This is a genomic window from Paenarthrobacter sp. RAF54_2 (assembly GCF_052113945.1).
Taxonomy (GTDB): domain Bacteria; phylum Actinomycetota; class Actinomycetes; order Actinomycetales; family Micrococcaceae; genus Arthrobacter.
This window is the reverse complement of sequence record NZ_JBFRDV010000007.1, coordinates 1-189,606: the sequence shown is the minus strand read 5'-3', so window position 1 is coordinate 189,606 and position 189,606 is coordinate 1. Positions and strand designations below refer to the sequence as shown.

176 protein-coding genes, 3 tRNA genes and 1 pseudogene are annotated in these 189,606 nt (G+C 61.8%); 47 read left to right on the top strand and 133 right to left on the bottom strand.

The genetic code is table 11. The features are described from left to right. Positions 1–195 precede the first annotated feature (195 nt). The 4 genes from AB4Y87_RS09640 to galU all read right to left on the bottom strand — a co-directional run bounded on the left by AB4Y87_RS09640 (position 196) and on the right by galU (position 3,550). Entirely contained in the window at positions 196–906 is a 711-nt protein-coding gene (locus tag AB4Y87_RS09640) for an SDR family oxidoreductase (protein ID WP_442004121.1), read from the bottom strand. Positions 907–912: 6 nt separating this feature from the next. Next, on the bottom strand, positions 913–1,854 hold the full coding sequence (locus tag AB4Y87_RS09635; RefSeq protein WP_442004128.1) for a hypothetical protein: 942 nt from the start codon (positions 1,852–1,854) through the stop codon (positions 913–915). 131 nt (positions 1,855–1,985) lie between these two features. Next, on the bottom strand, positions 1,986–2,612 hold the full coding sequence (locus AB4Y87_RS09630; protein ID WP_442004120.1) for a GNAT family N-acetyltransferase: 627 nt from the start codon (positions 2,610–2,612) through the stop codon (positions 1,986–1,988). A 5-nt stretch (positions 2,613–2,617) separates the two neighbouring features. Beyond that, positions 2,618–3,550 carry a UTP--glucose-1-phosphate uridylyltransferase GalU gene (gene galU, locus AB4Y87_RS09625; RefSeq protein WP_442004119.1) on the bottom strand — a complete coding sequence of 311 codons (933 nt, stop codon included), beginning with the start codon at positions 3,548–3,550 and terminating at the stop codon, positions 2,618–2,620. A 112-nt stretch (positions 3,551–3,662) separates the two neighbouring features. On the opposite strand from galU, the gene AB4Y87_RS09620 reads away from it, so the two are divergent. From AB4Y87_RS09620 to cpaB (AB4Y87_RS09610), 3 genes are all read left to right on the top strand, one after another. Further along, entirely contained in the window at positions 3,663–4,268 is a 606-nt protein-coding gene (locus AB4Y87_RS09620) for a 5-formyltetrahydrofolate cyclo-ligase (RefSeq protein ID WP_442004118.1), read from the top strand. A gap of 164 nt (positions 4,269–4,432) precedes the next feature. Next, on the top strand, positions 4,433–4,705 hold the full coding sequence (locus AB4Y87_RS09615; protein ID WP_442004117.1) for an FmdB family zinc ribbon protein: 273 nt from the start codon (positions 4,433–4,435) through the stop codon (positions 4,703–4,705). Positions 4,706–4,929: 224 nt separating this feature from the next. Next, entirely contained in the window at positions 4,930–5,580 is a 651-nt protein-coding gene (gene cpaB, locus AB4Y87_RS09610; protein ID WP_442004116.1) for a Flp pilus assembly protein CpaB, read from the top strand. Between the two features lie 60 nt (positions 5,581–5,640). Here the strand turns inward: cpaB (AB4Y87_RS09610) and AB4Y87_RS09605 are convergent, their stop codons facing one another. From AB4Y87_RS09605 to AB4Y87_RS09525, 17 genes are all read right to left on the bottom strand, one after another. Further along, complete coding sequence (locus AB4Y87_RS09605; protein WP_442004115.1) at positions 5,641–9,960, bottom strand: AAA family ATPase; 4,320 nt, start codon at positions 9,958–9,960, stop codon at positions 5,641–5,643. A gap of 128 nt (positions 9,961–10,088) precedes the next feature. Beyond that, entirely contained in the window at positions 10,089–11,678 is a 1,590-nt protein-coding gene (gene guaA / locus AB4Y87_RS09600) for a glutamine-hydrolyzing GMP synthase (protein WP_442004114.1), read from the bottom strand. 121 nt (positions 11,679–11,799) lie between these two features. Further along, on the bottom strand, positions 11,800–12,300 hold the full coding sequence (locus AB4Y87_RS09595) for a DUF3817 domain-containing protein (protein WP_442004113.1): 501 nt from the start codon (positions 12,298–12,300) through the stop codon (positions 11,800–11,802). Next, the gene (locus AB4Y87_RS09590; protein WP_442004112.1) at positions 12,300–13,148 is read right to left on the bottom strand and encodes an SURF1 family protein; all 849 of its coding nucleotides are present in this window, start codon (positions 13,146–13,148) and stop codon (positions 12,300–12,302) included. Before AB4Y87_RS09590 ends, AB4Y87_RS09595 begins: the two co-directional genes overlap by 1 nt. A gap of 98 nt (positions 13,149–13,246) precedes the next feature. Then, a complete protein-coding gene (locus tag AB4Y87_RS09585) occupies positions 13,247–13,735 on the bottom strand; it encodes a PTS sugar transporter subunit IIA (RefSeq protein WP_216925144.1) in 489 nt (162 codons plus the stop codon). A 48-nt stretch (positions 13,736–13,783) separates the two neighbouring features. After that, a complete protein-coding gene (locus AB4Y87_RS09580; protein WP_442004111.1) occupies positions 13,784–15,538 on the bottom strand; it encodes a glycerol-3-phosphate dehydrogenase/oxidase in 1,755 nt (584 codons plus the stop codon). Positions 15,539–15,610: 72 nt separating this feature from the next. After that, positions 15,611–16,747, bottom strand: coding sequence for a GuaB3 family IMP dehydrogenase-related protein (locus tag AB4Y87_RS09575; protein ID WP_431115884.1), 1,137 nt, complete (start codon positions 16,745–16,747; stop codon positions 15,611–15,613). Positions 16,748–16,799: 52 nt separating this feature from the next. After that, positions 16,800–18,689, bottom strand: coding sequence for an ABC transporter ATP-binding protein (locus tag AB4Y87_RS09570; RefSeq protein WP_442004110.1), 1,890 nt, complete (start codon positions 18,687–18,689; stop codon positions 16,800–16,802). 100 nt (positions 18,690–18,789) lie between these two features. Then, positions 18,790–20,301 carry an IMP dehydrogenase gene (gene guaB, locus AB4Y87_RS09565; RefSeq protein WP_442004109.1) on the bottom strand — a complete coding sequence of 504 codons (1,512 nt, stop codon included), beginning with the start codon at positions 20,299–20,301 and terminating at the stop codon, positions 18,790–18,792. A 255-nt stretch (positions 20,302–20,556) separates the two neighbouring features. After that, complete coding sequence (locus AB4Y87_RS09560; RefSeq protein ID WP_442004108.1) at positions 20,557–22,698, bottom strand: acyltransferase family protein; 2,142 nt, start codon at positions 22,696–22,698, stop codon at positions 20,557–20,559. After that, positions 22,695–24,797 (bottom strand): acyltransferase family protein, encoded by a 2,103-nt coding sequence (locus AB4Y87_RS09555; protein WP_442004127.1) that lies wholly within the window; start codon positions 24,795–24,797, stop codon positions 22,695–22,697. Before AB4Y87_RS09555 ends, AB4Y87_RS09560 begins: the two co-directional genes overlap by 4 nt. A 147-nt stretch (positions 24,798–24,944) precedes the next feature. Next, positions 24,945–26,054 (bottom strand): flavin-containing monooxygenase, encoded by a 1,110-nt coding sequence (locus AB4Y87_RS09550; RefSeq protein WP_442004107.1) that lies wholly within the window; start codon positions 26,052–26,054, stop codon positions 24,945–24,947. Between the two features lie 36 nt (positions 26,055–26,090). After that, positions 26,091–26,462 (bottom strand): hypothetical protein, encoded by a 372-nt coding sequence (locus tag AB4Y87_RS09545; RefSeq protein ID WP_442004106.1) that lies wholly within the window; start codon positions 26,460–26,462, stop codon positions 26,091–26,093. A 168-nt stretch (positions 26,463–26,630) separates the two neighbouring features. Then, positions 26,631–28,304, bottom strand: a complete 1,674-nt coding sequence (locus tag AB4Y87_RS09540) for a response regulator transcription factor (protein WP_442004105.1) — start codon at positions 28,302–28,304, stop codon at positions 26,631–26,633. Between the two features lie 323 nt (positions 28,305–28,627). Further along, positions 28,628–30,241 carry a chaperonin GroEL gene (gene groL, locus AB4Y87_RS09535; protein WP_442004104.1) on the bottom strand — a complete coding sequence of 538 codons (1,614 nt, stop codon included), beginning with the start codon at positions 30,239–30,241 and terminating at the stop codon, positions 28,628–28,630. 84 nt (positions 30,242–30,325) lie between these two features. Then, positions 30,326–30,622 carry a co-chaperone GroES gene (gene groES, locus AB4Y87_RS09530; RefSeq protein WP_211711208.1) on the bottom strand — a complete coding sequence of 99 codons (297 nt, stop codon included), beginning with the start codon at positions 30,620–30,622 and terminating at the stop codon, positions 30,326–30,328. 190 nt (positions 30,623–30,812) lie between these two features. Then, a complete protein-coding gene (locus tag AB4Y87_RS09525; RefSeq protein ID WP_442004103.1) occupies positions 30,813–31,241 on the bottom strand; it encodes a hypothetical protein in 429 nt (142 codons plus the stop codon). Positions 31,242–31,309: 68 nt separating this feature from the next. Here AB4Y87_RS09525 and AB4Y87_RS09520 point away from each other — a divergent pair, with 68 nt between their 5' ends. Further along, a complete protein-coding gene (locus tag AB4Y87_RS09520; protein WP_442004102.1) occupies positions 31,310–32,536 on the top strand; it encodes a THUMP-like domain-containing protein in 1,227 nt (408 codons plus the stop codon). A 15-nt stretch (positions 32,537–32,551) separates the two neighbouring features. On the opposite strand, the gene AB4Y87_RS09515 is transcribed toward AB4Y87_RS09520, so the two are convergent. Together AB4Y87_RS09515 and AB4Y87_RS09510 are read right to left on the bottom strand one after the other, a co-directional pair. After that, positions 32,552–33,364, bottom strand: a complete 813-nt coding sequence (locus AB4Y87_RS09515; RefSeq protein ID WP_442004101.1) for a shikimate 5-dehydrogenase — start codon at positions 33,362–33,364, stop codon at positions 32,552–32,554. Positions 33,365–33,416: 52 nt separating this feature from the next. Then, positions 33,417–33,497, bottom strand: a pseudogene (locus AB4Y87_RS09510) (50S ribosomal protein L36); the annotation flags it as partial. A gap of 113 nt (positions 33,498–33,610) precedes the next feature. On the opposite strand from AB4Y87_RS09510, the gene AB4Y87_RS09505 reads away from it, so the two are divergent. Continuing rightward, positions 33,611–34,762: a glutamate--cysteine ligase gene (locus AB4Y87_RS09505; RefSeq protein WP_442004100.1), complete on the top strand. Its 1,152-nt coding sequence runs from the start codon at positions 33,611–33,613 to the stop codon at positions 34,760–34,762. An 11-nt stretch (positions 34,763–34,773) separates the two neighbouring features. Here the strand turns inward: AB4Y87_RS09505 and tsaD are convergent, their stop codons facing one another. The 6 genes from tsaD to AB4Y87_RS09475 are packed head-to-tail and all read right to left on the bottom strand — an operon-like array spanning position 34,774 to position 40,094. Further along, entirely contained in the window at positions 34,774–35,901 is a 1,128-nt protein-coding gene (tsaD, locus tag AB4Y87_RS09500; RefSeq protein WP_442004099.1) for a tRNA (adenosine(37)-N6)-threonylcarbamoyltransferase complex transferase subunit TsaD, read from the bottom strand. Continuing rightward, on the bottom strand, positions 35,898–36,401 hold the full coding sequence (gene rimI / locus AB4Y87_RS09495; RefSeq protein ID WP_442004098.1) for a ribosomal protein S18-alanine N-acetyltransferase: 504 nt from the start codon (positions 36,399–36,401) through the stop codon (positions 35,898–35,900). The genes tsaD and rimI overlap by 4 nt, the downstream gene beginning before the upstream one ends. A 13-nt stretch (positions 36,402–36,414) precedes the next feature. Next, positions 36,415–37,086 carry a tRNA (adenosine(37)-N6)-threonylcarbamoyltransferase complex dimerization subunit type 1 TsaB gene (gene tsaB / locus AB4Y87_RS09490; RefSeq protein ID WP_442004097.1) on the bottom strand — a complete coding sequence of 224 codons (672 nt, stop codon included), beginning with the start codon at positions 37,084–37,086 and terminating at the stop codon, positions 36,415–36,417. Next, the gene (gene tsaE, locus AB4Y87_RS09485) at positions 37,086–37,688 is read right to left on the bottom strand and encodes a tRNA (adenosine(37)-N6)-threonylcarbamoyltransferase complex ATPase subunit type 1 TsaE (protein WP_442004096.1); all 603 of its coding nucleotides are present in this window, start codon (positions 37,686–37,688) and stop codon (positions 37,086–37,088) included. Before tsaE ends, tsaB begins: the two co-directional genes overlap by 1 nt. Beyond that, on the bottom strand, positions 37,685–38,950 hold the full coding sequence (gene alr, locus AB4Y87_RS09480) for an alanine racemase (RefSeq protein ID WP_442004095.1): 1,266 nt from the start codon (positions 38,948–38,950) through the stop codon (positions 37,685–37,687). Before alr ends, tsaE begins: the two co-directional genes overlap by 4 nt. 49 nt (positions 38,951–38,999) lie before the next feature. Beyond that, on the bottom strand, positions 39,000–40,094 hold the full coding sequence (locus AB4Y87_RS09475) for a carbohydrate kinase family protein (protein ID WP_442004094.1): 1,095 nt from the start codon (positions 40,092–40,094) through the stop codon (positions 39,000–39,002). A 46-nt stretch (positions 40,095–40,140) separates the two neighbouring features. Between AB4Y87_RS09475 and AB4Y87_RS09470 the strand changes: the two genes are divergently transcribed. Continuing rightward, positions 40,141–41,517: a 6-phospho-beta-glucosidase gene (locus AB4Y87_RS09470; protein WP_442004093.1), complete on the top strand. Its 1,377-nt coding sequence runs from the start codon at positions 40,141–40,143 to the stop codon at positions 41,515–41,517. Positions 41,518–41,530: 13 nt separating this feature from the next. On the opposite strand, the gene AB4Y87_RS09465 is transcribed toward AB4Y87_RS09470, so the two are convergent. Then, positions 41,531–42,064 carry a GNAT family N-acetyltransferase gene (locus tag AB4Y87_RS09465; RefSeq protein ID WP_442004092.1) on the bottom strand — a complete coding sequence of 178 codons (534 nt, stop codon included), beginning with the start codon at positions 42,062–42,064 and terminating at the stop codon, positions 41,531–41,533. Positions 42,065–42,209: 145 nt separating this feature from the next. Between AB4Y87_RS09465 and mshA the strand changes: the two genes are divergently transcribed. Then, complete coding sequence (mshA, locus tag AB4Y87_RS09460) at positions 42,210–43,454, top strand: D-inositol-3-phosphate glycosyltransferase (RefSeq protein WP_442004091.1); 1,245 nt, start codon at positions 42,210–42,212, stop codon at positions 43,452–43,454. A gap of 104 nt (positions 43,455–43,558) precedes the next feature. Continuing rightward, positions 43,559–45,247, top strand: coding sequence for a formate--tetrahydrofolate ligase (locus tag AB4Y87_RS09455; RefSeq protein ID WP_442004090.1), 1,689 nt, complete (start codon positions 43,559–43,561; stop codon positions 45,245–45,247). 496 nt (positions 45,248–45,743) lie between these two features. Here AB4Y87_RS09455 and AB4Y87_RS09450 read toward each other — a convergent pair whose 3' ends face one another. The 8 genes from AB4Y87_RS09450 to glmS all read right to left on the bottom strand — a co-directional run bounded on the left by AB4Y87_RS09450 (position 45,744) and on the right by glmS (position 58,511). Further along, positions 45,744–46,829 (bottom strand): inositol-3-phosphate synthase, encoded by a 1,086-nt coding sequence (locus AB4Y87_RS09450; RefSeq protein WP_442004089.1) that lies wholly within the window; start codon positions 46,827–46,829, stop codon positions 45,744–45,746. Between the two features lie 170 nt (positions 46,830–46,999). Then, positions 47,000–48,037 (bottom strand): L-glyceraldehyde 3-phosphate reductase, encoded by a 1,038-nt coding sequence (gene mgrA / locus AB4Y87_RS09445; RefSeq protein ID WP_442004088.1) that lies wholly within the window; start codon positions 48,035–48,037, stop codon positions 47,000–47,002. Positions 48,038–48,106: 69 nt separating this feature from the next. After that, entirely contained in the window at positions 48,107–49,891 is a 1,785-nt protein-coding gene (treZ, locus tag AB4Y87_RS09440; protein WP_442004087.1) for a malto-oligosyltrehalose trehalohydrolase, read from the bottom strand. Between the two features lie 70 nt (positions 49,892–49,961). Then, entirely contained in the window at positions 49,962–52,274 is a 2,313-nt protein-coding gene (gene treY / locus AB4Y87_RS09435) for a malto-oligosyltrehalose synthase (protein WP_442004086.1), read from the bottom strand. After that, positions 52,271–54,616: a glycogen debranching protein GlgX gene (glgX, locus tag AB4Y87_RS09430; RefSeq protein ID WP_442004085.1), complete on the bottom strand. Its 2,346-nt coding sequence runs from the start codon at positions 54,614–54,616 to the stop codon at positions 52,271–52,273. The genes treY and glgX overlap by 4 nt, the downstream gene beginning before the upstream one ends. A 69-nt stretch (positions 54,617–54,685) precedes the next feature. After that, positions 54,686–56,257: an NAD(P)H-hydrate dehydratase gene (locus AB4Y87_RS09425; RefSeq protein ID WP_442004084.1), complete on the bottom strand. Its 1,572-nt coding sequence runs from the start codon at positions 56,255–56,257 to the stop codon at positions 54,686–54,688. Between the two features lie 18 nt (positions 56,258–56,275). Beyond that, complete coding sequence (locus tag AB4Y87_RS09420; RefSeq protein ID WP_216925115.1) at positions 56,276–56,623, bottom strand: holo-ACP synthase; 348 nt, start codon at positions 56,621–56,623, stop codon at positions 56,276–56,278. Positions 56,624–56,627: 4 nt separating this feature from the next. After that, positions 56,628–58,511 (bottom strand): glutamine--fructose-6-phosphate transaminase (isomerizing), encoded by a 1,884-nt coding sequence (glmS, locus tag AB4Y87_RS09415; RefSeq protein WP_442004083.1) that lies wholly within the window; start codon positions 58,509–58,511, stop codon positions 56,628–56,630. A gap of 144 nt (positions 58,512–58,655) precedes the next feature. Between glmS and coaA the strand changes: the two genes are divergently transcribed. Continuing rightward, a complete protein-coding gene (coaA, locus tag AB4Y87_RS09410) occupies positions 58,656–59,621 on the top strand; it encodes a type I pantothenate kinase (RefSeq protein ID WP_223946540.1) in 966 nt (321 codons plus the stop codon). Positions 59,622–59,642: 21 nt separating this feature from the next. Beyond that, complete coding sequence (locus AB4Y87_RS09405) at positions 59,643–60,491, top strand: D-alanyl-D-alanine carboxypeptidase family protein (RefSeq protein ID WP_442004126.1); 849 nt, start codon at positions 59,643–59,645, stop codon at positions 60,489–60,491. A gap of 100 nt (positions 60,492–60,591) precedes the next feature. On the opposite strand, the gene glmM is transcribed toward AB4Y87_RS09405, so the two are convergent. From glmM to rplM, 3 genes are all read right to left on the bottom strand, one after another. Next, the gene (glmM, locus tag AB4Y87_RS09400; RefSeq protein WP_223946542.1) at positions 60,592–61,956 is read right to left on the bottom strand and encodes a phosphoglucosamine mutase; all 1,365 of its coding nucleotides are present in this window, start codon (positions 61,954–61,956) and stop codon (positions 60,592–60,594) included. A 177-nt stretch (positions 61,957–62,133) separates the two neighbouring features. After that, on the bottom strand, positions 62,134–62,640 hold the full coding sequence (rpsI, locus tag AB4Y87_RS09395; protein ID WP_216925110.1) for a 30S ribosomal protein S9: 507 nt from the start codon (positions 62,638–62,640) through the stop codon (positions 62,134–62,136). Between the two features lie 38 nt (positions 62,641–62,678). Further along, positions 62,679–63,122 carry a 50S ribosomal protein L13 gene (gene rplM / locus AB4Y87_RS09390; RefSeq protein ID WP_442004082.1) on the bottom strand — a complete coding sequence of 148 codons (444 nt, stop codon included), beginning with the start codon at positions 63,120–63,122 and terminating at the stop codon, positions 62,679–62,681. A gap of 287 nt (positions 63,123–63,409) precedes the next feature. On the opposite strand from rplM, the gene AB4Y87_RS09385 reads away from it, so the two are divergent. The 9 genes from AB4Y87_RS09385 (at position 63,410) to AB4Y87_RS09345 (ending at position 71,434) form a co-directional block, all read left to right on the top strand. Then, the gene (locus AB4Y87_RS09385; RefSeq protein ID WP_442004081.1) at positions 63,410–64,054 is read left to right on the top strand and encodes a prepilin peptidase; all 645 of its coding nucleotides are present in this window, start codon (positions 63,410–63,412) and stop codon (positions 64,052–64,054) included. 330 nt (positions 64,055–64,384) lie between these two features. After that, entirely contained in the window at positions 64,385–64,585 is a 201-nt protein-coding gene (locus tag AB4Y87_RS09380; protein ID WP_442004080.1) for a Flp family type IVb pilin, read from the top strand. A 129-nt stretch (positions 64,586–64,714) separates the two neighbouring features. Then, complete coding sequence (locus AB4Y87_RS09375; protein WP_442004079.1) at positions 64,715–65,122, top strand: TadE/TadG family type IV pilus assembly protein; 408 nt, start codon at positions 64,715–64,717, stop codon at positions 65,120–65,122. Further along, positions 65,110–66,153 carry a pilus assembly protein TadG-related protein gene (locus AB4Y87_RS09370; protein WP_442004078.1) on the top strand — a complete coding sequence of 348 codons (1,044 nt, stop codon included), beginning with the start codon at positions 65,110–65,112 and terminating at the stop codon, positions 66,151–66,153. The genes AB4Y87_RS09375 and AB4Y87_RS09370 overlap by 13 nt, the downstream gene beginning before the upstream one ends. A gap of 55 nt (positions 66,154–66,208) precedes the next feature. Then, positions 66,209–66,976, top strand: coding sequence for a Flp pilus assembly protein CpaB (gene cpaB, locus AB4Y87_RS09365; protein WP_442004077.1), 768 nt, complete (start codon positions 66,209–66,211; stop codon positions 66,974–66,976). Next, the gene (locus AB4Y87_RS09360) at positions 66,973–68,172 is read left to right on the top strand and encodes an AAA family ATPase (RefSeq protein WP_442004076.1); all 1,200 of its coding nucleotides are present in this window, start codon (positions 66,973–66,975) and stop codon (positions 68,170–68,172) included. Before cpaB (AB4Y87_RS09365) ends, AB4Y87_RS09360 begins: the two co-directional genes overlap by 4 nt. Before the next feature lie 107 nt (positions 68,173–68,279). Continuing rightward, on the top strand, positions 68,280–69,599 hold the full coding sequence (locus AB4Y87_RS09355; protein ID WP_442004125.1) for a CpaF family protein: 1,320 nt from the start codon (positions 68,280–68,282) through the stop codon (positions 69,597–69,599). A 2-nt stretch (positions 69,600–69,601) separates the two neighbouring features. Beyond that, positions 69,602–70,543 carry a type II secretion system F family protein gene (locus AB4Y87_RS09350; RefSeq protein ID WP_442004075.1) on the top strand — a complete coding sequence of 314 codons (942 nt, stop codon included), beginning with the start codon at positions 69,602–69,604 and terminating at the stop codon, positions 70,541–70,543. A 12-nt stretch (positions 70,544–70,555) separates the two neighbouring features. Next, positions 70,556–71,434 carry a type II secretion system F family protein gene (locus tag AB4Y87_RS09345; RefSeq protein ID WP_442004074.1) on the top strand — a complete coding sequence of 293 codons (879 nt, stop codon included), beginning with the start codon at positions 70,556–70,558 and terminating at the stop codon, positions 71,432–71,434. Positions 71,435–71,544: 110 nt separating this feature from the next. Here the strand turns inward: AB4Y87_RS09345 and AB4Y87_RS09340 are convergent, their stop codons facing one another. The 36 genes from AB4Y87_RS09340 to rpsJ all read right to left on the bottom strand — a co-directional run bounded on the left by AB4Y87_RS09340 (position 71,545) and on the right by rpsJ (position 95,525). Then, positions 71,545–72,435 carry a tRNA pseudouridine synthase A gene (locus tag AB4Y87_RS09340; RefSeq protein WP_442004073.1) on the bottom strand — a complete coding sequence of 297 codons (891 nt, stop codon included), beginning with the start codon at positions 72,433–72,435 and terminating at the stop codon, positions 71,545–71,547. Between the two features lie 32 nt (positions 72,436–72,467). Further along, the gene (gene rplQ / locus AB4Y87_RS09335) at positions 72,468–73,028 is read right to left on the bottom strand and encodes a 50S ribosomal protein L17 (RefSeq protein WP_216925100.1); all 561 of its coding nucleotides are present in this window, start codon (positions 73,026–73,028) and stop codon (positions 72,468–72,470) included. A gap of 66 nt (positions 73,029–73,094) precedes the next feature. Further along, a complete protein-coding gene (locus AB4Y87_RS09330) occupies positions 73,095–74,105 on the bottom strand; it encodes a DNA-directed RNA polymerase subunit alpha (RefSeq protein ID WP_011775567.1) in 1,011 nt (336 codons plus the stop codon). A gap of 149 nt (positions 74,106–74,254) precedes the next feature. Further along, positions 74,255–74,656: a 30S ribosomal protein S11 gene (gene rpsK, locus AB4Y87_RS09325; protein ID WP_442004072.1), complete on the bottom strand. Its 402-nt coding sequence runs from the start codon at positions 74,654–74,656 to the stop codon at positions 74,255–74,257. Between the two features lie 51 nt (positions 74,657–74,707). Then, positions 74,708–75,085, bottom strand: coding sequence for a 30S ribosomal protein S13 (rpsM, locus tag AB4Y87_RS09320; RefSeq protein WP_011775569.1), 378 nt, complete (start codon positions 75,083–75,085; stop codon positions 74,708–74,710). 196 nt (positions 75,086–75,281) lie between these two features. Further along, positions 75,282–75,395 carry a 50S ribosomal protein L36 gene (gene rpmJ, locus AB4Y87_RS09315; protein ID WP_011775570.1) on the bottom strand — a complete coding sequence of 38 codons (114 nt, stop codon included), beginning with the start codon at positions 75,393–75,395 and terminating at the stop codon, positions 75,282–75,284. Positions 75,396–75,468: 73 nt separating this feature from the next. Beyond that, positions 75,469–75,690 (bottom strand): translation initiation factor IF-1, encoded by a 222-nt coding sequence (gene infA / locus AB4Y87_RS09310; protein ID WP_011775571.1) that lies wholly within the window; start codon positions 75,688–75,690, stop codon positions 75,469–75,471. Positions 75,691–75,884: 194 nt separating this feature from the next. Beyond that, on the bottom strand, positions 75,885–76,880 hold the full coding sequence (locus tag AB4Y87_RS09305; RefSeq protein WP_442004071.1) for a P1 family peptidase: 996 nt from the start codon (positions 76,878–76,880) through the stop codon (positions 75,885–75,887). Between the two features lie 61 nt (positions 76,881–76,941). After that, positions 76,942–77,769, bottom strand: coding sequence for a type I methionyl aminopeptidase (gene map, locus AB4Y87_RS09300; protein ID WP_442004124.1), 828 nt, complete (start codon positions 77,767–77,769; stop codon positions 76,942–76,944). A gap of 32 nt (positions 77,770–77,801) precedes the next feature. Continuing rightward, positions 77,802–78,713 (bottom strand): NAD-dependent epimerase/dehydratase family protein, encoded by a 912-nt coding sequence (locus AB4Y87_RS09295; protein ID WP_442004070.1) that lies wholly within the window; start codon positions 78,711–78,713, stop codon positions 77,802–77,804. Further along, complete coding sequence (locus AB4Y87_RS09290) at positions 78,710–80,476, bottom strand: AMP-binding protein (protein ID WP_442004069.1); 1,767 nt, start codon at positions 80,474–80,476, stop codon at positions 78,710–78,712. The genes AB4Y87_RS09295 and AB4Y87_RS09290 overlap by 4 nt, the downstream gene beginning before the upstream one ends. Then, a complete protein-coding gene (locus AB4Y87_RS09285) occupies positions 80,469–81,656 on the bottom strand; it encodes a cytochrome P450 (protein ID WP_442004068.1) in 1,188 nt (395 codons plus the stop codon). Before AB4Y87_RS09285 ends, AB4Y87_RS09290 begins: the two co-directional genes overlap by 8 nt. Positions 81,657–81,693: 37 nt before the next feature. Further along, entirely contained in the window at positions 81,694–82,482 is a 789-nt protein-coding gene (locus tag AB4Y87_RS09280) for a glycosyltransferase (RefSeq protein WP_442004067.1), read from the bottom strand. Next, entirely contained in the window at positions 82,479–83,534 is a 1,056-nt protein-coding gene (locus AB4Y87_RS09275) for a 3-oxoacyl-ACP synthase III family protein (protein WP_442004066.1), read from the bottom strand. Before AB4Y87_RS09275 ends, AB4Y87_RS09280 begins: the two co-directional genes overlap by 4 nt. Positions 83,535–83,646: 112 nt before the next feature. Continuing rightward, on the bottom strand, positions 83,647–84,216 hold the full coding sequence (locus AB4Y87_RS09270) for an adenylate kinase (RefSeq protein WP_224091119.1): 570 nt from the start codon (positions 84,214–84,216) through the stop codon (positions 83,647–83,649). Between the two features lie 5 nt (positions 84,217–84,221). Continuing rightward, the gene (gene secY / locus AB4Y87_RS09265; protein WP_216925094.1) at positions 84,222–85,532 is read right to left on the bottom strand and encodes a preprotein translocase subunit SecY; all 1,311 of its coding nucleotides are present in this window, start codon (positions 85,530–85,532) and stop codon (positions 84,222–84,224) included. 186 nt (positions 85,533–85,718) lie between these two features. Beyond that, positions 85,719–86,201: a 50S ribosomal protein L15 gene (gene rplO / locus AB4Y87_RS09260; protein WP_224164997.1), complete on the bottom strand. Its 483-nt coding sequence runs from the start codon at positions 86,199–86,201 to the stop codon at positions 85,719–85,721. Beyond that, on the bottom strand, positions 86,201–86,407 hold the full coding sequence (gene rpmD / locus AB4Y87_RS09255; protein ID WP_216925092.1) for a 50S ribosomal protein L30: 207 nt from the start codon (positions 86,405–86,407) through the stop codon (positions 86,201–86,203). Before rpmD ends, rplO begins: the two co-directional genes overlap by 1 nt. 2 nt (positions 86,408–86,409) lie before the next feature. Further along, a complete protein-coding gene (gene rpsE, locus AB4Y87_RS09250; protein ID WP_442004123.1) occupies positions 86,410–87,081 on the bottom strand; it encodes a 30S ribosomal protein S5 in 672 nt (223 codons plus the stop codon). Between the two features lie 29 nt (positions 87,082–87,110). Then, positions 87,111–87,494 (bottom strand): 50S ribosomal protein L18, encoded by a 384-nt coding sequence (gene rplR / locus AB4Y87_RS09245; protein WP_223933973.1) that lies wholly within the window; start codon positions 87,492–87,494, stop codon positions 87,111–87,113. Between the two features lie 3 nt (positions 87,495–87,497). Then, positions 87,498–88,034 (bottom strand): 50S ribosomal protein L6, encoded by a 537-nt coding sequence (gene rplF, locus AB4Y87_RS09240; protein ID WP_442004065.1) that lies wholly within the window; start codon positions 88,032–88,034, stop codon positions 87,498–87,500. A gap of 18 nt (positions 88,035–88,052) precedes the next feature. After that, the gene (rpsH, locus tag AB4Y87_RS09235; RefSeq protein WP_216925090.1) at positions 88,053–88,451 is read right to left on the bottom strand and encodes a 30S ribosomal protein S8; all 399 of its coding nucleotides are present in this window, start codon (positions 88,449–88,451) and stop codon (positions 88,053–88,055) included. Between the two features lie 78 nt (positions 88,452–88,529). Beyond that, positions 88,530–89,117: a 50S ribosomal protein L5 gene (gene rplE, locus AB4Y87_RS09230; RefSeq protein WP_144648593.1), complete on the bottom strand. Its 588-nt coding sequence runs from the start codon at positions 89,115–89,117 to the stop codon at positions 88,530–88,532. Next, a complete protein-coding gene (gene rplX, locus AB4Y87_RS09225; RefSeq protein ID WP_442004064.1) occupies positions 89,117–89,476 on the bottom strand; it encodes a 50S ribosomal protein L24 in 360 nt (119 codons plus the stop codon). The genes rplE and rplX overlap by 1 nt, the downstream gene beginning before the upstream one ends. A gap of 3 nt (positions 89,477–89,479) precedes the next feature. Then, on the bottom strand, positions 89,480–89,848 hold the full coding sequence (rplN, locus tag AB4Y87_RS09220; RefSeq protein ID WP_003803789.1) for a 50S ribosomal protein L14: 369 nt from the start codon (positions 89,846–89,848) through the stop codon (positions 89,480–89,482). Positions 89,849–90,202: 354 nt separating this feature from the next. Continuing rightward, positions 90,203–90,499, bottom strand: coding sequence for a 30S ribosomal protein S17 (rpsQ, locus tag AB4Y87_RS09215; RefSeq protein ID WP_142938371.1), 297 nt, complete (start codon positions 90,497–90,499; stop codon positions 90,203–90,205). Beyond that, complete coding sequence (rpmC, locus tag AB4Y87_RS09210; protein ID WP_275959788.1) at positions 90,496–90,816, bottom strand: 50S ribosomal protein L29; 321 nt, start codon at positions 90,814–90,816, stop codon at positions 90,496–90,498. The genes rpsQ and rpmC overlap by 4 nt, the downstream gene beginning before the upstream one ends. A 2-nt stretch (positions 90,817–90,818) precedes the next feature. Further along, complete coding sequence (gene rplP / locus AB4Y87_RS09205) at positions 90,819–91,235, bottom strand: 50S ribosomal protein L16 (protein WP_003803795.1); 417 nt, start codon at positions 91,233–91,235, stop codon at positions 90,819–90,821. Then, entirely contained in the window at positions 91,236–92,057 is an 822-nt protein-coding gene (gene rpsC, locus AB4Y87_RS09200; RefSeq protein WP_216925088.1) for a 30S ribosomal protein S3, read from the bottom strand. Continuing rightward, positions 92,058–92,423 (bottom strand): 50S ribosomal protein L22, encoded by a 366-nt coding sequence (rplV, locus tag AB4Y87_RS09195; protein ID WP_431115942.1) that lies wholly within the window; start codon positions 92,421–92,423, stop codon positions 92,058–92,060. Between the two features lie 38 nt (positions 92,424–92,461). Beyond that, positions 92,462–92,743, bottom strand: a complete 282-nt coding sequence (rpsS, locus tag AB4Y87_RS09190) for a 30S ribosomal protein S19 (RefSeq protein WP_011775591.1) — start codon at positions 92,741–92,743, stop codon at positions 92,462–92,464. A gap of 12 nt (positions 92,744–92,755) precedes the next feature. Then, positions 92,756–93,595 carry a 50S ribosomal protein L2 gene (gene rplB, locus AB4Y87_RS09185; RefSeq protein ID WP_011775592.1) on the bottom strand — a complete coding sequence of 280 codons (840 nt, stop codon included), beginning with the start codon at positions 93,593–93,595 and terminating at the stop codon, positions 92,756–92,758. 29 nt (positions 93,596–93,624) lie between these two features. Beyond that, entirely contained in the window at positions 93,625–93,930 is a 306-nt protein-coding gene (gene rplW / locus AB4Y87_RS09180) for a 50S ribosomal protein L23 (protein WP_011775593.1), read from the bottom strand. After that, the gene (rplD, locus tag AB4Y87_RS09175; RefSeq protein WP_431115944.1) at positions 93,927–94,544 is read right to left on the bottom strand and encodes a 50S ribosomal protein L4; all 618 of its coding nucleotides are present in this window, start codon (positions 94,542–94,544) and stop codon (positions 93,927–93,929) included. The genes rplW and rplD overlap by 4 nt, the downstream gene beginning before the upstream one ends. 4 nt (positions 94,545–94,548) lie before the next feature. Then, positions 94,549–95,199 carry a 50S ribosomal protein L3 gene (gene rplC, locus AB4Y87_RS09170; RefSeq protein ID WP_026539807.1) on the bottom strand — a complete coding sequence of 217 codons (651 nt, stop codon included), beginning with the start codon at positions 95,197–95,199 and terminating at the stop codon, positions 94,549–94,551. Between the two features lie 17 nt (positions 95,200–95,216). Further along, on the bottom strand, positions 95,217–95,525 hold the full coding sequence (gene rpsJ / locus AB4Y87_RS09165) for a 30S ribosomal protein S10 (protein WP_003803825.1): 309 nt from the start codon (positions 95,523–95,525) through the stop codon (positions 95,217–95,219). Between the two features lie 385 nt (positions 95,526–95,910). Between rpsJ and AB4Y87_RS09160 the strand changes: the two genes are divergently transcribed. Continuing rightward, positions 95,911–97,344 (top strand): GH1 family beta-glucosidase, encoded by a 1,434-nt coding sequence (locus tag AB4Y87_RS09160; protein WP_442004063.1) that lies wholly within the window; start codon positions 95,911–95,913, stop codon positions 97,342–97,344. 26 nt (positions 97,345–97,370) lie between these two features. Here the strand turns inward: AB4Y87_RS09160 and AB4Y87_RS09155 are convergent, their stop codons facing one another. From AB4Y87_RS09155 to rpoB, 8 genes are all read right to left on the bottom strand, one after another. Further along, complete coding sequence (locus AB4Y87_RS09155) at positions 97,371–97,496, bottom strand: hypothetical protein (RefSeq protein ID WP_442004062.1); 126 nt, start codon at positions 97,494–97,496, stop codon at positions 97,371–97,373. Positions 97,497–97,521: 25 nt separating this feature from the next. Beyond that, a complete protein-coding gene (locus AB4Y87_RS09150) occupies positions 97,522–101,883 on the bottom strand; it encodes a hypothetical protein (RefSeq protein WP_442004061.1) in 4,362 nt (1,453 codons plus the stop codon). A 157-nt stretch (positions 101,884–102,040) separates the two neighbouring features. Then, positions 102,041–103,231, bottom strand: coding sequence for an elongation factor Tu (gene tuf, locus AB4Y87_RS09145; RefSeq protein ID WP_223933983.1), 1,191 nt, complete (start codon positions 103,229–103,231; stop codon positions 102,041–102,043). A 232-nt stretch (positions 103,232–103,463) separates the two neighbouring features. Then, complete coding sequence (gene fusA, locus AB4Y87_RS09140; RefSeq protein ID WP_442004060.1) at positions 103,464–105,578, bottom strand: elongation factor G; 2,115 nt, start codon at positions 105,576–105,578, stop codon at positions 103,464–103,466. Between the two features lie 69 nt (positions 105,579–105,647). Beyond that, the gene (gene rpsG, locus AB4Y87_RS09135; protein ID WP_003803829.1) at positions 105,648–106,118 is read right to left on the bottom strand and encodes a 30S ribosomal protein S7; all 471 of its coding nucleotides are present in this window, start codon (positions 106,116–106,118) and stop codon (positions 105,648–105,650) included. Position 106,119: 1 nt separating this feature from the next. Next, positions 106,120–106,494 (bottom strand): 30S ribosomal protein S12, encoded by a 375-nt coding sequence (rpsL, locus tag AB4Y87_RS09130; protein ID WP_009358312.1) that lies wholly within the window; start codon positions 106,492–106,494, stop codon positions 106,120–106,122. A 354-nt stretch (positions 106,495–106,848) separates the two neighbouring features. Beyond that, positions 106,849–110,748, bottom strand: coding sequence for a DNA-directed RNA polymerase subunit beta' (locus tag AB4Y87_RS09125; protein WP_442004059.1), 3,900 nt, complete (start codon positions 110,746–110,748; stop codon positions 106,849–106,851). A 104-nt stretch (positions 110,749–110,852) separates the two neighbouring features. Next, on the bottom strand, positions 110,853–114,359 hold the full coding sequence (gene rpoB / locus AB4Y87_RS09120) for a DNA-directed RNA polymerase subunit beta (protein ID WP_400278053.1): 3,507 nt from the start codon (positions 114,357–114,359) through the stop codon (positions 110,853–110,855). Positions 114,360–114,833: 474 nt separating this feature from the next. On the opposite strand from rpoB, the gene AB4Y87_RS09115 reads away from it, so the two are divergent. Together AB4Y87_RS09115 and AB4Y87_RS09110 are read left to right on the top strand one after the other, a co-directional pair. Next, positions 114,834–116,033 (top strand): acetyl-CoA C-acetyltransferase, encoded by a 1,200-nt coding sequence (locus AB4Y87_RS09115; RefSeq protein WP_442004058.1) that lies wholly within the window; start codon positions 114,834–114,836, stop codon positions 116,031–116,033. Beyond that, a complete protein-coding gene (locus AB4Y87_RS09110; protein ID WP_442004057.1) occupies positions 116,033–116,527 on the top strand; it encodes an aminoacyl-tRNA deacylase in 495 nt (164 codons plus the stop codon). Before AB4Y87_RS09115 ends, AB4Y87_RS09110 begins: the two co-directional genes overlap by 1 nt. Positions 116,528–116,653: 126 nt before the next feature. Here AB4Y87_RS09110 and rplL read toward each other — a convergent pair whose 3' ends face one another. The 9 genes from rplL to AB4Y87_RS09065 form a co-directional block, all read right to left on the bottom strand. Next, positions 116,654–117,031 (bottom strand): 50S ribosomal protein L7/L12, encoded by a 378-nt coding sequence (rplL, locus tag AB4Y87_RS09105; RefSeq protein WP_189013656.1) that lies wholly within the window; start codon positions 117,029–117,031, stop codon positions 116,654–116,656. Between the two features lie 76 nt (positions 117,032–117,107). Continuing rightward, entirely contained in the window at positions 117,108–117,698 is a 591-nt protein-coding gene (rplJ, locus tag AB4Y87_RS09100) for a 50S ribosomal protein L10 (protein ID WP_442004056.1), read from the bottom strand. Positions 117,699–118,024: 326 nt separating this feature from the next. Next, positions 118,025–119,197 (bottom strand): GNAT family N-acetyltransferase, encoded by a 1,173-nt coding sequence (locus AB4Y87_RS09095; RefSeq protein WP_442004055.1) that lies wholly within the window; start codon positions 119,195–119,197, stop codon positions 118,025–118,027. Continuing rightward, positions 119,176–120,288, bottom strand: coding sequence for a GNAT family N-acetyltransferase (locus AB4Y87_RS09090; RefSeq protein WP_442004054.1), 1,113 nt, complete (start codon positions 120,286–120,288; stop codon positions 119,176–119,178). The genes AB4Y87_RS09095 and AB4Y87_RS09090 overlap by 22 nt, the downstream gene beginning before the upstream one ends. 120 nt (positions 120,289–120,408) lie before the next feature. Further along, the gene (rplA, locus tag AB4Y87_RS09085; protein WP_442004053.1) at positions 120,409–121,116 is read right to left on the bottom strand and encodes a 50S ribosomal protein L1; all 708 of its coding nucleotides are present in this window, start codon (positions 121,114–121,116) and stop codon (positions 120,409–120,411) included. Between the two features lie 132 nt (positions 121,117–121,248). Next, the gene (rplK, locus tag AB4Y87_RS09080; RefSeq protein ID WP_166183617.1) at positions 121,249–121,680 is read right to left on the bottom strand and encodes a 50S ribosomal protein L11; all 432 of its coding nucleotides are present in this window, start codon (positions 121,678–121,680) and stop codon (positions 121,249–121,251) included. A 130-nt stretch (positions 121,681–121,810) separates the two neighbouring features. Beyond that, the gene (gene nusG, locus AB4Y87_RS09075) at positions 121,811–122,671 is read right to left on the bottom strand and encodes a transcription termination/antitermination protein NusG (protein WP_442004052.1); all 861 of its coding nucleotides are present in this window, start codon (positions 122,669–122,671) and stop codon (positions 121,811–121,813) included. A 113-nt stretch (positions 122,672–122,784) separates the two neighbouring features. Continuing rightward, the gene (secE, locus tag AB4Y87_RS09070; RefSeq protein WP_442004051.1) at positions 122,785–123,066 is read right to left on the bottom strand and encodes a preprotein translocase subunit SecE; all 282 of its coding nucleotides are present in this window, start codon (positions 123,064–123,066) and stop codon (positions 122,785–122,787) included. An 81-nt stretch (positions 123,067–123,147) separates the two neighbouring features. Then, a tRNA-Trp gene (locus AB4Y87_RS09065) sits at positions 123,148–123,220 on the bottom strand. Positions 123,221–123,476: 256 nt separating this feature from the next. Here AB4Y87_RS09065 and AB4Y87_RS09060 point away from each other — a divergent pair. After that, positions 123,477–124,706 carry a pyridoxal phosphate-dependent aminotransferase gene (locus AB4Y87_RS09060; protein ID WP_442004050.1) on the top strand — a complete coding sequence of 410 codons (1,230 nt, stop codon included), beginning with the start codon at positions 123,477–123,479 and terminating at the stop codon, positions 124,704–124,706. A gap of 208 nt (positions 124,707–124,914) precedes the next feature. Here the strand turns inward: AB4Y87_RS09060 and AB4Y87_RS09055 are convergent, their stop codons facing one another. Beyond that, positions 124,915–125,589 carry a LuxR C-terminal-related transcriptional regulator gene (locus tag AB4Y87_RS09055; protein WP_442004049.1) on the bottom strand — a complete coding sequence of 225 codons (675 nt, stop codon included), beginning with the start codon at positions 125,587–125,589 and terminating at the stop codon, positions 124,915–124,917. Then, the gene (locus AB4Y87_RS09050) at positions 125,586–127,151 is read right to left on the bottom strand and encodes a PspC domain-containing protein (protein WP_442004048.1); all 1,566 of its coding nucleotides are present in this window, start codon (positions 127,149–127,151) and stop codon (positions 125,586–125,588) included. The genes AB4Y87_RS09055 and AB4Y87_RS09050 overlap by 4 nt, the downstream gene beginning before the upstream one ends. Positions 127,152–127,276: 125 nt before the next feature. Here AB4Y87_RS09050 and AB4Y87_RS09045 point away from each other — a divergent pair, with 125 nt between their 5' ends. The 5 genes from AB4Y87_RS09045 (at position 127,277) to AB4Y87_RS09025 (ending at position 131,575) form a co-directional block, all read left to right on the top strand. Continuing rightward, positions 127,277–128,869 carry a PspC domain-containing protein gene (locus AB4Y87_RS09045; protein ID WP_442004047.1) on the top strand — a complete coding sequence of 531 codons (1,593 nt, stop codon included), beginning with the start codon at positions 127,277–127,279 and terminating at the stop codon, positions 128,867–128,869. A 1-nt stretch (position 128,870) separates the two neighbouring features. After that, on the top strand, positions 128,871–129,263 hold the full coding sequence (locus AB4Y87_RS09040) for a hypothetical protein (protein WP_442004046.1): 393 nt from the start codon (positions 128,871–128,873) through the stop codon (positions 129,261–129,263). 63 nt (positions 129,264–129,326) lie between these two features. Further along, positions 129,327–129,575, top strand: a complete 249-nt coding sequence (locus tag AB4Y87_RS09035) for a PspC domain-containing protein (RefSeq protein WP_216925069.1) — start codon at positions 129,327–129,329, stop codon at positions 129,573–129,575. Between the two features lie 207 nt (positions 129,576–129,782). Next, complete coding sequence (locus AB4Y87_RS09030; RefSeq protein ID WP_223934019.1) at positions 129,783–130,808, top strand: ATP-dependent 6-phosphofructokinase; 1,026 nt, start codon at positions 129,783–129,785, stop codon at positions 130,806–130,808. 17 nt (positions 130,809–130,825) lie between these two features. Next, positions 130,826–131,575 carry a GNAT family N-acetyltransferase gene (locus AB4Y87_RS09025; protein WP_442004045.1) on the top strand — a complete coding sequence of 250 codons (750 nt, stop codon included), beginning with the start codon at positions 130,826–130,828 and terminating at the stop codon, positions 131,573–131,575. 103 nt (positions 131,576–131,678) lie between these two features. Here the strand turns inward: AB4Y87_RS09025 and AB4Y87_RS09020 are convergent, their stop codons facing one another. The 7 genes from AB4Y87_RS09020 to AB4Y87_RS08990 all read right to left on the bottom strand — a co-directional run bounded on the left by AB4Y87_RS09020 (position 131,679) and on the right by AB4Y87_RS08990 (position 137,771). Beyond that, the gene (locus AB4Y87_RS09020; RefSeq protein ID WP_442004044.1) at positions 131,679–133,193 is read right to left on the bottom strand and encodes a DHA2 family efflux MFS transporter permease subunit; all 1,515 of its coding nucleotides are present in this window, start codon (positions 133,191–133,193) and stop codon (positions 131,679–131,681) included. Continuing rightward, complete coding sequence (locus tag AB4Y87_RS09015) at positions 133,177–133,806, bottom strand: PadR family transcriptional regulator (RefSeq protein ID WP_442004043.1); 630 nt, start codon at positions 133,804–133,806, stop codon at positions 133,177–133,179. The genes AB4Y87_RS09020 and AB4Y87_RS09015 overlap by 17 nt, the downstream gene beginning before the upstream one ends. 110 nt (positions 133,807–133,916) lie before the next feature. Continuing rightward, positions 133,917–134,351, bottom strand: a complete 435-nt coding sequence (locus tag AB4Y87_RS09010; RefSeq protein ID WP_442004042.1) for an ankyrin repeat domain-containing protein — start codon at positions 134,349–134,351, stop codon at positions 133,917–133,919. Beyond that, positions 134,348–135,433, bottom strand: coding sequence for a CAF17-like 4Fe-4S cluster assembly/insertion protein YgfZ (ygfZ, locus tag AB4Y87_RS09005; RefSeq protein ID WP_442004041.1), 1,086 nt, complete (start codon positions 135,431–135,433; stop codon positions 134,348–134,350). The genes AB4Y87_RS09010 and ygfZ overlap by 4 nt, the downstream gene beginning before the upstream one ends. Positions 135,434–135,490: 57 nt before the next feature. After that, positions 135,491–136,213 carry a flavodoxin family protein gene (locus AB4Y87_RS09000; protein ID WP_442004040.1) on the bottom strand — a complete coding sequence of 241 codons (723 nt, stop codon included), beginning with the start codon at positions 136,211–136,213 and terminating at the stop codon, positions 135,491–135,493. A 56-nt stretch (positions 136,214–136,269) separates the two neighbouring features. Further along, positions 136,270–136,869, bottom strand: a complete 600-nt coding sequence (locus AB4Y87_RS08995) for an FABP family protein (RefSeq protein WP_442004039.1) — start codon at positions 136,867–136,869, stop codon at positions 136,270–136,272. 167 nt (positions 136,870–137,036) lie between these two features. After that, positions 137,037–137,771: a permease gene (locus tag AB4Y87_RS08990; RefSeq protein ID WP_431115973.1), complete on the bottom strand. Its 735-nt coding sequence runs from the start codon at positions 137,769–137,771 to the stop codon at positions 137,037–137,039. 262 nt (positions 137,772–138,033) lie between these two features. Here AB4Y87_RS08990 and AB4Y87_RS08985 point away from each other — a divergent pair, with 262 nt between their 5' ends. The 8 genes from AB4Y87_RS08985 to asd all read left to right on the top strand — a co-directional run bounded on the left by AB4Y87_RS08985 (position 138,034) and on the right by asd (position 146,255). Then, a complete protein-coding gene (locus tag AB4Y87_RS08985) occupies positions 138,034–138,732 on the top strand; it encodes a winged helix-turn-helix transcriptional regulator (RefSeq protein WP_216925061.1) in 699 nt (232 codons plus the stop codon). A 235-nt stretch (positions 138,733–138,967) separates the two neighbouring features. Continuing rightward, entirely contained in the window at positions 138,968–139,948 is a 981-nt protein-coding gene (mshD, locus tag AB4Y87_RS08980) for a mycothiol synthase (RefSeq protein ID WP_442004038.1), read from the top strand. 105 nt (positions 139,949–140,053) lie between these two features. Then, the gene (locus AB4Y87_RS08975) at positions 140,054–142,303 is read left to right on the top strand and encodes an RNA degradosome polyphosphate kinase (RefSeq protein ID WP_442004037.1); all 2,250 of its coding nucleotides are present in this window, start codon (positions 140,054–140,056) and stop codon (positions 142,301–142,303) included. A gap of 9 nt (positions 142,304–142,312) precedes the next feature. Then, positions 142,313–143,281, top strand: a complete 969-nt coding sequence (locus AB4Y87_RS08970; RefSeq protein ID WP_442004036.1) for an NUDIX hydrolase — start codon at positions 142,313–142,315, stop codon at positions 143,279–143,281. 91 nt (positions 143,282–143,372) lie between these two features. Beyond that, complete coding sequence (locus AB4Y87_RS08965; protein WP_442004035.1) at positions 143,373–144,176, top strand: thymidylate synthase; 804 nt, start codon at positions 143,373–143,375, stop codon at positions 144,174–144,176. Then, a complete protein-coding gene (locus tag AB4Y87_RS08960) occupies positions 144,173–144,772 on the top strand; it encodes a dihydrofolate reductase (RefSeq protein ID WP_442004034.1) in 600 nt (199 codons plus the stop codon). Before AB4Y87_RS08965 ends, AB4Y87_RS08960 begins: the two co-directional genes overlap by 4 nt. A 10-nt stretch (positions 144,773–144,782) precedes the next feature. Beyond that, positions 144,783–145,004 carry an NF038396 family protein gene (locus AB4Y87_RS08955; RefSeq protein WP_442004033.1) on the top strand — a complete coding sequence of 74 codons (222 nt, stop codon included), beginning with the start codon at positions 144,783–144,785 and terminating at the stop codon, positions 145,002–145,004. A gap of 108 nt (positions 145,005–145,112) precedes the next feature. Then, entirely contained in the window at positions 145,113–146,255 is a 1,143-nt protein-coding gene (gene asd / locus AB4Y87_RS08950) for an aspartate-semialdehyde dehydrogenase (RefSeq protein WP_416416594.1), read from the top strand. Positions 146,256–146,301: 46 nt separating this feature from the next. Here the strand turns inward: asd and AB4Y87_RS08945 are convergent, their stop codons facing one another. Further along, positions 146,302–147,303 (bottom strand): DUF559 domain-containing protein, encoded by a 1,002-nt coding sequence (locus AB4Y87_RS08945; protein ID WP_442004032.1) that lies wholly within the window; start codon positions 147,301–147,303, stop codon positions 146,302–146,304. Between the two features lie 202 nt (positions 147,304–147,505). After that, positions 147,506–148,648 (bottom strand): winged helix DNA-binding domain-containing protein, encoded by a 1,143-nt coding sequence (locus AB4Y87_RS08940; RefSeq protein WP_442004031.1) that lies wholly within the window; start codon positions 148,646–148,648, stop codon positions 147,506–147,508. A gap of 86 nt (positions 148,649–148,734) precedes the next feature. Here AB4Y87_RS08940 and AB4Y87_RS08935 point away from each other — a divergent pair, with 86 nt between their 5' ends. Continuing rightward, entirely contained in the window at positions 148,735–149,214 is a 480-nt protein-coding gene (locus AB4Y87_RS08935) for a hypothetical protein (RefSeq protein WP_442004030.1), read from the top strand. Between the two features lie 25 nt (positions 149,215–149,239). Here AB4Y87_RS08935 and AB4Y87_RS08930 read toward each other — a convergent pair whose 3' ends face one another. The 6 genes from AB4Y87_RS08930 to AB4Y87_RS08905 all read right to left on the bottom strand — a co-directional run bounded on the left by AB4Y87_RS08930 (position 149,240) and on the right by AB4Y87_RS08905 (position 153,386). Then, a complete protein-coding gene (locus AB4Y87_RS08930) occupies positions 149,240–150,307 on the bottom strand; it encodes a UDP-N-acetylmuramate dehydrogenase (protein ID WP_442004029.1) in 1,068 nt (355 codons plus the stop codon). Positions 150,308–150,344: 37 nt separating this feature from the next. Continuing rightward, positions 150,345–150,782: a MaoC family dehydratase gene (locus tag AB4Y87_RS08925; protein ID WP_442004028.1), complete on the bottom strand. Its 438-nt coding sequence runs from the start codon at positions 150,780–150,782 to the stop codon at positions 150,345–150,347. Positions 150,783–150,784: 2 nt separating this feature from the next. Beyond that, a complete protein-coding gene (locus tag AB4Y87_RS08920) occupies positions 150,785–151,246 on the bottom strand; it encodes an FAS1-like dehydratase domain-containing protein (RefSeq protein WP_442004027.1) in 462 nt (153 codons plus the stop codon). Between the two features lie 43 nt (positions 151,247–151,289). Further along, positions 151,290–151,514, bottom strand: a complete 225-nt coding sequence (locus tag AB4Y87_RS08915) for a DUF3188 domain-containing protein (RefSeq protein WP_442004026.1) — start codon at positions 151,512–151,514, stop codon at positions 151,290–151,292. 85 nt (positions 151,515–151,599) lie between these two features. Further along, positions 151,600–152,520 carry a DUF2797 domain-containing protein gene (locus tag AB4Y87_RS08910; protein WP_442004025.1) on the bottom strand — a complete coding sequence of 307 codons (921 nt, stop codon included), beginning with the start codon at positions 152,518–152,520 and terminating at the stop codon, positions 151,600–151,602. Between the two features lie 2 nt (positions 152,521–152,522). Then, positions 152,523–153,386, bottom strand: a complete 864-nt coding sequence (locus tag AB4Y87_RS08905; protein ID WP_442004024.1) for an HpcH/HpaI aldolase/citrate lyase family protein — start codon at positions 153,384–153,386, stop codon at positions 152,523–152,525. Positions 153,387–153,745: 359 nt separating this feature from the next. On the opposite strand from AB4Y87_RS08905, the gene AB4Y87_RS08900 reads away from it, so the two are divergent. From AB4Y87_RS08900 to AB4Y87_RS08885, 4 genes are read left to right on the top strand one after another with little or no spacing between them, the layout of a single operon-like run. Further along, a complete protein-coding gene (locus AB4Y87_RS08900; protein WP_442004023.1) occupies positions 153,746–154,774 on the top strand; it encodes an ABC transporter substrate-binding protein in 1,029 nt (342 codons plus the stop codon). A 2-nt stretch (positions 154,775–154,776) separates the two neighbouring features. Continuing rightward, positions 154,777–155,685 carry an ABC transporter ATP-binding protein gene (locus AB4Y87_RS08895; RefSeq protein ID WP_442004022.1) on the top strand — a complete coding sequence of 303 codons (909 nt, stop codon included), beginning with the start codon at positions 154,777–154,779 and terminating at the stop codon, positions 155,683–155,685. Next, positions 155,685–156,644 carry an ABC transporter permease gene (locus tag AB4Y87_RS08890; RefSeq protein WP_442004021.1) on the top strand — a complete coding sequence of 320 codons (960 nt, stop codon included), beginning with the start codon at positions 155,685–155,687 and terminating at the stop codon, positions 156,642–156,644. The genes AB4Y87_RS08895 and AB4Y87_RS08890 overlap by 1 nt, the downstream gene beginning before the upstream one ends. A gap of 52 nt (positions 156,645–156,696) precedes the next feature. Beyond that, a complete protein-coding gene (locus AB4Y87_RS08885) occupies positions 156,697–157,635 on the top strand; it encodes a TauD/TfdA dioxygenase family protein (RefSeq protein WP_442004020.1) in 939 nt (312 codons plus the stop codon). A 93-nt stretch (positions 157,636–157,728) separates the two neighbouring features. Here AB4Y87_RS08885 and AB4Y87_RS08880 read toward each other — a convergent pair whose 3' ends face one another. The 5 genes from AB4Y87_RS08880 to AB4Y87_RS08860 form a co-directional block, all read right to left on the bottom strand. Continuing rightward, a complete protein-coding gene (locus AB4Y87_RS08880) occupies positions 157,729–158,688 on the bottom strand; it encodes an aldo/keto reductase (protein WP_442004019.1) in 960 nt (319 codons plus the stop codon). Between the two features lie 33 nt (positions 158,689–158,721). Beyond that, the gene (locus AB4Y87_RS08875) at positions 158,722–160,476 is read right to left on the bottom strand and encodes a glycoside hydrolase family 13 protein (RefSeq protein ID WP_442004018.1); all 1,755 of its coding nucleotides are present in this window, start codon (positions 160,474–160,476) and stop codon (positions 158,722–158,724) included. Between the two features lie 76 nt (positions 160,477–160,552). Further along, positions 160,553–161,464 (bottom strand): carbohydrate ABC transporter permease, encoded by a 912-nt coding sequence (locus AB4Y87_RS08870; protein WP_442004017.1) that lies wholly within the window; start codon positions 161,462–161,464, stop codon positions 160,553–160,555. Beyond that, positions 161,464–162,423: a carbohydrate ABC transporter permease gene (locus AB4Y87_RS08865; protein ID WP_442004016.1), complete on the bottom strand. Its 960-nt coding sequence runs from the start codon at positions 162,421–162,423 to the stop codon at positions 161,464–161,466. Before AB4Y87_RS08865 ends, AB4Y87_RS08870 begins: the two co-directional genes overlap by 1 nt. Before the next feature lie 23 nt (positions 162,424–162,446). Then, positions 162,447–163,721, bottom strand: a complete 1,275-nt coding sequence (locus AB4Y87_RS08860; protein ID WP_442004015.1) for an extracellular solute-binding protein — start codon at positions 163,719–163,721, stop codon at positions 162,447–162,449. Between the two features lie 228 nt (positions 163,722–163,949). On the opposite strand from AB4Y87_RS08860, the gene AB4Y87_RS08855 reads away from it, so the two are divergent. Then, a complete protein-coding gene (locus AB4Y87_RS08855) occupies positions 163,950–165,173 on the top strand; it encodes an ROK family protein (RefSeq protein WP_442004014.1) in 1,224 nt (407 codons plus the stop codon). Between the two features lie 36 nt (positions 165,174–165,209). Here the strand turns inward: AB4Y87_RS08855 and AB4Y87_RS08850 are convergent, their stop codons facing one another. The 9 genes from AB4Y87_RS08850 to AB4Y87_RS08810 all read right to left on the bottom strand — a co-directional run bounded on the left by AB4Y87_RS08850 (position 165,210) and on the right by AB4Y87_RS08810 (position 174,182). Next, positions 165,210–166,781 (bottom strand): Na+/H+ antiporter, encoded by a 1,572-nt coding sequence (locus AB4Y87_RS08850; protein WP_442004122.1) that lies wholly within the window; start codon positions 166,779–166,781, stop codon positions 165,210–165,212. Between the two features lie 97 nt (positions 166,782–166,878). Next, positions 166,879–167,535, bottom strand: a complete 657-nt coding sequence (locus tag AB4Y87_RS08845) for an SDR family oxidoreductase (RefSeq protein WP_442004013.1) — start codon at positions 167,533–167,535, stop codon at positions 166,879–166,881. An 84-nt stretch (positions 167,536–167,619) separates the two neighbouring features. Continuing rightward, positions 167,620–167,693: transfer RNA gene (locus AB4Y87_RS08840), tRNA-Met, on the bottom strand. A 61-nt stretch (positions 167,694–167,754) separates the two neighbouring features. Next, positions 167,755–167,826 (bottom strand) — tRNA-Thr (locus AB4Y87_RS08835). 118 nt (positions 167,827–167,944) lie between these two features. Continuing rightward, positions 167,945–168,436 carry a LysM peptidoglycan-binding domain-containing protein gene (locus tag AB4Y87_RS08830; RefSeq protein ID WP_442004012.1) on the bottom strand — a complete coding sequence of 164 codons (492 nt, stop codon included), beginning with the start codon at positions 168,434–168,436 and terminating at the stop codon, positions 167,945–167,947. A 241-nt stretch (positions 168,437–168,677) separates the two neighbouring features. Further along, the gene (locus tag AB4Y87_RS08825) at positions 168,678–170,849 is read right to left on the bottom strand and encodes a DEAD/DEAH box helicase (RefSeq protein WP_442004011.1); all 2,172 of its coding nucleotides are present in this window, start codon (positions 170,847–170,849) and stop codon (positions 168,678–168,680) included. Between the two features lie 451 nt (positions 170,850–171,300). Further along, positions 171,301–171,957: an MOSC domain-containing protein gene (locus tag AB4Y87_RS08820; RefSeq protein ID WP_442004010.1), complete on the bottom strand. Its 657-nt coding sequence runs from the start codon at positions 171,955–171,957 to the stop codon at positions 171,301–171,303. Between the two features lie 30 nt (positions 171,958–171,987). Continuing rightward, positions 171,988–172,662: a response regulator gene (locus AB4Y87_RS08815; protein WP_442004009.1), complete on the bottom strand. Its 675-nt coding sequence runs from the start codon at positions 172,660–172,662 to the stop codon at positions 171,988–171,990. Then, positions 172,659–174,182, bottom strand: coding sequence for a sensor histidine kinase (locus AB4Y87_RS08810; protein WP_442004008.1), 1,524 nt, complete (start codon positions 174,180–174,182; stop codon positions 172,659–172,661). The genes AB4Y87_RS08815 and AB4Y87_RS08810 overlap by 4 nt, the downstream gene beginning before the upstream one ends. A 151-nt stretch (positions 174,183–174,333) precedes the next feature. On the opposite strand from AB4Y87_RS08810, the gene AB4Y87_RS08805 reads away from it, so the two are divergent. From AB4Y87_RS08805 to AB4Y87_RS08795, 3 genes are read left to right on the top strand one after another with little or no spacing between them, the layout of a single operon-like run. After that, positions 174,334–175,143 (top strand): Tat pathway signal protein, encoded by an 810-nt coding sequence (locus AB4Y87_RS08805; protein WP_442004007.1) that lies wholly within the window; start codon positions 174,334–174,336, stop codon positions 175,141–175,143. 2 nt (positions 175,144–175,145) lie between these two features. Next, on the top strand, positions 175,146–176,351 hold the full coding sequence (locus AB4Y87_RS08800) for a glutathionylspermidine synthase family protein (protein WP_442004006.1): 1,206 nt from the start codon (positions 175,146–175,148) through the stop codon (positions 176,349–176,351). A 12-nt stretch (positions 176,352–176,363) separates the two neighbouring features. Next, complete coding sequence (locus AB4Y87_RS08795) at positions 176,364–177,902, top strand: APC family permease (protein WP_442004005.1); 1,539 nt, start codon at positions 176,364–176,366, stop codon at positions 177,900–177,902. Positions 177,903–177,937: 35 nt separating this feature from the next. On the opposite strand, the gene AB4Y87_RS08790 is transcribed toward AB4Y87_RS08795, so the two are convergent. Beyond that, positions 177,938–179,278, bottom strand: a complete 1,341-nt coding sequence (locus AB4Y87_RS08790) for a glycosyltransferase 87 family protein (protein ID WP_442004004.1) — start codon at positions 179,276–179,278, stop codon at positions 177,938–177,940. A gap of 188 nt (positions 179,279–179,466) precedes the next feature. Between AB4Y87_RS08790 and AB4Y87_RS08785 the strand changes: the two genes are divergently transcribed. Beyond that, positions 179,467–180,651 (top strand): acyl-CoA dehydrogenase family protein, encoded by a 1,185-nt coding sequence (locus AB4Y87_RS08785; protein ID WP_442004003.1) that lies wholly within the window; start codon positions 179,467–179,469, stop codon positions 180,649–180,651. 86 nt (positions 180,652–180,737) lie between these two features. Here the strand turns inward: AB4Y87_RS08785 and AB4Y87_RS08780 are convergent, their stop codons facing one another. From AB4Y87_RS08780 to AB4Y87_RS08755, 6 genes are all read right to left on the bottom strand, one after another. Then, positions 180,738–182,156 (bottom strand): MFS transporter, encoded by a 1,419-nt coding sequence (locus AB4Y87_RS08780; protein ID WP_442004002.1) that lies wholly within the window; start codon positions 182,154–182,156, stop codon positions 180,738–180,740. Then, complete coding sequence (locus tag AB4Y87_RS08775; protein WP_442004001.1) at positions 182,153–182,677, bottom strand: winged helix-turn-helix transcriptional regulator; 525 nt, start codon at positions 182,675–182,677, stop codon at positions 182,153–182,155. Before AB4Y87_RS08775 ends, AB4Y87_RS08780 begins: the two co-directional genes overlap by 4 nt. A 150-nt stretch (positions 182,678–182,827) precedes the next feature. After that, positions 182,828–184,117 (bottom strand): glycosyltransferase 87 family protein, encoded by a 1,290-nt coding sequence (locus AB4Y87_RS08770; RefSeq protein WP_442004000.1) that lies wholly within the window; start codon positions 184,115–184,117, stop codon positions 182,828–182,830. A 4-nt stretch (positions 184,118–184,121) separates the two neighbouring features. Beyond that, a complete protein-coding gene (locus tag AB4Y87_RS08765; RefSeq protein WP_442003999.1) occupies positions 184,122–185,291 on the bottom strand; it encodes a cystathionine gamma-synthase in 1,170 nt (389 codons plus the stop codon). Positions 185,292–185,339: 48 nt separating this feature from the next. After that, complete coding sequence (locus AB4Y87_RS08760) at positions 185,340–186,725, bottom strand: cystathionine beta-synthase (RefSeq protein ID WP_442003998.1); 1,386 nt, start codon at positions 186,723–186,725, stop codon at positions 185,340–185,342. 48 nt (positions 186,726–186,773) lie between these two features. After that, entirely contained in the window at positions 186,774–187,166 is a 393-nt protein-coding gene (locus AB4Y87_RS08755) for a VOC family protein (protein ID WP_442003997.1), read from the bottom strand. A gap of 132 nt (positions 187,167–187,298) precedes the next feature. Here AB4Y87_RS08755 and AB4Y87_RS08750 point away from each other — a divergent pair, with 132 nt between their 5' ends. Continuing rightward, positions 187,299–188,273, top strand: coding sequence for a DNA-3-methyladenine glycosylase family protein (locus AB4Y87_RS08750; protein WP_442003996.1), 975 nt, complete (start codon positions 187,299–187,301; stop codon positions 188,271–188,273). A 216-nt stretch (positions 188,274–188,489) separates the two neighbouring features. Here AB4Y87_RS08750 and AB4Y87_RS08745 read toward each other — a convergent pair whose 3' ends face one another. After that, the gene (locus tag AB4Y87_RS08745) at positions 188,490–189,260 is read right to left on the bottom strand and encodes a hypothetical protein (protein WP_442003995.1); all 771 of its coding nucleotides are present in this window, start codon (positions 189,258–189,260) and stop codon (positions 188,490–188,492) included. Positions 189,261–189,606: the final 346 nt, after the last annotated feature.

The following is a 189,606-nucleotide window of genomic DNA, read 5'->3' as shown; positions in this document are numbered from 1 at the left end:
CCCGTAAACCGAGCCTGGAACGGCTAGGCAATCCGGAGGTTCTTCAACGAGGCAACGAAGCCACTCATCCGGAGGTTTTCAAATGAGGCAACGTATTACTCTTCCCGGAGGTATTGCAATGAGGCAACAGGACCACGACACGAACGTTTCAGTGCCATACCTTTGCTCGGGCATGAGGTTGAGTCCTGCGCGCAGCTAGGCGCCCATGGCACCCGGCAGTGGGACTTCCAGAACCTTGCCTCGTGCGCCAGTAATGGCTTTCCACGACGCCGCCATGTCCTTCATGGCCAGGACCTCGGGGCCGCCAACGGTTCTGACCCGGTGCTGCTCGGGAGAAGGCGGTTCCAGCGCAGCTTCGAGCAATGCAGCTGCGGCTTCCCTGGGTGAGATCGTCTGGAACCGCACTCCCTTGAACACCGGAATCAACCGTATCTTTGCACCTGCACTAAAGATCATTTCGACCAGGCTGTGGAATTGCGTGGCTCTGATAACCACCGTTTCCAGTTCGGCCCTCGCGTAGACCCGTTCCTTTGCCGCTTTGGAGACATAGTAGGAATGGGCGCTCTTGTCGCAGTTGATAATCGACAACGCCACAGCCCTGCGAACACCTGCCTGGTGAGCCACGCCAAGAAGACGCTCGCCGCCGTCGGCAAATTCCTTTTGGGGTTTCCCGAACCGGCCCTCAAGGCAATCAATGACGACGTCGGCACCCGCAAGCGCAGCTGCCAGACCATCGCCTGTGGTGACGTCGCCCGCAAAGTAGCTGGCGCCGTCGTAATGCTTCTCCGAACCGGGAGGCGGCACGTGGCGACTCAGGGCGGATACTGTGTGCCCGGCGTCGAGCGCCTGGCGAACAACCTCACGGCCTACCTGGCCGGTGCCACCCGCAACACAGAGCGTGGTCATTCCGGGCTAGGCGCGGCGACGCTGCAGGACATCGTCCAGGTTACTCAAGGCACTCTGCCCCTTGGATGCAGTGCGCACCTGCGCAGCTGCTGCGGCCTCCGCCTGCTCAACACTTTGCTTCAGCACCGGCTTGCCCACAGGCTTGGGAGCGTCAGGAAGATCCAAAGGCTCCGGAGCGGGGCGCGGCGCCTTCGCGGCACCAACGTAGGTGGGCTTGGGAACCTCAACCGGTTCCCAGCTGGCATCCTCGGAACCAGCGGCCCCCTCGGCGGACCTATCACCAGCGGACTTGTCAGCGGCGGACTTGTCACCAGCAGACTTGTCTCCGGCCGCTAGGGCAACAGCCAAGGCAGCCTGGCGTAGTTCCACGGCCGAAAGGCGTGCGGCTTCCAGCTTTCCGGCCTCAGCATCGAAAACCGGGGTTTCCTTGGCTTCGACAGGCGCTTCCTTTGGCAAGTACCGTGCCGGGGTTTGGATGGGCACCACTGGTGCAGCCCGCCGCGCACGACGTTCACGGAGATCCCGGAGGGCGAGTCGCCGCAAAGTCACTACCGCAAGTACCGAACCCACGAACGACACCAACGGCAGCCAGACATTACCGGTGCCGAACAGCCGCAGTACGCCCGAAACAATGGCAGTCAACAATAAGGCCAGACCTGCCAGGGCCAAAGTGAGCCGGGCATAACGAATAGTAAAGGGAGTTGCGGGCGGCTTCCTGGCCGACGACTCAGCCACGCTGGATTCCTGGGGCGACGCCGGTGCTTTGCTGTGCATGGTCTCCATCGGTTTCTCCTGCCGGGGTGCCAAAGTCAGTACCACCCCTGCCTGCGTTTCGTCTGGTTCGTCGTCAAATGCCTCTGCTGAAACAGTGGCCGCCTGGACCTGCTGCCGTCTGTTCCGAAGAACGTAAGGAGCGACCCATACCATCCAAAGCGCGACAGTGACCACAAGGATCACTGAGCTGCTGAGAGGGAAGTCCACATTCAAAACCGTAGAAGCAAATCATCAGGGGCGGCGGCATTGCGGTCGGTGTGTCGTCGGCGAGTCCACAAATGAATGGAGATACGGCTCAAAAGGGGCTATGACCTGCCTGTTCTTCCTCTGAGCCAGGCGCCGAGGAGTCCCTGCGGAACCTCCTCCGAGGTCAGTGCGAATGATCGATGATCCGCCCACTCCCCATTGATGTGCAAGTACCTCAGGCGGTAGCCTTCGTCCCGGAATCCGAGCTTTTCCACCACCCGGAGACTTGGTGCGTTCTCAGGCCGGATATTGATTTCCATCCTGTGCAGGCCCAGGGTCCGGAAGCAGTGGTCCGTAGCCATGGCAACTGCCGTGGGAGCAATGCCGTGCCCGGCGCGTTCCTTGTCAACCCAGTAACCCAAGGTAGCCATCATCGCCGAACCCCACACGATGGATGAGACCGTCAATTGCCCCACAATCTGCGGCTCACGGAACCCCTCGGTCCGCTCCGTGATGAGGAAGGGCAAAGCCGTGGACTGCCGGGCTTGCGCATTCAGGGATGCCACCATTTGACGGTAACTCGGCAGGCGCCCACCCGGCGCAGGATTGGACGCCTCCCAAGGTGCAAGCCATTCACTGTTCCGCGAACGGACTTCAGACCACTCCCGCTTGTCGCGGTAACGGATGGGCCGGAGCACCAAGGCTCCGCTTTCCAGCGTTACCGGCCAGATCGCAGAGCCGTACACCGGTGTTATTTGGGAAGACCGGCAGTGAAGGTGGGCAGCCACTCGCGGAGCTCGGGGCCCAAGTCATCGCGTTCGCATGCCAACTCGATGCAGGCCTTCAAGTAGCTCAACTTGTCACCGGTGTCATAGCGACGCCCACGGAAGACAACGCCATAAACGCCGTAGCCTTCACCTTCCCCGGCAGCCAGAACCTCAAGGGCATCCGTCAGCTGGATTTCTCCGCCGCGTCCGGGAGCAGTGTTCTCCAGGACGTCGAACACTGCCGGGTGCAGAACGTAGCGACCGATCACCGCGAGGTTGGATGGAGCTTCTTCGGGGGACGGCTTTTCCACCAGCTGCTTGATGCGGACGTAGCCGTCTTCACCGTTTTCCTCGACGTCGGCGCAACCGTAGGCGCTGATCTTCGAAGGCTCAACTTCGATGAGAGCGACAACGGAACCACCGGTTTTTTGCTGGACAGCGATCATTTCGCTGAGCAGGTCCTCGCGGGGATCGATCAGGTCATCGCCGAGCAAGACCGCGAACGGCTCGTACCCGACGTGCTGCTTTGCACGCAGGACCGCGTGGCCGAGGCCGTTGGGGTCGCCCTGGCGGACGTAGTGGATGTCGCCCAGATTGGTGGCGGACTGGATAGCCTCCAGCTTGGCAGTATCGCCCTTCGCTGCCAGCGTTGCTTCCAACGCCGGCACACGGTCAAAGTGATCTTCCAGGGCGCGCTTGCTGCGCCCGGTGATCATCAGGACGTCGTGCAGGCCAACCTTCACCGCTTCTTCGACGACGTACTGGATGGCTGGCTTGTCAACCACGGGCAGCATTTCCTTCGGCATCGCCTTCGTGGCGGGGAGGAACCTGGTACCAAGACCCGCTGCGGGGATGACGGCCTTACGGACAGCATTGTTATCGAGAGTCACCGGACTAATGTAACGGAAGGAATACATCAACGGGTAAACCCTCGCCGTGGAAAGACGCAGAAACAGCCCTTGAACTGGAGCGGATTTGCTGCTTTACGTAGACGACGGTAGCCCGCGCGAATCTCATGATCGGACAAAAATGGCATCGAAGGAAGACATCCGCAGCAGCCGACGCCTGTACAGGCGCGGCCTCACCAAGGAGCAAGTAGCCGAAGCGGGCGAGGCGATTGCACGGCACGGCTTGGCCTGGGCCGAGAAAATCTCGGCCGGATCCCCCAGGACCTTCGCGATCTACGTCGGCGTCTCCCACGAACCCCCAACCATGCCCCTGATCGCAGGCCTCCACAACGCCGGCCACCAGGTGCTGCTTCCCGTCTGCGAAGCCGGCCGCCAGTTGAGCTGGGTCTACTGGACGCCGGAGACAGCTTTCGTCCGGTCCGACTACGCACCCATCGACGAACCCGAAGGCGAGCGTTTGGACAGTGCCGTGGTGAGCGCTGTTGCGGGCATCTTCATGCCGGCCACCGCGGTGGACCGGAATGGCAACCGCATCGGACAGGGTGGCGGCTACTACGACCGTCTCCTCCAACGTCTGGACAGTTCCGGTGGGCGGCCACCCACCATTGCGGTGGTGTACGACGACGATGTATTGCCTTCCGGAGCTATCCCCGCCGAGCCTTTTGACCGTCCCGTGCCGGATGCCTTGACACCCTCGGGAATCGTCGCGCTTGGCGGCGGAGAGTGACCTGGTTGACGCTACGTGAAGCCGCCCACCTACGTGGAGTTGGCAGATAGCGGATGAACGGGATGCTGATGATAGAATTGGCACTCAGGCCCTGCGACTGCTAATGCGGAGATTCTCCGCCACGGCTCCACAGGACCTGAACCTTGTCCTGAAGGAGGAACTCAGTGCCCACATACGCATACGCCTGCAAAGACTGTGACCATGCCTTTGACATCGTCCAGTCCTTCTCTGACAGCTCCCTGACGGAGTGCCCTGAATGCCAGGGCGCGCTCCGCAAGAAGTTCAACAGCGTCGGCGTTGTCTTCAAGGGCTCGGGCTTCTACCGCACGGATTCGCGCGATGCCAAGGGCAGCACCGTCTCCGCTGCGCCCTCCTCCCCGGCGACTCCGACCCCGGCTGCCGCGCCTGCACCAGCGGCTGCAGCCGCAGCAAGCTAGCAGCACTTTTCCACACCAGCACTTTTCCACATAGGGCACCCGGCCGCTGTTGGGCGGCCGAGCCCGGTGGCTAACGTGGCGTCATGCCACTAAAGTCCACCACTTCGCCACTCCCCCGCCGCGAACATTCAACTGCCCCTGCCCGGGGCCGTGGTCGCTCCCGAAACCCGCCAACCAGCACGGCTGGCTCTTTCCTCCCACGGAAGCAGGGGCCACATCGCCAAGTGAGGCTGGGCCCCAGGCAGAGCCTGAACTTCTGGGTCTCCCGGAATCGTCGGCTGACAGTTGCACTGCTGCTCTGCCTGGCCACGGGCATTACAGTCCAACAGCTAACCCCTGCCTCTGAGCAGCGCGTCAGCATTCTCGTCGCTGCCCGTGATCTTGCCGCAGGCACCAGCCTCACAGTGGCCGACTTCACCACTGTTGATGTGCCGCCCGACCTCGCGATCTCCGGAGCCCTGGAGGATCACGTTTCACTGGTGGGCCGCCAGCTTGCCTCGCCCTTGACTAAAGGGCAGATTCCCACTGAATCCAATCTTCTGGGGCCGGGTCTTCTCACTGGTGCACCTGTAGGTTCAGCTGCGGTCCCTCTTCGCATGGCTGACCCTTCATCCATCCAGCTTCTGTCCCCGGGACAGCTGGTGAATGTAGTACTCACTGCTGCAGGATCATACGACGAGTCCCGGCAAACCGAAGTCCTGGCCGCCTCCGTCCCTGTTCTTTGGACGTCTGCCCAAGGGGGCAAACCTGGCCAATGGCTTGGCACCAGCGACACCGACGGCTTGATGGTGGTAGCTGCAGATCCCCGGCAAGCAGAAAAGCTTGCCGGCGCATCCACGCTTGGCAAGCTTTTCTTCGTTTTGGTCAATCCCTAGGTTTGGTCAATGCCCAGGTTTCGCCAATCCCTGATGGAGGGCTTGGATTCGGTGATCTCATCAGCCCCAATGCGGGGGCTTCTGCTCCTTCAACCACTGCTCATGGTCATAGTTGCCTTCGTCGCCCCAACGCCGGGGATCGTCTTCAGCGGCCTTGGTAGGCAAGATTCCACCGGAAGCTTGCTTCGTCGCTGGCGTCTTTGACTCTGCCTGCTCTTCAGCGTTTTCGGCGCCTACAGCTGCGGCCTGTTCGTCAGAGCCGCTTTCGTTGTCGGTTCCCTGTTCATTCACTGGTACTTCAGTCCCATCCTCTGGATCACTGGGCGTTGGATTGCTGGCTTCTGCGTTGCTTGGTTCGCCATCCGTCCCCCTGCGCCGGTTCACATCTGCCTGCCCGGGCTGCTGAGATTCCAGCGATGCCTGGGGACTTCCCGGGCTTTGCCGATGCGAAGCCCGGGTTGCGGAGGAACCGCTGTACGAGGAGCTGCTGTACGTGGACATCCCATATGAGGAGCTGGAATACGAGGAACCTGCATACGAGGAGCCAGCATTATCCAGATTCAATTGTTCAACATCCATGTCCAGGAAGCCATGCTCCGCTGGCGGGGCGGCCTGGGGAACATGGTTCTCAAGTCCCAAATAGGACCCGATTCGATCTGCGCAGGACGAAGGATCCGTGAACACTTCGATGGTCCACAGGGACATGTAACGCCAGCCCATGCGTTCCAGCAGCTGGGGCCTCAGACGGCTGCGTTCACGGACACTCATGCGTCGGTAACGTTCCGTGCCATCGGACTCGATTGCCACCGGCGTGGGAATCTCGGCGCCTTCCCGTCCAATGGTGTGGACGGGATCGGCAGCGGCGGCAATGTCCAGGACACCGTCATAAAGGTGCCACACGCGGGCGCCCCTCGCCCGCAACCTCTCGCCGAGATCGGCAACCAGAGGGTCCTCCCCCAAAGCCTGTTCGCTGGCAACGGCGCGCGAAGCAGGAGTTCCAAGGTTGCTGTTTCCGGACAGTTCCCGGTCCAGCAGTTCGTAAAAGTCCACAGCCCCGTGCGCCAAGCGGTCCAGATCCAGATCTTCCGGGCGGAAGCAGCTCAGGACGTGCATGGAACGGCGGGCACGGGTCATTGCCAAGGCAAAGCGGTTTCGTCCGCCCTCGGTGGACAGGGGTCCGAACGAGTGCAAGGCGCGGCCGTGGGGTGTCCGTCCATAGCCCAGGGAGAAAATGACATGGTCGCGCACCAGGCCTTGGGCACGCTCGAGGTCCACAACGCGGAAAGACTCGGGGCCGGCGCCGAAGAAGGCGGACAACAAGGGGTGGTTGGGCAACTGAAGCCGGATAGCCTCGCCGATCCGCGCAGCGTGGCGCAGGCTGGCCGTGACCACCGCCAAGGACGTGCGGGGCCGGAGTCTGGCATGCTCGAAGACAAGATCCACCACGCGGTTGACCTCCGCCGTAACGGACTCAACGCCCTCATGGTCCGCGCCGGGGAGGCCGGTTCCATCGGGGATGTACTCCACCAGGATCGAACGATCCAGGCCAGTTACCGAATTGCCATCAGGCAAACGCCGGAGGCCGCCATCGTAGTAGTTCTTGCTCAGCTGCAGGATCAGATCCTCATCGACCGCCCGGTAAACCCAGTTCAGCTGCCAGGTGGGCAGGACGCGTGCCAAGGCTTTGAACGCACTGTCCACGCTCTCGTGGCTGGCCACTCCCGCCACGGGGGGTTCGACGGCAACGCTGAAGGTGCGGGCGTTCGCGACCTTCGCATCCCCGAAGGCTATGACTTGCCGGGCCCGTGCAATCGCCGGGAGGACGGCCTGAAGTGAGGTCGATTCGGCGTCGATGATGATCACGGCGTCAAACTTCTGCTCCGCCGGAAGAACTCCCGTCAACAGGTACGGGCTCACCGACCACACCGGAACAAGCAGGGGCACGAGGTCAGGGGCCTGCGCACTCAAAGCAGGGAGCGTCACCCGACCATCCTTCAGCAGGGCACGCAGCAACTCGGCTTGCCGGGGGTGCTCCACTATCCCTTGGCCCCACTTCCGGGCCAACTGCCACCGCAAACGCGCAGCACCACTGGCAATGTGGGCTTGGTCCGCAAGGCGGTACTCAGCTTCAAGACGGCGGAGGGAGTCGCCGTCGGACATGGCGAGGTAGTCATCACCACTGATCATTGCTTCCAAGGCAGACTGCCACCAGGCAAGGTCAAGCTCGGCTGCCACCGAAGTGGCCGGAACTTCACGGGCGGCAAGGTCAGCGAGCAGCTCGCCGAGCCCGTGCTCGCGCATCTCCTCAATCAGGAGTGTGCGCTCCGGAAGTGTTTCAAGCGTGGCTGTATCCGCTACCAGCCGTTCGAGCCGCTCCATCAGTTCCAGATACGGAGTCTGGTGCAGCGAACCACCGGCCGAAGTGTGCTTGAGTGCCTCACCCAGGCGGCGAAGCTCGCCATCGAGTTCGCGGTACAAGGACCCGAGGTCAGCGAGCCCCGACGGCACGGCCGGGTGACGTTGGGTGGTTGCATAGCCCGCCCACAGGGCACGCTGCTCCTGGACCAGGACCAGGGAGCTGTGCAGGTCCGCGATGTGAACGCCAGGCCGCACATACTCCTTCGCCACCCGCCGCAGCCTCGAACGCTGCATGGACGGCATCTCCAGGTTCCGCTCCCGCCTCCACGCCGAGCTCGCAGTTGCAGAGATGAGGTCATGCACCGGGCGATCAAAAATATCCGGAGTGAACTTGTCCAGGCTTTCGCGCACGGCAATCAGCAATTCAAGCTGTGCGCCCCACTCCGTGAAGGTGTCCGCCAAACGGATCTCGGCGTGATCCGAAACCTGCTTCATGCGCTCGCGCAGGACGGGAAGTTTCTCCTCGGCGATGCGCGCAAGCTGTTGGGCCTCTTCTGTCTCCTTGCGGGTTACGAGCCGGGCACCGTACCAGGGGCTGGAGGTGGAAGCCCGGCTGAAGCTGCCCAGCTCGGCAGCACGACGCAGGCGCCCAGCCAGTTCTTCACGGTCCTTGATGTTGTCCAGCACACTGCGCTTCAGGCGCACCGTGGTGGACGGCGCCGGGTGGATGGACGTCAGCTCGGCCAACGATTGCATAGCCTGGTACGGCGAGCATCCCCAACGTTCGCGGACATTGTGGAGCGAGGCAACATGGTCCCTCAGGGCATGCCGGTGTCCGATCAGCGTCTGATGGAGGTTCCCGAGTTGGGGTTCCAGCGCCTTTTCATTGCGCATGATGGCACGGACCAACTGGCCCATTAGCTGCTGCGGTGTGGTGCCGTTGCCCGGACGGAACAACATCGAATCCAGGCCCAGCGATTCCAGGTGCGCAGAAAGTCCCGCCAGGCTGGACTGCCGGTCTCCCACCACGAGAACGGATTTGCCTTCGCTGACCAAGGCGCCAATCGCATTGATTGCCGTCTGGGTCTGGCCGCTGCCCGGTGGGGTGCTGACAACAAGCGAATCTCCCGCGCGAACAGCGTCCACAACATACTGCTGGTCCGTGTCAGCGTCGAGCAAGAGGAGTTCGTCTGCCGGGTCGCGTTCATCAAGGCTGGGGAACCGCCCTGCTTTGATGGGTTCGGGCTCAATCTCGCCACCATTGGCAGCAGTTGCCAGCGCAGCCACGGTGGGGTTGTTCATGTTGATCCACGGATCATCCAGGTTTCCCGAAAGATCAGCCAAAGTGGTCACGAGCAAGTTGAATTCAACCTCGGCGCCGTGAATGGGCTGAACCAGGGTAGCCAGGCGATCCAGGACCGGTTGGGGGTCAAGCCGGGCCGTGTTGTAGGCCATGCGGGCTACTGCATTGACGTCGAAGACGATGCCGTGGACGGTCTTCAGGTGACGTACCAAAGCCGGGTTCATGCGTGCTTGCTCGGTGAGCTGCAACTCGAAATCGTCCTCGCCCGGGCGAACGGTCAGGATAATGGAGGTCAGCATGACAGGGGCGGAAACCCGCTGGGGTTTGCCGCCTACGGCTGAAGTCCACACCACCGTGCCGGCGGAGAGGTACCCGGCCTCGATACCGCGATCATTGCTGAGCTCAAATATTTTGGAGCGAATGTTGCGTGCGGCCCGTGCCGCCACCAGATATTGCTGGCGGTCGCGGATAAGCGTGGACAACCTCGTTCTACGCCCAGCCAACAGCTGCGCGAGGCCCGACGGATGTGCGTTGCTGAGATCGATGGCGCCTTCGGGCGTCTTCACGAAACGCAGCATCGTGTCCGCCCCTGTAACGGGCTTAAGTCCGGACAGCCATTTGCGGAGCTCTTCGGAGCCCTCTTCCTGGCCTTGACCTAATGACACAACTGCTGCCTTCTTTTCTGTACTAGCTTTAGACGCCTTGGACCATACCGGCATACTTTCGAGGGTAGCGGGAATACTCCTTCAGCCCGCTCCGCAACACTGTGCCAATGCGAAATTCGCCGTCATTTCACAGCTGAAAGAACAGTGGCCGGCCTCCCAGGGGAGGCCCGCCACTCAAAATGCTATTCCCACTCGATGGTTCCCGGCGGCTTGCTGGTGACGTCCAGCACCACGCGGTTAACTCCATCCACTTCGTTGGTAATGCGGTTGGAGATGCGCGCCAGGAGGTCATACGGCAAACGCGACCAGTCGGCCGTCATTGCGTCCTCGGACGATACCGGACGGAGAACGATCGGGTGGCCGTAGGTACGGCCATCGCCCTGGACGCCGACACTGCGTACATCAGCCAACAGAACCACCGGCATCTGCCATACATCGTTGTCCAAACCGGCAGCAGTCAGCTCGGCACGGGCAATGGCGTCAGCCTTACGGAGCAGGTCGAGACGCTCCTTGGTGACTTCACCAACGATCCGGATACCGAGGCCGGGGCCGGGGAACGGCTGGCGGCCTACGATTTCCTGAGGCAGGCCAAGCTGGGCACCGACCGCGCGGACTTCGTCCTTGAACAGGGCGCGCAGAGGCTCGACGAGCTCGAACTGCAGGTCCTCAGGAAGCCCACCCACGTTGTGGTGGCTCTTGATGTTCGCAGCGCCCTCGCCGCCGCCGGACTCGACGACGTCCGGGTACAGCGTGCCCTGGACCAGGAACTTGATCTTCTCACCCTCGGCAGTCGCCTGGGCGATGATGGCCCGCTCCGCTTCCTCGAAGGCCCGAATGAATTCACGGCCAATAATCTTGCGCTTGGTCTCGGGATCGCTGACTCCGGCCAACGCAGACTGGAAGCGCTCTTGCTCGTTGGCAACATACAGATTTACGCCTGTAGCTGCCACGAAGTCGCGTTCAACCTGTTCTGCTTCGCCTTCGCGAAGGAGGCCGTGATCCACGAAGACACAGGTCAACTGGTCTCCAACGGCCCTCTGAACCAGGGCTGCGGCAACGGCCGAATCCACACCGCCGGAAAGACCGCAGATGACCTTGGAGTCGCCGATCTGCTGGCGGATGCGATCCACCTGCTCTTCGAGGATATTGCCCGTGGTCCAGTTAGGGCTCAGGCCCGCGCCCTTGAACAGGAAGTTCTCCAGGACGTGCTGGCCGTGCACGGAGTGCTTGACCTCCGGATGCCACTGCACACCGTAGAGGCGCTTTTCCTCGTTGGCGAAGGCGGCTACCGGTGCGCCGGCCGTGGTGGCCAGCACTTCGAAACCCTCGGGAGCTTCCTGGACGGAATCGCCGTGGCTCATCCAGGTGTTCTGTGAGGAGGGCACGCCATCAAGAATCGAGCGGGCATCGCCAACCACCAGTGCTTCGGTGGCGCCGTACTCCCGGAGGCCCGTCTCGGCCACCTTGCCGCCCAGTGCGTTGGCCATGGCCTGGAAGCCGTAGCAGATACCAAAAACGGGCACCCCGGCTTCAAAAAGGTCCGCTCCAACGCGCGGAGCACCTTCTGCGTAGACGCTGGAAGGTCCGCCGGAAAGGATGATGGCTGCCGGGTTTTTGGCCAGAAGCTGCTCGGTGGTGAAGGTATGCGGAACAATTTCCGAATACACATTCGCTTCGCGGACGCGGCGGGCAATCAGCTGCGCGTACTGGGCACCGTAGTCAACAACCAGCACCGGCTTCTGGGAAGTCTGGGGTGCGGTGGGAGTAGTCACCAACCAAGACTACTTTGCCAGGCCGCCCCGGTGCACGTTGGCAGCGGCCCGAAGAGGTCAATTACGGGCTGGTGGTTAGGTATCTCACACCCTAACGCCTCTTGGGCTGGCCCTGATGCCGCTAGTAGCGCTTTGAGGCCTGCGGGTTGGCTGCCAGTTCGGCCTCAACCTGAGCGTGGAACTTCTTCTCGACGATGAACGACATCAGGGGTACGACACCACCCAAGGCCAGCAAGACCAGCTTGGAGAAGGGCCAGCGCATGAGCGACCACAGCCGGAAGTTGGACACCAGATACACCACGTACATCCAGCCATGGACGATCAATACAGTGGTGGAGATGTTGAAGCCACCGATCACGCCCTTGGGCTCAGACTCAGCGAATCCGAAGCCAAACGGCTTACCGGTCACGGCGTCCGTGCCACCGGCAAAGAGCGATACGCCGAAGCCATAACGGGCAATCAGCTCCGCGCAGAGCAGCAGGAGCATGGCACCGGTCAGGTAGGCCATGACTTTGTAGAACTTCAGCGCCGAACGGATCTGGGCTTCCGTTCCACCAAACTTGCGCTTCTTCGGCTTGGGTCCGGAGTGCTCGGGCTGGATGGCCGGCTTGGGCTCAATCATTACTGCACCTTTTGTTCTGGCCCAGGTTGCTGGGGTTCAGGGCTTGTTGGTTCGTTGGGGTGGTGATTATCTTCGTCGAACTCGTCGTCTTCGAGCTCGCGACGGTAGTCGTCAGCCACCATCCGCCACCAGATGTACAGGGCGAATCCTGCGAAGACCACCCACTCAACGGAATAGAAGAGGTTCAGCCAGTTGATCTGTTGTTCCGGCGGCTGCGCAGGGATGTTGAGGGGCTTTACCGCGTCATTGACGACGACGGGAACACCTCCGGCTAGTTCTGATGTTGCGGCAACGAAGCCTTGGTAGCTGGAGACGTCCCAGACGTTGATGAGTTCGGCAACGGCCACCGCAGACGCCCGGCCTGGACCGGCGTCGACGTTTGGCACCGGCGCTTCAGAGGGCAGCAGGCGGCCGGTCAGCGTGATAGTGCCCGACGGCGGCGGAACGGCTTGGGCGGCGTCGGCCACCCAGCCCCGGGCTACTGGAATCCAGGTCTTGGGCGAGGCCGCGACACCGCTCAGCTTCGGAGCATTGTCCACAGCGAACGCCGAGACAATCCAGAATCCCTTCTGGCCGTTGTACAGGCGGCCCTCCACGAGGACCTGCTTGGCGGGATCGTAGGAGCCGGTGGCCGTGACCATCTGGTCGGAGACAGAACCGGGGAAGAACTGCCCGGGCTGCAGGACGTCCACCAGCGGCTTGACCTCTTCAATGCCGGGCGATACGGGAGCTTCGTGCTGGGTGGACCGGCTGAGCTGCCACTGGCTGAGCAGCACAAAAACCGCGGACAAGAGAAGCGCAAAGACGAGTCCTGCGATCCAGCGGGGTTTCAGCGCGGTTTTCAACACCCCTTAACCGTACTTCGTCCGGCTGTAGAACAACGAAACGAACGGCAGGAACCTTAGCCCTGGAACGGGTCCCTGGGCTCCATCTCAATGGTCAAATCTCAGTGATCGAAGAACACCAGGCTGGAGTTGATGAGTTCGGAAATGACCTCGGTATCGTGAGCCCGGCGCAGGGACTCCCGGAATGACTCCTTGGAGAGCGAACGGGCCAAAGTAGCCAGGACTTCCAAATGGTCCGAGAAGGAGCTGGCAGGGGTGGCAATGAGCAGGATCAGCGTGGCGGGACCATCAGTGGCACCAAAATCCAGGGCATGGCCGAACTTCGTGACGCCCACTGCAATCGAAATCCGGTCTACGAATTCACTGCGTGCATGCGGCAGTCCAATGCCACCGGGAAGCCCGGTAGCCAGCTGGTGTTCCCGGGAATGGACCTGCTCCAGGAAGCCCTGGAGGTTCGAGATCCGGCCAGCCGCGTGAAGCCGTTCCGCAAGTTGTGCCGCAGCGTCGATTTTGTCCTCGGCAACGAGCTCCAGGATGACGGTGTCTGGCGTCGTCAGTTCCGCGTCATACCGGTCAAGTGGTTCAGCCAAGTCGTGTTCCCTCCAATGTGGCCTTCCGGCCGCAGGTCCTGTGTTTGCTCAGCGAAGGGGAACGATGTCATCGACTCCCATGCGCGCGGCGTCAGCTGATTCGTCATCGGGTTGTTGCTGGCTAAGCCGCTCAGCTTCCACCCGGGCCAGATAGTGCTTTATTTCGCTTTCCCGCTGTGCTTCGCTCCAGCCAAGGATTTCTCCCATCAGCTTAGCCACTACTGGCACTGCTGACACACCCCGGTCCCAGGCTTCGATCGAGATTCGGGTGCGGCGCGTCAAAACGTCGTGAACATGACGGGCGCCCTCATGGGTGGTGGCGTAGACCACCTCTGCGGCAAGGTAATCGTCCGCACCGGGAAGCGGCTCCCCGAGTTCAGGTTGCGCCGCGATGAGATCCAGCACTTCCGAGGCCATGGAGCCGTAGCGGTTGAGCAGGTGTTCCACGCGGGCAACATGGACGCCGGCTTCTTCCGCTGAGCGGCCGCGGCGGTTCCAGGCGGCCTTGAACCCCTCTGCACCGAGCAGCGGGATGGTTTCGGTGCAGCTGGAGGGAACCCGTTCATCCATCGCCCGGGTGGCTTCATCCACCGCATCTTTGGCCATGACGCGGTAGGTAGTGAACTTCCCGCCAGCCACCACCACCAGCCCTGGCACCGGATGAGCCACCACGTGTTCGCGGGAGAGTTTGGCGGTGGAGTCGTTTTCCCCTGCAAGAAGGGGGCGGAGTCCTGCGTAGACGCCTTCTACATCCTCGCGGGTGAGGGGCCGCTTAAGGACCTTGTTGACGTGCTCCAAGACGTAGTCAATGTCCTTGCTGGACGCGGCGGGGTGCGCCTTGTCCAGCTTCCAGTCAGTGTCCGTTGTCCCGATGATCCAGTGGCGGCCCCAGGGGATCACGAAGAGCACTGACTTCTCCGTGCGCAGGATCAGCCCAACTGTGGATTGGAACCTGTCCCGCGGTACCACCAGGTGAATGCCCTTGGATGCCCTGACCTTGAGCTGGCCCCGATCCGTAACCATGGCCTGGGTTTCGTCCGTCCACACGCCTGTGGCATTGACCACCTGCTTGGCACGCACTTCGAAGACGCTGCCGTCTTCCTGGTTTTCCAGCTTGGCCCCCACCACGCGTTCCCCTTCCCGGAGGAAGTCCACCACACGCACCCTGTTCACAGCATGGGCGCCATAGTGGGCTGCGGTGCGCACAAGGTTGACCACCAAACGGGCGTCGTCCACTTGGGCATCGTAGTAGCGGATGGAACCAACGAAGGCATCGTCCTTGAGGCTGGGAGCCGCCCTGAGGGTGCCGCGCCTGAAGAGGTGCTTGTGCATGGGAACACCGCGGCTGTGTCCGGACGTGAGACCCAAGGTGTCGTAAAGCATGATGCCCGCGCCCACATAGGGGCGCTCCCAGAACCTGCGCGTCAGGGGGTAGAGGAAAGGGACAGGGCGGACCAGGTGGGGTGCGATCTGCTGGATCAGCAAACCACGTTCCTGCAGGGCCTCCTGGACCAGCCCGAAATCAAGCATTTCAAGGTAGCGGAGGCCGCCATGGATGAGCTTGGATGATCGCGATGACGTCCCTGAAGCCCAGTCCCTTGCCTCAACTATGCCCACCGTGAGGCCGCGGGTCACGGCGTCGAGGGCTGCTCCAGCCCCCACCACTCCTCCGCCGACAATCAGGATGTCCAACTGCTTGCCGGGTTCGGCAGTGGCTTTCAGGACTTCAATGGATGCGGCACGGGATTCCGGGCTTAATGCTCCCGGAGAATTCACCTGCGGACCGCCTGCGACATTGCTCATCGGACCCCTCCTCAAACGCAACTGCTGGTAGTCCCCTACCCTACTTGTTGGCTGGTCCGATTGGCAGAAGTCCTAGTTGCCCGAGTATGGGGATACTACGACGTCCACGCGCTGGAATTCCTTGAGGTCCGAGTACCCTGTGGTCGCCATGGACCGACGCAGAGCGCCAATGAGGTTGGACGTACCGTCGGTGTGGTGCCCGGGCCCGAAGAGGACTTCCTCCAGGGATCCGACCGTGCCAACGTTGACGCGGTCGCCACGGGGTGATTCGAGGTGATGCGCTTCCGGACCCCAGTGCCAGCCGCGGCCCGGAGCTTCTTCGGCGCGCGCGAGGGCGCTGCCCAGCATGACTGCGTCCGCTCCCATCGCGATGGCCTTGACGATGTCGCCCGAGCGGCCCATGCCGCCGTCGGCGATGACGTGGACATAGCGCCCGCCGGACTCATCCATGTAGTCGCGACGGGCCGCAGTGACGTCTGAAATGGCCGACGCCATGGGCGAATGAATGCCCAGCGCACGGCGCGTGGTGGTGGTAGCACCTCCACCGAAGCCAACCAGGACGCCTGCGGCACCCGTCCGCATGAGGTGCAGGGCCGGTGTGTAACCAGCTGCTCCACCAACGATCACGGGGACATCGAGTTCGTAGATGAACTGCTTAAGGTTCAGTGGCTCATGGTTTTTGGAGACGTGCTCGGCGGAGACCGTGGTGCCACGGATGACGAAGATATCGACGCCGGCAGCCACCACGGTCTTGTAGTGTTCCTGGGTGCGCTGTGGGGTCAGGGAGCCGGCCACGGTGACGCCGGCGGCGCGGATTTCTGCCAGGCGGGAGCTGATGAGCTCTGGCTGAATGGGTGCCTGGTAAAGATCCTGCATTCGGCGGGTGACGGCCGGGCTGCTGGTTTCGTTGGCCAGGCCTGCGATCTCGTCGAGCACCTTCTGTGGGTTTTCGTACCGGGTCCAGAGGCCTTCAAGGTCCAGGACGCCAAGACCACCCAAACGGCCCAAAGTGATGGCCGTGTCCGGGGACATCACAGAGTCCATGGGGGCGGCAATCACCGGCATGTCGAACTTATAGGCGTCGATCTGCCAGGAGACAGAGACGTCCTTCGGGTCACGCGTCCGACGATTCGGAACGATCGCGATGTCATCCAGGGAGTAGGCACGACGCCCACGCTTGCCACGGCCAATCTCAATCTCATAAGTCACTGCTCGAGTTTATCCCACCAAAACCAAGCCATCGTTTTGTTCCAAGCTGCTCTTAGGGGGTGTTCTGGCTGGTCTCTTCCACGGTGAGCTGGGATTCGAACATCCGGAAGTACCGGCCCCTCAACGCCACCAGCTCCTTGTGCGTTCCTTGTTCGGCAATCCGCCCGTCCTCCAGCATGTACACGACATCTGCCTTTTCGATGGTGGCCAGCCGGTGGCTGATGGCAATGATGGTGCTGTTCCGGTCCGCGAAAAGCCGGGTGAAGATCCGGTGCTCGGCCAAAGCGTCGATGGCCGACGTCGGTTCGTCCATGACCATGAAGGAGGCATCCCGGTAGAAGTTCCGGGCCATGGCCAATCGCTGCCATTGCCCGCCTGAGAGCCCACTCCCCTTTCGTCCGCGGGGATCCTCCATCCAATTGCTCACATGGTTTTCCAGGCCGTTGGGCAGCTTGTTGATGAATTCCATGGCCTCGGCATCTGAGGCTGCCCTCCGGATGCGTTGCTCGTCCCGGGCTTGATCGACATCGCCCAAATAGATGTTCTCCGCGGCCGTAGCGAATTCATACTTCAGGAATTCCTGGCTGAGGACCGCAAGGTGCCGGTGCCAACTGGTCACGTCGATCCCGGTGAGATCGACGCCGTCGAGCAGTACGTGGCCTGAATCCGGCCGGTAGAGACCGGCCAGGATCCGGATCAGCGTGGACTTTCCTGCGCCATTCTCACCAACTATCGCAATGTGCTGGCCTGCCCTGATGGTCAGGGAAATGCCCTTGATAACTTCAACGTCACTCCCCGTATAGCTGAAGCGGATGTCCCGCATTTCCACAACGGACGGCGACTTCACCAAGGGAGGTTCGTGGCCGCTGGGCACCGGAAGCGCCATGAACAGCTCGTAGTCTTTGAGGTTGGCAAGGTCTTCGTCAATGGAACTCAGCGACGAGACCAGGTTGCTGGCGGTGGACAGGGCCCGGCTGACGATCTGTTGGATGTAGAGGAACTGCCCTACCGCCTGTGCCCTGGCAATGATTTGTCCCACCACCCAGATCAACGACACTACTTCGGCCCCATACTGCAGGGCGTCCGCTGCGAGCTGCTTGGGGATGTAGCGCTTCTGGAAATCCAGCCGCCGGCGCTCGTCAGCGTCCCGAAGCCGGGACCGCAGGTCCATCAGATAGCCCACGATTCCATAGAGCCGCATCTCGGCAATGTGCTGGGGCCTCAGGAGGTTGGTCTCGATCATTCGCCGTTGACGCCGGGAATCCACTTGGGTATTCCAATGGGCTATTTGCTCTCGTGAGAGTTTGAACTGCAAGTAGACGCTCGGGACGATCGCTATCAGGACAATGACAGCGATCCACCAACTGACCAACAACAGCGCACCGACTGCCAGGATGACCGAAACCAACTGCGTAAAGATGGCCGCAATCCTGTCCAGGACCCGCGCATAGGAATCGGAGAACCGCTTGGCGCGATCGTAGAGGTCCACGGTTTCTTTGTCGTCATAGCGCCAGAACTCCAGCGCCAGGAAGCGCTCGTACATCATGTCGCCGACGATCGCGCCTACTTTGAAGCTCATCAACTGCTGGATGTATCGGTCGACGCTGCTGAAGGCGCCCCAAAACAGTCCCAGCGCGGCGGTAATGATGACGTACAGAATGGCCCGTGGACCGGCGTCGGGATCTCCCGCGTAACCGGCCGCCAACGCAGTGGTGGTCAACGCGGCGAAGTAGGTGGTTACCAGCGGCAGCGTGGCCGAAATCAGGGAGCCAGCCACTTTCATGATGACTGCAATCGGGGATGCCTTGAAACTCACCTTCAGGACCTGCCCGACGGCGCGTGCGTATGGCCGGAGGGCAAGCTTGCGGGGCGCTTTGCCGGGTTGGACTGAATTCAGCCGGACTGACTCCGGGTGCCGCGGTTGTGCGGGCTTTTCGGACATGTCCCCAGCCTATTCCTACCCACAGACATTTCAGTTGCGGCCCTTAAACAGCTGTTCCCCATGGAGGCTTCCACGGGGAACAGCTTTTTAGAAACTGATGTCAGCGGGAACCGTAGTTGGGTGCCTCCACCGTCATCTGGATATCGTGCGGGTGCGATTCTTTCAGGCCGGCAGGAGTGATCCGGACGAACTTGCCGCGTGCCTTGAGTTCGGCAATCGTGGGGGCGCCGGTGTAGAACATGGTCTGGCGGAGGCCACCGACCAGCTGGTAGGCCACCGATGCCAGCGGACCACGGAACGCGACGCGGCCTTCGATGCCTTCCGGGATGAGCTTGTCATCACCGGACACGTCAGCCTGGAAATAGCGGTCCTTGGAGTAGGACGTGTTCTTTCCACGGGACTGCATGGCGCCAAGGGAGCCCATACCGCGGTAGCTCTTGAACTGCTTGCCGTTGACGAAGATGAGCTCGCCGGGAGACTCTTCACAACCAGCCAGCAGTGAGCCGAGCATCACGGTGTCCGCGCCGGCAACGAGCGCCTTGCCAATATCGCCCGAGTACTGGAGGCCGCCGTCGGCAATCAGCGGCACGCCGGCCGGAATGGCAGCTTTCGCGGATTCGTAAATGGCCGTGATCTGGGGAACGCCGACACCGGCTACAACACGGGTGGTGCAGATGGAGCCTGGGCCCACACCGACCTTGATGCCATCGGCACCAGCGTCAATCAGGGCCTGGGCTCCTTCACGGGTTGCTGCCTGGCCACCAATGATGTCCACGTGGGCAGCAATCGGGTCTGACTTCAGGCGGCGGATCATGTCCAGCACACCCTGGGAGTGGCCGTTGGCGGTGTCCACGAAGAGTGCGTCCACCCCGGCGTCGATGAGCTTCATGGCGCGTTCCCAACCGTCGCCGAAGAAGCCGATGGCAGCGCCTACGCGCAGGCGGCCTTCGTCGTCCTTGGTGGCCAGCGGGTACTGCTCTGCCTTGGTGAAGTCCTTGGTGGTGATGAGGCCCTTGAGGCGGCCCTGCTCGTCAACGAGCGGGAGCTTCTCAATCTTGTTGGTGGCCAGCTTGTGCGAGGCTTCCTCGCGGCTGATGCCCACATGGCCGGTGATGAGCGGCATCTTGGTCATGGCATCGCTGACGCTGCGCAGCGGGAATTCAGATTCCGGAATGAACCGGGTGTCGCGGTTGGTGACGATACCCAGCAGGCGTCCGTCGATGTCCACCACGGGAAGGCCAGAGACGCGATAACGGGAACACAGCTCGTCCAGTTCCTGCAACGTGGCCTGCGGGCCGATGGTCAGCGGGTTGGTGATCATGCCGGATTCGCTGCGCTTGACGCGGTCCACATGCTCAGCCTGGTCATCGATGGACAGGTTGCGGTGCACGACGCCCAGACCGCCCTGGCGGGCCATGGCGATGGCCATGCGGGACTCAGTGACGGTGTCCATGGCAGCGGAAAGCAACGGAGTCTGCACCGTGATGCGCTTGGAAATCCGGGAGGACGTGTCCGCGTCAGAAGGGATGACATCGGTGTGTCCGGGGAGGAGCAGGACGTCGTCGTAGGTCAGGCCTACGAAGCCGAAGGGATCGTGTTCGGGCTGGGTCATGAGTGCGGCCTCTTACCTGGGTTCTGGGGGCTTTAACTGGTAGGGGTTGCAACTGATGACCAGCCCGTCATTACGGGACTGGCCTGTGCATAAATTGGCCTATGCATGAGGTACTGCAAGGCAAAGGTGCTTCGGGTATTGAATAAATAGTAGAACCTCGGCGGCCATCGCCATATTCCGCGGCGCCTGAGTGTGAGCAACAGCACTGGCGGAAGGTCGGCGTCGTGCGTTCCGTGCTCCCGCGAGGCGGCGAGGCTAGCGCCCGGACTGACCAGTCGAGTCGGACCAGCCCGTCGCGGCGAGGAGCCGCTCCTCGAACATCGGGATCATGCTCTGCACATAGGTCTTGGTGAGATGGTTGTCGTCCTTGTAGACGTACACATTCCCCACCACTGCCGGACACGTGCCCCGCTCGCAGATGAAGTCGCTCATGTCCATCAGGTACAACCGATCCACCTTGCCCGCGTAGTCGGCCAGAGGCGAGGACGCAGCCAGGGAATCTTCCAGCGGAGGGTTGCAGTCGGGCGAGTCAGGTCCCTTCTTCTGCACGCACTCGGGCATGTTGATGCTGAACCGCGGGTTGTCGCGGATGCCCACGACGTCGATTCCTGCATCCGTGAAGGGCTTGATGCCGTCCAAATACCCGGGCACTTCGGTCTCGAAAGGGGCCGTCACATGAGTCAGAGACGCCACAGTGAACACAGCATCGGGTTTGTGTTCCATGACATAAGCGGCACTTGCCTTGTTGAAGTCGTTGCAGTCACTGGTCCGCTCAGGCGAGTCGGCGCCGAACCGGCAGTTCCCCTTCAGCAGTGTGACCACTTCCCAACCGTGCTCCTTGGCGATGGGGCCCAGGGCCGCCATGTACTGCTGGGCGTGGGAATCGCCGAGGACCACGATCCTCTTGGTCACCACCTCGGGTTCGTCATTCTGGAGGCACCCCTGCAGCAACGGATCCGAGGGGACGTTGCCGCCAGTACAGAGGCCATCGATGTCCGCCCATTCATCCTTCATGGCGGCGGGTGCGGGAATGATCATCGCCTTGGGTGTCGGTTGGCCCGCAAACTCAGGCGAGAGCGCTGCAGCACCGGGCGTCAGTTCCTTGGGCTGATCCGCAATTGCCACGCCTTGGGCGGCGATAGCACCTTGCCAGGCGGTCATCGGCAGCGCGAGCAGCGCACCACAGGAAACAACGACGACGGCGGCCCGCCAGGACCGCGCGTCCGGCCACTGCCAGCGGCGCATGGGAACCTCGACAAACCGTGTGGTGGCAACGGCCAACGCCATCGATGCTGCCATGATGCCCAAGCCCTGCAGGAGGTTCGGGCTGGTGGTCTCCGTGACGAGCAGGAAGAACACCAGGACCGGCCAATGCCACAAGTACAGGGCGTAGGAATTGTTGCCCACCAGGACCAAGGGCTTTGAGCTGAGCACACGGTCCGCACCAAATCGGCTGTTGCTCTGGCCCGCAACGATAACCGCCGCGGCTGCGAGGGTTGGCCAGAGAGCCACGAATCCCGGGAAGGAACGGTCCACCGTCAAGATCAGGCCGCACGAGAGCATGGCGAGCAGCCCCGCCCAACCCAGGAATACCCGAAGCCGCTGTCCCGGTTTGAGGTACGGGAGTGCCAGTGCCAGCAGGGAACCCAGCGCAAATTCCCACAGCCTTGTCCGGGTATCGAAATACGCATACGCCTGATTGTGGGCAGTCTGGTCGATGGAATAGACCAGCGAGGCCACAAAGACCAGGCCGAACGCCATGAACAGCAGCTGCCGGTGTTCTATGACCTTCCGGCCCGGGAACAGCTTTGCGAGTTGCGGCTGCAGCAGGGCCACCGCTGCGAAAATCAGTGGCCACAGGATAAAGACCTGGCCTTGCACGGACAGGGACCAAAAGTGCTGCAGGGGACTCGCTCCGGAATGGTCCTGCGCATAGTAATCAACGGCAGAATCCGCGAGCTGCCAGTTCTGACGGTATAGCAGGGAGGCCCAGGCCTCGGCTAGCACATCCGGCCACCGGCTCTGCGGGATAAAGGCCCAGGTTCCGGCCAGGACTGCCAGCAGGACCACGACGACGGCGGGCAGCAGCCGCTTGAACACATGGAGCCAGTGCTGCAGGAGCCTCAGGGGCCTACGGTTTTCGAGCTTCCGCGTAAAGGACAGGGTCATCAGGAAAGCCGAGATGAGTAAAAAGACGTCTACGCCGCCGGACACCCGGCCGAGCCAAATGTGGTAAGCCGCCACCATCAACACAGCCAAGGCACGCAGTCCCTGGACCTCCGGGCGGAAGGTTCGTTCCGCCGTCGTGGTCCTCGCTGAAGTGGGCTTCGCTGTAGTGGGCTTCGCTGTAGTGGGCTTGCCACCCAAAGGTGCTGTTGCTTTCACCTGTCCGCTCATTGCGCCCACCCCGTCGCGGCAAACCACCTTTCGTCGAACATCTCGCCCATGCTGGTGACGTAGGTCTTGGACAGGTGGTTGTCATCCAGGTAGACGAACACATTTCCTATGACGCTGGGGCACTGGACGCCGTTGCAAAGGAGGTCCGTCATATCCAGGAATGCCGCATTTCCAAACTTTCCCTGTTCGGCCGCGAAGGGGCTCTCCGCAGCCAGGACGTCCTGCAGGTCAGACTTGCAGTCAGGGCTGTCCACGCCCTTGGACAGGGCACATTCTGTGACGTTGTGGTCGTAGCGTGGGTTGTCACGAATGGCCACCACCTGGATGCCGAGGTCGTTGAAGTTGGTGACCGACTGGTCAAAGCCGTACACCAACTCCTCATCCGGTGATGAGGGGGCCGCCTTGGTTCCCACCATGAACACGGAATCCGGGGTGTGGGCTGCCACGTATTTGAAAGCCGCCGAGTTGAAATCATTGCAGTGCTGGTCAGCGTCAGGGTTCTCCGGCATGAACGGACAACCGCCCAACAGGAGGGCCGTGACCTTCCAATGCTCAGCCTCAGCGAGAGGGCCGAGTGCGGCCAGCCACTGCTGGGCATGGGAGTCGCCCAGGACCACAATGCTCTTCGTGGCGTCATCGCCCACGCCGTTTTGCTGGCAGTTCTCCTGCAGAGTCTTGTCTTCCGGCTTGGAAACTCCCTCGCACGTCCCACCCAGGTGTGCCCAGTCTTCAGGCAACTGTTCTGCCGTGGGAAGTGTCTTGGCATCCTTGCCGACTTGGTCTACATAGCCTGGAAGGAGGGCATGGGCTCCAGGGTTGTCGTTGAATGCCTGCGTGTCAGCGGCCTTCTGGTCCAGATACTGCTTGTACTGGAAGCCGAGCAACGGCGCACACGCCACGGCCAGGCAGACGGCGATGGAGATGGCTGCGCGGCGACGTTTCACCTCCGGCCACTTCCACTCCCGGAATGGCTTCTCCACGTACTTCGTGGTCAGGAAGGCCAGGACCAATGCCAACGCCACAATCGCGGTGCCGGACAGCCACCCGGCGTGGTCCTTGCCGCTCCAAGCCAGGGCGATCACCAGGATAGGCCAGTGCCAGAGATACAGGGCATAGGAGTTATCGCCAAGACGTACCAGGAATTTGGAACTCAGAATCCGATCCACGCCGAATCGGCTACCGGTCTGTCCCGCTGCAATCACTGCAACGGCAGCCAGAGTGGGCCAGAGCGCAACAAAGCCGGGGAACGCAGTTTGGACCTGCAGCAGGATGCCGCAAGTAAGCATGGCGGCAACGCCGATCCACCCCATCGCCACGCGGACAGGTTTGGAAAAGTCCAGGGCAGGCAGGATCAGGGCAACAAGCGTTCCGAGGGCGAACTCCCAAAGCCGGGCGAAGGTGTCGAAGTACGCCACAGCCTGGTTGTTGGCCGTAAAAATAATGGAGTACGTCAGGGAAACGACGAAGATGAGCGCAAAAACGTACGCGAGCGAGGCCCGGTACCGGAGATCGAATTTGCGGCAGATGACCGCCATCACGGCGAAGATCACCGGCCAGAGAATGAACACCTGGCCCTGGATGGAAAGTGACCAGAAGTGCTGCACAGGACTGGCGAGGCTGTGGTCCGTGGCGTAGTAATTCACCGCGAGAGTCTGCAGCAGCCAATTTTCGTAGTAGAACAGTGAGGCCCAAGCCTGATTGACCACTTCCACCCAGCGGGTGGGAGGCAGGAAAGCAAAAGTAGCAGCCAGTGTTCCAAAGAGGACAGCCACCACTGCCGGGAGCAGGCGCCTGAACAAGTGCAGCCAGTGCCGCAGCAAGTCCATCGGGCGCCGCTGTTTGAAGCGGCTCGTGAACTGAAGAGTCATGAGGAAGGCCGAGATCAGCAGGAAGACATCCACCCCGCCTGATACCCGCCCAATCCAGATGTGGTAGCTCACAACCATGAGCACGGCGAGGGAGCGGAGGCCCTGGATTTCGGGTCGGAACGTGGACTTTACAACGGGACCGGTAGCCCGCCTGTTGGGACGGGCGGGCGGTCGGATCGTTGATGTAGTCACGTTAGGCAGTTCCTCAAGGCTATTGCACAAAGCATCCATCATACGCTGTTCCGGGCGCCGACCCCAGTTGGGCCGGCCTGCGGAACCGCCTTACGAGTGTCTATTAGCTCAGGTTGGACTATGCGTTTGCAAAGATGAAACTGTGCGTTCCCTGTGCTGCGGGCACTTCTTTTTGAAGGTCAGCCACTACGCCAAAGCCGGCCGACGCTCAGCTGTGAGCTGCCGGTCTGCTGTGATCTGCCGTGCCAGATAACGGGCGTCACGGCCAACTCCTGGAAGCGTTGCCGAAACTGCCGCGAACAGAAACTCCTGGCCAAGGAAGTAGAGACCGGGCACAGATTCCACCACTCCCCTCTTGTGGGTCGGAATTCCATCGCCGTTCTGGTCTGGGAGCTTCAGCCACGAGTAATCCTCCCGGTATCCCGTACACCAAATGACGTTCGCCACATCTAAAGTCCGGCCCTCTTCCAGCACCGGTTTACCTTGCTTTACCCCAGCTATCCTCGGCAGCAGTTCCACCTTCGCGTCACGCAGGTCCTTGGTGCGTGTCCGGATCAAAGGTGCCGCCATCATCTTGAATGCCGGCGCCACCTTCCGGCCAACCGGCGTGTTCAGCGTCAGGACGTGAAGGCCTGCGAACCGGATCACAGGCAGGACGAACCGGGCTGCAGCGCGTCCATGGCGAACTGGGATTTCGCCACTGGCTTTGCCGGCCAGCAACGTGGTGTGCGTCCTGCTGGCTTCAACGGCAATCTCCGCGCCGGAATTGCCGAGCCCCACCACGAGGACGGGCCCGGGTTGGAGCTGCCCGGGGTTCTTGTATTCCTGCGAGTGAAGCTGCACGATGCCGGGATCCAGCTGATTGGCGAATGCCGGCCGCTTGGGCAGGCGGTATCCACCTGTGGCAACCACCACGTTGTTGGCGATCCAGGACCGATCACCGGAGCTCACAAGAAAGCAATCACCCTGTTGCGTCACCCCGTCAACACGGACTCCGTGGATCACGGGCAGACTGAACCGCCGTGCATATTGTTCGAGGTAGTCCGCCAACTCATCCTTACTGGGAAACGCCAACGGGTCCCCTGGGAAAGGTGCGCCCGGCAATCCGTCGTACTTGGCCGGGGTGAAGAGACGAAGCGAATCCCACCTCTGACGCCACGAATCCCCGGTCCTGGCGTTCTCATCAAGGATGACGAAGTTGTGGTGTCCTTTGGCCAGCCAATAGCCGAGCGCCAAGCCGGCCTGGCCACCTCCCACGATCACGGTATCGAACTGCGGGTCACTAGCATTTTTCATGGCATTTCCTTTTCTCGTTACTACTCCAACGCKGGGTCACTTATGGCCCATGGCAGCGGCTGACATGGGCCCTAAGTGACCTCGCGTTGCTGGAATTACAGTTGCTGGGGTTGCAGTTGCTGGGGTTTCAGTTGCTGGGGTTTCAGCCGGAGCCTTCCGGTACCGCAGGCACCACACCAACATAAAGACCGACGTCACCACGTAAAAGGAGTGCAACAGCCACACGGGTCCCGCCGGAAGGTCGAAGACGTAGAAGGAATGCACGGCGTTGGCGATGTTGGTCAAAGTGATGTTGCTCAAACTGTAGGAGGCCAGGTCCTTGGTGCGGACTGCCTTGACCAACATGGGCAGCATGCTGGATGCAAAGAGCACGGTGGATACGGTGCCGGCGAGCAGTGGAATGTTCATAAGCCCAAACTAGGAGTCCGGCACCCTCTGCCGCGTCGGCCAAATGACGCATCCTGCTGGATGGGGCATGGGTATTTATGCGCATCTCGGGACGTGAGAGAAGATCGGGAGAAACCCCACAGGACGTGAGAGAAGATCGGGAGAAAGGCTGTGGGATGTGAGAGAAGATCAGTTGGTCAAGTGGTGTTCGAAGGCGTACCTGGTCGCAGCAACCCTGGAGGGCAAGGAGAGTTTGCTGAGGATATTGCTGACGTGCCGGGCAACGGTTTTTTCGCTGAGATACAGTTCCCGGGCAATGGACTTGTTGGCTTTTCCGTCAGCTACAAGCCGCAGGACTTCCAGCTCACGGTTTGTAAGTTCATGGGTAGCGGGCGTAGAACGCTTCCCGCCACCACCCTCTGCACCGGCTCCCGCACTGTCGCGTCCAGCGCTGAGGCCCAGCACCTCAGCTAGAGCAGGCGTTGCTTCAAGCTCAGCGAACTCGGCTGTGGCTGCTTCGAATTCCATGGCGGCAGAGTCGGGATCGCCCAGTTCCGAACAGGCGCGACCCGTCAACACCCTGCACGTGGCCGCGCCATAAGGTGCCTCAAGGCTGTACCAGAGCCGCCATGCCTTTCTTGAGGCCACCAGCGCGTCGCCCGCCTTGCCCTCTGCGAGCAGCACCTGGGCTTCCGCCTGCGCCGCAAGCGCCCGTTCCAGGGGCCTGCCCGTTTCAAGGACCGGAGCCGCCAGCTCGTCAGCCGCGGCCCTTGCCGCTTTAAGGTCACCAGCGGCAAGCTCGACGTCGACGACGGCGGGAAGCAACCGCCGTCGGTTCGCGGGGTCCGAGCCTGCCGTGGCCCGTCGCAACATGGCTTGGGCCTGAGACACTTTTTGCTGGCCTGCCAGCACCAGCGCGAGCCCGGGGAGAGCTTCGAAGCCGGTCTCTGCAGCCTTGGCATAAGCCGCGCTGGCTTCATCAAATTGGCCCTTCAAACGCAGAATCTCGCCCTGCAGATACCACGCACCCCAGGCCGCTTCCGGATCGCCGCGGCGCGAGCGGTCCTGGGCAATGTGGACGGCAGCTATGGCGTCATCCCAGGCGCCATGGAGGATGAACAGTTCTGCCCTGTGGGACTGGCACTGCCCGCTGAACATCACCATGTCCGGCCGGTCCCCGCACCAGCGTTCCAACGCGGCGGTCCATTCATGGGCACGCTGGACGTCGAAGGCGAGGCGGCAGCTGCCGATGACGGAGCAGTAGATGATGCCTGAAGGAATGGGTGATACTTCCCCCGCCGTCACGGAAACCATGACTTCATCCAGGATCTCCAAGCCCTTGTCCGGGAATCCAAGGGTGATGCTGGCCGTGCCCAGGCCCAGCCGTCCAAGGGCCATGAGGTCCTTGTCGTGGAATCGCTGCCCCACTGCCAAGGCGCGGCCAAAGAGCTCATTGCTGGCTTCAGGATTTCCTCCGTACAAGGCTCCCAGCGCAGACGGTATCAGGAGGTAGCCTTCAGCTTCGGTGGGCTCGTCCAGTTCTTCCACCAAGTGTTTTGCCCGGGACATCCAGCCCGAGCTGCGGGCCGGCTCCCCGATGTCCATGAGGAACAGCACCAGCCACGTTGCGCAACGGGCGGCGGCAGCCATGTCTCCTACGGTGACATATTCATCGTGCGCCCGCGTCAGGTAGGCGACGCCTTCGGAGTCCTTGCCCAACAGCATGGCCACGGAGGCCGCGACTTCAATGTCCTCGGGTGGAAGTCCGCCCTCCGTGTCCGCCCGGGCAAGGCAATCCAGTGCATCGCTCCAGCGGTGCTCGGAGAACGCGGAGCGTCCCAGATCCAAGGCTGTAACCGGCATAGTCCACACTCATTCTGCGACCACGAGCAACCCGGTTGGCGCACACAAGCGGCCGTATTAGCGTCAGGGTACCGCCGCCGTCGTAAGCCCACAATGGCTCCACGAATCCCTGACGCGCCGTGTGGGTTCCTGACCTTCATTGACGTGCAGAAGCCCGGTTTTCACCCTTTATCGGTTGCACGGCGGCTGCCCGGGGTTCAAAGAAGGTCAGGACACCACACGCCCACGCCACAAAGCCGATGCCACACAGCACACATCGGGAAGCGCAAGAGGGCAGAAAAAAGCCCTGGCCACGAGTGACCAGGGCTTTTTCGAACAGGCTGTTAGTGCTGGTGGCCTGCGTGTGCGTTTTCGTCCTCAGCCGGCTTCTCGGCAACCAGGGTCTCGGTGGTGAGAACCAGGGCAGCGATGGAAGCGGCGTTGCGGAGTGCGGAACGCGTGACCTTGACGGGGTCGATCACGCCGGCGGCGATCAGGTCCTCGTACTCGCCGGACTTGGCGTTGAAGCCGTGGTTGGCTTCGAGTTCGGAGACCTTGGAAACGACGACGAAGCCATCGAAGCCGGCATTCTGGGCGATCCAGCGCAGCGGCTGGACCAAGGCGCGGCGGACGATGCCAACAGCTGCTGCTGCGTCACCTTCCAGTGCCTTGACGGCCGGGGACTCATCCAGCGCCTTGAGGGCGTGGATGAGGGCGGAACCGCCACCGGAAACGATGCCTTCTTCAAGGGCAGCACGCGTGGAGGAAACGGCGTCCTCGATGCGGTGCTTCTTTTCCTTCAGCTCAACCTCGGTGGCTGCGCCGACCTTGATAACGCCGATACCGCCGGCCAGCTTGGCCAGGCGCTCCTGCAGCTTCTCGCGGTCCCAGTCGGAGTCTGTGCGGGTGAGCTCGGCACGCAGCTGGGCCACGCGGTCGGCAACGTCCTGCTCGGTTCCGGCGCCATCAACGATGGTGGTGTTGTCCTTGGTGACCGTGATGCGGCGTGCCGTACCCAGTACCTCGAGGCCAACGGTGTCCAGCGAGAGGCCAAGGTCCGGAGAAACAACCTGGGCGCCCGTGAGCGTAGCGATGTCCTGGAGCATGGCCTTGCGGCGGTCGCCGAAGCCCGGAGCCTTGACAGCCACAACGTTCAGCGTGCCGCGGATGCGGTTGACGATCAGCGTGGACAGGGCTTCGCCTTCAATGTCCTCGGCGATGATGAACAGCGGCTTGGAGGCCTGCAGCGCCTTCTCCAGCAACGGCAGGAAGTCCTGCAGCGAGGAGATCTTGCCCTGGTTGATCAGGATCAAGGCGTCTTCGAGGACTGCTTCCTGACGTTCTGCGTCAGTGACGAAGTACGGGGAAAGGTAGCCCTTGTCGAACTGCATGCCTTCGGTGAGGACGAGTTCGGTCTGCGTGGTGGAGGATTCTTCGATGGTGATGACGCCATCTTTGCCCACCTTGCCGAACGCCTCGGCCAACAGTTCGCCAATTTCGTCGCTCTGTGCGGAGATGGCGGCAACGTTGGCAACCTGGGTGCCTTGCACTTCGCTTGCGTTCTCCAGGAGGCGGGCTGCGATGGCTTCAATGGAAACCTCGATGCCGCGCTTGATCTCGCCAGGAGCGGCACCAGCAGCAACGTTGCGCAGGCCTTCCTTGACCAGTGCCTGCGCCAGCACCGTAGCGGTGGTGGTGCCGTCGCCAGCGACGTCGTTGGTCTTGGTGGCTACTTCCTTGGCCAGCTGTGCACCAAGGTTCTCGTAGGGGTCGTCAAGCTCAACTTCGCGGGCGATCGTCACGCCATCGTTGGTGATCGTGGGAGCGCCCCACTTCTTGTCCAGCACGACGTTGCGGCCGCGCGGGCCAAGCGTCACCTTGACAGTGTTGGCGAGCTTGTCGATACCGGCCTCAAGAGACCGGCGGGCAGCATCGTTAAAAGCAAGCTGCTTTGCCATGGTTGTGTCCTTTCAAGACAGAAAACCCGCACCGCAGAAGGTCGGAATGATTCCAACGCGGCTGCGGTGCGGGGCTCCAGGAAGTTACTTTACGACGATCGCAAGGACGTCGCGGGCGGACAGAACGAGGTACTCGTTGCCGCCGGTCTTGACTTCGGTTCCACCGTACTTGGAGTAGATGACGACGTCGCCAACAGTTACGTCAACCGGGACGCGGTTGCCGTTGTCATCGAAGCGGCCGGGGCCGATTGCAACAACTTCGCCTTCCTGCGGCTTCTCCTGCGCGGAGTCCGGAATTACCAGGCCGGAAGCCGTGGTCTGCTCTGCTTCGAGCGGGCGAACAACAATACGATCCTCAAGAGGCTTAATCGAGACCGACACTCGGACTCTCCTTTTCATGAGCTGATTCATGGACTAAGAACTAGGGTGCCGTGGCGTGCAACCGTCGTCGCGGTGCCGGTGACGCCTGGCGTGATTAGCACCCTCCGGGGGAGAGTGCTAACACGACTCTATGTAAGCGTTAGCACTCGGTCAAGGTGAGTGCCAGAATTTCGTCCTGAGTGAACTCCCGTTACCGACCGGTGAGGTCGTCCAAATCGTAGTCTTCGCCGTCGTCGTCCTCATCTGCAGGGGCAGATCCACGGTTCAAATACAGCACGACGGCGGCCGCCAAGGCCACGACGCCGGAAATCACCAAGGCGATAATCCCGCCAATGCGGGCCCCACTGTAGAGCTCCCGGATGTCGCGGGCTTCATCAGTAGCGTCATTCACGCTCTTGCCCGTCACGGAGTACGCCGCAGCGTTGAATGAGTCCAACGCGAAGATGACGATCAGCAGGCCAATGCAGATTACAGCGATCACGGCCCCCGCGATCAAGGCAGGACGGGCAAAAGCCACGAGGGATCGACCGGAGGAATGCTCTGAAGCTCCCGGGGCAGTGGAGTGGTTCCCGCCCGGGTTGTTTGTGTCGGAGGGCTGCGGAGCTGCGTTGTCTTCCATGAAAACAACCCTATCGTCGCTGGTTCCCAACTCACGGCCCCATGGCGGGCGCCGTTAGGCTTGATCCCATGTCTCACGCACCGCAGGAACAGATCGCACCCTTGCTGACCACTGAAGGATGGGAACTCCTTGCCTCGCTGGGGCCGTACCGCGAAGACGAAGCGTTCAGCGTTAACGCCGACCTCCGAAAAGCAGGCCACTCCCCTGAACTCGTGGCCGCGGTACTGACGCAGTCCCGGCTCCGGACCCGCGCCGAAGCAAAGTTCGGCGAGTTTGCCCGCCAGATGCTGTTCACCCAGGCCGGACTCGAACAGGCAACCCGCCTCAACGTCGCGGCCCGGCACGCCGAGCGTTTTGCCAAGGCCGGCATTTCCCACGTAGCCGACCTCGGCTGCGGCCTCGGAGCTGACTCCATGGCCTTGGCCTCCATGGACATTGCCGTGACCGCCGTGGAAATGGACGAAACCACTGCCGCCTGCGCCACCATCAACCTCATGCCCTTCCCGCACGCCACGGTGGTGCATTCGGATGCTACGTCGGTGGACCTGGACGGGATCGACGGCGTGTGGCTGGATCCCGCACGACGCACAACCTCCACGTCCGGGACCAAGAGGATCTGGGATCCGGAAGCCTTCTCTCCCCCGTTGTCGTTCGTTGAAGGCCTGGCCGCGGCCGGCCGGGCAGTGGGAGTCAAGATGGGTCCGGGGATGCCACACGATTCGGTTCCGGCTAACTGTGAAGCGCAGTGGGTCTCGGTAGGCGGCGATGTCACTGAGGTCGCCCTGTGGTTCAACGCGGTAGCCCGCCCGGGGGTACGGCGCGCCGCCCTTATGATCAGTTCCCAGGGCGCTGCCGAGCTCACCAGCGGCGAGGATTTCGACGGCGGGCCGGTAGCCGCCGTCGGGCCTGTTGAAGGGTTCCTCTACGAACCGGACGGTGCGGTCATCCGCGCAGGCCTGGTGGCCGACGTCGCAGAACGCCTTGGCGGGCACCTGGTGGACGAGCATATCGCCTACATCTGCGCCCCGGAACTCCATGACTCGCCTTTTGCCCGCGCATACAAGGTGCTGGAAGTGATGCCTTACAACGTGAAAGCGCTCAAAGCCTGGGTCAAAGCGAATGGCGTCACGGTGCTGGACATCAAGAAGCGTGGCACGGCCGTCACTCCGGAAGAACTGCGGAAGCAACTGCTTCCATCCAAGCGCGACAGTAAGCCCGCGAAAACAGCCACCCTGGTCCTCACAAGGATTGGCGAGGAAAGAGTGGCTGTAGTCGTGGAGCCTGTGACGTTCTAAGTCACGTCAGTCACGTCAGCGACGGGAGAACTCTGAGGCTTCGCGGACCTGGTCAGCACTCGGGCGGACACCCGTGTAAAGGACGAACTGTTCCTCCGCCTGGATGGCGATAACGTCGGCTCCCGTGATCACCGGCTTGCCGGCGTTCCGGGCCGCGGTGATGAGCGGCGTCTCGGAGGGAAGGGCGACGACGTCGAATACTATTTTTGCGGCGGCAATGGTTGCGTCGTCGAAGGACTGGGCAGTTTCGTCGGCGCCGGCCATCCCCAACGGCGTGACGTTGATGATGAGGTCCGCGGTTGAGCCATTGACGTCGTCCTGCCAATTGAAACCGTAAAGATCCGCGAGCGCACGCCCGGTGGTTTCGTTGCGGGCCACGATAGTGACAGCGGTGAATCCAGCGTCCCTGAGGGCGGCGGCGACAGCCTTTGCCATACCGCCGGCACCACGGAGAAGAACGGTGTGGCTGCCAGGTACTTTGTGGTCCTTCAGGAGCCGGGCGATGGCGATGTAGTCCGTGTTATAGGCGGTAAGGACGCCGTCGTTGTTGACAATCGTATTGACCGAGTCGATGGCCTTTGCCGACGGATCCATGACGTCCACAAGCGGGATGACAGCCTCCTTATAGGGCATGGACACCGCAGCGCCCCTGATGGGGAGGCCGCGGATGCCAGCCACTGCAAGCGTGATGTCCGCCGGGGCGAATGCCTTGTAGACAAAGTTCAGTCCGAGCAGGTCGTACAAGTAATTGTGGAACCGGGTCCCGATATTGCTGGGCCGGGCCGCGAGCGAAATGCACAGGGACATGTCTTTGTTCAGGATTGGCATTCACCCATTAAACAACGGCTTCTTTTCGCTGCTGCTTTACAGTGCCGCGCGGTTAGCCCTGGCGGGCCTTCATGCGCGGGTTGTTCTTGTTGATGACGAACGTGCGCCCACGTCGCCGGACGATCTGCGCACCCGCCAGCAATCACGCATGCTCCGGCTGCACTAGACTTGAGCCGACCGCTGACGGCCCCGCAGCGGGTTGCGTCCAGCTGAAACTCCAGCAGAAACAAGCAACGAGGGGACTACGTGCAGATTGAGTTTGCGCCATCCAGGCAATCGACACTGGGTGTGGAATGGGAGTTGGCGCTCGTCAATGCACGCACCGGGGAACTGGTCTCAGTCGCGAACGACGTCCTCAAGGGCGTGGCCGCGAACCACCCGGACCTCAACGAAGACGACGAACACCCCCATATCAAGCGCGAACTGCTCCTGAATACCGTGGAGCTCGTTACCGGAATCTGCGAAACGGTCAAGGAAGCCAAAGAGGACCTCAGCCGCTCTCTCGCCGCTGTCCGCGAAGTCACCGATCCCATGGGAGTCGAGGTGTTCTGCGCAGGCAGCCATCCCTTCAGCCCTCCCCTGCTCCAGCCGGTCACCGACAAGGAGCGCTACGCCAAGCTGATCGAGCGGACCCAATGGTGGGGACGCCAAATGGTCATCTACGGTGTCCACGTCCACGTGGGCATCGATCGCCGGGACAAAGTACTCCCCATCCTGGACGGCCTGGTCAACTACTTCCCGCACTTCCAGGCCCTCAGCGCTTCCAGCCCCTTCTGGGCCGGCGAAGAAACCGGCTACGCATCCCAGCGCGCCCTCATGTTCCAGCAGCTCCCCACCGCTGGCTTGCCGTTCCAGTTCGAAACCTGGGAAGCGTACGAGTCCTATGTCCAGGACATGTTCACCACAGGTGTCATCGATGCCACCTCTGAAATTCGTTGGGACATCCGACCCGTCTCCAACCTGGGCACTATCGAGATGCGCATTTGCGATGGCCTCGCCACACTCGAGGAAGTGGGCGCGATCGCAGCACTGACGCAGTGCCTCGTGGACGAATTCTCCTCCATCCTCGACGCCGGCGGCAGCATCCCCACGATGCCGCCATGGCACGTCCAGGAAAACAAGTGGCGTGCCGCCCGCTATGGTATGGAAGCCATCATCATCCTCGATGCCAAGGGCAACGAGCAGTTGGTCACCGAGCACCTGGCAGAAACCGTCGCACGCTTGGAACCCGTGGCAGCCAAGCTCGGGTGCTCTGAGGAACTGGCCGACGTCCTGAAGATCATCGAACGCGGCGCCAGTTACCAGCGCCAGCGCCGCGTGGCCGCTGAACACAACGGGGACCTGCAGGCAGTGGTCATGGATCTCGTGCAGCAGATGCGCAAAGGCCCGGACGCTTAAGTCCAGGGAACTTACGCCGCCACCGACACCGTAGTAACGGGCATGGAGGAATCCGGCGCGAAGGCTATTCCGCTGGGCCCGATTCCGGCCATGATCAGTTGAGCTCCAAGCGCTGCCACCATGGCACCGTTGTCCGTACAGAGATCCAGCGGCGGCACGTGCAGCTTGATGCCCGCCGACACGCACCGTTGACCGGTTAATTCGCGTAGCCGTGAGTTGGCAGCAACGCCACCACCGAGCAGCACGTCAGTGATGCCGTTCTCCTTGCAGGCCAGGACCGCCTTGGAACTGATGACGTCCACCACGGCTTCCTGGAATGCCGCTGCAATATCGGCTACAGGTACTTCCTCACCGCGGGCTTCGAATTGCTCCACGCATCTGGCCACCGCGGTTTTCAGGCCGCTGAAGGACCAGTCGTAGCGATGCGGTCCCTTTTCTTCTGCGGTGCCCATGTATTTGGGCTGGGTGAGGCCGCGCGGAAAGCGGATCGACTTGGGATTGCCCTGGCGTGCGAGCTTGTCGATGGCCGGGCCACCCGGGTAGCCAAGGCCCAGGATCCGGGCTACTTTGTCGTAGGCTTCGCCGGCGGCGTCGTCGATGGTGGAGCCCAGGAGTTCCACGTCATCTGTGATGCTGCGAATGCGGAGGATCTCTGTGTGGCCACCGGAAACCAACAGTGCCCCGAGGTTCTCCGGCAACTCGCCGGCACCCAAGCCGGCGGCAGCACCGGCGTCGGGCCTTGCCTCCAGCAGCCCCACGCCAACGTGCGCCACGAGGTGGTTGATCGCATAGAGCGGCTTGCCAGTGGCGACAGCCAGGGCCTTCGCGGCGCAGACACCCACCATGAGGGCGCCGGCCAGGCCGGGACCGGAGGTGACAGCAATGGCATCGATGTCCTCCAAGGTCACCCCGGCTTCGTGCAGCGCTTCCTGGAGGGTGGGGACAAAGGCGTCAAGGTGGGCGCGCGAAGCGATCTCCGGGATGACGCCACCAAAGCGCACGTGCTCGTCCATGGACGAGGACACCGTGTTGGTCAGCAGCGTTGTGCCGCGCACGATTCCGACGCCGGTTTCGTCGCAGGACGATTCGATGCCCAGCACCAACGGCTGCTTCGGCTGTTCTGGATAAGGGCCGCTCACGCGTTGGCTCCTTCTGTGGAATGTGGCTCGTTGAGGGGTAGGCGCATGATCAACGCGTCCGTCCCGTCCCGGTAATACCGCGGCCGGACATGGATCTGCTCAAATCCGAAGCGCAGATACAACTGCTGTGCGCGTGGATTGTCCGCACGCACTTCCAGGAGGACGTCCGCCGCACGACGTCGCCGGGCCTCTTCAATCAGTTCTGTCAGGATGGCAGAGCCGATGCCCTTGCCTTCGAATTCAGGAACGACGGCGATCGTCTGGACGTCCGCGATCGGCTCAATGCACATCAAGCCGGCGTACGCCACGATCTGTCCCGCAACCTCGGCCACTACATAACGGCGGGTCTCCGGCTGGGACAATTCGTCGAAGAACATCTGCAGGGGCCAGGCATCCACGGGGAACAATCGCCGTTCCAAGGCTTCCACGGCCGGGACGTCAGCCTCTGTCATGTCTCGCAGGGAAACTCCGGAGAGCTCCAGTTTGGGTGAAAGTTTCATCGTTCCCCTTTCATCACAGGGCACGCTTCCTGGGGCCCGGTACCTGGGCGTCCGATTCGCGCAAGTACAAGGGTGTGGAATCCAAGAGTTCCTGCCCTGCCGTCAACCGGGCAAGCGCGACCTGGCCAAGGGAAGCCGCGTCCGGTTGGGTGTCGGCAAAGTCTTCGTCGGCGCGGAGGACGTCGGCATACAGTCCAGCGCCGGCCCCGAACACGGGAAGATCCGGCAAGTCCGAGGCGAAACCCACATGCGGTCCGTCGATGAGTTGGGGAAGCTGGCCCTCCTCGAGGACGTACCGCGACCAGTAGACCTCTTTGCGTCGGGCGTCAGTGGCCACCAGGAATTCGGGAGCGGCGGCAGTGGACTCCGCCACTTCAAGGGCTATCGCATCAAGGCTCATCAACCCATACAGGGGCTTGTTCCAGACGAAGGCCAGGGTGCGTGCGGTTGCTATGCCCGAGCGCAGCCCGGTAAACGGTCCGGGCCCCACCCCTGTGACGATCACGTCAATGTCCGCGCCGGTGACCCCTGCTCCGGCCAGGAGTTTCTCGATGCCGGGCGCAAGGACTTCGGCATGGCTTCGCGTGTCCTCAGTGGCGAAGGAATCCAGCACGCCTTCCATGGCAACGTCCGAAATCAGCGCAGCACTGGCCACTGCAGAGGTATCGATGGCCAGGATCAGCATCAGTGGCCTCCTTCAGAGATCGTGGTTTCAAGAAGCTTCGGTGCCTCGGCCCAGCGGGGGCCGAAACCGCGGAAAACGATGGTGCGGGGTTCGTCGTCGTCACCAGTGTCAAAGTCGAGCACCATGCCGCCGCTGTCCGCAACGTTGGCCGGCACAGCACCCACAGACCGGTGAAGATCCACTTCCAGACGGCTGTCCGAGAGGTGCTCCACCCGGTCCCGCCCCCACTCCACCACGGTTACGGACGAGTCCATGGTGTTCTCCAGATCAATGTCATCGATCTCAGCAGCTGATTCCAGCCTGTAGGCATCGACGTGGACCAGGTCCGGGCCACCGGGGCGTGGTCCATCGGGAAGGTTGGGATGAATCCGAACCAGCACGAACGTAGGCGAGATGATCCCGGCACGGACGCCTAAGCCTTCTCCCAGACCCTGGGTGAAGGTCGTCTTTCCAGCACCCAACTCCCCGGTCAGGATAAGGAGATCCCCCGCCTCAAGTACCCCGCCCAGTGCTGCACCGAGCGCGTGGGTCTGCTCCGCCGTCGTGACCTTCAGGCTGCGTTCCCACAGCGGTTCGCTTGGTTCGGTCAGTGGTTCGTTCACAGCGTCGCCGATTCCGATGCGGCCTGGGTGCCGCGTTGTACCTTCGGTTGTGCCTCCGGCCGCGCCGGAGCCTCATTGACGTAGCTGCGAGGCACGCGCGGGCTGATGCGCGTGACGATCTCGTAGTTGATGGTTCCCGCTGCGGCCGCCCAATCATCCGCGGTGGGACCCCCATCGGCACCGTCGCCGAACATCACGGCTTCGGCGCCCTTGAGGCCGGCCGCTTCTTCAGAGGTGAGCGGTCCAAGATCAATCACCATCTGGTCCATCGCGATCTGGCCCACCACAGCGTAGTTGACGCCGTTGACGCGAACTGGTCCGCCAGTGGCGACGCGCGGGACGCCATCCGCGTAGCCCAGGGGAATCAAGCCGAGGGTGGTCTCCTGGCTGGTGTGGTACTTCAGGCCGTAGGAAACGCCTTGCCCTTTCGGCACCTTTTTGCAGTTAGAGAGGAGTGTGCGGACGCTCATAGCAGCGTGCAGGCCAAGTTCGGCGGAGGTAACCCCTTCGAAGGGCGACAACCCGTAGATGCCGAGCCCGACGCGGATGAGGTCAAAGTGCGAATCCGGCCGGGACAGCGCAGCGGGAGTGTTGGCGATGTGCCTGACCTCAGTATCGACGCCGGCATCCTCAGCAATGGCGAGCGCGTCACGGAAAACCGCTAATTGCTCGTCCGTTTCGGGTCGGTGCGGCTCGTCGGCCACGGCAAGGTGAGAGAAAATGCCAACGACGCGAAGCAGGCCTTCGTCCTGGTATTCCATCGCCTGGCCCACCAACTGGTCCCAGTCGCTGATCGGGCAGCCATTCCGCCCCAGCCCTGTATCCACCTTCAAGTGGACCCGTGCGGGGCGCTCCTGTTCGCGGGCGGCCGCCACGACGGCGTCGAGTTCCCACCCGGAAATCCCGACGTCGATTCCAGCGGCGACTGCGGCTTGGAAGTTGCTTTCACGGGTGTGCAGCCACGCCAACAGGGGTGCTTCAATGCCGGCGGCACGTAAGGCGAGCGCCTCGGAAATGTGGGCGACGCCGAGCCAGGCCGCTCCGGCGTCGAGGGCGGCACGTGCCACCTGCAAGACGCCATGGCCATAAGCGTCGGCCTTCACCACAGCCATGACGGAAGCCGGGGAGGCAATAGCAACAAACTGGCGAACGTTGTGCCGCACGGCCTCAAGATCGATCACGGCGGAACGCTCCAGCACCGCTGACTTTGCTATGGAGGCCTTGGACCCGATCCCGATATCTGCAGCTGCTTCGTAAGTCACCCTAGAGATTCTAGTGGTGTGGGTGAAGAGGGGTTAACTGCCGGCTCTGCTACTGGGCGTCTGACAAGTGGGCGATCGTGGCGCGGGCTCGCCGTTGGGCTTCGGCGGGGATGTCCTTCACGATCGGCTCAAGGAACGCGAAACGCCGCAGCCACTGGCTCGATTGGCGTTCCTTCCTCGCGTTGGCACGCTGCCACCAGTCCGCGATGTCGCCCCAGCCAGGTGCAGCGAGGGATCCGCCAACTTGTTGTACGGCCAGCGAGGCACAGAGGTTCGCGAACCGCAGGCGGTCCCCCAATCTCCACCCTGCCAGAGAGCCCACAATGAAGGCCGCCCCGAAACAATCACCGGCGCCGGTCGGATCGTACGCAGACACAGGCAACGACGGCACCCATTCCTCTTCGCCCGTCTCCGAGTCCACGGCCATGGCGCCCTGCGCACCTAATGTCACCACAGCCACTGGAACGCGATCGGCCAAGGAATAGAGCGCCGCCCAGGGATCGGTCTTGCCCGTGAACGCCATGGCCTCCGGGGCGTTGGGCAGGAAAGCGTAAAAATGTTCCAGTTGGTCCAGCCTGCGCTGGGACCACTCTCCGCTCGGGTCCCAGCCCACCACGCCGAAAAGCTTCGTTCCCCCTGTCTTCGCCGCCAACATCCACGGTTCCAACTCCTCGTCCAGATCCGCGACGGCGGCGAGTGCCTTGGGTGGCTGTCCGATCAGCTCCGAGGCCTTGATCGGCGCGGGGTGCCCGTGGGTGACCATGGATCGATCCTGGTTCACGCACATGGACACCGTCACCGGCGAGTGCCAGCCGGGGACGCGGCGCGACAGGGACAAGTCCACATGCTCCTGGCCTTCCAGGATCTGCCAGTTGTAATCCCCGTAACCGTCGTCCCCAAAGGCTGCGGCCAAGTTGGTCCTCAGGCCAAGCCGGGCTGCTGCGATCGCTTGGTTGGCAACCCCGCCCGGGCAGCTGCCCATGCCTTCGCTCCACACTTCAGTTCCGGGCTCGGGAGAGTGCGGGAGTCCCGTGAAAATGATGTCCTGGAAAACCGTTCCTGCCAGGAGAAGGTCGCATTGACCATCGCCCTCCTTGCGCACGGCGGCAAGAGGGTCAAAACGTCGCTGGGGCATTGCGTCCATGCACGGCACACTACGCTGCGCCTTCCGGGCTGCATAGACTCGGATCATGCGGCTCATGATCGCCGGTGGCGGCGGATTCCGGGTACCCCTTGTGTACCGTGCCTTATGTACGGGTCCGTTCGCGGGACTGGTGGACGAGGTGGTGCTTTACGACGTCGATCCCGCACGTCTCGCCGCCATCGAAGCGGTCCTCCACGATATGCCCACCCCGGAAGGCTCCCGGCCCGCCGTCGTGATTTCCACGGACCTGTTGCAGGCACTCACCGGCACCAATATGGTCTTTGCGGCGATACGCCCTGGTGGAACGGAAGGCCGGATCGCCGACGAACGCGTGGCCTTGGACCTGGGTTTGCTGGGGCAGGAGACCACGGGCGCGGGCGGTATCTCTTACGCCCTCCGCACCATTCCGCACATGCTGGAGCTTGCCGAGGCCATGCTGCATCACTGCCCGGATGCGTGGCTCATCAACTTCACCAACCCCGCCGGGATGGTGACCGAGGCACTCGTGCCGGTGCTGGGACGAAAGGTCATTGGGATCTGTGATTCCGCCGGCGGCCTGGTCCAGCGCGCGGCAAGGGCCGCCGGTTCACCCCTCCAAGAAGGCACGCTCGACGGCGTGGGCTACTTCGGGTTGAACCACCTCGGCTGGCTGTACCGGCTGGCACCCGGTGGCCGAGACCTCCTGCCTGGCCTGCTATCGGATCGTAGGGCGCTCGAAACAATCGAAGAAGGGCGTTTGTTCGGCCAGCACACCCTGGAGAAACTTGGCTGCCTGCCCAATGAATACCTTTACTACTACTACGAAACCGGGCAGGCCACGGAAGCCATCCTGAAGCAACGCGAAACGCGTGGGGCCTCCATCCACCAGCAACAGAGCACGCTCTACCCTTCCCTGGTGGAATCCGCCAACGCCTACGCCCTGTGGGATGCGGCCCGGCGCTCCCGGGAGGAAGGCTACTTGGCCGAGGCCCGTACTCACGGGGAGCACCGCGACGAGGAAGACCTCGCCGGGGGCGGCTATGAGCGTGTGGCGTTGTCCGTGATGCGGGCTCTATCCGGAGGTGGGACGGCGCAGTTGATCCTCAATGTGCCCAATTCGCCCGTCTCCCCGTCCTCGGCTGGTGAGGCGGAAGTCGCCGTGCCCGGGCTGCCGGGGGACGCCGTCGTCGAAGTTCCGTGCGAGGTAACACCCGACGGCGCCCTGCCGCTTGCGCAGGAACGGCCGGGTGGGCAGTTCCTCACCCTGATGCAACACGTCAAGGAAGTGGAGCGGCTGACGGTCCGGGCAGTGCGGGACGGTGACCGCGACGCTGCAGTGGAAGCCTTTGCCGCCCACCCGCTGGTAGGTTCTGCGTCGCTGGGCGCGCAACTCCTTGACGGCTACGAGGCAGCCTTCCGGGATCTGCGGGGACTCTGGAAATGATTTGTGTGGGCTCCTAGAGCTTCCGGTACATCACATGCAGGCCGACGTAGCCGATTTCAGGGTGATCGAAGGCCTCAGGGACCGTGGCCAGGATGCGGAAACCCATCGATTGCCACAACCACACCGCGCGGACGTTGCTCTCCACCACAGCATTGAATTGCATGGAGCGGAATCCTGCCGCTTTGGCTTCTTTTAACGAGTAGGCACACAGCGCCCGTGCAATTCCCTGGCCCGAATGTTTGGAGCTCACCATGTACCCGGCGTTCGCCACATGACTGCCGCCACCGGCCTGGTTCGCATGGAACTCGCCGGTGCCCAGGACCTCGCCTCCGGGGTGCGGCCCATCCGCAGTACGCACCGCCACAAACGTTTGGCCCGGCGCTTCCTTCATCCACTTGTCACGGGCAGCTTCTTCAGTGGTGTCGCGGTCCCAGGTGAAGGTCTCCCCCTCACGGATGATGGGCTCCATGACGGACCAGATACCGGGCCAATCTTCGGATGTGGCTGGGCGAATGTCGAAAAGGGTTTCTTGGCTCACAGCGCACACGCTAGCAGCCTTGTCCACTTAGCCGGGATTGCTTGTCCACATAGCCAGGATCGGCGCCATGTAGTGCTCGGCTTCAGGAGTAGTGTTTTCTGCAGGGCAAAAGTGGTTTGGCTTCACAAGTTGGCTTCACACGAAGGAGGAAAGTGTGCCGTTGATCCGGCGGGTGGCATTCCTTTCACTGCACACCTCCCCCATGGAGCAGCCAGGGGCAGGTGACGCTGGGGGGATGAACGTCTATGTGCGGGCACTGGCCCTCGCACTGGCGGAGTCCGGCGTAGAGGTAGAGATTTTTACCCGTTCCACCAAAGCCGGCCAGGCCGCCGTCGAACATCCCGGTCCAGGTGTATGCGTCCACAACGTCCTGGCCGGACCACGGCGGAAAGTCCCGAAGGAAGAATTGCCTGCCCTGCTCCATCAGATGGTGGAGCAGATCGATCGAATCCGGCACGAGCAACCGAACGGCCGCTACGACGCCATCCATTCGCATTACTGGGTGTCCGGGGTTGCGGGTCTGGAACTCTCTGAGCTCTGGGGTGTTCCGCTGATCCACACCATGCACACCATGGCGAAGGTCAAGAACCTTGTTCTCGAGTCCGGTGAGCGCCCCGAGCCGCGGCGTCGGGAGGAAGGCGAGCAGAGGATCGTTGATGGAGCTACCCGTCTCATCGCCAATACAGCTTCCGAGGCAGACGAGCTGGTCTCCCACTACGGTGCAGATATCGACAGGATCGACATCGCGCCTCCGGGGGTCGACCTCCAGATCTTCACGCCATCATTCCGTCGTAAATCCCGAGCCCAGCGCGATGTCAGGCCGGACAGCTTCCATATTCTGTTCGCGGGCCGGATCCAACGGCTCAAGGGTCCCCAGGTCTTCGTCAAAGCAGCCGGCATCCTGCGAAAGCGCAGGCCAGACATCGATTTGGAAATGACCATTCTGGGCTCGCTCAGCGGCGCCAAGGACTTCAACCTGCAGCACATCATCGAGGAGGCCGGGCTGGCTGACATCGTCACGCATCGTCCGCCGGTTGTAGCGCCCGAGCTTGCCAGCTGGTTCCGCTCCGCCGATGTCGTAGTGATGCCCTCTTTCAGCGAATCCTTCGGACTTGTGGCCTTGGAAGCACAAGCGTGCGGGACCCCCGTGGTGGCCACCAACGTTGGTGGGCTCTCTCGCGCCATCTCCGATGGCCGGACAGGCATCCTCGTGGATGGTCACGATCCTTCCGACTGGGCTGATGCCCTCGAGGATTTGTACGACGACGTCCAGACACGCGAGGACATGGGCCGTTTGGCCGCAACCCATGCCGAATCCTTTGGCTGGCAGCGCACTGCTGCGATCACCTTGGAAAGCTACCGCGAATCTGTCAGCGGCCTGCTGGTCCCCCGGCGGTGAACCTCACGCGGTTACTGGCTGCTGACTGATAGATTGTCGCGCACAGCGTAGGCGGGCGCGGAGCGTCGGCCCACACAGCGTAAGCACTAAGCCGAAGGACAACGATGTCTGAAAACAAGGGCCTGAGCGATCTTGAGATAGCCCATAGCGCCACCATCCTGCCCATCGAAGAGATTGCACGACGGGCGGGCATCAACGTGGACGCATTGGAACTGTATGGGCCCTACAAAGCCAAGATCAATCCGGCCAAGCTTGTGCTCCCTCAGGGCAAGGCGCCCGGCAAGGTAGTCCTCGTTTCAGCCATGTCCCCCACCCCTGCGGGCGAAGGCAAATCGACAACCACTGTAGGGCTCGCCGATTCCCTCGCCCGTGCCGGCCACAAAGTGATGATCGCACTCCGCGAACCCTCACTCGGGCCGATCCTTGGCATGAAGGGCGGGGCAACCGGAGGCGGCTACTCGCAGGTGCTGCCCATGGACGATATCAACCTCCACTTCACCGGCGACTTCCACGCCGTCACCTCGGCCAACAACGCCCTCATGGCACTGGTGGACAACCACATCTTCCAAGGCAACAACCTCGGAATCGACCCCCGCCGCATGACGTTCAAACGGGTCATCGACATGAACGACCGCTCCTTACGGGAAATCATTATCGGGCTGGGTGGTCCGGCCCAGGGCGTACCCCGGCAAGATGGCTTTGACATCACAGTGGCCTCCGAGATCATGGCCGTTTTCTGCCTCGCCACGGACTTGAACGACCTTCGTGCACGCTTGGGCCGCATCACTTTCGGCTACACCTTCGACCGCCAACCCGTAACTGTTGCGGACCTTGGGGTGGAGGGTGCCCTGACTCTGCTCTTGAAGGACGCCATCAAACCAAACCTTGTCCAGACCATCGCCGGGACGCCGGCACTGGTCCATGGTGGGCCCTTCGCCAACATTGCCCACGGGTGCAACTCGCTCATAGCAACCCGGACCGGGCAGCAACTTGCGGACATCGTGGTCACCGAGGCTGGATTCGGCGCGGACCTGGGTGCCGAAAAGTACATGGACATCAAGTCGCGCATCGCTGACGTGGCGCCGTCCGCCGTCGTTGTCGTGGCAACGATCCGGGCGCTGAAGATGCAAGGCGGAATTCCAAAAGACAAACTCAGCGAGCCCAACGTGGACGCTGTAGCCGCTGGGGTGGAAAACCTCAAACGCCATGTTGGGAATGTCGCCAAGTTCGGCATTTCGCCGGTCGTCGCCATCAACAAATTCAACACCGACACCGACGAAGAACTTCAGTGGCTGCTGAAGTGGTGCGCAGCGGAAGGCGTGGAAGCCGCCGTCGCCGATGTCTGGGGCCGTGGCGGCGGAGGCGATGGTGGGGATGAGCTCGCGTCCAAGGTGGCAGCGGCAGTGCAAGGGCCATCAAATTTCCACCACTTGTACCCACTGGAACTTTCTGTGGAGGACAAGATCCGGACCATTGTGCAGGAGATCTACGGCGCAGACGGCGTCGAATTTTCTGTCCCGGCACAGAAGCGACTTGTGGACATTCAAAAAAATGGCTGGGGCGGGCTCCCCGTCTGCATGGCCAAGACGCAATACTCGTTCACGGACGACGCATCCAAGCTCGGGGCGCCAAAGGGATTCCGGGTACACGTGCGCGAACTCATCCCCAAGACCGGCGCGGGCTTCATTGTCGCGCTGACCGGTGCCGTCATGACCATGCCCGGACTGCCCAAGGAACCGGCAGCCATGCGCATGGACGTCGATGCGGACGGCAAACCCACAGGCCTCTTCTGACCTTCTCTCACATCGTGGCCGCTTTCCACCGATCCTCTATCACCTCCAGGCCGCTTTCCTCCGATCCTCTATCACCTCCACCGGCATACCACCGACGCTCTATCACCTCCACGCCACTTTCCACGGATGCTCTATCACCTCCACCCGCCTTCCCACCGATCCTCTATCACCTCCACCCGCCTTCCCACCGATCCTCTATCACCTCCACCCGCCTTCCCACCGATCCTCTATCACCTCCACCCGCCTTCCCACCGATCCTCTGTCACCTCCACCGGCATAACCACCGATCCTCTATCACCTCCGCACGATCCCCAAAAGGTTGACGGTACGTGAGAGAGCAACCGTCCAAATCCGGTGGTAAGTGAGAGAGGGACCGGCGAAAAGCGTCAGGATGTGAGAGAGCATCGGAAGCACAAAAGACGCCCTCCCACGGGAGTGGGAAGGCGTCTTTTGTCAGCGCTCGGTCTTTAAAGGGCGCGGGCTTTAGCGCTCGGCTTTAGCGCTCGATGTCGCCGCGGATGAAGGCTTCAACCTTGTCGCGGGCCAGGTCGTCGTTGAACTGCTCCGGCGGGGACTTCATGAAGTAGCTGGATGCGGAGAGCAGCGGGCCCCCAATGCCGCGGTCCAGGCCAATCTTCGCGGCGCGGATGGCATCGATGATCACACCAGCGGAGTTCGGGGAATCCCATACTTCGAGCTTGTATTCCAGGGAAACGGGAGCATCACCGAAGTTGCGGCCCTCGAGGCGGACGAAGGCCCACTTGCGGTCGTCCAGCCAGGCAACGTAATCGGACGGCCCGATGTGGACGTCGTCAGCGTGAAGCTCGGCCTCAACGTTGGAGGTGACGGCCTGCGTCTTGGAAATCTTCTTGGACTCAAGGCGATCGCGCTCAAGCATGTTCTTGAAGTCCATGTTGCCGCCAACGTTCAGCTGGTACGTGCGGTCCAAGGTGACGCCGCGGTCCTCGAACAGCTTGGCCATCACGCGGTGGGTGATGGTGGCACCGATCTGGCTCTTGATGTCGTCGCCCACGATCGGAACACCCGCTGCAGTGAACTTGTCAGCCCACTCCTTGGTGCCAGCAATGAAGACGGGGAGGGCATTGACGAAGGCCACGCCAGCGTCGATGGCGCACTGGGCATAGAACTTGGCAGCCTGCTCCGAACCAACGGGCAGGTAGCAAACCATGACGTCTACCTTCGCTTCGCGGAGGACAGCAACGATGTCGACGTCCTCCTCGGGAGCTTCGACGATGGTCTCGCGGTAGTACTTGCCCAAGCCGTCAAGGGTATGTCCACGCTGGACGGTCACCCCGGTGGCAGGGACGTCGGCGATCTTGATGGTGTTGTTTTCGCTGGCGCCGATGGCGTCGGCCAGGTCCAGTCCAACCTTCTTGCTATCAACATCGAAAGCAGCAACGAACTGAACATCGTTGACGTGGTACTGGCCGAACTCGACGTGCATCAGACCCGGGATCGTGGCCTTGGGGTCAGCGTCGCGATAATACTGAACACCTTGGACCAGCGATGCGGCGCAGTTTCCTACGCCGACAATGGCAACACGAATCGGATGTGAAGACACGGAACTCCTTTTGAGAACTAAACCTCAGGTGCCAGGCGCAAACTCTGACTGAGCTCAGAGCACGACTGATTGGCACGGCGCCAGTTGGCGCACACTTGCATTGTAGCCAACAGAGAAGGGGCCGGCTTTGTTCCCGCCGGCCCCTTCTGTTTTATGTCTTTTCCCTCGGTTTACTTCTGCGCCCACAGATTGATGTCGGATTCGACCGCGAACTCATCGATCGCAGTCAGCTCATCAGTAGTGAACTTCAGGTTGTTGATGGCACTCAGCGTGTCTTCAAGCTGCGCAACGCTGGACGCCCCAACAAGCGCGGATGTTACGGGAGAGCCCTTCGGCTGGTCACGGAGAATCCATGCAATGGCCATCTGTGCGAGGGTCTGTCCACGGCCTTCGGCGATGGCGTTGAGTCCCCGAACGCGGTCCAGCTTGTCCTCCGTCAATGCGGATTCAGAGAGGAACCGTTCCTTTGCGGCCCGTGAGTCAGCCGGAACACCGTTGAGGTAGCGGTTGGTCAGCATCCCCTGGGCAAGAGGAGAGAAGGCGATGGAGCCGGCGCCCACCTGGTCCAGTGCCTCGTAGAGGTTCGGCGAACCGTTCTCGGTCCATCGGTTCAGCATGGAGTAGCTGGGTTGGTGGATGAGCAGAGGGGTGCCGAGTTCCTTCAGGATTCGGGCTGCCTCGACCGTCTGCTCGGGGGTGTAGGAAGAGATACCCGCGTACAAGGCTTTGCCGGACCGGACCGCGTAGTCCAGCGCCCCCATGGTTTCCTCCAACGGCGTCTCGGGGTCCGGACGGTGGCTGTAGAAGATATCGACGTAGTCCAGGCCCATCCGCTGCAGGGACTGGTCAAGGCTGGAGATCAGGTACTTGCGGGATCCCCATTCACCGTACGGGCCCGGCCACATGTAGTAGCCGGCCTTCGTGGAGATGACGAGCTCATCACGGTACGGCTTGAAGTCGTCCTTGAGGTGGCGCCCGAAGTTCGTTTCTGCCGATCCGTCCGGCGGGCCGTAGTTGTTGGCGAGGTCGAAGTGGTTGACACCCAGATCGAAGGCACGGCGCAGGATGGCGCGCTGTTCGTCGAACCGCTTGTCGTCGCCGAAGTTGTGCCAAAGGCCCAGCGAGATAGCGGGGAGCTTGAGACCACTGCGTCCAACGCGGCGGTAGGGCATGGTTTCGTAACGGTTTTCCGCAGCCGAATAAGTCATACGTACCATCCTGCCACTGCACAGATCACCGTGTTCGGGCTGTCCGCAATGTGGGCGCCGTCACCCTTGTCACTGCTCGCTTTGCTGGACACGCACGACGGCGGCGCTCCCACCGGGCAGGGTCAGCGAACCGTCGTCGAGGACTACTTCCGTGTCGGTTGCCAGAAGCAGGGACCCACCCATAGGCGAATCCAGCGGCTCGTCACCAAAGTTGCACACCACGCGGATGGCGCCGCGGGTCATCTCCAGCCAGTGCTCGTCGTCGTCGAACTCCACCGTGGTCGCGCCAAAACCTCCGTTCACCAGCTCCGGCGTATTCCTGCGCAGCTGTGCTAAATCCCGATACAGCTGCAACAGGCGGGCGTGGTCCCCGGCGCTGGGCTCGTCCCAGTCCAGCTTTGAGCGCTTGAAAGTTTCCGGGTCCTGGGGGTCGGGCACAACGGCAGGGTCCCAGCCCATTCGTTCAAATTCCTTGATCCGGCCCTTCGCTGTGGCCTCCCCCAATTCCGGTTCGGGGTGCGAGGTGAAGAACTGCCACGGCGTGGAAGCCCCGAATTCCTCGCCCATGAAAAGCATGGGTGTGAAAGGGGATGTCATGGTCAGCACTGCGCCGATCGCCAGCCGACCAAAAGATAGGGATGCAGTTAGCCGGTCACCGGTGGCGCGGTTGCCGATTTGGTCGTGGTTTTGCAGGCAAACTACCAACGCGGAAGGATGCGCGAGGTCGTGCCGGATCGGCCGACCGTGGTGGCGTCCCCGGAAGCTTGAGTAGCTGCCATCGTGGAGGAAGCCGTGCTCGAGGACCTTGGCGAGGACAGCGAGGGAATCGAAGTCCGCGTAGTACCCGGTGGTTTCACCGCTAAGGTTCACGTGCAGGGCGTGGTGGAAGTCGTCGCTCCATTGGCCTTCCAAGCCATATCCGTTGTCCTTACGGGGATAGATGAGCCGCGGATTGTTCAAGTCCGATTCTGCAATCAGGGTTTTGGTAACCCCGGTTTCCGCTTCGATCTGATCTCCCAGCGCGCCAAAGTCCTCAAGGATGTGCACGGCACGTTCGTCGCGCAGGGCGTGCACGGCGTCTAGCCTGAGCCCATCCACGTGATAGTCGCGGAGCCACATCGCCGCGTTCTCCAGGATGTAACGGCGTACCTCGTCGGAGCCCGGACCATCGAGGTTTACTGAATCGCCCCACGTGTTCCCCTCCCCGGATTTCAGGTAGGGGCCAAATTTGGGCAGGTAATTGCCACTGGGTCCAAGATGGTTGTAGACCACATCCTGGATGACGCCCAGGCCTGCGGCGTGGGCGGCGTCGACGAACCGTTGGTAGGCCTCCGGGCCACCGTAGGGCTCGTGGACGGCGTACCACAGCACGCCGTCATAACCCCAGTTGTGAACTCCGTTGAATGCATTGACCGGAAGCAATTCGATGAAGTCGACGCCCAGGTCAACCAAATAGTCGAGTTTCCCGGCGGCTGCGTCCAGTGTGCCTTCGGGAGTGAACGTGCCCAGGTGGAGCTCATAGATGACGGATCCCTTGAGGCTGCGCCCCTTCCACTCACCATCCCCCCAGTGGTAGGCGGCAGGATCGAAGGTAGCGGACAATCCATGCACCCCGTCCGGCTGCCGCCTCGAGCGCGGATCGGGAAACGGCCCCTCGCCGTCCACGATGTACCCGTACGCAACTGCGTCACCTTCCTGGCCAGTGACCTCTGCGGACGCGCGCCACCATCCTGTAGCGCCGCCGTCGTGGATTTGTTCCATGGCGTGCTCGCTACCTCCGGCGAGCAGCTTCACAGATCCGGCGTTGGGCGCCCAGACGTCATAACGGTTTTTTCCAGCAGCGTGCTCCAGCATCGTGTCCCCTGTGCTTGTTTTAGCTTGCGTTGCAGTGGCGGTGTTGGTTTGGGTGTTCGTGTTCAGCGGATCAGTCAGCGGGCACCAGCAGTGCGACCGGGTAGTGCTCCAGCAGCGTAGCAACCGCGACGGAACCGGCGTCGTACGTGGTCCCGGTCAGTTCGTCATGGCAGTTGACCGGCAAGTCGATGGCCGTATCCCGCCAACCGCCTTCACGGGCGAGGCGCTTGGGCAGCCGCGTGCCAACGGTAATGGCACCGGGCGCGTCCACACCGCGGCTGAATGCAACCACATGCTCAGCTGCCGCGCCGCTCGCGTGCAAAGGCCCGTAGCCGCCGAACAGCTCTGGCCGGTCCCGACGCAACCTGAGCGCCCTGGAGACCACCAGCAGTTTGGCAGATTCGTCCGTGAACTCAGGCCGCGCACCAGCATCGAGTTCCGCGAGCGCCGCGGTCCGGGCTTGGAAGTCCACTGGTCGCCGGTTATCGGGGTCAGTCAGTGACCCATCCCGGAACTCTGTGCCCTGATAGACATCCGGAACGCCGGGCATGGTCAATTGGATGAGCTTGGCTGAGAGCGAGTTCGAAGTTCCGTAAGGTTCGAGTTCCTCCACGAAATTCTCCAACGCGGCAGCGACCTCGGGGACGTCAAAAACGGCGTCGACGGCGGCAGCCAAATGACGCTCGAAGTCCAGGTTGGGGTCGGTCCAGTTGGTCGAATTTCCGGCTTCGCGGGCGGCCTTGAGCGCATACGATTGGAGGCGCCCACGATCGGCGGGCCAAGCGCCTGCAATGGACTGCCAAACTAGGGCGGCCAGCGGACCGTCCGGGATGGGCGCCAGCTCCTGGACAGTGCCAAGGAAGAGTTCCCATTCGGGGACAGATTCGGAAATCACCGAAATCCTGGCCCGGGCGTCCTCGCTGCGCTTGGTGTCGTGGGTGCTCAGCGTGGTCATGGAGAGCGGGATCTCTGCCTGACGACGTGTCATGCGCTCGTGGAACCCATCAGGGGAAAGCGTAAATTCACTGGGATCAGCGCCCACTTCGGTGAGCGTCCCCAAGCGTGTGTAGCGGAAGAATGCGGTGTCCTCCACACCCTTGGCCATAACCATGCCGGAGGTCTGTTGGAAACGGCGGGCGAGTTCCCCTGTGGTATCAGTCAGGAGAGGCCGAAGCCCGTTCAGCACAGACCGGAGCCCGGGCCGATGTTGCCCAGCGCGTTCTATGGCTTCTTCCAGGATTTCCTGGCCGTGCGGAAGGTAGGTCCTGTAGACGGGGAACCAGCAAATAATCTCGGCCAGGGCATCGGCTACCTCGTCCCGCGGCAATTCTGGTGACTCGGGAACAAGCCGGGACAACCGGAGGATTTCGGACCTCAGGATGCCATCGGCAATGCGCCGTTTGGTCCCGTGGATCATGTCCTCATAGTCGGCCGGTTGAGCCGCATCCCGCAGCCGGGCATCGAGGGAGTCCAGGTATTCCTCGGCCGCGGGATCGACGAACAGACGGTCTACGTCCGCCAGTGCGTCATACCCTGTGGTGCCTTCGCAATCAAAGGTTTCCGGCAGTTTCTCTCCCGGCTCAAGGATCTTCTCCACCAGGAGGTACGCCCCGCCCGTCTCCTTGCGAAGCCTTGCAAGATACCCTTCAGGATCCGCCAGCCCATCGGGGTGATCGATCCTGAGACCATTCACCAGCTCTCCGCGGAACCATCGCACGATTTCCTCATGCGCCTCATCGAATACCCACGCAACCTCGACGCGGACGCCTGCCAGGGTATTGACTGCGAAGAAGCGGCGGTAGTTCAATTCAGCGTCCGCGCGGCGCCAGCCCACCAGTTCATAGTGCTGCCGCGAATGAACCTCCTGCGGACTGTCTCCAGCACTGAAGCTGCCCTCGGCCAACGGGAAACGGTGATCGTAGTAGTGCAGTTCGCCGTCCACCACAGTGAGTTGCCCAAGGTCGTCATCGCTGCCGAGCACGGGGATACGGATCTTTCCGCCGCCGAAGTCCCAGTCGACGTCGAACGCTTCCGCGTACTTGGACGAGCGACCCTCCTTCAGGAGCTGCCACCACCAGGCATTCTGTCCTGGCGAGGCGACACCCATGTGGTTGGGAACGATGTCCGCCAGGATGCCAAGTCCTTTCGAGCGCGCGGCCTTGGACAACGCAGCCAGACCCTCGGCTCCGCCACGGGCAGGATCCACGGACGAAGGATCCGTGACGTCATAACCGTGGTCTGAGCCTTCTTCCGCGGTGAGGATCGGCGATACGTAGACCCAATCGACCCCAAGGTTGTGCAGGTACCCGGTGAGTTCCGCGGCGTCCTGAAGCGTAAAGCTTTGGCGGATTTGCAGCCTGTACGTTGACACGGGGGTCCTCATGAGTCCGCCTTCTTCGAAGTACGGCGCCTCCGTGCGGGTTTTGATTCCGCAACGGGTGGATCTCCCCCGTCGGAAGCGCTGACCGCCTCTGACCCATTCTTAGACCGAGCGTTCGTCGACGAATCTGTCCGCTTCGAATCCACCGCAGGAGCCGTGAGCGACGCCGTTTCGGGCGTGCTCGTCTGACTTAGGGCGGCAAGGGAGGCGGCCACAGAGTGGTCCGGCTCAGACTCTGGTGTGCTGTGGGCACGAAGCACCACGAGTGACTTCGCAGCGATCATCAGGATCTGATCCGCCTTCACGACGTCTGAATCAGCGCCTTCACCCCCGGTGTCGATCATGACGTCCCACGCAGGGGCATATTCGTCTGATGGCACCCGGAACCCAACCTCGTCCGCGTCCGCATTGAAGTAGAGGAGGAAATTGACATCGGTGATCCGGCGGCCCTGTGTGTCCCGTCCGTGGATGCCGTCACCGTTCAAGAACACGCCAACAGAACGGCCCAGCGCGGTGTCCCAATCCGAGGGCGTCATGGTGCTGGCGTCGGCATCCAGCCATACGATGTCCGGAAGCCGCTCGCCCTCGCCTCGCAACACCGGCCGGCCATCGAAGAATCTGCTTCGGCGGAGGCTGGGGTGTTTGGCCCGCAGGGCGCTAACAGCAGCCGTGAACTCCACCAAGGGCTGGTCAACGCTATCCCAGTTGATCCAGGTGAGCTCGGAGTCCTGACAGTAACCGTTGTTATTGCCGTGCTGCGTCCTTCCAAGTTCATCGCCATGCAGGAGCATGGGGACGCCTTGTGACAGGAAAAGCGAGGCGATGAAGTTCCTCTGTTGTCGGGCCCTGAGGCCTAGAACCTTGGGATCGTCCGTGGGGCCTTCAACGCCGCAATTCCATGAGCGGTTGTGCGATTCGCCGTCGTTATTGCCCTCACCGTTGGCCTCGTTGTGTTTCTCGTTGTACGACACGAGATCGGCCAAGGTGAAGCCATCGTGGGCAGTGACGAAGTTGATCGATGCCACAGGCCGGCGCCCGGAGTGTTCGTAGAGGTCGGCAGAGCCTGTCAGACGCGAGGCGAACTCACCGAGCGTGGAGGGTTCTCCGCGCCAGAAGTCGCGGACAGTGTCCCGGTACTGGCCGTTCCATTCCGTCCATTGCGGCGGGAAGTTGCCCACCTGGTATCCACCCGGACCCACATCCCACGGTTCGGCAATGAGCTTCACCTGAGACACGACGGGGTCCTGCTGGATGAGTTCGAAGAAGGTTGAGAGCTTGTCCACGTCATAGAATTCGCGGGCCAGGGTGGACGCGAGGTCGAAACGGAACCCGTCCACGTGCATCTCCGTCACCCAGTAGCGGAGCGAATCCATCAGCAGCTGAAGTGAATGCGGACTGCGGACATTCAATGAGTTGCCGGTGCCGGTGTAGTCCATGTAGTACTTTTGGTCGTTCTCCACCAGGCGGTAGTACGCGGAATTGTCGATGCCCTTGAATGACAGGGTAGGTCCGAGGTGGTTGCCTTCAGCCGTGTGGTTGTAAACGACGTCCAGGATGACTTCGATCCCGGCGTTGTGCAGGGAACGCACCATGGCCTTGAAATCCTGGACCTGCTGGCCGGTATCACCCTTGGAACTGTAGCTGTTATGCGGGGCGAAGAAGCCGATGGTGTTGTAGCCCCAGTAGTTGTTCAGGCCCTTGTCCTGCAGGATCCCGTCATTGACGAACTGATGCACCGGCATGAGCTCGATCGCCGTGATTCCGAGCTTTTGAAGGTGGGAAATGACCGCAGGGTGGGCCACGCCGGCGTAGGTTCCGCGCTGTTCCTCGGGAACCTCTGGATGCAGCTGGGTAAGTCCCTTGACGTGTGCCTCGTAGATGACGGACTTGTGGTACGGAATCTTCAGTAGTTTGTCGCCGTCCCAGTCGAAGAACGGGTTAATGACGACGCCCAGCATCATGTGCGGTGCGGAGTCGGCGTCGTTCCGGGAGTCCGGGTCCCCCATGTTGTAGGAGAACAGTGCCGGGTCCCAGTCGATCTGCCGGTGGATGGCCTTTGCATATGGGTCCAGCAACAGCTTGTTGGGGTTGAACCGCTGGCCGGCATCGGGGTTGTAAGGTCCGTGCACCCGATAGCCATATTTCTGTCCCGGTTGGACTTGCGGCAGGTAGCAGTGCCACACGTAGCCGTCCACCTCGCTGACATCTACGCGGACTTCCCCGCCGTCGTCGTCGAAGAGGCACAGTTCCACTTTCTCGGCCTTCTCGCTGAACAGCGCGAAGTTGGTGCCGGTGCCGTCAAAGGTGGCTCCAAGCGGATAGGCCGATCCAGGCCAGACTTCCATGCGTTCTCCTCTGGTGATGCGGATAACTTGCTGCAAGCCTACTCATGACCCCTGACACGGACAGTAACCTTACGGTCTTGTGCGGTCGTATTCCGCAGTCAGCGAACCTATGACGCTCGGTACCGCTGCCAAGATCGCCGAGGCTGTAAGGGGGCCACCATCAAAATCTTTCGACGCGATCGCACCTGCTCGGCCATGAACACTGGCGGCAACCGCGGCCACAGCAGCCCAGCGGTCGTCCAGTTTCAAACCCAGGGCCGCGTACGCGCCGTCGTCGTCCTTGACCGAGTCCACAGATTGCGCCAGCAATGCGCCCAGAATGCCCGCCAGGACGTCACCGCTGCCGGCAGTCGCCATCCAGGCGGTGCCCTCGGACTGACTGAAAACAACGCCCGACGGCGAGGCCACCAGTGTGGTGGCACCCTTCAGCAGGACGGTGGCGCCGGTTTGTTCGGCTGCTTGCCGTACGAAGTGCAGCGGCCGGGACTCGACATCCTCGCGGGTCACGGCGACCTCACCCGTGGACGGAAGGGACGCCAGCAACGTGGCCAGCTCCCCAGCGTGAGGCGTGAGGATCCACTGTGCGGGACAACGCTCCGGCAGGATGCTCAAGGCTCCGGCATCGACGACGCATGGCAGCTCAGCGGCAATCGCTGACTCCGCAGCGTCCCCGGCACGTCCGAGTTGGTCCTCCCCGTCCACACCAGGACCAAGCAACCACGCTTGGACGCGGCCAGGCTCGTCCGTCTCCCACAGGGCCTCCGGCGTCCGCGTCAGAACTTGGCGTGCCGCAGATTCCGGCCCTACATAGCGGACCATCCCAGCGCCGGTCACTGCTGCCGCATGGACGCTCAGCACGGCTGCCCCGGCAAAACGAGATGAGCCGGCGACTACGCCCAGCACGCCACGGGAGTATTTATGGGAGCGGCGTCCGGGTTTGGGGAGCAAGGAATTCAGGTCCGTGGCATCAAGCCGGCACAACTCAGGGGTAGCCAGGGAGTCTTCGATCCCAATCTGCACCAGAACCACGCGTCCCGCACAGCCTTCGCCGGGGTCTGTCATCAAACCGGCCTTGATGCCACCGAAAGTCACAGTGACGTCGGCGTCCAACACCGGCCAGTGGACTTCCCCTGTGGTCGCATCCAGCCCGCTGGGGAGGTCGCACGCCACCACACAGCGGGGCTTCAGCTCCTGAAGGGAAGCAACAAACTCCGCAGAAGGATCACGCAATCCGCCCCGCGCGCCGGTGCCCAATAGGGCATCGATAATGACATCGTCACCAGCGCAGAGGACGGCAAGCTCCTCGGCATTGCCGGGATCCAGTCGCAGCACACGGCCACCCGCCGCCCGAAATGCCGCCAGAGCATCAGGGTGGACTTCCGCCGAGGCGAGGACCGCCGTCGTCCGCATGCCGCGGCGGGCAAGCATGGAAGCGGCAAAGAGGCCGTCACCGCCGTTATTGCCTTTGCCTGCAAGAACTGTGACGCTGGCGCCGGTCAGCTTGCGCCGGGCCTTGACCACGCGAACCACTTCCTGCGCCAGGCCGTAAGCGGCCCGTTGCATGAGAACAGCGCCCTCACCGGAGTCCAGGAGCGGTTGTTCCGCATCCCTGATCTGTTGTCCAGTGAAGGCGCTGATCATCGTTATGTATAGGTCCGTTTAGCCCTCGGCGAGGACATACGCCGTAGCGATGCCGCCATCGTGGCTCATGGACAGGTGCCAGCGCTTAACGCCCTTGGCATCAGACACGGCCAAGACCGTTCCTTTGACCTGGACGGTAGGACCATTCTGGTCAAGACCGATCCAGCAGTCCTGCCAATTCATGCCTGCGGGAGCACCCAGGACCTTGGCCACCGCTTCCTTGGCAGCGAAGCGGGCCGCGAGTGATCTGGTGTTGAGTTCGCGCTCCGCAGGAACGAACAGCCTGTCCCGAAGTCCGGGGGTCCGCTCGAGTTGCCGGGCGAACCGCTCGATGTCTACGACGTCTACGCCAATGCCAACAATCATGCGGTTATTCTACGGTCACGCTCTTGGCGAGGTTACGCGGCTGATCGACGTCGTAACCCTTCGCCCCGGCCAGTTCAGCAGCAAAGATCTGCAGCGGCACGGTGGTGAGCAGCGGCATGAGCAGCGTGGGCGTCTCCGGTACGTAGAACACGTGCTCCGCATAGTCCTTGACCGACTCGTCGCCTTCTTCAGCAATGACCAGCGTACGGGCACCACGTGCGCGGACTTCCTGGATGTTGCTGACAACCTTGGAGTGCAGGGAGTCACGACCACGCGGGGACGGGACAACCACGAAAACGGGCTGGCCGTCGTCGATCAGGGCGATCGGTCCGTGCTTGAGTTCACCGGCGGCGAAGCCCTCAGCGTGGATGTAGGCAATTTCCTTGAGTTTCAAGGCGCCTTCCAGGGCCACCGGGTAGCCAACGTGGCGGCCCAGGAACAAGACGGACTTTTCGTCCTTCATGCTGCGTGCGAGTTCGCGCAAGGGACCTGCGTTGTCCAGGATCTTCTGAATCTTGGCCGGGATCTTGTTCAGGTCCGCGAGGACGTCCTTGATCTGGCCGGAGAAGATGTTGCCACGCAGCTGGGCCAGGTAAAGGCCAAGCAGGTAGGCGGCAGTGATCTGGGCGAGGAACGCCTTGGTGGATGCAACTGCGATCTCCGGACCAGCGTGGGTGTAGAGCACGGCGTCGGATTCGCGCGGGATGGTGGAACCGTTGGTGTTGCAGATGGAGATCGTCTTGGCGCCCTGTTCGCGGGCGTAGCGGACGGCCATGAGCGTATCCATGGTCTCGCCGGACTGGCTGATGGAAACCACCAGGGTGTTGGCGTCAACGATCGGATCGCGGTAACGGAACTCGTGTGCGAGCTCCACTTCCGTGGGGATACGGCACCAGTTTTCGATGGCGTACTTGGCAACCAGGCCAGCGTAGGCTGCGGTACCGCATGCCAGAACGATGATCTTGTCTACCTGCTTGAGGAGCTCCGGATCGATGCGGACTTCGTCCAGCGTCAGCTTTCCGTTGAGGTCCGAGCGTCCCAGCAGAGTCTGGGCTACGGCGTCGGGCTGGTCGTGGATTTCCTTCTCCATGAAGGAGCTGAAGCCACCCTTTTCGGCAGAAGCCGGGTCCCAGTCAACGTGGTATTCCTTGCCTTCAGCGGGAGCGCCGAAGAAGTCTGTGATCTCCACGGAGTCCGCGGTGATGGTGACGATCTGGTCCTGACCGAGTTCCACGGCACGGCGCGTGTAGTCGATGAAGCCGGAAACGTCCGAGCCGAGGAAGTTCTCGCCGTCGCCAAGGCCAACCACGAGCGGGGAGTTGCGGCGGGCGGCCACGACGACGTCGGGCTGGTCCGCGTGGACGGCGAGGAGGGTGAATGCACCTTCCAGGCGCTGGCAGGCCAGTCGCATCGCGTGGGTGAGGTCGCCGCCGTTGCCGTTGAGTTCGTTGCGGAAGATGTCGCCAACCAGTGCGGCAGCAACTTCGGTGTCTGTCTCCGACTCGAAGGTGACGCCCTTACCCAGCAGTTCTTGCTTGAGCTCGGCGAAGTTTTCGATGATGCCGTTGTGAATCAACGCCAGACGCCCGCCGTCGGAAAGGTGGGGGTGTGCGTTACGGTCGGTGGGCCCACCATGCGTGGCCCAACGGGTGTGGCCAATGCCGGTCAGGGATTCGGGAACCGGGTTTGCTTCCAGTTCACTGATCAGGTTGCTCAACTTGCCGGACTTTTTACGGGACGAGATGGTTCCATCAGCCACCACTGCGACGCCAGCGGAGTCATAGCCGCGGTACTCAAGACGACGCAGCCCCTCCACGACGACGTCAAGGGCGCTGTGACCAGCTGCCTTACGAGACGAATTGCCAACATAGCCTACGATTCCACACATGGGTATAAGCCTAACGGCTAGGTCAAACAACTGATGTGGGACATCCCTTCTCCTCGTATTGCCAGTGACTGGTTAATCACCCACAATTCACCTTCACGTCGTCGCGCATTTCCTGATCCGCCGGGCTAAGGGCAGAATCAGAACGTGACTTTGCAACGCACCGAAGCAAACGGCGACGGCGCTTCCCCCTTTGTTGAGCTGGACCGCCAAACGTGGTCCCGGCTCGCAGCACAGATGGAGCAGCCCCTCAACGAAGAGGACATTTTCCGCCTCCGAGGCCTCGGCGATCCCCTGGATATGAAGGAAGTGCGGGAGGTATACCTCCCCCTTTCGCGGCTTCTGCACCTCTATGTAGAGGCTTCCCATCAACTTCACGCGGCGACAACCACGTTCTTGGGTGAGCAAACGCAGCGCACCCCGTTCGTCATCGGTGTGGCCGGTTCCGTGGCTGTTGGAAAGTCCACCATCGCCCGTGTTCTTCGTGAAATGCTGCGGCGCTGGCCGGGAACACCCAACGTAGAACTCATCACCACAGACGGCTTCCTGTACCCGCTGGCCGAGCTGAAGCGCCGGCATTTGCTGGAACGCAAGGGTTTCCCGGAGTCCTACGACCGACGTGCGCTATTGCGTTTTGTGTCGGAAATCAAAGGCGGAGCCGAGGAAGTCCGGGCACCGTGGTACTCCCACGTCACCTATGACATCGTCCCGGGCAAGGAAGTTGTTGTCCGCCGCCCGGACGTCCTGATTGTGGAAGGCCTCAACGTTCTGGCCCCTGCAAGACCCCGCATGGATGGCAAGCAGGGCCTCGCGCTGAGCGACTTCTTTGACTTCTCCATCTACGTTGACGCCAAGACCTCGTACATCGAGGAGTGGTACGTGGATCGATTCCGGAAGCTCCGCACCACGGCCTTCGCTCAGCCGGAGTCCTACTTCCACCGCTACGCCACCCTGTCCGACGAAGATGCCGAGTCAACGGCCCGCGGTATCTGGAAGCGCATCAATGAGCCGAACCTCGAAGAGAACGTGCTCCCCACCCGTGGCCGCGCACAGCTGGTACTCACCAAGGATGCGGACCACTCCATACGCCGCATGCTTTTGCGGAAGGTCTAAGTGGACATCCAACCTCAGCCGATGCCCAGCCGCCGGGCATTCGCGGGTCTCCTCACCGCTGGCGCAGGCCTGGCCGCACTGACTGCCTGCACTCCGGATGGCCCCGCAGCCTCCCCTGCAGCGACCTCCCTTGGCGGCACGTCGACGACACCGTCCGGCCCTGCCTCAGGCGCCACGCCAACTCAAGTCACTGCAGTTACGCCCGCGGCGGCTACGGAACCTTCCAGCAGCCCTCCCACCGCAGCGCCCTCTCAGGCCGCAGCCAAGCAGTTCTCGCTGACCGATCCAGCCAGCCCGTGGGTGGTGGTCAACAAGCACAGGCCCTTGAATCCACAAAACTATGTCCCAGCGGATTTGGTTCAACCAGACATCCGGCTCGCCGTCAGCGGCGAAGCCACACAAATGAACAGCACGACGGCGACTGCCGCAGAAAAGATGTTCGCCGCAGCGGCGGCCGAGGGCGTCGTCATGGCATTGGCATCCGGGTACCGTTCCTATTCCACCCAGGTGGTCACCTACAACGGCTACGTCGCCAGCAGCGGCCAGGTGGCAGCCGACCGGGCTTCGGCACGCCCCGGTCATTCCGAACACCAAACGGGCTGGTCCTTTGACATTGGCGACGGCGGAGGTGCCTGCAGTTTTCAACCCTGCTTCGCCGACCAACCCGCGGCTATTTGGGCCAAAGCCAACGCGCACAAATTCGGTTTCATCGTCCGCTATCCATGGATGTTCCACGAAACCACCGGATACTTCTACGAGTCCTGGCACCTGCGCTACATCGGCGTCGAAGCAGCGACAGAGATGAACACCCGAGGCATCGCAACGCTTGAGGAGTACTTCGGGTTGGAAGCAGCGCCGGACTACCTGTAGCGCCGGTCCTTTTAGAGCCCGTCCTTTTAACCAGTGCGGCCCGCCCTCCTGCAAACCAGTAAACCGGTGATCAGGAAAGCGGGCCGAGGTTGCTTGGGTTCTAGACAGCCAGTTCGCTGGGAGCGCTCAGGCGTTCTTTGACTACGGCAGCCAGGCTGTTGCAAATCCGCTCAGCCGTCTCCATGTCGGCAGCTTCCACCATGACTCGCACCAGGGCCTCGGTTCCGGACGGACGGAGCAGCACGCGCCCGGTTTCACCCAGTTCCAGTTCAGCAGCGGCTACCGCTGCGGCCACGCCTTCGTCGGTGCCTGCACGGGCCTTGTCCACGCCCTTGACGTTGATCATGAGCTGCGGGAGCTTGGTCATCGCAGTAGCGAGTTCTTTCAAACTACGGCCAGTCAGGGCCACCTGCGCAGCAAGCTGCAGCCCGGTGAGCACTCCATCGCCAGTGGTGGCGTAGTCGGAGAAGATCACGTGGCCGGACTGTTCGCCACCCAGGTTGTAGCCGCCGTCGCGCATTTCCTCCAACACGTAACGGTCGCCAACAGCCGTTTCGCGGATGGTGATGCCGGCATTGCGAAGGGCGATCTTAAGTCCGAGGTTGCTCATGACCGTGGCAACCAGGATGCTGTCCTTGAGTTTGCCCGCTTCATTGAGTGCCAGCGCCAGGATCGCCATGATCTGGTCGCCATCTACTTCGTTGCCTTCGTGGTCTACAGCAAGGCAGCGGTCGGCGTCGCCGTCATGGGCAATGCCGAGGTTCGCACCGTGCTTGACCACCGCTTCCTTCAACGGACCCAAGTGGGTGGAGCCGACGCCGTCGTTGATGTTCAGTCCGTCCGGCTCGGCGCCAATGACGACTACGTCTGCGCCGGCGTCCTTGAACACCTGCGGCGAACAACCACTCGCCGCGCCGTGTGCGCAGTCCAGGACAACCTTCAGGCCTTCGAGGCGCTTGGGGAGGGTGCCGAGCAAGTGGACAATGTAGCGGTCCTCAGCGTCGGAGAAACGCTGGATGCGTCCGACGTCGCCGCCCACGGGGCGCTGTGGCTCTTTGCCCAGCTGTGCTTCGATGGCGTCCTCGACGTCGTCGGGCAGCTTCTGGCCGCCGCGTGCGAAGAACTTGATCCCATTGTCCGGGGCAGGGTTGTGGGAGGCCGAGAGCATAACGCCGAAATCGGCGTCGAGGTCTGCCACCAGGTAGGCCGCAGCCGGGGTGGGCAGCACCCCGGCGTCATAGACATCGATGCCGGAGCTGGAGAGCCCCGCTTCGACGGCGGCGGCAAGGAACTCGCCACTCGCCCTGGGGTCCCGGGCGACGACGGCGCGTGGCCGCTTGCCATCGGTTGTGCGGTCATGGCCGAGTACGACGGCGGCGGCCTGGGCCAGCTGCATAGCCAGCTCGGCGGTGAGCAATCCGTTCGCGAGACCGCGCACGCCATCTGTTCCAAATAATCTAGACATCGGCTCAAGTTTAGACGACGACGGGACACCACCCGTCCAGCAGCGTGTCGGAACGTCATGTGCGCAGGTCAAATCCGGCTCCCAGCACGCCTCTTTGAACTGCATAAAGAGCAACTTCTTAAACGGCGAAAGCCCGCCCCGCCGAAACGGCGGAACGGGCTTTCGAGCAAGCGCAGATTAGCGCTTGGAGTACTGCTGAGCCTTACGTGCCTTCTTGAGACCAGCCTTCTTACGCTCGATGACGCGGGCGTCACGGCGCAGGTAACCGGCCTTCTTGAGGGTGGCGCGGTTGTTGTCGACGTCGATCTCGTTCAGCGAGCGAGCGACACCGAGGCGCAGTGCACCGGCCTGGCCGGAGATGCCACCGCCGTGGATGCGGGCGATGACGTCGTAGGCGCCTTCAAGATCAAGGATCTTGAAGGGCTCGTTGACATCCTGCTGGTGCAGCTTGTTCGGGAAGTAGTTCTCCAGCGTGCGGCCGTTGATGATCCACTTGCCGGAACCCGGGATGACGCGAACGCGTGCAACGGCTTCCTTGCGGCGGCCAACAGCTGCACCGGCAACGGTCAGTGCCGGGCGCTCCTTCTTGGGCGCATCTTCAACAGATGTGCTTTCAGAGGTGTAGCTGGTGAGGGTTTCCTCAGCCTCGACGGCTTCGGCGGTCAGTTCTTCGTTCTGAGCCACGGTTCTCCTTGTAATAAAAAGTTGTTTGGTGGCCAGGACTACTGGGCGACCTGGGTGATTTCGAAAGTCTTCGGCTGCTGCGCAGCGTGCGGGTGCTCGGGGCCTGCGTAGACCTTGAGCTTGCCCAGCTGCTGAGCGGCGAGGGAGTTCTTGGGGAGCATGCCCTTGATGGCCTTCTCAACAGCGCGAACCGGGTTGGATTCCAGCAGCTCGGCGTAGTTGACGGAGGTCAGGCCGCCCGGGTAACCGGAGTGGCGGTATGCGCGCTTCTGCTCCAGCTTGGCGCCGGTGAGGGMAACCTTTTCAGCGTTGATGATGATGACGAAGTCGCCCATGTCCATGTGGGACGCAAAGGTCGGCTTGTGCTTTCCGCGCAGCAGTGTTGCGGTCTGGCTGGCAAGACGACCAAGGACAACGTCGGTGGCGTCAATGACGTGCCACTGGCGGTTGATATCGCCGGGCTTCGGGGTGTACGTACGCACGGTTTTGCCTCGTTCTTGTTCTGGCGTTCATGTTTTAGGCGACACGCAGTGAGGCGTGTACCTACTATGTATGCGTTACCGGAGCAGAGGTGAGGGCTCTATAGACCAGTCATCCCAGAATCTCGATATGCCCCTTGAGTTAGCGACCCTGCAACTGGATCCCCGAGAAGGCATGTGTCATCGAGATAGGACACGCACAACGACTATAAACAATACCTTCAACGGGCCGTCCGGGTCAAAATGGGGTATCCGCCCCTCGGGGTCGCATGCGCTTTGAGGGAGAATACATGACCAACGGTCCCGTTTTCCTGCTCCTGCTCGCCGTCGCCGGCTTGCTGTTGAGTCCGGCCGTGGAGTTCGTGATCGCCCGCGCCCTGCCGCGACTCGGTGGACTCCCCTCCCCAGGCGTTCGGATCACGACGGCGGCAGTCACCGCACTGCTGTTTGCCTTGCTGGGGTGGCGCTTTGGTTTTGCCGCGGAATTGCCGGCGTTCCTTTTATTGGCACTTCTTGGGGTGCAGCTTTCGAGAATTGATTTCACTCTCCATTTGCTGCCCAACCCCCTTGTTTTGTTCCTGCTTGGGGGTGGTTTTGTCCTCCTTGCGGCTTCCGCTGCACTGGATCCCGCCTGGCCCGAGCTGCTCCGAGCACTCGCCGGCGGCCTCATACTCTTCGTTGGCTACCTGATTCTGGGACTTATTTCTCCGAGAAGCCTCGGAATGGGCGATGTGAAGCTCGCAGCACCCGTCGGACTGTACTTGGGGTACTTGGGTTGGAAGCAAGTACTCTATGGCGGACTACTGGGATTCGTGGTGGGCGGGGTGCTCACGGTGCTGATGTTACGGCTCAACCGCAAGGAAAAGCCCGCAGAAACAGCTCACGGGCCAGCCATGGTAATCGCGGCACTGAGCGTGACTCTCCTACTTCAGTAGGGCTCGGCTTCTTCTCATTCCCCGGGCGCTTCATGGGCTCAAAGAAGTAAGGTTGCTGTCTATTCCAAGTAGTCGCTCACCTTTTTTGACTTCCAAACTGAGTACTCCCCTGCCCTTCTACGGGTGAATCGCTGATAGGCGCTGCAGGAATTCGAGTACGACTACGCATTGTTCAGCGGTACGTCCAGGGTGAATTCTTATCTCATCGAATTCCGAACCGCTAAACGCAACATGGGGGTAGTTCGGGAATCGAAGGCAAATTCCGATAATTTGCTGGACCTATAACCATTATTTACCAAACCCAAAAATTCATCTGGGAAGGATTTTCCAATGTCTGCTCTTATGTTCACCATCACTTCGTACATCGCCGGCGTCAAGGACCGCTTCACCTCCGAGGAGAAGGGCGCGACGATGGTGGAATACGGCCTCATGGTCGCCCTGATCGCCGTTGTGGTTGCTCTTGCAGTTGGCCCCTTGGGCACGGCCATCGCAACCCTGTTCAATGGCGTGACCACCTCGATAACGCCGTGATTGCCTCGCTCTGACACAGATGTTGCATTGGCCGGTGGCCGTGGCCTACACACAGTCCACAGCCGCCGGCCATTCCTCTTAAACGCTATTACCGCAATCCCATCGCGGATCCGGGTCTGGGAGACAGTCGTGAAATCGAAGAAAAAAGAGCGCGGAGCAGTCGCCGTGGAAATGGCAATTCTGCTGCCGCTGCTACTGCTGATCTTAATCGGGATTATGGAATTTGGGCGGGTGCTCAACGTCCAAGTGTCGCTCACAGAGGCAGCGCGGGAGGGTGCTCGTTATGCAGCCGTTCACTACCAGGATGGTGGTCTGAACGTATCTGGTAAAGCTTTGGCTGCAGCACCCTCCCTTAACGGCCTCGGAGTTTCAGTTAGTGATAATGCCGCAAGCTGTGCCCCGGGCTCCAACGTCACTGTGACAACCAGTGTCTCCTTGCCTTCCATGTCCGGCTTCCTTGATGCCGGATTCTTTGGTGGCCCGGGCATTTTCCCGCTGAACATGACTGGCGTAGGAGTGATGAGATGCGGTGGCTAAGGAATTTCCACAGTCTTCGCCGGTTGCAGGACGATGCCAAGGAGTCCCAGGAGCGCGGTGCTGCCACGATCATCGTCGCCGGGCTCATGGTGGTCCTCTTGGGCTTTGCCGCCTTGGCTGTTGATGTAGGGGCTCTGTATGCGGAGAAGGCGCAATTGCAAAATGGCGCCGATGCCGCCGCACTGGCGATTGCCACCGACTGCGCCGGGGGAAGCTGCGGCAACAGCACAACAACAGGAAATCAATTCGCCAATAGCAACGCGAACGACAACTCCAGCGGTGCCGTCGTCACATTCCCGGCAGCCACAACAGTTCGGGTAGTGACTAATGCCCGGGATGCAGGCTCCGGTGCAAACAGTTTCTCACTGTTCTTCGCACAGGCCTTCGGGATTGAAACTGCCACTGTAGGCGCGACAGCGGAAGCGTCCTGGGGTGCTCCGAAGAGTGCTACGACATTGCCTTGGACCGTCAGTGAATGTGTTTTCAAAAAGTACCTTTCGCCAGCGCAGCTTGCCTCACTCAATTCGACTGGCACCTTTACAGGCGATCCAATTCCCACTCATGTCACGCTTCGCTACGACACGAACGCTCCGGCAGTTGGGGGGTGCGTAGCACAAAATGGCTACCAGCCCGGCGGCTTTGGCTGGCTTGAGACCACGTCGGGCTGCTCGACTGACATAAGCATTAGCGCCGTAGTACAGGGCCAGCCCGGTAACCACTTCCCTAACGGGGCTACCTGCAATTCAGTGCTTGCCCACATCATGGACGAGCCAGCATTAATACCACTCTTCAAAACAGCAGCGCAAAACGGCAATAAGACAAAGTACACCCTTATCGGTTTTGCAGCCTTTCAGGTCACTGGATACAAGTTCGATGGGGGCCAGAAATTGGACCCTGCCGCACCCAGCTGCACAGGCAATTGCCGGGCCCTCCAGGGCTACTTCTCCCGCTTCGTGTCGCTCGAAGAAGGTTCTCAATCATCGGGTGGCATTCCCAACTATGGAGCGTCCGTTGTAACGCTCACCAAATAGGCGCTCACTGGCGTCCCCTATCAAAAACTCACGAAAACTCGAAGGGAGTTACAAAGTGAAAACACGCCTACTGGGAGGCATTGCAGCACTGCTTCTGGCAGTCATTGGCACCGTCTTGCTGGTCACCTACGTTCAGGGGGCCGACAAGCGGGCGCAGCAAGGGCTTGATCCCGTAAACGTCCTAGTGGTTAAGGAACGTATTCCGGCCGGTACCAAGGCCGAGGAAATCGGTTCGAAGGTCAAAGTGGAAACTTTGCCACAATCCGCAGTTGCGCCCGGCACTATCAATGCCTTGACGGATCAAAAGGGCAAGGTCACTTCCGCTGAACTGCAGCCTGGCGAACAGTTGTTGGGAGTCAAGCTTGTTAATCCCAAGGATCTAGCTCCCGGAACGGTACCTGTGCCGGAAGGCTTGCAAGAATCTACCTTTGTTCTGGCACCCGAGCGCATACTGGGCGGTCGGATCGAGGCCGGCGACACAGTTACGGTGTTTGCCTCATTCAAGTTGGACGACGCCGTTCCTGCCGGTGCGAACCTGCCAGCCGGTCTGACGGGCTGGAAAAACTTCACTGAGCTGCTCTACCACGATGTTCTCGTCACCGCTGTCCAACAAGCGGCCCCTGACGCGGAAAAATCCGCCGGGGCTGACAAGGGTGTAGCCCTCCCGAACGGTTCAGCCTACGTGACCGTCGCCCTGAGTGATGCCAACGCCGCCAAAATGGTTTTCGGTGCAGAGTTCGGCACGTTGTGGCTCTCCAAGCAGACGGACAAAACCACAAAGAGCGATCCACCGACGACAACCTTCGGAGGGCTGGTCCAATGAGCCGCTTCGTAGCCATCACTGCAGTTCGTGACTTTGAAGGCCGTGTGCGCCAGGCCATTGCCGGGGCACTGCATGGGGACCTGCAAACGCTCTCCCCCGAAATACTCCGGGGCGGGACGGATGATGTCTTCAAGGAACTCACAGGCGCGCCACCGGAGGTGATGATTCTGGGACCGGGCGTGAGTCCGGACGACGCTTTGAAGCTGGCCACGGTCTTCGATCTCCAATATCCGGAAATCAGCCTGTTGCTAGTGGCCGAACCCAGCCCAGAGATCGTCCTTCGTGCAATGCATTCGGGCATCCGGGACGTTGTGACACCGGAGATTGAGGTAAACGAGCTACGGATACTCCTGGAACGCGCATGCCTGGCCTCCGCCAGCCGGCGCCGTGGAATGCAGCCAGCGGCTGAATCCGGACAGGATAGAGGCCGCGTCATTGCCGTTATGTCCCCGAAGGGCGGAGTCGGCAAGACAACGGTTGCAACAAATTTGGCCGTTGGCCTTGGAGCTTTGGCGCCTATGAGCGTGGTCATTGTGGACCTGGACCTGCAATTCGGTGATGTGGCGTCTGGGCTTCTGCTCGAGCCAGAACACTCGATTACCGAGGCTGTTCATGGGGCGGCCGCCCAGGACTCCATGGTGCTCAAGGCATTCCTCACCGTCCATCCGGCGGGAATCTATGCACTTTGTGCACCGCAGAAGCCTTCGGAGTCCGATTACATCACAGCTGACCACGTCACAAGGCTCCTCAACCAGCTGGCCACGGAATTCAAGTACGTGGTGGTGGACACGGCACCGGGACTTGGCGAGCACTGCCTGGCGACTCTCGAGCTAGCCACGGATGGCGTCTGGGTCTGCGGCATGGACGTCCCCAGCATTCGTGGGCTTCGAAAGTGCTTCAGCGTGCTGCGGGAACTTCAGCTCTTGCCACAGGGCAGGCACACGGTGCTGAACTTCGCGGATCGAAAGAGCGGCATCTCGGTACAGGACGTTGAGGCGACCATCGGTGTCCCTGTTGATACCGTCATCCCTCGTTCCCGGAACCTGCCGTTCTCGACGAACCGGGGGGTCCCAGTACTCCAAGGCACCACTCGCGATTCAGCCACTAAGGGACTGAAGAAGCTGGTTGAGCGATTCGATCCCCGTCTGGAAACAGTTACCCCAAACAAGCTGCACCGGAGGGTGGTGGTGTCATGAAACTGTCGGAGAGGCTCACGAGGAACAACCCGCTTGTCGCCGTCGAAATCAAGGAAGCCGAGCAGGGAGGACAAGCCGCCGCCGTGGCGCCATCAGCGAATTCTCCTATGTTGGGCGGGACTCCAACTGCACCGGTGGTTGATGCCCTTTCAGGCCTTAAGCAAAGGGCCGCTTCGGCACTCTTCGAGCGAATGGGCTCAAGGCTTGGGGACGCATCCTCGTCGGAGGAAGAGCTTCGGTCCTTCGCTGTGGACGAACTTTCAGCTGTCATTGATGACGAGCAAGTGCCACTTTCTCCTGAAGAACGCCGCCGGCTGATCCGCGAGATTTCCGATGAGGTCATGGGCTACGGTCCATTGCAGCGTCTCTTGGAGGATCCGTCGGTTACTGAAGTGATGGTCAATCGCTTTGACCAGATCTACGTTGAGCGCCACGGTCACCTGGCACTGACTGATTTGCAGTTCAGTTCGGACGCGCACCTCCGTAAAGTCATCGAACGGATCGTGTCCAAGGTCGGACGACGGATAGACGAGTCTTCCCCACTCGTGGATGCGCGCCTCGAGGACGGCTCCCGCGTCAATGCGATTATCCCGCCGCTTGCTGTCAACGGCCCCTCATTGACTATCAGGAAATTCAGCCACGTTCCACTCACGGTCCGCAACCTGATCGAGTGGGAATCCATCAGCCACGAAATGGCGGAGTTGCTGAGCGCCTGTGTGGTTGCCCGTCTCAATGTCATCGTTTCTGGGGGCACTGGAACAGGGAAGACGACTCTCCTGAATGTTTTGTCTTCCTTCATCCCGGAGTCTGACCGCATCGTCACTATTGAGGATGCCGTGGAGCTTCAATTGCAACAGCGCCATGTGGTCAGGTTGGAGAGCCGCCCGCCCAACATCGAAGGTAAGGGCGCCATCACCATCCGGGATCTGGTCCGCAACTCCCTACGTATGCGGCCCGATCGGATCATCGTGGGCGAGGTTCGTGGCGGAGAGTCTCTCGACATGTTACAGGCCATGAACACCGGTCATGATGGCTCATTGTCCACCGTCCATGCCAACTCGCCGCGGGATGCGATCGCCCGCCTTGAGACGCTCGTCTTGATGGCTGGCATGGACCTGCCACTCCGGGCCATCCGGGAGCAGGTGTCGTCTGCCGTGGACGTGATCGTACAAGTGACCCGATTGCGGGATGGTAGCCGCCGCGTCACGCATGTGACCGAAGTGCAGGGTATGGAGGGAGACGTCGTCACGCTGCAGGACGCATTCCTCTTTGACTATTCTGCAGGCCTGGATGCCCAAGGGCGCTTCCTCGGCAGGGCCCTGCCAACGGGTATTCGACCAAGATTCCTGGACAGATTTGCAGAACTGGGTATCACAGTGTCGCCAGCTGTGTTTGGGGTCGCTCCCGTAAATGCAGGGAGGAGATAGCGATGGACACGCCGGCGCTCTTCATTACAGCCATCGGTCTTTGTGTCATTGCCCTAATAGTGCTCGTCATCGTCGTGCTGAAGCCACGGAACGGAAGCATTCCTTTGGAACGCCGGCGCTTGGGCACTTTGCCGGACGATTCGGCAGTGGGTCGAGTGTCACAGTCCGCGGTCCAAGTTATGGATGCTGCTCTGGGCCGCTCCGGCGGCCCCTTCAATCGGGAGGTTCTCTATAACGCTGGTGTGAAGCAGGCTCCTGCCGACTTCACCGTCATGGTTGTCTTCGGCACAGTGGTTGTGGGCGTCATCGGTTCCTTCCTGGTAAATCTGGTTATCGGCATCTTTCTGGCACTCGCTGCACCATTCGTTGCGAAACTCCTGCTGGTGTTCAAGACGGAGAAACGCCGAGGCAAATTTGAGTCGCAGCTTACTGACACCATCCAGATGTTGATTGGTGGCCTTCGTGTCGGACACAGCATCATGCGATCGTTTGAAGCAGCCGCCTTGGAAGCGCAAGCTCCCACGTCGGAAGAGTTGAGCAGGATTATAAACGAAGTGAGGATCGGCAAGGACGCCCGCCAAGCTATCGAAGACTCCGCGGTTCGCATGGACAGCGAGGACTTCCGCTGGATTGGCCAGGCCATACAGATCAATCGCGAAGTCGGCGGTGATTTAGCCGAGGTACTGGAACAAGTCGCCGGTACTATTCGGGAGCGCAGCGAAGTCAAGGGACACGTCCGTGCCCTCAGCGCCGAAGGCAAGATGTCGGCGGTAATCCTTATGGCGCTCCCTGTGGCAGTGGGGCTGTTCATGACTGCTGTCAACCCCGGCTACATGAAAGTCTTCGTCCAACATCCCATAGGAATTGCCTTAATGGTGACCAGCGTAATTTTGTTCGCCATCGGCGGTTTCTGGATGAGCCGCACCGTAAAGCTCAAGTTCTAGGAGGCTGTGCTCATGACTCCCATCGTTTGGCTGATCATCGCCGTGATCGTCCTCCCCGTTGCCTATTTCGCGTGGTCCTTAGCCACCATTGACCGCAAGTCAGTGCTGGCCATTCAGACAAATCTTGGTTCCGGATTCGCCCAGGGCACTGGCGTGAATATCCACCGCCCGCCAATTTTGTTGGGGCTGGCCCGGAAACTCACCCCTGGCAGTTACGAAGCCAAGCTTGATCAATGGCTGGCGCTTGCCGGGCGCCCCAAGTCAATGCCCCTGACGAAACTCATCGCCATCAAACCAGCTCTTGCCCTTGCGGGCGCTGTGGTTGGAGTTTTGTTAGCCACCAGCAACCCGAGCCCCACAATGATCGGCCTTGGGTTGTTCCTGACTATCCTCTTGTACTTCGTTCCAGATCTCTTGATCTACAACAACGGGATCAAGCGCCAAGAGGCCATTCAGCTGGAATTCCCGAACACGCTGGACCAAATGCTCATTTCCGTTGAGGCAGGACTTGGCTTCGAAGCAGCCATGGAACGGGCCTCCTCCTACGGCACGGGACCCCTGGCCTTGGAGCTGATGCGAACGCTCCAAGACATCCAAGTGGGGCGTCCAAGGCAAGAAGCATACGAGGCTATGGCCGAGCGATCCACTGTCCCGGACGTCCGTAGCTTTGTCCTGGCAGTGGTCCAGGCGGACAAATATGGCATCGGCATCGCCAACGTCCTCCGTGCACAAGCCAAGCAAGCCCGGGTCAAGCGTCGTCAAAAAGCAGAAGAGAAAGCAATGAAGTTGCCCGTCAAGGTGCTTTTTCCACTGATGTTCTGCATTTTCCCGGTGCTTTTCATAGTCCTTCTGGGTCCCGCAGCTATCAAGATCATCCAGATGTTCACCTGATCTTGCGCTGAGGGAAATAGACCGGCCGTTCGCGGATCCCAGACCGTGGACGGCCACAACGGCCCCCTTCCGGTACCCAGAGCCGGGAGGGGGTCCTCCAATGTCCGGACTTACTCGCGGCGTGCCCTCGTCAGCTCGGCCCGCGCAAGCAGCTCGCTATCCGACGGGTACGCTACTTCTTCCAGAACCAACGGGTGCGGTGCGGCCAACACGGACTTCGCATCACGCTTACGTTCCAGCAGACGTTCATGCAGCCAGCCCGGTTGCTCCAGGCCTTCCCCTACACGCAGGGCCGAGCCCACCAAGGACCTGACCATGTTGTGGCAGAACGCATCCGCCTGAACGGTAGCGACAATGACCCCGTCGCTCCCCCGTTCGAACTCAAACTTCTGAAGCTCGCGAATGGTCGTGGCACCTTCTCGGGGCTTACAGTAGGAACGGAAATCCTGGAGTCCCAGCAACTGGGAAGCGCCTTCATTCAACAACGCGACGTTCAATGGTCCCTTGTGCCACAACGTGATCCCCCGAAGCACCGGATCCCAACGCTCCGCGCCATCAGCAATGCGGTAACTGTAACGACGCCACAAGGCAGAAAACCGCGCGTCGAAACCTACCGGCGCCAGACCGGCGTCGTGCACTTCTATGGCACCGGTGAGGTCGCCGAGAATGCGACTAAGGGCCCCGCGAAGGCGACGCAAAAGCGCGACGGCGGGGTCGAGTTCGTGCCCACGCGGAAGTCCAAGCCACTCGGCCGCAGCCAGATCGAGATGGACCACCTGGCCGCGGGCGTGGACACCGGCGTCCGTGCGGCCGGCAACCGTAACGCGGATCGGACGGCGCACGAGGAGGGCCAACGATTCCTCAAGTGCTCCCTGCACGGTGAGCAGACCGGGTTGGAGTGCCCAACCGTTGAAGGGCCCTCCGTCATACGAAAGATCCATACGGACACGCAAAAACCCGCCGCCCCCCAAAGCGGGGGCAGCGGGTTTTCGTTCGTTCATAGACTTAAGTCTACTGTGAAGAATTCAGTGAATTACTTCTTGTCCTCAGCGGCCGGAGCCTCTTCGGTCTCAGCAACTTCAGCGTCAGCAGCCTCGGCCTCAGCTGCCGGAGCCTCTTCGGTTTCAGCAGCTTCGGTCTCTACAGCCTCGGTCTCAACAACCTCTTCCTCAGCAGCCGGGGCAGCCTTGGCAGCAGCAGCGGTTGCTTCAGCAACTACGGCCTGCTTCGGGGAAACCGGCTCGAGGACGAGCTCGATGACAGCCATGGGAGCGTTGTCGCCCTTGCGGTTGCCGATCTTGGTGATACGGGTGTAGCCACCATCGCGGTTGGCGACAGCGCCGGCGATGTCGGTGAACAGCTCGTGGACGATGCCCTTGTCGCTGATCAGGCCGAGAACGCGGCGGCGGGAAGAGAGGTCGCCACGCTTGGCGAAGGTGACCAAACGCTCTGCGTACGGCTTCAGGCGCTTGGCCTTGGTGACCGTGGTGGTGATGCGCTTGTGCTCAAACAGAGCAGCTGCCAGGTTCGCGAGCATCAGGCGCTCGTGAGCCGGGCCGCCTCCGAGGCGCGGACCCTTAGTGGGGGTAGGCATAATAATTTCTCCTGTTGTGTAAGCCGGTCAGGTCCATCGCTGGACCGTGCGGCCAAGATCTGCTTTTTAGAGCTCGTCGTCGCTGAACGCGGCGTCGTCCTCTTCGATGGCTGCGGCGCGGGCTGCGAGATCGAAACCGGGAGGGGAGTCCTTGAGGGACAGACCCAGTTCGACGAGCTTTGCCTTGACCTCGTCAATGGACTTCGCACCGAAGTTACGGATGTCCATCAGGTCAGCCTCGGAGCGGGCAACGAGTTCACCCACGGTGTGGATGCCCTCACGCTTGAGGCAGTTGTAGGAACGGACGGTAAGGTCCAGATCCTCGATCGGCAGAGCCATGTCCGCTGCCAGGGCAGCGTCCGTCGGCGACGGGCCAATCTCGATACCTTCAGCTGCGGTGTTCAGCTCACGAGCCAGACCGAACAGTTCCACCAAGGTGGTGCCTGCAGAAGCAACGGCGTCGCGCGGAGCGATTGCCTGCTTGGTCTCGACGTCGACAATGAGCTTGTCGAAGTCGGTGCGCTGCTCAACACGGGTAGCTTCCACGCGGAAGGTTACCTTCATGACCGGCGAGTAGATCGAGTCAACCGGAATACGGCCGATCTCGGAGTCGCCGGACTTGTTCTGAGCTGCCGAAACGTAGCCACGGCCGCGCTCGATGGTCAGTTCGAGTTCGAACTTGCCCTTCGAGTTCAGAGTGGCAATGTGCAGATCCGGGTTGTGGAATTCGACGCCGGCCGGCGGAGCAATGTCCGCGGCGGTGACGACTCCGGGGCCCTGCTTGCGCAGGTAAGCAACAACCGGCTCGTCGTGCTCGGAGGAAACCGAAAGGTTCTTGATGTTCAGGATGATCTCGGTGACATCTTCCTTGACACCCGGAACCGTGGTGAACTCGTGCAGCACGCCATCGATCCGGATGCTGGTTACAGCGGCACCGGGGATGGAGGAGAGCAGGGTACGGCGGAGGGAGTTTCCGAGGGTGTAGCCGAAGCCCGGCTCCAGCGGTTCAATGATGAAACGGGAGCGGTTCTCGGATACAACTTCTTCAGACAGGGTGGGGCGCTGTGCAATGAGCACTTAGGTTTCCTTTCGGCGAGCATCCGCTATATGACGCAACACAGGTGGTGGAAATCGGCTTCGGTTTCCAGCCTGACCAGCCGGGCCATGCTTGTAGACGGTCTAAACCATGTACAGCAGGCCCGGCCGGTCAGACAGGGAATACCTAATTAGACGCGGCGGCGCTTCGGCGGGCGGCAACCGTTGTGGGCGCTGGGGGTGACGTCCTGGATGGAGCCAACCTCAAGGCCAGCAGCCTGAAGCGAACGGATTGCGGTTTCGCGTCCGGATCCCGGACCCTTGACGAATACGTCAACCTTGCGCAGACCGTGCTCCTGAGCGCGCTTTGCAGCAGCTTCAGCAGCCATCTGGGCAGCGAACGGGGTGGACTTACGGGAGCCCTTGAAGCCAACCTCACCGGCGGAAGCCCAGGAGATTACAGCACCGTTCGGGTCCGTGATGGACACGATGGTGTTGTTAAAGGTGCTCTTGAYGTGCGCCTGGCCAAGCGCAATATTCTTCTTATCCTTGCGACGCGGCTTACGAACCGCTCCACGAGTCTTCGGGGGCATTGTTTCTCCTACAGAAAGTTATCGGGGGAAAACCAGGTCAATCCCGAGGGATTAACGTCCGGCCTTCTTCTTGCCGGCGACGGTGCGCTTCGGGCCCTTACGGGTACGAGCGTTGGTCTTCGTACGCTGTCCGCGTACGGGCAGGCCCTTGCGGTGGCGCAGGCCTTCGTAGCTGCCGATCTCAACCTTGCGGCGGATGTCAGCGGCTACCTCGCGGCGAAGGTCACCCTCAACCTTGTAGTTGCCTTCAATGTAGTCACGCAGCTGGACCAGCTCGGCGTCAGTCAGGTCCTTGACGCGAACGTCAGCGCTGATGCCGGTGGCAGCCAGGGTTTCGTGTGCACGGGTCTTGCCCACGCCGTAGATGTAAGTAAGCGCAATTTCCAACCGCTTTTCGCGGGGAATGTCTACGCCAGCGAGACGAGCCATAGTGGCGGTACTCCTTGAATAAACCGGAGGTCGTAGGCAGTACACCCACACGATCCGTGTGGCCCCAGCCTCCGACCGGGGGTACGTTGACCAGGCTCTGTGATGCAGTCCTGGCACAACTTGTGCTGCCTTTATTTACTTGCGTGGGCTAGCAACCCAGGTTTGCCCTTGCGGGCGCTGATTCCCTGAAGGGGAATTAGCCCTGGCGCTGCTTGTGGCGCGGGTTCTCGCAGATCACCATGACCCGGCCGTTACGGCGGATCACTTTGCACTTGTCGCAGATCTGCTTGACGCTCGGCTTGACCTTCATGGCGTTCCTTTGCGTGTTTTGCAGTTGATCTGCTGGAGCGGCTTGGCACTATTGCCTTTGGCCGCCCAGCAATTTACTTGTAGCGGTAGACGATACGACCACGTGTGAGGTCGTATGGGCTTAGCTCCACCACTACGCGGTCCTCGGGGAGGATTCGAATGTAGTGCTGACGCATCTTCCCAGAGATGTGTGCGAGAACGACGTGCTTGTTGGTGAGCTCAACACGAAACATCGCGTTGGGCAGCGCCTCAGTCACAACGCCCTCGATCTCAATGACCCCGTCCTTCTTGGCCATATCCTCCGCTAACTGTTGTTTGCCGCTGTCCTCCGGTAGGCACCGAAAATCCAACGGACGTTTTTTGTTTGCTTGGCCCTCTTGGAACCACGACACTAAAAAGGGCGTGGCTGCACAGACAACCAACAAATAACTCTACGCCAATGGGGCCGGAAAGTTAAATCCGTCCATGGTAGCGCACGTACCGCCGCCCGTCACTCCCCTACGGTGCGGTAAGCAGGGAAGTCTCCTGCCGCCGTCGTGACACTTTCGGCCGCCTCAACACCGTCCAGGATCGCCAACCGCACTGCTTCGGCCGCGGCACTTTGGAGCGTTATCAGCGATACTTGCCGCGCCTGCTCGGTACTGCGATAGAGCCCGACGGCGCCAGTCGCCACAGCGAAAACCGTGTCACCATCCGCCAAAGTATGGGACGGATCCAAGGCCCGCGCCAGGCCGGCATGTCCAGAGCTGGCGGTCCGCTTGCACTCAGCAACATCCAGGACAGCATTCGTAGCGATGACGACGAGCGTGGTGTTGAGCCCTTCCGTAGAAGCCACTGGGTCTGCGACCCTCTGCGCGCTCGGTCGTGCCTCCCTTAGACGCGCGCTGCCAGGTCCCAGCCCCACCGGCGTCCCGAGTGCGTTGACGACCGCGATCGCGCCAACGATCACTGGGCCGTCAGTGGAGATGTTGTCAAGCGTGATCGAAGATGTCCCGACGCCGCCCTTGTACTGCCCGCGCGCAATCACTGCGCCCGTGCCAGCACCAACGTTTCCGCGTTCGACGGCCGCATGGTCGCCTGAGGCGTACGCTGCGGCGGCTGCCTGGTAACCCATGTCGGCGTCGGGCCGCGCTTTCACGTCACCGCCGCGTCCGAGGTCGAAGATGGCGGCGGCCGGAACGATCGGCACCACCGTCCCGGGAACAGCAAAGCCCCTGCCCTGCTCCTCGCACCAGAGTTGAGCGCCAGTAGCTGACGCCAGCCCAAAAGCACTGCCACCCGTCAGTACGATGGCGTCGATCGTGGATACCAATGTTGTCGGATCAAGAGCGTCAGTTTCGTGCGTACCAGGGCCTCCCCCGCGTACGTCCACCGACCCCACGGTTCCCACGGGTGGAAGGACGACGGTCACGCCACTGAGCCACCCGCCGTCGTTCTTCTGAACGTGGCCAATACGGATGCCCGGAACATCGGTGATCGCACTCATGGCACCATTGTCCACCTGGCGGCAACGCCATGAGCCGGATTGCTGCGCAGGGAGCGTTTAGTTACGGGATCGGGACAGGCACGACGCCGAGCGGTGCCAACTGCTCGGCACCTCCGTCCGGGGCAGACAGGACCCAGATGCCCTTTTCGTGCACAGCCACGGAGTGCTCCCACTGGCAGGAGCGCTTGCCGTCGGTGGTGACAACGGTCCAGTCATCGTCCAACGTGGCAGTCTCGATGCCACCGCGCACCAACATGGGTTCGATCGCGAGGCACAGGCCGGGGCGAATCTTGGGGCCGCGGTGATTGGTGCGGTAATTCAGGACGTCCGGGGCCATATGCATTTCCGAACCGATGCCGTGGCCCACGTAGTCCTCCAGGATGCCCAGGGGCTTACCGGGGACGGAAGAAACGTAGTCATCAATGGCGTTGCCGATATCGCCCACGAACTTGCCCTTGGCCAGCGCAGCAATCCCTCGCCACATGGCGGCCTCGGTGACATCAGAGAGCCGCTGGTCCTCAGGGTCTGCCGTGCCAACGATGACAGTGCGGGCGGAGTCCGAGTGCCATCCGTCAACGATGCAGCCGCCGTCGATGGAAATAATGTCACCATTGTTGAGGACGCGGTTTCCGGGGATACCGTGGACGACTTCTTCGTTGACTGACGTACAGATGGTGGCGGGGAAGCCGTGGTAGCCAAGGAAGTTGGACTTAGCGCCGGCATCATTCAGGACTGCCGCGAAAACCTCGTCGAGGTCCTTGGTGGTGACGCCTGCCTTGGCCGCCGCAACGGCAGCGTCAAGGGCACGGCTGAGAACCAAGCCGGCCTCGTGCATTTTGCGCATTTGCTCGTTGGTTTTGTATTCGATGCGGGGCTGACCGAACGCCATGTTCTCCTCTGGATGTTTGCTGTAGGAGCCGATCAGGCCCCGTGCTCCAACCATTTTCCCGCATCGGAGAGCGTGGTCGAAATTGGCTCGATTCCCAGCTCTTCGCGCAAGCGGTCCAAACGGTAAGTTCTGTCCCGTCCGAGCTGGCTGACAGCGTAGCGCGTGAGGCGTGGCGCCCGGCCGGAAGCGAGGGCAAAGGCCTCGGAAATACCGGCAAGAGCCATGGCAGCGGGCTCCGGGATGTACCTGATACCCACGCCTGAATGGCCAGTGACAGCGAGTACCCGCCTGAGCACGGTCCCGAGCTCCACAGGCTCCGCGTCGGCCACGTTGATAGCTCCGCGGACATCGGACTGGCACGCTGCCAACGCTGCGTTTGTCAGGTTGTCTACATGCGTGAGCTGATGACGGATACCGGCATGGCCCACGGTGAGAAGCCGTCCGTGGCGGACATTGCTGATCAGGCGCGGCAGCAGCGTCCGGTCCCCCGGTCCGTAAACTCCGTGGGGCCGAAGAACCACGGCATTGCGATGCCGTCGGGCTTCGACGTCGGCGAGCGCTTTACTCCTTGCGTAGGCGTTGAGGTGGCGCACAGCCACGTCTTCTTCGCCGCGGTTGGTGCAGGGCTCCCACCACGGGTAGACGCTTGAACTGGAAATGTGAACCAGTCGTGTTGTTGGGTAGGCCTCGGCCACGGTACGGGTTCCCAGCACATTCGTGCGGTAGAACGTGCGGGCGGTGCCCCAGTCAGCCACGTAGGCGGCGGCGTGAATCACGGCGTCTACGGCCGGCAATCTGCCAGGCGGCACACCCGTTAGGTCCCAATACGTCAGCCCAGGGCCCTGGCGCCGTGCGAAACGAACAACTTCCCAGCCTTGGCCCTCGGCGGCAGTGGCGACTGCTCCCCCAATGAATCCTGTGGCCCCGGTGACCGCGATTTTCACTGTGCCCCGGCTTTGTCAGCGGACCTGCGGGCAAATTGGCATCGAAGTGCTTCCCGGTCCGGCTTTTTGTGGCGTCCGCTGTGGGGGATGGCATCCAGGATTTCGATGTGATCGGGGAGAGCTGATTCATCAATCAGCTCCGGGAGGACCTTGGTTAGCTTTGCTTTCAGCTGCGCCTCTGATTCCCCCTGCGCAGGCACGACGGCCAGCCACACAGCTTCATCACCGATCCCGTCCGGAACCCCCACCATCACGGCCTGCTGAACTCCGGGCACGGAAGTGATCAGCGGTTCATACAGCGCAGGGTAGATGTTGGTCTTGCCCCGGATGATCATGTCCTTCTTACGCCCGATCATCACCAAGCGCGCGGGACCCGTTCCGGGGCCTCCTCTACTGTGTATACCTGTACCGTGGTCCAGCCGCACCAAGTCTCCGGTGGCGTGTTCAATCATGGCTTCCTCGCCCAGATATCCGTGGCACATGTTCGGTCCCCGGGCGTACAGTTCGTGGTCCTCCCCCACCCGGATCCCGACGGCGGGTAGCGGCTCTCCGAGGAAATCGCCTTCGCCACTTCCATCCGGCGACGTGAATTCGGCTTCAGCGCCGGACGCAAAGGCCAGCTTCTCCCTACCATCGGCTACGGCGATTGGCAGCAACTCTGTCATGCCGTAGATGAGTTTGAACTCGACGCCGGGAAGCAGCGCCGTTGCCCGTTTCAGGAAGGGAGCCAGCACCGGCGCGGCTCCAAGCATCACTGTCCGCAGCGTTCCGGGGAGCCTGACGCTGCCGTCCTCCACCGCATCCAGGATGGGCGCCAACTGGGAGGGCACAAGGAAAAGGTGCGTCGCGCCGTCGTACGAGTCTTCTTTGCCAGCCACCGGCCCCAGCTCGCGTGCCAAGCGAAGAGGATCAATGTGCGCAGAGAAGCCATAGCCGGGCATGGTCCAGTGCGCGCCGGCGATGAGTGCCGGCAAGCCCATCATCAGCTGCTCGGAGTGAATGCGATCGCCCTCGCCAAATGTGCAGCGCTGGTTGAGTTGCTCGAATCCTGCCCCAAGCGAGCCCCGGGTATGTACTACGCCCTTGGGCGCACCGGTGGTACCTGACGTAAAAATGATCACGGCTTCCTGCAGGGAGGAAGTCCCTGCAGAGGGTGGAAGGCTATCCCTCAGGGGCGCCGCACGCGACAGCCGCTTCACCGGCGTCGCGCCTCGGGGAACGCCAGGGAGCCAGGGGCCGGAATAGTAGTGCCGGACGTCCATGGCTCCGTAATCCGGCAGCAGCAGACCCCTCCGCCGGGCCAGCGGCCGCAGTGGGCTCCTGGTACTCACCGCGTACAGAAGGGACTCAGCGGCAGCCCACTGCGGGGCAGCCAGCGTGGCCCGATCATGGAAAAGCGATGGTCCGATGCCTGGATCGATGAACACCACAGAACCACCGGCCCGGACGGCCCCCAAGGCCAGAATGAACGCCGCTGGGCTGGGGCGGACTGAGAACAGCATTCGTTCACCGGCACCGAAGCCGTCATCCTGGAGATGCCGGGCAGTAGCATCTATACCTTTGACCAGTTCCCGGTATGTGATGGTCCGTCCTGGTCGCAACCGGCTTGGGCGCCGTAGTCGCCCTGGAGCATGGTTCCAAGGGGAAAACCTGCCGGGCGCCGTGATCGCTGGGCTGTCTGGCACGCGCCCCGCTGCGGCATGGACGGCCTCGATGAGATCGGTGCCGGACACGGTATCTTCCAACAATGCGTCATCAAGCATTGACCAACTCCAACTTCCTGTACGCCGGAATGAGCACACCCTTGCTAACTTGACGTGACGAGATGACCCACGGATATTGGTCATACCTGTCCAGAAGTGAAGACAGCGTGGCGTTGATCTCGGCCATGGCCAACGGCATGCCGATACAAAAATGCGGACCCGCACCGAACCAAAGCTGACGCGCATGGGGCGGGGTGGGAATCCCAGGTTCGAATCCGCCGAGGCTTTTAGACGCGTGAACAGTCGACAGCAAAAGACGGTCACCGGCACGGATAGCGACTCCGCCAAGGGTGCCAGGAGAAACAGCATCCCTCAGCATCATCGGGGACGGCACGGTGAACCGTAATGCCTCGTTCACGGCCGAGGCAACACCGGACCGATCCTCAACGAGGCCCGCAATGCGTCCGCTGTCAGCGAGCAGGGCAATCAGCCGTGGAACAAAGGACACTAACGTCTCTGTTCCCACCATCACGAACGCGCTGATGATGCCCATGGCTTCTTCCTCGGTCATCCCGAGTGCGCGCAGCCGCCCGGGAAACGTTTGGGGATCGCCCTTCCGGTACGCTTCCCTCGCCGGTCCAGCCAGGACCCCGACGGCGGATCTTCCCTTGGCTACCTGCCTCACTGTCAACGTGGGGCGCCCCAGGCGGACGAACGAAGAGATGGAAGACCCCAGATTGAAGAGTTCCCTGTTGGGCAACCGGCCAGGTGCATCATCCGGCACGCCCAGCAGCTTGGAGATGACTCCCCCAGCAAGCTCCTTGACGCAGTCCACCAGGTCCACGTGGCCACCTGCGTCCAATCCGTGGTGTAAGCGATCATGAAGCGAAGCAGCGGCCGGCTCAACAATTGTCGCCACCGAGCCTGGAGTGAAGAGGTCCGCGAGCTTCCGCCGCAGCTCCCTGTGCTCGGTGCCGTCCATGTTCACCAAGGCCCTTGGCCCCACTACGGGAGTCCAGAGCGCACCCGAACCCGACGGTCCGTTCTTAATGAAACGCCGGCTATCCATGAGTACGTCACGCACCAAGGCGGCTTCACTGACGAGGATCCCGAGGCCGGGCAAACGCATCACTGGCCGCAGGCTGCCCAGCCCCCGGATCGCCGGGTACAGCAATGGATGCGCCCCCAGCTGAACACGCTGTTCCCAGCGTTCGGCCTTGCTGATGATGCTGCTAGGCATCCTTCCGTTGGGCATCCCTCCGTTGGGCATCACAGCGTCACCGGATGTCCACGTGCTCTGGTCGGTACCGGTGGTCCGCATACCAAGCCAGGGTGTTCTTCAAGCCCCAGGCTTTGACCCGCCGTGAGGAGCCGTAAACCACAACATCCCGGCGCAACGCGTAATTGCGGGTCAGCTTTCGCACGCGGTTGGACAGTGCGCGGTCTTCGTGGAGGTCTTCGATGCTGGTCCGCGGGAATCCGCCGGAACGGTCGTACATATCTGCCGTGATCGCCATATTGCACCCCGGAAGCATCTGATAGGGGCCCAGGTACCCGTCACCCTTATTGCCGGGGCGGATCCGGCCGAAGAAAGATGCGATCTCGACGGCGAGCAACATCATCCTCCGCTCCCCCATACTGATCCCTTCGTCCTCCCGGGGCACAAGCTGGCCGGCGATGAGTTCCAGACCGTCGTGGAATGCCTGAACAATTTTGGCGGTCCAATCCGGCGCAGCGAGACAATCGGCATCCGTCCGGGCGAGCCACGTTGCGCCGTGCTCCAAGCCGAAGCGCATGCCTGTGTCTGCGGCCGCGCCCGTCCCCTTCTCGGCTTCATACACAAGCCTGATATCCATGTGGGGATGAGCCGCAGCGAACTCTGCCACGATCAAACAGCTGGCGTCCGTCGATCCGTTATCGACCACCACCACCGTGAAGTCCTGATGCTCCTGGGCCGCAAGTGAGTCCAGCGTCTGCCGGACCAGCTTCTCTTCGTTCAGCATGGGCACAGCGATGGACAGCGGCCGGGTAGGGGCCAGGCTTCCCAGATGGCTTTCCAGCGTCACAGCCGCACCACTGCCATGCCCAGGCTCACGCCGCCGGCGAGTCCCACCAAGGCCACGAGATCCCCCGGACCGCAGCGGCCACTGTCCACGGCAAGTTTCAGTTGCAGGGGCAAGCTAACGGAGGCCAAATTTCCGAAGTCCTCTACCGATGGAACCAGAAGCTCTGTTGGCACACCCGCTCGCTCTGCAAAGACTTCCCGGTACGGTGCACTCACCTGATGCACACAAACCACGGCAAAGTCCGTCCACTGCAATTCCAGCCGGTCCAATGTTTCGTCCAGGACGCCGCAGCCCAGATCCAGAAATGCGTCCTTGAGCTTCTCCCCGTCCATGGTGAAATAGGTCGCTTCCGGATCGCGCGGATACGCAGATCCACCTGCAGCCAAGGTGCCGACCGACCAATGGCTGCTGCGGGCTGTGAAGCCCATGCCAAGAATGCCTCCCGGACCGACCTCCAGTCGGTTCGTCTCCATTGCCGCTGAATCCGCAGGTTCGAGCAACACCGCCGCGCCGCCGTCGCTCATGGTGTACCCGGGAAAGCTTGACGCGAAAGTGTCAAAGTCCGGAACTCTCCAGCGGATGGCCCGCGACGGCGACTCCCCTGTGACCACCAGGACCCTGACATACCGGCCCGTGGCAATCAGGGCATCGCCCACCTCCAAGCCGTTCAGGAAACTGTTGCACGCATTCTTCACGTCCATCACAGGGCAGTCGAGTCCGAGTTTGGCAGCGGCCATGTGGCCCGTGGCCGGTTCCACCATGTCCTGGCTGGCGGACGCGAAGATCAGGAGGTCTATATCCGAGGCCTGCAGTCCGCATTCAGCCAGCAGCTTTGAGGCTGCATGGGCCGCAAGGTCCGACGCCTGTTCCGAGTCCGCCATGACGCTCCGGGACCGGATACCGGTAACGCGGGAGATCAAGCCCTTCGGGACACGGAACCCCGGACTCGACTCACCAATGCGGCGTTCGACGGCGGCAGTGTCCAGGCGCGCAGGCGGAAGGTAGACCTCCAAACCTGCAATCCTGCTGTGCCCGGAAAGAGCTGTTTGCATGCGGTTCCCCCAAAAACTGCCGCGAAACGAAAAGGGTGTGTCCCGCACCAATGGTACGGGACACACCCTTTTGCTCCAGCGCCGATGATCCGGCTATGTGGAAAAAGCCTTGCTAGACGGCTTTGGCCGACTCGATGGCTGTGAGGACGCGGTCAGTGACTTCGTCGATGCCGCCGATGCCGTCGACCTGCGTCAGGATGCCACGCTCGGCATACTTGGCGACAACGGCCTCAGTCTGCTCGTGGTAGAGGTCCAGCCGGTGACGGATGACGGCTTCATTGTCGTCAGAGCGTCCGGTTTCCTTCGCACGGCCCAGGAGGCGGGACACCAGTTCTTCGTCGTCGGCAGTCAGCTGGAGCACGACGTCGAGCTCCTGCTCGCCTTCAGCGAGGATCTGGTCGAGGTAGTCAACCTGCGCCGTGGTGCGCGGGTAACCATCCAGCAGGAAGCCATTCTCGACGTCGCTCTGGCTCAGGCGGTCGCGAACCATGTTGTTCGTGACGCTGTCCGGAACGAAGTCCCCTGCGTCCATGTATTTCTTGGCTTCGATGCCCAAAGGGGTTTCGCCCTTTACGTTGGCACGGAAGATGTCGCCGGTGGAGATGGCGACTACGCCGAGGCGCTCGGAAATCCGCTCAGCCTGCGTACCCTTACCCGAACCGGGAGGTCCAATGATCAGCATTCTCGTCATCGCAAAAGCCCTTCGTAGTGACGTTGTTGTAGCTGCGCATCAATCTGCTTGACGGTTTCCAGACCGACACCCACCATGATCAGGATTGACGTGCCACCGAACGGGAAGTTCTGGTTGGCGTTGATCAGGACGAGTGCAACCAGCGGAATCAACGCCACGAAGCCCAAGTAGAAGGCTCCAGGCAAGGTGATCCTGGAAAGCACGTACTGCAGGTAGTCCGCGGTCGGTTTACCCGCCCGGATGCCCGGAATGAACCCGCCGTACTTCTTCATGTTGTCCGACACTTCTTCAGGGTTGAAGGTGATGGCAACGTAGAAGTAGGTGAAGAACACGATCATGGCGAAGTAGAGCGCCATGTAGATGGGGTGGTCGCCACGGGTGAGGTTGTTGTTGATCCACTCAACCCACGGCGCCAGCTGCTCCCCTGCCTTCGGCTGGTTGAACTGAGCAATCAGGCCCGGCAGGTACAGCATGGAGGAAGCGAAGATGACGGGCACGACGCCGGCCATGTTCACCTTGATGGGGATGTAGGTGCTTGTGCCACCCACGGTGCGGCGTCCGATCATGCGCTTGGCATACTGGACGGGAACCCGCCGCTGGGACTGCTCCACGAAGACCACCAGGGCCACCGTGAGCAAGCCGATCGCCAGGACGATGAAGAACGTCCCCGGTCCCTTCGTCTCCCAGATGGAACCAAGTGAACGCGGGAAGCCTGCAGCAATGGAGGTGAAGATGAGCAGGGACATTCCGTTGCCCACGCCCTTCTCCGTAACGAGCTCGCCCATCCACATGATGAGGCCCGTACCGGCCGTCAGCGTGATGATGATGAGCAGCGTGGTAATGATGCTGTCATCAGGAATGATCGGGAGGTTACAACCCGGAAGAAGCTGGCCGGAGCGCGCCAAGGACACCAGTGTGGTGGCGTTCAAGAGGCCGAGGGCGATGGTGAGGTACCGGGTGTACTGGGTCAACTTGGACTGGCCCGAGGAGCCCTCTTCGTAGAGCTGCTGGAACCGGGGAATGACCACCCGGAGCAACTGAACGATGATGCTCGACGTGATGTAGGGCATGATGCCCAGTGCAAAGATCGAGACCTGCAGCAACGCGCCGCCGCTGAACAAGTTAACCAGCTGGTAAATGCCCTGCGAGGTGTCACCGTTGTTCAAGCATTGCTGGACATTCTGGTAGTTCACACCAGGCGAGGGGATGAAAGCTCCCAAGCGGAAGATTGTGATGATTCCCAGCGTGAACAACAACTTGCGTCGCAAATCAGGCGTCCGAAACGCCCGGCCGAATGCGCTTAGCAAGCGTCCTCCTGAGTAGAAAGTACAAGGATGTGGATGGGCTCAATGAAACCCAACAACCGAGTCTAGCTGCTTGTGACGCCGTCGTAATAATCGAGAGTTCACTTTCACGCAAAAAATCCCGGTATACGGGGCCGAAGCCCCGCGTACCGAGATCTTTTTCACAACGGGGATCAGCCCCACTGGCTCTTAGAGAGCAGTGGTGCTTCCACCTGCTGCAGCAATCTTTTCAGCAGCGCTGGAAGAGAAAGCGTGAGCGGTGACGTCAACCTTGACGGTGATGTCGCCAGTGCCCAGGACCTTGACGGGCTGGTTCTTGCGAACAGCACCCTTCTCAACCAGGGACTCAACGGTGACAGCGCCACCTTCCGGGAACAGCTCGTTGAGCTTGTCCAGGTTCACAACCTGGAACTCAACCCGGAACGGGTTCTTGAAGCCGCGCAGCTTCGGCAGGCGCATGTGCAGCGGCAGCTGGCCGCCGGCAAAGCCAGCCTTTACCTGGTAGCGGGCCTTCGTACCCTTGGTACCGCGACCGGCGGTCTTACCCTTGGAGCCTTCACCACGACCAACACGGGTCTTGGTGGTCTTGGCACCCGGGGCGGGACGCAGGTGGTGGACCTTCAGAGCGTTCTGCTTCTCAGCAGCCTCTGCGGCGGTCTTGTTCTCTGCCATTACTTCGCCTCCTCTACATTCACGAGGTGCGGAACCGTGTTGAGCATTCCAACGGTCACGGCGTCGGCGTCACGGACAACGGTGTGTCCGATGCGCTTCAGGCCGAGGGACCGGAGGGTAGCCTTCTGGTTCTGCTTGGCGCCGATGACGCCCTTGATCTGGGTGATCTCCAACTTGGCGTCGGAGGGAGTCAGGTTCTTAGCCATGACTAAACACCTGCCTTCTGGTTCTGGAGCGCGCGCACCAGAGCAGCCGGAGCAACCTCGTCCAGCGGCAGGCCACGGCGGGCAGCCACGGAAGCGGGCTCTTCGAGCTGCTTCAGAGCGGCAACGGTCGCGTGAACGATGTTGATCGCGTTGGAGGAACCGAGCGACTTGGAGAGGATGTCGTGGATACCCACGCACTCCAGTACCGCGCGGACCGGACCACCGGCGATAACACCGGTACCGGCGGAAGCCGGACGCAGCAGGACAACGCCTGCAGCAGCCTCACCCTGCACACGGTGCGGGATGGTGTTGCCAACGCGGGGAACGCGGAAGAAGGACTTCTTGGCCTCTTCAACGCCCTTTGCGATAGCAGCGGGAACTTCCTTGGCCTTGCCGTAGCCAACGCCAACCATGCCGTTGCCGTCACCGACGACGACGAGTGCGGTGAAGCTGAAGCGACGACCACCCTTGACGACCTTGGCAACGCGGTTGATGGTTACAACGCGCTCTACGAACTGGCTCTTCTCGGCTTCGCGACCGCCGTCGCGGCCACCACGGCCACCACGGTCGCCGCGGCCCTGGCCACGCTCGCCGCGCTCGCCACGACGTCCGCCGCGGCGGTCATCGGCCGCGGGTGCGGTCTCAGTTGCTTCAGCAGCTACAGCTTCAGTCACCTGAATGTCCTTTTCGTTATTTTCAACGGTCACAGTGCCAGCCCACCTTCGCGAGCACCGTCAGCGACGGCGGCGATGCGGCCGTGGTACTTGTTACCGCCACGGTCGAAGACAACAGCTTCGACGCCTGCAGCCTTGGCACGCTCGGCAACGAGCTCGCCGACGCGCTTGGCCTTGGCAGTCTTGTCTCCGTCGAGAGCGCGAAGATCAGCTTCCAGGGTGGAAGCGTAAGCCACGGTTACACCCTTGCTGTCATCGACAACCTGGACGAAGATGTGGCGGGCCGAACGGTTGACGACCAGACGAGGACGTACAGCCGTACCGGTGATGCGCTTGCGGATACGAAGCTGGCGACGGCTGCGTGCAGCAGACTTGCTCTTGTTCGTACGCTTCTTGTTAATTGCGATGGCCATGGTTTACTTACCAGCCTTTCCGACCTTGCGGCGGATGACTTCGCCGGCGTAACGGACACCCTTGCCCTTGTAGGGGTCAGGCTTGCGCAGCTTGCGAATGTTGGCAGCAACCTCGCCGACCTGCTGCTTGTTGATACCCGCAACAGAGAGCTTGGTCGGACCCTCTACTACGAAGGTGATGCCTTCGGGTGCCGAGACGTTAACCGGGTGGCTGAAGCCAAGAGCGAACTCCAGGTCAGAACCCTTTGCCTGAACGCGGTAACCAGTACCAACGATTTCAAGCTTCTTCTCGTAGCCCTCGGTAACGCCCTGGATCATGTTGGCGATCAGGGTGCGGGTCAGGCCGTGCAGCGAACGCGAGTTGCGCTCGTCGTTCGGGCGGGTGACCGTGAGAGTGTTCTCTTCCTGGGTAACCTCGATCGGGCTGGCCACAGTGTGGCTCAGCTCGCCTTTGGCACCTTTGACGCTGATGACGGAGCCATCGAGCTTGACCTCAACTCCGGCAGGAACGGTGATGGGGAGACGTCCAATACGTGACATTATTCTCTTCCTTTCCCGTTACCAGACGTACGCGAGGACTTCGCCGCCCACGCCCTTCTTGCCGGCCTGCTTGTCAGTCAGGAGGCCGGAAGAGGTGGACAGGATTGCGATACCCAGGCCACCCAGCACGTGCGGCAGGTTGGTGGACTTCGCGTAAACGCGGAGGCCCGGCTTGGAGATGCGGCGGACGCCAGCGATGGAACGCTCGCGGTTCGGACCGAACTTCAGGTCGATGGTCAGCTTCTTGCCAACCTCGGCGTCTTCTTCCTTCCAGCCGGCAATGTAGCCTTCTGCCTTCAGGATGTCAGCAACGCGTGCCTTCAGCTTGCTGTACGGCATGGTCACGGTGTCGTGGTATGCCGAGTTTGCATTGCGCAGACGCGTGAGCATGTCTGCGACAGGATCTGTCATAGTCATTTGGGCTATAGCCCTTCCTCATAACGGTTTCCGCTGCGCCTGCTCTTGCGAGCCTGCGCTGCCGGACCTGTTACGTAGTTAGTTTTCGGTCTTGAACGGGAAACCAAGCGCCTTGAGCAGCGCGCGGCCTTCGTCGTCGGTCTTGGCGGTGGTGACGACCGTGATGTCCATACCGCGAACGCGGTCGATGGAGTCCTGGTCGATTTCGTGGAACATAACCTGCTCGGTCAGACCGAAGGTGTAGTTGCCGTTGCCATCGAACTGCTTGCCGTTGAGGCCGCGGAAGTCACGGATACGCGGCAGAGCCAGCGAAACCAGACGGTCCACGAATTCCCACATGCGGTCTCCACGCAGGGTAGCGTGTGCACCGATCGGCATGCCTTCGCGCAGCTTGAACTGTGCGATCGACTTACGGGCTTTGGTTACCTGCGGCTTCTGGCCGGTGATCAGGGTGAGGTCGCGGACAGCGCCGTCGATCAGCTTGGAGTCCTTGGCGGCATCTCCAACACCCATGTTCACAACAACCTTCACCAGGCGGGGAACCTGGTTCACGTTCGCATAGCTGAACTCGTCCTGCAGGGACTTCTTGATGGTCTCTGCATACTTCGTCTTCAGACGCGGAACGATCTTGTTTGCGACGGTAGTCTCAGACAGTGTTTCACTCATCAGATGTCCTTCCCGGTGGCCTTGGACACGCGGATACGGACGGTCTTGGTAGCGCCATCCTTCTCAACGGTGTCGAGACGGAAACCAACACGGGTCGGCTTCTTGGTCGACGGGTCAACCAGAGCAACGTTGGAAACGTGGATCGGGGCCTCAATGACCTCGATGCCACCGGTCTTGGTGCCGCGCTGCGACTGACCGACCTTGGTGTGCTTGGTGACGCGGTTGATTCCCTCTACCAGCACGCGGTTGGTATCCGGGAATACGCGCAGGACCTTGCCCTGCTTGCCGCGGTCGCCGCCACGTTCCTGCTTGGCGCCGGTGATGACCTGAACGAGGTCACCCTTTTTGATCTTAGCCATGGACTAAAGCACCTCCGGGGCCAGCGAAACGATCTTCATGAACTTCTTGTCGCGAAGTTCACGACCAACCGGGCCGAAGATACGGGTACCGCGGGGGTCACCGTCGTTCTTCAGGATCACAGCTGCGTTTTCGTCAAACTTGATGTAGGAACCATCCGCACGGCGGCGTTCCTTCTTGGTACGGACGATGACCGCCTTAACGACGTCGCCCTTCTTTACGTTTCCGCCGGGAATAGCGTCCTTGACGGTAGCGACGATGACGTCGCCAATGCCTGCGTAGCGACGACCGGATCCACCGAGAACGCGAATGGTAAGGATTTCCTTAGCACCCGTGTTGTCGGCGACCTTGAGTCGCGACTCCTGCTGAATCAATTTTTACTCCTTGCGTCGCGCCGGTTCTCAGACCGAAATCATGCATACGGAATGAGCCTTGCGGAACGGTTGATCGGGGTGTCTCTTGACCTGCCTGGATTTTGCCAGAAGAGGCCTAAACGCCCGTGCCACGAGCATCGGCTTCCCTTGCAGAAAACTCTGCGCGGGGCAGTATGCAGCGGCACGATTGTTTACGAGGTAGTTGATGACGCACAATTGGCGCCATACAAACTCAATATCCTAGCATGTTTCGCTGGTCTTTCCGAAACGTGCCAGGAACGCGGAAGGGCCCGCGTTCCATGTAGAACGCGGACCCTTCCAATAAATCTCAACCGGGCAAGCCCAGCGTCGGATTTACTTAGCCTTCTCGAGGATCTCCACCAGGCGCCACCGCTTGGTAGCGGACAGCGGGCGGGTCTCAGAGATGAGAACGAGGTCGCCGATGCCGGCGGTGTTCTCTTCGTCGTGAGCCTTGACCTTCGAGGTGCGGCGAATAACCTTGCCGTACAGAGCGTGCTTCACGCGGTCTTCAACCTGAACAACGATGGTCTTTTCCATCTTGTCAGAGACAACGTAGCCGCGACGCGTCTTACGGTAACCGCGCTGTTCAGCGCTGGCTGCTGCTTCCGTCACAGTTTCCTTCTCGCTCACTTGGCGTCCTCTCCAGCTTCAGCTTCGGCAGTTTCAGCCTTGGCAGCCTTCTTGGACTTCTTTTCTTCCTTGGCTTCCACAACCGGTGCGGCAACCTCGGCACGAATGCCCAGCTCGCGCTCACGCAGAACGGTGTAGATGCGTGCGATGTCCTTCTTTACCGCACGCAGGCGACCGTGGTTCTCCAGCTGACCGGTGGCGGACTGGAAACGCAGGTTGAACAGCTCTTCCTTGGACTTGCGGAGTTCTTCAACGAGACGCTCGTTGTCGAAACCGTCCAGCTGTGCGGGTGCGAGATCCTTCGACCCTACTGCCATTTCTATTCACCACCTTCGCGACGCACAATGCGTGCCTTCAACGGGAGCTTGTGGATTGCCAGGCGCAGGGCCTCGCGAGCTACCTCTTCATTGACACCGGAGAGTTCGAAGAGAACCCGGCCCGGCTTGACGTTTGCGACCCACCATTCCGGAGAACCCTTACCGGAACCCATACGGGTTTCAGCAGGCTTCTTCGTCAGCGGACGGTCCGGGTAGATGTTGATCCAGACCTTACCGCCACGCTTGATGTGGCGGGTCATCGCGATACGGGCGGACTCGATCTGACGGTTCGTCACGTATGCCGGGCTCAGGGCCTGGATACCGTACTCACCGAAGCTGACCTTGGTGCCACCCGTTGCAGCGCCGGAACGACCCGGGTGATGCTGCTTACGGTGCTTGACTCGACGTGGGATAAGCATTTAAGCCTCTCCTCCTTCTGCTGCCGGAGCAGCAGCTTCAGCGGCCGGAGCCTCTGCAGCAACCGGTGCTGCGTCAGCGGCCGGGCGGTCGTTACGACGACGGCGGTCGCCACCCGGGCGGCCCGGACGGTCTCCTGCGCGGCCACGGGACGGAGCAGCAGCTGCCTGCTGAGCCAGTTCCTTGGCGGTTACGTCACCCTTGTAGATCCAAACCTTCACGCCGATGCGGCCGAAGGTGGTCTTGGCTTCGTAGAAGCCGTAGTCGATGTTCGCGCGGAGGGTGTGCAGGGGCACACGGCCTTCGCGGTAGAACTCCGAGCGGGACATTTCTGCGCCACCCAGACGACCCGAGCAAGCAACACGGATACCCTTGGCACCCGCACGCTGTGCGGACTGCATGGCCTTCTTCATCGCACGGCGGAAAGCCACGCGGGAAGTCAGCTGCTCAGCGATGCCCTGGGCAACAAGCTGTGCTTCCATCTCGGGGTTCTTGACCTCGAGGATGTTCAGCTGAACCTGCTTGCCAGTGAGCTTTTCGAGCTCGCCGCGGATGCGGTCTGCTTCGGCGCCACGGCGACCGATAACGATACCCGGGCGTGCCGTGTGGATATCCACGCGGACACGGTCACGGGTGCGCTCGATCTCAACCTTGGCGATGCCGGCGCGCTCCATGCCAGTGGACATGAGCTGACGGATCTTGATGTCCTCGCGGACGAAGTCCTTGTAGCGCTGTCCGGCCTTGTTGCTGTCAGCAAACCAGTGCGAAACGTGGTCGGTGGTGATGCCGAGTCGGAACCCGTGCGGGTTTACTTTCTGTCCCACTTAGCGAGCCTCCTCTTTCTCCGGGGTTGCGACGACCACGGTGATGTGGCTGGTCCGCTTCCTAATGCGGTAGGCGCGGCCTTGGGCACGCGGCTGGAACCGCTTCATGGTCGGGCCTTCATCAACGAATGCTTCGCTGACGAACAGGTCGCTGTCGTCGAATGCAACGCCGTCACGGTCCGCGAGGACACGTGCGTTGGCCATTGCCGACTGAAGTACCTTGAATACCGGCTCCGAAGCTGCCTGGGGGGCAAACTTCAGAATTGCCAGAGCCTCATTCGCTTGCTTACCACGAACAAGGTTGACGACGCGCCGGGCCTTCATAGGCGTTACGCGGATGTGACGCGCAATAGCCTTGGCTTCCATTGCTTTCCTTCTCTCGTCTAAGACGTAAAGTCAGGCGCCTAGCGGCGCTTGCCCTTACGGTCGTCCTTAACATGGCCGCGGAATGTCCGCGTGGGAGCGAATTCGCCGAGCTTGTGCCCGACCATCGACTCAGTGACAAACACCGGAATGTGCTTGCGTCCGTCGTGTACGGCGATCGTGTGCCCGAGCATGTCGGGGATGATCATCGAACGGCGGGACCAGGTCTTGATGACGTTCTTGGTGCCCTTATCGTTTTCCCGTGCGACCTTCACAAAGAGGTGCTGGTCAACGAAAGGACCTTTTTTCAGGCTGCGTGGCATGTGTCCAGGCTCCTATCGCTTGTTCTTGCCAGTACGGCGGCGACGAACAATAAGCTTGTCGCTCTCTTTGTTCGGACGGCGGGTACGGCCCTCGGGCTTGCCGTTCGGGTTAACCGGGTGACGTCCACCGGAAGTCTTACCTTCACCACCACCGTGCGGGTGGTCAACCGGGTTCATGGCTACACCACGGACGGTCGGGCGAACGCCCTTCCAGCGCATACGGCCGGCCTTGCCCCAGTTGATGTTCGACTGCTCGGCGTTGCCGACCTCGCCGACGGTTGCGCGGCAGCGCACGTCAACGTTGCGGATTTCACCGGAGGGCAGACGCAGCTGGGCGAAGCGGCCTTCCTTGGCAACGAGCTGTACCGAAGCACCAGCGGAACGTGCCATCTTGGCGCCGCCACCCGGACGCAGTTCAACTGCGTGGATAACGGTACCAACCGGGATGTTGCGCAGCGGCAGGTTGTTGCCCGGCTTGATGTCAGCGTCGGGACCAGCCTCGACGAAGTCACCCTGGGACAGCTTGTTAGGAGCGATGATGTAACGCTTGGTGCCATCAACGTAGTGCAGGAGTGCGATGCGAGCCGTGCGGTTCGGGTCGTACTCGATTTCGGCAACGCGGGCGTTGATGCCGTCCTTGTCGTGACGACGGAAGTCGATCAGACGGTACTGGCGCTTGTGCCCACCACCCTTGTGACGGGTGGTGATCTTACCGGAGTTGTTACGGCCGCCAGTCTTGTGCAGCGGACGCAGCAACGACTTTTCCGGAGTCGATCGCGTGATTTCAGCAAAGTCGGCTACGCTCGAGCCACGACGGCCCGGGGTAGTCGGCTTGTATTTACGGATTCCCATAATTTATTTCCTCGTTAAAGTGGTCTCCGCTACGCGAGCGGACCGCCGAAGATGTCGATTGTGCCTTCTTTGAGGGTGACAATTGCACGCTTGGTGCTCTTGCGCTGTCCCCAGCCGAATTTGGTGCGCTTGCGCTTACCGGCACGGTTGATGGTGTTGATCGAGTCAACTTTGACCGAGAAGATCTTCTCTACGGCCAATTTGATCTCGGTCTTGTTCGAGCGAGGGTCCACCAGGAAGGTGTACTTGCCTTCGTCGATCAGACCGTAGCTCTTTTCCGATACGACGGGTGCAAGCACGACGTCGCGCGGGTCCTTGATGGTGGTTACGCTCACTTGGAGGCCTCCTCGTTCTTAGCCTTGTCAGCGACGAACGCCTCGAAAGCAGCCTTGGTGAAGACCACGTCGTCGGAAACGAGAACGTCGTAGGTGTTCAGCTGGTCTGCGTACAGAACGTGAACATCTGCGAGGTTGCGCACGGAGAGTGCAGCGACGTCGTTGGCGCGCTCGATAACAACGAGCAGGTTCTTGCGCTCGGAGACTGCACGCAGCGAAGCCAATGCTTCCTTGGCGGACGGCTTGGAGCCGGCAACCAGTTCAGCGATGACGTGGATGCGACCGTTACGGGCGCGGTCAGACAGGGCGCCGCGGAGAGCAGCAGCCTTCATCTTCTTGGGGGTGCGCTGGCTGTAGTCACGAGGGGTCGGACCGTGGACAACGCCACCGCCGGTCATGTGAGGAGCACGGATGGAACCCTGACGGGCGCGGCCGGTGCCCTTCTGCTTGAACGGCTTGCGACCTGCACCGGAAACCTCGGCGCGGGTCTTCGTCTTGTGGGTACCCTGGCGGGCAGCAGCGAGCTGTGCGACGACGACCTGGTGCAGCAGCGGCACGTTGGTCTGGACGTCGAAGATCTCTGCAGGCAGGTCTACCTTGACAGTGCTAGTCATCTAACTAGGCTCCCTTCACGGCGGTGCGTACGAGTACGACCTGGCCGCGGGCACCGGGGACGGCACCCTTGATAAGGAGCAGCGACTTCTCAACGTCAACAGCGTGAACCGTGAGGTTCAGCGTCGTGTGACGCTCGGCGCCCATGCGGCCGGCCATTTTCAGGCCCTTGAAGACGCGGCTCGGGGTGGATGCGCCACCGATGGAGCCAGGCTTACGGTGGTTCTTGTGGGCACCGTGGGAAGCGCCAACGCCGTGGAAGCCGTGACGCTTCATAACACCGGCGAAGCCCTTGCCCTTGGAGGTGCCGACGACGTCGATCTTCTGGCCGGCTTCGAAGATCTCAACAGAGAGCTCCTGGCCCAGCTCGTAGGATGCGGCGTCTGCGGTACGCAGTTCGACAACGTGGCGGCGAGGAGTTACGCCTGCCTTTTCAAAGTGACCAGCCAGCGGCTTGGTGACCTTGCGGGGATCGATCTGGCCGTAGCCGATCTGGACGGCGACGTAGCCATCTACCTCTGCGTTACGCAGCTGGGTGATGACGTTGGAGTCAGCCTGGACGACAGTTACCGGGATGAGCTTGTTGTTCTCGTCCCAGACCTGGGTCATGCCGAGCTTCGTGCCCAGCAGGCCCTTTACGTTACGGGTTGCGGTCATAGTCTCTCAGCACCTCCCTAGAGCTTGATTTCGATGTTCACGTCTGCAGGCAGGTCGAGACGCATAAGCGAGTCAACAGCCTTCGGCGTGGGGTCGATGATGTCGATCAGACGCTTGTGAGTACGCATTTCGAAGTGCTCACGGCTGTCCTTGTACTTGTGCGGAGAGCGGATAACGCAGTACACGTTCTTCTCCGTCGGAAGCGGCACCGGGCCGACTACCGTTGCGCCTGCGCGCGTGACCGTCTCAACGATCTTCCGCGCTGAAACATCAATGACCTCGTGGTCATATGACTTCAGCCGGATGCGGATTTTTTGTCCCGCCATGTCGCCTGACTCTCTTTCAGCTAGTGCTGCTCTAGTTAGGGCTGCTCTGTTTACTTACCTGTTGGCGTGGCCGCCGAAGCGTTTGAGGTTGTACCACCACACGCCGCACAAGCTGAATCCGGATCATTCCGGGTTCCTCAACTTGCCGGCGCACCGACCCCCGCGGTCGGGCGTGTCGCGATTTTCACGCAAACTCGACCGCATTCCATGGGGTTCAGGGTTATGTTTGGGCTTCAGCCTGGACCCTGGCACCCGGCATTATCCGGATCGGGACACGAAGAAGCGCTTGAACAACTCATCCAGTATGGCGGAAATAAAGGCCAAAGGCCAATCGGGGCCCGGGCGGGCATTGCCACAGCCGCCACGCGCTGTGGATGATAGTGGAATGACCGCCCAGGATACGGGTTCCGTGGAAGATCTGGCCGCGCGCCTACGTCCAGGGTTCACGCTGGGAGTGGCGGCCGCTGCCTTCCAGATTGAAGGTTCCGTGACCGCTGATGGGCGGGGACCTTCGGGCTGGGACGCGTTCGCGCAGAAGCCGGGAGCAATCGTCGACGGCGACTCGCCCACCATCGCGTGCGATCACTACAACCGCGCTCACGAAGATATCACCCTGATGCAGGAACTCGGCATCGACTCATACCGCTTCTCCTTGTCCTGGCCCAGGATCCAGCCCGGCGGCAAAGGTGGAATCAACCAGCGGGGGCTGGACTTCTACGATCGCCTGATCGACAAACTGCTTGCTGCCGGTATCTCGCCCATGGCAACCCTGTTCCATTGGGATACTCCTCTGGAACTTGAGCACGCAGGCGGCTGGATGAATCGGGATACAGCGGAACGCTTTGCTGTCTATTGCACCGCCGCAGCGGAGCGTTTTGGGGACCGTGTGGAGCACTGGGTCACCATGAACGAACCAGTTTCCGTCACGCTCCAGGGCTACGCTTTGGGCGTCCACGCCCCAGGCCGCCAGTTGTTGTTCGATGCCCTTCCGGCCGCCCATCACCAACTGCTGGGCCATGGTATGGCGGTGCGCGCCCTGCGTGACGCCGGAGTGAAAGGGCAGATTGGCATCTCCAATATGCACTCCCCCGTCCGCCCGGCGAGCAACAGCCTCTCGGACCGTTTGATGGCCCAGTCCTTCGATCTGCTCCTCAACCGCATTTATGCTGACGCCGTCCTGCTGGGCCAGTACCCCAGGCCACCTTTGCCCATGAAACCCTGGTTCCGGTCATTGGGAACCATCCGGGATGGTGACCTTGAGCTGATCAGTCAGCCGCTGGACTTCTATGGGCTCAATTACTACTACCCGATCAAGGTTGCCGCAGGGCGCGGGCCCGCGGAGATCCCCACAGGAACGGCCGTCGAAATGACGAAAGTGCCGTTCCACCTGGCGGCCTACCAGGAGTACGAAACGACTGGATTCGGCTGGCCCGTGGCGCCCGAGCATTTGGCAGTACTGCTCCGCGAGATGAAGGACCGCTACGGCGACTCGCTGCCACCGATCTATATCACCGAAGGCGGGGCCAGCTTCCCGGAGCCTTCGCACGTGGATGGGCCTATACAGGACCATAACCGGATCAGTTACCTGGCGGAGCATCTTGGCCACGCGCTGACTGCTACAGGGCCCGGCGGCATCGCGGAGGACGTCCAACTCCGCGGTTACTACGTCTGGACACTCCTGGACAATTTCGAGTGGGCGGCTGGGTACTCGCAACGGTTTGGCTTGGTGCACGTGGACTTCGACACGCTGGAGCGCACGCCCAAGGACTCGTTTTATTGGTACCGCGCACTGGGGCGGGCACGCCACCGGGAGCCCTAGCCCGCGTGGGTTAACTCCCGGCCGGACTACTGGTTCTTGTTGGCCCGGTTGATGCGCTTGGCGCGGTCAATTTCATTGCGGAAGTACTTTCGACCCCACAGCACTCCGCCGCCGATCACTGCGATGATGGCAAGGAAAATCAGGAATTCCATGGTGCTCCTCTCATTGAGTTCAACGTTAGCGGATTCCATCCTGGCTGGACGCTGCTGAGCGTTCTTCTGCGGGGTTATTGCCGTCCGTTCCTGGCGACCTTCGGTTCAGCCGCCATATGGCCAGCACGATCAGGACCAAGGCGACGAGTGCCAGCATGGCGAATGCGTAACTGCGGAGCGCCCACATGACGCTGGCCGCCACGCCTGCGGCGCCCCACCACACGAAGGTGCGCTCAGCCAAGAGCAGTCCTGCCACCAGGAGCACCGCATGAGCAACGAGGACGTATATCTGCTGGGATGAAGTGCCCATGAAACTTGTCCCCACGGCTGTCAAGGACAGCAGCCCTGCTGTCAGGGCAAGCCGCAATTGTCCCTCAGAACGTTGCCGGTCCAAGTAGCGCGCCCCTGCCATAACCGCCCCGGCGACGACGTACCATTGTGCCGCCCAAAACCAATCCGGCGAGCTGCCATCCACAAACAGAAGCGCGCGTTGGAACCCGGCGAGCGTAGCCACAGCAGTGATTTCTCCGGCCAGCCTCTTGCCGTCTGTGACCTCGATGACCACCAACACTCCGGAAACCAGGATAAGTGTGGCACCCACGAAAGAGGTCTGGTCCCGCCCCAGGCCGACGGCCGCAGCTACTCCAAGCCCCGCGATCGACGTTACCGCCAGGGCGTTCCGCCGCCAAGGTTGTGAGGCGATGAAGGGGCCGCCCAGCCTGCGGACCACATACATCGCTGCCCCGGTTCCCGCTGCGCCTATCAACCATGGCAGGAAGGAGTCCCAGGCAGTCAGCTCCCGACCATCCAGCAAACCGTCGACGGCGGCCACGGCACCAACCAGCGCGGCGGGCGCGGCAGCGGCATAGAGGGAGGGCATCCCCTCAAAGTGCGAGGCGGCGAACAGCACTGAGGCCAGAACCAGGATGGCAAAACCGCTAAGCGACAGTGACGTCGTCATAGCCAACAAGCCACCAGCAGCTGTGAAGGTGAGTGCCGAAATCAACCACAGCAACCGTTCGACCACAGCTGCGGCTGAACCCTTGCCGGCGGTGATGGACGCGGCCGGCAGCGGCGCTGCAGTCACGGGCTCTGCAGTCATGGGCGCTGGAGTCCCGGGCGGGAAAACTGCCCTGGCAACGACGGCAGCCACTGCCAGCGCCAGCAGCATCCAGGGCACTTGATTCTTGTCCAGTAACGGCTGGTGCAGCCACGTTTCTGATGGAAACGCCATTGACGGCCCGGCCACGATTACTCCTGCCGTGAGTGCCGCGATCCCGAAGAACTGCGCTCCCCTGGCACCAAAGGCTCGCCACGCGATCGCAGCCGCTACCGGAACGAATGCCAACTCGGCAAGGAGCACCCAACGGCCACCGCCGTCGTAATCTGCTGCGAGCAAGTAAGCCAGTGGGAGAAGAAGCTGTGCGCCTGGAATTGCCCAAACCATCGCCTTCTGGAAGGGGTCGTCGCTGTGTCGGCTCTGGAGGAAGGACTGCACAAAGAACTGCACTGGCAACTGCAGGATAAGGATCAGCGCGACAGCGACAGATGTAGCCGCAGCCGATTCCGTGAATTCGGCCACCAGCAACGTGACCAAGGCCCCGGAGAGAATGCGCACAGCCAACAGGTATCCACCGCGGGCCAGGCGCTGGCCGGTCACAGCAACCATGAAGCCGCTGTATGTCGTAAAGATGCCCAGCAGGAGTTCCAGATCCCTGACATTTCCAAGCCGGAGGGCGAACAGCAGAACCATTGCCGCAGGAGCGAACAACCATCCCAGTTTGTGGGCTCGAAGGGTCGTGCTGATGGCCACGGCCGCCAGAGCCGTAATGGTGGCACCCGCACCTGGCTGCCAGCCCTCGAGAACCCCCGACGTCCCGCCCAGGGTGAGGAACATACTGCACAGGACCATCCCGGCAAGCACAACTCCAGCATCGATAATGGCAGGCTCCAGGGACTTCGCAAGATAACCCGCACGCAGCGGCAGGATCAGCTGCAGGGCAAGAACGACAATGACAATGAGGCCAACGGCAACCTCTTCATGGGCAATCTGGAATCCGGCGTCCTTCGTTGCGTCGTAGTAGGCCGAGGCAGCCAACACGGTTCCCGCGGCGCGCGCCAACCACCAGTAGCTTTGCCTATGGAGGGAAGCACCCAACCGGAGGGCGGTGGCGCAGAAGTAGATGACAGCGGCCAGGAGAACCACGTTGGCCAATGTCCGCGACACGGCAACCCCGGCCACGATGCCTGACACCGTAGCGGCGGCCGGAGCCAGGAACTCCCCTATTGTGGGACGCCACGTCAAGACGCCAGCGCCACCCGTGGGGCCGGTACTGCTACTGTCCCTGCCCTGCGGGAGCGCCAACCAGCCGGAGACCAAACCTGCGGCCACCACCACACCCACAGCAACTGCCACGGTGGGCCGCCCGGGTGCACCATCGAAAATGGGCAAAGCAAGGAGTCCTGCCATCGCCGCCCCGCCGAACCCCGCTGTGGACGCCTGCCCTCCCACGGCGCGAACGCCGTTGGCCTCAAGCAAGGCACTCACCAGCTGCTGTACGGCACATGCCGCCACGAAAGCGAACAACGTGTAGGAAGACCTGTACGGATGATCGGCGAAAACGCCGGCAGCCAACGCCGTTACCGATAGCGTAAGAGCGACCCGCCCAGCCAGGACGTAGACATGTCGAAGTGGCCTCGACTTGATTGCTCCCACAAGGAACCAATAGAGGGCCGCGACAGCTAGCAGCCCGGTCACGGGCCACGCACCCAGCAACCCAACGAACGGTGCTGCCACAACAAGTACGGCGGCGGGTGCGAACTCTGCCCCCTGGCCCAGCTTCCAACCCAGCACCATGGCGGTCGGCATCGCGACGAAGAGCGGCACAAACTCTGGAAGCTGGAAAGTTCCCACGCCAAGCATGACCGTGAGCACAACCGCCGCAACAGTTTGCAGCCCGAGGCACGAGACGGCGTCGTGCCACCACGTTCGTGGAAGCAGGCGTTTTCCGCCGAACGCGACTCCAACCGATTGGACCCCCAGGCAGATGATTCCAGCCAGCACCACGTGGCTTGAATCCGCGGAGACATCCCACACAAGACCCAACACTGCCAGGGTGAAGGCGACTCGGGCGCCATAGAAATTGAGCAGTCGGTGCTGGCCTGACTGCGCTTGCTGGCCTGACGGCACTTGCCGTCCTGACTGCACAAGCACCATCACGGCAAAGTAGAGCCCGCACATCAGCATGACCATGGGGTACTCCCCCTTGGCCAGGAAGTTGGGCGTCATGCTTACCGCGAGCCCCACGAAAGGCACGACAAACGGATGCAGCATCACCAGAGGACGGAGATAGAGCGGAGGTAGCCACCGAGGGCGAACCAGCGCTCCGAGCGTGAAGAGAATGGCAACGCCAATCAGCGCCGTAAAGTACCAGACCAAGGCCCCGCCAAGCACTGAGACTCCGGACCATGCCGTGGAGACCACGAAGGTGAGCGAGAGCAGCGCCAGCACCTTGTTATCGAGGCGCAGCGCGGCGTAAACGTAGGCAGCAGTTCCCAGCAACGAAGTGACCAGCCAGGCCATGGGGCCGTGATGAAGGGCAAAGTTATACATGGCCAGGCCTGTAACCGGGACGAGGGCCAGCCCCGTTCCGGTAAAAGCTATGGCTGCCGGGCGAAGCCGCGGCACCCTTCGCTGGATGATGAGTCCTGAAGCATAGAACAAGATGGTGATGGCCCAAATAGCCACAAACCGTAGAACCTCGGGAAGGCTGGTTCCAACGAACAAGGCGCCGGCGGCAACAAGCAAGAGACTCGCGACGTACAGGGTGATGTTGATGTTTTGGCGGTCGCGCTTCTCCTTTCGAGCCGCCACCGCTTCCGGGCTCTCCGGCTGGGGAAGGGTCGGCTGGAATGGTTGCTGTTGTTGCGTAGGAGCAACATTTCCCTGCGGAGCGGGCACGCGACTGCTCGACGGCGGCACCCCGACTGGCGCAGCGATCCTCACGGTCTGCTGAAACCCAGGAGGAACGATTGCCGGCTGGAACGGCATCGGCTGCTGTACCACAGGCGATTGCTGTACTGTCGGCAACTGCTGTGCTGTCGCTGGTACCTGTGCTGCCGGCGGTACCTGTACTGTCGGCGGTTGCTGTACTGTCGGCGGTTGCTGCCCCACTGTGGGCCGCTGGCTTTGCCCTTGCGCGTCCTCCCACCCAGCCAGATGGCCGGCGAGATATCCCGCACGATAAGTAGCGGCGTCGTCGATTCTGACAGTCGGCGTCGAACGAGCACCTTCCCGCCGGCCCCGCACCAAGCCCAGTGCGTAGCCAATGACACCAATAGCGGCCAAAAGCATCAGCGCAAGGCCTGTCGTCAAGAATCCCAGCATGGAAGCTCCTACGGTGAAGCCGGGCGCAACACCTGCACGGCATTAATCCAATCGATAGACTAATAATAGCAAAGAAGAACCCCACCACATAAGCGATGGGGTTCTTCTTTAGCTCGCTACCGACAATGCCGGAAGTTTGCCGACCTACAAGTAGAAACTACTTGATGATCTTGGTAACACGTCCCGAACCAACGGTGCGGCCGCCTTCGCGGATAGCGAAGCCGAGGCCCTCTTCCATAGCGATCGGCTGGATGAGCTCAACGGTCATCTCAGTGTTGTCGCCAGGCATAACCATTTCCGTGCCTTCCGGCAGGGTGATAACGCCGGTTACGTCCGTGGTACGGAAGTAGAACTGCGGGCGGTAGTTCGAGTAGAACGGGTTGTGACGTCCGCCTTCGTCCTTGGAAAGGATGTAGACGTTGGCCTCGAAGTCGGTGTGCGGGGTGATGGAACCCGGCTTGACGACAACCTGGCCACGCTCGACGTCGTCGCGCTTGAGACCGCGGAGCAGGAGGCCACAGTTCTCGCCGGCCCATGCTTCGTCGAGCTGCTTGTGGAACATCTCGATACCGGTAACCGTGGTCTTCTGGATCGGGCGGATGCCAACGATCTCGACCTCGGAGTTGATGGCGAGGGTTCCACGCTCGGCGCGGCCCGTAACAACGGTGCCACGACCGGTGATGGTGAAGACGTCTTCGATCGGCATCAGGAACGGCTTGTCGCGGTCACGTACGGGGTCCGGAACGGACTCGTCGACAGCTGCCATCAGGTCCTGGACGGACTTGACCCAAACCGGGTCGCCTTCCAGAGCCTTCAGACCGGAAACGCGAACAACCGGAGCTTCATCGCCATCGAAGCCCTGCGAGCTCAGGAGCTCACGAACTTCCATTTCGACAAGGTCGAGGAGTTCTTCGTCATCAACCATGTCCGACTTGTTCAGTGCGACCAGCAGGTAGGGAACACCAACCTGGCGGGCGAGCAGAACGTGCTCACGAGTCTGGGCCATCGGACCATCGGTTGCGGCAACCACGAGGATTGCGCCGTCCATCTGGGCAGCACCGGTGATCATGTTCTTGATGTAGTCAGCGTGACCGGGGGCGTCAACGTGTGCGTAGTGACGCTTCTCGGTCTGGTACTCCACGTGGGAGATGTTGATGGTAATACCGCGCTGGCGCTCTTCCGGAGCAGAGTCGATGGACGCGAAGTCGCGCTGCTCGTTGATGTCCGGGTACTGGTCGTACAGCACCTTGGAAATGGCGGCAGTCAGCGTCGTCTTACCGTGGTCAACGTGACCAATGGTGCCGATGTTGACGTGCGGCTTAGTCCGCTCGAACTTTGCCTTTGCCACAGGTTCCTCCTAGAACGATTTCAAGTGAAGTGCTCCTCGGCCGCGCTTTTCGCGGCAGAAACTTTAGCAAGTCTACTTGGGGGCTTGGTTTTGGTGAAATTGCAGATTCAGGAACCAATACTAGTTCCTAGAGCCTGTTCGCGCAGGGGGCCGGGCCGCGACTTTCGCCGCAGCCCCGCCACTCACGCTGAGATGCCTTCCCGGAACCGGAATTGCATCCGTTACCGGGAGATTACTCGCCGCGGGTTTTCTGGATGATCTCGTCGGCTACAGCCTTCGGGACCTCCGCGTAGCTGTTGAACGTCATGGAGTACACGGCACGACCCTGCGTCTTGGAACGGAGGTCGCCAATGTAACCGAACATGCCGGACAGCGGAACGTGTGCACGGATAACCTTCACACCTGCTGCGTCCTCCATGGACTGCATCTGGCCACGGCGGGCGTTCAGGTCACCAATAACATCACCCATGTATTCCTCAGGTGTGCGGACCTCAACATCCATCAGCGGTTCGAGCAGAACAGGGTTCGCCTTGCGTGCAGCTTCCTTGAAAGCCATACGGCCGGCGATCTTGAACGCCATTTCCGAGGAGTCAACATCGTGGGACGCGCCGTCGATCAGCGTGGCCTTGATGCCAACAACCGGGTAGCCGGCCAGGACGCCGTCGTTCAGTGCATCCTGGATACCAGCGTCAACGGACGGGATGTATTCGCGCGGAACGCGGCCACCGGTGACCTTGTTCTCGAACTCGTACAGCTCGCCGGAAGAGGTGTCCATCGGCTCGATCGCGATCTGGATCTTTGCGAACTGACCCGAACCACCGGTCTGCTTCTTGTGCGTGTAGTCGTGACGCTCTACAGCGCGCTTGATGGTTTCGCGGTAAGCAACCTGCGGCTTGCCAACGTTCGCCTCAACCTTGAATTCGCGGCGCATGCGGTCCACSAKGATKTCMAGGTGGAGCTCGCCCATGCCGGCGATGATGGTCTGGCCAGTGTCTTCGTTGAGGGAGACCTGGAAGGTCGGGTCCTCAGCGGAGAGCTTCTGGATGGCCGTGGAGAGCTTCTCCTGGTCACCCTTGGTGTTCGGCTCGATGGCAACCGAGATCACGGGCTCCGGGAAGCTCATGGACTCGAGGACGATCTGGTTGTTGGCATCACACAGGGTGTCACCCGTGGTGGTGTCCTTCAGACCGATGGCTGCGTAGATGTGGCCGGCGGTAGCGCCCTCAACGGGCATTTCCTTGTTGGCGTGCATCTGGAACAGCTTGCCGATACGTTCCTTCTTGCCCTTGGTGGAGTTGACCACCTGGGCGCCGGCCTCAACGTGACCGGAGTACACGCGGATGAAGGTCAGCTGACCGAAGAACGGGTGCGCCGCAATCTTGAAGGCGAGGGCCGAGAACGGCTCGTCAGCAGAGGGCTTGCGGGTGAGTTCCTTCTCTTCGTCGCGGGGATCGTGACCGATCATCGGCGGGACGTCGAGCGGGTTCGGCAGGAAGTCAACAACAGCGTCAAGCATCGGCTGTACGCCGCGGTTCTTGAAGGCAGAGCCACAGAACACCGGGTAGAGCTCGGAGTTGATGGTCATCTTGCGGATGCCGGCCTTCAGTTCCTCAAGGGTGAGTTCTTCACCTTCGAGGTACTTCTCCATGAGCTCTTCGGAGGCTTCAGCCACAGTCTCTACGAGCTGTGCACGGTACTCTTCAGCCTTGGCCTGGAGGTCCGCCGGAATTGCCTGCACTTCGTAGGAAGCGCCCATGGTGACGTCACCCTTTGCGTCGCCAGGCCAAACCAGGGCACGCATTTCGAGGAGGTCAACAACACCGATGAAGTCGTTCTCAGCGCCGATGGGCAGCTGCATGACCAGCGGCTTGGCACCGAGGCGGGAAATGATGGTGTCAACGGTGAAGTAGAAGTCAGCGCCCAGCTTGTCCATCTTGTTGACGAAGCAGATACGCGGAACGTTGTACTTGTCAGCCTGGCGCCATACAGTCTCGGACTGCGGCTCCACGCCTTCCTTGCCGTCGAACACTGCGACAGCACCGTCGAGGACGCGCAGGGAGCGCTCAACCTCAACCGTGAAGTCAACGTGGCCCGGGGTGTCGATGATGTTGATCTGGTTCTTGTCCCAGAAACAAGTCACGGCGGCAGACGTGATGGTGATGCCGCGTTCCTTTTCCTGTTCCATCCAGTCGGTCGTCGAGGCGCCGTCGTGCGTCTCGCCGATCTTGTGGTTCACACCCGTGTAGAACAGGATGCGCTCGGTAGTGGTGGTCTTGCCGGCATCGATGTGGGCCATGATGCCGATATTGCGGACCTTGTTAAGGTCGGTAAGCACGTCCTGTGCCACGGGGTCTCCCTTTCGGATGGACTACACGTTCGCCGCCGGCTCGGTTGAGCCGACGGCGCCCGGGAGGATTTACCAGCGGTAGTGTGCGAAGGCCTTGTTGGACTCGGCCATCTTGTGGGTGTCTTCGCGACGCTTGACAGCGGCACCGAGACCGTTCGAGGCATCCAGGATTTCGTTCTGGAGGCGCTCGGTCATGGTCTTCTCGCGGCGGGCCTTGGAGTAGCCCACGAGCCAACGCAGGGCGAGGGCGGTGGAGCGACCCGGCTTGACCTCAACCGGAACCTGGTAGGTGGCGCCACCAACACGGCGTGAACGCACCTCGAGGGAAGGCTTGACGTTGTCCATGGCCTTCTTGAGGGCAGCAACGGGGTCGCCGCCGGACTTGGCACGTGCACCTTCGAGGGCACCGTAAACGATGCGCTCTGCGGTGGACTTCTTGCCGTCAACCAGAACCTTGTTGATCAGCTGAGTGACCAACGGGGAGCCGTAAACGGGATCGGAAACTAGCGGCCGCTTCGGGGCCGGACCCTTGCGAGGCATATTACTTCTTCTCCATCTTTGCGCCGTAACGGCTGCGGGCCTGCTTGCGGTTCTTGACACCCTGGGTGTCGAGTGCGCCGCGGACGATCTTGTAGCGGACACCCGGAAGGTCCTTCACACGACCACCACGGACGAGCACGATGGAGTGCTCCTGGAGGTTGTGGCCAACGCCGGGGATGTAAGCGGTAACTTCAACGCCACCGTTGAGGCGCACACGTGCCACCTTACGAAGAGCCGAGTTCGGCTTCTTGGGGGTGGTGGTGTAAACGCGGGTGCAAACACCGCGACGCATCGGGCTGCCCTTCAGCGCGGGAGCCTTGGTCTTGGAGACCTTAGGCGTGCGGCCCTTGCGGACCAGCTGGTTAATCGTAGGCACTTTCGTGTTCTCCGTTGTTTGATCTCTGCCCCCACACACAGGCGCCAGCCAGTGTAAACGTGGGAACTTTGGCGTTGCTCATGCGGCCGGCCGAAACATCCGGTAGGCGTGCAAAAGTGCGGCATTCGTTGCGCATGTTGCCCGCAACCCGGAAACAGGCTCCACCCAGCACCATGAGAACAAAACCAAAATGATGCTGCGGCGGCCTTCATCCACTGCCACACAGAACAATTACCAAAATTCTAGCACGGCTTGATCTGAGGCCTTAATCGGGTGTATGGCGTTCCAATGACAGGACGGGCCCCGCACTCAAGAGTGCGGGGCCCGTCCTTCAGCCATTAACTACTGCTGGTTTCAGCGGAAGTCGTTGCCGAGATCGTAGTCATCCAGCGGGATGGCGTGGAACTCGGGAGCACCGTCGCCGCCCAGGGCGTCATAGGAGAAATCGGTGAAAGCGCTGGGGCCCGTGAACAGGCTTGCCTTTGCTTCCTCGGTCGGCTCAACCGTGACCTCCGTGTAACGGGGCAGGCCCGTTCCGGCCGGGATGAGCTTACCGATGATGACGTTCTCCTTGAGGCCGAGCAGAGGATCGCTCTTGCCTTCCATGGCCGCCTGCGTCAGGACGCGGGTGGTCTCCTGGAAGGAAGCGGCCGACAGCCAGGACTCGGTTGCCAGGGACGCCTTGGTGATACCCATGAGTTCTGGACGACCTGAAGCCGGGGACTTGCCCTCGGACACGACGCGGCGGTTCTCGTCTTCGAAGCGGGAGCGCTCTGCAAGCTCACCAGGGAGCAGGTCGGAGTCGCCGGATTCGATGACGGTCACGCGGCGCAGCATCTGGCGGACGATAACCTCGACGTGCTTGTCGTGGATACCAATACCCTGGCTGCGGTAAACGCCCTGGACCTCGTCCACAAGGAACTTCTGTGCGGCACGGGGACCCATGATGCGCAGAACCTGCTTCGGGTCCACCGGACCGTTGATCAGCTTCTGGCCGACGCTGACGTGCTCGCCATCCTCGATGAGGAGACGGGAACGGCGCAGCACCGGGTAGGCAATCTCTTCGGAACCATCGTCCGGAGTGATGACCAGGCGCATCTGGCGCTCGGACTCTTCGATGGTGATGCGGCCGGCTGCTTCAGCAATCGGTGCGACACCCTTCGGAGTACGGGCTTCGAAGAGCTCCTGGATACGGGGCAGACCCTGGGTGATGTCGTCGCCACCACCAGCAGAAACAGCACCACCGGTGTGGAACGTACGCATGGTCAGCTGGGTACCGGGCTCACCGATGGACTGTGCGGCGATGATGCCCACGGCCTCGCCGATGTCCACGGTCTTGCCCGTTGCCAGCGAACGGCCGTAGCAGAGTGCACAGGTGCCGACCTTGGACTCACAGGTGAGTACGGAGCGGACCTTGACTTCGGTGATACCTGCAGCCAGCAACTGGTCGATAACGACGTCGCCGCAGTCGGTTCCACCGGCAGCCAGGACGTTGCCCTGGGCATCGACGACGTCGACAGCCAGCGTACGTGCGTAGGCGCTGTTCTCGACGTTCTCGTCCAGGACGAGCTCACCGTTGGAATCCGGCACGGCGATCGGCGTGAGCAGACCGCGCTCGGTACCGCAGTCCTCTTCGCGGACGATGACGTCCTGCGAAACGTCCACCAGACGACGGGTCAGGTAACCCGAGTTGGCGGTACGGAGAGCGGTATCGGCCAGACCCTTACGGGCACCGTGCGTGGCGATGAAGTATTCCAAGACCGACAGGCCCTCGCGGTAGGAGGACTTGATCGGGCGAGGGATGATCTCACCCTTCGGGTTGGCCACAAGACCACGGATACCCGCGATCTGGCGAACCTGCATCCAGTTACCACGTGCACCGGAGGACACCATGCGGTTGATGGTGTTCATCGGGGACAGGCTGTCACGCATCGCCTGGGCGATCTCGTTGGTGGCCTTGTTCCAGATCTCGATCAGTTCCTGGCGACGCTCGTCGTCGTCGATCAGGCCCTTGTCGTACTGACCCTGGATCTTGGCAGCCATGTTCTCGTAACCAGCCAGGATGGCGGGCTTGGAGGTAGGCACCTCGATGTCGGAGATAGCCACGGTGACGCCCGAGCGGGTTGCCCAGTAGAAACCGGCATCCTTCAGGTTGTCCAGCGTGGCAGCCGTGACAACCTTCGGGTAACGCTCGGCGAGGTCGTTGACGATCCGGGACAGTTCGCCCTTGTCGGCAACAGCCTCAACCCAGGGGTAATCCTCGGGCAGCGTCTGGTTGAAGATGACCTGGCCCAGGGAGGTCTGGACGAGGGCCGTGTGACCCGGCTCCCAACCTTCCGGAGCTTCCCAACCGGCGTAAGGCACGAAGTTGTCCAGACGGATCTTGACCTGGGAGTTCAGGTGCAGATCACGGGCGTCGTACGCCATGATGGCTTCCGAAACCGAGGAGAAGATGCGGCCTTCGCCGGCAGAGCCGACGCGCTTGGTGGTCAGGTGGTACAGGCCGATGATCATATCCTGCGAAGGCAGGGTAACCGGGCGGCCATCGGACGGCTTCAGGATGTTGTTCGAGGACAGCATCAGGATGCGGGCTTCAGCCTGGGCTTCCGGGCTCAGCGGCAGGTGCACTGCCATCTGGTCGCCGTCGAAGTCAGCATTGAAGGCGCCACAAACCAGCGGGTGAAGCTGGATTGCCTTGCCTTCCACAAGCTGCGGTTCGAAGGCCTGGATGCCAAGGCGGTGAAGGGTAGGTGCACGGTTGAGCAGCACCGGGTGTTCGGTGATGATCTCTTCCAGCACGTCCCAAACCTGCGGACGGTAACGCTCGACCATGCGCTTTGCCGACTTGATGTTCTGGGCGTGGTTGAGGTCAACCAGGCGCTTCATCACGAACGGCTTGAAGAGCTCCAGCGCCATCTGCTTGGGCAGACCACACTGGTGCAGCTTCAGCTGCGGGCCAACAACGATGACCGAACGGCCGGAGTAGTCAACACGCTTGCCGAGGAGGTTCTGGCGGAAACGACCCTGCTTGCCCTTGAGCATGTCGCTCAGGGACTTCAGCGGACGGTTGCCCGGACCCGTAACGGGGCGGCCACGACGACCGTTGTCAAAGAGGCTGTCAACAGCTTCCTGAAGCATGCGCTTCTCGTTGTTGACGATGATCTCCGGAGCACCGAGGTCAAGCAGTCGCTTGAGTCGGTTGTTGCGGTTGATCACACGGCGGTAGAGGTCGTTGAGGTCAGAGGTCGCGAAGCGGCCACCGTCCAACTGGACCATCGGGCGCAGTTCCGGCGGGATCACCGGGACAGCGTCCAGAACCATGCCGAGCGGGCTGTTGTTGGTGGTCAGGAATGCGTTGACAACCTTCAGGCGCTTCAGGGCACGCGTCTTGCGCTGGCCCTTGCCGTTCTGGATGGTGTCGCGCAGGGACTCAGCCTCAGCCTGCATGTCAAAGGTCTCAAGACGCTTCTTGATCGCCTCGGCACCCATGGAGCCTTCGAAGTACATGCCGTAGCGGTCACGCAGTTCGCGATACAGGCCCTCGTCGCCCTCAAGGTCAGCGACCTTGAGGTTCTTGAAGCGGTCCCAGACCTGCTCAAGGCGCTCGATATCGGCGTCGGCACGCTTGCGGACGTTCGCCATCTGGCGGTCTGCGGAGTCGCGGGCCTTCTTCTTGTCGGCAGCCTTGGCGCCTTCACCTTCAAGACGGGCAAGCTCGTCTTCAAGGTCGCGGGCGATCGTGGCGATGTCGCTGTCGCGGTTGTCCACCAACTGCTTCTTCTCGAGGTCGTGCTCGACCTGGAGGTTCGGCAGTTCAGCGTGGCGGTTTTCCGTGTCAACGCTGGTGATCATGTAGGCAGCGAAGTAGATGACCTTCTCAAGGTCCTTCGGAGCCAGGTCCAAGAGGTAGCCCAAGCGCGAGGGAACGCCCTTGAAGTACCAGATGTGGGTTACAGGCGCAGCCAGTTCGATGTGGCCCATGCGCTCACGACGCACCTTGGCGCGGGTGACTTCAACGCCACAACGCTCACAGATGATGCCCTTGAAGCGGACGCGCTTGTACTTGCCGCAGTAGCATTCCCAGTCGCGGGAAGGACCGAAGATCTTCTCGCAGAAAAGACCGTCCTTCTCAGGCTTGAGGGTGCGGTAGTTGATGGTTTCCGGCTTCTTGACCTCACCGTAAGACCAGCCACGGATGTCTTCCGCGGTGGCGAGGCCGATCTGCATGAGGCCGAAGGAGGATTCGCTGGACATATGGTCCCTGTTCTCTCTTGTTCTCTAAATTCTGAAGTCTTGGTTACGGGAAGAGGGAGCTGTTCCGGTGGACAGTGACGTACTGCTGCCCACCGGAACGGCTGCTAAACCTCTTCTACGGAACTGGGCTCTGCACGAGACAGATCGATGCCCAGTTCTTCCGCAGCCGTGAAGACTGCGTCATCAGAGTCACGCATTTCGATCGTGGTTCCGTCGGTGGAAAGAACTTCCACGTTCAGGCACAACGACTGCATTTCCTTGATCAAGACCTTGAAGGACTCGGGAACGCCAGGCTCAGGGATGTTCTCGCCCTTGACGATGGCTTCGTAGACCTTCACACGACCGTGGATATCATCCGACTTGATCGTCAACAGTTCCTGAAGGGTGTAAGCGGCGCCATAAGCTTCGAGCGCCCACACTTCCATTTCACCGAAGCGCTGGCCACCGAACTGAGCCTTACCACCCAGCGGCTGCTGCGTGATCATGGAGTACGGGCCGGTGGAACGCGCGTGGATCTTGTCGTCCACCAGGTGGTGGAGCTTCAGGATGTACATGTAACCGACGGAGATCGGGTCCGGGAACGGCTCGCCGGAGCGGCCGTCGAACAGACGGGTCTTGCCGGAGGAATCGATCAGGCGGTCGCCGTCGCGAGTCACGTTGGTGGAGTCAAGCAGGCCCGTGATTTCTTCTTCGCGGGCGCCATCGAACACCGGCGTGGCAACGGTGGTCTGGCCGGTTTCACGGGGCAGGTTGGGCAGGTTCTTGACCCACTCCGGCTCGCCTTCGATCTTCCAACCGGTCTTGGCAACCCAACCGAGGTGGGTTTCAAGGACCTGGCCAACGTTCATACGACCCGGAACACCAAGTGGGTTCAGGACGATGTCCACCGGGGTACCGTCTGCAAGGAAGGGCATGTCCTCGATCGGAAGGATCTTGGAGATAACACCCTTGTTGCCGTGACGGCCGGCGAGCTTGTCGCCGTCGGTGATCTTGCGCTTGGCTGCAACGTAGACGCGGACCAGCTGGTTCACGCCCGGGGGCAGTTCGTCGTCGTTGTCGCGGTCAAAGACGCGGACGCCGATGACCGTACCGGACTCGCCGTGGGGCACCTTCAGGGAGGTGTCGCGGACTTCGCGGGACTTCTCACCGAAGATAGCGCGGAGAAGACGCTCTTCCGGAGTCAGTTCGGTTTCACCCTTGGGTGTGACCTTTCCGACCAGGATGTCTCCGGCTTCAACCTCGGCACCAATGTGGATGATGCCGCGCTCGTCCAGGCCTGCAAGGACTTCCTCGGACACGTTGGGGATGTCACGGGTGATTTCCTCGGCACCAAGCTTGGTGTCGCGGGCATCAATTTCGTGCTCCTCGATGTGGATGGAGGAAAGAACGTCCTCAGCAACAATGCGCTGGGACAGGATGATGGCGTCCTCGAAGTTGTGGCCTTCCCATGACATGAATGCCACGAGCAGGTTCTTACCGAGGGCGAGTTCACCCTGGTCCGTTGCAGGACCGTCGGCGATGATGCCGCCGACTTCCAGGCGCTGGCCTTCGTTGACCAGGACGCGGTGGTTGTAGCAGTTGCCCTGGTTGGAACGGGCGAACTTGTTGATGCGGTAGTTGGTCTCCGTGCCGTCGTCGTTGATCATGACAACGAGCTCAGCGGAAACCTCGGTGACCACACCTGCCTTCTTCGCGATGACAACGTCACCGGCGTCGACGGCTGCTGCGCGCTCCATACCGGTGCCCACGAAAGGAGCCTCGGAACGGACCAGCGGCACAGCCTGGCGCTGCATGTTGGCACCCATGAGTGCACGGTTGGCATCGTCATGCTCAAGGAACGGGATCAGTGCGGTTGCCACGGACACCATCTGGCGCGGGGAAACGTCCATGAACTGGACTTCTCCGGCGGGAACCAGAACAGGCTCGCCTCCACCACCACGGGCACGGACAAGGACGGTCTCTTCCGAGAACTTCTTGTCAGCGTCCAGCGGAGCGTTGGCCTGTGCGATCAGGACCTCTGCTTCGTCGTCGGCCGTGAGGTACTGGACCTCGTCGGATACGACACCTTCGGAAACCAGGCGGTACGGCGTCTCGATGAAGCCGAACGGGTTGATGCGTCCGTAGGAAGCCAGCGAACCAATCAGACCAATGTTCGGGCCTTCAGGGGTTTCGATGGGGCACATACGTCCGTAGTGGGACGGGTGAACGTCTCGAACTTCCATGCCTGCGCGGTCACGGGAAAGACCACCCGGGCCAAGAGCCGACAGGCGGCGCTTGTGGGTCAGACCCGAAAGCGGGTTGTTCTGGTCCATGAACTGCGACAGCTGGGAAGTTCCGAAGAACTCCTTGATGGCAGCGACAACCGGGCGGATGTTGATCAGGGTCTGCGGCGTGATGGCCTCGACGTCCTGCGTGGTCATGCGTTCGCGAACAACACGCTCCATGCGGGAAAGGCCGGTGCGGACCTGGTTCTCGATCAGTTCGCCAACGGCGCGGATGCGACGGTTGCCGAAGTGGTCGATGTCATCGATTTCGACGCGGAGCTCGTGGTCTTCGCCATCGCGCTTGCCCATGAGGGTCTTCTCGCCGGCGTGCAGCGCAACGAGGAACTTGATCATGGCGACGATGTCTTCAACGTGCAGGACCGAAGCTTCCTTGTCACCAAGGGAGCGGTCGATGCCGAGCTTGCGGTTGATCTTGTAACGGCCAACCTTGGCGAGGTCATAACGCTTGGCGTTGAAGTACAGGTTGTCCAGCAGTGACTGGGCAGCCTCGACGGTGGGCGGCTCGCCCGGACGCAGCTTGCGGTAGATGTCCAGAAGCGCGTCTTCGCGGGTTTCGGTGGCGTCCTTCTCCAGCGTTGCACGCATGGAGTCGTACTGGCCGAACTCTTCCAGGATCTGGCCTTCGGTCCAGCCGAGGGCCTTCAGCAGGACGGTGACCGACTGCTTGCGCTTGCGGTCGAGGCGAACGCCGACCTGGTCGCGCTTGTCGATTTCGAGTTCGAACCATGCACCGCGGGACGGGATGATCTTCGCAGTGAAGATGTCCTTGTCACTGGTCTTGTCCGCGGTGCGCTCGAAGTAGGCGCCCGGCGAACGGACCAGCTGGGAGACAACGACACGCTCGGTGCCGTTGACGACGAACGTTCCCTTTTCAGTCATGAGGGGGAAGTCGCCCATGAACACGGTCTGCTGCTTGATTTCGCCCGTGTTGTTGTTCATGAACTCGGCCTTGACGTACAGCGGTGCCGAGTAAGTGGCGTCACGGTCTTTGCATTCGGCCATGGTGTACTTCGGATCAGCGAACTCCGGCTCGGAGAAGCTCAGGGACATAGTGCCCTGGAAGTCCTCGATGGGGGAGATCTCTTCGAAGATGTCGGCAAGTCCGGAGGTGGTGGCGACGCTGAGGTCGCCCTCCTCGACAGCCTTCGCTACCCGCGCCTGCCAGCGTTCGTTTCCGACGAGCCAGTCAAAGCTGTCGGTCTGCAGGGCGAGAAGATTCGGAACATCAAGGGGTTCGTGAATCTTTGCGAATGAGAGGCGGCGAGTGGCACCATCGGTGCTTGCCGTGTTAGCGGTTTCGTTATTAGAGGTGCTCGAGGCGACCAAGAGGGATCCTTCCACAGACCTTCAGGCGTTTTCAGATCTCCCCCGTTTGCATGATGCAGAGTTCTCCGCATCATACTTATTCCGGTTCCGCTATATGACCCGGACCCAGTCCGCACATGCCAGTGCACGTTGTGAACGGCACGTCAATGTTGCAGCTGAGAGGTAAAGCCCACCGCTATATGAAGGCTGAAGGTTAACAGGGAAGACGCAAATATCTACGATACGGCAAAGTAGCCTTCCTGTCTACCCCAGATTCTCCGCGAATGCAAGCACTGTTGCCGCAGGCACCTATGCGTAGTCCACGGACGTTGTCCGGAGCATCTGCCGGAAGGAGGCACCAGGCCCGTTGTGAAATCTCCTGCCGTGGAATCTCTTGCTGTGGAATCTACCGACGGATACAAGCGTTGGAAAGGATAGGCTGACGCACGCCGCACGATAGCCTTGGCTACACCACCACGGATCGGAAGAGAGACCATGAACAACTCCGCTGACGACAATGACGTTGTCATCCTTGCTGCTTCCCGTACCCCACAGGGTCGGCTCAATGGGCAGCTGGCCGGATTCACCGCCGTCGACCTTGGCGCGCATGCCATCAGCGCCGCACTGGCGGCCAGCGGCGTAAAAGCCGAACAAGTGGACGCCGTCATCATGGGACAGGTGCTGCAAGCGGGCGCCGGCCAGAATCCTGCACGACAGAGTGCCATAGCGGCAGGTGTGGGCTGGAACATCCCTGCCGTCACCATCAACAAGGTTTGCCTCTCCGGCCTCACGGCTGTCATTGATGCCGCCCGGATGATCCGCAGCGGGGACGCCACTGTGGTTGTGGCCGGTGGCCAGGAATCCATGACCCGCGCCCCACACCTGCTCCCCGGCTCCCGGCAGGGCTGGACCTACGGCGCAATCCAGGCGTTGGACGTTGCCGCACATGATGGCCTCACGGATGCATTCGATGGCCAGTCCATGGGCTTGTCCACGGAGACCAAGAACGTGACGCTCGGCATTGACCGCCGTGCGCAGGACGAGGTTGCTGCTGCTTCCCACCAGCGCGCTGCTGCTGCGATCGCTGACGGAATCTTCGACGTCGAAATCGCTCCCGTGAGCGTGAAGCAGCGGAAGGGGGACCCCGTGGTCCTCACCTCGGACGAGGGCGTTCGTCCGAACACGACTGTGGAAACCCTTGCCCCCTTGAAGGCCGCCTTCGCTACGGACGGCACCATTACCGCCGGCAACTCCTCTCCCCTGTCCGACGGCGCCTCCGCACTCGTGCTGACAAGTCGCCGCTTTGCCAGGGACAACGGCCTGGAATACCTTGCGGTCGTGGGCAAGCCTGGACAGGTGGCCGGCCCGGACAACTCACTGCACTCCCAGCCCTCCAACGCCATTTCGCAAGCATTGAAGCGGGCTGGATGGACTGCCGAAGAGCTGGACTTCATCGAAATCAATGAGGCCTTTGGCTCTGTGGCCGTCCAATCATTGAAGGACCTGAGCTATCCGCTGGAGAAGTGCAACATCCACGGCGGCGCAATCGCCCTCGGCCACCCGATCGGTGCGTCCGGCGCCCGGCTGGCCCTGCACGCGGCCCACGAACTCAAGCGCAGGGGAACAGGCAAGGCTGCCGTGTCCCTTTGTGGCGGCGGCGGCCAGGGCGAAGCTCTGCTGCTGTACCGCGACTGATGGCTGACTCATTGCTTGGGCCGGGAATGAACGGGGCCGAACGGTTCCTGTCCGACGCCGCCGCGCGCGGACTGGACGTGGACGTCGTCGAGCGCCCTGCTGCCCGGAGCCTCGAGGAGGCGGCAGGCATCCTGGGGATCAGTCCCGGGGACATCGTGAAGTCGCTCGTGGTCAAGCATCGCGACGGTAGCTTCCTCTTCGCGCTGATCCCCGGCGACCGGCAGATCTCCTGGCCTAAGCTGCGGGCGTTGGTGGGCGTGAACAAGCTCTCGCTGCCGCACGCCGACGTCGCCCTTGCCGCAACCGGCTATGAGCGCGGGACCATCACTCCCCTGGGAAGTACCACGCCCTGGCCGGTTTACGCGGATGCCACCATCACCGGACGCCGCATCTCCATGGGTGCTGGAGCCCATGGCAGGAGTGCCTTCGTGGATGCGGATGAACTCACGGCTGCACTCGGAGCAATCGTGGCCGACATCAGCGAACCCAACTAAAGCAACGCGGGGTCACTTAGAGCCCATTCCAGAGGGATTATTGGGCTCTAAGTGACCCCGCGTTGTTTCTTTAAAGCAGGAAGCCCCGCCCGGCGAACCGGACGGGGCTTCCACAAGCAAGACGAGTTACTTGAGGGTAACCGTTGCGCCAGCTTCTTCGAGCTGAGCCTTTGCCTTCTCTGCGGCTTCCTTGGTGGCGCCTTCGAGAACAGCCTTCGGTGCGCTGTCAACCAGGTCCTTGGCTTCCTTGAGGCCGAGGGAGGTGATGGCGCGAACTTCCTTGATCACTGCGATCTTCTTGTCGCCAGCAGCTTCGAGGACGACGTCGAAGTCGGTCTTCTCTTCAGCAGCTTCAGCAGCACCGCCGGCAGCGGGGCCAGCAACTGCAACAGCAGCAGCCGTAACTTCGAAGGTCTCTTCGAAGAGCTTGACGAACTCGGAGAGCTCGATGATGGTCAGTTCCTTGAAAGCTTCAATGAGCTCTTCGTTGCTGAGCTTCGCCATGGTGGCGTCCTTCCATTAGTCGGTGCAGGTCCGGACAATGCCGCTCCATGCACCTGAGTTTGATTGGGGGGAGAACTTAGTTCTCTTCGGTTGCAGCTTCAGCGGCTTCGGCCGGAGCCGCAACCTCTTCAGCAGCAGCCTCAGCGGCCGGAGCTTCGTCAGCGGCCGGTGCAGATGCGCCGCCCTCTTCTTCAAGCTTGAGGCGCAGGGCATCGATGATGCGTGCGGCAGCGGATGCGGGGGCCTTGAGGACACCAGCAACACGTGCAAGCTGCAGCTCGCGGGACTCCAGCGCTGCCAGTGCGGCAACACCTTCTGCGTCCAATGCCTTGCCTTCGAAGTAACCGGTCTTGATAACCAGCTGCTTGTTGGTCTTGGCAAAGTCCGTCAGGCTCTTGGCAGCAGCAACAGCGTCGCCCTTGATGAAGGCGATTGCAGTGGGGCCGGCAAGCTGATCGCCGAACGCGTCGACTCCAGCTTCCTTGGCTGCAATGGCGCTCAGGGTGTTCTTGACGACCGAGAACTTGGTGTCCTGGCCGAGCGCAACACGCAGTTCCTTGAGCTGTGCAACAGTGAGCCCGCGGTATTCGGTCAGGACAGCCGCGTTCGATTCCTTGAAATCGTTGGTGATCTCTGCAACAGCGGAGATCTTGCTAGGCGTTGTCATAACCCTCCTTCCGGGGAATAAAGCCGGTCTTCCGGGTCCCCGCTCACGAGAGCTAAAACTAAAAACGCCCCGCGCAGATGCACGGGGCTTGGCTCAACACAGCTTGCACTGCGGAGACTTGCTTCGTTCACCTGCGTTGGCCGCCCTATGTTCAGGGTCCTTCGTCAAGGAATGCACTTTGTTCTCAGGGGCGTCGCTGCAGAATTGAGCTGCGCTCGAAAGAGTGGATTCCCATCAACCGACGGTCTTTGGTACTTCAAGGTTACGGGAGAGGGATCAGCAAACCAAATCGAGGCCGCTGTGCTCCCACTGCGATGCCCGGCTGGTTACTCCGACGACGTGACCTTAGGTCCCCGATCAGGAAGCTGCTTTTGCCAGAGTCCGGTGACTCCCGCCGTCGTAAATCCCAATTGCCTGTTCACGGTCAGGAGGTACCGGTTTTCCGGTGCGTTCCAGGTGTAAATGACGCGGGCATCGGGAAATTGCTCACTGAGCCTTTCCATGTTGGCCACCTTGATCAGCAGTCCCAACTTATTGCCGCGGTGTTCCTGCAGGACCAAAGTATCGTCCTGGAAAACGACGTCCTGACGGTGCGCGAGGACGCTGATTGTGGTGAGGCCGGCCAGCCGCCCGCTCTCAATATGCTCGACGGCGGTAACCACCGTCCGCCGGCCCTGCGCCAAGGCGGCGTCTTCGGTTTCGCGCAAAACGGCGGCATCGAAGACCATACCGGAAACCTCAACGGCGGAGTCTTCTTCCTCGCCGTCCTCTCCGTGGACAACCTCACCCGCAGCGTTTTCCAGCTCCGCCACGGCCTCCAGCCAAGCCTCAGGGCAGCGATCAGTCCAGTGGTGCAGCCTGTAGCGGCCAGCGTTCGCTTCCTCGGCCTCGGCTTGAAGATCCGCAACCAGTTTGGAGTCGAGAGGCAACACGCAGGAACTGAATTGCTCGATGTGCTGAAGGGTGTAACCGGCCCGCTGGGCAAAGTCCACTTCCCTGCTGCTGACAGGAAGGAAACCCGGGCCGCTGCCTGGAATCAATTGGTCTTCAGGTATCTCTGTTAGCGAGGTCGCCGGGTGGTTCGTATCCACCAAAACCATGGTGCGGCCCTCTGAACGTGCCAGCTGCTCCGCAGCCTCCAGGAGCTGGCGTCCGACGCCCTGGCTTTGGTAGTCCGGCAGGATATCCAGCGTGAACTCCGCCAGGTCCATGTTGTCCGCGAGCGGCAGCGCAATGTCCACTGTTCCCACGATGACCCCGTCCACCTTGGCCACCAGGATGATCTGGCGCTCATAGGGGTCGGAGAATTCAAGCAGCTTCTCCAGGGGCGTGTACGCCAGGTCATCGCTCCCCCAGGTCTGCATCCGGACCCGTCGCGCCACTTCCACGGCGTCAAGGAAATCCCCTGCTTTGGGGCTGTCCAGATTGTCCGGCACCCATAGCTGCTCGACTACAACGGTCTTCGCCTCGTCTACAGTCATCCCAGCCGTTTCTGCCATTCGCCTTCAAAACCGGAAGGCTTGAATCCAAGGGCGATATTTATGGCCAGCATATGCCGGTTTTCACTGGCGTTCCACGTCATGACGCACGTGGCGTCCGGCCAAAGATCTTCTGCACGACGAAGATTGGCGATTTTGACCAGCATGCCAAGGCCGTGTCCCCGGTGTCCGGGAGCCACCAGTGTGTCCTCCTGACTGACGACCGCCGGCAACGCGTCACGGTGGGTCAGGACCGTATAGGCAGCCAACTCCCCGCTCGTGTGGTGCTGGGCAGCAGCTACAACTGAGTCCATGCCGCTTGCCCGCCATGTCGATTCCTCACGCCGAACCCGCACGGCGTCCCACTCTTCGCCTTCCCATCCCAGACCGGCGATGGGTACCTCCGTGCTCATCAGGCTCTTGAGCTTGGCAAAAGTGTCCAGGAGTTCGTCCGGGCATTCGTCCGTCCACCCGATGACGTCGTATTCCGTTGCCCGGCGCATCGCCTCGACTTCGAGTTCAATCAGGTGCGCCTCATCAACCGGCAGGGCCAAGGTGCTGCTGGTTTCGACCTGTTCCAAGGAATAACCATGGTGCAACGCAAAGCGGGTCGATGCCGCGTTCAGTGGAACGCCACCCGTGCCTGACTTTGCTTTCAGCAGCGCCTCCCCGGCAAGTACGGGGGCGATCGGCTCCCCACAGTACCCGTCAAGCGAAGTGCGGCTCCGCTCCACTGCCGCCTGCTCAAGGACTTCCAGGATACTCGTCCCGATCCCGCGCCGACGGAAAGCGGCGTCCACGAGGACGTCCACTCCCGCCGTCGTCGTGTTCTCGCTCAACGGCAGCGTCAGCGAACCGCTGCCCACCACAACGCCGCCCAAGCGGGTCAGGTAGACCTGCCGCTCCTCGTATTCGTTGCCCTGCCAGAACATGAACGACTCGGCCAATGTGGCCGAATGGTCCAGGTTCCCCCACAAGGCAAGCTCATGGGCGATCCGTAACGCATGGAAGGCTTTGAAGTCCGCTGACGCATTGGCCTCCGGACCTTGCAGAACGGGAAGCCTCTCTATGGTGAGCCCGCCGTTGGCGGAAAAGTTCGACGACGGTGCCACGCCCCACAGCCTACGGCCGCCTCTGGTGCCAAACAAGTGACCAACCGCCGATGCGAACCCATGAAAAGGGACCGCCCGGCAATGCCGGACGGTCCCTCTCAGAGTTAGTACTCGCGATGCTTATGCGTCGGTGAGAACCTTGGTGACGTTCGGGTCAACGGTGATGCCCGGACCGAACGTGGTGGCAACAGTAGCCTTCTGGATGTAGCGGCCCTTGGAAGCGGACGGCTTCAGACGAAGGACCTCTTCCAGTGCAGCTGCGTAGTTCTCAGCCAGCTTCTGGACGTCGAAAGACACCTTGCCGATGATGAAGTGCAGGTTCGAGTGCTTGTCGACGCGGAAGTCGATCTTGCCGCCCTTGATGTCGTTGACAGCCTTGGTGACATCGGGGGTAACCGTACCGGTCTTCGGGTTCGGCATGAGGTTACGCGGGCCGAGGACCTTACCGAGGCGGCCAACCTTACCCATGAGGTCAGGGGTTGCCACGGCGGCGTCGAAGTCGGTCCAGCCGGCTGCGATCTTTTCGATCAGGTCATCGGAACCAACGAAGTCGGCGCCGGCAGCGATTGCTGCCTCAGCCTTGTCGCCTGTTGCGAAAACGAGGACGCGGGCGGTCTTACCGGTGCCGTGCGGCAGGTTGACGGTGCCACGGACCATCTGGTCAGCCTTACGCGGGTCAACGCCCAAACGGAAAGCGACCTCAACGGTTGCGTCGAACTTGGAAGGGTTGGTGTCCTTCGCGAGGGTGATTGCCTCGAACGGGGCGTAGACCTTGTCTGCCTCGATCTTGGCTACGGCTGCCTCATATGCTTTGCTGCGCTTTGCCATGCTGCTTATTTCTCCTTGTGCAGTTGTGGTCTGCGGACCGCGCTGGGCCCTGCCACAAGTCGTGGATCCGGCAAGGATCCTGCGACATTTTAATGTTTCAGATGCCGGTTGCCCGGCGGGTGAAGGCTGTATTTAGCCCTCTACGGTGATACCCATGGAACGGGCGGTACCAGCGATGATCTTGGCAGCTGCCGCGATGTCGTTGGCGTTGAGGTCTTCCATCTTGGTGGAAGCAATCTCTTCGACCTGCGCCTGGGTCAGCTTGGCAACCTTGACGGTGTGCGGGGTAGCCGAACCCTTGGCAACGCCTGCAGCCTTCTTGATGAGCTCTGCAGCCGGCGGGGTCTTGGTGATGAAGGTGAAGGAACGGTCTTCGTAGACCGTGATTTCAACCGGGATAACGTTTCCGCGCTGGGATTCCGTTGCAGCGTTGTACGCCTTGCAGAATTCCATGATGTTGACACCGTGCTGGCCAAGCGCAGGACCGATCGGCGGAGCCGGGTTAGCGGCACCTGCCTGGATCTGCAGCTTGATGAGGCCGGTGACCTTCTTCTTGGGAGCCAATGTAGGGTCCTTCTCTCAATAGCTTCCTGGGACACAGGAGCGCGTCCCAGGTTGGTGGCCGCCATGGCAAGGCGGCCGGCCGCTTCCGAACCGCAAAGCAGGCGGAACGGGAGCGAAATCTTGGAATCAGCTAGATCTTGGTGACCTGGTTGAATGCGAGCGTAACCGGGGTTTCGCGCTCGAAGATCGAGACCAGGACCACGAGGGTCTGGGACTCGGGCTTGATCTCGGAGATCGTTGCCGGAAGGGTCTCGAACGGGCCTTCCTTGACGATGACGGACTCGCCGACCTCGAAATCGACGGCCACGGGAGCCTGGTTCTGCTTGTTGACCGGCTTGCCCTTCTCGGCCTGCTCTTCTTCGAAGACCGGGGCGAGCATGGAGAAGACCTCGTCAAGGCGCAGCGGGACCGGGTTGTGGGCGTTGCCCACGAAGCCAGTGACGCCGGGGGTGTGGCGAACGGCGCCCCAGGAAGCGTCGGTCAGGTCCATGCGGACCAGGACGTAACCGGGGATGCGGACGCGGTTGATCACCTTGCGCTGGGCGTTCTTGATCTCGACGACTTCTTCCATCGGGACCTGGATTTCGAAGATGTAATCTTCCATGTCCAGCGTCTGGATGCGGGTCTCAAGGTTGGCCTTCACGCGGTTTTCGTAACCGGCGTAAGAGTGGATGACGTACCAGTCACCCTCCTGGCGGCGCAGCTTGGCCTTGAATTCCTCTGCCGGATCGGCGGGGGCTGCAGCAGCGGCCGCCTCCAGCGAGACATCGGCAGCGTCCTCATCGGACTCWGCGTCTACGTCGTCGGCCTCGTCATCAGACTCAGCGTCTACGTCAGACTCGAAATCCTCTTCGGAATCATCGACGTCGGCAGATTCGGGCGCAGCAGAGTCAGCCTCCGACTCTTCCGCAGCCTCAGCCGCGGCGTCGTCCGTGCTTTCAGCGGGCCCATCCAGCTCAGCCTCGTTTACCTCAAGCTCCTGCTCAGACACTTGGTCTCCTGCTTCCTCATTGCCTAACATGCCTATTTAAATGGCTCAATTCCGCAAACCCCACAAAATTCCTGAACTTCGTGGAATTTCACGCGGTTTGCGGACAGATCCGCTTAGCGGTCCGTAGCGCCTGACCCACCGAAGACCCAACTCACTCCCGTGCCGAAGGCAAGGTCCAGCAGGGTGACGATGAGCATCATGATGGCCACGAACACCAGCACCACAAGCGTGTAATTGATCAGTTCCTTGCGGGTCGGGGCAACGACCTTCTTCAGTTCGCCGATAACCTGGCGGATGAAGAGTGCAATTCGGGCAAAGAAGCCGGCATCGGCTTTCTTGGCAGGACGGCCCTTTGAGCTGCTAGCAGCCGTTTCGGTCACCTGGTCCTCACTCACCTTGCAAAGTCGTTTGACCCGGCTCTGATCAGAGCCATGGTTGCTGCGCTTGCCCCGGCGTTTCCGCCGGAACAGCTTGCGCAGGGCAGACAGGACTCGAACCTGCAACCTGCGGTTTTGGAGACCGCTGCGCTACCAATTGCGCCACTACCCTATGGATCGAATCCATGTTTCAGGCCGCACTTCAGCCTGTGGTGCTTTTCAACACCGGTGAACCAGTCTACGCAAGAACTTCGCGATAGTCGAACCGGACTAATTCCGGGCCTTCCAGCCGCTTATGAATCAATGTGAGCAGCATTATCAGTCACATTGTCCAGCAGGCGCCCGGGAGCTCCGCAGAACAGCATAAGGTAGTTTACGTCGAATCCCATCATCCAGCCCACGAGCTGCCTGCGAAGAACGGTACATAGATGTCTGCCGGAACACCTGCCGCCCGCATTTCACAACGAATCTCCGCTATTGCCGAGTCCGCCACCCTTGCCGTTGACGCCAAGGCCAAGGCACTGAAGGCCGCGGGGCGCCCCGTGATCGGTTTCGGTGCCGGCGAACCCGATTTCCCCACCCCGGACTACATCGTCAAGGCAGCAATTGAGGCTGCTGCCCAGCCGAAGTACCACCGCTACTCCCCCGCTGCCGGGCTTCCTGAGTTGAAAAAGGCCATCGCCGATAAGACCCTCCGGGACTCCGGCTACAAAGTGGACCCATCGCAGGTCCTGGTGACCAATGGTGGCAAGCAGGCTGTCTACAACACCTTCGCCACCTTGGTTGACCCGGGCGACGAAGTCATCRTCCCCACGCCCTTCTGGACCACTTATCCGGAAGCCATCCGTCTCGCAGGGGGCGTTCCGGTGGAGGTATTCGCCGGACCCGAGCAGGGCTACCTCGTCACCATCGAGCAGTTGGAAGCCGCGCTGACGGACAAGACCAAGATCCTGCTGTTCGTCTCCCCGTCCAACCCGACCGGCGCTGTATACAGCCCGGAGCAGGTTGCGGAGATCGGAAAGTGGGCTGCTTCCAAGGGCCTGTGGGTTGTCACGGATGAAATCTACGAGCACCTGACCTATGACGGCGTGGAGTTCACCTCCATCGCCACCGCGGCGCCGGAGCTTGGCGACAAAGTCGTCATCCTCAACGGCGTGGCCAAGACCTACGCCATGACCGGTTGGCGCGTGGGTTGGATGATCGGTCCGGCCGATGTCATCAAGGCCGCCACCAACCTCCAGTCGCACGCGACGTCCAACGTCTCGAACATCATGCAGGTCGCCGCTGCCGCTGCCCTCACGGGTCCGCTGACCGCCGTCGACGAAATGAAGGTCGCCTTCGACCGCCGCCGCAAGGCGATCGTCGCCGGCCTGAACGCGATTGACGGCGTGGAATGCCCGACGCCGACCGGCGCCTTCTACGTGTACGCCGACGTCCGCGGACTGCTGGGTAAGGAATTCGAAACCTCCCACGGCCCGGTGCGTCCGAGCACGTCGGCAGAACTTGCCACGCTCATCCTGGATGAGGTTGAGGTTGCCATCGTTCCCGGTGAAGCATTCGGCCCCTCCGGTTACGTCCGCCTGTCCTATGCTCTCGGAGACGACGACCTCGCCGAGGGTGTCCGCCGGATCCAGGAATTCCTGGGCAGGGCGAAATAGCTCCGGGACAGTAGCGCTTCAAGATTGCCAGAAACGCTTCAGGGTTGAATGCTCCCGCACCAATGTTTGGTGCGGGAGCATTTCCGTTTAGGCGTTTGGATGTGCGAGAGCATCCGTCCAAAAGCCGGCGGATGTGCGAGAGGAACCGTCCAAAGGCCGGCGGATGTGCGAGAGGAACCGGCAGAAAGTGGCGGGATGTGGGAGAAGGTCAGAGGAGGCGGCGCTCGGCGGCCCACTTGGTGAGTTCGTGGCGGCTGGAGAGCTGCAGTTTCCGGAGCACGGCGGACACATGCGTCTCCACGGTCTTGATGGAAATGAACAATTCCTTGGCCACTTCCTTGTAGCTGTATCCGCGGGCGATGAGTCGCATCACTTCCAGCTCACGCGCCGAGAGGCGGTCCAATTCGTCGTCCGCGATGTCCGCCGGTGCCGTACCAAAGGCGTCCAACACGAACCCAGCAAGCCGGGGTGAGAAGACGGCGTCGCCATCGGCCACGCGGATCACGGCATCGGAAATCCCGGCACCGGAAATCGTCTTGGTGACGTAGCCTCGGGCACCAGCCCGGATCACTGCCACCACGTCCTCGGCTGCGTCTGAAACACTGAGTGCCAGGAAGCTGGTGGTGCCCAGGAGCGCAGCGGACCCCGCAATGACCTCGCGCCCTCCGCCGCCAAGGCCGCCAGGAAGGTGGACGTCCAGGAGGACAACCTCGGGCCGGGTTTCCGCAATGACAGCGATGGCCTCCTCGACTGTGCCCGCCTCGCCCACGACGTCCATGCGGTGATCGAGATCCGACTTCAGCCCGGAACGGAAGATCGTGTGGTCATCGACGATCACCACACGTACAGTGCGCGGCTCACCGCTTCGGGAAGTGTTGCTCATTGCCGTGGTTCTCCATTCCGTACTTCACGGTTCCGTATGTCAGTAGTGCGCACATCCCCAGTCCGCTCCCCGGTACGCACATCTCCAGTGCGCGTATCGCCGCCATCGGCGTTGAGCGAAGGGAGGGCCAGCCGCACTTCGGTTCCGTCCCTGCTGCTGTTGATGGTTGCCGCGCCTCCGTGACGCTTCATGCGGCCGATAATTGATTCCTTGACGCCCAGCCTGTCGTCGGGGACCGCATCAAGGTCAAATCCCGGACCGCGGTCCTTGATGAAGACCTCGGTGCTGCCTGCCGTGCTCTCCATGTAGACGGATACTGTTCCGCCAGCGTGCCGGGCCGCATTGAGCATGGCTTCCCTGGCTGCCTGGACCAGTGCCTCGTGCCTGTCCGTCATGTCGGCGTCGCCCACGGTTACCACCTCCACGGCCTGGCCGTGGGCATCCTCGACTTCGGCGGCCACGGCTTTGATCCGCTCGGCCAGCAGCCCGGCATCCTTGGCGGCATCAGTGAAGAGCCAGGACCGAAGTTCACGTTCCTGGGCCCTCGCCAACCGGACAACATCCTGCTCGGAGCCTGCCCGGCGCTGGATCAGAGCAAGAGTCTGCAACACCGAATCGTGCAGGTGGGCTGCGATCTCCGCGCGCTCGGTTTCCCGTACACGCCCCGCCCGTTCAGTCTCGAGGTCCTTCCAGAACTTCAGTCCCCACGGCAGCAGGACCAAGGCAACGCCGCCGAGGACAGCAACGGACGCCAGGAGCGCCAGCCAGGTCTGCTCCCAGGATCCCGATCCGGACACCATGACCAGCACCCCGGCCACCACCAACGCAAGGCCAGCAGCCAGGCGGACCCAGCCACCCGCCTGGTCGGCCTTGGTCTTGTCCACCAAGCCGGCCCTGCGCGTCTCGTCGAGTTGCATCCATGCGATCGCCGCGCCGCCCAAGATGGCAGCTGCGGGAATCAGCGTTCCCAAGGGCACATCGACGCCGAACTGGCGCGCGATCAAGATCGCGGCGACAAGGAGCAGGCCGGCTCCGAGCAGGATCTCCTTGCCGTACTGGATCCGCCGAAAGTTAAACCGGGATACAGGTAACGCCCGGCTTCCCGGTTCGGCCCAACCGCCGGCCGGAGCTGCCGTGCTGCCAGTAGTGGTCCAATCGAACGGTGGGCGCCCAGGCAGTGGACCCACGCCAGTTGCGGTATCCCGTACCGGAACGTTTCCACTCACCGCTGGAGTGCCGGCCACCGCTGGTGCGGGTCCGGCGTCGGGCGCTTTGGGCGCATGCTGCACCGCAGCGACGTCAGGCGGAAGGCTGACTGCAGGAGCAATAGGCGACGCCGGCCGGCGGGCATTGCGGCGCGCGCTCTCATCCGCGGTGGGAACCATGGTCCAGAGCCAGGCGTAGAAGGCCAGTCCCGCTCCACCGGCGAAGCAGGCAAGGACCATGCCCAGCCGAACGTACTTCACGGGCCAGCCCAAATGGTCGGCCAATCCGCTGCAGACGCCGGCGATCATGCGGTCGCTGCTGCGGACCAGCGGCGGGCGTTGTACAGCGGTTGTCATGTACCAATCCAAACACGGATCAGGGTTGCCCGGACCTGAAACCAGCGTTCTTCGGGGGTCCCTCAGGGATCATTCAGGGTATCCCCCAGTAGAGGGCAGGGTACCCGGGACGGCAGGATCGAAGTATGAACGCGAACAGCATGAACCCAGAGGGATCCGGAACACCTGGCAATGCCGGCACACCCGATCCCGACGCCAACGCCGGCACTTCCGTCGGTTCATCGGCGGGTCCCTCCACCGGCGCCCCCGGGGAACCTTCCCCCCACGCCTATCCTTCCTCCGGTACTGGTCCCGCTGCACCCCCTACTGCACCACAGCAGAACTTCTTCGACTGGATCCGCAGCCAGGGTGTCCGCCGCGGGCCGGACCGCTGGATTGGTGGCGTCTCCAGCGGAGTTGCGCACCGGTTCGGCATCGATCCCCTGATTGTTCGGGGCATCTTCATCGTCCTGGCACTCTTCGCCGGCATTGGCGTCCTCCTCTACGGCCTGGCGTGGGCCTTGCTGCCTGAACCTGACGGCCGCATCCACGTTCAGGAAGCAGCCGCCGGGCGTTGGTCCGGTGGCATGACAGGCGCATTGATCACCACGATCATCGGCCTGCCCGGCCTGGGTCGGGGATTCTGGGGCTGGGGCTGGAACGGCCTTCCGGGCGTGCTGTGGACGCTCTTCTGGGTGGGCGGCGTCATCTACCTCATCTACTACCTGGTACAACGCAACAAAGGACCGAAGGCAACCCGGCCCATGAGCCAGCAGAACTTCGCCGCCACTTCTTACGGAACGGGCACTTCCTACGCAACGGGCACCGCCTACGGAGCCCCCACGGCCTACGGAACCCCAGCAGCCACCGGGACAAGCCCTATTGCCGGGACCAGCACTCCTACCGGTACCAACAGCGGCGTGCCGGTGTACGGTCAAGGCCAGCCGGGCACAAAGCCGCAGGATCGTGCGGCTGGCCCCTACGAGCCATCAGGTCCGCGGCCTCCCTACGGCCCCACGCCTCCCTACGGCCCCACTCCTCCGCAGGGCGGCCAGCCTTTTAGCGGCCAGCCCCACAACGGTGAACCCAAGCCGCCGCGCGCCAGGCGCAAGGGTCCCGGGCCAGCGATAGTAGCGGTTACTGCGGGTGTGGCACTGCTGGTTGGCGGCACCTTGAAAGCGCTGGACGCCGGCAACATCATCGAGCTCGGCAACGCAGCCAACGCCGTCGTGTGGGCAACGGGCGCAGCCGTACTGGGTTTGGGCATCCTCTTTGCAGGCTTGCGGGGACGGACCTCCGGTTTCCTCGGTTTCCTGGCAGTAGTGGCCCTGATCATCGGTGGAATCTTCAACGTTGTCCCACGGAATGGTGATCGCTTCACCTTCCATGACGTGGACTGGGCACCGCTAAGTATCGAGCAGGCCCGGCAGGGCGTCGACGTCACCGGCGGCAAGGGAACAGTGAACTTGGACGACCTGGACCTGACACCTCCGCTGACCACCGAAATCGTGGTCCCCGTGGACGCCACCTTCAGCAACGTCACCGTCATCATCCCGAACGACGTGCCCGTGGAGGTCAGGGCCGATATGACCTTCGGCAACCTGAACGAACACGGCACGGATCGCGGCGGCCGGCTCCAGGACGAGCGGACGGTCTACAACGCCGAAAAGCCCGGGGCCAACCTTGTGGTGGAAATCGATGGCACATTCAGCAACGTGACCATCCAGGAAGGAAACTGACATGAGCACGAACGAACCAAGCAAGGCACGCGAAGCAGGGGAAAACAGCAGTGATGCCAAGAACCCGGTGGACACCACTCCGCTCACCAAGGAACCGGCACCCTCACCACGGCTCCAGCCAATACCGCTCACGCCATCGCTTGAGCCCGCCTATCGGGTGGAACGGACCATCGACGACAACGAACCGCAGCAGGCGCGGATCGGCACCGTGGTGTGGGGATTGATTGTGATTGCCCTGGCCGCTTTGTTGGTCATCTCCACCCTTGGTTGGGTGGTGCTGGACGGCACGTATGTACTGATCGGCCTCATGATCGGCGCGGGCGCAGCCCTGGTCATCGGAGGACTCCTCGCCGCCCGCAGGAGTGCGGGCAAATCAAAGACTCCTGCCGAGTAGCTGCCCGCAGATCGAGGCAGGTACTTACGTGACAAAGCAACCACAACAAGGAAGTCTGTAGCCATGGACAAGTTCTTCAGCATCGTCAGGGGCTTCGGCCTGAAGCGTGGACCCCAGCGCTGGTTGGGTGGCGTCTGTGGTGGCATTGCCGCGAAGCTCAGGGTGGATGTGGCATATGTTCGGGTGGCTTTCCTGCTCTTCTGCCTCTTGCCAGGACCAGCGGCGGTGTTCTATATCCTCGCCTGGCTCATCCTGCCGGACCAGAAGAACAGGATCGCGCTGGAGTCATTCATCAGCCAGCGYTCCCGTTAGGCGCGCAACGATCGGCAACTTCGACGTCAGCGACACAAAGCGCCCCGCCGCAGCGGGGCGCTTTCGTTGTTTTCAGAGAGATTTCCAATACCGCACGGCCGGGGTCAAAAGTAACCATTTGTGTCCCACCCCACATCGACGTCTACAATCGTTGGGAGCTCAGCGTGGCGCTCCAGACGTATTCCTCCAAGCCATGAGTGAGCAAACATGAAAATTGGCATTCTTACCAGCGGTGGCGACTGCCCCGGACTCAACGCAGTAATCCGTGGAGCGGTCCTGAAGGGGATCGCAATCCACGGCCAGGAGTTCGTGGGTTTCAAGGACGGCTGGCGCGGCGTTGTGGAAGGTGATGTCATCGACATCCCCCGCACCTTGGTCCGCGGTATCGCCAAGCAGGGCGGCACCATCCTGGGCACCTCACGTACCAACCCGTTTGAAAATGGTGGTGGCCCGGACGTCATCAAGGCCCACATGGAACGCCTGGGCATTGACGCCATCATCGCAATTGGCGGCGAAGGTACTCTGGCGGCAGCAAAACGGCTCACCGATGCCGGACTGAAAATTGTTGGTGTTCCCAAGACCGTGGACAACGACCTCGACGCAACGGACTACACCTTCGGTTTCGATACAGCGGTTGAAATCGCCACCGAAGCAATCGACCGCCTCCGCACCACCGGCGAGTCCCACCACCGCTGCATGATCGCCGAGGTCATGGGCCGACACGTAGGCTGGATCGCCCTGCACGCCGGAATGGCAGCTGGTGCACACGCCATACTTATCCCGGAACAGACGGTCAGCATCGAGCAGATCACCGAATGGGTCCAGGAAGCCCACGACCGTGGCCGCGCGCCGCTGGTGGTGGTAGCAGAGGGCTTCGTTCCGGACCACATGGAATCTCCCCACTCCGAACGCGGACTGGACACTTTTGGCCGTCCCCGCCTGGGTGGAATCGCCGACCAGCTCGCGCCGGAAATCGAAGCACGCACAGGCATAGAGACCCGCGCCACCATTCTTGGCCATATCCAGCGTGGCGGCGTACCAACTGCCTATGACCGCGTCCTTGCAACCCGCCTGGGCATGGCAGCCATCGATTCAGTGGTGGAGGGCCGTTGGGGCACCATGGTGGCCCTGAAGGGCACGGACATCTCCCACGTTGGTTTCGAAGAAGCACTGGGTAAGCTCAAGACTGTTCCCCAGCACCGCTACGACGAAGCGAGTGTGCTCTTCGGCTAGTCGGCTAGGCTGAATCCATGACTCTTGAGCCCACGTCCGCTGCCATTATCCAGCTGGCGTGGGCTCGCCATTTGGGGTTCGACGACGACGCTTTCGCCGCCGCTGCGGCCCGGGCCACCACGTCTGCGCTGGACCCGAGCGACCCCTCAAACCGCATCACCCGCCTCGATGAATCGGCGCGGGCGGTTGTTTTCCTGCGCCTTTTTGGTGCCTCGGCGTTGGTGGGACCACAATGGGTCCTCGACGCAGCCGCTGGAATTCCAGACACCGAACTTGCCCAGCATGTGACGCTGTTGACCCTCACGCGGTCGCACGGTGGACATGGCCTCGGGTCCTCAGCCTTGTTCTTTGCCGATGACCTCCCGCTCAATCAACCCTCCGAAGACCTCACGGTCTCCAGAGGCAATCCGGAGGCGATCGCGCTGGAAGGGCTGTGCCCCCCGGATGACGTCAATGAAGTGGGCCTGCAAGCCCTGGAGCACCGCTTCACCATCATGCATCCCGAAGAAGAGCAGCCCACTCCCGTGGCCTGTGGGGCCTACTCCGAGTGGGAGGGAATCCTGGCCAACATGGGCGTCCTGGTAGCACCGCCCTGGCGCCGGCGGGGCCTGGGAACGCTGGCTGCATCGATTGCTGCCCACGAAGCCCTGGCCGCGGGGCTGACGCTCCAGTGGAAGGCCGATGTCAGCAACAGCAGCGCGCTCGCGATGGCCCGTAGCTTGGGATTCGCCACTGGCGGACTCCATGCGAGCGTGCTGCTCGGCTAAGAAGGAATCGAACCGGCCCAGCTTTGGTCTTGGCAAGCGCTGGTCCTGCCCCTGTCCGGGTCAGGACCAGCCAAGAATGGGCTGGTCCCCGCCGTTTGCCGCGCTACTTCCGGACAGTTTCCTGTGGAGCCTCTTTTGCAGCAGCACCGCCCCATCCTTCAACGGACCTAGGCTTCGCGAAGAACATGGCCACCACTGCCCCGACGAGAATCGCACAGGCGGGCAGCACGATCGACTGGCTCATCGCCGTCGAGAATCCTGCATGCAGCGCTTCTGGCAGGGCACCGTTCATGGACGCTTCGTTCGCCGGGGCTCCTGCCGGCGCCGCGGGCAACTCGGCCGCAAGCCGGGCCTGGATCAGGGCGGCAATGGCCGCCGATCCAAGGACTGCCCCAATCTGGCGGGTGGTGTTGAACACGCCCGAACCGGCGCCGGCTTGGCGTGGCTCGAGGTTGCGCGTTGTCGCATTGGATACCGGCCCCCAAATGAAGCCATTGGCAACACCCTGCAGGGCGCTGGGAAGCAGGAACATCCAAATGGGAGTGTCCGGGCGCAGAAGTGAAGCCGTCCAGAAGAGAGCTCCTGCCAGGCAAACCAGGCCAAAGGATGCGAACCAGCGCGGGTTGGCCCGGTCGATCAGCTTGCCCACGAAGGGTGCCAGACCGCCGGAGATCACTGCCATGGGAATCATGAGCAGCGCTGATTGGGTGGGGGTCAGGCCCCGCACCACCTGGTAGTAGAAGATGGTCGGCAGCGGGAACGCCGTCACTGTGAAGCCGACAACCATGATGGTGGTGTTGCCCAGGGAGAAATTGCGGTCCTTGAACAAAGCAAGCGGCAGCAGCGGTTCCCCGCCTCGCCTGCCCAGTAGCCACTGCCAGAAGACGAAGAGCACCAGGACGACGAGCCCTGCGATGATCAAGCCCCACACGGTGACGGCGCCGGTGACCGTTCCCCACTTGTAGGTTTGGCCCTCCTGGATGCCGAAGACCAAAAGAAACATACCGACGGCGGAGAGCACCACGCCCGCGACGTCGAATGAATGGCTGTGCGTAGTCAGCTTTGGAACGAAACGCGTGACCATGACGAAAGCGACAATTCCAATAGGGACGTTGACGAAGAAGATCCACTCCCACCCCAGTCCGTCCACCAGCACACCGCCCAGAATAGGGCCTACGAGAACAGCCATGCCGGCTGTCGCTCCCCAGAGTCCCATGGCGGCGCCCCGACGGTCCGGAGGAAAAATACGTGTGATGACTGCCATGGTCTGGGGCGTCATCATGGCCGCGCCGAGTCCTTGGACTGCGCGGGCGGCGATCAGCATGGTGACGTCGCTGGAGAGGCCGCACCACAGCGAAGCCAAGGTGAAGACCACCAGGCCGATCAAGTACAGGTTCTTCGGCCCGAAACGGTCACCCAACCTGCCGGTGATGAGAAGGGGCACTGCATACGCCAGGAGGTACGCGCTGGTAACCCAGATGACGGCGTTGATATCGGTGTTGAGGCCCTGCATGATCCGCGGATTCGCGACCGACACAATGGTGGTGTCGATAAGGATCATGAAGAAGCCTATGACGAGTGACCATAGCGCGGGCCACGGCTTAGCTACGTTTTCCAAGGGATTCCTTCGGCTGGTGTGAAAGTTCGGATGGAGTTGGCTCCGGTTCGTCCCAGGGCAGGATTCCGCTGCCCAACTCCTCGAGGAGGCCCCGGATCCACGCGATCTCCGTGCGACGTAATGCTTGTTGGTAGGTGATGTCGAGCCAGTACTTGCGGTCAAGGCCCTTCGCCCTGACCACTGTTTCCGCGCTGACGAGGAAGTCGAGGTCGGCGCCGAGTGCTCCGAGCCGCTGTTCAAGGAGGCCTGCCACCACCTCCTTGGGGAGGTGGTGCGCTTCAGCAATGGCGTGCGGAAACACCGGGTAGTCATTGACGGGCGTGGAGAGCATGGCTTTAACTCCCGCGTCCAAGGCATCATGACCGGCCAGGGTGATGCGGTAGGTGGTGCGTTCAGGACGGTTGCCTTCGCGCTCCGTTCCGGTAGCCTCAACCAGTCCGTTAGCCTCCAAACGGCCCACTGCGTGGTAAAGCGTGCCCGGCCGGACCTTAACGAGCCGATCCTCATGACGGGCCATCAGTACTTGAAACATCTCGTAAGGATGCATGGGCTTTTCAGCCAGGAGCGCCAAGGATGCCACGCCAAGAGGCGTTAAGTCAGCAGCTTTCGGCACGGCAGAAACCTTTCTCACATATATTCCACTACAACTATTCCACGTGGAATATATAGACGCAAGAAAGCCCGGCTGCCGAAGCAACCGGGCTTCTCCGAACCGTTCACGCCTTAGCCGAGAAGGGCCAATATTTCGGTCCGGGCAAACATACTGGCCGCTTCGCGCGCGGTGGGAGTTCCGGCGTCGGGGTCTGCTCCTGCGTCCAGCAGCGCCCGGGCGACGCCTGTGTATCCCTTGAATACCGCCCCGGCAAGCGGGGTCTGACCACGGTCATTGGGGGTATTCACATCAGCGCCGTGGTGCAGAATCAACTGCACGGTTTCCTCATGCCCGTGGTAGGCAGCAAGCATCAACAGGGAATCACCGGACGCGTTGGTGAGCGTGGCTGGGGCACCGGCGTTCAGGTAGCTCCGCAGCATCTCGGTGTTGCCTTCGCGGGCGGCATCGAAGAGCGTGTGGGCCAAGGCAACCGCTTCGTCGTCAGCGCCCGTGTCGGTGTCGGCGGAGTCGGCTTCGGGTCCGGTGCTGTGACTCGGTTGGCTCATCGGTGGGGTCCCTTCAGGAATCCGGTTTGGCGCCCGACGACCTGGCCGGCGTCGGGGGCGACGATCACTTCCTGGGCTGCGATATAAGGCTCCTCGCCGTCCATGACTGTCAAGGTTTCATCCGCCGGAACGGAGCGCTTGATGACTGCCAAAGCCACAGGGCCCATCTCGAAGTGCTGCGCCACAGATGTCAGAGTACCCACCTTGCGCTCCCCCGCAAATACAACACTGCCAACGGCCGGGAGCGTGTGCTGCGAGCCGTCCAACTGCAGGAAGACGAGGCGCCGCGGCGGATGGCCGAGATTGTGAACGCGTGCGATGGTCTCCTGGCCCTTGTAGCAGCCCTTGCTCAGGTGGACGGAAGTGCGAATAAGGTCCAGCTCATGAGGGATGGTCCTATCATCGGTCTCCGCACCGAGACGCGGCCGCCATGCGGCAATCCGCAGGGCGTCGGCCGCCATGGCACCAGCCAGGGGCAAGCCATCGACCACGGATTCAAAGTCTGCCGCCGGGACGAGATATTCGAACCAGGGGCGTTCGAGCCCAGGGTGAGACTCCTCCGGGACAGTGCTGTAGGAATAGCCGCCCGGGCCTACATGCGGCCACGGATCTTCCCAAACCAAGTAACCGCCCAGCTTCTCCACGGGCTTCGTGGAACCAAGGACAGCCCATTCCCCGGAGACATCCGTAATCTCCACGCGCAGCATGAACTTCATCTTGTTCAACCACTCGGACAAAGGTTGGGCCTCTGCAGCCTCGACGATCAGCCAGGTGGTTTCGCCGTCGTCAATAACCCGGGCATCGAACTCGATGCGACCCTGGACACTGAGCAACAATAATTCGCTGCCTACCCGCGGCTGGAGGTTGGTCACTTGCTGCGAAGAAAGCGTGTTGAGCCAGCTGAGGCGGTCCGGTCCGGACACGGTCACCACGCCGCGGTGCGAAAGATCCACGACGGCGGTACCGGTTGCCAGGGCGCGTTGCTCCCGCAGCGGCTCGCCGTAATGGGCCGCGACGCCGGCATCCAGGCCGGTGTCTTCGACAGCGCCAGGGCGCGACAACAGGGGGCTCTTGTAAGTCATATGTAGTAGAAGTCCTTGCGGCTCAGTGGTATTCCGGAACTCGGTGGTATTCCGGAATCAGCGGTATTCCGGGTTCTCGAAATCGAATCGTGTGCCGGCTTTCCATTCCTGCGGAAGGTTGCCATAGGCAGGGATGCCACCTGCATCCCTGAGGAGGCGGGCCAGGTGCATCAAGTTCCAGGACATGAACGTGGTGTTCCTGTTGGTAAAGTCACTCTCCGGACCACCGGACCCTTCGTCCAGGTAGCTGGGCCCTGGGCCGACGGGGCCGATCCAGCCGGCGTCGGCCTGCGGCGGGATAGTGAAGCCTACGTGTTGGAGGCTGTACAGGACGTTCATGGAACAGTGCTTGATGCCATCTTCATTGCCGGTGATGAGGCACCCACCCACTTTCGGGTAGAACGCCCACTGGCCCTTGTCAGTGAGTTCGCCCGAGTGTGCGTACAGACGCTCAATGAGCTTCTTGGTCTGGGAAGAGTTATCGCCCAGCCAGATGGGACCTGCCACCACCACGATGTCGGCCTCAGCGACCAACGGATAGATCTCAGGCCATTCATCGGTTTTCCAGCCGTGCTCCCGCATGTCCGGGTAGACGCCGGTGGCGATATCGTGGTCAACGGTACGGATGAGGCTGGTAGTGACGCCCTGCTTTTCCATGATGTCGCGGCTGATCCGAATCAACCCATCGGTGTTGCTGAGCTGCGGCGAGGGTTTCAAGGTGCCGTTGAAGAACACGGCCTTGAGTCCCTCGTAGCCTCCCGGCTTGAGGTGGTTATTCACTATCTGCTCCTTTGCTCGTTGCGTGTGGAACGTTCAGTGACACCTCGTGCCGGGCGTCAGGAAACCCTGTGGAGGAATGCAGAAGCGTGTGCTTCCAGTGCCTTGCCGTTGGCGGCAACGTCCCAGCGCCACAGGAGATTGCCGTCCACCAGGCCAAAGATCCGTGTTGCTGCGGTGTACTCCTTGGAGTGACTGCCGCGCATCACCATATCGGTGGTGAGCTGGATCTGCGGCCCTTTGATCTGGCCGTAGTAGAGTTCGGTGATTCCGCCGGGGTGGGCAATCGACACGGAGATATCGAAGCCGCCTTCTTTGTTCCGGCGTTCTTCGACCTCATCGGCGGTCTTGAGCACAGGCACAATGTCCGCCGGAACAAGCCCCGGACCACCGTCGCCCTCCTGGAGCTTGCGTTCCAAGGCCCAGAACCCGGTTTCAACGGTCAGCGGGCGCAACTTTGTGCCGGCGTCGTCGCTGATCCAGGTCTCGGCCCTGTACTGCAGGTACGGCAAACCGTTATGGGTGAAGGAAACGTGCTGGACGAAATGCTCCGAATCCTCATCACCACTGCCGAGCCGGCCGCGGCCTTCCCACTCACCAATGAGCCAGGAAAGCGGGACAAGTTCAGGCGTCAGGTCTGTTGGAATCTCAATAGGCACAACGACTACCTCTTTTGGACTGCAGGATCAGAAGACTCTACTTCTGGCCCTTGAAAAGGCGGTAAACAACGAAACCCGCAAACCACGCCATGGCAATGCTTGCCAGGCCAAGGAGAACGAGGAAGAAGATTTCAAATGCGAGTACAGACATGATGCAATCCTAACCGTTAGTAGATGAGTAGTTTGTCTATGAAGTAGGCCAAGGCTCCGACAGCCCAAACCGGTGCCACACCCATTCCCACTGCGGCGGGAATATTGAGCCGCCCGCGCCTGAGAGTGGTCATGCGCCGGAAGCAAACGAGGACCGACCCGACCACGACGCCCACCAGGGCAGCAGGCAGGACGGCGATATCGGAAAAAACAAGTCCGGCCAAAGGGCCCATAAGACCGGCCATGACGATGCCAAGGGGAGCCACGATCCGGTCCGGCCATCGAATGACACCTACCAGGAGTGCCACCGCCGCACTCAGCCCGGCAACGAGGACCATTTCCTTGACGCCGTTGAACCGGGCGCCCGCAATCCATCCTGCACCCAGGCAATTCAGCAGGACGCCGGCACAACAGCCGAGCGTGGATTCCAGGCGCTGTGCCTGTCCCGTTCCCCGCACGAGCTGGATGATGAACACGGCCATGACCCCCAAGGCAATGAACGCGGGGGTACCATCCAGGAATCCGGGAGCGGGCATGTAAGCTGCCGTCACTGCGGACCCGGCACCGGCCAAGGCAATGACGGAGGCCAGGGTCTTCTTGGCCGGGACTGCAAGGAAATGCGGCCAACCAAGCCCTACAGCCGCGGACGCCACAATGCCAACGCCCACCATGGCTTCCCGGGAAACGAAGGTGCTGGCCACGATGGCTGCGAGCGCCACGAGTCCGAATACCCCGATGCTCCAAGACTTCACTGTGTGCCCGACCTCAATTCGATGCGCCTTACGACCTCCCGACAATCCTGCCTTATGGCGGGCGAATATGTCGTAATTCCGGTGGCAGCCCGTCACGAATCCCTGACTGGCGGGGCTCGGGTGGGTATACTCGGACTTCAACGGCGCACACTGTTTGTCTTCATCCCGTTACAACGGGCAAAGGCTTGCCAGCTGCCGTGACCGGCCGGTGAAACTCCGGTTTCGACGCCCGATGATGCGCGTACAGCCCATTGGAGGAACTATGTCGCACATCCTGCTCCTGACGAACAGCACCGGCTCTTCGGTGGACATTCTGCCTGCCCTTGAGCTGCTCAACCACCGCGTTCACATTCTCCCGGCAGAACCGACCGCGCTGCTCGAAACCGATCCCACGGACATCGTGTTCCTGGATGCCCGCAAGGACTTGGTGGGGGCACGCTCCCTAACGCAACTGCTGAAGGCCACCGGACTTAGCGCCCCGCTCATGCTGATTCTTACCGAGGGCGGCATGGCTGCCGTTTCCTCTGCATGGTCAGTGGATGACATCGTGCTGGACTCTGCAGGCCCTGCTGAGGTCGAGGCCAGAATCCGTCTGGCCATGGCCCGGGCTGTACCAGGCGAAGAGGAAACCCAGACGGAGATCCGTGCTGCCGGCGTCGTTATTGACGAAGCGAGCTATACCGCCCGGGTCAGCGGCCAACCCCTGAACCTGACGTTCAAGGAATTCGAGCTCCTCAAGTACCTCGCCCAGCACCCGGGACGCGTGTTTACCCGCCAGCAGCTGCTGACCGAAGTCTGGGGCTACGACTACTACGGTGGCACCCGCACCGTAGACGTGCACATCCGACGCCTCCGCGCCAAGCTCGGTGTTGACCACGAGAATCTCATCAGCACGGTCCGCAACGTCGGTTATCGCCTGACGCTGGTCAGGCTCCCGGACGACGAACTCTCGGAAGCGTAAACCGCCTGTCGACTATATAGACGAAAAAGAAGAGGCCAGGATTCACATGAATCCTGGCCTCTTCCAATTTCCGTGGAGGACATACGGGTCGAACGTATCGAGGCCACCCCACTGGTGGATCCCCCCTGTGTTGACTACGCGGATAAACCGCAAAGCCGAACGAGATAACGAGACTACAGGCGTTTCAGGGGGACTTCAAATTACAGTGCTTGCCCGGGACGTATAGCCTTGCATCATGAGTCACGCGCACCCCGAGAACTGGCCAGTACTGCTCGTCACCGGCGCCCTCGATCCCGAACTCCTCAAGGACTTCAGGACCCTCGCAGCGGCCGCTGAGGAATCCGACGGCAACCCTCCCCTGTCCGAACAGACACTGGTGATGCTGCGTGGCGCCGATGCCGGGGATCACTCTGTCTTGTCGCTTGCCCTTTACGCCCCGGACGAGGATTCAGATCCGGCCACTGGAGAAGATCTGGCGGGAATCGCCGTCGTCGTAGAAGCCCCCGGCCCGTCAGGAACAACGGGTGTCCTTGAACTGGCTGTCCACCCGAGCTACCGCAATCAGGGCGTGGCGGGCCGCCTGCTGGAGGCGCTGGAGGGCAAACGCGGTTTTGACGGGTTGAGCGCTTGGTCCCATGGCAACCATGAGGGCGCGGCGGAGCTGGCCACGCGCTTCGGCTACGGTCCTGTGCGGGAGCTGTGGAAAATGCGGCTGATGTCCTCCACGTCCGCACTGCCCGACGTCGGTCTTCCGAACGGAGTCTCACTGCGCACCTTCGTGCCGGGACAGGACGAGGAAGCCTGGCTTTCGGCCAACCGCGAGACATTCTCGCATCATCCCGAGCAGGGTTCGATGACACGGGCCGATCTTGAGGCCCGCAAGGCCGAAGATTGGTTTGATCCGGCAGGCTTCCTTCTGGCCGTCAATGATGAAGGCGAACTGCTGGGATACCACTGGACCAAGGTTCACCCACGCCAGGGACCGCATCCCGCCATCGGCGAGGTTTACGTGGTGGGTGTCACGCCCGAAGCGCAGGGCCTGGGCTTGGGCAAGGCACTCACCGTGGCCGGAATCAGGTATCTGCAGGACAAGGACCTGCACGCCGTCATGCTCTATGTCGATGCCGACAACAAGGCCGCCGTGTCCCTATATCAGAAGCTTGGCTTCGTCCGCTGGGACACCGATGTGATGTATGGACCTTTAACCAAGAATTAACCTCAGCATCCCGCTGCAAGGAAAGCCCGGGACTTCTTGGATTCGGGCACTGGAATTGCTTGTAATGTGGGAGGAAACCCCAGTCCTGAGCTTAGGAGAACCCCCATGCAGCCGGACCCCGTCGGCACCGCCGGATCCACTTCGAAGGGCGCCACACTGCCCCCACGCTTCGGATCATCGGAAGTCCCGGCTTCACGAGCCACCCAGGACCGCATTGACATCCCGGAATTTGCGCCGAGCCTGGAACCCGAAGGCGACATCTCGCCTGACCGTTTCCTGGATCGTGAGCTCAGCTGGCTGGCATTCAACTCCCGCGTTTTGGAGCTCGCAGAGGATCCGGACCTCTTCCTCCTGGAACGCGTGAATTTCCTGTCGATCTTTGCCTCCAACCTCGACGAATTCTTCATGGTCCGCGTTGCCGGTTTGAAGCGGCGCATCGCCACCGGACTTGCTGTTCCCTCCCCTGCGGGTCTGAGCCCCATCGAGGTGCTGGAGCAGATCGGCGAGGAGGCACACAAGCTACAGGAACGCCACGCGCGTGTCTTCGCCGAGCAGATCCGTCCTGCCTTGGCCTACGAGCACATCCACATCATGCATTGGAATGAATTGGATGAAGATGCCCGTCACCGCATCAGCATCATGTTCCAGGAGAAGGTCTTCCCGATCCTGACGCCCCTGGCCGTGGATCCCGCGCACCCCTTCCCCTACATTTCCGGCCTCTCGCTGAACCTTGCGGTGATTGTCAGCAACCCCATCAGCGACAAAGAACTCTTCGCCCGTGTGAAGGTTCCGGACCAGCTGCCGCGCCTGATCTCCGTTGATGGACCGCGCGCAGGTGCCATTCCTGGCCGCGTTGCCCGCTTCATCGCTTTGGAAGAAGTCATCGCAGTCCACCTGGACAAGCTCTTCCCCGGCATGGAAGTCCTTGAGCACCACACCTTCCGCGTCACCCGCAACGAGGACCTCGAGGTAGAAGAAGACGACGCCGAGAACCTCCTCCAGGCGTTGGAGAAGGAACTCCTGCGCCGCCGTTTCGGTCCTCCTGTGCGCCTCGAAGTCACCACGGACATCAACCCGAACATCAAGGCCCTGCTTATCCGGGAACTCGGCGTGGAAGAGTCCGAGGTTTACTCCGTACCCGCACCCCTGGACCTCCGTGGTCTCTCTGCGATCAGCGCCATTGACCGCCCCGATCTCCACTACCCCAAGCATGTTCCGCACACGTCCCGGTATCTCAACGAATCCGAAACGTCCAAGGCGGCCAACGTGTTTGCCGCCATGCGCCGCCGCGACATCCTGCTCCACCACCCGTACGACTCGTTCTCCACCTCGGTTCAGGCATTCCTGGAGCAAGCGGCGGCGGACCCCAAGGTCCAGGCCATCAAGCAGACCCTGTACAGGACGTCCGGTGACTCCCCGATCGTTGACGCCTTGATCGACGCCGCCGAGGCCGGCAAGCAGGTTCTGGCGCTGGTGGAGATCAAGGCTCGCTTTGATGAGCAGGCAAACATCTCCTGGGCGCGGAAGCTGGAACAGGCTGGCGTGCACGTTGTGTATGGCATTGTGGGCCTGAAGACCCACTGCAAGTTGTCCCTGGTGGTCCGGCAGGAAGTGGACGGCCTGCGCCGCTATTGCCACATCGGTACGGGCAACTACCACCCGCGGACGGCACGCTACTACGAGGACCTCGGCTTGCTCACCGCCAACGAGCAAGTGGGCGAAGACCTGTCCAAGCTGTTCAACCAGCTCTCCGGATACGCGCCGAAGTCCACGTTCAAACGCCTGCTCGTGGCGCCGCGCTCCGTACGTGCCGGCCTGATCGAAAGGATCGAAGCGGAGATCCGCAACGCCCGCGCCGGCGTTCCTGCCCGTGTCCAGATCAAGGTCAATTCCATGGTGGACGAAGCCATCATCGACGCCCTCTACCGCGCCTCACAGGCCGGCGTGAGGGTGGACGTGGTGGTCCGTGGGATCTGCTCCCTCCGGCCCGGCGTACCTGGCCTGAGCGAAAACATCACGGTCCGCTCCATCCTCGGCCGATTCCTGGAACACTCCCGCGTCTTTGCTTTTGCCAACGGTGGGGATCCCGTCGTGTACATCGGATCCGCAGACATGATGCACCGCAACCTGGACCGACGTGTTGAGGCACTCGTCCAGTTGGCCAGCAAGGAAGACACCGCAACCGTGGTGGACCTCATGAACCGTTACGTGGACGACGCAACCGCGAGTTGGCACTTGGACAACCAAGGTCACTGGACCAGGCACCACCTTGACGAGGAAGGAAAGCCCCTGCTGGACATGCAGTCCTGGCTCCTTGCTTCCCGGTCACGCCAGCGTGCAGCGGCCCGGCGGTAAGGGAACGAGTTGAAAAGCGATACCCCCGTGGCGGATCAGACGGACCACCCCGGTGAACGGGTGGCCGTTGTTGCGGCCGGTGCCATTCCTTGGCGGATTCAAAAGGGCGCCCTTGAGGTGCTCCTGATCCACAGGCCCCGCTACGACGATTGGTCCTGGCCCAAAGGAAAGCTCGACGACGGCGAAACAGTTCCGCAGTGTGCCGTCCGTGAAGTGCATGAAGAGATCGGCCTTAACAGTTCGCTCGGCGTGCCGTTGCCACCCATTCACTACCACGTCAGTGCTGGCCTGAAAGTTGTGCACTACTGGGCCATGCGGGTCAACGGCGAACAGCTTCGACCCGACGGCAAGGAAGTAGACAGCGTCATGTGGTGCAGCCCGGACAGGGCTGCATCCTTCCTCAGCAACCCCACGGATGTGGAGCCCCTCGAGTACCTCGAGAAGGCCCACATCCGGGGCGAACTCGATACGTGGCCGCTCGTACTGATCCGCCATGCAAAGGCAAAGCCCAGGTCCTCATGGACCAAGGCTGAAGGGGAACGTCCGCTGGCCGCCACCGGGCAACGCCAGGCCGCGGCCGTCCAGCGCCTGTTGGAAGTGTGGAAGCCGCAACGGATAGTTACCAGCCCGTGGACCCGATGCGTAGCAACCATTGCCCCCTACGCAAAGGCAAGCGGAGCGAAGGTAAAGCTGGTTGAAGCCCTCACTGAGCACAACCACAACCGGTCACCCAAGAAAACTGCCGCCACGGTGGAGGCCCTGTTCGATAAGCAGGTGCCAATCGCTCTTTGCACGCATCGCCCGGCGTTGCCCACCGTGTTGAACCAATTAGGCCAGCACATGTCCGCGGCTTTGCGGGGCTTGCTGCCAACGTCCGATCCGTTCCTTTCTCCGGGCGAGGTCATCGTCTGCCACGTGGCCCGTGGCTCTGAGCGGAAGATTGTGTCCGTGGAACAGGTCAAGCCTTTCGACGACTAGCCACACCGCACAGACGTCGCGCCGGGATCGGTGATGAGACACTCATCGATCTACTGAGGGCCCGCATGGTCGAAACCAGTAAGCTGGACTCGTGAGCATCCCCACCCCGTATGAAGACCTCCTGCGCGACGTCATGGCCAACGGCACGCACAAGTCGGACCGCACCGGAACCGGAACGCGAAGCGTCTTCGGCCGCCAATTGCGCTTCGACCTCAGCGAAAGCTTCCCGCTCATCACCACCAAGCGGGTCCACTTCAAATCCGTGGCAGTGGAGCTCCTGTGGTTCCTTCGCGGCGATTCGAACGTGAAGTGGATGCAGGACCAAGGCGTTTCCATCTGGGACGAATGGGCGGATGCGGACGGCGAACTCGGCCCCGTGTACGGTGTGCAGTGGCGCAGCTGGCCCACGCCCGACGGTGGGCACATCGACCAAATCTCCGAGCTCATGGCCAATCTGGCTGCCAACCCGGATTCCCGGCGACACATCGTCTCCGCCTGGAACGTGGCCGAGCTCAAGGACATGGCGCTGCCGCCCTGCCACGCGTTCTTTCAGTTCTACGTAGCCGACGGCAAGTTGTCCTGCCAGCTGTACCAGCGCTCTGCGGACACCTTCCTCGGGGTCCCCTTCAACATCGCCTCCTACGCTTTGCTGACATGCATGGTCGCACAACAATTGGGTCTTCAGCCCGGGGAGTTCGTCTGGACGGGCGGCGACGTCCATATTTACGACAACCACGTGGAGCAGGTCACCGAGCAGCTCGCCCGTGAACCGTACGAGTATCCGCAGCTGAAAATCCTGCGCAAGCCGGACTCCATCTTCGACTACACGCTGGATGACTTTGAAGTTGTTGGCTATCGGCACCACCCCACCATCAAGGCGCCGATCGCGGTATGAGCACTCCTCCATCCGACGCTCCTTCCCAGCTTCCCGGCGTCATCTTCACCCAGGAAACCGCGGCCAAAATGACCGGCATCGGCATGATCTGGGCCCAGACCACATCCGGTGTGATTGGCAAGGACGGCTCCATGCCGTGGCACCTCCCCGAGGACCTCAAGCACTTCAGCCAGCTGACCACGGGACACCCCGTCATCATGGGCCGCAAGACCTGGGAATCGTTCCCGGACAAGTACCGGCCTCTGCCCGGGCGCACCAACATTGTGGTGACCCGCCACCCGGAGTGGGCTTCTACGCCTGAGGCCGAGGGCGCCGTCGTGGTTTCCTCGCTGGACGCAGCCTTGCTGGAATCCCAGTTCGCACCCGGTGGCCAGAAGGTTTGGATCATCGGCGGCGGCCAGATTTTTGAACAGTCGATGGGGATTGCCAACGTTGCCGTCGTCACCATCATCGACGCCGACCTCGACGGCGATACGTTCGCGCCTGAACTCGGCGACGACTGGACCTTTGATACTGCCGCGCCCGCCGAGGGCTGGCTGACGGCCAAGAACGGCACACAATACCGGTTCACCACGTGGCGCCGGACGGAAAGCTAGGAACGCCTGCATGCTGAAGAAACCCGAAACATTGTTCGTGCTGGGATACATGCTGCTGCCGCTTTTCGCGCTGATCTCAGCCATTGTTGGACTGACAATGATTCTTGGCGGCAACCGCATCCTGGGCATCATTGTCTTGATCGTGGTCACGCAGGTCTTCACGTTCGGTGCGTTCTTTGCCTTGCGCAAGCGCAAAGCCGTCCTGCTGCAGGAGCCCGACGCCGGGAGCTAGGCTCTGCGTGCCGGCTTGCCTGCCGCTGTGGGCGAGTGCCGGCGTCGTGCATTGCTTGCGTGACGTAACCAACAGCGGCACTATGCTGCGAAAGTTTAGACTGGGTAAATGACTACAGCAGCTAATCCGTCCGTTGGACTGGTCGGTTGGCGTGGCATGGTCGGCTCCGTCCTGATGCAACGTATGCAGGACGAGAACGACTTCGCCAACATCAACCCGGTATTTTTCTCCACCTCGAACGCAGGAGGTGCCGCCCCTTCCTTTGCTGACGGGGCTGGCAAGCTCGAGGACGCGTTCGATATTGAGACGCTTGCCAAGCTGCCGATTATTGTTACCGCCCAAGGTGGCGACTACACCAAACAGGTTCACGGCGAACTTCGCAACCGCGGCTGGGACGGCCTCTGGATCGATGCTGCCTCCACCCTGCGCATGAACGATGACTCGATCATCGTGCTGGACCCCATCAACCGCGACGTCATCGACGCCGGCCTGTCCGGCGGCGTGAAGGACTACATCGGCGGCAACTGTACGGTTTCCTGCATGCTCATGGGCCTTGGCGGACTGTTCAAGAACAACCTGGTCGAATGGGGCACCTCCATGACGTACCAGGCTGCCTCCGGTGGCGGCGCCCGCCACATGCGCGAGCTCCTGAACCAGTTCGGCACCCTCAACAACGAGGTAAGCAGCGAACTGCAGGATCCGGCCTCGGCCATCCTGGAGATCGACCACAAGGTCCTCGCCGCTCAGCGCACCGGCGTTGACGCCACCCAGTTTGGCGTTCCGCTGGCCGGCTCACTGATTCCCTGGATCGACGCCGACCTCGGCAACGGCCAGTCCAAGGAAGAGTGGAAGGCTGGAGTGGAGACCAACAAGATCCTCGGAACGGGCAAAGGCACCGCGGGCAAGGATCACATCGCCATGGACGGCCTGTGCATCCGCATCGGCGCCATGCGTTCCCACTCCCAGGCCCTCACGCTCAAGCTGCGCGAAGACCTGTCCGTCACGGAGATCGAGAACCTCCTGGCCAAGGACAACGAGTGGGCCAAGGTTGTTCCGAACACCAAGGAAGCCTCCATGGCAGACCTGACTCCTGTGGCTGCCTCCGGCACCCTGGACATTCCCGTTGGCCGTATCCGCAAGCTCGAAATGGGCCCGGAGTACATCAGCGCCTTCACCGTTGGCGACCAGCTCCTCTGGGGTGCAGCTGAGCCGCTGCGCCGCATGCTGAACATCGTCACGGGCAAGCTCTAGGCCCTTTCCGGCGTCCCGTCCCTACCTCGTCTCCGCTATTTTGTCGTCAACCCGCTGTTCCGCTGCTGCCCAGCAACGGAACAGCGGGTTTTCTACGTTCTACCCGTAGGTCCAGCGCCTCCCTGAGCTTCCGGTCCACGTCCCAAGGCCGGCTGAGATCGTCCCATTCGATGCGGACCACTTTCCACCCCTGGGCCTGGAGTGCCTTCTCCCGCCTGCGCTCCTCGAAAATCACTTCCTCCGTTGGTGCGTACTCGAAGTACTTGGCACGGCCATCAAACTCCAGAATCACTTTCTGCTGCTCCCAACCGAAGTCTCCCCGATAGTTGCCCAATGGCGTCGCGACATCCAACTGCAACACGGCGCCCACTATCCCCAACTTATCCAGAAGCACCCGGGTGCGGGTCTCCCCGACGGATTCGGACCTTGCATCCATGAACTCCAGGACACGCCGCAGGCGGCGGGTGCCACGGGTGATCCTGCCGTTATCCAGATAATCCTGCATCTTCCGGGGGTCTGCGCCGAGGCGAAGGGCATGGTCGGCAATGACGACCGCCCGCTCAAAGTCCAACGTCCGTGCACAGTCCACCACCGTGCGCTCAAGACTCGTGGTCTGCGCCGGTCTCTGCCATGGTGTCTGCACCTGAGCAATCTCGTGGGGGAGAAGACATGCCGCGTGAGCTGCGACATCGCTTCCTGAACTTGCCTTGGCCGGTGAGAAGGGCGTCGTCACATGTACCAGCGGCCCGCCTTCCCAGTCCTGGCAACCGTGGAGGCGGGCAGCGCTTACGTGGCTGTAGATACTTCCACCCAGAGTGCTGCACTGGTGGGCCTGGATCCGCAGCAGGTCCTGTTCCCAAGGTTTGCTTCGGCGCCATTGATCCATGCGCACGTACGCACCCCGCCTCAACCTGAGGAGCTTTCGGTTCCGAACACCGGCCGTGAGGACGCGGTCACCAAGGCCGCCGCCAACGAGCTCGGGAGTCGAGGCCACTGGGGATTCCGGCCAGTGTGCAGTGATCAGGGCATCGAGTTTTCGTAGTTGCATGGGACTATCGTGGCCAACATCTGCGCCCCACTGGCAGGGCCGGGATACCGTTTGTGGACAACTTCGTTGCCGAGCCGCTTATTCGTTGTTGGCCAACCACTTAATAGCGGGTTAGCAACGGGCTAGGACAGCGTCGGGGCGTGGCCGGGCTGGGACAGGGCCGGGGCTGGGGGCAGGCCCGGTGTCAAGGCAGGGCCCGCCCTCAGCCCTCCATGAACTTCAGGTAAGCCCGACCCTGCGCTTGGAACGAACGCTCCGGGGCCGGGCCAAGCTGCCCTTCGAAGGGCTCAGGAACAACGCCCGGCGCCTTGCCGTTGCCGGTCCTGGCCCACGTGCCCACCACTTCTCCCCCTGCCACGATGATTCGTTTGAACACTCCGTTCCTGCCCGGCACCACCAATTCAGCATGCTCGGGCGCGAGGACGAGGCTCCGGTCCTGGTAACCGAGCAGGAACTCATCGAAGCCAGGAAGAGCCAGCAACGCCCGCGAGCCTGGGACGCCGTCGTCGAGCAGTGCTGCTGTTTCAGGCGAAAGCCAAAAGGTGCTACCGCCGAACGGCAGCTCCACCAACCGGTCCTGAACCGAGGCGAGGGCCTTGCGCGCTTCCGTGAGGGGCACTTGGCTCCACCAGGCAAAGTCCTTCACCGTGGCAGGTCCGTGGCTCCGGACGTAACGCAAGAGGAGCTCCTCGATGCCTTCCTCGCGATCAAGGTCCCTGGAATCCTTGATCCACTCGTCAAAGGGCACAAACAACTGTTGGACGCCCACCTTGCCGCGTGAACCTGCCATGGGACCCTGGACCAGCCACGCACGCTGGCACAGGCTCCCGAGCAGATGGATGCCACGCTGCGCCTTCGTCATCTGGCCGGCTTCCTCGAAGGCGTCAAAGAGCTGCTCGCGCGTGGCGCCGCGTCCGCCGTCGGCCGTCTTGAGGGACTCCAAAGTCTTGAGTGCGATATCCCGGCAATGGCTGATGTCCTCGGCGGTAATGCCAAGCTCCCGATGACGGCCTGCCACCATGTTCATGAGTCGCGGACTGGTGATTCGCAGGATCCAGCGAAGGTCCTCCGGTGCCAGAAGGTGCAGTGTTCCCCGCATTGGCCATGATCGGACGATGGTTCCGGCGTCAAGGGCTGCCCGGACGTCTGAAGCGGCAGATCCCGGAACTCGCTGCCCCACTGCCCATAACGCGGATCCGAGGTCCTGCGACTGCATGGCTGTCATCCACCGGACCGCTTCCGGCACCGAGGCAAAACCTCCATTGAGAAGTCCTTGGCTGGCGAGCCGCAGTCGGCCCATGACTCGTGGAGTGACAGCGGTTGAACGCGTATCGGGTGCAGGCATGCTCCATCCTAAAAGCGCCCCGGCGTAACAGGGAACCTTGCAACACCTCCCAGCAGCCTTCCAGCACAGTTTCCTAGGATGGGTTCATGCTCTTTGGTGATCTTGCTCCGCTTGTGCGGCCGCTCAGCCGATGGTTGGCTGCGGCCGGCTGGTGTTGCACCGTCGTCGGGCTTGGAACGGGACTCGTTGTGGCCGTTGGTACTGGAGTCAGCCTCACGCCTGCCATGCAAGTCATCCAGATGGCGGGTCTGGTGGCGACTGCCACTGCCGCCCTGCTCATCGGTACCGCAGCCGCCATCCAACCTGTGGCCGATCCCGGGGACGACGCCCCGGAACCCTGGTTCTACCCTGCGGCCGCAGCACAAGTACGCAGCTTCCTGCTGGGTGCCATCGTGATGCTCCTGGGCCTGGTGGGCTTCGCCATGGCAGGTCTCTTCATGCCTAGCGGCCCTTCACCCCAAAGCATCGCCTTCAGCCAGATCTTCTTGCTGGGATCGGTGAGTTGCGGGCTGACCTTCCTGCTGCTCAATAAAGTCCTGCCTATCGCGGTGCGAGGCACACGCTAGTCCCGCCGCGGCTCGCTGTGTCGCGCTAGAGGGAAACGCCGATCAGCAACGGTTCGGGGTGCAGCTCAATGCCGAAGCGATTCACGACGCCGGCACGCACTTCGCGCGCGATAGCCACCATGTCCGACGCCGACGCCGAGCCGCGGTTCGTGATCGCCAAGGTGTGCTTGGTGGACAAGGATGCCCTGCCACCGGAAACGCTGGTTTCATCGAGCCCGAATCCCTTACCGAATCCCGCGTGATCGATGAGCCAGGCAGCGGAAAGCTTTACCAATCCGTCCTCGCCAGCCGGGTACTTCGGCGCGTTCTCCGGCAAGGCTGCGGCACGTTCAGCCGGAATGATCGGGTTGGTGAAGAACGAGCCCGTGGAGTAAGTGTCGCGGTCTGCGGCGTCAAGGACCATGCCTTTGGACGCCCGGAGCCGGAGGACTTCCCGGCGGACATCGTTGGAGTAGGCACGTTTGCCCGCCTCCACGCCCAGCACGCGGGCGAGCTCACCGTACCTGATGGGGGCGCTCATTCGACCCAGCGGCAATTGGAATTCGACAGTCAGTACCACGTAGCGCGGAGAACCTTCCACAGTGGTCTGCTTCAGGATGGAATCGCGGTAGCCAAATTTGAGCTCTGAGTTGGTGAACGTCTGAACGGCATTGCGTTGCCGGTCCCAGGTCCGCACGGCGGCGATGGTCTGCGAAACATCCGCACCATACGCGCCCACGTTCTGCACCGGCGTGGCACCTGTGGCCCCCGGGATGCCGGACAGAGCCTCAAGGCCGGACCAAGCATGCAGGACCGAGTGCTCCACCAGTGCATCCCAATTATGGCCGGCCTGAACCACCACGGACACGCCGCCGCAACTGTCTTCCGAGTCCACAGTGAAGCCCTCGGACGCAATCTTCAGAACCGTGCCGGGGTAACCGTCGTCAGAGATCAGGAGGTTGGAACCGCCACCAATGATGAGGAGTTTCTCGCCCTCCGCGTCAGCCGACCGCACGGCGTCGATGATTTCAGCCTCGGTACGGGCCTCTACATAGTTTCCTGCGGGGCCGCCGACGGCAGCCGTGGTCAGGTGGGAAAGCAGCGTCTGGGTCACCCATCAAGCCTAACGGGGATTGAAGTGTTCACTTGGTTCAAGAGACCTTGACGACTGCTTGGGACTTCATGAGGACCTTCTGCCCGGCTGCCACAACGGTCAGGTCGATGCGCACGGTGCCGGCCTCGGCGTCGAGCGCTCCCACCACACCGGTGACATCGATAACTGCACCGGCCTCGTCCGTTCCGGTGGTGTCAGTGACCAGGACCGGCTTGGTGAAGCGAGTCTGGTAATCGACGACGGCGGCGGGGTCCCCTGCCCAGTCGCTCACAAGCTGCACTGCCGAGCCCATGGTGAACATGCCGTGGGCAATCACGCCGGGCAGCTCAACAGAGGTCGCAAAAGCTTCATTCCAGTGGATCGGGTTGAAGTCCCCCGAAGCACCGGCATACCTGACCAGGTCCTGGCGGGTGACCTCAATGCTACGGGTGCCGATTTCCTGGCCAACCGTCAGTTCTTCAAATTTCGGGCTCATGGTTACTGTCCCTCTCCGCGGACCAGGATGGACGAGGTGGTGGTGGCTACTTTCTCACGGTCATCGTTGCCGTCGAGGGCGAAAATCTCTGAGCGCGTTGTGATCATCGCGCCGCCGCCCATTGCCCGTACTCCATCAACATGCAGTTCAGCCACGAGGCGGTCCCCGGCCACAATGGCGCGGTGATGGGTAAAGCGCTGGTCCGCGTGGACCACGCGAGAGAAGTCGATGCCGGACTCGGGGTCCTCCACAAGCTGGGCGTMGGCGCGCTGGGCAACAATAATGGCAAACGTCGGCGGGGCTACGAGATCGCTGTGGCCCATGGCCCGTGCTGTCTCAACATCGAAGTGCGCAGGATTGCTGGCCTTCACGGCCTTCGCAAATTCGCGGATCTTCTCACGGCCGACGTCGTAAACCTCTGCGGCAGGGTAGCTTCGGCCCTGCAGGTCCGGATTGATACTCATGCTCCAACCCTATCGGGCCAGTGGACCCAGGGTGGTGTGACGACTACTTCTTGTAGCTCTTGCGGATCTTCTGGCCGCGGACTACGAGCCCTGTGACGTGAAGCAGCAGCCCGACGCCGATCACGGGCAGGGAGGCAATGGCCAATCCTTGGTTGCCGCTCGTGTTGCCGGCAATGGAAAGGATGAGCCCGACGGCGATGAGCCCCATGGCGCTGAAAACCAGCGTCTTGTAGGCGGTGGACGAGGTGGCCCAGAATTCGTTCAGCACCGTCCAAGTCTACCGGTGCGCGTTGCGGGGCCCGCTCTGCGCCCCAAACCCCACGAATCGCACGGACACGAGGCCACACAACGGGTTAGAACAACGAATCCTGGAGGGCGGGGATTTCCGTGACGTGGGGGCCGAACTCGATCTTTCGTCCCTTCAAAGCGCCAAGGTCTGCCACAAAGCTACCCTCCACCTCGTTGCCCTCGGCATCGGGGAGACCGGCCAAGGCGATGGCACCGGAAAGGGAGTGGATCCGCAAACCATGCCCTCCGCCGTCGAACGCTGCCGGGTAGGGGTGGCGCGAAGAACCGGAGGCGCGAACGGTGCAGAGCCGGTCAGCCAAGGCCGGCCGCTCCCACTCTTCCTCCACGAGGGCGAACCCGGTCATGGCAAGTCCGCCCAGCAAGCCGCGCACCTGTGCGGCATGCCGGCGATTGGTGGCAACAAGCTCGACGCCGGGACGCGGCTCAACGAGCGACGCCGCCTTGGCAGCGGAACGGACCTGCTGGACGAGCCCAAGCTCACGGGTCACAAGGTCCTCGAGCACCCGAACAACCCGACCGTCCTCGGCAAGGGCAACATAGGAAGCGTGCACGGCACCCTGCTCAGCCAGACGGTTCCACTTGCGGGGTGCCGAGGCAGTCCCGACCTTGGTGGCCCCGTTGGCGAACGTTGCAACGTAAAGCCAGTGTGGCTGCATGAGGTAAGCACGCAGGCCGGTGGGCACGGGGCCGCCACGGTGGAAGTCATGCATGAGCCGGGAATCGTCCCGCGCGAAGCAGGCTCCGCACTGCTTTCCACGCTCGGCTGGGGAACCGCTGCGGCAGGGAATATGGGTGCGGTCGCCCGGCCCGTGAACCTTGGTATGGCCAAGGCACCACACACCGGTCATGACGCGCAGGCCCAGGGTTGAACCCGGGGCCAACGCAACGTCAGTGAACTCCCCGTCCGGCCGCAGCAACCTCAACGCCGGTGAAGAAGAGTCCCAAGCTACGCCGTGGACGAGCATGGCTACAGGGAAGGCTGGACCCCGAAGGCAACTGCGAGCTTCATGATCTTCTCGGCGCGGCCAAGGCGCGGAAGGTCGGAGCCATCGCGGATAACCCGGCCGTTGGCTTCGAAGTCGCTCATGAAGTCGGTTGCCCAGGCAACGTCCGACGGGGTGGGGCTGATGACCTCGTTGATTACCGTGGTCTGGTCGATGGCCAGGCACAGCTTGCCGGTCATGCCCATGGTGACGGTGATGCCGGTCTGCTCGCGAAGAATGGGATGGTTGGTGCCGACTGTGGGGCCATCAATGGGGCCGGGCAGGTTGCCGACGCGGCTGGCAACGACGAGCTTGGCACGCGGGTACGCCATAGCCTCGGGGGTAGCGGCCATGCCGGTGTCGCGGCGGAAGTCACCGGAACCGAACGCCAGGCGGAACGCACCCTGGGCGCGGGCAATGTGGTTGGCTTCCTCGATGCCGAGGGCCGACTCAACCAGTGCGATCACGGGAGTCTTGCCGTCCATGCGGTGGTAGGACTCGGTGACCTGGTCCGCGGACTCGGTCTTGGCGAGCATCACGCCGAGCAGGCCCGGGGTGCCGCGGAGGCCGGCGAGGTCATCGGCCCAGAAAGGGCTGGTGGCGTCGTTGATGCGAACCCAGGCCTGACCACCGGACCTCAGCCAGTTCACGACATTCTCGCGGGCAGCATCCTTTTGGGAGGGGTCAACGGCGTCTTCAATGTCCAGGATGATGGCGTCTGCCCGTGAGACCGCGGATTCGTCGAAGAGTTCCGTCTTCATGGCGTTCACAAGGAGCCATGAGCGGGCGATATCGGCGGGAATATTGCGGGTAGGCCGAATGGATTCGGCGGCGATGCTAGACGTCATGTATCTACCGTATCCGGCAAGCGGCCCGCAGGGCGAAGAAATCCGCCCGGTTGTGAGGATCAATACGAACTAAAGCCCTTATGACTGTGCCCGCGCCCAGTATGACTGTCCGACGGCGGCACGCGCCATTCGCTTCTTCATGCGGCTCAATGCTGCGACTTTGTGTCCGTCGGTTGCATTTCATGGCTTCGCGTTGCGCCCGGTTGCCCGCTGTTTCACAGCATTTCCCGCCGTTTCCCGCCGTTTCCCACCATGACCGCGGAGCTTTCCACCGGCGGTGCAGATGGGCTTACATCGTTCCCAAGCCGCTGAACGTACGGCTCCCCCAACCGAACCACACTCACTCGAAAGTAGCTCCCATGAAACTGCACCTGCCCCTGCTGAGCGTCGCGGCCGCCGTCGTACTAGCGCTGACGGTGTCCGGCTGCGGCGGTGCAGCCGAAGCCGGACAAGCCAATCAACCCGGCAACGAGGTCAAGGAACTCCGCTACCAAGGCTCGGCCAACAATGTGACCTTCCCCGAGCTTGCTGCAGACCTCGGCTATCTGGGCGACCTGAAGCTGAACTGGGTGGGCAACACCACCAGCGGCCCCCAGGACATCCAGTCCGCGGCCACCAACCAGACGGACTTCGGCGGCGCATTCTCCGGTGCGGTGGTGAAGCTCATTGAAGCGGGCGCCCCCGTGAAGGCCGTGGTCAACTACTACGGCTCGGACGAGAAGACCTTCAACGGCTACTACGTGAAGGCGGACAGCTCCATCAAGGAACCCCGCGACCTGATCGGCAAGAAGATCGCGGTCAACACCCTGGGCGCACACCACGAAGCGGTCATCAATACGTACCTGACGCAGAACGGTCTCAGCCAGGACGAGATCAAGCAGGTCCAGCTCGTCCCGTTGGCGCCGAACGATACCGAGGAAGCCATCCGCCGCGGCCAAGTGGACGCCGGCACCCTTGGTGGAGTGCTGCAGGACAGGGCCATTGAGGCTGGCGGACTACGTTCGCTGTTCAGTGATGTGCAGTTGCTCGGCAACTTTGCAGGCGGCCAGATCGTGCTCCGGAACGACTTCATCGAAAAGAACCCGAACACCACCCGCACCTTCACCACCGGCGTTGCCAAAGCCATCAAATGGGCAGCAGAAACACCACGCGACGAAGTCATTGCCCGCTTCACCAAGATCATCGAAAACCGCGGACGCAATGAGAGCACAGCCAACCTGAAGTTCTGGAAGAGCCCTGGCGTTCCGGACAACGGTGTGATCAAGGACGAGGACTTTACCCGCTGGGAAGCGTGGCTGAACTCGGCCGGAATCGTGAAGGACAAGCTCACGCCGTCCAAGTACTACACCAACGAATTCAACGATCTCGCCGGCGCCAAGAAAGGATAGCCATGACAGCCAAAATCAGCCTCCGCAATGTCACCAAACAATTCACCGTCCGGGCTACCAAGTCCACTGCTGCCACGACGCTCACAGCCATAGATTCGCTGAGCCTGGACGTGCGCGACGGCGAATTCCTCACCTTGGTTGGGCCAAGTGGCTCAGGCAAGACCACGCTGTTGGACCTGCTCGCGGGTCTCTCGACGCCCACGTCCGGCGAGGTGCTCGTTGACGGCAAGCCTGTGACGGGTCCCGGCAAGGACCGCGCTGTGGTGTTCCAGCAGTATGCACTGTTTCCTTGGCGGACAGCTTCGGCCAACGTGTCCATCGGCCTGGAAGGAGCAGGGCCGGACGGCAGGAAACTGAACCGGCGCGAACGGGCAGCGAAGGCCAAGGAGTATCTGGCACTGGTCGGGTTGGCCGGGTTCGAGGACCGGTATCCTCATGAGCTCTCCGGCGGCATGAAGCAACGTGTTGCCATTGCCCGCAGCCTGGCTTACGAGCCCGACGTCCTTCTGATGGACGAGCCTTTCGCGGCATTGGACGCGCAAACCCGCGAACAGTTGCAGGACGAACTGCTGCGCATCTGGAAGGCCACCGGCAAGACGATCGTGTTCATCACGCACGGCATTGACGAGGCCGTTTACCTCGGCGAGCGCGTAGCTGTGCTGAGCGCGCGGCCGGGCCGGCTGAAGGAAATTGTGGACATCAACATCCCCGATCGCGACGTCGAGGACGACATCCGCTCCCACCCGGCCTTCGTCGAGCACCGGCATGAGGTATGGACGCTGCTGCACGATGAGGTCCGTCGTGCGCAGGACGCGGGGCACCGGAAGATCCTCCCGGACGGCAGCGCACCTGATGAACCGTCAACCGTCACTAAAGAGGGAACCGTCACCAGTGAAAGGACTGCGGCCTGATGAGCACCACATTGACGCAGACAGAAACCGCGGCGGCAGCGCGCAAGGCAAGCGTCACGAGCGAGCCGGGTACCGCCGTCGGGCCTTCCGGTACTGCTGCCGCACCCGGGCAGGACACCACTGCCCAGGAAACCACCGCGCAACGTTCGACGGCGGTCCTCGCCACCGTGCGCCGGGTTACGGCAGCAGCCGGTTCAGGCGTGTGGAAGTCCGCAGGCATCCTGGCCTTCCTGGCACTGTGGGAACTCGGGCCGACGTATCTGGCCAGCCCGTCCACCAGAGTATTCCTGCCACCGTTGCACGATGTGCTGTTGGCATGGGGCAAGCTCTTTGAAGCGGGCACCATCCAGGGCCACATCGCAGCGAGCCTCACCAGGTCAGTAACCGGTTTCGGGGCGGCGCTCGTTGCAGGTGTGCTGCTGGGACTCCTGATCGCCTGGTATGGACGGCTCAACGCAGTCCTCAACCCCTTGCTGGAGCTCTTCCGCAACACGGCCGCACTGGCCCTGCTGCCCGTGTTCACGCTCCTGCTGGGCATCGGCGAGGAATCCAAGATCAGCATTGTGGCTTACGCGGCCTTCTTCCCGGTGCTGCTCAACACGATTGCGGGCGTGAAAACCGTGGATCCGCTGCTCATTCGGGCCGCGCGCTCGCTGGGACTGAACAGTTTCCAGCTCTTCCAGAAGGTCATCCTGCCGTCGGCCGTACCAACGATCTTTACCGGTATCCGGATGGCCGGCACCGCGTCCATCCTGGTGCTGATCGCCGCCGAAATGGTCGGCGCCAAGGCCGGACTTGGCTACTTGATCGTGAACGCGCAGAGCAGCTTCCTGATCCCTGATATGTACGCGGGCATCCTCACAGTCTCGTTGCTGGGCCTTGGCGTGAACTTCCTGTTGGTCGCCCTGGAACGCCACTTCTCCCGCTGGCGGACGGCYGTGGGCGCGGACGCACACTGAAAACCACCCCCGTGGCACCTGCCACAACCCATCACAAAGTAAGGAAAGAATAATGACCGTCATTACCGAAACCAAGCTTGAATTCGCCAAGCTAGGCTCCCGCATCGGCGCGGAAATCCGAGGACTCGATATCAGTGGAGACCTCAGCGAGGACACGATCGCGCAGATCCGGGGCGCGCTCAACGAGCACAAGGCCCTGGTATTCCGGGAAGCCAACATCCTCACCGACGAAGCCCAGGTGAAGTTCGCGAGCCATTTCGGCCCGCTCACCAAGGCGCACCCCACGGTTGCGTCCGTGGAAGGTGAAGAAAATGTCTTGCCGGTGGACAGCGAGAACGGCTCCGCGAACAACTGGCACACGGACGTGACGTTCGTGGTCAATCCGCCGCAGGCCTCCACGTTGCGGAGCATCGACCTGCCTGCCTACGGCGGGGAAACGCTCATCGCTTCCTCCGCTGGCGCCTACCAGGACCTGCCGGAGGAACTGCGCAACTTCGCGGACACCCTTTGGGCCGTCCACACCAACGATTACGACTACTCGGTGCCCAAGAACCTTGAGCACTCCAACGCGGAAGAACGACGCAAGGAATTCACCCGGCTGAAGTTCGAAACCGCCCACCCGGTGGTGCGCGTACACCCGTTGACCGGCGAGCGCGGATTGTTCATTGGGGGCTTCGCGCAGCGGCTTCGGATCGTGGGCTTGTCCAACACTGAATCCCGGGACATCATCAGACTGCTTCAGGCTTATGTGACGCGCCCTGAGAACGTAGTCCGCGTGAATTGGGAGCCCAACCAGGTTGTGTTATTCGATAACCGGATCACGCAGCACTACGCCCCGGATAACTACGACGGGCAGCCGCGCAAGCTCAATCGGGTCACCATTGCCGGCGACATTCCTGTCAGCATCGACGGCAAGGCAAGTCAGGCCATCCAGGGTGATTCCAGCACCTACTCGGCGGTGGCCCCGGTGACCGTCCCCGCCGTTTCGTAGGGGCGAATATGTGTTGCTGTTGTAGCCCATCTGAGTCGCAGTTAAGCGCGTTTTCAGCTCGCTGAACTGCGACTCAGTTGGGTTTAACGCGCCTTAGGGGATGTTGCTTCCCCGCGCTGCCACCCACAGGCCATACCACTCGGCCCTGGTCATGGCCGCAGCCACGGAGGCGGCATCAGCGCAGGCAGCGATTCGACCGGGGTTGGTGGTTCCCAGCACGGGAGAGATCCGCGCCGGATGCCGCATCAGCCACCCCAGCAGTACCGATTCAGGGGTAGTGCCTTTCTCCCCGGCGAGTTGCTGAAGCATTTCAGCGGTAGCCGACTCGGCCGGCGACAATTCCTCGGTCGGAGCGCCGGTGTAGCGCCCTTGAGCCATGGAGCCGTAGGCCTGGAGCTCAATCCCCTTGGCCATGCATAGCTCCACCGTCCCATGCGGAAAGGTGAAGCCCAGCCCGTCCGCATGGTTGACCAGCACGGTGCTTTCCAGCCAGTCCCGCCGCAGCAGGCTCATCTCCAGTTGGTTGGCAATGATCGGCATCTCCAGGCAGTCCTGCAGGAACTCGATCTGCGCGCCGGACATGTTGGACACACCCAGCTGCCTCACCTTGCCTTCCGCAACAAGCTGCCCGACGGCGTCCGCCACCTCGCGCGGATCCATCAAAGGATCCGGGCGGTGCAGGAGAAGGACGTCTATGTAATCTGTTTGAAGCCGCTTCAGGCTTTCATTGACCCGTTCAAGGATGGCTTCCCGGCTGAGGTCGTAGTGCGTATCCAGCCCGCGCTCCCCCAGCCTGATCCCGCATTTGCTTTGCAGCAGGATCTTCTCGCGCAGGCCCTGCGAACGGGCGAGGACTTCCCCAAAGACGGCTTCGGACTTGCCGCTGCGGTAGATGTCGGCATGATCGAACAATTCAATGCCGACGCTTTTTGCTGCCTCGATGACCACAGCAGCCTGTTCGATCTCCGCGGCACCATAGGACGTACCGTCCCAAGGACCGCCAAGGCCCATGCAGCCGTAGATGAGGCGTCCCCGCCCGTTTGCATTATTCATTCCAGTATTCAACCAGTCGATTCGCAGCCGCGCTTACGCGTCGCGGACCACCCAGGCGGTGGTGTCGGCCGGGAGCCGGCCGCCTTCCAGTGGTCCGCTGCTCACGACGACGGTGCCCGCCGGAAGTGCGAAGGGCTCACTTCCGAAGTTGGTTACCGTTTCCCAACCACCCGGACGGCTGAAGTGCAGGACGTCCTGGTTTCCGGTCTCAACCCATTCGAGTTCCTCGTCGGTCTGCAGTTCCCGGCGCAAGCGCAGCGCTTTGCGGTAAAGCTCCAGCGTTGAGCCTTCACGTCCTTCCTGCTCGGACACCGCGTAGTTTGCGAACCATTCCGGCTGCGGCAAGTGTGCCTTGCCTTCTCCGAAGCCATAGGAGGGTCCTTCCGGGGTCCACGGCAGCGGGACGCGGCAGCCATCGCGGCCGATCTCCACCCCTGGGTTGCGGTAGAAGGACGGGTCCTGCCGCTCAGAGTCCGGGATCTCAGCTACTTCCTGCAGGCCAAGCTCTTCGCCTTGGTAAAGGTAGGCGGAGCCGGGCAGGGCGAGGAGCAGCAGCGTGGCTGCACGGGCACGACGCAAGCCGAGTTCGACGTCGAGCTCTTCCGCAGGCGCGCCAGCCAGCAGCCAGCCTTTACCGTCCTGGCCCTTTGACTTGCTGGCCGAGACATCCTGGGCAGCGTTGGTTCCCTGGGCAACTGAACCGCCCTTGGGGAGACCATAGCGAGTGGCGTGGCGGACGACGTCGTGGTTGGAGAATACCCAGGTGGAGGACGCCCCGGTTTCCTTGGCGGCGATCAGGTTTTCCGTGATGATCTTCCGGAAGGAAGCCGCATCGAAGTCGGCCTGCAGGAGGTCGAAGTTGAAGGCCTGGCCCAGTCCCTCGGGGCTGGCGTAGCGGGCACGACGCGATTCGTGCACCCAGGCCTCGGCGACGGCGGTGCGCGGCGGGTTGTACTCGTTGAAGAGCTTGCGCCACTCCGCGTAGACCTCGTGGACTTCGTCGCGGTCCCAGAACGGGTGCGATCCGTCCACGAAACCATCGGTGCCATGAGCCCGGGCCTCGAGGTCTGCCTTCATCGGCAGCGGCTCGGAGAGATCCTTGGCCATGCCGTGGGCGACGTCGATGCGGAAGCCGTCCACACCGCGGTCGGACCAGAAGCGCAGGGTCTTCAGGAAGTCCTCGCGAACCTCAGGGTTGTCCCAATTGAAGTCAGGTTGCTCCTTGGCAAAGATGTGCATGTACCACTGGCCGGGAGTGCCGTCAGGTTCAGTGATGCGCTCCCAGATCGGTCCACCGAAGACAGAGTCCCAGTCCGACGGCGGCAACTCGCCATTTTCGCCCCGGCCGTCCCGGAAGATGTAGCGTTCCCGCGCAGCAGAACCCTTCGGCGATGCCAGCGCCTCCCTGAACCACTCGTGGCGGTCCGAAGAGTGGTTGGGAACGATGTCGGCCACCAGCTTGATGCCTGCGGCATGCAGCGCGGCTGCCATCTCATCAAAATCCTCAAGCGTCCCCAGCTTGGGGTCCACGTTGCGGTAATCGTCGACGTCGTAGCCACCGTCCGCGAGCGCCGACGGGTAGAACGGGCTCAGCCAAACGGCGTCGATCCCCAGTTCCTTCAGGTACGGAACCTTGGCAGTGATGCCCTTGAGGTCACCGATGCCGTCACCGTTGGAGTCGGCGAAGCTGCGCGGGTAGATCTGGTACACAGCTGCCTGGCGCCACCAGTTCGGATCAGCCATTCGCTCTTCGTCGGTACGGTGTGCCTGAGTGGCGGAAGTGCTCACGAAACTCCTTTGATTTAGAATCTAAATTTATGTCCCGGACCAGTATGAAACGCTGGGCACGGAAGGTCAACATCCACTAGCCCTTAACGGCACCTTGTGTCACGCCCGCCATGACCCACCTCTGCGTGAAGAGGTACGCGACGATCGCGGGCGCCATCGCCATCAGGTAGGAGGCGAAAGACACGTGGTAGTTGTTGCTGAACTGCGTCTGGAACAGGTTTTGCCGTACTGGAAGGGTCTGCAGGGCGGGATCGGAAATGATCAGCGACGGCATCATGAAGTCATTCCATGCATAGAGGAAGGCGAAGATACCGACGGTTGCACTCATCGGCGCCAACAGCGGGAAAATCAGCTTCCAGAATGTCTGCCATGTTGTAGCGCCATCGATTCGGGCACTCTCTTCCAGTTCCATGGGGATGGAACGCAGGAATGCAGTGAAGAGCAGCACGCTGAAGCTCAGTTGGAACATGGTGGCCAGGAGGATGACGCCGAGCGGGTTGTCCAGCCCAAGACGACCGGTGAGCTGGATCTGCGGCAGTGCAACCACCGGGAACGGAATGAACATCGCCCCAAGAAGGTAGAAGAACGAGTACCTGAACAACCGGCGTTCCCAGTTGCGCACAATCGCGTAGGAGGCGAATGCAGCAAGGACGATGGTGGCAAGGACGGTCCCTGCGGTCACCAGCAATGACATCGTGGCACCCACGGGAAAGTTCGTCAGGGTCCAGGCCTGGATAAAGCCGTCGAGGCTGAAGGGGGCGGGAAATGAGAAGGCATTGCCGTCCACCGCCTGCCCCTGGGTCTTGAATGCCATGGACACCGTGACATAGAGGGGAAGCAGCACGGTTACCGCGCACAGCAGAAGGACCGTGGTTGCCGGCCAGTTGACCCGCTCGACGGCCGGAGCCGACCGCCGTCGGCCGCTCGGAGAGGTGCCGGGTTCAACGTGGGAGGAGTCCCCGATTGCGAGAGTGGTTTCTGTGGTCATCAGAGTGCATTCCGTCCGCGAGTCAGCGAGAGCTGCAGGAGTGAGATAAGGATGGCGACCACGAAGAAGATCGTCGCATTGGCCATCTGGTAGGCGTAGTCGCCGCCATTGAAGCCGGCGATGACAGTCATCGCGATGCTTCGGGTGGAGGTCCCCGGGCCGCCGTTCGTCAACCCGACGATGATGTCGTAGGCATTGAGGAAGCCCTTGAACCCAAGAATGATGTTGATGACCACGTAACCGGCCACCAACGGAAGGGTGATCTTCAGCAGCTGCTGGAGTTTACTCGCGCCGTCGATTTCCGCGGCCTCGTAGACGTCCCCCGGCACGGCAACAAGGCCGGCGATGTAGATGAGCAGCGCTCCGGGTACTGCCTGCCAGGCTGTGACAAGAACAATCGCAATCCACGCGAGGTCGGGGTTGGCCAGCAGGCTGCTCTCCAGCCACGGGATCCCTGCCGCAGCACCCGCGGCAGGCAGGGCGTTCGAAAACAGGAAGTTGAACACGTAGGCGATGATGATGCCGGAAACCACCATTGGGATAACGAAGATGGTTCGCAGTGCCGACTTCATCCGGATGCGCGAGGTAAGCCCGACTGCAAGCAGGAAGGCGATCACGTTGACGGCGATCACGGTGACGATGGAGAACCCGAAGGTGAACAGATAGCTCTGCAGGATAGCGGGATCACTGAAGATCGCGATGTAGTTTGTCAGGCCGATGAACTCCCAATCACCAATTCCGATGGAGTCCGTGAAGCTGAAGAAGATACCGATGATGCCCGGAATCGTGATGGCGAGTGTGAACAGGATGAGGCTGGGCACGAGGAAAAAGTAGAAGATCGGTTCCACGCGCCGCCTGTTGCGCTGCGGTGGGCTGCCCTGCGGTTGGCTGCTCTGGCTTTTGCGACTCTGGCTTATGCGACTCTGGCCGGATGTGGTTGAGGTGCTGATACTGGACATGTTCTGACTTCCTATGTTCTGCACTACTGGCGGAAGGCCAGGCGCGCCCAATCTGCGTCGAGTGTGCGGAGGGTGGATGCAGGGGACGCGCCAAACACGATTGCCTGCGTGTAGTTCATGATCGGGATGGTCCGCGGAACGAGCACCGAGGGACCCTGGTAAACCTGCGATTTCTCGTAGTACTCCACCATTCCCTCAATCCGGGGGTCCGGGACGTTTGCAGAATCCTTGGTGGGTGTGAAGCCCAACTGTGATTTGTTGTAGGCATCGATCACCTCTGGCCTGTACAGGTACTCGAGGAAGTTACGTGCAGCATCCTTGTGCTTGGACGCTTCCGGAATCCAGGCCGCGAGGTCCACATTGACGCGGACGCGCAGATCCTTGGGATCTTCGGTCATCGGCAGGGGAAAGGTTCCGAGCTTGAGGTCCGGGGCGGTCTTGGCGATTTCGCTGAATGCCCACGGGCCCTGCAGATACATGGCCGCCTTGCCCTGCGAGAAAGCAAGATTACCGTCGCCATAGGCCCGGCTTGCAGCATCCGTGTTGACGTAGCTCTTTGCGAGCGTCAGCATCTTCTCGACTGGCTGGTTGAAGTCTTTCTGGAATGACACGGAGGATTCCGGCCCAACCTCCGTGCCTTCGGCAGCAAGCTTCTTGAAGAAGTCAATGGTGTCCACCTGCCCACCTACGGAGTAGTCAAACCACCCCTGGGCGATCGTCCAGTCGTCCTTCCACGTGGCATAGAACGGCGTTACCCCAGCGGCTTTCAGCGCTTCACACGCCGCGACCATCTCGCTCCACGTCTTCGGCACGGCAATGTTGTGCGCAGCGAAGATCTCCTTGTTGTAGATCACCGAGGACGCCATGACCGAGTACGGCAGGGCACTGGTCCGGTCCGGATACGAGCCGTACTGATCCATCAGCGGTTGGAGGTCCTCGCGGACGCGGGAGGCGGCTTGCGTACCGGACAAGTCGCTCAACGCTCCGCGCTGGACAAAGCGGGACGTCTCCATGTTGTAGTTTGCAAGCGCGATGTCCGGTGGATTGCCACGGACAAAGCTGGCGGACACGACGTCGACACCCGAGGTGTCCAGTACTACCTCGGTTTTGTTCTGGGAAGCGTTGTAGTCGGCAACCAGCTTGGTCATGAAGCCGATGGCCTCCCGCTTGCTGAAGGTGAAGCGGATGGTCTCTTTGCCCGGTTCCCCGGTGCAGCCCGAGAGAAGGCCGGCGAGCAGAGCCAGACCCAGGCCCATCGCTGCCATACGTTTCTTGCGCGTAGCTTTCACAGACTCCATAGTCCTTTCGTCTTGCGGACCCCCAGTGGCCGCTATGCCTTGGGGAGGTGGTCGCGTTCAGCCTCCGATTTTAGATAGGAGGTAAATTTATGACCTATCGCTAGTATTTAGTGAGGAGCGCCACACGGTCAAGCTTTTGAGGAAATGCGTCGCCATCTAAATTTATGTACTAAATTTAGAGAGACCGCTCTATCACTCTGGTAGGCGGCTGGAAAGTGGGAGCACCGCATGCTGATCGGGACTGCGCCGTCAACACAGCTGGTTCGTAGGGTCAATGCCGGCGCGATGCTCAAGGCCATGCGGGGTGCCGGCGTCGTAACAGGCACCGAACTCATGGCTTCTACCGGACTCTCCCGCGCCACCGTCATTTCCATCTGCGACGAACTCGTCCGGCTCGGCTGGCTCCAGGAGCTGGAAAACCAGCGAGGGGCCGGAGACTACATCAAGGGCAGGCCTGCGCGCCGCTTTATCTTCGACGACAGCGCGGCCAGCGTGCTTGGGATCGACATCGGCGCCAACAAGATCACGGCCATAGTGGCTGACATGGCGGGAACACCTCTGTCGCAAGTCACGATGCCCTTCCGCACATACATCGTGCCGGCCAATGAGCGCGCGGATGTGCTGGACCGGATCGCCGCCGATGTCCTGAAAAAGGCCGGCGTATCTGCAGACTCGGTTCTTGCTGTGTCTGTGGGAGTGGCTGCGCCCGTAAGCCGCGACGGCGAGGTCCTCACCGTCCAGGAATTCTGGAAGTCCTTCGATGTCCGCCAGATTGTTTCAGAGCGGCATGGCTGGCAGGTACTCCTGGAAAATGACGCCAACCTCGCAGCCCTCGCGGAACGGTGGCAAGGCACCGCGCAGGGAGTCGACAACCTCGTGGTCATGCTCGCCGGCGACCGTCTGGGTTCCGGCATCCTGGAATCCGGCCGTTTGCTCCACGGGCAGCTTGGTGGCTTTGGGGAACTCGGATATCTGGATACGGTGGACGGCGTGGGCGACACCTACGGCATCGCCCACTACGCTGTGTTGTGGGGACGGGAAGCCCTTTCTGGCAGCGAGACCACCAAGCTGCGGGAACTTTGCGAGGATGATCCTGCAGCGCTCACAGCAGAGATGGTTTTCAAGGCAGCCGCGGAGGGAGACCCGGCCGCCCGTCACGCCCTGGATCGCGTGGCGCACCGCATGGCCCGCGTGATCGGGTCAATCAGTACCTTGGTCAACCCTGAGCTGGTAGTTATTGCCGGAGCCGTGGCGGCCTCTGCCCATGCCCTGATCCCAGCCATTGAGAAGCAGTTGCCGGACTTCACGTTCACTCCCCCGCGCCTGGCAACCTCCACTCTGGGCGACGGCATTGTGTCCCTCGGCGCGATCCGCCACGCCCTGGACTACGTCGAGGAACACGCACTGGACCTCTCCCCCTCGTCATTGCCTAAGCGCGCGGACGCTTCCTGATCTTGTCCAGCGCCGCCTGGAACCCGGGGCTACGCGCTATTCCGGCATTGACATGGTGCGCAGGTCCAGCTGTCTCAGAACACGATCTGCCACTTCAGGATCAGTCCCCGGCTCATTGCGCGCCTCCACCACTTCCTGGCGTGCGGCATCCAGCGCTATCGTCTGCACGGCAATGGCAAGTTCACGCCCTCGCTTGCGTTTCTCCGCCGCCGACTCGTTGCGCAACGTCCCGTCCAGCAGCTCTGCATGGAGCCGGCGCATCTTTTCCTTGACCAGTGCCACTTTGTCCGCGGGGAGTTCCTTCATGAGCTCGTGGTCCTTCAGGGCCGATACCGCCGCCGACTGGGCGCGCTTGGCGAGTACCCGTGCCGCGTCCTTTTCATGGGAACCGTCCTCCGTGGCTTTGAGGACCCGCATCAGCCACGGAAGTGTCAGGCCGGGCAATACCAAGGTGGCCAGGAGCACGGCGCAGGCGATGACCAGGATTTCGTGCCGCGCGGGAAAGTCGCTGCCATCAGGCAAGGTCACCGGGAGGGCCAAAGCGAGAGCCAGTGTGGCCAGCCCACGCATTCCGCACCATGTCAGGATGAGTACTTCCTTGGGCGAGGTTGGCTGCAGGAGATTCCGCCGCTGGTGGGCGGTTAACGCAAGCAGCCCGAGCCATAGGTAGCGAACAACGAACACCAGGATGCAGATCACCACAGCAACGCCGATCATCCCGAAAATCGCCGTCCCTTCGTCACGGATGACGTGACGGATCTCCAAGCCCACCAGGCCGAAGGCCAGTCCGGTCGCCAGCAGCTCCACCACGTCCCAGAACGCAGTCCGCGTGATGCGCTCAGCGGCGTCCTGCGGCCGCGCGTGGCGTTGCAGTTCCAAGGCGGTCACGACGACGGCCACCACACCTGAAGCGTGGAGCTCTTCCGCCAGGATGTACGCAGCGAACGGAACCACAAGCGTGACCGCACTGCGTGCCACCATGGAGGTCACCAGCTTGGTGATGAACTTGGTCAGACGGCCCATGGCGATGCCGATGACCACCGCCAAGGCCGCGCCCACCACGAACTGCAGGATAACGTTAGGCCCCACCTCGCTACCGGAGACCGTGGCGGCAACCGCTGCCTGGAAGATCACAATGGCGGCGGCGTCATTGAAAAGGCCCTCACTCTGCAGAACAGTAATGAGCCGCCTGGGCATGTGAACGCGGCCAGCCACGGACTCGACTGCGACGGGATCCGGCGGGGCAACCATAGCTCCCAAGGCAATCGCTGCCGGGATGCCAATCCCCGGAATCATGAGCCAGGCAGCACCGGCCACCACTGCGGTGGAAACCACCACCAAGGCGACAGCCATGAGGAGCAGCGTCCGCCACCGGACGCGGAAAACGGCCCAGGAACTCTTCTGCGCGGTGGCAAAGAGCAACGGCGGGAGGAAGATTGGCAGGATCAACTCAGGCGAGATCTCAAACYCCGGAAAGCCCGGAATGAAGGTCAACGCAACAGCCAGGAGCAGCATCAGGACCGGGTATGGAAGCCGAAGCCWGTCCCCCAAGCCCACAGCCAGCACCGTCGCAAGCAGCAATCCGATAATGAGTGCCAGCTGATGGATGTTCCCGCTTCCCCAGAAGTTGTTCGTCGCGCCTGCGGACAACGCCGCGGAAGCTACCTACCAACCTATCCCGGGGTGCACGGATCCCTTGCCAGCGTCAATCCGCGGTCAAAGCATCCACCACGTCAACTGTTCCATCCTTGAAAGTGACGGTCCGGTGGATAGTGCCGGGAAGTTCCAGGACGGCGGCCGCCACCAGGGCAACGTTCGCGCGGGAAGTCCTGGTGCCGTTGCCAGGATTGGCCGGGTTGACTTCGATCAGTCCTGATGCCGGCTCCTCCGTCAAAGTTCCGGGTGCCAGCACCGTCCAGTCCAGGCCGGTACTGCGCAGGTAGTCATCAGCGGCGGCCTTGGACTCGGCGTAGGGAAAGAAGGGGTGGTCCTCGGGGATGCCGTGATCCTTTGCGCTGCCTATGTAGGAAACCATCACGTAACGCTTGATGCCGGCTTCCTTGGCTGCGTCCATGGATCGGATGGCGGCGTCCCGGTCCACGGCATAGGTCCTGGCCGGATTACCCCCACCGGCCCCGGCCGACCAGACCACGGCGTCGTGGCCCTTCAGCGCCTGGGCGAGTTCCGCCGTCGTCGAGTTTTCCACGTCCAGCACCTGCGCGGTGGCACCGGTCTCCGTGACTTCTGCCACATGATCGGGATTTCGAATGAACGACGTGACATCGTGACCTTCGCCACTAAGAATCCGGGATAAATGAAGGGCCACTTTGCCGTGGCCGCCAATGATTGCGATTCGGCTCATGCACCCATTCTGTCCCACATGGGAGGGTGGCGCGGCCGGAGATATGAAAGACCCCGCAGACGAAATCTGCGGGGTCTTGACCTGTAGCGGTGGGGAGGCTCGATCTCCCGACCTCACGATTATGAGTCGTGCGCTCTAACCAACTGAGCTACACCGCCACGAATGAGAAAAACCTGTGTCAAGCCGGTCAAAACCGCCTTGACACAGGCCCTCATTCAGAGCCCCCCACCGGAATCGATCCGGTGACCTCGTTCTTACCAAGAACGCGCTCTACCACTGAGCTAGGGGGGCAACGAGTAAATACTCTACCGGACGTTTTCAGAAGCTACAAATCGGCGAAAATCCGGGGAAAAACGGCGTCGACACAATTTGCGCAGACGCCACTTTCCTGATCCAAATACCGCCCAAATCAGGGCAGACGGAGGACCTGTCCGGGGTAGATGAGATCCGGGTTTGGCACCGTGTCAGCATTGGTTGCGATCAGGGCTCCGAGGTCCACCCCGAACTGCGCAGCGATGCCGCTCATCGTGTCCCCGGGCTCCACCACAACCTCCGTGACGCGTGGGGCGACTGGACCCTGCTGCCCTGCCTCGGCAGCGGCCTCAGAGGCTGCCTGTTGGGCCAGTGGCTGGACCTCTGGCGCTCCGGGCTCCAAGCCCGCCTGCTCGGCGATCTGAGCGCCTGCAGCGTTGGCTGCCTCCTGCTGCTCAGCCGCTTGGGCTGCAGCGGCTTCTGCGGCGGCCTTGCTCGACGCTGAAGCATCGACGGCGGCAGTATCCTCTGCGGCCTGGTCCACAGCGGAGCGATCGGCAGCGGACTTGTCCGCAGGATCAACGGGGGCGCTTGGGTGATCCTTCTCACCAAGGCCCAGGTTCTTCTTCAAATTGTCGAGCAATCCCATGGGGAACCCTCCTACATTCAGCGTGCGACCGTCAGGCTCTTCGCAGCTACGCCACTCGTAGCACTTTGATCGTACGGCGGCTCCCCCTGGCATGGAACCCGCCCTTGTTCGTCCCACCCGCCCTTGAACGGAGGGAATGCCGAACAAGAGCGGGAATTGACGGGATTAAACGCCACAAGGGGCCGGCCCGAAAGCCGACCMCCTGACGGGAACTACTTAGTGATGATCACCAATAAAGTGTTTACCACTTGCCCTTGCGGTTGAAGTCGCGGTGTCCGCCTTCGCCACCGCTGCGGGGCTTGCGGGCGCCGTCGCCGTGTCCGCCGAAGCGGGAGCCGCTGGACTGGCCACGGTCACGATCGCCGAAGCTGCCTGCAGTGCGCTCGGAGCGGTCGCTGTACGTGCGGCCGCCACGGTCAGCAGAGGAACGCTCGCCACCTTCGGACTTGCGGAAGTCCTTCTTGAACCCACCGCTGCCCTTGAAGTTGCCGCCACCACGGTTTTCGCGGTCGCCATAGCCACCACGGCCTCCGGCGCCACCACCGGAGTAGCTGCCACGGTCGCCGCTGGGCTTGCGTCCGTTGTCCAGCTCGAGGTTGATCAGTTCGCCACCAATGCGGGTGCGGGACAGTGCGCGCAGCTGCTCGGGGCTCAGGTCAGCCGGGAGTTCCACCAGGGAGTGGTCCGAGCGGATGTCGATGCCACCGATCTGGGCGGAAGAGATGCCACCTTCGTTGGCAATGGCACCCACGATGGAGCCCGGCATGACGCGCTGACGGCGTCCGACGGCGATCCGGTAGGTGGCGTTGCCCTCGGTGAGTGCACGGGTCGGGCCACGGGAGCCGAAGCCGTCCTTGGAGCGTTCGCGCTTCTGGTACTCAGGAGCTGCAGGCAGTTCCTTGACCAGCAGCGGCTGTCCGCCCTGGGCCATGACGGCGAGCGCAGCAGCGATCTCCGAGGCCGGGACGTTGTGCTCTTCCTCGTAAGAGGAGATGAGATCGCGGAATGCTGCAACATCCTCGGACTCAAGGGTCTCGGTGATGCGCTCGGCGAACTTGCCCAGGCGCAGCGTGTTCACGGTCTCGGCTGTGGGCAGGTGCATCTGCTCCACCGGCTGGCGCGTGGCCTTCTCGATGGAACGCAGCAGGTACTTCTCCCGCGGTGTCATGAACAGGATCGCGTCACCGGAACGGCCTGCACGGCCGGTGCGGCCGATGCGGTGGACGTAGGACTCGGTGTCGTGGGGGATGTCGTAGTTGATGACGTGGCTGATGCGCTCAACGTCAAGACCACGGGCTGCGACGTCGGTAGCAACCAGGATGTCGATGCGGCCTTCCTTCAGCGCGTCAACAGTACGTTCACGCTGCTGCTGCGGGATGTCGCCATTGATGGCGGCAGCCTGGAAACCGCGGGCCTTCAGCTTGTCAGCCAGATCCTCGGTTGCCATCTTGGTGCGCACGAAGGCGATAACGCCGTCGAACTCTTCAACTTCCAGGATGCGGGTCAGGGCGTCCAGCTTGTGCGGGCCCATGACCTGAAGGTAACGCTGCTTGGTGTTGGCACCGGTGGTGGTCTTGGACTTCACCGAGATTTCAGCAGGGTTGTTCAAGTACTGCTTGGACATGCGGCGGATCTGGCCCGGCATGGTGGCAGAGAACAGCGCAACCTGGCGGGTTTCCGGAGTCTGCTGGAAGATCTGCTCTACGTCATCGGCGAAGCCCATGCGCAGCATTTCGTCAGCTTCGTCCAGCACCAAATACTGGAGTTCGGAGAGGTCCAGGGAGCCCTTGGCAATGTGGTCGATCACACGGCCGGGGGTACCGACAACAACCTGTGCACCGCGGCGCAGGCCCGCCAGCTGGGGACCATAAGCGGAGCCACCGTAAACCGGGAGCACAGTGAAATCGTCAATGTGCTTGGCGTAGGAAGTGAACGCTTCAGCAACCTGGAGGGCGAGTTCACGCGTCGGCGCCAGGACCAATGCCTGGGTCTTGCGGGACGGGCCGTTGAGGTCGTGCAGCTCAGCCAGGCGGGACAGCGCAGGAACAGCGAAGGCTGCGGTCTTGCCGGTACCGGTCTGGGCCAGGCCGACGACGTCGCGGCCTTCGAGGAGCAGCGGGATGGTAGCTGCCTGGATGGGGGACGGCTTTTCGTAGCCGACATCCTGCAGTGCGGCCAGAACGCGGCCATCGATGCCAAGATCGACGAAGCGGACGCCTTCTTCTTCCTCGTCTTCTGCCTTGGGGGCAGGAGCTTCGGTGAAGGCGGGGGCTGCAGACTCGGGTGCAGCGTTCTCGACGGGGGCAGCGGCGGTAGCCGGTGCTTCTACTACGGTGCCTTCAGCGGCGGTCTCTGCTACGTCAGCAGACTCAGCGTTCTGGGCGTCGAAGTTTTCGTTGAGATTTTCGGTCATAGGGGGAAATTCCTCATCCATAGGGCAGTCGGCGCGGCCCGGTTGGGCTTGGCCGCATTACTCGTCGCGAAGAGCCAGGCAAAGGTGCCCTGCTTTCGCAAGAAGTCCGGCGCTATCGCAATCCCATGGCAGGACTTCCCGCTGCATCTCTTGGCTGCTATCCCAGCAGTCTGTACAGCGTTTTCTTTAGCCGGCTCTCCCTATGAAAATGCCCGCACACATTTGCGGGCCCCAACACTTACCAGTCCTGCCTCAAGAATTGGGCAGGATAAAGGGATTTCCGGAGTGGGGGATATTTCAAGTGTAGGGCACAGAGGGGCCTCACCGCGAGTTGAGTCCTGATGAAGACGGGTGAGCTTGAGCACACCCGGACTCGTCGGCACTACAAGGCAGCCCACAAGGGCCCCTCAGGGCGCCCCTCACGGCAGACCTCAAGCCCGTTCAAGAAGGCTTACAACCCGTTCCGCCTCAGGACTTTCTCGAACTTCTCGTGGTATTCGTCCTGAAGCCGGACCTCCCCGTCCGCCTCGGCATCGAGCAAGGTTTGCACCATCTCCGGCGTGGGTTCGCTAAACCATTGGCCAACAGTAATGCCGTGCTTCGGTACGAACAGTCGGTGAATATGGTCTCCCGCGGAGACCGTCCCCGTCTTGATCACACGCAGGTAAGTTCCTACCCGCCCGGCCTGCGTGAAGCGCTTCACCCATTGCGGCTCGTCCAACAAGCGCTGGAAGGTGGCGCACGGGACGCGCGGTGACGTTACTTCCACTTCCACATCCAGCCCGATCTTCCAACGTTCACCAATGACGGCTCCCGTGGTCTCGATTCCGTCCACCCGCAGGTTCTCCCCGAAGACGCCGGCTGGAAGCTCACGATCCAGTGCGGCTGACCAGTAATCGGCGTCTGCCTGGGAATAGGCATACAGGGCCTGGTCTTCACCGCCGTGATCGAACCTGTTGGCTTGGACGTCGCCATGGACGCCGAGCTTGTGGATCTTGACGGGGCCTTCCACAGGACGCTTATCGATCGCGGTGACGCCAACGCTTCCTTCCGGGTCAGGCAACAACTGGTGGACACGGCAGACAGCGAGAAGGGATGCGGTGTTCATGGACAACAGTTTACGGACGGGAAGCCGGATTTAAGGATCGAACCGGTAACCCATTCCCGCTTCAGTGTGCAGATGCCGCGGCGCGGCCGGGTCCCGCTCCAGCTTTCGCCGCAACTGGGCAATATAGACCCGCAGATATTGCGTCTCCTTCGCATAGGCCTGCCCCCAGACCTGGGTCAGGATCTGCTGCTGGCTCACCAACTTTCCCTTGTTCCGGACCAACAACTCCAGGATGTTCCACTCGGTGGGGGTCAGCCGCACCTCTGACCCGTCCTTCACGATCTTCTTGCCCGCCAGATCCACCATGAAGTCCGACGTCGCAAGGGTAGGTTCCTCGCGATCAGTGAGGACCCGTCGCGAGGCAACCCGAAGCCGCGCAAGCAGCTCATCCAGTCCGAAGGGCTTGGTCACGTAGTCGTCCGCACCGGCGTCGAGCGCTTCCACCTTGTCCTCCGAGGCATGCCGGGCAGACAACACGATGATGGGCATGCTGCTCCACCCACGGATGCGGCGGATGATCTCCACCCCGTCCATATCCGGCAATCCAAGGTCCAACACAACAATGTTGACGCTTTGTTGCGCCACGGCGTTCAAGGCATCGGCGCCGTTTCCAACGGTCATTGCCTGGTACCCATGGGCTTGCAAGGTGATCTGCATTGCCCGCGCAATCTGGACTTCGTCCTCAACTATCAGCACACGGGTCATGCCCTGCCTCCCCCATAACCGGTCCACAGCGGCAACGTAACCACCATGGTCAAGCCGCCACCTGGCGTCGGCTCCGCGACGAGCGTGCCGCCCATGGCTTCCGTGAAACCCTTGGCAACCGCCAGTCCCAACCCAATTCCGCCGCCGGCGCCGCTTGCCCGGGCGGGTGAATCGCCAAGCCGCTGGAAGGGTTGGAACATCTCAAGCACTTCGTTGTGTCCCACCCCGCTGCCGTGGTCCACAATCCTCAGTTCACTGGCAGGCTTGTCCCCCACTGTGATCCCTGCCCCGGCACGTGCAGTCAGGATGACGTCCGAACCAGGTGCGTACTTCACCGCGTTTTCAACGATGTTCGCCACCACGCTCTCCAACATGCCTGAGTCGGCTGTTACCGGCGGCAGGTTGGGTTGCAGCTCGCTGCGTATTCGACCCTTCGGGATCCCGCGAAGTGCTTCGGGCAATATTTCGGTCCAGGTGGTGCCCGCTAGCAACGGGTTCACGGCGTCGGCGGTAATCCGGGACATATCCAGCAGGTTGTCCACCAAATGGTCCAGGCGGTCAGCATAATTCTCGATCGTCTCCAACAACTCCTTCTCCACGTCCGGAGGGAACTGGACCTCTTCCTGCCGCAGGCTGCTCACAGCCAGTTTGATTCCAGCCAACGGCGTCCTCAAATCATGCGAAACAGCACGAAGGATGGACGTCCGCATCTTGTTTCCCTCGGCCAGGCGAAGGTTGTCACGCCGGCTCTTGACCAGTTGCTGCCGCTCACGCACAGCCACCACAAACGCTCCAAAGGCCGCAAGCAGCCGCTGGTGTTGGGAAGATAGCGCACCACCACGCAACAACAATGTGTAGTGGGGATCGACGACGGCGGCATGGTCCGCGGCGGCATGGGTCACGGGCGGATTGGGGCCGGCGCTCGCAAGAACCCGCCACTGCGGCGGCGCGCCAGGCACCGAGACGCTGTCCGGGGCCGGGGAGCCCAAGAGTGTCACAGCCTCCATGCCGAGATTTCCGCGGACTTTCTCAAGGAAGGATTCAAGGCTGCCGTCCGAGCTGAGGATGCGCAGGGCCAACTCGCTCAGGGCCGTGGCCTCGGCCTCGGACCTCGCAGCTTCCTGGGCCCTGCGGCTCGCCAGCCCCACCGCGAGCGCCACGCCGCAAGCCACCGCCAGGAAGACGACCAGCGTGAACAGAGTGGTTGGATCAGCGATGGACAGGGAACCCACGGGTTCGGCGGACAAGTAGTTCAACAGGAAACTGCCCAGCACCGCCGCGACCACGGCGGGCCACAGACCTCCGATTGCGGCAACGGCCACGGCCGCTGCCAGCTGAAGGAGCATGATCATGGCGAAGTTGCGGAAGCCCAGAACAGTGACCAGGACTTCGACGCCGGGCGGCAACAGCAGGGCAAGGGCAAGGCCCGTGATAACCCGTCCACGGCCGATGCCCCGAACCGCAGGAAGACGCAGCAGAACGTCGTTGGAGTCGCTGCTTTGTGCTTCAGGAGCTGGCATGGCTACATCCTTCCACGGTTGGCAGGGTGGGCAGTTGTGCCCACCCTTCTGTGCCACCAGTGCCCGCGGTCCGCTCAAGGACTAGGCTTGCAGTCAGCATCTGGTCCGGCATGGCGCCGGACAATCCAACGGTCTATCCAGGGGGATATACATGGACCCGAACGAAGGCACCGCTGGCAGCGGTGCTTCAGGAAATGACGCTTCAGGCAACGGCGCGTCAGGCAGTGGCGCGTCGGGGGGCGGCGCTGCCGGGGGCGCTGCTGGCGGGGGCGGCCAGGGCCCGGACGCGGGCAAGAATCCGCCCAAGCCGCCACCGTGGCAGGTGCCCAAACCCGAGCTCCATCCTGAGCTGATCCCTCCAGCCAATGACAGGGACAATCCACCTGGCGGACAGAAGCTGAGCGGACAGAAGCCGAGCGGACAGGAACCAGGTTCCTCCAAGCCCGGTTCTTCCAGGCAGGGCTCTTCCAAGCCCGGCGCATCCAAGCGCGGGCCCGGCGAGCCGCTGCCTATCATTGACCCCTTCGCCAAGGAACGTGAACGCGAATCAGCCCAGGCCGAGGCGCGGAAGAAGCGTTCCAGGCGCCGCACCGTCGTCGTGGGTTTGGGTGTTACGGCCCTTCTTGCCGGAACTATCACCGCAGTAGTTGCCAGCAGCGAACAAGAGGCTGACTACGCGCAGGTCTGTTTCAACGATGAAACCGGCGAGCGCGTGGACGATACCCAGTGCAACAACAGCAGCTCGGATGGCCGCGGGTCGGCCATCTACGCCTGGTACTTCTACTCGCGGGGAGCCACCGTGCCTGCTGTGGGACAAAACCGCAACTCCTACCCGCCGAGCTACTCCAAGACGGTTCCGCAGGGCGCCAAGACCTCCACGGGTTACAGCACCAAGGGCGGCACAGTCAGCCGTGGCGGCTTTGGCAGCAGCTCCAAAAGCGGCGGAAGCTCGGGAGGCTAGGCGTGCAGCGTTTGCCCTCCGAGCCCAGGCCGGACTGGAAAAAGAAGATCGAAGAACAGGGCCTGGTCTTTTCGACCACCACCATGCCCGATGGCCGCAAAATCGAGTACTGGAACGAGTCGGCGTACTACGAATTCACCATGGACGAGGTGGAGACGCTCGAGAAGACTGCCGAGGACATGCACCTCATGTGTCTTGAGGCAGCAAAGTACCTCGCCACCGGGGCCATGGGCGATATTGGAATCGGGCAACAGGCGCTGGAGCTCGCCGGCGAATCGTTGCAGGCCGGGGACATGGATATCTACGGTCGCTTCGACTTCATCTATGACGGCAAGGGCGGGCCGGCGAAGATGCTGGAGTATAACGCCGATACGCCCACAGGACTCATTGAAGCTTCCGTTGCGCAGTGGTTCTGGTTGCAGGATGTGTTCCCGGAAAAGGACCAGTGGAACGGAATCCATGAGGCGCTGATCCGGCAATGGAAAAAGCTGCAGTTCCGCACGGGGATGAGCACGCTGCATGTGGCTCATTCGGAGGCCGAAGAATCCGGTGAAGACTGGATGACTGCCGCCTACATGCGCGATGTGGCGAGCCAGGGCGGGTGGACGACTATCGGCATCAATATGTCGGACATCGGTTGGGACCCGAACCTGAACCGCTTTGTGGACCTGGACAATTTCATGATCAGCACCATGTTCAAGCTGTACCCGTGGGAACTGATGATGAAGGAACCTTTCGGGCATCGGCTGCTGACGCGGGCCCACAATCCTCGATGGGTGGAGCCCGCCTGGAAGATGCTGCTCTCCAATAAAGCCCTGCTTGCTGCGCTATGGCACCTCTACCCGGGCCACGAGAACCTCCTGCCGGCCTACCTTGGCGATCCTGGCCCGCTCAAGGAATGGGTGGCCAAGCCTCTTCATGGCCGCGAGGGCGACAACATCCGCATCCATGCCCCCGGCATCGAGCTGCAGCAACCCGGCGGCTATGGCCGTGAAGGGTGGTGCTTCCAGCAGTACCACGCTCTACCCGACTTTGATGGAAACCACCCGGTACTTGGTCTCTGGGTGGTGGACGGCGAGTCCGTGGGCTGCGGCATCCGTGAATCTGATGGCCCCATCACGGACTATTTCTGCCGCTTTGTCCCCAACACCATCGACGCCCCGGCGCCTGCCGCGCCCACAACTACTTCCTATGGAGCTGCACTGTGAGCACTGAAAACCATGAGCACTGAAACCTCGACGCCGGACGGCGGTTCAGCGGGCGGCGACCGTACCGCCGTCGTACCTTCCAAAGGCCTCCATGCAGGAATCCTGGACCTTGGCGACTCCGTCATGCTGGGTTTGGCATCCACCGCGCCTGTGTATTCGCTCGCCGCTACGCTGGGGCTCATTGTTGCCGTCAACGGCAACTACACTCCCCTGATCCTGGTTCTTGCCTTCATTCCAGTGCTCTTCATCGCCTATGCATTCCGCGAATTGAACAGCGCGCTCCCGGACTGCGGCACCACGTTCTTCTGGGCACGAAAGGCCTTTGGTCCGTGGGCGGCCTGGCTTGGCGGCTGGGGCGTGGCACTGGCCGGCATCGTAGTCCTCGCCAACCTGGCCCAAATTGCCGGGAAGTATCTGTGGTTGCTGATCGGCGACGGTTCCCTGGCCGACAACACCTGGCTGGTTACCGCCACCGGGGTCCTGTTCATCGCGTTCATGACCTACGTGAATCACCGCGGCATTCGGCTGGGCGAGCACGTCCAGCGGACCCTGACCTACATCCAGTACATCTCACTGGGCATTTTTGCGGTGGCCATTATTGTTGGGATCGCGTCTGCTACCCCCGGCGGCGACAGCTCCATCCAGGCTTTCGACCTTGAGTGGTTCAACCCCGCGGGTGCCTTCGCCGATCCCAGCGCAGTGGTTCACGGGGTCCTGCTGGCCCTGTTCATCTACTGGGGCTGGGACACCTGCCTGGCCCTGAACGAAGAGACCGAAAACCCTGCGAAGACTCCAGGCCGGGGTGCCGTCATCTCTGCATTCGTCCTGGTGGCAATCTACGTTTCCGTGGCCCTGCTGGTGATGATGTACGCGAGCGTCGGGACCGAAGGCATCGGCCTGGGCAATGAAGCAAACCAGGATGACGTCTTCCTGGCCATGAAGGATGTAGTGCTGGGCCCGTGGGGTTGGCTGATCGTGGTGGCCGTCCTGGCATCCGTGCTGTCCTCAACGCAGACCACCATCCTCCCTACAGCCCGCGGAACGCTGTCCATGGGCGTGCATGGTGCCCTGCCGGCGCGTTTTGGCAAGGTCCACGAACGGTTCCAGACGCCGGGTTTCTCAACCCAGGTCATGGGCGTGGCTGCCGTGGTGTACTACGTGGCCATGAGCTTCCTCAGCGAGGACCTTCTGGCGGACTCCATCAGTGCCATCAGCCTGTTCATCGCGTTCTACTACGCCCTGACCGGTTTCTCGTGCGTATGGTTCTTCCGCTCAACGCTTCGGGATTCTGCCCGCAACCTGTGGTTCCGCGGCATCCTGCCCTTCCTGGGGGCGGTGTCGCTGACGGTGGCGTTCTTCATTTCGGCGGTGCAAATGTGGGATCCGGAGTATGGAGACACCCAGATCTTTGGAATCGGCGGAGCCTTTGTCAGCGGGGTCCTGCTTCTGCTCCTGGGCGTGGTGCTGGCCATCGTCTGCCGTTTCGCACCTGCCACGCGTGGCTTCTTCACTGGGGAGCGCGCCGACGCCGGGCTGGTGCGCGGCGAGTAAACGGCGGGTGCACGGCGCGTAAGCGGCGAGTGCGCCTAGCGTCGCGCTGCGGTCCACTGGCGCAGCCGGGTGGGAATGTCCGGGACCTCGATCTGGACAGCGTCACGCCGCAGCGCGATGAGCCAGCAGACCAGGATCGCCACGGCGCAGAACACCCCTGCACTGGATGCCATGATCCAGAGCCCTGGCGTCTGGACGTTCAGGTCTGCGGCACCCAGCGCCGTGCCGATGGTCTTTGGCGAATAGAAGAAGACCAGCGTGGAAAGTGCCAGCACAGCGGTCATCACAATTCTCTGCGCCCTGTACCGGCCAGGAGTTTCCTTGATGGTCCAGGCGAATGCCGGCAGGACCACAGCCATCCAGACCCAATGGTGGGACCACGAGACCGGGCTGATGAGCAACATGGTGAGTGCCGTCGTCGACATTGCAATGACGCGGGCTCCCTGCGAGCTTGCCGCGCGGATCAGGAAGGCCGCCAGCACAACTGTGGCGAGGCTGAGCGCGATCCAGGGAACGGTTACTGAATCCTGCGGCACACCAAAGTGCAGCAATGCGCCCTTGATCGAGAGGTTGTCCACGTAGCCGGCGCCGCCGATCCGGGACGTGTCAGGGAGTATTTCAAGCCAGAACTGCAGGGACTCGGCGGGCCGAACCACCCATGCCAGGAGGACGGTGCCGGCGAAACCAATGGACATGTTGGCCAGTCCACGCCAATCCTTGCGCATCAGGAAGTACAGGCCAAAGACAAGGGGTGTCAGCTTGATACCGGCCGCTATGCCCACCAGGAAGCCGCTGCCACGGACGCCCCGACGACCTGCGGGGCCAAGCAAGTCCACAGCCATCAAGCCCATGAGCAGGATGTTGATCTGGCCGAACGCCAACGTCTCACGCCATGGACCGAGGAACAGGACAGCCAGGACCAGGGCCCCGGCAATCCAGCGGCTGCGGCCGGATGACAACGCAGTGCGCCAGTCGTGCTTGGAGGCCCAGTACTTCACGATGGTGGCAGCAACCCAGGCGGCAATCGCTACTCCGGCCACGTTGAACAGCATGAGCGCGGCGGGTTGCGGCCAGAGTGCCAACARCCCGAAGATGAGCGCTGCGAACGGCGGATAGGTAAAGGGAAGTTCCGGTCCCCCTGCTGCGGCAACGCTTGGGCCGTACAGGTCCGAGGGCGAGGCGCCGGCGTCGTTGAGGATGCTTCCGCCGAACCAGTACACACTGAAGTCCAGGCCCTGCTTACTCCACTCGGCAAGCATCAGCCACACGGGCCAAATCAAGAGCGCCCACGGGAGCCAATGCAATGCGCGTGAAGTGGTGGATGCAGACCTCCCGGCATCCGCCTTAGCCTGTAAATCGACGCCGGGCAGTGCCATGTCTTTATCCCCCAATATATTCTTTGTGCAGTGGGATCCCAGTGGTCCCCGAATACATACTACTTAACGCCCGGCGGCGCCGATCCGGCTGACGGTTGCGCCCGTCCCAGCTGCCGGTTGCGCCTGACGCGGCCGAGGGGCGCGGGGTGTCTGCCTCGTGCGGGCATCCAGCCGCTTAGGATGCTGGAATGAGCGATTCAACGACGAACACCTCGGATGTGCTGGCCCTCGATTCCCTCTTGACCAGCGAAGAACTGGCTCTGCGCGAGAAGGTTCGGGATTACACAGCCCAGCGGATCCGGCCGAACATCGCGCGCTGGTATGAGGACGCGGTTTTCCCGCAGGAGATCGCGCCCGAGTTGGGCGAGCTCGGCGTCCTGGGAATGCATCTGGAGGGCTACGGCTGCCCCGGCCGGACCGCCGTCGAATATGGCTTGGCAGCCATGGAGCTGGAGGCCGGCGATTCCGGCATCCGCACCTTTGTCTCGGTGCAGGGCTCGCTCGCCATGACGGCCATTCACAAGTGGGGCTCGGAGGAGCAGAAAGAACAGTGGCTGCCACGAATGGCCGCCGGCGAACTGATCGGCTGCTTTGCGTTGACGGAGCCGACGGCGGGTTCGGACCCGTCGTCGATGACCACTTTCGCTCGTGAGACGTCCGACGGCTGGGTCCTCAACGGCGCCAAACGCTGGATCGGACTCGCCTCAATTTCCGACGTCATGGTGGTGTGGGCCCAAACGGAGGATAACGCGGCGGGCATCCGCGGTTTCCTGGTACCGGCGGGCACGCCGGGTGTCACGGCCACGCCGATCGAGCCGAAGCTCTCCATGCGCGCATCAATCCAGTGCGACATAAAGTTCGACGACGTACGGCTGGGTCCGGAGGCGATCCTCCCGGGTGCCATCGGACTTCGTGGGCCGTTCTCCTGCCTGAACGAGGCCCGGTACGGCATCGCGTGGGGAGCCATGGGCGCAGCTCGCGACTCCTATGAGGCCGCGCTGGAATACGCCGGTAGCCGGCTCCAGTTCGGGCGACCACTCGCTGGATACCAACTGACCCAAGAGAAGCTGGTGAACATGCTCCTCGAGATCCAAAAGGGCACCATGCTCGCCCTGCACCTTGGCCGCCTGAAAGACACCGGGCATCTTCAGCCCCAGCAGATCTCCATGGGCAAGCTCAACAATGTCCGGGAGGCCATCAAAATCGCCCGGGAGGCCCGCACCATCCTGGGCGGCAACGGCGTCACCCTGGACTATTCGCCGCTGCGGCACGCCAACAACCTCGAATCAGTGCGCACGTACGAGGGCACCGACGAGGTTCACACCCTGATCCTCGGGCAGCACATCACGGGGATCGGCGCGTTCCGGGGCTGAGCACCAAGTAGGTCGCAGTTAAGCGCGTTCTGACGGCTCAAAACGCGCTCAACTGCTACGTAGTTGGGTGAGGGGGCAGGGCTGGGTCAGGCGGAAACTGTGGCGGGTTGCTTCTTCGCTGAATCCTTGCGGATGGTTGCACTGATCACTGCAGCTACCGTGCACATGGCTGCTGCGCCCATCCAGGCGTAGTTGTAGTGTCCGGTGGCATCGCGGATGAACCCGGCAGCCAGTGCGGCGGCCGCCGCTCCGAGCTGATGGGCCGCGAACACCCAGCCGAAAACCACTGAGCCATCGGCGCCGAATACCGAGCGGCAGATGGCTGCCGTCGGGGGCACCGTAGCTACCCAGTCCAGGCCGTAGACCACGACGAAGATGATCATGCTCGGTTCCACGGACGAGCCCAACAGCAGCGGCAGCACCAGAAGACCGATCCCCCGGAACTGGTAGTACACCGCCAACAGAACCTTGGGGTTGAAGCGGTCCGTCAGCCACCCGGAGGCGATAGTCCCCACGATGTCGAAGATCCCGACGACGGCCAGCAAGCCCGCCGCTGTGGTTTCCGGCATGCCGTGATCATGAGCTGAGGGAATGAAGTGGGTGCCGATGAGCCCATTGGTCGTGGCGCCGCAGATGGCGAAGCCCGCCGCCAACGCCCAAAACGTACGGACTTTGCTGGCACGTTTGAGGACCTGCAACGCCCGGACAGCCGCGTTCGCCGAATCCGGCTTGGCTGTTACGGAAGCCGTCGGGGGCGGCGGAACTGCAGCGCCCGGCGTCGTGGTCTTTGAACCGGCGGTACTGGCCGCGGGTGCTTCCGCGCCATAAGGCAACACCCCGACGTCGGCGGGTGAGTTCCGCAGCCACCGCAAGACCAGCGGTACCACCGCGAGCGCACCGGCGGCGATGAGCAGGGACGCGCCCCGCCAGCCCGGGTTCTGGGCAAGGGCGGCGATGAAGGGCAGGAAGACAAGTTGGCCGGCGGCGCTGCCGGCGGTCAGGATGCCGATCACCAGGCCACGGCTCTTGGCGAACCACGTGTTGGCGATGGTCGCTGCGAAGACGAGGGCCATGGATCCCGTTCCCAGGCCAATCAGCACGCCCCAGGTGAGCAGGATCTGCCAGGACTGGTTGACGAACACCGTTAGCGCTGAGCCCAGACCGATCAGGCAAAGCGCGAGCGAGGTGACTTTGCGTATGCCGAAGCGTTCCATTAAGGCGGCGGCGAAGGGTGCCGTCAGCCCGAACAAGACGAGGTTGATGCTCACCGCCAAGGACAAGACTGTGGTGGACCAGCCGAATTCCTGTTGTAGCGGAACCATCAGCACTCCAGGCGCGGCCCTGAAGCCGGCGGCCCCAACCAGGGCGAGGAAAGCTACGGCGGCCACAATCCAGGCCGGGTGCAGTCTGCGGCTGGGTCCCTTGCCGGGTTGCTTGCCGGATTGCTTGCCGGTTGGGACGGCTGCATTGCTTATCGGAGTTCCGGTGACATCGGGAGCGGTCATGCGGAGATCTCCGTTTCGGGGGAAGTTGTTGGTACGGGTGCTATGGCCAGGGGCAGCGGATGGTCACTGCGTGTGAAGCTGTGCCAGCTCGTGTTGGCAGCTGTCAGGTGGACGCCACAATGGGTGCACGTGTCTGCCGACGCCGTGATTTGTCCGCAGTCAGTGTGAACGACCTTCATATGAGAGACCTCGCTGGGGGCGTCCAAATGTTTCTCTGCCCAAATGATGATGGCGTTGAGGACCGGAAGAGCGTCCTCGCCCTTGGGGGTGAGCACGTATTCCTGGCGCGTCCGGGCACCATCCTGATAAGGGCGTTGCGTCAAGAGCCCGTCCTCGAGCAGCCATGCCAGACGTTTGCTGAGAACGTTGTCCGCGACTTCCAGTCGCTCCTTGATGGCTTCGAAACGGCCGTTTCCAAAGAAAATCTCGCGCAGGACCAAGCTTCCCCATGGATCGCCGAGGACGTCGAGGCCCCGCGCCAGGCTGCACGTGCGGGCGGACCAGTCAGATCGCAAAGGCATGTGGACAAAGTACCTGACTTTTCTAAAGAAAGCTAGATTATGTGTGGCGCCTTAGCGGACGCCTTTGCTTCCTGACCCTCTTTGGAGTTTGGACTGCCCGGAAGCACCCTATTTTGGTTGATTTCCCCCGGACCTCCGCGGCAAAGGAGGTCAGGAAGCCACCCGCCCGGCGCGCATCTCGGCAGCAACGAGGCCCGTGCGCGAAGGCCGGTAAGCCAGGGCCCAGTAGACCAGCAGGGCGATTCCGCACACCACACCCAGGCTTGACACCATCAGCTGCCATTGCGTCTGGGGATCCTTCCCCCACTCGGCGGCGCCTGCCCAGACGGCAAGGTTCTTTGGCGTCATGTAGAAGGCAACCGTGGAACAGGCCACGATGATCCATCCCGCCGTGCGCATCCGCCCGCTGCGGGACGGCACCCGATGCATCGCAAAAGCCATGCTGGGCAGGGCTACCGCCACCCAGACCCAGTGGTGGGACCAAGAAACGGGGCTGACCAGGAGCATCAGGATGGCTGTGGCCGAGACCGCGACGAAGTTTTCATCCACGTCCACGGCCCACTTAATGATTTTTGCTGCAAGCGCCGCGAGTGCCAGGGAAAGAACCAACCACACCACGCTGGTGAGGGAGGAATCCGGCATGCCGAAATGCAGGAGCAGCCCCTTGACGGACAAGTTGTCCACGTAGGCCGGGCCGCCGATGCGCCCGGTATCGGGGAGGATCTGGGTCCAGAATGCCAGGGATGCTTGCGGCAGGATGGCCCACGCGATCGCGATGGATCCGAAGAATCCAGCGGCCATCCATGCCAGCGCCTTGAAGTCGCGGCGGACCAGGAAATACAGGCCGAACGCCAGCGGCGTGAGCTTCACACCGGCAGCCAGGCCGATCAAGAGTCCTGCGGGCCACCGGATGAGGCCAGCCCGCGCCTTACCGAAGAGCGCGAAGTCCGCCAGGATCACGCCCATCAGGATGATGTTGATCTGGCCGAAAACGAACGTATCCCGCCATGGGCCCAGGAGCAGGATGGCTCCTGTTCCCACTAAAGCAGTGGTCCTGAAACGATAGTCGGCGAATGCTGAACGCCATGTCTTCAGGCCGAAATAATGGCGTGCCAACCAGGCAGCCACCACTGCGGCACCTGCCAAGGCGGCGATGATGAAGACCATGCTGCTGGCAAAGAAACCCATTGCTGCCAGGCCGGCAAAGAGCAAGGCCGCGAAAGGCGGGTAAGTAAAAGGAAGGCCGTCGCGCACGGCATACAGGTCCCCGCCTTGGAGAACCTTGCCGCCGCCGTAGAAATAGACCTCGAAGTCGTTCAGGAACGGCTGGTAGTCCGTGTAGAGGAACCAAACGGCGACGGCGAGCGTCAGCACGCCTGCGACGGTCAGGATCCAGCCGCGCTGGGCAGCCGAAACAACCGTGAGTGAAGAAGAAGCCACAGTGTCAGCCGTTGCTGATCTTGGCGAAGGCCTGTTCAAGGTCCGCGATCAGATCCTCGGATTCCTCGATGCCACAAGAGAGGCGCAAGAGGTTCACGGGAACGGCCAGTTCTGTCCCCTTGACGGAAGCGTGCGTCATCTCCGAGGGGTAGTTCATGAGGGACTCGATTCCACCCAGCGATTCGGCCAAGGTGAAAATCGAAGTGGATTCGGCAACTGTACGGGCCGCTGCCTCACCGCCCTTGAACTGGACAGAGACCATGCCGCCGAACTTCTTCATCTGCTTCGCCGCGAGTTCGTGGCCGGGGTGGTCCGGGAGGCCCGGGTACAGCACGGCTTCAACTTCGGGGCGCTGCAGCAACCATTCGGCGACAGCCTGGCCGTTCTCGCTGTGCCGGTCCATGCGCACGCCCAGGGTCTTGAGGCCTCGCGTGGTGAGGAAAGCATCCATCGGCCCGGAAACAGCACCAACGGCGAACTGGATGAAACCGATCTTCTCGGCGAGCTCGGCGTCGTTGACCACGATCGCGCCGCCCACCACGTCCGAGTGGCCCCCAATGTACTTGGTAGTGGAGTGGATCACGACGTCGGCCCCCAGGTCCAGCGGGGTCTGCAAGTAGGGAGACGCGAAGGTGTTGTCCACCACCAGGAGGGCACCGGCGTCGTGCGCTACTGCGGCGAGCGCCGCGATGTCAGTGATCTTCATCATGGGGTTGGACGGGGTTTCCACCCACACCATGCGCGTCTTGTTCGCTCCAACGGCACGTGCCACAGCATCGAGATCGGACAGGTCAACGGGAGTGTTTCCGATGCCCCAGTCGCCGAGCACGCGGTTGATGAGGCGGTACGTGCCACCGTAGGCGTCGTTGCCCAGGACAATGTGGTCCCCGGGACGCGCCACAGCGCGGATCAGCGAGTCTTCTGCAGCAAGGCCAGAGCCGAACGAGAACGCGGCCGAACCACCCTCAAGGGCTGCCAGCTGCTCCTGCAGGGAGTCACGCGTGGGGTTGCCGCCGCGGCCGTACTCGTAGCCTGAACGCAGGCCGCCAATTCCGTCCTGGGCGTAGGTTGAGCTGAAGTGCAGAGGCGGCACCACAGCGCCTGTCCGGGGTTCGAAGGCCTGACCGGCGTGGACGGCCCTCGTGTTGAACCCGGCGTTGTTGTTGACGGACATGGAAGCTCCTCTTTCAGTGTTCAACGGTTGGAAGTGGGCGCGTGGCGCTCAGTTGCTCAGGTAGGCCAGGAGGTCGTGGCGGGTCAGGATGCCCACGGGCGCCCCAACGAACGTGACCATCACAGTATCGACGTCGGACAAAAGCTCGCGCGCCGCGGAAATGGTCTCCAGGGATCCGATAACGGGCAGGCGCTCCCCCATGTGTTCGGCGATCTTGTCCGTGAGTTTGGCTTCGCCGCGGAACAGCTTGGTGGTGAGGCTGCGCTCATCGACTGCGCCCAGGACCTCGCCCATGACTACGGGTGGTTCCTGCGAGAGGACCGGGATGTGTGAGACGCCGAACTCGTTCATGATGTTGATGACGTCTCGGACAGTCTCGTTCGGGTGGATGTGGACCAGGTCCGGCATCTCGCCTGTCTTGGACTTCAGCACCTCGCCGACGGAGGACTCCTCGCCGCCGGAAAGGAAGCCGTAGGAGCGCATCCATTGATCGTTGAAGATCTTGGCAAGATAGCCACGGCCCGAATCCGGGAGGATCACCACAACTACTGCGGACTCGTCCAGATCCTTGGCGGCCTGAAGTGCAGCGACCACCGCCATGCCGGAGGAGCCGCCCACCAGGAGGCCCTCCTCGCGTGCCAAGCGGCGGGTCATGGCGAATGAATCGGCATCGGAGACTGCAACCACCTGGTCCGGCACGGTTTTGTCGTAATTGGCGGGCCACATGTCCTCGCCAACGCCCTCCACGAAGTAAGGACGTCCGGTGCCGCCTGAGTACACAGAACCTTCGGGGTCTGCGCCGATGATCTTGACCCGGCCGCCGTCGGACCCTGGCCTGTCTGCCGAGACTTCCTTCAGGAAGCGGCCCGTGCCGGTGATGGTGCCGCCCGTTCCCGCTCCGATGACCACGTGCGTCACCCTGCCGTCAGTATCGCGCCAGATCTCCGGGCCCGTTGACTCGAAGTGGCTGCCTGGAGCTGCTGGATTGGAGAACTGGTCCGGCTTGAAGGCGCCGGGAATTTCTTTGACGAGGCGATCGGAGACGCTGTAATAGCTTTGCGGGCTGTCGGGGGCAACAGCTGTAGGCGTCACGACAACTTCGGCACCATACGCTGCCAAGACAGCGCGTTTATCCTCGCCCACTTTGTCCGGCACTACAAAAATGCACTTGTAGCCCTTTTGCTGCGCAACGAGCGCCAAGCCGACGCCGGTGTTCCCCGACGTCGGTTCAACGATGGTTCCGCCTGGCTGCAGCCGCCCGTCCTTTTCCGCTTCCTCGATCATCTTCACGGCGATGCGGTCCTTGATGGATCCGCCGGGATTGACGTACTCGAGCTTGACCAGGACGGTGGCTTTGATCCCGTCCGTTACGTGGTTGAGCTTGATGAGCGGCGTATTGCCGATGAGGTCCAACACGGACTGGGCGTACTTCATAGGTACAAAGTTACCGCCTGCCCGAGGCGTGCCCTCACCTGCCGCGCATCACTTCCCGGCAGAGGAGTCGGTTTGCCAGAGGCCCAGGATGTTGCCCTCGGTGTCCTTGAAGTAGGCATACCAGCCCATTCCGGGGACGGCATCCTTACCTTGAACGATGGAACCGCCAGCGGATTCCACCTGGCTGAGCGCGGCGTCTACATCGTCGACGTCTATGGTGAGGACGGGATTTTTCAGATTTTCAGTTCGGGGGAACAGTGCGCCGTTGATGGCTCCGGGTTCGCTGGGCCTGCCGGTCTGTTCATCGGACGGAGTAGTGATGGCGATCGTATAATCCATCTCCTGCATAGGGCTGAGATTCCAGCCGAAAGCACTTTGGTAAAAAGTGTTGGCCCTCTCGTTGTCATCCGTGGGAATCTCAAAATGCACTATTCCGGCCATGGTTTGCGCTCCTGGATTTTGGGGTTCGGACGCGGCCCACCCGCGCCACATCAGGGAGTCTAGACCCGTGAAGCAGCCGCCGTAAGAGGCTTGCAGGAGTGAATTGTCAGCCAGCCGTGGGACCATGAAAACATGACCATCGCAGACGCCCCGCCCCTTGTTGCGGCCGCGGCAGACGCTTCCTTACGATGGCACCCCGGCGCCTCCTACAGGCTCGACCAAACCATGTTTCCCCTGATGCGGGGCAATGCCGACCCCTCTTTCGCGGCCCATCCCAACGGTTTCTGGATGGCCTTCACCACTTCTTCGGGGTCTGTGACCCTGCGGCTCTCGGCGGGTGGAGTGGGCGAGGATACGTTCGTTGACGCCCAGGCCTGGGGGTCCGGGGCGGAGGACGCCATCGTCGGCGTTCCCCGCCTCCTCGGCGCGGACGACGACTGGTCCGCGTTTGACGAACCCGGCTTCCATGCAACGCTCCCGCGCTTGGTCACTGAAGCACGACGCCGGAACCTGGCACTGCGGCTACCCTCCACCGGGCGGGTGGTTGACTCCCTTGTGCCCACCATTTTGGAGCAAAAGGTCACCACCTTGGAGGCAAGGCGTGGCTACCGGTACTTGATGTACCGCTTTGGAACCAAAGCCCCCGGCAGTGTGGCTCCGGCAGGACTCCTTGTACCTCCGACTGCACGGCAGTGGTTGGCCGTTCCATCCTGGGAGTGGCATAAGGCGGGAGTCGGGCCACAACGCTCGACGACAGTGATGCGGGCGCTGCAATCCGCCGTCGCGCTTGAACGTTTGGCTGGCCTGGACCCAGCGCGTGCCGGAGCCAAACTGCAGACCATTCCCGGCATCGGCGGTTGGACTGCTGCCGAAGTGGTCCAACGGACCCACGGCTGCCCGGATTCGATTTCCGTGGGCGACTACCATCTGGCGTCTTATGTGGGCTATGCGTTGCTGGGACGGAAGATTGACGACGCCGGCATGCTGGAGTTGCTGGAACCTTGGCGGGGACAAAGGCAGCGGCTGGTCCGCATGCTTTACCTGAGCGGCTTCCGCAAACCGACTTTCGGGCCAAGGATGACGGTCCAGGACCACCGCGCCCACTAAAGCAACGCGGGGTCACTTGTGGCCCATGTTTGCTTCCCCAAAGGGCCATAAGTGACCCCGCGTTGCCCTACATTGCGCGGAGCTTCGCATTCTTGATCCTGGAGATCACTCCGGCGAAACCTTCGGCAAGGTCGTCTGCATTGACCTTGAAATAGGACCAGCCCGCGCTGAGGAATGCCTCGTCGCGGCGGTTATCCCTGGACTGCTGTTCACGCGTCAGGTGATGGGCGCCGTCGTATTGTACTGCGATGCGAAACCGCCGGTACCCGAGGTCGGCCCTGGGTGATATCGGATCCAGAAGGTCCAACTGCAGCTGTAGTTCCGGTTCCGGAAGGCCGGAATCCGCATGGCCAAACGCAGGAATGTTTCTGGATACGAATCTGCGCCCACCCTCATTTCGTCCAGCGCCAGGCGGGCCTTTTCCACCCCTTGGAGGTTGGGGTGTTGTCGGATCAAAAGGCGAAGCCCCGAGGGGTAAGCATAGGGTTCGGACCGTGATTCAAAGGCTGGTCGAGGGCGACGGATCAGCTGATCGCCCATCGCAATGACATAGGGAAGAGGCAATTCCGCGGCTAGGTCCAACCAGGTCCGGGGGCGAACGGAGACCGGGACTCCCTGATAATTCACAACCTCGCCAGGGAAAACCCGAACTCTGTGACCTATTATTCCGGTCCGGCGAACGCGCGGCAGTTGATGTGGCTTGCTGAGATGGATTGTCTCCTCGTTGCCCATCCAAGGCGGAAGCCCCAGCCCGGTCAAAAGGGCAGCAGTCTCATGCGAAACCCAGGCGCCCGGTGTTGCGGCGGCCAGAACCCTGGCCCGTTCCAGCAATGCAATCTCACGTCCCGTTGGCAGATAAATCAGCCGACCGCCGTCGGCCAGGTCCTTGGCTCTCAGGCGTTTGGTCGCGACGCCCAAGGCGCGGGACTCATAGACGGTGAAGGGCCGAGCGTCGAGCCCGTCCGGCAAAGGATTGATACGAACCATGCACTCCAGTCTGTCGGCTGGAGGCCTAGGAAATTGAGTTATCCACAGGTCCACCTTCTGACAAGGCAACGCGGGGTCACTTATGGCCCTTTAGAGGCGTCAACATGGGCCATAAGTGACTGTGAGGATTGTTGTGGCTGGTCTGGGACTGGCTGGCAGAGTGGGTATTGGCCGTGCTGCCCCTTGGATGTGACTCRGTAAGTGACTGGCCCCGCAAGGGTGTCCTGGAGTGGGATCTGTCCATCCGAGGGGTGGGGCGGCCGGTACCGCCCGGCCCACCTCGGTAACTTGATCAGAAGGTTGTCCGCCCGCTAGGGCGTGACTCGTCACAGTGTTGTTCCGAAGT

Coding starts and splice junctions, on each gene's coding strand:
- AB4Y87_RS09125 (WP_442004059.1), bottom strand. CDS start 110,748: ATGTCCAGCGAATCCTCCTTCGGCCTCATGCAGATCGGCCTCGCCACC.
- AB4Y87_RS08895 (WP_442004022.1), top strand. CDS start 154,777: ATGACAGCCAAAATCAGCCTCCGCAATGTCACCAAACAATTCACCGTC.
- AB4Y87_RS08880 (WP_442004019.1), bottom strand. CDS start 158,688: ATGAATAATGCAAACGGGCGGGGACGCCTCATCTACGGCTGCATGGGC.
- AB4Y87_RS08935 (WP_442004030.1), top strand. CDS start 148,735: ATGCTCTTTGGTGATCTTGCTCCGCTTGTGCGGCCGCTCAGCCGATGG.
- rpmC (WP_275959788.1), bottom strand. CDS start 90,816: ATGGCAGTAGGGTCGAAGGATCTCGCACCCGCACAGCTGGACGGTTTC.
- AB4Y87_RS09605 (WP_442004115.1), bottom strand. CDS start 9,960: ATGCCGGTATGGTCCAAGGCGTCTAAAGCTAGTACAGAAAAGAAGGCA.
- treY (WP_442004086.1), bottom strand. CDS start 52,274: ATGAGGACCCCCGTGTCAACGTACAGGCTGCAAATCCGCCAAAGCTTT.
- AB4Y87_RS09560 (WP_442004108.1), bottom strand. CDS start 22,698: ATGAGCGGACAGGTGAAAGCAACAGCACCTTTGGGTGGCAAGCCCACT.
- rplF (WP_442004065.1), bottom strand. CDS start 88,034: ATGTCACGTATTGGACGTCTCCCCATCACCGTTCCTGCCGGAGTTGAG.
- AB4Y87_RS08900 (WP_442004023.1), top strand. CDS start 153,746: ATGAAACTGCACCTGCCCCTGCTGAGCGTCGCGGCCGCCGTCGTACTA.
- AB4Y87_RS09050 (WP_442004048.1), bottom strand. CDS start 127,151: ATGACAACCGCTGTACAACGCCCGCCGCTGGTCCGCAGCAGCGACCGC.
- AB4Y87_RS09405 (WP_442004126.1), top strand. CDS start 59,643: ATGCCCAGCCGCCGGGCATTCGCGGGTCTCCTCACCGCTGGCGCAGGC.
- AB4Y87_RS09520 (WP_442004102.1), top strand. CDS start 31,310: ATGTCTCACGCACCGCAGGAACAGATCGCACCCTTGCTGACCACTGAA.
- rimI (WP_442004098.1), bottom strand. CDS start 36,401: ATGAAACTTTCACCCAAACTGGAGCTCTCCGGAGTTTCCCTGCGAGAC.
- AB4Y87_RS09150 (WP_442004061.1), bottom strand. CDS start 101,883: ATGCTGGGATTCTTGACGACAGGCCTTGCGCTGATGCTTTTGGCCGCT.
- rplB (WP_011775592.1), bottom strand. CDS start 93,595: ATGGGAATCCGTAAATACAAGCCGACTACCCCGGGCCGTCGTGGCTCG.
- asd (WP_416416594.1), top strand. CDS start 145,113: ATGACTACAGCAGCTAATCCGTCCGTTGGACTGGTCGGTTGGCGTGGC.
- AB4Y87_RS09010 (WP_442004042.1), bottom strand. CDS start 134,351: ATGAGCCAACCGAGTCACAGCACCGGACCCGAAGCCGACTCCGCCGAC.
- glmM (WP_223946542.1), bottom strand. CDS start 61,956: ATGTCTAGATTATTTGGAACAGATGGCGTGCGCGGTCTCGCGAACGGA.
- treZ (WP_442004087.1), bottom strand. CDS start 49,891: ATGCTGGAGCACGCTGCTGGAAAAAACCGTTATGACGTCTGGGCGCCC.
- AB4Y87_RS08870 (WP_442004017.1), bottom strand. CDS start 161,464: ATGACCACAGAAACCACTCTCGCAATCGGGGACTCCTCCCACGTTGAA.
- AB4Y87_RS08865 (WP_442004016.1), bottom strand. CDS start 162,423: ATGTCCAGTATCAGCACCTCAACCACATCCGGCCAGAGTCGCATAAGC.
- rplJ (WP_442004056.1), bottom strand. CDS start 117,698: ATGACAACGCCTAGCAAGATCTCCGCTGTTGCAGAGATCACCAACGAT.
- ygfZ (WP_442004041.1), bottom strand. CDS start 135,433: ATGACTTACAAGAGCCCCCTGTTGTCGCGCCCTGGCGCTGTCGAAGAC.
- AB4Y87_RS09380 (WP_442004080.1), top strand. CDS start 64,385: ATGTCTGCTCTTATGTTCACCATCACTTCGTACATCGCCGGCGTCAAG.
- AB4Y87_RS09525 (WP_442004103.1), bottom strand. CDS start 31,241: ATGGAAGACAACGCAGCTCCGCAGCCCTCCGACACAAACAACCCGGGC.
- AB4Y87_RS09305 (WP_442004071.1), bottom strand. CDS start 76,880: ATGAGTGCGATCACCGATGTTCCGGGCATCCGTATTGGCCACGTTCAG.
- map (WP_442004124.1), bottom strand. CDS start 77,769: ATGGCGTTCGGTCAGCCCCGCATCGAATACAAAACCAACGAGCAAATG.
- AB4Y87_RS09055 (WP_442004049.1), bottom strand. CDS start 125,589: ATGAGCAACACTTCCCGAAGCGGTGAGCCGCGCACTGTACGTGTGGTG.
- rplA (WP_442004053.1), bottom strand. CDS start 121,116: ATGGCAAAGCGCAGCAAAGCATATGAGGCAGCCGTAGCCAAGATCGAG.
- rpsH (WP_216925090.1), bottom strand. CDS start 88,451: ATGACTATGACAGATCCTGTCGCAGACATGCTCACGCGTCTGCGCAAT.
- rplP (WP_003803795.1), bottom strand. CDS start 91,235: ATGCTTATCCCACGTCGAGTCAAGCACCGTAAGCAGCATCACCCGGGT.
- AB4Y87_RS08945 (WP_442004032.1), bottom strand. CDS start 147,303: ATGCAACTACGAAAACTCGATGCCCTGATCACTGCACACTGGCCGGAA.
- AB4Y87_RS08795 (WP_442004005.1), top strand. CDS start 176,364: ATGAGCACTGAAACCTCGACGCCGGACGGCGGTTCAGCGGGCGGCGAC.
- AB4Y87_RS08960 (WP_442004034.1), top strand. CDS start 144,173: ATGAGCACTCCTCCATCCGACGCTCCTTCCCAGCTTCCCGGCGTCATC.
- AB4Y87_RS09455 (WP_442004090.1), top strand. CDS start 43,559: ATGTCTGAAAACAAGGGCCTGAGCGATCTTGAGATAGCCCATAGCGCC.
- AB4Y87_RS08885 (WP_442004020.1), top strand. CDS start 156,697: ATGACCGTCATTACCGAAACCAAGCTTGAATTCGCCAAGCTAGGCTCC.
- AB4Y87_RS09160 (WP_442004063.1), top strand. CDS start 95,911: ATGACCGCCCAGGATACGGGTTCCGTGGAAGATCTGGCCGCGCGCCTA.
- AB4Y87_RS08775 (WP_442004001.1), bottom strand. CDS start 182,677: ATGCCTTTGCGATCTGACTGGTCCGCCCGCACGTGCAGCCTGGCGCGG.
- AB4Y87_RS09040 (WP_442004046.1), top strand. CDS start 128,871: ATGAGCACGAACGAACCAAGCAAGGCACGCGAAGCAGGGGAAAACAGC.
- AB4Y87_RS09470 (WP_442004093.1), top strand. CDS start 40,141: ATGCGGCTCATGATCGCCGGTGGCGGCGGATTCCGGGTACCCCTTGTG.
- rpmJ (WP_011775570.1), bottom strand. CDS start 75,395: ATGAAGGTCAAGCCGAGCGTCAAGCAGATCTGCGACAAGTGCAAAGTG.
- AB4Y87_RS09425 (WP_442004084.1), bottom strand. CDS start 56,257: ATGATCAGCGCCTTCACTGGACAACAGATCAGGGATGCGGAACAACCG.
- rplE (WP_144648593.1), bottom strand. CDS start 89,117: ATGAGTGAAACACTGTCTGAGACTACCGTCGCAAACAAGATCGTTCCG.
- AB4Y87_RS08745 (WP_442003995.1), bottom strand. CDS start 189,260: ATGGTTCGTATCAATCCTTTGCCGGACGGGCTCGACGCTCGGCCCTTC.
- rplC (WP_026539807.1), bottom strand. CDS start 95,199: ATGACCGCAACCCGTAACGTAAAGGGCCTGCTGGGCACGAAGCTCGGC.
- AB4Y87_RS08805 (WP_442004007.1), top strand. CDS start 174,334: ATGGACCCGAACGAAGGCACCGCTGGCAGCGGTGCTTCAGGAAATGAC.
- guaB (WP_442004109.1), bottom strand. CDS start 20,301: ATGACCCAGCCCGAACACGATCCCTTCGGCTTCGTAGGCCTGACCTAC.
- AB4Y87_RS08905 (WP_442004024.1), bottom strand. CDS start 153,386: ATGACGTCTAGCATCGCCGCCGAATCCATTCGGCCTACCCGCAATATT.
- AB4Y87_RS09385 (WP_442004081.1), top strand. CDS start 63,410: ATGACCAACGGTCCCGTTTTCCTGCTCCTGCTCGCCGTCGCCGGCTTG.
- AB4Y87_RS08765 (WP_442003999.1), bottom strand. CDS start 185,291: ATGTCCGTCAACAACAACGCCGGGTTCAACACGAGGGCCGTCCACGCC.
- AB4Y87_RS09030 (WP_223934019.1), top strand. CDS start 129,783: ATGAAAATTGGCATTCTTACCAGCGGTGGCGACTGCCCCGGACTCAAC.
- AB4Y87_RS08825 (WP_442004011.1), bottom strand. CDS start 170,849: ATGACCGAAAATCTCAACGAAAACTTCGACGCCCAGAACGCTGAGTCT.
- rplO (WP_224164997.1), bottom strand. CDS start 86,201: ATGGCAGAGAACAAGACCGCCGCAGAGGCTGCTGAGAAGCAGAACGCT.
- rplR (WP_223933973.1), bottom strand. CDS start 87,494: ATGGCCATCGCAATTAACAAGAAGCGTACGAACAAGAGCAAGTCTGCT.
- AB4Y87_RS08985 (WP_216925061.1), top strand. CDS start 138,034: ATGTCGCACATCCTGCTCCTGACGAACAGCACCGGCTCTTCGGTGGAC.
- AB4Y87_RS09095 (WP_442004055.1), bottom strand. CDS start 119,197: ATGGCAGAAACGGCTGGGATGACTGTAGACGAGGCGAAGACCGTTGTA.
- AB4Y87_RS09420 (WP_216925115.1), bottom strand. CDS start 56,623: ATGATTGTTGGCATTGGCGTAGACGTCGTAGACATCGAGCGGTTCGCC.
- AB4Y87_RS08845 (WP_442004013.1), bottom strand. CDS start 167,535: ATGAGCCGAATCGCAATCATTGGCGGCCACGGCAAAGTGGCCCTTCAT.
- AB4Y87_RS08910 (WP_442004025.1), bottom strand. CDS start 152,520: ATGCTCGTCCACGGCGTAGCTTGGGACTCTTCTTCACCGGCGTTGAGG.
- AB4Y87_RS09580 (WP_442004111.1), bottom strand. CDS start 15,538: ATGAGCAATGTCGCAGGCGGTCCGCAGGTGAATTCTCCGGGAGCATTA.
- rpsM (WP_011775569.1), bottom strand. CDS start 75,085: ATGGCTCGTCTCGCTGGCGTAGACATTCCCCGCGAAAAGCGGTTGGAA.
- rplX (WP_442004064.1), bottom strand. CDS start 89,476: ATGGCTAAGATCAAAAAGGGTGACCTCGTTCAGGTCATCACCGGCGCC.
- AB4Y87_RS09350 (WP_442004075.1), top strand. CDS start 69,602: ATGGACACGCCGGCGCTCTTCATTACAGCCATCGGTCTTTGTGTCATT.
- AB4Y87_RS09545 (WP_442004106.1), bottom strand. CDS start 26,462: ATGAACATTCCACTGCTCGCCGGCACCGTATCCACCGTGCTCTTTGCA.
- AB4Y87_RS08750 (WP_442003996.1), top strand. CDS start 187,299: ATGACCATCGCAGACGCCCCGCCCCTTGTTGCGGCCGCGGCAGACGCT.
- rplV (WP_431115942.1), bottom strand. CDS start 92,423: ATGGAAGCCAAGGCTATTGCGCGTCACATCCGCGTAACGCCTATGAAG.
- AB4Y87_RS09555 (WP_442004127.1), bottom strand. CDS start 24,797: ATGGATGCTTTGTGCAATAGCCTTGAGGAACTGCCTAACGTGACTACA.
- AB4Y87_RS08975 (WP_442004037.1), top strand. CDS start 140,054: ATGCAGCCGGACCCCGTCGGCACCGCCGGATCCACTTCGAAGGGCGCC.
- AB4Y87_RS09345 (WP_442004074.1), top strand. CDS start 70,556: ATGACTCCCATCGTTTGGCTGATCATCGCCGTGATCGTCCTCCCCGTT.
- rpmD (WP_216925092.1), bottom strand. CDS start 86,407: ATGGCTAAGAACCTGACTCCCTCCGACGCCAAGTTGGAGATCACCCAG.
- rpsG (WP_003803829.1), bottom strand. CDS start 106,118: ATGCCTCGCAAGGGTCCGGCCCCGAAGCGGCCGCTAGTTTCCGATCCC.
- mshD (WP_442004038.1), top strand. CDS start 138,968: ATGAGTCACGCGCACCCCGAGAACTGGCCAGTACTGCTCGTCACCGGC.
- AB4Y87_RS08855 (WP_442004014.1), top strand. CDS start 163,950: ATGCTGATCGGGACTGCGCCGTCAACACAGCTGGTTCGTAGGGTCAAT.
- rplD (WP_431115944.1), bottom strand. CDS start 94,544: ATGACTAGCACTGTCAAGGTAGACCTGCCTGCAGAGATCTTCGACGTC.
- AB4Y87_RS09515 (WP_442004101.1), bottom strand. CDS start 33,364: ATGCCAATCCTGAACAAAGACATGTCCCTGTGCATTTCGCTCGCGGCC.
- AB4Y87_RS09540 (WP_442004105.1), bottom strand. CDS start 28,304: ATGCCGGTTACAGCCTTGGATCTGGGACGCTCCGCGTTCTCCGAGCAC.
- AB4Y87_RS09110 (WP_442004057.1), top strand. CDS start 116,033: ATGGCTGACTCATTGCTTGGGCCGGGAATGAACGGGGCCGAACGGTTC.
- tsaB (WP_442004097.1), bottom strand. CDS start 37,086: ATGCTGATCCTGGCCATCGATACCTCTGCAGTGGCCAGTGCTGCGCTG.
- AB4Y87_RS09270 (WP_224091119.1), bottom strand. CDS start 84,216: ATGCTGATCATTGGACCTCCCGGTTCGGGTAAGGGTACGCAGGCTGAG.
- AB4Y87_RS09475 (WP_442004094.1), bottom strand. CDS start 40,094: ATGGACGCAATGCCCCAGCGACGTTTTGACCCTCTTGCCGCCGTGCGC.
- galU (WP_442004119.1), bottom strand. CDS start 3,550: ATGTATTCCTTCCGTTACATTAGTCCGGTGACTCTCGATAACAATGCT.
- rpsJ (WP_003803825.1), bottom strand. CDS start 95,525: ATGGCGGGACAAAAAATCCGCATCCGGCTGAAGTCATATGACCACGAG.
- AB4Y87_RS08760 (WP_442003998.1), bottom strand. CDS start 186,725: ATGAAGTACGCCCAGTCCGTGTTGGACCTCATCGGCAATACGCCGCTC.
- AB4Y87_RS08925 (WP_442004028.1), bottom strand. CDS start 150,782: ATGAGCCCGAAATTTGAAGAACTGACGGTTGGCCAGGAAATCGGCACC.
- AB4Y87_RS09550 (WP_442004107.1), bottom strand. CDS start 26,054: ATGAAAAATGCTAGTGACCCGCAGTTCGATACCGTGATCGTGGGAGGT.
- AB4Y87_RS08810 (WP_442004008.1), bottom strand. CDS start 174,182: ATGCCAGCTCCTGAAGCACAAAGCAGCGACTCCAACGACGTTCTGCTG.
- AB4Y87_RS09595 (WP_442004113.1), bottom strand. CDS start 12,300: ATGATTGAGCCCAAGCCGGCCATCCAGCCCGAGCACTCCGGACCCAAG.
- AB4Y87_RS08780 (WP_442004002.1), bottom strand. CDS start 182,156: ATGACCGCTCCCGATGTCACCGGAACTCCGATAAGCAATGCAGCCGTC.
- AB4Y87_RS09025 (WP_442004045.1), top strand. CDS start 130,826: ATGACTCTTGAGCCCACGTCCGCTGCCATTATCCAGCTGGCGTGGGCT.
- AB4Y87_RS09620 (WP_442004118.1), top strand. CDS start 3,663: ATGGCATCGAAGGAAGACATCCGCAGCAGCCGACGCCTGTACAGGCGC.
- groL (WP_442004104.1), bottom strand. CDS start 30,241: ATGGCAAAGCAGCTTGCTTTTAACGATGCTGCCCGCCGGTCTCTTGAG.
- AB4Y87_RS09155 (WP_442004062.1), bottom strand. CDS start 97,496: ATGGAATTCCTGATTTTCCTTGCCATCATCGCAGTGATCGGCGGCGGA.
- AB4Y87_RS09640 (WP_442004121.1), bottom strand. CDS start 906: ATGACCACGCTCTGTGTTGCGGGTGGCACCGGCCAGGTAGGCCGTGAG.
- AB4Y87_RS09340 (WP_442004073.1), bottom strand. CDS start 72,435: ATGAACGAACGAAAACCCGCTGCCCCCGCTTTGGGGGGCGGCGGGTTT.
- AB4Y87_RS08830 (WP_442004012.1), bottom strand. CDS start 168,436: ATGGGATTGCTCGACAATTTGAAGAAGAACCTGGGCCTTGGTGAGAAG.
- AB4Y87_RS09570 (WP_442004110.1), bottom strand. CDS start 18,689: ATGTCCGAAAAGCCCGCACAACCGCGGCACCCGGAGTCAGTCCGGCTG.
- mgrA (WP_442004088.1), bottom strand. CDS start 48,037: ATGACTTATTCGGCTGCGGAAAACCGTTACGAAACCATGCCCTACCGC.
- AB4Y87_RS08820 (WP_442004010.1), bottom strand. CDS start 171,957: ATGAACACCGCATCCCTTCTCGCTGTCTGCCGTGTCCACCAGTTGTTG.
- glmS (WP_442004083.1), bottom strand. CDS start 58,511: ATGTGTGGAATCGTAGGCTATGTTGGCAATTCGTCTCGTAAGGCAGCT.
- AB4Y87_RS08785 (WP_442004003.1), top strand. CDS start 179,467: ATGAGCGATTCAACGACGAACACCTCGGATGTGCTGGCCCTCGATTCC.
- glgX (WP_442004085.1), bottom strand. CDS start 54,616: ATGGAAGTCTGGCCTGGATCGGCCTATCCGCTTGGAGCCACCTTTGAC.
- AB4Y87_RS08815 (WP_442004009.1), bottom strand. CDS start 172,662: ATGACCCGTGTGCTGATAGTTGAGGACGAAGTCCAGATTGCGCGGGCA.
- rplQ (WP_216925100.1), bottom strand. CDS start 73,028: ATGCCTACCCCCACTAAGGGTCCGCGCCTCGGAGGCGGCCCGGCTCAC.
- AB4Y87_RS09290 (WP_442004069.1), bottom strand. CDS start 80,476: ATGCTTGATGACGCATTGTTGGAAGATACCGTGTCCGGCACCGATCTC.
- AB4Y87_RS08755 (WP_442003997.1), bottom strand. CDS start 187,166: ATGGCCGGAATAGTGCATTTTGAGATTCCCACGGATGACAACGAGAGG.
- AB4Y87_RS09045 (WP_442004047.1), top strand. CDS start 127,277: ATGAACGCGAACAGCATGAACCCAGAGGGATCCGGAACACCTGGCAAT.
- AB4Y87_RS09275 (WP_442004066.1), bottom strand. CDS start 83,534: ATGCAAACAGCTCTTTCCGGGCACAGCAGGATTGCAGGTTTGGAGGTC.
- AB4Y87_RS09360 (WP_442004076.1), top strand. CDS start 66,973: ATGAGCCGCTTCGTAGCCATCACTGCAGTTCGTGACTTTGAAGGCCGT.
- AB4Y87_RS08955 (WP_442004033.1), top strand. CDS start 144,783: ATGCTGAAGAAACCCGAAACATTGTTCGTGCTGGGATACATGCTGCTG.
- AB4Y87_RS09285 (WP_442004068.1), bottom strand. CDS start 81,656: ATGCCTAGCAGCATCATCAGCAAGGCCGAACGCTGGGAACAGCGTGTT.
- rpsS (WP_011775591.1), bottom strand. CDS start 92,743: ATGCCACGCAGCCTGAAAAAAGGTCCTTTCGTTGACCAGCACCTCTTT.
- rplL (WP_189013656.1), bottom strand. CDS start 117,031: ATGGCGAAGCTCAGCAACGAAGAGCTCATTGAAGCTTTCAAGGAACTG.
- AB4Y87_RS09370 (WP_442004078.1), top strand. CDS start 65,110: ATGCGGTGGCTAAGGAATTTCCACAGTCTTCGCCGGTTGCAGGACGAT.
- AB4Y87_RS09115 (WP_442004058.1), top strand. CDS start 114,834: ATGAACAACTCCGCTGACGACAATGACGTTGTCATCCTTGCTGCTTCC.
- AB4Y87_RS08860 (WP_442004015.1), bottom strand. CDS start 163,721: ATGGAGTCTGTGAAAGCTACGCGCAAGAAACGTATGGCAGCGATGGGC.
- infA (WP_011775571.1), bottom strand. CDS start 75,690: ATGGCCAAGAAGGACGGGGTCATTGAGATCGAGGGCGTTGTGACTGAG.
- AB4Y87_RS08940 (WP_442004031.1), bottom strand. CDS start 148,648: ATGCCTGCACCCGATACGCGTTCAACCGCTGTCACTCCACGAGTCATG.
- AB4Y87_RS09355 (WP_442004125.1), top strand. CDS start 68,280: ATGTTGGGCGGGACTCCAACTGCACCGGTGGTTGATGCCCTTTCAGGC.